Below are 180,991 nucleotides of genomic sequence, written 5' to 3'. Positions count from 1 at the left end.
ATTCGAATCAGAACAAGCCTGAAACCAAAACAAAGACACCAAAACTGGCATCAAAAAACATCCACCCCTAAACGGGAAAAAGAGGTGAACAAAAACAACAACAAACAAAAACCACCAAACACACTATTGAGTTCTCAAACAACACACCCAGACTGACCGCGCAAGAATCCTCGGCGATTAAGCCGAGGTCTCTAGTTCGGACAGACGAGGACACCCACCGAAGTGGACTTCCCTCTGGAGGCCGCCGCGCTCTCCGGGCTTTTGGGCCCGTGTCGCGGCGACTCCGATAAGTTACGTGAGGGATAACTCTGAGTCAAATGGCCTGCTAGAGCGTGTTTCTCGAAACTGCTCTTGCGTGCGCACCGACAGGTGCGTCGACTCTCAAGGGCTTCAACGCAGCGGTCGCCGAGTTTGTTCCCGAAAGGACACAGAACCCATTGACCAGAGCGATCGGCTCCAGCAACTCATCCAACGCGTTCGATCCCGGCGATATTCCGCTTGCCCCTGCGCAGCACCAGCCACCGTCCGTGGAGGAAGTCCGACGGCTCCGCTGTCCACTCTTCGCTTTCGATGCGGACGTTGTTGACGTAGGCGCCGCCCTCACCGATGGTCCGACGGGCCGCCCCCTTACTCGCCGACAGGCCGCTGGCCACCAATAGGTCCGTTATCGAATCGGGCCCACCAGGCGCGAGCTCGGCGACCGACGCCTCGCGCAGCGCTGCGGCCAGCGTCGGCTCGTCGAGCTGCGCGAGTTCGCCGCGGCCGAACAAGGCCTGGCTGGCGTGCTCGACGGACTCGGTCGCGGCCTCCCCATGCACCAGATTCGTGAGCTCCCGCGCCAGCCGGCGCTGACCTGCACGTTCGTGCGGGCGCTCCGCCGTCGCCTCCTCCAGCTCCGCCAGTTCCTCCGGCGACAGGAAGGTGAACCACCGCAGGTAACGGACCACATCGGCATCGGAGGTATTCACGAAGTACTGGTACCAGGCGTACGGACTCGTCATCTCCGGGTCGAGCCAGAGGCTGCCGCCGCCCGTCGACTTGCCGAACTTCTGGCCTTCCGAATCGGTGACCAACGGAGTGGTCAGCGCATGCACGGTCGCACCCGCTTTCTGTCGGACCAGGCGGACTCCGGCGATGATGTTGCCCCACTGGTCGGACCCGCCGATCTGCAATCCGCACCCGTAGCGCTGGTGCAACTCCACGAAATCGTTGGCTTGCAGCAGCATGTAGCTGAATTCGGTGTAGGAGATGCCCTCGCCCTCGAGACGACGCCGCACCGTGTCCCGGTCCAGCATCACGTTGACCGAGAAGTACTTCCCCACATCGCGAAGAAACTCGATCGCGGGCATCTGCGCGGTCCAGGTCAGGTTGTTCTCCACCACCGCGCCGGTCGGCGAGTCGCCGAATTCGACGAATCGCTCGAGCTGGCCACGAATCCGATCGGCCCACTCAGCGACCGTGTCGGCGTTGTTCAGCGTGCGCTCGCCCACGTCGCGTGGATCGCCGATCATGCCGGTCGCTCCCCCGGCCAGCACAATCGGCCGGTGGCCGGCCTGCTGAAACCGGCGCAGCGTCAGCAGCGGAATGAGGTGGCCCGCGTGCAGGCTCGGCGCCGTCGGATCGAAACCCGAGTAGACCGTGACGGGGCCTGCGGCCAACGCCGCTGCCAGCGCCTCCCGGTCGGTGGACTGCGCGATCAGCCCGCGCCACTCCAGCTCATCGAGGATGGAAGCGCCCGTAGAAGTCACAGCACCGATCTTCTCGCACTAGTCGCTTTCGCCGGGAGCCGGTGCCCGTGGGCTGCGGCGATAGAGCGACACTTCCGGGCGGCCTGCCAGCCACAATCGCCACGGCCGATCGGCGGCCTTGCTGACACCGACACGGGGCCCGGACACACCTTCGTGCTTCGCGCCGAGCACCACGCGGATCGGGCTCTTCGCGTCGAACAGATCAATACCGTTGTCCTCCATGGTGATTCCGAGCGCGGAGCACAGGTTTCCGGGCCCCCGCGCAAGGGCGGCAGGACGGACCGAGTCCCCGCGGCGAACTTGGGCGACATCTGCCCCGGACTCCATGGCGGCCGCCCGCAACAGCACCGCGCCCGCAACATCGACGGTCGCGCACACGACATTCGCGCAGACGTGTATGCCATGGCTGCGGTAGGTGTAGAGCCGCCCGGCCGGTCCGAACATGACGGCGTTGCGTCCTCCCATGCCTCGATATGAATGAGATGCCGCATCGGGCCACGGACCGGCGTCCGGACCGCCGTACGCCTCGACCTCGACGATCATCGCGCTCACATCGCGCCCGACCAGCACCGCGCCCAGCAGTCGCCGGGCGGCGCTGAGCGGATCCACGGACAACCGGCGTGAACTCACCGCAGCGATTCTGCCCGGCAAGTCTTGACACGCACACCCCGGCCGAGGATTATTCATCGCATGATGAGTTCATCGGGTGATGAATTACAACGCACTGCTGAGGACGTCGCGGTCGACGTCCGGGATCTTCGGGTCGTCCGAGGTGGTCGCGTCGCGCTCGACGACGTCTCCGTGCAGATTGCGCGGGGCACCATGACCGGACTACTTGGCCCGTCTGGGTGCGGTAAGACGACCCTGATGCGCAGCATCGTCGGCACCCAGATCATCGCGAAGGGCACCGTGACGGTGCTGGGGCGCCCGGCCGGTTCGGCCGAGCTGCGCCACCGGGTCGGGTACGTCACACAGAGTGCGACGATCTACGACGATCTGAGGGTCATCGACAACGTCCGCTACTTCGCGGCATTGACCGGCACAACCGCCGCGGACGCGGACGAGGCGGTCGCCACCGTCGGCCTCGATGATCACCGAACCGCGTTGTGCGGCAATCTTTCCGGTGGCCAACGCACCCGCGCCTCCCTGGCATGTGCGCTGGTGTCGCACCCCGATCTGTTGGTGCTCGACGAGCCCACCGTCGGCCTGGACCCGGTGCTTCGCGTTGATCTCTGGGAACAGTTCCACCAACTCGCAAAGGGCGGCACGACGTTGATCGTGTCGAGCCACGTCATGGACGAGGCCGACCACTGCGGCGATCTACTGCTGATGCGCGAGGGCCACCTTCTCGCGCACACCACACCAACGAAATTACGAGAGGACACGGGATGTCAGTCACTGGAGGAGGCGTTTCTGTCCGTCATCCGGCACAGCACCGCAGCCACACGAGCCGAAGCCGGCTGAGCCCGCGGGCCTATCTGGCCACCACCACGCGAATCCTGCGTCAGCTGGCCGCCGACCACCGCAGCGTCGCGATGATCCTCGTCGTTCCGAGTCTCATCATCACGCTGATGTATTTCATGTTCCAGGACGCGCCGCACCGTCCCGGCGCTCCGTCGCCGTTCAACAACGCCTGTTTGATCATGCTCGGCGTGTTCCCGCTCATCGTGATGTTCCTGATCACGTCGATCACCATGCAGCGCGAACGGGTTTCGGGCACGTTGGAGCGGATCCTGACGACTCCCCTGCGCCGCCTGGACCTGCTGGCCGCGTACGGGACAGCGTTCTCGATTGCCGCCGCCGCGCAGGCGACGCTGGCGTGCATCGTGTCGTTCTGGCTCCTCGGTCTGGACACCGCGGGCAGCCCCATCCTGGTGTTCACGATTGCGATCATCAACGCGGTTCTCGGCGTCGGATTGGGCCTGCTCTGTAGTGCATTCGCCCGCACCGAGTTTCAAGCCGTCCAGTTCATGCCGCTGGTGATCGCCCCGCAACTACTGCTCTGCGGAATCATCGTGCCGCGCGACGTGCTGCCGAATTGGCTGCAGTGGATCAGCAATGCGCTGCCCGCCAGTTACGCTCTGGAAGCGTTGCAACAGGTGGGTGCGTACGCGGAGCCGACGTTCATCGCGGTGCGGGACATCGCCGTCGTCATCGGCTTCGCGATCGTCGCGCTGTGCCTGGCCGCTGCGACGCTACGACGAAGGACACCGTAGAGGCTTTGACGACCAACACCGAACGCAAGCGTCCCGGGCGGCCGCCCGGGACGTCGGACACCCGCGAGCGCATTCTGAACAGCGCGCGGGAGTTGTTCGCCCGCAACGGTATTGACAAGACCTCCATCCGCGCCATCGCCGCGGACGCGGATGTGGATCCCGCGCTCGTCCACCACTACTACGGCACCAAGACCAAACTGTTCGCCGAGGCGATCCACATCCCGATCGACCCGATGGAGGTGATCGGCCCGCTGCAGCGCATCCCCGTCGAAGAGATCGGCTACACGCTCCCGTCGCTTCTGTTGCCGCTGTGGGACTCCGAGATGGGTAAGGGATTCATCGCCACCCTGCGATCGATTCTGGCAGGCAGTGACCCGTCGCTGGTGCGCTCGTTTCTGCAGGAGGTCATCACCAAGGAGGTCGGCTCCCGCGTGGACGATCCGCCCGGAAGTGGGCCCGTGCGCGTGCAATTCGTCGCCTCGCAGCTGGTCGGCGTCGTCATGGCGCGATACATTCTCGAGCTCGACCCGTTCAAGTCGCTGCCGGTCGAACAGATCGCCGAGACCATCGCCCCGAACCTGCAGCGCTACCTCACCGGCGAGCTACCCGGATTCTCCTGACGCCCGTTCGAGCAGCCTGGCGTGTTCGGCGTCGTCGGTCACAGTGACGGCTTCGTCGATCAGCAGGACCGGAACGCCGTCCTCGATGCGGTATGCACGCCGCAGTCGCGGGTTGTACAGAAACTCGTTGCCCACCAGGAGAAGCGGGCCGCGGTCCTCCGGGCAGACCAGGATGGCAAGGAGCTTGTCGTCGAGCACAGTTGCGCGTCAGCCGCCGGGGATGACCGGCACGGCGCCGCCGGACTGTTGCTGCTGCTGAGCTGCCATCTGCTGTTGCGCCTGCAACTTGCGCTGGTATTGCAGCGTCGCCTTCAGCGCCTCGATGAGCGGGGTTTGGTTGGGTCGGTGTTCGAGAGCATCCTGGATTGCGACTTTGTTCGCATTCGACGCCTTGAAACCCTGGGCGCGTAGTTTCATCACGTCGTCGATCAGAGTCGACAGCTGGCCGCCACCGTCACCCAAGTCGTACTCGTTGTAGATGATCGTCAGCGCCTGGTCGGCAGTCATGTTCGCTGGGAGTTCATCCGGCGCTTCCCCCGCAACGGGCTTCGCGCACTCTTCTCCGGTGCAGGGCTCCCCCGGCGCACGGGTGTCTGCCTCCCCCGCCACCGGCTTCGCGCAGTCCTCACCCGTGCAGGGCTCTCCTGGCGCACGGGTATCAGACGCCGTCGAATCGGGCTGGGCGAACGCCGTCGATGCGCCGAATCCGGTCATGAGGCCGACGGCGAGCACTCCGCCGACAAGGGCACGACGCCACTCGACGCGGGCCTTACCGGTCTGCGATGCCATTAACCCCTCCAGCGCGATAGACCATCTACTGCCCCGGCCCGACGGCGACCTGCCGCCAGCGGGAGCCTAACAGCGTGACGACCGCGCGGCATGCCGCGTGAATCACCCACCAGCGATCTCGGCGCGTACCGCGACGGTTAACCGCTTGTACCGATTCGTATCGAGATCGAGGTACCAGGCGTTACGGGACGGTTTGGGAACCCCGGCGCTGCGCAACGGGCTGATCAACGGTCGGCAGGACGCGCTGAGGGTCATCTCGGGCACCACATGCACGATGTCGGGGGGGTTACCGACGGGCAGATCGGCGAGCGCTTCGGACAGATCCGCGGACGCGATCGTGCCGCCAGGCTGCAGCGCGAGCGCCGTGACCGCGAGATTCTGCCCGTCGGCCTCCACCAGGTAGGTGACCGCGAGATCCACCGCGGCGAGACGGCTGACGGCGTCGTTGACGGTTGCCGCGTATACGACACCGCGAGGCGTGCGGATCACCGTCCCGCGGCCGTCAACCTGCCAGTAGTCGCCGTCGTCGTCGCGCCGGAAGAGGTATTCGGTGGACACCCACGTGTCCGCGGGCGCGAAGACACCGCGCTTGACCGACGCCGTCGGATCCACTGGCCCGCGCGGATGCGCGAGCAGCACGCCCACCTCGTTGGCCTCCGCTCGACGCACGAATCCGCGCTCGTCCTCGAGGATCAGGTCGTCCTCGGCGTCGTACGCGGCCAATGCGACCTCGCCGCCGCCGGGCAGTGGCCGGCCCTTGCTGCCGACCTTGGCGCCCGACACGTTGGCCAGCACCGCCTGCCCGTCCGTGGTCGCGAAGAATTCGACGACGCGGGCGGGTGCGAACACCTCCACGACCCGCTTCCACAGGCCGGTCGGCATTCCGGAACCGATGAACAGCCGGACCGGGTGGCTTCCGGTGAGCGAGAACGACGGATCGTCGATGACGTCGCGCAGCATTGCCCACGTGTAGGAGACGACGGTGACGCCGTACTGGCGGATCTCCTGGACGAACCGGTCCGGACGCAGACCGCGGGACAGCGCGATGCGGGATCCGCCAACGACCGCGCCACCGAGTGCGACCAACAGCCCGGATTGGTGGTGCAGCGGAGTCAGGCAGTACACCGTGTCGCCGCGCCCGAGGTTGGCGGCCGAGGCGGTGCCGAACGCCGACAACGCCCAGCGGTAGTTGGTGATCTGACGGGCGACGAACTCCCCGCCGATCGAGCTGAACGCGATGAACGCGAGGTCGCGGGCGAGCCCGGGGTTCGGGCGGTACCAGCCGGGGAGTTCGACGACGTCGGGGTCGATCTTCTCCATGTCGATGACGTCGGCGTCGTCCGGGAGATCCAGGTCGCGAACCTCGCCACCGCCGAGCACCAGGACGCGCATGTCGAGTTTGCGTGCCGCGTCGAGGTTGATCGGGTCGGCGATGATGTCGGATACCGCGCCGAGCCGGGCGGCGGCCGCCAGGTCGGCATCGGGTGGCATCAGCACAGCGACGGCGCCCAGCCGCGAGAGCGCCGCGATCGCGACGAGCGCACTGGGCCGGGTCTCCATCAACACACCGACGTGCGCGCCCTGCCGGACACCGACCTCGATGAGGCCGCGGACCACGTTGTTGATGCGGCGATCCACCGCCTCGTAGGTGTGGACGCGGCCGTCGAACAGCAGAGCCTCGCCGTTGGGCAGATCGCGGGCCTGCTCGGACATGAGCCGGCCCAGCGAGATTCGGGAATGCTCGTTGGTCTGGCCGAGGCGCGCGAGGCGGGGCAGTGTGCGATAGGTCTCGACGACGATTGCGCGCGCGGACTTGTTGGCGGCGACGACCGCGTCGGCCGCCGACCGGGCCAGGCTGAACACCATCTCGGTCGCGGCGTTGGTGCCGTGGGCCAGTCGCGAGCTCAGCGACACACCGCTTTCGCTGGGCTCCTCGGGCTGCAGCGGCATCGGCGAGACACCGTCGGGCATACCGCCGGTGCTGTCGATCCACTTGACCCACTGGGCCACTGCGGGCCAGGTCTGGGTCGACGCCTTCGAGCCGACGACCAGCCCGAAATGACCTGCGCGGATGAGGAATTCGTAGACATCCGCCTTCGGGGCGGCACGCTTGATCCCGCGCACAGAGGCCGGCTGACCGATGTCGTCGACCTCACCGATGACGGCCAGCACGGGGACGTCGATATCCGACAGGGTGACCAGGTCGCCATGGATCGAGAAGCCGCCGCTCATCATGCGGTTGTGCGCGATGAACTGTTTGAGGAGTTCGGCGATCGCAGGCCCCGACCACGCGATCCAACCTTCGGACTGAAGGAATCGCCGTTGCTGTTCGCGGGGCAGCAAAGCCTCGCGGTCGTGCAACTGACGGAGGAAGTCGATACGCGACTGCGCGGTCTTGATCGGGTCGAGCATCTGAAAACCGGTGCGCGCCAGCCAGCCGGGAATGTCCATGCGGCTGAAGACGTGGTCCGCCATGAAGTCCGCTGCCGCGGGCGCGATGCTGGCAGGCATGTTCATCGGCAGGCCGGCGAGCGTGTCGACGGGCGCCCCGAACGCGATGATGCTCGCCAGATCCCTGGACCTGCGGTAGGCGGCGGTCTGGTAAGCGAACATGCCGCCCTGGGAGTAGCCGGCCAGATGGACGTCGCGGCCGGTCACCTCCTTGACGGTGTCGATGGCTTCGCTCAGCGCGACGACGTGGTCGGCAAGGTTGCGGTCCATGCCGCCTTCGACCTTGTCGGGAGAGCCGAAGTCGATGACCCACGGGTCGATTCCCGCCTTGTGCAGGATGCCGACTGCGCCTTCGTCGCGCGTGACGTCCCACATGTCGGCCGACATCATCATGGGATGCACCATCAGCACCGGCGGTCCGGGCTGCTTGGCCTGTGGCCTGGCGTCAGGCGGGAAGTACCGCCGCAGCCGGTACATCGGCACGCTCTGGATGAGCTGGAACGGCGACGGGACCGCTCCGGTCTCCAGGCCGCCGTAGCGCAGCACCTCCAGTCCGTTCTGTGCGGTGGCCACCAACCGCCCCACTGGTCTGGTCAGTCCCGAAAGATCCACCTGCGCGCTCCCCTAGCTGCTAATCCCCAGATTGCTGCCTTGATCATGGCATAGCGGCCTGAGACGACCCCCGAGATCGCCGCCATCGACGGCGCAGCGGTGCCGTGCGGCCAGCCACCTATCATCGGCGGTCGATGGCGAATCTGATCAACGTGGAGCGTGCGAGCGTCGGGTATGGCACCCGCACGCTGCTCGACGCCATCAGTCTCGGGGTCGACGAGGGCGATGCGATCGGCGTCGTCGGACGCAACGGCGACGGGAAGACCACCCTGCTGCGGGTGCTGACCGCGACCCGCGAGCCCGACTCCGGGCGGGTGACCCACACGTCGGGACTGTCGGTGGGATACCTGCGGCAGAGCGACGATTTCGCCGGAGCGACGGTCAGGGACGTGATCGTCGGCGGACGGCCCGACCACGTCTGGGCCGCCGAACCCGCTACCCGTGACGTCGTCTCGCATCTGCTGTCCGGTGTCGCCCTCGACCGCGAGGTCGGTGGGCTGTCCGGCGGTGAGCGGCGACGGGTGGCGCTGGCGACAGAATTGATCGCCGGCCACGACGTACTCGTGCTCGACGAGCCCACGAACCATCTGGACGTCGAGGTGATCGGTTGGCTGGCCGCCCATCTGAACGCCAGGCGCGCCAAGGCGCTGGTGGTCGTGAGCCACGACCGGTGGTTCCTCGACGCGGTGTGCACGACGACGTGGGAGGTGCACGACGGCGCCGTCGACGCGTACGACGGCGGATACGCGGCGTACGTACTGGCCCGAGCGGAACGGATGCGGCTCGCGGCCGGCGCCGAGGCCCGCAGGCAGAATCTGATGCGCAAGGAGCTGGCCTGGCTACGGCGCGGGCCGCCCGCGCGGACGTCGAAGCCGAAGTTCCGCATCCAGGCCGCCAACGACCTGATCGCCAACGAGCCGCCGCCCCGCGATTCGCTTGGGCTGCAAAGCTTTGCCACCACACGGCTCGGCAAAGACGTGTTCGACCTGCACCGCGTCCGGCTGGAGGTCGGCCCGCACGTCGTGCTGGACCGCATCGACTGGTCGATCGGGCCCGGCGCACGCATCGGACTCGTCGGCGTGAACGGCACCGGAAAGACCTCGGTGCTGCGGCTGCTCGAAGGTGAACTGCAACCGGCCTCGGGCACCATCAAGCGGGGCAAGACACTCAAGATCGGGTATCTGAGTCAGGCGCTCGTCGAAATCGACGGAACCGAGCGCGTGATCGACACCATCGAAAGCCGCCGTCGCATCACCGAATTGGCCGGCGGGCGGGAGATCTCCGCCGACACCCTGTTGAAGGACTTCGGCTTCACCGGCGACAAGCTGACCGCGCGACTGGCCGAGTTATCCGGCGGCGAGCGTCGACGGCTGCAGTTCCTGCGGCTGCTGCTCGACGAACCCAATGTGCTGCTCCTCGACGAGCCCACCAACGATCTGGACATCGACACACTGACCGTGATCGAGGACTACCTCGACGGCTGGCCGGGAACGCTGATCGTCGTCACGCACGACAGGTATTTCCTCGAGCGGGTCTCCGATGTCACGTACGCACTCACCGGCGGTGGGCGGTGCGACATGCTGCCGGGCGGTATCGAGCAGTACCTCGCAGGCCGCTCGAACGCGGCTTCTCCCGAACCGGCGCGGGCCGAACCCCAGCGCCGTGAATCGGCATCGGCGCGAGAACGTCGCGCAGGCAAGGAGATGGCCCGCATCGAAGGACAGCTCACCAAACTCGATGGCCGCATCGCCGCCGTGCACGATTCGATGGCCGAGGCGGCCGCCGATCACGTGCGGGTCGGTGAGTTGAACGCCGAGCTGAACGACCTTCTGGCGCAGAAGGATTCCCTCGAAGAAGCCTGGCTCGCGGCAGCAGAGGACTGACTGCTAGCGACGTAGCCGGAGCCGCAGCCGATCGGCGGATTCGCGGACGACACCGAGCTGTTTGGCGACCTGGATCGGGGCCGTGCCTCCCCTGGCGTCCCGGGAGTTCACCGATCCGTCGATTGTGAGCACATCGCGCACCTGCGGCGTCAACTCCGGGTGTATGCCCGCGAGCTCGGCGTCCTCGAGATCCTCGAGGCCGACGCCCCGGGCCTCTGCCGCGCGCACCGCAGCACCCGCGGCCTCGTGCGCCACCCGGAACGGCACGCCCCGTTGCACCAGCCATTCGGCGACGTCGGTGGCCAGGGTGTAGCCGAGCGGCGCCAGTTCGGCCATGCGGTCGACGTCGAAAAGCAGCGTCGCGACCAGACCCGCCATCGCCGGCAACAGCAGCTCCAGTTGGAGGACGGAGTCGAAGACCGGCTCCTTGTCCTCCTGCAGATCCCTGTTGTAGGCCAGCGGCTGTGCCTTCAGCGTCGCCAGCAGACCGGTCAGATTGCCGATCAGCCGGCCCGACTTACCGCGCGCCAACTCGGCGATGTCGGGGTTCTTCTTCTGCGGCATGATCGAGCTTCCCGTGGACCAGGAGTCGTGCAGCGTCACGTAGCCGAATTCGGTTGTACTCCAGAGGATGATGTCCTCGGCCAACCGGGACAGGTCGACGCCGATCATCGAGAACACGAACGCCGCCTCGGCGGCGAAATCACGCGACGCGGTGGCGTCGACCGAGTTGTCTGCGGCGGCGTCGAACCCGAGCTCCTCCGCGATGGCCTCGGGGTCGAGACCGAGCGACGAACCCGCCAGGGCGCCAGATCCGTACGGCGACACGGCGGCCCGCTTGTCGAAGTCGGCCAGGCGGTCGACGTCGCGAAGCAGTGGGTGTGCGTGCGCGAGTAGATGATGCGCAAGCAGGATCGGCTGTGCCGACTGCAGATGCGTCTTGCCGGGCATGATCGCGGTCGGATGCGCCGCGGCCTGCGTCGCCAGCGCCGATACGACCTCGAGCGCGCCGTCGGCGACCCGCCGGATCGCGTCGCGCAACCACATCCGGAACTGGGTGGCGACCTGATCGTTTCGCGACCGGCCCGCCCGGAGCCGTCCGCCGAGATCCTCGCCAACCCGGTCGATCAGGCCGCGTTCGAGCGCCCCGTGCACATCCTCGTCGGTCACCAGCGGCTGGAAACTGCCGTCGGCGACGTCGGAGGCCAGGCTGTCCAGACCGACCAGAAGGCCGTCGCGCTGCTCCTCGGTGAGCAGCCCCGCCCGAAAGAGCACTCGCGCGTGCGCCTTTGACGCGGCGACGTCGTACGGCGCAAGCACCCAGTCGAAATGAGTCGACTTGCTCAGCGCGACGAGTGCGTCCGACGGCCCTTCGGCGAACCGTCCGCCCCACAGCGAGCCCTCATTGGTGCTCACTTTCCGGCAAGGTCCCGTTGAGCGGAGATCTTCGACGACAGCCCGTGCACATGCACGAAACCCTTTGCCGACGACTGGTCGAAGGTGTCGCCCTCGTCGTAGGTCGCGAGATTGAAGTCGTACAGCGACTCGGCGCTGCGCCGGCCGTTGACCGCGATGTGCCCGCCGTGCAGCACCATCCGGATCTCACCGGACACGTGCTCCTGGGTTTTGGCGACAAACGACTCCAGGGCCGCTTTGAGCGGCGAATACCAGAGGCCGTCGTACACCAGCTCGCCCCACTTCTGGTCGGTGTTGCGCTTGAACCGGCCGAGTTCACGCTCCAGCGTGACGTGCTCGAGTTCGGTGTGGGCGGTGATGAGCACCATCGCGCCCGGGGCTTCGTAGATCTCACGGCTCTTGATGCCGACCAACCGGTCTTCGACGACGTCGAGCCTGCCGACACCCTGCTCGCCGGCGCGACGGTTGAGTTCCTCGATGGCCTGCAGCACGCTGACATCCCTGCCGTCGATCGAAACCGGAACGCCGCGTTCGAATCCGACGATGACCTCGTCGGGCGTGTTCCAATTGACGGTCGGGTCCTCGGTGTAGTCGTAGACGTCCTTGGTCGGCGCGTTCCACAGGTGCTCGAGGAACCCGGTCTCCACGGCACGGCCCCAGACGTTCTGGTCGATGGAGAACGGCGACCGCTTGGACACGTTGATCGGGATCGCGTTCTCCTCGGCGAAGGCGATGGCCTTCTCCCGGGTCCACGCGTAGTCACGGACCGGTGCGAGCACCTCCAGATCCGGTGCCAACGAGGCGAATCCGACCTCGAACCGCACCTGATCGTTGCCTTTGCCGGTGCAGCCGTGTGCGACGATGCCGCCGCCGTGCTCCCGCGCGGCCGTCACGAGATGTTTGACGATCAGTGGCCGGCTCAGCGCCGACACCAGCGGGTACCGGTCCATGTACAGCGCATTGGACTGAATCGCAGGAAGGCAGTACTCCTCGGCGAACTCGTCCCTGGCGTCGACGACGACGGCCTCGACCGCACCGCAATCGACGGCCCGCTGCCGGACGACTTCCATGTCCTCGCCGCCCTGGCCGAGATCGATGGCGACCGCGACGACCTCACGTCCGGTCTCTTTGCCGATCCAACTGATCGCGACCGAGGTGTCCAGACCGCCGGAATACGCCAGGATGACGCGCTCGGACATTAACTGATCTCCTTTTGTTGAATACCTTCAAGTTTCGCGGCCAGCTCGACACCGGTCATCGGCTCACGTGCGACCACCAGGATGGTGTCGTCACCGGCCACCGTGCCGACCACATACGGCAGCGCGGCGCGGTCCATCGCGCTGGCGAGGTAGTGCGCGGCGCCGGGCGGCGTCCGCAGCACCGCCAGGTTGGCGCTGGCATCCGTGGACACCAGCAGCTCGGCCAGCAGTCGCGACATCCGTTCCGTGCCACCGGATACGCCACGGACGGGGCTGCCGTCTTCGGGGACGACGTATACGCCGACGCCTCCGTCGGCGCCGCGCAATTTGACCGCGCCCAACTCCTCCAGGTCACGCGACAACGTCGCCTGCGTCACGTCGATGCCCTCGTCGGCCAGCAACGTCGCCAACTCCCCCTGGCTGTGAATCGATTGCGACGACAGGATCGACACGATGCGTGCCTGCCGTCCCGCCCTGGTCGCCGCCGACGTCATGACCGCTCCAACAACCACACCAGCAGCGCCTTCTGGGCGTGCAACCGGTTCTCGGCCTCGTCCCACACCGCGCTGTGCGGTCCGTCGATCACCTCATCGGTGATCTCTTCACCGCGGTGCGCCGGAAGACAGTGCAGGACGATGACATTGGTCTGGGCCCGCTCGACGAGCCCCGTGTTGACCTGGAACGGTTTGAACGGCCCCACCCGGTCCAGCCCGTCGTTCTCCTGCCCCATCGACGTCCAGGTGTCGGTGACGAGAACGTCGGCCCCGTCGGCGGCCGCGTGCGCATCCGTGGTCACGGTCACCGAGGCGCCCGTGTCGGCGGCGCGTTCCTTCGCGGCGGCGACGAACCGTGGGTCGGGTTCGAAACCGGCGGGAGCGCCGACGGTGACATGAATGCCGGCGGTGACGCCGCCCAGCATCAGCGAGTGCGCCATGTTGTTGGCGCCGTCGCCCAGATACGACAGTCGCAAACCGTTGAGCGTGCCGACGCGCTCGTCGAGCGTCTGCAGGTCGGCGAGCACCTGGCAGGGGTGGAACTCGTCGGAGAGGGCGTTGACGATCGGCACGGTCGCGCCGGAAGCCATTGCGGTCAAACGGTCTTGCTCGAACGTCCGCCACACGATCGCGTCGACGTAGCGCGAAAGGACCCGGCCGGTGTCCTCGAGTGTCTCGTCGCGGCCGAGCTGGGTGCTGCGACCGTCGACCACGACGGCGTGGCCGCCGAGCTGGGCGATGCCGATCTCGAAGGAGAACCGGGTGCGGGTGGAGTTCTTGTCGAAGATGACGGCCACGCCGCGGGGACCGTCGAGCGGGCGCCTGCTGAACGGAGCGTTTTTCAGCTCCGCAGCAAGCGCAAGCACCTCGGCCTGCTCCTCGGGCGTCAGGTCGTCGTCGCGCAGGAAGTGCCGCGTCATCGGGAGGACCCCGTATCGAGTACCCCGGGAAGCGCGCCGAGGAAATCGTCGACCTGAGAATCGGTGAGGATCAGCGGAGGAATCAGCCGGATCACGTTGGGGGCAGGGGCGTTGACGAGGAATCCGGCGTCCCTGGCTGCGACCTCGACGGGCTTGGCCACGTCGGACGTCAGGACGACACCGCACATGAGCCCGCGACCGCGAACGTGATCGACCGCGGGATGGCCCAGCGACTCTATGCCGTGGTGCAGCGTCTTGCCCAGCACAGCGGCGTGGCCCACCAGGTCGTCGTCGGCAACCACCTTCAATACGGCGAGCGCCGCGGCCGTGCAGACCGGATTGCCGCCGAACGTGCTGCCGTGCAGACCAGGAGCCAGCAGTCCGGCCGTCTCACCGGTCGCGATGCAGGCCCCGATCGGCAGCCCGCCGCCGAGTCCCTTCGCCAGGGTCACGATGTCCGGTGTGATGCCGTCGTGCTGGTGAGCGAAAAAGGCTCCGGTGCGGCCCATTCCGGTCTGCACCTCGTCGAGCACCAGCAGCGCGCCGTGCTCGGCGGTGATCTCGCGGGCCGCCACCAGGTAGCCGGCGGGTGGCACCACGACGCCGCCTTCGCCCATGATCGGCTCGAGGAACACCGCGGCCGTCTCATCGTCGACCGCCGCTCTGAGCGCTTCGACATCGCCGTATGGAATGTGGGTGACGTCGCCGGGAAGCGGGGCGAACGGCTCCTGCTTGGACGGCTGGCCGGTCAACGCGAGCGAACCCATGGTCCGGCCGTGGAACGCGTTCTGCGCGGCAACGAGTTTCGTGCGACCCGTCAGCCGGGTGATCTTGAACGCGACCTCGTTGGCCTCCGTTCCCGAGTTGCAGAAGAACACCCGCGCTTCGTCGGCGCCCAGCAGTCCCACCAACGCTTCGGCGAGTGCGATACCGGGCTCGGTGGCATACAGGTTCGACGTGTGACCGAGCGTGTTGAACTGCCGGGTGATGGCCTCGATGACGGCCGGATGGCCATGCCCCAGAATGTTGACCGCGAGACCACCGACCAGGTCGAGATAGGACTTGCCGTCGACATCGGTCACCACGGCCCCGTCGCCAGTCGCCAATGCGAGCGGCGGAGTGCCGTAGTTGTTCATCATCACGGCTTCCCACCGCTGCTTGAGCTTCATGCGCCAACCACCTTCGTTCCCGTCCCCTCGTCGGTGAACAACTCAACGAGCACACAGTGCTCGACGCGGCCGTCGATCACATGTGCGCTCGGCACACCGCCCGACACCGCACGCAGGCAGGCCTCGATCTTGGGCACCATGCCGGTTTCCAGCCTGGGCAGCAGCTGCGTCAGTGCGGCGGTGTCGATCTCGCTGACCAACGAACCGCGATCGGGCCAGTCGGTGTACAGACCCTCCACATCGGTCAACATCACCAGCTTCTCGGCGTCCAGCGCCTCCGCAAGCGCGGCCGCCGCGGTGTCGGCGTTGATGTTGTGCACCACCCCGTCCGCGTCGGGCGCGATCGTCGAGACCACCGGGATACGGCCCGCGTCAATGAGATCGAGCACCGAATCAGTGTTGACCCGCTCGACATCGCCGACAAGTCCAATGTCTGTCGCCACGCCGTCGACGGTCACGTCGCGCCGCACCGCGGTGAACAGATGCGCATCTTCACCCGTGACCCCGACGGCGTACGGGCCGTGCGCATTGATCAGGTTGACCAGTTCGCGGCCGACCTGTCCGAACAGCACCATCCGGGCGACGTCGAGCACCTCAGGCGTCGTGACGCGGAAGCCACCCTTGAAATCGCCTGCGATACCGAGCCGTTTGAGCATCGCGCTGATCTGCGGGCCTCCACCGTGGACGACGACGGGGTGGATGCCGCAGTTGCGCAGGAACACCATGTCGGCGGCGAAGGCGGCCTTGAGGATGTCGTCGGTCATCGCGTTGCCGCCGTACTTGACGACCACGATCTTGCCGTGCAGCTGTTTCAGCCACGGCAGGGCCGCCGCGAGCACCTGCGCCTTGACCGGCGTCGCGAGCGTCATGAGCTGTAGGCCGAGTTCTCTTCGACATACGCGTGGGACAGGTCGGTCGTGCGAATCGACGCGGCTGCGGCGCCGACGGCCAGGTCGATGGTGACGTCGATGTCCTCGCCGGACAGGTCCACCTCACGGGCACCCGGTGCGCCGACACCGTTGACGCACACCGCGGAACCGTTGAACGACACGGTGATCCGGTCGGGCTCCAACGCCACCGGTGCCATGCCGACAGCGGCCAGCACGCGACCCCAGTTCGGGTCGGATCCGAACAGCGCGGTCTTGACGAGGCTGTCGCGGGCCACCACACGGGCAGCGGTGAGAGCATCCTGTTCGGACTCGGCGCCTGTCACGGTGACGATGATGCGTTTGGTGACACCTTCGGCGTCGGCCTGCAGTTGTGCGCACAGATCGTCGCAGACCCGTAGCACCGCGTCCTCGAGCTCGGCTTGGCTCGGTGCGATCTCGCTGGCACCGGAGGCCATCAGCAATACGGTGTCGTTGGTCGAACAGCTGCCGTCGACATCGAGCCGGTCGAATGTCATCGCCGTCGCCTTGCGCAGCGCCTGGTCGAGTGCAGCAGCATCAGCGATGGCGTCGGTGGTGATGACGCACAACATCGTCGCCAGCGACGGTGCCAGCATCCCGGCACCCTTGGCCATACCGCCGACGGTCCAGCTGCCACTGTGGTGCAGGGCAACCTGTTTCGGCACGGTGTCGGTGGTCATGATGGCCCGTGCCGCCTCTTCGCCACCGGTCAGCCCGCCCGCCATCTCGTGGACTATCTCGGTGACGCCTGCCAGCACCTTGTCCATCGGCAGTCGGTCGCCGATGAGACCGGTGGAACATACGGCGACCTCGATCGCCCCGGTCTCTGTCCCCCAGTCGGACAGCGCGGCGGCGACGGCCTCGGCGGTGGCGTGGGTGTCCTGAAAGCCCTGCGGCCCGGTGCAGGCGTTGGCGCCGCCGGAGTTGAGCACGACCGCGCGCAGACGCCCGGTGGTGAGCACCTGCTGTGTCCACAGCACCGGCGCGGCCTTGACCTTGTTGCGGGTGAACACGCCCGCCGCGGCATGGTCGGGGCCCTCGTTGAAGACCAGCGCGAGGTCGAGCGCGCCGGAAGCCTTGATGCCCGCGGCGATTCCGGTGGCCCGGAAACCGGCGGGCGCGGTGACACCCTGGGTGCGGATCAGCCGCGCGGTGTCGGCGGTAGCCGGAGCCGCTCGGCCGGCGACATGGGATTCGGTCACGGTGCCACCCCTACGATCGAGAGCCCTTCGGTCTCCGGCCAGCCCAGCGCGAGGTTCATCGACTGGACCGCCGCACCGCCAGTGCCCTTCACGAGGTTGTCGATCGCGGCGATGCCGATGAACGTCGCGGCGTCCTCGTCCACGGCGACCGCGAGTTGTGCGGCGTTGCTCCCGATCACCGCTCCGGTCTTCGGCAGCTGGTCTTCGGGCAGCAGATGGATGAAAGGTTCAGCGTCATAGGCCTTCTCGTAGGCCGCGCGAATCTGCGACAGCGGCGCGGTGGTCCTCGCGGTGCAGGTGGCCAGGATGCCACGGGAGGTCGGGATCAGCACCGGGGTGAACGACACGGTGACGTCCTTGTCGGTGACGGCCTTGAGCCCCTGGGCGATTTCGGGCGTATGCCGGTGCTTACCCCCGACGTTGTACGCCCTTGCCGACCCGATGATCTCCGAGCCGAGCAGGTCGGTCTTCGCCGCGCGGCCGGCGCCCGACGTGCCGCTGACCGCGACGACGGTGACCGCGGGCTCGATGAGTTCTTCGGCGATCGCGGGCCACAGCGCGAGCAGCGCCGCAGTCGGATAGCACCCGGGGACGGCGATGCGTGTGGCGCCGCGAAGGCGTTCGCGGGCACCCGGCAGTTCGGGCAGCCCGTACGGCCAGCTGCCGGCGTGCGACGAGCCGTAGAACCGCTCCCACGCACCCGCGTCGGTCAGGCGGAAGTCGGCGCCGCAGTCGACGATGACGGTGTCGGCGCCCAGCTCGTCGGCGAGTGCGGCGGAATGACCGTGCGGAAGCGCAAGGAACACCACATCGTGGCCGCTCAGCGTCTGCGGATCGGTGGTTTCCAGCGCCCGGCCGGCCAGCGGCAACAGGTGCGGGTGATGCTCACCCAGCGACGTGCCCGCGCTGGCCGCCGCCGTAAGCGCACCGATCGTCAGCCGCCCGTCGGCGTACGCAGGGTGGCCCAGCAGCAGCCGCAGGATCTCCCCACCTGCGTATCCGCTGGCACCCGCCACTGCCACAGAAGTCATGCAGGCAATTCTGCATGGTTATGCATTGAGTTGCAAATAGATTCTTTGGCCTGGCATTGAACCGTCCACCCCGTTTCCCCGTTGCCCACGTTGGAGGTGTCATTCATGGACAATGCCGTCGCATCGCAAGCCGCCGTGGGCCGACCGCCCGGCCAGGGCTATCCGCTGACCTACTCGGTCGACTACCCCCCACGCCTCAGCCGCGCCTCGACGGTGTTCCGGCTTATCCTCGCCATCCCGATCCTGGTGGTCGTGGCGGTTCTGGTCGGCGCGGAGACGCTGACCACGACGTATGGCGTCGAACCGTACTTCCGCATCACGGTGCCCAACCTGATGGCGGTCGCGGGTCTGCTCGTCGCGCCGCCGCTGCTGATGATCCTCTTCCGGCGGAAATACCCCCGCTGGTGGTTCGACTGGAATCTGCAGCTGCTGCGGCTGCACAACCGGGTCAACGCCTACCTTCTGCTGTTGCGCGACGAATACCCGTCGACCGATGAGGAGCAGGCCGTCCACCTCGACGTGCCGTATCCCGACGCGTTTCACCTCAGCCGTTGGCTGCCACTGGTCAAGTGGCTGCTCGCCCTCCCCCACTACCTCGTCCTGGCGGTGCTCAACCTGGTGGCCGGCGTCGTGACCGTGATCGCGTGGTTCGCGATCCTCTTCACCGGCCACTATCCCCGCGGGATGTTCGAATTCGTCGTCGGCGTGCTGCGGTGGAACAACCGCGTCATCGCCTACGCGTTCGTCCTCGCCACCGACGCGTACCCGCCGTTTCGTCTTTCGCCCTGACGGGTCAGCCTGCGGCCCACTGTTTGGCGCGCTCGAGATCGTCAAGGCCGAACACTTCGAGTTCGCCGGGCACCATCCAGCCCACCGCATGCACCGTGTGTCCGACCCACTCCTTATCTGTGACGACCGCAACGCGCTTGAACGACGAATGATGCTGGATGAGTGTGCCGAATCCCTGCTTGAGGTCCTCGATGAGACCGCCGCGCCCGAAACCGGCGTAGTCGGGCGCGATGACTTCCACGATCCTGAGTTCGTCGGATCCGAGCAGCTTCTCCATCTCGGGTTTGAACGCGCTGATCTCGTCGCCGGTCACTTTGCCGGAAACACGGATGCCGACGACGCCTGCGGGCATGTCGTGCAGTACTTCAATCATGCCTACCGTCCTACTCCGAAATCAGCGGCGCTGCTCGGCTCCAACGCGATCGGCCGCCGCCGCAACGGCCGCGTCCCGCGCGGCGCTGGCCTCGTCTTCGGTGAGCGTGCGATCGGCGGCCCGGAACCGCAGCGCGAGCGCCAGCGATTTGCGGCCCTCGCCGATCTGCGGCCCGGTGTAGACATCGAACAGCCGAACATCCTCCAGCAGCTCACCGGCGCCCTCGCGGACCGCATCGATGACATCCTGGGCCGCGATGTCCTCGCCGACGATGAGCGCGATGTCCTGGAACACCGCGGGAAACGGCGAAACGGCCGGTGCGGGAAGCGACTCGGTGAGCGGGATGGCGTCGAGGTTCAGCTCGACAGCGCAGGTGCCCGCGGGCAGACCTGACCTCTCGACGACGGCGGGATGCAGTTGGCCCGCGTATCCGACGACGGTGTCGCCGACGACGACCTCGGCGCAGCGGCCCGGATGCCACGGCAGGTGTTGCGCTGGCCGCAGCGAGAGTTCCACTCCGGCGGCGCGGCCGACGAGGCGCACCGCCTCGAACGCATCGCTGGCGTGGACGGGTCGGCCTCGACCCCACGGACCCGCCGGCTCGCGCAGGCCGGCCAGCACCGCACCGACATGCTCCGGCTGGTGCGGCAGCGACGCGTCGAGCGAGGCGATCTCGTCCCCGGTGGGGCGACGGTCGGTCGGAATGAGTTCCACGGCGCGCGTTTCCGTCGTCGGCTCGACCACCTGGGCGATCGCGAACAACGCGGTATCGACGGCCCCGCGGGACACATTGCGCCCCAACGCCTCCAGTAGCCCGGGCAGTAGCGTCGTGGCCAGTTGCGGCCGGTCGGCCTCCAACGGATTGGTCACCTGCGTCGTGGCTCGTCGCGCGTCGTCCGCCGGAAGGCCCCACTGCTCGAACACGCCTGCGGGCAGAAACGGGGTGGGCAGGATCTCCACGTAACCGCCCAGCGCCAATGACTTTCCGATCGCACGCCTGCGCTTCTGTGTCGCGCTCAGGCCGCGACCGGGAGGCGCGAGCGGCAGCACCGACGGGATGACCTCGAGGCCCTCTAGCCGCAGTACCTCTTCGACGAGATCGGCAGGCTGACGAAGGTCGGGGCGCCAGCTCGGCGGCGTCGCGGTCACCTGACCGTCTTTCACGACGACATCGGCGCCGATCTGCGTCAGGCGCTTCTCCGTGGTGCCCGGCGCGTAGTCGACACCGGCCATGCGATCGGGCAGATCGATCGCCATGCTGACCGGCGCAGGCGACCAGTCATCGCGAGGCGGATCGCCCCGCCAGTCCGTCAGCGTGGGTTCGACTGTGCCACCCGAGATCTCGGCCAGCAGCGTGCTGCAGCGATCCAGGGCGGCGACCGAAATCGCCGGATCGACGGTGCGTTCGTAGCGGCGGCCCGCCTCACTGTTGAGATGCAGGCGCCGCTGCGTGCGCGAAACGGCGGCCGGATCCCATACCGCGGCTTCGAGCAGCACATCTGTCGTGCTGTCGCGCACCTCGGTGGTGCCCGCGCCCATCACGCCGCCGATCGCCGCCGTGGCGACTTCGTCGACGATGAGCACGTCGGCCGGATCGAGGCGGCGCTCGATGTCGTCGAGCGTGACTACGGTCTCGCCCGGTTCGGCAAAACGCACCCGGAAGCCGCCGGTGATCAGGCTGCGATCGTGTGCGTGCATCGGATGCCCGAGTTCGAGCATCACGTAGTTGGTCACGTCGACCGCCGGCGAGATGGCACGAATGCCCGACAGCAGCAACCGCCGTTGCATCCACCACGGCGACACCGCTTTCGGATCGATGCCGGTTACCGGCCGTAGTCCGAAGCGGAGCACACCGGTGCCCGGGTCGATCGTCACCGGCAGTGCATCGCCCTCGGCGGGTAGCGGGGTGATGTCGGCCGGATCGACGTAGTCGAGGTCGTACGCGTTGGCGATCTCGCGCGCCATCCCGCGAATCGAGAGGCAATAGCCGCGGTCCGGGGTGATCGCCAGGTTGAACACGATGTCGTCGAGGCCCAGCACGTCCGCGGCGGGTGTACCCGGCTCCGCGGTACCTTCCGGCAGCACCAGGATGCCGGAATGGTCGGTGCCGAGATTGAGTTCGGCGGTCGAACAGATCATGCCGTCGCTCGTGCGGCCGTACGTCTTGCGGGTCGCGATGGCGAAATCGCCCGGCAGCACCGAACCGGGCAACGCAACCACGACGAGGTCACCGACCGCGAAGTTGGTTGCTCCGCACACGATGTCACGTAACTCGTCTTCGTCGACATCGACCTTGACGGCGCGGATGGGCTTCTTGAATTCGGTCAGCTCTTCGATCTCGGCAACCCGGCCGACGCTCAATGGACCGGTGACGGGTCCGACGGGGATGACCTCTTCGACCTCGTGGCCGATCCGGATCAGAGTCTGCTCGAGTTCCTCCGGCGGCACGTCCCAGCCTGGAGCGCCGGCTTGAACGACTTCGCGCAGCCAGCTGTAGGGCAGGCGCATCAGGCTCCAACCCCGAACGGCAGCGAGAACCGAACGTCGCCCTCGACCATGTCGCGCATGTCGGGGATGCCGTTGCGGAACTGCAGAGTGCGCTCCAGCCCCATCCCGAACGCGAAACCGGAGTACACCTCGGGATCGATACCGCAGGCGCGCAACACATTCGGATTGACCATGCCGCAGCCGCCCCACTCGACCCAGCCGGGGCCACCCTTCTTGTTCTCGAACCAGATGTCGACCTCGGCCGACGGTTCGGTGAACGGAAAGAAGTGCGGACGGAATCGAGTACGGCCCTGCGGCCCGAATTCCGAGCGGGCGAACGCGTCGAGTGTCCCGCGCAGGTGGGCCATGGTCAGCCCCTTGTCCACGGCAAGTCCCTCCACCTGATGGAAGACCGGGGTATGGGTGGAGTCCAGTTCGTCGGTGCGGAATGTGCGCCCGATCGAGATGATGTAGACCGGCAGCTCGCGCTCCAGCAGCGCGCGAATCTGGACCGGTGAGGTGTGTGTGCGCAGCACCTGGCGTGATCCGTCGGGCGCGATGTAGAAGGTGTCCTGCTCGCTACGCGCGGGATGATCGGGCGGGAAGTTGAGGGCGTCGAAGTTGAACTGCTCGGTCTCGACCTCGGGCCCCTCGGCGAGCTCCCAGCCCATTGCGACGAACGTGTCGGTGACGTGCTCGGCCAGGATCGTGATGGGGTGGCGCGCGCCGACCGGCTGACGGGTCGAGGGCAGCGTCACGTCGATGCGCTCGGCGATCAGCACGGCTGCGTCGCGTTCGGCCCGCAACGCGGCGAGCCGCTCGTCGTAAGCCTGCTGCGCCTCGGTGCGCGCCACGTTGACACGTTTGCCTGCGTCGGCGCGCTCGGTCTTGGGCAGGGACCCGAGCGCCTGGCGGGCGAGCGCGATGGGCGAGCGATCGCCCAGCTGCTCGGTCTTGGCGCGGGCCAGCGCGTCGAGGTCACCTGCCGCGTCGAAGGCATGCCGAGCCGCGCTGACGGCTTCGGTCAGCGCTTCCCCGGACAACACGGTCATGTCTATGGGCTGCTCAGCCACCCGGCGATCATAGGCGATCCCCCGAGGACGCTTTGCACGCTTTTCTCGTCGGCGCGATACCCTCACGCCGTGTTGATCCGGCCGTTGATCGTTGCCGGCATCGGGGTCGCTGGAGCGGCGCTCGGCTACTTGGCTGTGATGTGGCACGGGGCGTGGGCACTGCCCGCGGCCGCGATGCTTTCGCTCGCGGCGCTCGGCACGTGGGATCTGGTGCAGCCGCGACACACGATCCTGCGGCTGTATCCAATCCTCGGACACGTCCGTTTCCTGATGGAGCTCATCCGGCCCGAGATCCGTCAGTACTTCATCGAATCCAATACCGAGGCGTCACCGTTCGATCGGGAAACCCGCGACATGGTCTATGAGCGGGCCAAGGGCACAAAGGGCGACGAACCGTTCGGCACGGAACGAGACGTCAACGCCATCGGCTACGAATACCTGCGACATTCGATCCGGGCACGGTTCGCCGATGACCTCAATCCGAGGGTACGTCTCGGCGGCCCGGAGTGTACTCAGCCGTATGACATTGCGCTGCTGAATGTTTCGGCGATGAGCTTCGGCGCGCTCTCGGGCAACGCCATCGAGGCACTCAGTGGCGGGGCCGCGCGCGGCGGGTTCGCCCACGATACCGGCGAAGGCGGGATCAGTACCTATCATCTCCGCGGCGGCGGCGACTTGATCTGGGAGATCGGCTCAGCCTACTTCGGCTGTCGCGACGCCGACGGGAGGTTCGACGCCGCAATATTCGCCGAGAAGGCGACGATCCCGTCCGTCAAAGCAGTCTCCGTCAAACTGTCGCAAGGAGCCAAGCCCGGGCTCGGCGGGTTGTTGCCGGGCGCGAAGGTCAGCGCCGAAATCGCGGCGACCCGTGGTGTCCCGGTCGGCCGCACGGTCGTGTCGCCGCCCGCGCACACCGCGTTCTCCACACCGACGGAGTTCGTGCAGTTCCTCGCGACATTGCGGCGACTGTCGGGCGGCAAGCCGGTCGGGTTCAAGCTGTGCATCGGCGCCCGCACCGAATTCCTGTCGATCTGCAAGGCGATTCTGGCGACCGGCATCGCACCGGATTTTGTGATTGTGGACGGTTCCGAGGGCGGGACGGGTTCGGGGCCCCAGGAGTTCGAGGACCACGTCGGGATGCCGCTGACGGACGGTTTGATGCTCGTCCACAACAGCCTGGTCGGCACCGGTCTGCGCGGTCTCGTCAAGGTCGGAGCGTCGGGCAAGGTGGCCAGTGGCGTCGACATCGTGAGCCGGGTATGTCAGGGCGCAGATTTCACGCTTTCGGCGCGGGCGATGATGTTCGCCGTAGGTTGCATCCAGGCCATGAAGTGCAACACGAACCACTGCCCGACCGGGGTGACCACCCAGGACCCGACGCGCGCCCGCGCACTCGATGTGCCGGACAAGACCACCCGAGTGTTCAACTTCCAGCGCGCAACCGTCGCAAGCGCGGCGCAGATCGTCGCGTCGATGGGCCTGGACGGATTCGACGAGCTCGCCCCCGCGATGCTCAACCGCCGCGTCGAAGGCCAGCGCTCACTCACCTATGCAGAGATATACGAATGGCTGACGCCGGGCCAGTTGCTGGAGCACGCACCGGAATCCTGGCGCTCGGACTGGCACACGGCCTCCGCCGAGGCATTCCAGTGATCCGCGCGTCGGGAGCGCTCGCCGCTATCGCCGCCCTTGTAGGGGTCGCCGCGTGCGGGTCGGCAACGCAGTCGGTCGTGGCTCCGCTCGCTGACGGCTCGGAACAGGCTGTCGCACAAGCCATCGAGGCCGTCACCACGTTTCCCGCTGAGCTTGACCCCCGCATCTGGAAGGGCACCCAAATGAAGTCCGAGGTGCGGGATGCGTCGCTGCGCGTTGTCGACAGGATCGTCGCCGACGCCGGCATCGAGGGACTGACGGTGACGGGTGTGGATCTTTTTGGCAGCAATGCCTCCTACGAGTACGACGACGCATCAGACTTCGGCGTCCATGTCTTCGTCACTGCCGAATCGATGACATCGGCAGAACTGTCGCCGATCCTGAACCTTCTCAACGACGACGTGGAACGCAGGCAGGAGGGCCGCATCCGGTTCTACGGGGTACCTGTCGAGGTGAGTTTTCACACCGACCGCAGCGAGAGCTACCAACCGCAGCCAGGTGTGGGCCAGTACTCGATCACCGAGGGCCGATGGGTCGTGATGCCGACCAAACAACCGGACAACTTCGACCGCACGCAGATGACGGCCGACATAGAAGGTTTCATCGCCAAGTACAACGACCTGGTCCTGGCTTATCAGAAGGACTCCACTGCCTTCGAGTGCACCCGGTTCTCTGCCCTCGACGAAGAGATGGCGGTCTACCGAAATGAGAGTTTCGAGGCCGGACTGGGGAGCCGGTCCACCCATAACTTGGCCTACCGTGCGCTGCGCCGACTCAATGTCAGCATTCCCGACATGGTGGACACGCTCGAGGACGAGTGCACCTTCGTCAAGGAGTCACTCCGATGATCCGGTCGGTTGGCCGCACAGGGCCTGTCAAGGTGACGGCGCTGGTGTTGTGGGAGTTGCGCTTTGACCTGCTGGTCATACTCGCGATCGCCGCGCTCATGGTGCCCATCCCCGACGCGGTCCAGGCGGAGAGCGCCACTGCGGTGCTGTCGGTTCTCGGTATCGGGGCCACCATCTTCATCGGCTTTCGCAACAGCAACGCCTACAACCGATGGTGGGAGGCACGCACGCTGTGGGGTGGCGTCATCATCCACTGCCGGGCGTTGCACAACGGCCTGTGCAGTGTCGACGGCGGGTCTGCCGCTGCCGCCCCGGTGCTGGACCGCCTGCGTCGCCGGCAGGTGCGCCATGCGTGGCAACTGGCCAGCGAGCTTCGTGGCGTCGCCCCGCCGGCCGGCGTCGTCGAACTGACCCCCGAGGACCCGGCCGACATCAGCGCCACCGACCTGCTCACCCGTCAGGCCCGCGAGGTCCAGGTTCTGGTCCGGGAGCACCAGCTCGACACCGACAGCCGGGTGATGCTGATGTCCCTGAACACGGCCCTCGTCGCCGCGCAGAGCGGGTTAGAGCGGATCCGCAACCAGCCCATCCCCATCCACTACGACATGTTCATCCGCTTGCTGGCCTGGTTCTTCGGGATTGTGGCGTTCAACCGACTTGATTCCACCGGCCATCACGTCGGCAGCATCGTCATCGGCCTGCTGCTCATCGCCGTTTTCGTCATCGCCGAACGGCTGGGGCACTTCATCGAAGAACCGATGAGCAACCGCATCTTCGACCTGCCGATGTACCGCTTCTGCAGCATCATCACCAGCGATCTGCTGGGGTCCGACCACCCGTTGGCCCGGCCGCGGGAGAGCGCGAAATCCAGCGTCTGGATGTAGCAATCATCGGCGCGGCGACGACATTCCCACAGGGGTGATGCCACCCTGCGGCTGCGCCCGAACCTCGGCCATGTCCGGTTTCTGCGACGCAGTGCGCCATCGCGCCACCGTCTCGAAGATGAAGGCACCCAGCAGACCTGACGCCGTCACGATCACCAACGACGTGCTTGCCACCACCAGATAGCTGAAGGACGCGCCCACCACAAACGACACGAAACACCACGGCACCCACGGCTGCGGGCGGCCGAACCGGGTGGACACCGCCATCCCCAGGATCAGGGCCACCGCATGGCCGACATCGGTGAAATCGCGACCGACGACGACCACGGCCACCGCAACGGCCAGCCAGCACCCAATCCACGCCGGCAGCAACCGCCGCGAAATCGCGGGCGTGAGCGAGCCCAGGACGGCCGAGGCGCCGTAACTCATCCCCACATCGGTTGCGCGAGCAACTGAACCGGGCAGTAGGGCCCATCCCACCGCAGCGGTGAGACCGACCGCTACCAACACCGTGGCGCCAATGTGTCCGACCGCGAAGGCGACGATCAACCGGCCGCTGCGCCAGGTCAACTCCGCTGCGGCCAACAGACACACCAGCCCCGGCAGCCAGAGGTAGATCGGCCCGGCATCGATCACGAACGCGCTGCCGAGCAGGGTCCCGATGTGCCCGTGGCTGAGATTGTGCAGATTTGTGCTTACGTGGCGGATCACTCGGTCCTGTACCTGCGGGCCGAGCTCCACCAATGCCAGCGTCACGCCGGTCACGATCACCGCGTACGCCACGGTGACTCGGACCCGCGCTAACCGGGACAGCGCAGCGCACAACATGCGTGCCAACTATGCCCCGGGTGGCTCTTCGTCTTCCTCGTCGATTCCTGGGAATGACCTGCGGGATTTCAACCGATACATCACGAGATCGGGGGGCACGCCGTCCTGTTTGACCCCGAAGACCTGCTTGCGCAGCCGTTTGACCTCCACGCCGAGCAGTTCGATGTCTTCGTCGGCGATGCCGTCCAATGTGGCCGCAGACACCACCAATTCGCCCCTGGTCGCCCGGTCCATCACCCGCGCCGCGATGTTCACATCGATGCCCAGCCAGTCCGAGCCGATCCGCTGCGGCCTGCCCGTGTGGATTCCGACGCGCATCCGTGGCGTGTAGCCGTCCACGACAAGGGATTTCACTCCCTCGCGAGCCTTGATTGCCGCGGCAACCGCCGTCGATGGTTGGGAGAACACCGCCATGATGCCGTCGCCCATCCGTTTGACGATCTGGCCGCCTGCCTCCAGCAACGGCGGCTCGATGACTTGAGACACGCGACGAAGGAGTTTGAGGGTGGCGTCGTCACCCGCAGTCAGAGACCACGACGAGAAGCCCACCAAGTCGGTGAACACGATCGTCGCCTCCTGGTAGGCGGGCTTGCCCGACACTCGCTCGGTCAGTGCCTGCCATACCTGCAGAGCGCCCAGGCTGACTTCACGTGAGGCGGCCTCGCGGTGCAGCAGTCGATCGGCGGCGCGGGCGGCAGCGCTTGGACCGCCGACCCCGGACGCTGACAGCGGATCACCGAACTCGGGATCACCGGGTAGTGCGCGCCGGGCACGTCGCAGGAAGGCGATGACGGACGGGCTGTGGTTGGTGTTCTTCAGCCACGCAACGGGTCCGGATGACTGCGTGCCGGATCGGTCGTCGATCGACTCGACATCATCCACAGGCGCTAGCCTAGTTGAGCGTCAATTTGCCGATAAACCGGCTGGTCACGGCCGAGCCGCGGGCATGTGGAGCGTGAGTAACACTGTGCCGCCACACCCCGCAAATCGTAGACAACGCGTGTTGTCAACACTATCGTGAGGTCTACGAGTGGGTTGGATTCAGCGAGGAAACCGATGACCCTGAGATCGACATCGAACGACGCCAGACGAGCCATCGATCACGGCGACCCGCTCGGGCCCGACTCGTTGACGTGGAAGTACTTCGGCGACCTGCGGACCGGCATGCTCGGCGTCTGGATCGGGGCGATCCAGAACATGTATCCCGAACTGGGCGCCGGCGTCGAAGACCATTCGATCCTGCTGCGCGAGCCGCTGCAGCGCGTTGCCCGCTCGGTCTACCCCATCATGGGCGTCGTCTACGACGGTGATCGCGCTGCGCAGACCGGTCAGCAGATCAAGAGCTACCACAACACGATCAAGGGCGTCGACGGCGAAGGCCGGCGCTACCACGCGCTCAATCCCGAGACGTTTTACTGGGCGCACGCGACCTTCTTCATGTTGATCATCAAGACCGCCGAGTACTTCTGCGGCGGTCTGACGGATGCCGAAAAGCGGCAGCTGTTCGACGAACACGTGCAGTGGTACCGGATGTACGGCATGAGCATGCGGCCCGTTCCGGACACCTGGGAGGAGTTCTGCGAGTACTGGGACGCCAAGTGTCGCGACGAGTTGGAGATCAATCGCGCGACGCTCGACATCTTCACGATCCGCATCCCCAAGCCGTGGTTCGTGCTGATGCCGACGCCGATCTGGGATCAGCTGTTCAAACCGATGGTCGGCGCGCAGCGATGGATCGCCGCGGGTCTGTTCGACCCGGCGGTGCGTGAGAAGGCCGGCATGCGGTGGACGCCCGGTGACGAGGTTCTGCTTCGGATTTTCGGAAAGCTTGTCGAGTTGGCGTTCGTGGCGGTGCCCGACGAGATCCGGCTCCATCCGCGCGCGTTGTCTGCCTACCGCCGGGCCCAGGGAAAGCTGCGCGAAGACGCGCCGTTGGTCGAGGCGCCCGCGTTCATGGCGCCACCCCGCGACCGCCATGGCCTCCCCATGCATTACGTGCCTCAGCGGAAGTCATTGCTGGACCGAGCAGGGTCTTTGGTGCACACCACGTTCTCGCTGGCGGGGCTGCGTCCGGCGCGTGGGCGCGGTAAGGCAGCCTAGAGCGCATGCTGGAGTGGACTGACGTTGATCTTGCCGTGCGTGACGCCGTGCGCGAGTTCGTGGATAAAGAGATTCGCCCCCATGTCGACGACCTCGAAGACGGCGACATGGAGCCGTATCCCCTCATCCGCAAGCTGTTCGCGACGTTCGGTATCGCCGAGATGTCCCGAGAGTCCCTCAACAAGCGGCTCGCAAGGCTGCGCGAGGGTGGCGGATCGTCTCAGAAGTCCTCCGGCGGTGGCATGTTCGGCGAGGGCTCCGGCGGGATGGGCTTCGTCGTGGTCAGCGAGCTGTGCCGAGTGTCGATGGGCATCGTCACCGGAATGGGCGTCAGTCTCGGTCTGACCGTGCCGACCATCATGGGCAAGGGCACGCTGGCCCAACAGGAACGCTGGCTGCCCGATCTGGTCACCTACGACAAGATCGGCGCCTGGGCGATCACCGAGCCGGACTCGGGTTCGGACGCATTCGGCGGCATGAAGTCATATGTCGTCCGTGACGGTGACGACTACATCCTCAACGGCCAGAAGACGTTCATCACCAACGGGCCCGATGCCGACGTGGTCGTCGTCTACGCGAAACTCGACGAGGGTGACGGCGCCCCCAAGCGTGACCGCAAGGTGCTGACATTCGTCCTGGATCGCGGTATGGAAGGCTTCGTCCAGTCAAAGCCGTTCCGCAAGATGGGCATTCACAGCTCACGTACCGGAGAACTGTTCTTCAACAACGTTCGGCTCGGTCGCGACCGCCTACTCGGCGAGACGGAGGACTCCGAGTCCGGTGACGGTCGCGCGAGCGCCAAGTCGAACTTCTCCGCCGAGCGGATCGGCGTCGCTGCGATGTCGCTCGGCGTCATCGAGGAGTGCCTCCGGCTGTGCGTCGACTACGCCAAGAGCCGGACGCTGTGGGGCCAGGAGATTGGCCAGTTCCAGCTGATACAACTGAAGCTGGCCAATATGGAAGTCGCGCGAATGAATGTGCGCAACATCCTGTTCCGGGTCATCGAGTCGGCGGCCGAAGGCAAGGCGATCTCGCTGCCCGAGGCATCCGCGATCAAGTGGTATTGCTCGCAGGCCGCCACCGACGTCGCGATGGATGCGGTGCAGCTCTTCGGCGGCAACGGGTACATGACCGAGTACCGCGTCGAGCAGCTCGCACGCGATGCGAAGTCGCTGATGATCTACGCCGGCAGCAACGAGGTGCAGATCACCCACGTCGCGCGGGGGCTGCTGAGCGATCGCTAGGCGGCCGGCTGTCCGGGTGGGTGTCGCAGATGCCTACCTCTGCGCGACATCTCGGCGACTTCGTCATGTAACGCCCGCACGCGGGTGTAGATCCGGTGCTCGGTCGCCTGCGGCATCGTCCCGGGACGGTACCGACCGCGGCGCAACCGCACTGCCCGGCGCTGAAAGATCTCCCAGCGCAGCGCCTCCGACACAGACTTCGACGCGCGCCCGGCCGGCCGGAAGCCGTGATACGTCAGCGCGTCGACCAGTTCGTCGACCGTCGCGGGACCGTGATCGAACAGGTAGGCCGTGAGGAGGTAGCGAAGGTCGATCCCCCGCACCTCTAGCGAGTCGCTCATGCGCAGACGATCGCACGGGGGTACGACAACCCGACTAGCCTGGTGCCGTCGGCAGTCGGAGGAGAATCGCGTGGACCTGAAGAGCAAGACAGCGTTGATCACCGGAGCCAGCGGAGGCATAGGCGAGGAATTCGCCATCCAGTTCGCGAAGCGCGGGGTGAACCTCGTACTGGTCGCGCGGCGGGCCGAGAAACTCGAAGAGCTCCGTAACACGCTGACGCAGCGTCATCCCGATCTCACGGTCGACGTGGTCGCCGCCGACCTCGCCGTGCCGGGTTCCGGCCCCGACCTGGCGTCGAGAGTCAGCGACCTCGGCAGGACGATCGACATTCTCGTGAACAACGCCGGTATCGGCCTGCACGGCAAGTTCGCCGGACAGGACGCTGCCGCGAATTCCGCGCAGATCCAGTTGAACTGCGGCACGCTGGTCGACCTGACGGCGTGTTATCTCCCCGCCATGACGGCCGCAGGCCATGGCGTCGTCATCAATGTGGCTTCGACGGCGGCGTTCCAGCCGACACCGGGTATGGCGGTCTACGGCGCGACGAAGGCATTCGTGCTGTCGTTCTCGGAGGCACTCTGGCAGGAGTGCAAGGGAACCGGCGTGCGGGTGCTCGCGCTGTGCCCGGGTGCAACGGAGACGGAGTTCTTCTCGAGGACCGGGGAAGAATTCCTCACCGACGGCAGGCAGACACCCAAGCAGGTTGTCGACACTGCGCTTGCGGCGCTGGATAAGTCCACCCCGACCGTGGTGTCGGGTTGGCGGAACGCTCTGCTGGCCACCGGTTACCGGATCACCCCGCGCAAGCTGATGGTTCAGATCTCCGAGCAGCTACTCAAAGCCAACTAGCCGCCGCGCTGCTGTCGCGCGCTCTGGTACAGGCAGATGGCGGCCGCCGACGCGACGTTGAGGCTTTCGGCGTTGCCCGGCATCGGAATTCGCACCCGGTGGGTGGCCAGCTCGGCCAGCTCGGCCGCCAGGCCGTGGGCCTCGGGCCCGAACAACCATGCCGTCGGATCACCGAGTTCCGCGTCGTCGAGCGATGTTTCGCCGTCAACCGTGGTGGCCAGGACGGTGAGACCAGCCGCACCGATCGCCGAAACCGCCGCGGCGGCGTCCGCTTCGGACACGACCGGGATCGAGAAGATGCTCCCGGCCGAGGCACGCAGACACTTGCCGTTGTACGGATCTACGCTGTGGCCGGCGAGCACGACGGCGTCGGCACCCATCGCGTCGGCGATGCGGATCAGCGTGCCTGCATTGCCGGGCTCGGAGATCTCCGCCGCGACGGCCACCAGTCGCGGCGAATCGGCGAGCACATCGTGCAGCGAGGTCTCGGGAACCGAGCACACGGCGACAAGGCCGACCGGAGTGACGGTGTCCGACAACGCCTTTGCGGCACGGTCGGTCACCAATTCCACCTGTATGCCGGTCAGCAACGCATCGAATCGCGCCGCGGCCGCTTCGGTGGCGAAGACCTCAGAGACGAGTCCGCGCCGCAACGCAGCCTCGACGAGATTGGGTCCCTCGACGAGAAAGCGGGCGGCGCGTCGTCGTCCGACGTGGCGGTGCAGCTTGATCGCTGCCGCCACGCGGGCGGAGCGTTCGGTGAGCGTTGACACTTGCCGTGTCGCTTCGCTCCTGCCCTCCGTCAGGCAGCCTCGCCCGACGGTGCGTTCACATCTGCGGGCAGCGCACCCTTGGCGACCTCGACCAGCGCGGTGAACGCGGCGGGGTCACTGACGGCGATCTCGGCAAGGTTCTTACGGTCCACCTCGACGCCGGCGGCCTTCAGGCCCTGGATCAACCGGTTGTAGGTGATGTCGTTGGCGCGGGCCGCCGCGTTGATCCGGGAGATCCACAACTTGCGGAACTCACCCTTGCGGGCACGCCGGTCACGGTAGGCATAGGTCAACGAATGCAGCTGCTGCTCTTTGGCTTTGCGATACAGCCGCGACCGCTGACCGCGGTAGCCCTTGGATGCCTTGAGTACTGTGCGCCGCTTCTTCTGGGCGTTGACTGCGCGCTTTACGCGTGCCATGGGGGTATTCCTCTTCGTTCAGGTCGTACAGGGAGCGTGGGGCTGTCAGCCGTTGAGCAGCTTCTTGACACGCTTGCGGTCATTGGCAGCCACCTCGGTGCGGCCGTCGAGCCGACGGGTGCGCTTGCTCGCCTTGTGCTCGAGCAAGTGCCGCTTGTTGGCCTTCTGGCGCACGATCTTTCCGGTTCCGGTGGCCCGGAACCGCTTGGAAGCGCCGCTATGGGTCTTCGCCTTGGGCATATGTCCTCAGTTCAGTTCTGTGGTGTTTCGGTCGGTGCGCTCTCGGCGGGCTGTGCGCGTTGCGCGGCCGGAGCGTCGGCGTCGTGCGCCGCCTTGGCGCGAGTCTTCGCGCCGCGGTGCGGTGCCAGCACCATCGTCATGTTGCGGCCGTCCTGCTTGGCCGACGTCTCGACGAAGCCGTAATCGGCGACGTCGGCGCCCAGCCGCTGCAGGAGTCGGTAACCCAGCTCGGGCCTCGACTGCTCGCGTCCGCGGAACATGATCGTCACCTTGACCTTCGACCCCGCTTGCAGGAAGCGGACGACGTGACCCTTCTTGGTCTCGTAGTCGTGCGGGTCGATCTTGGGTCGTAGCTTCTGTTCCTTGACGACGGTCTGTTGCTGGTTCTTGCGAGACTCGCGCGCCTTCTGCGCCGTCTCATATTTGAACTTGCCGTAGTCCATGATCTTGCAAACCGGGGGTTTGGCATCTGGGGCCACTTCGACAAGGTCGAGATCGGCATCCGCGGCGACGCGGAGAGCGTCTTCGATGCGCACAATGCCTACCTGCTCGCCGCCTGGTCCGATCAGACGGACTTCAGGTACGCGGATGCGCTCGTTGACGCGGGTCTCAGTGCTGATGGGGCCTCCTATGTTGTCCTGTGCAGCTCCATGGAGCCCACACCATCAGCCCTCTGTTCAATGAACAGAAAAGCCCTGCTCAAAGCAGGGCCCATAGCCGACCAGGACAGGCATCGGATGCCTGTGACCGGACCACTGAGCCGGTACGGTCAGCGGTGGGAGTGGGACTCCACTTGCTGTCCCTGGCGTACGCCGGGACGGTCGCGCATGGGAGTCTACCAGGCATGACTCAGGATCCCGCATCGCCCGAACCGGCGGCCGAGCAGCCGACCCGCGAGCTGGCTGATATCCCCGCCGTCGAGGTCATCACGCGGGCGGCGGTCATGCTGATGAGCGCGGCGGCCGAGAAGCTCGGGCTGGCCGACGAGGACCCCGACGAGAGCCCGCACCGCGATCTCGACGAGGCGCGACGGCTGATCACCGCCCTCGCGGGGCTGGTGAAGGCCTCTGCGGAGTACCTCGGCCCGCACGCTGGGCCCGTGCGCGACGGGCTGAAGAGCCTGCAGCTGGCGTTCCGCGAGGCCAGCGCCGTCCCCGACGAGCCGGGTCAGGGTCCGGGCGAGAAGTACACCGGCCCGGTCTGGTAGCCAGTACCACCAATTTCACGGTTCGAGCGAATATCCTCGCGCCTTATGACGGTGACTAGCGCGGCCGGCCCAGCGAGCACGGCGAAGACGCGCCGCAGCTCGGCGTTCAGGTGGGTGCCAGCCGCGGCCGGCTGGACGGTCGGCATCATCGCCACGCTGTCGCTTTTCGCGAGTGTTTCGCCGTTCTTCCGGTCGCTCATCAAGGTGCCCCGCGAGTTCGTCAACGACTACGTCTTCAACTTCCCGGACACCAGCTTCGCGTGGGCGTTCGTGCTGGCGCTGCTGGCGGCCGCGCTGGCGGCCCGGAAGAGTATCGCGTGGTGGATCCTCGTCGGATACATGGTCGCGGCGGTCGGCTGGAACATCGGCGACCTGGTCTCCGGCGACGAATCGTGGCTGGAGGAAAGCGGCGAGATCATCGGTCTGGCCTTCCACGTCGCCGCCATCGCGTTCCTCGTGCTGGCGCGCAAGGAGTTCTGGGCCAAGGTGCGCCGCGGCGCGCTGATCAAAGCTGCTGCGACACTCGTCGCCGCGCTGATCGTCGGCATCCTGATCGGATGGGGCCTGCTCGAGGTCTTCCCGGGGACGTTGGCCCGCGAGGACCGCTTCTTCTACGCACTGAACCGGGTGGGCGCGTTCGCAGGCGCCAGCTCCGACTCGTTCACCGGCCACCCGCACGTCCTCATCAACGCGATCCTCGGTCTGTTCGGCGCGCTGGCGCTGATGGTGGCTGCGATCGTGTTGTTCCAGTCCCAACGGGCGGAGAACGCGCTCACCGGTGAAGACGAGTCGGCTATCCGCGGGTTGCTCGAGTTGTACGGCAAGAACGACTCATTGGGCTACTTCGCGACGCGCCGCGACAAGTCCGTGGTGTTCGCGCCCAACGGCCGCGCAGCGATCACGTACCGCCTTGAGGTCGGTGTCTGTCTCGCCAGCGGCGATCCCATCGGCGACCCCAAAGCGTGGCCCCAGGCAATCGAGTCGTGGCTGTCGCTGTGCCAGGACTACGGCTGGGCGCCAGGGGTGATGGGCGCCAGTTCGACTGGTGCCGAGGCGTTCCGCGCGTCCGGCCTGAACGCGCTGCAACTCGGCGACGAGGCGATCCTGTACCCGGACACGTTCCGGTTGTCGGGCCCGGACATGCGCGCGGTGCGGCAAGCGGTGACCCGCGCACGACGCGCGGGAACCACGGTGCGGATCCGCAGGCATCGCGATCTCGACACCGACGAGATGGCCGCCGTGGTCCAGCGGGCCGACTCCTGGCGCGACACCGACGACGAGCGCGGCTTCTCCATGGCGCTGGGCCGGCTGGGCGACCCGGCCGACGGCGACTGCATGCTCGTCGAGGCCGTTCAGCCAGGAACCGGCGGTGACCAGGTCGTCGCGATGCTCTCGCTGGTCCCATGGGGCGCCAACGGCGCGTCGCTGGACCTGATGCGTCGCTCACCCCAATCCCCCAACGGCACCATCGAGCTGATGGTCAGCGAGCTGTGCATGCAGGCCGAAGGTATTGGCGTGAGCCGTATCTCGCTGAACTTCGCGATGTTCCGCTCGGCATTCGAACAAGGCGCCCAGCTGGGCGCCGGACCGATCGCGCGGCTGTGGCGCGCTCTGCTGGTGTTCTTCTCGCGCTGGTGGCAACTGGAGACGCTGTACCGCTCGAACATGAAGTATCAGCCCGAGTGGGTACCGCGCTACGCGTGCTACGAGGACGCGCGGCTGGTCCCCCGCGTCGGGGTGGCATCGGTGATCGCCGAAGGCTTCCTCGTGCTGCCGTTCTCGCGCCGCCATGAACAGCCGCACACCGGCCATCACACCGCGGTGCCGCAGAGCATCGTCGACCGCGGCCTACTGCACCACGACGGCACGGCCCCCGATGTCGACAAGCTCCAAGTCGGGCTCGATGAGGAGGAACAGTCCCGGCTGCCCGAACAGGTTCGCGTTCGGATGGCCAAGCTCAAGGCATTGCAGGACAGCGGAATCGACGCCTACCCCGTCGGGCAGGAACCCAGCCACACAATCCTCGCGGCGATCGAATCCGAGGGCGCGGGCACGGTGACCGTCGCGGGCCGGGTCCTGCGTATCCGCGACTACGGTGGCGTGCTGTTCGCGCAGCTGCGCGATTGGTCCGGGGAAGTTCAACTGCTGCTTGACAATTCGCAGCTCGAAACGGGTACGACGGTAGATTTCACGCACGCCATCGATCTGGGCGATCTGATTCAGGTGTCGGGCACGATGGGCTACAGCAAGAAGGGCACCCGGTCGCTGATCGTGCTCAGCTGGCGGTTGATCGGCAAGTGCCTGCGCCCGCTGCCCGATAAGTGGAAGGGGCTGACCGATCAGGAGGCGCGGGTACGCGCCCGCTACGTCGACCTGGCGATCAACTCCGAGGCTCGCGATCTCATCCGCGCCCGCAGCGGTGTCCTGCACGCGATCCGTGAAACCCTGGTCGGCAAAGGGTTTTTGGAGGTCGAGACGCCGATCCTGCAGCAGATCCACGGCGGCGCCAACGCCAGGCCGTTCCTGACCCACATCAACGCCTACGACCTCAACCTGTACCTGCGCATCGCCCCCGAGTTGTATCTGAAACGACTGTGCGTTGGTGGTGTCGAGCGGGTCTTCGAGCTGGGCAGGGCATTTCGCAACGAGGGCGTCGACTTCAGCCACAATCCCGAGTTCACGCTGCTGGAGGCTTATCAGGCACACGCGGATTACAACGTGTGGATCGACGGCTGCCGGGAGTTGATCCAGAACGCCGCGCAGGCCGCCAACGGTGCGCACGTCTTCATGCGCCCCCGCGATGACGGCACGCTGGAACCCGTGGACATTTCGGGCGAATGGACGGTCAAGACCGTGCACGGCGCGGTGTCGGAGGCCTTGGGAGAACAGATCGGGCCCGAGACGGACCTGACGACGCTGCGCAGGCTCTGCGACAGCGCGAAGATCCCGTATCTGACCCATTGGGACACCGGCGCCGTGGTGCTGGAACTGTACGAGCACCTGGTCGAGGACCGCACCGAGGCGCCGACGTTCTACAAGGACTTCCCCACGTCGGTGTCACCGCTGACTCGACCGCACCGCAGCATCCCCGGTGTCGCCGAGCGCTGGGACCTGGTGGCGTGGGGCGTCGAACTGGGCACCGCCTACAGCGAGTTGACCGATCCCGTCGAACAGCGACGGCGACTGCAAGAACAGTCGCTGCTGGCCTCGGGCGGCGACCCGGAGGCCATGGAGCTCGACGAGGACTTCCTGCAGGCGATGGAGTATGCGATGCCGCCGACGGGTGGTCTAGGCATGGGCGTGGACCGTGTCGTTATGCTCATCACCGGCCGCAGCATCCGCGAGACGCTGCCCTTCCCCCTGGCCAAACCCCGTTAACAGCTGCTCCACAGCGGGCACCAAGGTTCGGCAGTCACTCTTGTGTCCGTGACGTTACGAGAGATGTTGCGGCACCACCACCTGTCCTTGTTGCACGGCTGGATTCCCATCACGATCCAGGTCCTGTCCGGCATCGCGGTGTTGGCCGCGATTGCGTGGGGCATCCAGAGGCGCCGCTCCCTGTGGTTACCGTTGGCGGCGGTGTGCGGGGTCGCCCTGACGGCGACCGCACACTGGTATGTCGACTCGCAGGGGTTTGCGGATAACCCGGCACCGGACGGGCTCTGGGTGTGGATCGGGTTGTCTGGTGCCGCTGCAGGTGTGTTGATCGCCGGCTGGCGCGGGGCGGCGTGGTGGCGCCGGGGCATAGCGGCCTCAGCACTTCCGCTATGCCTGTTGTGTGCCGCGTTGGCGGTGGACCTCTGGACCGGGTATTGCCCCACCGTCGAGAGCGCGTGGAACCAGTTGACCGCTGGCCCGCTGCCCGATCAGACGGATCAGGTGACCGTGGCGGCATTGCAGCGCAACCATCAGATTCCCCCGAAAGGGACGGTCGTGGCCGTACAGATCGGCGACTCCAAGTCAGGGTTCCGGCATCGCGGCGAATTGGTCTATCTGCCGCCGGCCTGGTACGCGACCAACCCTCCGCCACCCATGCCGACCATCATGATGATCGGTGGGGAGTTCAACACGCCCGCCGACTGGGCGCGGGTCGGCAACGCGATTACCACCGCTGACGACTTCGCGGCCGCCCACGGCGGCAATGCGCCGGTGCTCGTCTTTGTCGACGCGGTCGGCGCATTCAACAACGACACCGAATGCGTCAACGGCAGTCGGGGAAATGCCGCCGACCATCTGACTAAAGAGGTTGTTCCGTATATGGTTTCGAACTTCGGTGTGAGTGCGAAGCGGGAAAACTGGGGCATCGCGGGGTGGTCGATGGGCGGTACGTGCGCCGTCGATCTGGCCGTCATGCACCCCGACATGTTCAGCGCATTCGAGGACATCGCGGGTGACCTCGGCCCCAATGCGGGGACGATGGATGAGACCATCTCCCGGTTGTTCGGCGGCAATGCTGCGGCCTATGCGTCCTTCAATCCCACCGAAGTCATGAACCGGCACGGCACATACAGCGGTGTCGCGGGTTGGTTTGCGATCAACACTCAGGCCGCCCCGGCCCAGACTTCCGCCGCGAACTCGTTGTGCGCGCTGGGCAACGCGAAGGGGATCACCTGCGCGGTCGTCTCCCAGCCCGGTGCCCACGACTGGCCCTTCGCGGCGCACGCATTCGCGACGGCGTTGCCCTGGCTGGCCGGTCAACTCCGCACTCCGGGGGCTCCGCCGGTGCCGTTGCCCGCGCCACCGCAGCCACCGCCGGTCGTCCAGGCGTCCGCGAAGTAGCGGGTAGCGTGGACCGCATGCCGGACGAACCCACCACGGAGCCGGAAGCAACTGCGGAGCCGGCCCCAGCCGTCGTGTCCGAACCGGTCGTCGACACGGGCTATACCGCACAGGGCGTGCCGACTTTCGAATCGGTACGCGAGAAGATCGAGACGCGCTACGGCACGGCGATCGGCGCTGCCGAACTCGACGCCGAGACCCCGGAGGGCCGCACCGTCGAGGAGCAGTACGACGCCAGGCAACGCGCGGCCGCCGAGCGGTTGGCGCAGATTCGCGAATCGATGCGCAAGCCCGAGTCTCAGTAGTCCGATTCGGCGGCCAGGATCTCGGCCAGAAAAGCGTCGGCGGCCGGCGAGGCCAGCCGCGACCGCGCGAATTCCCTCACACGATCGCGGGTCTGTGCCGGTTCCCCTGCATCCGCCCCGATTGTCAGCGTGGTCGCCCGCCAATCATGGCCCCATGCGGTCGATTCCGATATCGACTGCTGATGGGAGTCGACGACCGGGAACGCCGCACGCCCGTCGGCGCCGAGCTCGCCGTCACCGCCGAACGGGCCGGAGCGCAGCCGGACGACGATGCCGTTGGGCGACCCGAGGCCCGACAATGCGACTCGCGCCATCGCCGTCACCTCCCCGGTACCGGTCTCGACGCTCCACTCGACGGTGTTCTCGGCCGCATCGAAGACTCCCGATGGCACCGCGGACCACTGGACCGAATCGACACCCCTCGCCACAGTCGTCGATGTAGTCCGTCCGAATTCACCGCCCGCGGCGAGCGCATAGTCGTCCCGCCGGGCGGGCTGAGCCAATGCGTCGAACGCGATCCCCACCTCATCGGCGAGGTCCGCGCACTTCTCGACCAGCTCGACGATGCGCGGATCACCCTCTTGGACATGGGCGTTGAGAGCGCCGACATGCGGCCTCACCATCTCGGCCACATCCGAGTCGAAGGTGTCGTCGGAGAAGAAATCCTCCGCACTCGCGGTGAGTATCGCGATCTCGGCGTCCAGTAACGCCCCGTCCAGAGTCGCGATCCCGTCGCGCTGACTCGCCGGCCACCACCGCCGGAGCCAATGCCCGAAAGCCAACCGGCGCAGTGAATCCAGCGAACCCGGCAACACGTCGACGTCGTTCAGGTCGACAGCGTGTGACTCTTCGGGTGGGGCGTGATCGACTGCCGCCGCGACCGCGCGATGTCCCGTCTCGCCGAGCACGCGCCACAGCCAGTCCGCTCGGCTCGCGTCGGTGAACGTGATCTGAGGATCCGCGCCCGGGTCGTCCACGGGCCACGTCAGCACCGCCCCACTGACCTCGAGGACCGCCTGCAGCGGAGAGGGCGCTACCGAGGGGCCCGTGCTCCACAGTCCGGAATCAGACATCAGCTTCATCCGGCCACCTGCAGTTCCAGCATGTTCTTGATGCGCTGCCGGTGGTCAAGACTCACCGACCGTGCGACGCCCTCCAACAGCGCCCGAACATCGTCGACGTCGTCGCAGGGCTCCTGCCACACGTCGCGGCCGTGCAGGCGCGCCCACAGCCGGCTCAGGTAGGGGCGCGCGAACGTCGCGAGGTCGTCGATCACCTGCTGCTGGCGGGGATGGATCGGTCCGCCGTCGGCCAGGTAGCGACGTGCGTGCAGCACGTACGCTTCCTTGCGAAGCCGCGCCTGGATCTGGCGGCCGAGCTCGTATCGCGTTGTCGCGGTTTCGGACAGCGGGGCCAGGTCCACCGCGACCTCGATCCCGGCGACCAGTGTCGCCTGCTTGTCCTCGGCCAGCAGTCCCCATGGTGCGCAGCACCGGTCGACCTCTTCCTCACACAGCATCGGGACGTCGGGCAGTTCGTCGCGATCCAGCGCGCGCCGGAGCGTCGCGCGTACCCGGTCGATGACGTTTCGATTGAGCGGCCGCTCGCTGTCTGGACCACCGATGACGGCGGGGGGGACCTGCGGCTCAACGGAACTGAGGCCAAGAGCCACGATCGACCACGGGAGGTGTGCCGCGTCTTCGTGCGCCGCCGCCCCGAAGTTGTACGGCGTCGCGTCGGCGATCAGCGCCTGCCATACCCGTTGGCGCGCCGCCGACGCACCGTGGCTGTCGGCGGCGCCGAGCACAGTCGTCAGCCCGGCCAGGAACGGGCCGGTGATCTCGGTCCCGGCCCGCACATCGCTCCAGCTCGATCGGAGCTGATCGGACAGTTCCGAGATGACGAGACCGTCGGACGAATAGGTGTTCAGCACTTCGATCGCGGTGCGGTCCCTGTCGGCGTGGACATCGCGGAGCACCGCCTCGGCTGCGCCGGAATCTGGATGGACGGGTTGACCTTTCGTCACCGCGAGCTCGAAACAGACAGGGAAGTACAGCTCCTGGGCGTTGCCGCTGGTGATCCGCAACCGCCGGCGCTCACGTTTGAGCAGCTCGAACCATGCTGCCGCCGCGCGTAGTTGGGCGGCTTGGCCGACGATCACGTCGTGCATGGCCTCGGCGACCTCGGCCGCCACGAACGGCGCCGAGAACTGGGTGTTCGAGCGCAACCGCAGCACCAACGGGTCGATGATCCGCTTCACCGTGCGCCGCAACGGACCGCCGTCGTCACCGCTGAGCACCTCGACACCAGGCCCGATCGTGCGCCACGCCCGGTCGATCACCGCCCGACGCGGATGCACGACGGCGACGGCCGTGTCTGTGCTCATAGGAACAGGATAGGAGTTGGGTACCGGACGAAAGTTGGGTTCGGTAGCCGACGCGGCGTCAGAACCTGGTGACATGTCCAGCACGTATTTGCACGGTTTCTTGTTGTTTCTGCTGGTCGCCACCGCCGCGACCATCCTGTTCCCAGGCCGCGACGCCCCCATCGCCGCACCTGGTGACCGCGAAGCCGACGAACGCCTCGCCACCACCGATGACATGGTGGCCATCCGCGCCGAGTTCGATCGGATGCTGGTCGTGAAAGGCCTGGTCACCGACACTCAGATCGATCTGATCCGGCACGGCACCAAATCCCGCGCGGTGGTCACGGGCATGCGAACCACCGGGCATGCGCGGGAGGACTTCCGCGAGGTCGAACTCGACGTGATGGTGAATCGGCCCACCGGCGGGCAGTTTCCCGCACACGAGAAGGCACTGATCCCCGCGTCGGCGATCACGAAGGTTTCCCCTGGCAGCGTCGTCGACACGTACTACCGATCCGGTGACGAGTCCGCGGTCGCCGTCTGCGTGTCGCCACGCTGATCACCGAGCACCGTCGACGGCGAACGTCGCCAGCGCGGCCCAGTACAGCGGGCTCGCGGTCAGGTCGCCGTCGCTCCACCGCCGCATCTGTTCCCGCTGCCAGGTGTTCACCGCACGGCCGGCGTCACCGGCTTCATGCGCACGGTCGACGGCGAGAATCACCTCGGCCATCGGATCGGCATCGGCCGTCGTCGACGCAAACAGGCGATATCCGGCGGCGGTCGGGAGTGACCACAGGGTGGCCGTCACCAACTCCGCACCTCCGAGAATCATCGCCGCCACCAATCCCGTCGCTTCGTCGAAGCGGTAGTCGCCACCGGACGCACACGCCAGCAGGCCGACGCGTGGGGGCATCGGCAGCTTCAATGCCATCAGATCCGACGCGGTGAGCGGCCGATCGTCGGCCAGGTGAAGGGCGGCCCGGTCGGCGTGGCCGACATCGCCGTCCGCCGCGGTCGCGTGGCCCACGTAGAGCAGCCGGCTCGGCCCCAGCGCCAGTAGGTCCGTCAGCCAGGCACGGTCCGCGTCGGCGCGCCGGAACAGCTCGACCGATGCCGCAACGTCGGGCAGGACGTCCCGGCCGTGCATCAGCTCGGCGAAGTGTCTGGCCACTGCCGTATCGGACGATGGACGCCCGAGCACGGAGCCCAGCGGTGAATCCGGCCGTTGACCGGGTACGCGCGGGTCGAGGACCAGCAGCGGCGGCTTGGTCCGCCGACCGCCCCAGCCCGCGGGTTCGCGCGGTGAGTGGACGATATTCGGCGGAGCCGCCATCAGAACGTCGACCAGTTCGATGAGGCGGTGACCGTCGTCATCGGGCATCGCGATGAGCCCCCATGGCACCTTGGCCAGTCGTGCGCTCGGTGACACGAACAGTGCCGCCCGGGGCGTGGTGACGATGTCGAGGAGCAACTGCCAGGCGTCGGGTGCGATCAGATGCGCCCCAAGTGTGCGAGCGATCGTGAATTCCGTTGCAGGCGAAGCGAAAGCACCCGTGGTGATCGCGCGTTCGAGTGCGACGCGCCGCGTCTCCTCGTTGATCGGGTCGGGCAACGCGCCGGTCAATTCGTTCAGCGCGGAGCCGAGCGCCGTCTCGTCCAGTACCCACGTGACCGTCCTGGACGGCTCCCCGACCACGCGCAGGCTGGCATATGTGGCAACGCCGACGTCGGCGAATCGCAGGACCAGGGTGGCTGTTTCGGCCTCCGTCACGGCCACGTCGCCCACATCGGGCCGACGGCAGTCACGTCGCGGCCGTACCGTTCAGCGGCAAGGGCACGATAGCGGGTCAATATCGGACCGGAACTGGGGTCCATCTGCAGTGGCGGCAGCGGGCCGAGCCGTGTCAGGCCCGCGGCTCCACCCGACGACGACTCCCCTGCGGCCACCAATGCGTATTCGTCGATGGTCTCCAGCGGTACCGCAGCGGTCGCGGTGCCCGTCCATTCGGCGGCCTCCCGATCCGGCTCCGCGCTGAATGTTCCTCGCGCACTGTGATACTCGACCAACTCGCTGAGAAGTTCGGTATTTCCCCACTCCCAGGCGACGGCGAACGCGCCGGCCAGCATGCGGGCAGACACGTGCGCCGCCCAGCGCATCCGCGCGTCGGCGTCGGTGATCGCATGCCGCACCGAATCGACGGCAAGTGCGGCGGGCACCTTCAGCTCGGCGGCCCGCTCGAGTTTGACCGCCGCGTTCTCGGGGTCGGCCAGTGCGTCCGCTCGCCAGATGCTGCCGATGTGGTCGTGTAGACGGGCGTATTGCAGCCAGCTGTGTCGTGGCCACGAATCGAGTAGTTCCTGCGCCTCTTCTGTGCGCCGGCGCGCCGCGTCGAAGTCACCCCGGAAGATGTCAACCCAGCTGCGCTGCAAAAGAATGCGATGTATGTGCAGCGGCTTCTCGATCTCGCGCCAGTGCCGTTCGGCGTGGCCGAAACGCTCGTCGGCGTCGTCGAGCTTCTCGATGGACAGCGCGATCAGACCGAAGTACAGCCAGCTCCGTGACACATCGTGAGCCCGCAGACCCTCGGCGATCGCGGGATAGGACTCATGAGCCAGGTCCTGTGCCTGCGCCCGATCGCCCACCGCCCATGCGACCGTCGCACGTTCGAATTTTGTTCTCGCCGTGGCCAATGCCCAGTCACGGGCCTCTGAACGGGCGCCCGCCCGGTGCAGCCACGGTTGTGCCTCGGTCAGCCGGCCCGTCTCGACACAGAACCTGCCGTACGAGGTGGCGCCGAACACGAAGAGGTAATCATCGAAATCATCGGTTCCGTCCCTGCCGTCGATCGTGTCAATCACCTTCTCCCACAGGTGGACCGACTGCACATACAGATCGTCGTCGCAGAGCGCGTTGGCGCACAGGATTCGCGCGAAGGTGATGAGGCGGTCGTGCTCGTCCGCGAGATCCGGATAGTCGGTCGTGTCATCCGTCAGCACCAGCAGCGCGGCCTCGGCGGCTTCGTGGTCACCGTGCGCGGCGGCAAGGCCGGTCTGCAGGAACTGCGCCCGGCGCGAGTACCGGCAGGCCATATGGTCGATCTCGCCGTCGGACAGCGTCACCTGGGGCGCCAAATCGGGCCGGGTGCCTGCCCGGAACGCCGCATAGGTGGCGAGGCATTCGCGGATGCGGCTGACGGACTCCTCGGTCCCGTCGTAGGCGGTGCGCACGAGGTACAGCTGACCGAGTTGCGCGTAGACCTCCAGAAGCCAATCGTCGCGGTCGGCCGCTTCAATAGCCGGGATGAGCGACAGCAACAGGTCCTTGGCCTCTTCCTCCTTGGCGGCCAACGACAAATGTCGTGCCCGCTCGAGGTCGGCCACGATGGTCATTTCTGAATCATAGGAAGCGGCGGACGCCAGGGGTACGTCCGCCGCTTCCGGTATGCGCCCGATCAGGTGCAGGTCACCTTGATCTCGAACGGCTTGTTGATCATCCCCGCCATCGGGTTCGCCATATCGGCGCCCACGGCTTCACCGGTGATGGTGTAGGTGCTGCCGTCGACCTTGACGTCCGCCGAACCGGTCTTTGCACCCATCATGTTGGTGACGGCGAGCGCATTGCCATCCACCGACATGCCCAGCGACTCCACGGTGGGGGTCGGCCCATCGGTCATCACAACCGCGAGCCCGGCCTGGCCGTTGATCGCCGCGCTGGCGACGTTGATCTTGCCGGCGGCCTTGACGCAGGTCACCGAATTCAGATCCAGACCCGAGAGGTCACTGCCGCCGACCTTGACCTCGGTCGAACCGCCCGTGCTGGCCTGGGGTTGGCTTGGCGCGGCCTCTGGCTTCTTGTCATCAGAACAACCCACCAGGACAGCTGCACCGAGAGCCAGCCCGACCACACCTGCGACAACTCGCTTCATCGATCTTCCCTTCGTCTTACGTCGCCCTGCTGGCGTCGTCGTGAGGTCAGTCAAGGCGGTCGGCACCGCTACCGATCCCAAAGTTTGTCGGTAACCGCAGGTAGCGTGCACAGGCGATGCGGTCATTCACGGTTGCCGAGCGGCGGGCCCGGCTCGCGCGACGGCACTTTCTCGCCGAGCCTGCGCAGACCCCGGCCGGTGTCGCGGGCGATGTCGTCGGTCTGCATGCCACCGACCCGGCCACGCCGTACCTGTCCCTGTGGGCGCGGCTGCCGGGCTTCACCGTGGGCGATCTGGACGACGCGCTGTACCGACAACGCACGTTGACCAAGCATCTTGCGATGCGCCGCACGTTGTGGGTCGTGCGTGCCGAGGATCTGCCGCTGATCCAATCGGCGGCCAGCGACCGGGTGGCGGGCAACGAGCGCCGCAAGCTTGTCGCCGATGCCCAGAAAGCCGGTGTCTGCGTCGACGGTGACGCGTGGCTGGATACCGCGTCGGCAGCCGTGCTGACTCATCTGAACGAGCACGGTCCCACCAGCGCGAAGGATCTGCGCGCCGCGCTGCCGGCGTTGGCGGGACACCACGACCCGGCACCGGGCAAGCGATGGGGCGGGGAAACACCCCTGGCGCCACGAGTTCTGACGGTTCTGGCCGTGCGCGGCGATATCGTCCGCGGGCCAAACGACGGAGGCTGGACCGTCTCGCGGCCGCGGTGGACGTCGATGGCCGACTGGCTGCCGTCGACGCCCGGCTCCGTTTCCCCCGACGATGCGCGCACCGAAATGGTGGGCCGGTGGCTGCGGGCGTTCGGCCCGGCGACGGTGACGGACATCAAATGGTGGTTCGGCAATACGTTGACGTGGGCGCGTCAGGCATTGCGAGATCTCGATGCCGTCGAGGTCGACCTGGACGGCACACCCGGCGTGGCACTGCCCGACGACCTGGAGATCGAGCCGCCGGCCGAACCGTGGTGTGCGCTGCTGCCGGGCCTCGACGTCACGACGATGGGGTGGTTCGACCGCGACTGGTATCTCGGCGGGCACCGCAGTCAGGTGTTCGATACGAACGGAAACGGTGGCCCGACGGCGTGGTGCGACGGTCGCATTGTCGGCGCCTGGGGTCAGGATGCCGACGGCCGGGTCGAGGTGCGGCTACTCGAGAAGGTCGGCAGGACTGCACAGAAGACACTGCAACGGCGGGCCGACGAGCTGACCGAATGGCTGGCGGGCGTGCGGATCAGCCCGCGCTTCCCCTCCCCGCTGTCGAAATCGCGGTGAGAGCGCGGAAGCGTCAGCGGCCCTTGTCGCGGAGATACGCCCAGTCTCGACTCGACTACGCGCTCACCTTGCTTCGCTTGCGCTTCTTCGACGCCGGTCGCGCCACGCCCAAGGACTCGGCGAGGAAGTGGCCGGTGTAGCTGTCGGTGTTCGCGGCCACGTCCTCCGGTGTGCCGGTCGCGACCACTCCGCCGCCGCCCGCGCCACCCTCAGGGCCCATGTCGACGATCCAGTCGGAGGTCTTGATCACGTCGAGGTTGTGCTCGATGACGATCACCGTATTGCCCTTGTCGACCAGGCCGTTGATGACAGCGAGCAGCTTGCGGATGTCCTCGAAATGCAGTCCGGTGGTGGGTTCGTCGAGGATGTACACCGTTCGGCCGGTCGACCGCTTCTGCAGCTCGGACGCGAGCTTGACGCGCTGCGCCTCACCTCCGGACAGCGTCGGGGCGGGCTGGCCGAGCCGGACGTAGCCGAGCCCCACGTCGACGAGGGTCGCGAGGTACCTGTGGATCGATGTGATCGGCTTGAAGAACTCCGCCGCCTCTTCGATCGACATGTCGAGCACCTCGGCGACCGTCTTGCCCTTGTAGTGCACCTCCAGCGTCTCGCGGTTGTACCTGGCGCCCTGGCACACCTCACACGGCACGTACACATCGGGCAAGAAGTTCATCTCGATCTTGATGGTGCCGTCACCCGAACACGCCTCGCAGCGGCCACCTTTGACGTTGAACGAGAATCGGCCCGGCTGGTAACCGCGGACCTTGGCCTCGGTGGTGGCCGCGAACAGCGTGCGGATCTTGTCGAACACACCGGTGTACGTCGCCGGGTTGGACCGCGGCGTGCGTCCGATGGGCGACTGGTCGACGCGGACGAGCTTGTCCAGCTTGTCCAGCCCCGTCACGCGGGTATGGCGGCCCGGCACCTGTCGCGCACCATTGAGCTTGTTGGCGAGCACCGACGCCAGGATGTCGTTGACCAATGTCGACTTGCCGGAACCCGATACGCCGGTGACCGCGGTCAGCACACCCAGCGGGAAGGCCACGTCGATCTCGCGCAGGTTGTGCTCGCGGGCGCCGACGACGGTCAGCTGCCGCTTGCGGTCGACGGGCCGCCGCATACCGGGGACCTCGATCTCCTCTTTGCCCGAAAGGTAGGCCCCGGTAATCGAATTGGGGTTCGTGAGCAGGTCTTCATACGGCCCGCTGTGTACGATCTGACCGCCGTGCTCACCCGCCGCGGGCCCGATGTCGACCACCCAGTCGGCGTGCGCGATGGTGTCGAGGTCGTGTTCGACGACGATCAGGGTGTTGCCGAGATCCCGCAGTCGGATCAACGTCTCGATCAGCCGCCGGTTGTCGCGCTGGTGCAGGCCGATGGACGGTTCGTCGAGTACGTACAGCACGCCGACGAGCCCCGACCCGATCTGGGTGGCCAACCGGATGCGTTGTGCCTCACCGCCGGACAGTGTCGCGGCCGCCCGCGACAGCGACAGGTAGTCGAGCCCGACGTCGAGCAGGAAGCCGAGCCGCGACTGGATCTCCTTCAGCACCTGGCCTGCGATGGCCTGCTCGCGCGAACCGAGTGTCAACGCGTTGAGGAACTCCGCGCACTCGGCGATCGACAACTCGGACACTTCGGCGATCGACTTTGCGCCGAATCCCCCGGCCGTCATGGTGACGGCAAGGATCTCGGGCTTGAGTCGGGTGCCGTTGCATTCGGGACACGGCACGTCACGCATGAAGCCCTCGTACCGCTCCTTCATCTGCTCGGAGTCGGTCTGCTCCATACGACGCTGCAGGAAAGCCATCACACCTTCGAAATCGGCGTAGTACGAACGTGTTCGGCCGTAGCGGTTCTTGTACCGGACGTGCACCTGCTCGTCGCAGCCCTCGAGAATCGCCCTGCGCGCCTTGGCGGGCAGCTTCTTCCACGGGGTGTCGACGTCGAACCCGAGTTGGTCACCGAGCCCCGACAACATCCTGGTGAAGTATTCGGCGGTCTGCCCCATCGACCACGGCGCGATGGCGCCCTCGGCGAGCGTCAGGTCCGGATCCGGGATGACGAGTTCCGGGTCGACCTCCTTGCGGATGCCCAGACCCGTGCATTCCGGGCAGGCGCCGTACGGCGAGTTGAAGGAGAAGGACCGCGGCTCGAGGTCGTCGACGGCGAGTGGGTGCCCGTTGGGGCATGCCAGCTTCTCGGAGAACCGCTGCTCGCGGTGCGGATGGTCGTCCTCCCGGTCGACGAATTCCAGCACCACGATGCCGTCGGCCAGGTTCAGCGCCGTCTCGACCGAGTCGGTGAGCCGCTGCTTGGCGGTGGTCTTGACCGTGAGCCGGTCGACGACCACCTCGATGTCGTGTTTCTCCTGCTTTTTCAGCGTCGGCGGTTCGGTGAGGGGATACACCACCCCGTCGACGCGAACCCTGCTGTAGCCCTGGGAGTTCAGCTTGTCGAACAGGTCGACGAACTCGCCCTTGCGGGTGCGCACCACCGGAGCGAGCACCTGGAATCGCAGGCCCTCGTCCATGGCCAGCACCTGGTCGACGATCTGCTGCGGCGTCTGGCGGGCGATGCGCTCACCGCACACGGGGCAGTGCGGGGTGCCCGCCCGCGCGTAGAGCAGACGGAGGTAGTCGTATACCTCGGTGATCGTGCCCACGGTCGACCGCGGGTTGCGGTTGGTCGACTTCTGGTCGATGGACACCGCGGGCGAAAGGCCCTCTATGAAGTCGACGTCCGGTTTGTCCATCTGGCCGAGGAACTGGCGGGCGTACGCGGACAACGACTCGACGTAGCGGCGCTGTCCCTCCGCGAAGATCGTGTCGAACGCGAGCGACGACTTGCCGGAACCGGACAGGCCGGTGAACACGATCAGCGCGTCGCGGGGCAGGTCGAGGTCGACACTTCTCAGGTTGTGCTCGCGCGCACCCTTCACTACAAGGCGGTCAGCCACGCCCATCCTCTTTCAAAGTGAAAAAGCCTCCCGAAGACATAGTTCACGGCCATGTTATGCGGCCCCACCGACAAGCCTCTGACGAGCCGGTTACCGTGAGGAACATGACCGTCGTCGATGACAACTACACCGGCCACGTCGACCCGCAGACCGGCGCTAGGCGCACCCTGCCGGGAGCATCGATCGTCAAGGTTTCGGTGGGCCAGATGGACAACAACGCGTACCTGGTTTCCTGTTCCCAAACCGGTGAGACGCTACTCATCGACGCGGCCAACGATCCGGAGATCCTGCTCGAGCTCATCGAGCGCTTCGCACCGAAGCTGTCGCTGATCGTCACCAGCCACCAGCACTTCGATCACTGGCAGGCGCTGGAGAAGGTGGCGAAGGCCACTGGTGCGCCGACCGCGGCGCATGAGCTCGATGCCGAACCGCTGCCGGTCAAGCCGGACCGCCTCCTGGCCAACGGCGACACCGTTAAGGTCGGCGAGCTGTCGTTCGACGTCATCCACCTCCAGGGACACACCCCCGGATCGGTCGCGCTGGCGCTCGAAGGCGCCGACGGAACGACCCATCTGTTCACCGGCGATTGCCTCTTCCCCGGCGGCGTCGGCAAGACCTGGCAGGAAGGCGACTTCGAGCGGCTACTCGCCGATGTGACCAGCCGGGTGTTCGACGTCTACGGCGACTCGACGGTGGTCTACCCGGGCCACGGGGATGACACGACACTCGGCACCGAGCGCCCGCATCTCGCCGAGTGGAAAGAACGCGGGTGGTGACCAGCACCGACAAACCGGTCGCTGTCGTCACCGGCGCCAGTCGCGGCGCAGGACTCGGGATCGCGCACGCGCTCGGTAGTCACGGATGCACTGTGTATGTCACAGGGCGGACCGAGAAGGCCGGCCAATCGTCGCTTGGCGGCACCATCGGAGAAACCGCGGACCTGGTGACGGCGGCGGGTGGCAAGGGCATCGCCGTCCGCGTGGACCATGCCGACGATGACCAGACGAAAGCCCTCTTCGAGCAGGTCGAGCGCGAACAGGGCCGACTCGACATCCTGGTGAACAACGCTGCGATCATCCGTGACGAAATGATGGGCCGGACCCCGTTCTGGGAGGAGCCGATCAACGTCATCGACACACTCGACGTCGGGCTTCGCAGCGCCTACGTGGCCACCGTCTACGCGGCACCGCTGTTGCTCGCGCAGAAGCACGGCCTTGTCGTGTTCACCTCAGCCCCGGGCGCCGCGCACTACGTTTTCGGCCCGGCCTACGGCGTGCACAAAGCCGGGACGGACAAGATGGCCGCCGACATGGCCGTCGACTTCAGGAAGTTCGGTATCGCATCCGTGTCGATCTGGATGGGCATCCTGCTGACCGAACGGTTCAAGAACATCATCGCCACGGCCCCCGACCAACTCAGCCATCTCAGCGATGAAGCGGAGACCCCGGAATTCACCGGTCATCTCATCTGGGCGCTCTTCAACGATCCCGGACTCTTGGGCAAGAGTGGCCAGACGTTCATCGGTGCGGAGCTTGGCGTCGAGTACGGCATCAAAGACGACGGCGAACGGCAGCCACCCTCCTACCGCGACGTGCACGGAATTCACCCGCTAAAGCAGTTCGACCGCATCCTGAAGTGAGACCGCGAGAGTCGAAAACTGATGGAAATGGCGCAAAATCCGTCATCTTTCCGACCCTCGGCGACGACGGCATGGCGTAGGGCCCGGCCAAGCTGTGAACGCCCTGTCTTACTCTGATGCGCAGAACTCGTCGAGGAGATCGTGCAGGAGACATGGTGAATCAGGATCAGTTGAAGAAGGCTCAAAGCGGTGCCGGTTTCATCGCCGCACTTGACCAGAGTGGCGGCAGCACCCCCAAGGCGCTGAAGCTCTACGGCATCAGCGAGGACGCCTACTCCGGCGATGAGCAGATGTTCGACCTGGTCCACGAGATGCGAACCCGCATCATCACCAGCCCGGCCTTCAACGGCGACCGCATCATGGGCGCGATCCTGTTCGAGATGACGATGGACCGCGAGGTCGAGGGTCGTCCGACCGCCGACTACCTGTGGAACGTCAAGAACATCGTGCCGTTCCTCAAGATCGACAAGGGTCTGAACGACGAGCAGGACGGCGCGCAGACCATGAAGCCGATGCCCGGGCTGGACGACCTGCTCGACAGGGCGGTGGCCAAGGGCGTCTTCGGCACCAAGGAGCGCTCGGTCATCAAGCTGCCCGGCGCCGGCCTGGACGCGGTCGTGGCGCAGCAGTTCGAGGTGGGTCGGCAGGTCCTCGCCAAGGGGCTGGTGCCGATCATCGAGCCCGAGGTCGACATCAAGAGCCCGAAGAAGGCCGAGGCCGAGGACCAGCTCAAGGCCGCACTGCTCGCCGGTGTGAACGACCTGGCCGACGACCAGAAGGTCATGCTCAAGCTGACGCTGCCCGAGACCGACAACCTGTACGAGCAGCTCGTCGAGCACCCCAAGGTGCTGCGCGTGGTCGCCCTGTCCGGCGGCTACGACCGCGACGAGGCCTGCGAACGGCTGGCCCGCAACAACGGCGTCATCGCGAGCTTCTCGCGTGCGCTGACCGAGGGGCTCACGGCACAGCAGAGCGACGAGGAGTTCAACGCGACGCTCGACGCGGCGATCGGGAGCATCGCCAAGGCATCCGCTACCTGACGACGATTCGGGGCTGCGCGGCGGCGCTCGTCGCCGGCGCCCTGCTTGCCCTCGCCTTTCCCGCCCCATCGTGGTGGTGGCTGGCATGGATCGGTCTGGTTCCGCTGCTGTTCGTCGTCCGCGCGGCGCCGACCGCAGTGCAAGGCGGCGGGCGTGCCTGGTTCGGGATGGCCGGCTTCGCGCTGGTCAACCAGTATTGGCTGGGGCCGAGTGCGGGACCACTGCTGGCTGTATTCGCGGTCGCGGTCGGCGCGCTGTGGTTTCCGTGGGGGTGGGCCGCTCATCGGCTGCTCGTCGGTGACGTCACCCCACGACGGGTCCTCACCGCCGTCGCCGTCCTTCCGTCAGCGTGGGTGAGTGGCGAAGCGGTGCGGTCATGGCACCGCCTCGGCGGACCGTGGGGTCAACTCGGCGCCTCGCAATGGAATCAGCCGGCGACGCTAGCGCCCGCCTCGCTGGGCGGCGTATGGCTCGTCAGCTTCCTGGTGGTCGCCGTCAACACCGCGATCGTGGGCGCGATCCTGCTGCGCTCATGGCGTGCGCTGGCACTACCGGTCGTCCTCGCGGTCCTCGGTCCGGCGTGGTTCTGGGCCGGACCCGCTCCCGGCCAGGGGGCGACGGTGCGGATCGCTCTGGTCCAGCCCGGCGACATCGAAGAGGCCACGGCACGTCAGGCGGCCAGCGAAGCGCTCACCGAAGGGTTGGCGGGCCAACGGGTCGATCTCGTGGTCTGGGGCGAGAGCAGCGTGGGCGTCGATCTTGCGAGTCACCCCGCAACCCTGCGACGCCTGGTGGAACTACGCAGGCGGATCGGTGCGGACGTGCTGGTCAACGTCGATGCGCGGGCACCCGAGGGCGGCATCTACAAGTCGTCGGTGCTCATCGGAAGCGACGGAGTGCGCGGCTCCTATGCGAAGACGCGGCTGGTGCCGTTCGGCGAGTACGTCCCGCTGCGGCCGCTGCTGGGTTGGGCCACCCGACACACGAAGGCGGCCGGTGAGGACCGCCGACGAGGGGACGGACCGGTGGTGCTGCGCACCGACTCCCTGGCATTCGGGCCCCTGATCAGCTTCGAGACCACGTTCTCGGACCTGCCGCGACGGCTCGTGAGCCTGGGCGCCGAGCTGCTGGCGTACCAGAGTTCGACATCGAGCTATCAGGGCAGCTGGGCGCAACCGCAGCTGGCGAGCATGGCCGCGGTGCATGCCGTGGAAGTCGGACATCCCGCCGTGCATGCCGGGTTGTCCGGAGTCAGTTCGGCGTTCGATGCGCGCGGCAACAAAATCGGATGGCTGCCCGCCGCTGAGCGCGGCGTGTTGGTGCTCGACGTTCCACTCGGATCGCGAACGACGCTTTACGACCGTCTCGGAGACTGGCCGATTGTGTTGTCGCTGTTGATCTTTACGGCGTGGTGTGCACGATCAGCACGTCGGTCTTAGACCGGCGCGCGACGTTGGCAGGCACCGATCCGAGCAACCGGCCCGCGATGGTGGACAGGCCGACATTGCCGACGACGAGTAGATCCGCCTTCACTTCCTCGGCGAGATCGACCAGCGCGTCGACTGGTGCACCGACGATCGCCTTTTCCTCGACGTTCTTGGCGCCTGCCTGAGTCGCTCGGTCCTTCGCCTCGCGCAGGATCGCGTAGATGGGGGCGTTGCCCGACATCTTGTAGCCCTCGTCCTTGAGCACGTCGGCGGCCCGCTGGTCTTCGCTCTGAGGGAAGTACGCCGTCGCGACGATCACCTTGGCGTCTGACCCGGCGGCGATGTGTCCGGCCTTTTCCACCGCGCGCAGCGACGAATCCGATCCGTCCGTTCCGACAACGATGGTCGTGTAGCCGCTCATCCATGTCCTCCCAATGTCAGTTGGCTCGCCACCCGAGACAGTAACCCGTAGTCACGGGAACATGGGTGCGAATCACCACACCTGAATAGCATTTGCCTGGTCTTTCGTGCTGCTTGCGCTGGCAACATCACCTCGGCGGTTCCGACGTGACGGCGCCTACATTTTTTCGTCGCGCAGCGGAATCGCTACACCCGCGGAGTCGCGGTCGCATTTGCCGAGCCTTAGAGTAGCTACCGCTGCACTGGACCTGAACAACGGGAAGCCATGTCGGATATAGCGCTAGGCTCAGCCCGCTTCGCTGAGGTCGATCCCCCGCGCCCGAATTCGACGGGGCGCGTAGTGGATCCGTTGGCTGTGGCTGTGCTCGCTGCCGCAGTGAGCGCAGCAGGGGCGGCGCGACCGTCGTTATGGTTCGACGAAGCCGCAACGATCTCCGCGTCGACACGATCGCTGCCGGAACTGTGGCAGCTACTGCACAACGTCGATGCGGTGCACGGCCTCTACTACTTCGTAATGCATGGTTGGTTCGCGATCGTTCCTGCCACTGAATTCTTCTCGCGATTCTCGAGTTGCCTTGCCGTTGCCGTCGCCGCGGCAGGCGTGGTCAAGCTGGGACGGCAGTTCTCGAGCCGCACGGTCGCTGTCTGTGCGGGAACCGTATTCGCCATCCTGCCGCGCACCACGTGGGCAGGCATCGAGGCCCGGCCGTATGCAATGACCGCGGCGGTGGCGGTGTGGCTCATGGTGCTTCTCGTCGTCGCCGCACGACGAAACACGGTGGCGCTCTGGCTTGCCTACGGCGTCGCGCTGACGGGCTCGATCGTGCTCAACGTGTTCGTCGTGGCAATGGTGCTCGTGCACGCCGGTGCCGTGGTTTTGGTGGCCGAGGACAGGCGATCCGTCAGGTCGTGGGCGGTCACTTCATCGGTCGCATTGGCCGCAGTGATCCCGTTCGTCGCGTTCTGCCGCACGCAGATCGCTCAAGTCCATTGGATTTCGCCGCTGGGTTGGCACACGGTCATCGAGATCGCCAGGGAGCAGTACTTCGACGGCAGCACGCTGTTCGCCGTTGTCGCGGGACTTGTGCTGACCGCGCCGCTGGTATCGCGCCGCTTCCGGCCGACCGACGTCGGAAGCAAGCATCTCGCGAAGATCGCCATCTTGTGGATCACGCTGCCCACACTGGTGCTCTTGACGTACTCGCTGTTCGAGCCGGTCTACTACCCGCGCTATCTCTGCTTCACCTCACCGGCGGCGGCGCTGCTGCTAGGAGCCGGCATCGTGGCGCTGACCCGCTCGCGACAGGGAGTGACGGCGATCCTGACGGCGTTCGCGCTCGCCGCCACACCGAACTATCTGATTGGTCAGCGCGGCCCCTACGCAAAGGAAGGGATGGACTTCAGCGCGGTCGCCGACGTCATCGATGCACACGCCTCCCCCGATGACTGCCTGATCCTCGACAACACGACCGACTGGGCACCGGGACCGATCCGTCCTCTGACGGCGGCGCGCCCCTCGGTCTATGAGAAATTGATCGATCCGGGTCGGGGGCGACGAGCGGTGGAACGAAATCGATTGTGGGACGCCCACCTCGGGATCTGGGGCGTCGCCGACCGTGTCCGCCAATGCACGGTGTTGTGGACGGTGTCCCAACGGGACACCACGGTGCCCGATCACGAGAGCGGACACAGTCTGGACCCGGGACCGCGACTCCGACGCGCGCCGGCGTATCAGGTACCGCACAACATGGGCTTTCACATCGTCGAGCGATGGCAGTTCAACTTCGCGCAGGTCGTCAAGTCGACGCGGTAGCGCGTGAACGGTTCCGAACCGGGTATCTGCCTGCCATGGCCGCGCACCCGTCCTCGGTGCTTCGCGGCCGCCCGGAACATCGCGAAAAGGCGTTCGAGGCACGCGTGTCGGATCTGCGATTCGCTGCAGAACTACACGTGTCGTAGGACATCATCTGCTGCATGGATGCCGCGGCTCGGTTGAGTGATGGCCGGTCGCTGTTTTACGCGCAGTACGGCAAGCCCGACGGCTTCCCGATCGTCAACTGCCACGGTGGGCTCGCGTGCCGCCTCGATGTGGAAGCCGCGGATGCCGTCGCCACCGAAGCCGGGGTGCGGTTGATCTCCCCCGACCGGCCCGGTGTCGGGCTGTCAGATCCTTCCCCGGGGCGCACCATGGCGGACTGGGCACACGATGTCGAAGAGTTGATCGACGGCATCGGTGTCAATCGGTTCGCCACGATGGGCTGGTCGATGGGCGGCCAGTACGCGGCGGCCATCGGACACTTCCTGCGCCACAGGGTGACCCGGGTGGCGATCATCGCCGGAGCGCTGCCGCTGACCGAATCCGGGGTATTCGACCAGCTGCCCGCGATGGATCGGTACCTCACCCGCCTCTCGCAACGCACACCATGGCTGGCACGACAGTGGTTCGCGATCATGGGACTGGCGCCTCGCGTGACCCCAACGTTGTACGGCCGCATGGCCGCTCGCGATCTCGGGCCGGCCGACGGCGCCGTCATACGTGGCGAAGGGTTCGGCGCTTTCGCACAGATGTCACGCGAAGGGCTGCGCCAACCGGCCGGTGTCGTGGAGGAATACCGGGCATGGATGCGGCCGTGGGGATTTACCCCTGAAGACCTCGACGTTCCGGTCGGCGTCTGGGCGGGAAACCAGGATCAGTTGGTCGACTCGAGCTGGCCGCAGCGACTGGCGTCGCGAATCCCCAACGCCACGTTGAATGTTCGCGACGGCGGACACTTCGTCGCGCATCTGCACTACCGAGAGATTTTCGATGCGCTCAGGCATCAGGCGTAGAGCGACTCGAACTTCTTGATCGAACGGTCGATGTCGCCCTTCACGGCCCGTGCCGCCACAGCGCCGATGGGCCCGAACAGCGGCGCACCGCCGAGGTCGATCTTGACCGTGAACGCGCAGCCCGACTTCGTCGGCTTGACCGACATTTTCAGCGCGTATTTTGTCCCGCCGACGCCGTCACCGGTGATGCCGATCAACCGCGGCGGGTCGAACTCGCGGATGGTCCAGGTGACGCGGTTGCGCATACCCTTCGCGCCCGCCACGCCGACGATCGTTGTTCCCACCTCCAGGTCCGACGGCAGCTCGCTGCGCCAGCCCTCGTGCATCTGCAACCAGTCACCGAGCGAGGACAGGTCAGATACGTGCACCCACGCTTCCTCAGGGCTCAACGACAGATCACGGGACAGTTCCAGCTTGGCCACCCCGAAATACTAGGCGTCGGACCGATTGGGGTAGCCCGTACTGAGCGCAACTCGGTGTCGGTGTTCGGCCATACGCTCGGCGTGAGCCGTGCAACCGGGTGAAGCGCGCTCGCGAAAACCATGGGGAGGAAAGCGTATGACGAGCCACGAGGAAGACGATCGCCGCCGGCAAAAGGCCTCGCTTGACGATGAGATCAGAGCTTGCAGGCGCTGCGAAGGCATGAACAAGGAAGGCGTGACGCAGGCTGCGCCTGGATGGGGCAATCCAGATTCGCCAGTGGCGATTGTGGGTCAGAGCCTATGCGAGCAATGCATGAAGCCGCAGGAGCCCTTTTATGAAGGCAGCGGGAGCCTGCTCAACACCAGCTTCGAACGCGCCGGTTGCCAGAAGGCCGACACATTCATCACCAATGTGGTGCATTGCCATCCGCCCGGCAACCGCAAGTCGCACAACCACGAGATTGTGAATTGCTCGTCGTATCTCTATCGCGAGCTTGAGATCGTTCGTCCTCGGCTGGTTATCGGGCTAGGAGATGACGCCGAACGTGTGTTGTCGTTTTTCTACCCGACTGCGCGGAAGGTGCCGTGGCCCTTCAGTGCACCGCGCAATATCCGTTCGAAGACCGTGCCTTGCCTGCATTTCGCAAAGCATCCGTCCTGGGTCAAACGCCAGCACAACGCCGCTCTCGAAGAGGAGTACGTGAGCAGTTTGAGCGAAGCGTTGAAATGGGCGATCGCCAAAGGATCGCTGTGGAGCCAACCCGTCCTGCCAGGGCCCACATGCGGGGGAATGGCGACGCCAACGGTGGGCTGACGCGCAGGAAGAACTGCGACGGTGACGACGCTGGAGCGAGTGACGGGATTCGAACCCGTGTAAACGGCTTTGCAGGCCGGTGCCTTGCCACTCAGCCACACCCGCAGCAGAAACGACCTTGCCACGGCGACAGGTACCGGCCCACCCTTGGAATCGTCGTGACTCGAATCGACGGCGTGCCGAACGTCCTCGCGGCCTCGCCCCGGGGTTAATTTGGTCGCATGGACCTCTGGCTGGCCGCCGATCCGCCGTTCTTCGGCGGTCCTGGCCAGGGCACCCGCCAGATCGTCGAGTTGTTCGTCGCGTTCGGGCTCACAGCGCTGATCGGACTCGAGCGCGAACTTCACGGCAAGAGCGCAGGCGTGCGGACGCAGACGATTGTCGGCACAGCGTCGGCCCTGATCCTGCTGGTCAGTAAGTACGGCTTCAACGACGTCCTGCAGGTTGGACTCGTCGAAGTCGACCCGTCCCGTGTCGCCGCCCAGATCGTCTCGGGGATCGGCTTTCTCGGCGCGGGCATCATCATCTTCCGGCGCGGCTCGGTGCACGGTCTGACTACGGCGGCCGCGGTCTGGGAGTCCGCCGCCATCGGTATGGCGGCAGGTGCAGGTCTACTGCTGCTGGCCGTCACCGTGACCGCGATGCACTTCCTCGTCATCGTCGGCTTCCTGCCACTGGCGCGCTGGCTCGCGTCCCGGTTGAGCGGATCGGTCACCATGCACGTCAGCTACGAGGAGGGCCAGGGTGTCATGACCCGCCTCCTGCAGGCGTGTGAGCGGCGGCAATGGCAACTCACCGACCTCGCGAACGACACCGCGGAGGCCACAGGCGCGGGCCAGGCCGGCGTGTTGCTGACACTGTCGGGCAGAGGGATCGTGAACGCGCCGGTGGTCCTGGCGGGAATCGCGGGCGTGATCGGGATCCACCAATACGACGACGACCCCGACTAGCCGCGCGCCACCAGTCTTACCCCTGGCCGGAACCGCAGTTGGGCGACAGCCGCGGCGGTTCCAGCATCAATCGGGCACGGCGAGGATGGGCCACGACGATATGCCGGTCGCGGACAACAACTTGAAAGTTCATGAAATCGAGGGGCTTCGGATCGCTGACGCGTCGATCATCGCCAGGGCCGGTCAGATCCTCAAAGCCGCTCATGGCCTGTGAGGCGACGTTGGGTCACAATGCACTGTGACCATCGGACTCATCTGCGCCGTCCCACAGGAACTCGCCGCTCTTCAGAGTGACCTGTCGGAAACCCACGCCGAGGCGCTGGCACACACGCGGTTCGTCACCGGAGTTCTCGACGGCCACGACGTGGTTCTTGCCGGGTCCGGCATGGGCAAGGTCAACGCCGCGATCGTCACCACCCTTCTGGCCGACCGGTTCGGTTGCCGCACAATCGTTTTCTCCGGCGTGGCGGGCGGGCTCGATCCGGCGCTGTCGATCGGTGATGTCGTCGTCGCCGACCGGATCATTCAGCACGATGCCGGTGTGCTCGAAAACGAGAAGATCCGCCCCTATCAGCCGGGGCACGCACCGATCATCAACCCCAGTGACCGCCTCGGCTACCCGGTGGACCCGGGACTGCTTGCCAGAGTGAAGGAACGCCTCGCCGACGTCACGCTGCCAAGCCAAATCGTCTACGGCACAGTCCTTTCCGGCGATCAGTACCTGAACTGCGACAGCACCCGGGCGTGGCTGCTCTCCGAGCTCGGCGGCCAGGCGATAGAGATGGAAGGCGGCGCGGTCGCCCAGGTCTGCGAGGCGTTCGGTCTCCCCTGGCTGGTCATCCGAGCGTTGTCCGACCTCGCAGGGGGCAACGCGCTGTTCGACTTCACCGCATTCGTCGAGCAGGCATCGGCAACGTCGGCAGCCATTCTGCGACAGCTGCTTCCCGTCCTATGACTGCGTCCGACGACCACTCCTCGTCGAGGCGACGAGCCCGACGACGGCCAGCACCGCGAACGTCGCGAACATCCAGCGTGCCGCCGTCGCATCCCCGCGATCGGTGGCGTTGACGACGATGCCCGCCAGCCCGGCACCGAAGGCTCCGAAGATCAGCTGCACGGTGTTGATCGCCGCCGCCGCACGACCACCCTCGCTCACGTCGTCGACGCACCCCATCGCCCACGCGGACAGATGTGGCCACGCCATGCCGACTCCCATGCCCGTCAACGCCAGCGCGCCCACCCAGACCGCGATCAGCAGGCCCGACGCATCCTCGAACTGACTGACCGCCGCAAGCGCCAGGCCCACGGCCATCACCAGAGGCGCGACGGCCACGATGCGCACCACCGCCTTGGTCCTCGTGGCGGATGCGCTGGCGATCTCGCTCATCGTCCATCCGACCGCCAGTGCCACGCCGAGGAAGCCCGCCGCGACGGGTGCCAGGTGCGCCAGCCGCTGGCCGAAGAACGGCACGTACAGATCGACCATCGTCGCGGCCATCAACATGCCGAGAGTGAGATAGACCCACTTCAGTGGACCGGGCCGAAAGGCCGTGGGTGGCAAGACCGCAGCGCTCGCACGGCGATCGACGATCAGGAACACACCGACCAGACCCGCCCCCAACACCACCAGAGCGAAGGTCCAGGCCACGTTGCGCGGCACACCCGCGACGCTGATCGACAATGCCGCCGAACCGAGCAGCAACAGTGACCACACCGGGATCCGGTCACGCGCAGGCGGAATGCCGGTTCGGGCAGGCAACGCGAACGGCACCAGCACGGCGATGGCCACCGCCAACGCGACGAGGACGCCGAATGCCCAACGCCAGGAACCGTATTGCGCGAACAGGCCGCCCGCCGCGGGACCGATCAAGGTCCCGACGCCCCACATCGCCGACACGAGGGCCGACGCCTTGGTCCACAGGGACTGCGGCAGCGTCGAGTTGATCACCGCGTAGCCGAGCCCCGCGAGCAGTCCGCCCGCCGAACCCTGGACCACGCGGCCGACCAGAAGCAGCTCCATCGTCGGCGCCAGTGCGCAGAACAGGCTGCCCGCGCCGAACACCGCGAGGCCAGAAAGGTAGGCCCACCGAGGCCCGACCCGCGCCAGCACGGAGCTGACGGTGGTCGCCGCCACCACCGACGCGACGAGGTACACCGTGGTGACCCAGACGTAGAGGCGCTGCCCGCCGATATCAGCGACCGTGCTCGGCAGCAGGCTGATGGTGAGGAACTCGTTGGTGGCGTACAGCGCAACACCGCCGGCCAATACTGTCGAGGCCCCCAGGTGCTTCGGGCCCAACAGCTCGCGCCAGCCGCCGGAGGCAGTCGTTGCGGTTACGGTCACGCCGCTCACGCTAAGAGCTCAACCGCTATTGAGGTCAAGTTATTTCAAACCCGCGGCATCCATACCGCGCAGTTCCTTCTTCAGATCGTGAACCTCGTCGCGGATGCGCGCGGCCAACTCGAACTGCAGATCGCGGGCGGCGGCCATCATCTGCTCCGTCAAGTCCCTGATCAGGTCCGCCAACTCTGCCCGCGGCATGTTGGTGGTGTCCCGGCCTTCGATGATGCCTGCGCTCACGGCACGGCCCGGCTCGCCCTGTGCACGACGCCCACGCGATGCGTTACGGCCCGACCCGCCGACCTCGACATCGTCGGCCTCGCGATAGACCTGGTCGAGGATGTCGGCGATCTTCTTGCGCAACGGCTGCGGATCGATGCCGTGTTCGGTGTTGTAGGCGACCTGCTTGGCCCGGCGCCGATCGGTCTCGTCGATCGCTTCCCGCATCGAATCGGTGATCTTGTCGGCATACATGTGTACCTCGCCCGACACGTTGCGCGCGGCGCGCCCGATGGTCTGGATCAGGCTGCGCGCCGACCGCAGGAAGCCTTCCTTGTCGGCGTCCAGGATCGAGACCAGCGACACCTCCGGAAGGTCGAGACCCTCGCGGAGCAGGTTGATGCCGACCAGCACGTCGTAGTCACCCAGCCTGAGCTGGCGCAGGAGTTCGACCCGGCGCAACGTGTCGACCTCCGAGTGCAGATACCGCACCCTGATGCCCATCTCAAGCAGATAGTCGGTGAGGTCCTCGGCCATCTTCTTGGTCAGCGTGGTGACCAGCACCCGCTCGTCGCGCTGGGTGCGCTGACGTATCTCGCCGATGAGGTCGTCGATCTGACCCTTCGTCGGCTTGACCACGACCTGCGGATCGACGAGGCCGGTCGGGCGAATCACCTGCTCGACGAACTCACCGGCGGACTGGCTCAGCTCGTACGGGCCGGGCGTCGCCGACAGATACACCGTCTGGCCGATGCGGTCGGCGAACTCTTCCCACGTCAATGGCCGGTTGTCGACCGCCGATGGCAGCCGGAAACCGAAGTCGACCAGGTTGCGCTTGCGGGACATGTCGCCCTCGTACATGCCGCCGATCTGCGGCACGGTCACATGCGACTCGTCGATCACCAGCAGGAAGTCTTCCGGGAAGTAGTCCAGCAGCGTCGCCGGCGCCGAACCCGGCGGGCGTGCGTCGATGTGGCGTGAGTAGTTCTCGATGCCCGAGCAGAACCCGACCTGCCGCATCATCTCGACGTCATAGTTGGTGCGCATGCGCAGCCGCTGCGCCTCCAGCAGCTTGCCCTGGCCTTCGAGTTCAGCCAGCCGTTCCTCGAGTTCCTGCTCGATCGTGGAGATCGCGTGCGCCATCCGCTCCGGCCCGGCCACGTAATGCGTCGCGGGGAACACCCGCAGCGAGTCGACCTTGCGCACCACGTCACCGGTCAGCGGATGCATGTAATAGAGCGCCTCGATCTCGTCGCCGAAGTACTCGATCCGGACTGCGAGCTCCTCGTAGGACGGGATGATCTCGACGGTGTCGCCGCGCACCCGGAAGGAGCCGCGGGTGAAGGCCATGTCATTGCGGGTGTACTGCACGTCGACGAGCAGCCGCAGCAACCCGTCCCGAGGGACCTCGTCGCCGACGTTGAGCTCCACCGACCGGTCGAGATAGGACTGCGGGGTGCCAAGACCGTAGATGCACGACACCGAGGCGACCACGACCACGTCGCGCCGCGACAACAGGCTCGACGTCGCCGAGTGGCGCAATCTCTCCACGTCGTCGTTGATCGAGCTGTCCTTCTCGATGTACGTGTCCGTCTGGGCGATGTACGCCTCGGGCTGGTAGTAGTCGTAGTACGAGACGAAATACTCAACAGCGTTGTGCGGCAACATCTCCCGCAACTCATTGGCGAGCTGTGCGGCAAGCGTCTTGTTGGGCGCCATCACCAGGGTCGGCCGCTGCAGCCGCTCGATGAGCCACGCCGTCGTCGCCGACTTACCGGTGCCCGTGGCGCCCAGCAGCACCACGTCGCGCTCCCCCGCCTCAATCCGGCGCTCCAATTCCGCGATCGCGGTCGGCTGATCGCCGGCCGGCTGGTGCTCGCTGACGACCTCGAACCGGCCGCCTGCACGCACGACCGAGTCGACGGGACGGTATTCCGAGACCGCCAGCACGGGGTGTTCGGTAGCGAAAGCCATATTCACCAGGGTAGAACCCCGGACCGACATGTTCTGTTCCGCTGCCCTGCGCTGGGCGGACGTAGGCTGATCGCATCCACCCTCCCAAGCACGAGACGTTCGACCTGTCGGCCCGCACCAACACCGATCCGAAGGGCATCGTGCGGGACGTGGACGTCTACACCGTTCAACCGTGGGGCCTGTACATGGCTCGCCCCACCCCCGGCCGAGTCCAGTTCCACTACATGGAGTCGTGGCTGCTGCCTGCGTTGCACCTGCGGGTCACCGTGTTCCATTTCAACCCCGGGCATGAACGCGACCAGGACTTCTACCTCGACGTCGGCCGGTACTCATCGGGTGAGACGGTGTGGGAGGCCGAGGATCACTATCTCGATCTGGTGGTGCGCACCGGCGCCGGGGTGGAGCTGGCCGATACCGACGAGCTGCTCACGGCGGTCCGACATCGCCTGATCAGCCCCGAGACCGGGGAACAAGCAGTTCAGACGGCAGTTGCGACGATCGAGGGGCTGTCCCGGAACGACTACGACCTCGACCGCTGGCTCGCCGGCCACGGTGTGGTCCTGACGTGGCGGGGTGTCGGGTAACACTTGGCCGATCTTGATCGATTTTCGGTGTGATGATCACTACTGCACAGGTCAGCTACTTGGCTCTGACATGGGCAAAGCCGGTAAAGTCGGCTGTCATGAGTTCTACCAAGCGCCGGTGGTTTGCGCTCGCCGCTGCCGCGGCGGTCAGCGTGGGCACGTTGTGGTCGCCTGCGACCGCGCTCGCCCAACCCGACGCCGGCACTGAAACCGAGTTGCCGCCTGCGCCCGTTGCGTCCCCCGAGGTCCTCCACAACGTCCTCTACCGCGCGCGGGCCGACGGTACGTCACGCGGCGCCGTGGTGGCCTACAAACAAGACGACTCGAACGTCAACAGCGCGGAGCCCACGTTGCTGCCCGGCCAGACGTTCGAAGTGAACACGGTTCTCGCCGATCCGAAGCTCGCCGGCATGCAGGTCTCGATCCAGTGGCCGTACGGATCGAACCTGCATTGCGAGATCCTGGTCGACGATCAGATCGTCGCGCAGGCCGACCAGTTCATCGCGCCGAGGTTTTTCCGGGTGAAGGACGATCCCATGTACGGGACGCTGCAGTGCGGTGCGCCTCTGGACATCCCGAATGTCGCCGCTCCTGCACCCGACGCGGCACCCGCCGACCCGAACGCCGCACCGCCCGAAGGTGCTCCGCCCTCAGAGCCCGCACCTGCGACGTGATCTCTACGGCCGCCACCCCGTAGTGTCCGCCCATTCCCAAGCCCGTCGGTACGCGTCGAGAAACCATGGTTCCTTGGCATCGGCGTATGCGCCGGTGTCGGCGTGCGTCTCTGCCGCCACTCGCCGCTTGAGTGCGAGGTAGTCGGCCTGCACCGACGGGTTGGCCTGCAACCAGTCGACGAACAGCAAGGCGAATTGCTGACCGGGCCATCCGTCGACCCTGAGATGTACATTGGTGGGCCGGCCGGGATCGGCGGAGCAGTGAAGTCGCTTGTGCCACAACGATTCATCGTCGCTGTGATCGAAGTCCACGACCGTGCTGCGGGCATCGGGCTTGCCGACGTCAGCGGTGACCGGCCTGTGCACGTATCCCACCGAAACCAGCGCCTCGGCCAGTTCGTCGGCCACCTCGAGCGAGGAAACCGTCACCTGCATGTCGATCACGTCCTTGGCGTCCACCCCGGGGACGGCCGTCGATCCGATGTGGTCGATACGAACGGCGCGATGCCCGCACGCGGTGTTGAGCCGGGCCGCGATTCGACGCGCCTGGTCTGGCCACGCTGGGTTGTAAGGCACCAGAACCGGTTCTGTGCGCGCGGGTTGACCGTTGTCCACGTTGTGCGCGAACGGCAGGATCCGCGAGTACCACAGCGCCCGCGCCTGCTCGATCAGCTCCCCCGCGCTACCCGCGTTGTCCAGCCACACATCGGCCACGTCGCGACGCTGTTCCTCGGTGGCCTGCGCGGCGATCCGGGCGCGAGCGTCCTGCTCGGTGAAACCGCGGTACTCGATCAGGCGCTTCACGCGTAGGTCCTCGGTGGCGTGAACGATCACGACCAACGGAAACATCGGCGCCATTCCGGATTCCACGAGCAGCGGAATGTCCTCGACGATCACGGCATCCTCGGCCGCAGCGGCGATCAACTCCGATCGGCGGTGAGCCACCAGCGGATGCACGATCCCGTTCAGGGTTTTCCGCTTCTCGTCGTCGCTGAAGGCGATGGCCGCCAACGCGGGCCGATTCAGCGAGCCGTCGTCGGCCAGGATGTCTTCGCCGAACGCGTCGACCAGCTTGGCCAGTCCCTCGGTCCCGGGTTCTACGACCTCGCGGGCGATCACGTCGCCGTCGACGACTATCCCGCCGAGGTCACTGAATGTGGAGGAGACGGTCGACTTTCCGGCACCGATACCGCCGGACAGACCAATGCGCAGCACCGCACCAGTCTGTCAGGACCCCGAGACGACGAACGCCCCGACTCGTGTGAGTCGGGGCGTTCGTTCGTAGTGAACGTGTTACGCGTTACCGGCGAGCTTCTCCCGCAGCGCTGCGAGCTGGGCATCGCTGGCCAGTGACCCGCCTGCCGACTGCGGCTCCTCGGAACGCGACGAGCCGTTGGCCGGCGAGGACGGCCGGGCCGCTTCTTCGGCTTCGGCCGCAGCGAACTTCTCCATCTGCGCGGTGTGCATCTTGTGGCGACGCTCCGCCTCCGCGTATCGCGACTCCCACTCGGTGCGCTGGGTGTCGAAGCCCTCGAGCCATTCGTTGGTCTCGGCGTCGAAGCCCTCGGGGAAGATGTAGTTGCCCTGCTCGTCGTAGCTGTCGGCCATGCCGTACTTCGACGGGTCGAACTCCTCGGTGTAGTCCTCGTTGGCCTGCTTGAGGCTCAGCGAGATGCGGCGACGCTCCAGGTCGATGTCGATGACCTTGACCATCGCGTCGTCGCCGACCTGAACCACCTGGTCCGGGACCTCGACGTGGCGCTCGGACAGCTCGGAGATGTGCACCAGACCCTCGATGCCCTCCTCGACACGGACGAACGCGCCGAACGGCACCAGCTTGGTGACCTTGCCCGGCACGATCTGGCCGATCGCATGGGTGCGGGCGAAGTGGCGCCACGGGTCTTCCTGAGTCGCCTTGAGCGACAGCGAAACCCGCTCGCGGTCCATGTCGACGTCGAGCACCTCGACGGTGACCTCGTCGCCGACCGTGACCACCTCGGACGGGTGGTCGATGTGCTTCCAGGACAGCTCGGAAACGTGCACCAGGCCGTCGACGCCGCCGAGATCGACGAACGCGCCGAAGTTGACGATCGAGGACACGACACCCTTGCGGATGGCGCCCTTCTGGAGCTGGTTGAGGAACTCGCTGCGCACCTCGGACTGGGTCTGCTCCAGCCATGCGCGGCGGCTCAGCACCACGTTGTTGCGGTTCTTGTCGAGCTCGATGATCTTGGCCTCGATCTCCTTGCCGATGTACGGCTGAAGATCGCGGACACGACGCATCTCGACCAGCGACGCGGGCAGGAAGCCGCGCAGGCCGATGTCGAGGATCAGGCCGCCCTTGACGACCTCGATGACGGTGCCCTTGACGGCCTCGTCTTTTTCCTTGAGCTCTTCGATGGTGCCCCAGGCCCGCTCATACTGAGCGCGCTTCTTGGACAGGATAAGGCGGCCTTCCTTGTCCTCCTTGGTGAGGACCAGGGCTTCGACCTCATCGCCGACGGATACGACCTCGTTGGGGTCCACGTCGTGCTTGATGGAGAGCTCACGGGAAGGAATGACGCCTTCGGTCTTGTAACCGATGTCGAGCAGGACTTCGTCACGGTCAACCTTGACGATGGTGCCCTCGACGATGTCGCCATCGTTGAAGTACTTGATTGTTTTGTCGATGGCGGCGAGAAAGTCCTCGGCCGAGCCGATGTCGTTGACGGCTACTTGCGGCGAGGTGACGGAGGGACTTGGCATGTGGTGGGTTGCTCCGGACAGGTTGGGTCGTAGGGACAGTTGTTAAGGGTGTTACCCGCCGTAGAAGCGATCGAAAAACCACAGACAGGTACCCGTAGAGATTACTCGACTGGGTACTTGCTGGACAAACTCGGTCTCCCCCAACGCGGTCGACAAGTTCGTGCTAGAGGCGGGCGCCGCGTGGGCATACGTGATGACATGTTCGAATATGCCCGGTATCGCGCGGTGAGCGCGGCCGACCTCAACACGGCGCTGGCCGACGAAAGCCCAGGCAATGCGCTGACAGAGCTCGCTACCTCCGACGGTCCGGCTCCAGAGATCGATCTGACGAATACCTTCTCGGCGCTCGCCCATCTGCTGGCAGGGCCCGGCGGTGACGCCGAGGACTACGACGATCCGTTGATCAGCGCAGTGCTCGGACACCGGGAAATCGAACCCGATTCACCGACGGTCAACGATCCCGAGCGGGTCGCCGAGATCAACCGGGCGCTGGACGCCTTTGACCGGAACCTCATCGTCGACCGTTACGACGGCGCCGAACTCGACGCCCAAGGCGTCGCGCCAGGGGGCTTCGCCGCAGACCCCGGCTGGCCGGAGACGCTTCAGGCATCGTTCGACCAGCTGCGCCGGCTCTATGCCGACGCGGCGCGCCGACAGGCGGCGGTGCTCGTCATCCTCGACTGACCTGCCTCAACTAACCTGCTGGAATGTCGTTTCCCGCGGTGCCACCGCAGGCGCATCCATCCTTTCCTGTTGTCGGATTGCCTAAGCGAATTCGCCAGGTCGGCGCCCCGCTGGGCGTGCTCATTCTGCTGGGCATCATCGCGGGCCTGATCGTCATCGCCCTGACCGCCCTCAACCCGGTGGGAGCTTCCGTCGGGTTCGTACTTTCCGGCGTGGCCATCGCGGTGGTCGTTTTCGCCTACCTCTGGCTCGATCGCTGGGAGCCGGAGCCACCGCGTCTGCTGGTGTTCGCGTTTCTCTGGGGAGCCTCAGTCGCGGTCGTCCTGGCGGTGATCCTCGGTCTCATCATCGATGCATTGATCACGCAGGGCGGGTCGCAGGACGGCAGCTGGGTGTCCGTCGCGATCGGCGCACCGATCATCGAAGAGGCGGCCAAGGGCGCGTTCCTGCTGCTCATGATGACTGGGCGGCGGCGCAACGAACTCAATTCACTGACCGACTGCCTGGTGTACGCCGGGCTCGTCGGCGCCGGTTTCGCCTGGTTGGAGGACATCCTCTACATCGCGGGTGGCGAGTCGCTCGGCGACTCCTTGCTGACGGCCGCCATCCGCCTGATCATGGGGCCGTTCGCGCATTCGCTGTTCACGACGATGTTCGGAATCGGCGTCTGGTTCGCCATCAAGAGCCGCAATCCGCTCACCAAGGTCGGTTGCATCCTGCTCGGGTACGTCGGTGCGGTGATCATGCACGGTCTGTGGAACGGATCGTCGGTGATCGGGCCGGAGACTTACTTCGCGGTCTACTTCTTCTGGATGGTTCCGGTCTTCGTGTTCGCGATCGTGCTCGGGATCCGCAGCCGCAAGAGGGAGCAGCGGATCGTCGCCGAGAAGCTGCCGGGCATGGTGGCCGCCCAGCTCGTCACGCCGAGCGAGGCGACGTGGCTCAATTCGATCAAGAACCGCAAGCTGGCGATCGGTCACGCACAACGCGTCGGCGGAAAACCGGCCCGCAAGGCCGTGAAGAAATTCGCCGCCCAGGTCGTGGAGCTGGCCTTCGTGCGCGACCGCATCGATCGTGGCTTCGGCGATGAGCGGGTGTATGCGATGCAGACCGAGGAGGCGTATGCGGTCCACTCCGCCCGGATGGCCGCGCCGGCACTGCAGGGACTCGCCGGGTTTGCGGCTCCGCCGGTCAAGTAAACGGCTTGCCGGCTCGGAGATACTTTTCGCATGCAGGTGCAGCATCTGATCGACGTCATGCCCGCGTTCCTGATCGCATGCGTGATACTCGCCGCGCTCCCCGGACCGGCGACAGCGCTGTTCTTGCACCGCTCGATCCGCGACGGGCGTGCGGCGGGTCTGGCGGCCGTCGCAGGCAACGAGATAGGGATTCTCGCGTGGACCCTGGCCGGTGGCGCGGGATTGTCGGTACTGCTGATGGCCAATCGGGCGTTGTCGCTGGCTTTGCACATCGTCGGCGCGGGAATCCTGATCTGGCTCGGGGTCAGCGCCTGGCGCAACGCGAATCGTCCCGCCGAGATCGAGGTGCCGTTGCCGCCGCGCGGTAGGAACCCAGCCGCGGCATTCCGCGCGGCGCTGCTCTCCATCGCCGCCAATCCGAAGGCGGCCGCGTTCGGAATCGTGGTGCTGCCGCAATTCCTTCCGTCCAGCGGCACGGTGCTGCCGACCCTGTTGGTGCTGGCCGCCATCCAACTTGTCATCGACACCGCATGGTGTGCTGGCGTGGTGCTGGCGGCGTCGAGGGCACGAGAAGTGTTGGGCCGAGCGCACATTCGTCGCCGCATCGAGCGCGTGATGGGCGCCGCACTGATGGCGTTGGGCCTCGGCCTCGCCGCCGACGCGCGCTGACTAGTGGGCGGCGGTGTCCCAGCTGCGGCCGTAGCCGACCGACACCTCGAGGGGTACATCGAGTGGGTACGCGTTGCCCATCTTGTCGCGCACCAGTTTCTCGACCGCGTCGCGCTCACCCTCGGCGACCTCGAAAAGCAGCTCGTCGTGAACCTGCAACAGCATGCGTGACTTCAGCCCCGCGTCCTTGAGCGCCGCGTCGACGTGGATCATCGCCACCTTGATGATGTCGGCCGCGCTGCCCTGGATCGGTGCATTGAGCGCGGCCCGCTCGGCGGCCTCGCGCACGTTGCGGTTGCTGCTGTCCAGCTCCGGCAGATAGCGGCGCCTGCCGAACACCGTCGACGTGTAACCGTCCTTGCGCGCCTGGTCGACGACGTCGCGCAGGTAGTCGCGGATGCCGCCGAACCGATCGAAGTACTGCTCCATCTGTTCTTTGGCTTCCTCGGTGCTGATCTTCAGCTGCGCGGCCAGACCGTATGCGCTCAGTCCGTAGGCCAGCCCGTAGGACATCGCCTTCACCCGGCGCCGCAGCTCCGCAGTGACCTCGTCGATCGGCACGCCGAACGCGCGCGACGCCACGAACGAGTGCAGATCCTCGCCGGTGTTGAACGCCTCGATGAGGCCCTCGTCCCGCGAGAGATGCGCCATGATCCGCATCTCGATCTGGCTGTAGTCCGCCGTCATGAGCTCGGCGTAACCCTTGCCGACGACGAACCCGTCGCGGATCCGCCGGCCCGCTTCGGTGCGGATCGGGATGTTCTGCAGGTTCGGCTCGGTCGACGACAGCCTGCCGGTCGCGGCAATGGTCTGATTGAACGTCGTGTGGATGCGACCGTCGGAACCCACCGAGTTCAGCAGCCCGTCGACGGTGACCTTGAGCCGGGTGGCATCGCGGTGCGCAAGCAGATGCTGCAGGAACGGATGCCCGGTCTTGTCGAAGAGCGACTGAAGCGCATCCGCGTCGGTGGTGTATCCGGTCTTGGTGCGTTTGGTTTTCGGCATCTCCAGTTCGTCGAACAACACGACCTGAAGTTGTTTGGGCGAACCGAGATTGATCTGCTTGCCGATCACCCCGAACGCCGATTCGGCGGCGTCGCGGATGAGATCGGCGAATTCACTCTGCAGCTGGGAGAGCAATTCGAGGTCGACGGCGATGCCCGCGGACTCCATCTCGGCGAGCGCGCGCTGGACCGGCAGCTCCATACCGTCCAGCAGCGACGACGAGTCGATGCGTGCCAGTTCCTCGTCGAGCGCGTCGGCGAGGTCCATCACCGCGCTCGCGCGAAGCAGGACCGTCTGGACCGCCTGGTCGTCGACGCCGTCGCTGTCATCGAGCAGGGAAAGTTGTTGCTGCTCAGGATTATCCGCGCGCAGTTCCCTCTTCAGGTAGCGCAGCGACAGATCGTCGAGCGCGAAGCTACGCTGACCGGGCCGTACCAGGTAGGCGGCCAGGGCGGTGTCGGAGGTGACGCCGGCGAGCTTCCAGCCACGGCCCTCCAGGTCGTGCATGGCCAACTTGGCCTCGTGCAGCGCCTTCGGCTGATTCGGATCGGCCAGAAACGCCGCGAGCGCGGTCTCGTCGTCGGCGTGCAGGGTGGCGGTGTCGAGGTAGCGACCGTCCCCGTCGGAGGCAACGATCGCCAATGCGGTGGCGTCGGCGTCGAACGCCAAATGCGTTCCCACAACAGCCATCCCGAACCTCTTGCCGGATCCGTGTTCGGACAGCCAGGCGGCCAGTTCACCGGACTCGAGCGCTCCGCCGCGAACGTCGAAGCCCTGGTCGACCTCGGGGTCGGCGGAGGCCAGCGTGTCGAACAGCCTGTCACGCAGCACCCGGAACTCGAGGTCGTCGAAGAGGCGATGGATCTGGTCGCGATCCCAGGGCAGCATCCGCAACGTGTCGGGCGTCTGTGCCAGTGGCACGTCCTTGACCAGTTCGGTGAGTTCGCGGTTGAGCACGACGGACGACAGATTCGCGCGAAGCGCGTCGCCGACCTTGCCTTTCACGGTGTCCACCTGGTCGACCAGAGCCTGCAACGACCCGTATTCGGCGATCCATTTGGTGGCCGTCTTCTCCCCGACTCCCGGGATACCGGGGAGGTTGTCGCTCGGGTCGCCGCGCAGGGCCGCGAAGTCGGGATACTGGCGCGGGGTGAGCCCGTACTTCTCCAGCACAGCCTCGGGGGTGAACCGGGTCAGCTCGCTGACGCCCTTGCGCGGGTAAAGCACGGTGACGTCGTCGCTGACCAGTTGCAGCGCGTCCCGATCGCCGGTCACCACCAGAACCCGGTGCCCCTCATTCTCGGCCTGCGTCGCGAGCGTCGCGATGATGTCGTCGGCCTCGAACCCGGCCTCGGCCAGCACCGTGATGCCGAGGGCGCCGAGAACCTCCTTGGTGATGTCGATCTGGCCGCGGAACTCGTCGGGGGTGGCCGACCGCCCCTCCTTGTACTCCGGGTATTTCTCCTTGCGGAACGTCTGCCTGGAGACGTCGAACGCGGCCGCGATATGGGTGGGCTGCTCGTCACGCAGCAGGTTGATCAGCATCGCGGTGAATCCGTACACCGCATTGGTGGTCAGGCCACCCTGGGTCTTGAAGTTCTCGGCGGGCAGCGCGTAAAACGCCCGGAAGGCCAGCGAATTGCCGTCCAGCAGCATCAATGTCGGCTTTTCGGTGGCCTTCTCGGTGGTTGCGCTTGCGGTCACGGCCCTACTCTATGCACGGGCGCTGACACGCACGTGCTTGCGGGCGAGGTCGATCAGGGCCCTGGCCGCGGGACTGATCGGTCCCGACGAACGCCACACCAGCGCCAGCCGTCCCCGCAGCTCCGGGGAGATGGGGATCCGGTGCAGATCGGTGCGTGCCCGAGCCACCAGCTGAGGCACGACCGCGGGCCCGAACCCCCGCCCGGCCAGGTCGGCCAGCTCGTCGGGCGTACCCGCCTCGAAAGCGACCTTGATCGAGACTCCCGCTGCGGCGCACGCAACGTCGAGCCGACGGCGGATTCCGGTGCCGACGGGCAGCGCGATCAACGGCCGCCGCGCGAGCATCGCCAGCGACAGAGACGACTGGCGGCACCACGAGTCGTCGGCGGCGACCACCACCTCCAGGGCCTCGTCGGCGATCACCTCGATATCGAGGCCTTCGGGCGCCGCGTCCGAAGCGATGGACGCGATCGCCAGGTCGAGCCGTCCGGACAGCACGCCGTCGATGAGCGCGTCCGAGTCATCGGCGCCGAGTGTGATCTCGACCGCCGGATGCGCACGGTGGAACTCGGCCAACAGCGCAGGCATGTCGGTGTTGTGCGCGGTGACCGTGCCGATAGACACCGATCCGCGAACCAGATCGCCCACCTCGTCGACGGCGGTGCGCAGGTCGGCGACCGCCCGCAACGCCTCTCGCGCGAACGGCAGCGCAGCGGTCCCCGCGGCCGTCAGCCGCACCTCCCGCCTGGTCCTGTCCAGCAGTGGCTGCCCGAGTTCTCGCTCCAGCTTGGCCATCTGGGCGCTGACCGCCGGTTGAGCGACGTGAACCCGCTCGGCAGCGCGGGTGAAGTTGGCCTCCTCGGCGACGGCGACGAAGTACTCCAGCTGCCGTAGTTCCATAAGCAGAGCTTATAGTTTCAGTGCTGAATCAGTATTGGACTTATGGTTACGGCTCGCGCACCGTGGAGCTATGACGACCTACGTACTGATCCCCGGCGCCTGCCATGGCGCGTGGTGCTTCGACGACCTGGCCGCCGCGTTGCGCGACAACGGGCACGAGGTCATCGCGATCACGCTGACCGGACTCGCCGAGCGGGCGCACCTGCTCCACGCCGGGGTCAACCTGGAAACCCACATGCAGGACGTGCTCGCCGAACTGGCGGCGCGCGATGTCAGCGATGCCGTGTTGGTCGGCCATAGTTACGGCGGCATGGTGATCACGGGTGTGGCCGATCGCATTCCCGAAAACATCGACGCGCTGGTCTATCTGGATGCGGTGGTTCCGTTCGACGGTGAATCATGTTGGGACATCGTCAATGACGAGCAGCGCCAGTGGTATCTCGACGTCGACGACACCGGATACGGCGTCCCGCCCATGCCGTTCTTCGATCCACGCGCGACGGCACACCCGCTCGCGTCGTTTCTCCAGCGGGTCAAGCTCTCCGGCGGGCTGGACCGGTTCCGCCGCCGGGACTTCGTCTACGCGCTGAAGTGGCCGGGCGACTCACCACTGCGTCCGTCGTACGAACGCGTCAAAGACGATCCGCACTGGCACGTTCACGAACTCGACGGCGCGCACAACCTGATGCGCGACAACCCGGACGACCTGCTACGCATCCTGCTGGACGCCGGCCGCTAGATCTGGCGCGCCCCCGGCTCCCCCGCACCCGGTGTCGAACCGGGCGGTGGCGGACCGAGCTGCCCAGTACGGATCCAGTCGATCGCCATATCGACGGGATTCTGCGGATCGACGTACACCGCGAGCGTCATGCCCAGTTGCACCCGTGCGGTATGCATCTGCGCGACGACCTCATCGAAGACCGCCCCGTAGGCCGGGGTGCCGTCCTCGCGCTGCACCCGTGCCTGGATCCGCAGGACCGGCGACACGTTCATGTAGGAGCCGACCGTCCAGACACCTTCGACGGTGACGGTGGCGGGCAGCCCACCACCGTTCGTCAGTTGCGCGTGACGCATCATCTTGATGCCGATCTCGCTGGCATCGGCCGCCTCGTGAATGCGGTTGGGGATGTCTCCGATCTGGCCGAAGAACGACGACGGGCGGCCCTGCGACTCCAGGTACTGCTTGTTGGCGCCGTACATCCGCGCCCAGTCGTTGAAGGGGTTGGGCATACGGACCAACCCCGATCAGTAGCCGAGGAACTTGCGGAACTGCTGGCCGACGGCCATGGACTGGCCCATCCGCTGCACCCAGCCGTCGAGCGCGGCCTTGGTGTCGGCCGGATCCCATCCGCGCTCCTGCGCAAGGGTGATCATGCCCGCCTCGTTGTTGATGCCGCGGGCCTGCGCGTCACGGGCCAGGTCGGCGTAATCCTGCAGCGAGATGCCGTTGATGGGCTGCCAGATCGGATCGTCATTCGACACCGACCGCGTCGAAGGGCCACCCAGAATGGCCGGGTCGATCAGGCCGGCGCCCTTGACGTGCACCTGCCCGTCATTCTGCGGCGGAGCAAATGCCTGGCTGGCCTGCTGCGCCGCTTGCTTTGCCTTGTCGAAGAATCCCATCTGAATGGCTCCAATCTCTCGGGCGCCGCCACGTTGGCATCGCCAGTGCACTCAGTACAGACCGTGGCCGTGGCTACCGATCCCAATTCGCAGATCTCCCGTCGAAACTGGAACACGTTTCAGTTCTGCGACCGGACTCGGTACGCTGACCGCGTGTCAGCATCTACTCAGCCCGCCGTCGACGGGTGGTTCGCCACCGACGAATCGGGCGCCGCATATCTGATCGGCAGCAAGTGCCATTCATGCGGGACGTTCGTCTTCCCGCCGCGCACGAACAACTGCCCCAACCCCGCCTGTGAGGGCGACGAGTTGGCCCAGGTGCCGTTGTCGCGTCGGGGGACGCTGTGGAGCTACACCGAAAACCGTTATGCCCCACCACCGCCCTATCCGTCGCCCGACCCGTTCGAGCCGTTCGCCGTTGCCGCGGTGCAGCTGGCCGACGAAGGTCTGATCGTGCTGGGCAAGGTCGTCGAGGGCACGTTGGCAGCCGACCTGAAGGTCGGTATCGAGATGGAATTGACCACCATGCCGCTCTTCGTCGACGACGACGGCGTCGAGCGCGTCGTACATGCCTGGAGGATCGCGTCATGAGTCCCGGAGCCGCCCCGGCGGCGACATCCAGCCCAGAACCGGTGTACATCCTGGGTGCGGGTATGCACCCGTGGGGCAAATGGGGTCGCGACTTCACCGAGTACGGCGTCGTCGCCGCGCGTGCCGCACTCGCCGAGGCTGGCCTGGACTGGCGCCAGATCCAGCTGGTCGCCGGTGCCGACACCATCCGCAACGGATACCCGGGGTTCGTCGCCGGGGCGACGTTCGCGCAGAAGCTGGGCTGGAACGGCGTTCCCGTCACCTCGAGCTACGCGGCGTGCGCCAGCGGTTCGCAGGCGCTGCAGAGCGCGCGTGCGCAGATCCTTGCGGGATTCTGCGACGTCGCGCTGGTCATCGGGGCGGACACCACGCCGAAGGGCTTCTTCGCCCCGGTCGGCGGTGAGCGTAAGAACGACCCGGACTGGCAGCGCTTCCATCTCATCGGTGCGACGAACACCGTGTACTTCGCGCTGCTGGCGCGCAGGCGCATGGACCTCTACGGCGCTACGCTCGAGGATTTCGCACAGGTCAAGGTGAAGAACGCCAAGCACGGGCTGAACAATCCGAACGCCCGGTACCGCAAGGAGAGCTCGGTCTCCGACGTACTGGCCAGCCCCGTGGTCTCCGATCCTCTTCGTCTGCTGGACATCTGCGCCACCTCCGACGGTGCGGCCGCGCTGATCGTGGCGAGCAAATCGTTCGCCGAGAAGCATCTCGGATCGCTCGAAGGCGTGCCGTCCGTGCGTGCCGTGAGCCTCCAGACGCCGCAGTATCCTCAGCATCTTCCCGAATTGCCCGATATCGCAACGGATTCCACCGCTGCAGTGCCGGCGCCCAGTCGGGTGTTCAAGGATCAGATCCTCGATGCGGCCTACGCCGAGGCCGGAATCGGTCCCGAGGACCTCAGCCTCGCGGAGGTCTACGACCTGTCCACCGCGCTGGAGCTCGACTGGTACGAGCACCTTGGCCTGTGCGCCAGGGGTGAGGCCGAGAAGCTGCTGCGCAGCGGTGCAACGACCATCGGTGGCAAGATTCCGGTCAACGCGTCGGGCGGCCTTGCCTGCTTCGGCGAAGCCATTCCGGCACAGGCGATCGCGCAGGTCTGCGAACTCACCTGGCAGCTCAAGGGGCAGGCCACCGGCCGCCAGGTCGAGGGCGCCAAGGTCGGGGTCACCGCGAATCAGGGATTGTTCGGACACGGCTCGTCGGTGGTCGTCGCGCGATAGATTCGGTCGGTGTCCAGCACGATCGAATCCGTCGAGGCGCTTCCCTTCGTCGACGGCATCGTCTACGGCGAAGGGCCACGGTGGCACGACGGCCGGTTGTGGTTCAGCGACGGACCCGCGGGCAAGGTCTACTCCGTCGGCGAAGCGGGCGACCTCGCCGTGGAGGCCGAGGTCGAGAAAGCCTCCGGGCTCGGCTGGCTTCCCGACGGAACGCTTGTGGTGTCATCCCTGTTCGAGGCCAAGATCCGCCACGTCGACAAGCAGGGGAACGTCGTGGCCGCCTTCGACCTCGGCGAGATCGCCGCCTCGACGAATGACCTCGTGATCGGCCCCGACGGCCGCGGATACGTCGACATCTACCGGGCTGTGGCGTCGGCGAAGGCGGGCGCGATCGGTCTCGTCGACCCCAGCGGAGATGTCCGCATCGTGGCGACCGGACTGGCACTGCCCAACGGCATGGGAATCCTGCCCGACGGTTCTACTCTCGTCGTCAGCGAGACGAATGGATCGCGGATTCTGGCGTTCCCGACCGAACCCGACGGCGGCCTCGGAACGCCGAGCGTGTTCGCCGACCTCGGCAAGGATCGCCACCCCGACGGCCTGTGCGTCGACGTCGAAGGCGCGGTGTGGGTCGGCTGCTTCGACACCGGTGAATTCCTGCGAGTTACCCAGGGCGGCAACATCACCCATCGCATCGAGGTCGATCGCGGGTGGGCGATCGCGCCCGCCCTCGGCGGTGCCGACGGGCGCACGCTGTACATGGTGATCGACGACACCACGTTCGCCGGTCTCGTCACAGGCGACTCGACTGGCCGCGTCATGCAGGCACGCGTCGACGTGCCCGGTGCTGGCTCGCCCTAGGCGACGCCGAGGTAGGCGGCGCGAATGCTGTCGTCGGCCAACAGTTCCCGCGCATTACCGCTGCGGGTGACTTCGCCGGTCTCCAGGATGTACGCGCGGTCCGATCGACTCAGGGCCTGCTGCGCGTTCTGTTCCACCAGCAGCACCGTGGTGCCTCCGGCATTGATCTCGGCGATGATCTTGAAGATCTGCGATATCACCATCGGCGCCAATCCCATGGACGGCTCGTCCAGGAGCAGGACCTTTGGCCGGGCCATCAGCGCACGGCCGATCGCCAGCATCTGCTGCTCGCCGCCCGACAGCGTGCCGCCGACCTGAGTGCGTCGTTCCGCCAGCCGGGGGAACGTCTCCAGTATCCAGTCCAAACTTTCCCGGTGCTCGGCCTTGGAGGCGAATTTCCTTCCGTAGCATCCCATTTCGAGGTTCTCGATCACGGTCATGCCAGGAAACACGCCGCGGCCTTCAGGCGCCTGCACCAAGCCGCGAATGGCGCGGTGGTGGGCCTTCACCTTGGAGATGTCGCCCCCGTCGAACCACACCGACCCCGACGTCAACGGCAGCAGGCCCGAGATCGCCCGCATCGTCGTGGTCTTGCCCGCACCGTTGGAACCCAGCAGCGTCACCAACTCGCCTTCACGCACCTGCAACGAGATGCCGTGCAGCGCACGGATCCGCCCGTATTGCACGACGAGGTCGCGCACCTCGAGCAGTATCGGCCTGTCGTCAGGCTTGTCGTCATTCGGTGTCGTCATCGGGAACTCCCAAATATGCCGCGATGACCTTGGGGTCCTCGCGGATCTCGGCCGGCAGTCCGTCGGCGATCTTGCGACCGAACTCGAGCACGACGATGCGGTCGGTCACGCCCATGACGAGTCTCATGTCGTGCTCGATCAACAACACCGTGTAGCCGTCGTCGCGGATCTTCTGGATCAGCTCGATCAGCGCCGCCTTCTCGCGGGGGTTGAAGCCGGCGGCAGGTTCGTCGAGGCAGAGCAGCTTCGGCTCGGTGGCCAGCGCGCGGGCGATCTCCAACCGGCGCTGATCGCCGTAGGGCAGGTTCTTGGCCTTCTCCTCGCCACGCTCGGCGATCCCGACGAAGTGCAGCAGTGCCGCGGAGCGTTCGACCGCGGAGCGCTCCTCACGGCGATGACGTGGCGTCCGGACGAGCGCTCCCGGGACCGAGGTGAAGTGCCGTGCGTCCGTCCCGACCATGACGTTCTCCAGCGCGGTCATCTCGCCCCACAGCCGGATGTTCTGGAACGTGCGGGCGATGCCGCGCCGGGTGATCTGGTGGCGTTTGATGCGCCCCAGCGGCGCGCCGTCGAACGTCACGCTGCCGGACGTGGGCCGGTACACCCCGGTGATGGCGTTGAAGCAGGTCGTCTTGCCCGCACCGTTCGGACCGATCATGCCTAGGATCTCGCCGCGACGAATCTCGAACGTCACCGAGTCCAGCGCGGTGAGGCCGCCGAACTTGACGGTCAGATCCTTTGTCTGCAGCAGTGTTTCGCCCTCGGCCACCTCGATCTCGCGGTGGACGCCCGCCAGATCCTCAATGCTCATTTCGCGGACTCCTTCGCCGGCGAGCGCAGGAACTCGCGAGCGGCCTTGCCGTATGCGAGCAGCTGCTGGCGCGCCGGGAACAGGCCCTGGGGCCGGAAGATCATCAGCGTCACGAGCGCCATCCCGAAGAACAGGTACTTGAGGTCGCCGAGGTTGATCCCGAGCAGTTCCACGCCCAGCAGACGGTTGGGCAGATAGACGATGATGAACGCGCCGAAGACCACACCGAGTTTGTTGCCCTGCCCGCCGAGCACGACGGCGCACAGGAACAGCATCGAGTTGATGATGTTGAACGTCGGAGGCGCAACGAACTGCACCTGGCCGGCGTACAGCGCTCCGGACAGGCCGCCGATCGCCGCGCCGATCACGAACGCCCACAGTTTGAACTTGAATGTGTTGACGCCCATGACTTCCGCGGCGTCCTCGTCTTCGCGGATGGCCACCCAGGCCCGCCCGACCCGGCTGCGCTCCAGGTTGCCGACGAAAAGAAGAATGATGACGATCATCACGATGCCCAGCCAGAACCACCAGGTGCCGTAGTTGGAGTCACCCATCGAATTTCCGCTCGAGAAAACGCCTTCGGGCAGTCGTTCGCTCTGCCCCACCCGTGGATAGGCGACCTCATTGAGGCCACGCGGGCCGTTGGTGACGTCGGCGAGGTTGTCGGCAAGCAGCCGGATGATCTCGCCGAACCCGAGCGTGACGATGGCCAGGTAGTCGCCACGCAGCCGCAGCGTCGGCGTGCCCAGAATCAGTCCGCTCAGGGCCGTGATGGCCATCGCGAGCGGCACACACGCCAGCCACGCCCAGCTTTCGTGGAACCACCCGTCGGGGCCGGTCTGGTTCCACGGACTGTTCGGGCTGGTAAGCAGCGCAACGGTATAGGCGCCGACGGCGTAGAACCCGACGTATCCGAGGTCGAGCAGCCCGGTCTGCCCCACCACGACGTTGAGGCCGATGGCGATGATCGCCACCATCGCGAACTGCGCCATCGTGCCGCCGAAGCTGATGTTCGGGGTGTTCAGGAACGGCGGCGGGAACAGCGGCAGCAGCGCCAACAAGCCGAAGCCGATGACGCCGAAGCCCCACTTCTGCACGCGCGACAACCGATCCCACCACTGACGCAGCCCGTCGCCTGGCGCCATCAACTTGTCGGACAGACTCTTCGGCTTCTCGCTGGGGCTCATGCTCTCGCCTTCCCGAGGCTTTCACCGAGTATTCCGGTCGGTCGGATCAGCAGCACCAGAACGAGGAGCACGAACGCCACCACGTCGCGCCACTGCGTTCCGAAGACCGCCTGGCCGTAGTTCTCCATGATTCCGAGTAACAGGCCGCCCAGAAGTGCGCCGCGCAGGTTTCCGATACCGCCGAGCACCGCCGCGGAGAATGCCTTGATGCCGAGCAGGAAGCCGCCGGAGTAGATGATGCCCTGGGGCACCTTGAGCGTGTACAGCAATGCGGCTGCCCCGGCGAGCAGGCCGCCGAGCAGGAATGTGGACATGATTATGCGCTCGCGTGAGACACCCATCAGGGTCGCCGTGGTGGGGTCCTGGGCCACGGCACGAATGCCTCTGCCGAACTTGGTCCGGTTGATCGCCACGTCGGTCAGCAGTGCGAAGACCAGTGCGGAGGCAACGATCACCAAGGTCACGTTGGAGACGGTCGCACCGAAGATCGTGAACTGGGTCTTGGGCTGCATCAAGATGATCGGCTGTTGGGCGTTGCTACCGCCGTAACCCTTGAGCAGCTTGGGCAGCACGAAGTGCACGAACTCCTGCAGCACGAATGACATACCGATCGCGGTGATGAGGAACGTCAAGGAACGTGCGCCGCGTCGTCGTAGCGGCCGATAGGCGATGAATTCCAGCCCGATCGCCGCCGATCCCGACACGAGCATCGCGAAAAGCATTGCCACGCCGAGGTATAGCACCGTCAGCGCTGCGCCTTTCTCGTAGTCGTTGCCGCTGGGGGTGAACCCCAGAATGATGTCGAGGCAGAAGTACGCGCCGAACATGCCGAGCATGAAGATCTCGGAATGCGCGAAGTTGATCAGCCGCAGCACACCGAAGACCAGCGTGTAGCCCACCGCCACCAGTGCGTAGATCGCGCCCCAGGACAGGCCGTCGATCGTCAACTGCCAGAAGCCGTTTCGCAGGCCGTCGAGGTTGAAATGGATGTTCGCGGCCATGCAGGCGTACTGGGCACCAGGGTCTAGGCACTGGTGGATCATCCGGCGGCGGCTCCTCGCAAAATCGATGTGCTAACGAGAACGCGCCCGAGCCGTTGAGGCCTCGGACGCGTCTCGATCAGCTCTCTACTGGACCTTGTAGATCCAGATCAATGTGGTGGTCAGCTCACCCTCCGGGGTCCACTGGTACTTACGGCCGATGCCCTGGCCGTCGTAGGTGCGGACGAACTCCAGCAGGTCCGGCCGGGTGATCTTGCCTGAGTCGATGCCCTTCAGCATGATCGCGCCCAGATCGTAGCCCTCGACACTGTAGGTACCGGGCTCCTGGTTGAACGCCTTCTTGTACTCCTCGGCGAAGGTGCCGGTGGCCGGGCCGCAGGGGCAGGCCAGGATCGCGCCCTTGGACGCTTCGCCCGCCTGCTTGACGAACTCGGGATCCTTGGTGCCGTCGGCGCTGACGAAGGTGCCCTCGAAGCCGCCGTCCTTGAGCTGCTGTACGAACGGGGCCGCCTCGGCGTAGTAGCCGGCGAAGAACACCGAGTCGGGGCTGGCACCCTTCACCTGCGTCACCGCAGCGGAGAAGTCCTTGTCGCCCTTCTTCACCGAGATGTTGCACGCCGAATCGGCTACCGGGCCGAGCGTCTCGCGCACCGCCTGGGCCAGACCGAGACCGTAGTCAGTGCTGTCGTCGACGACGCACACCTTCTTGTGGCCCAACGTGTTCTTCAGGTAGTTGGCGACCGATGGTCCCTGTACGCCGTCGTTGGCCAGCCCGCGGAAGAAGGTCTTCCATCCCTTCTCCGAGAGCGTGACATTGGTGGCCGACGCGGTGGCGGCGACAAGGCCCGCCTGGTTGAAGACGTCGCCGGTGGCGTTCGTCTCCCCGGAGAACGCGGGGCCGATCAGGCCGATCGTGAAGGCGTCGTTGATGATCTGCGGTGCGACCTGGGTGGCCTTCTGCGGATCGCCCTCGGTGTCGAACGTCTTCAACTGCACCTGGCAGCCGGGGTTGGCGGCGTTGTGCTGGTCGACAGCGAGCTGAATGCCGTTCTTGATGTTGATACCGAGAGCGGCGTCGGGTCCGTTCAGCGCGCCCGCCATCGCCAGGGACACCGGCGGGCATTGCGCCTTGCCATCGCCCGCCGGATCAAGGGGCTTCACATCCTCGGGAGGCTTGACCTCCGCACCGTTCTCGTCGATCTGAACCTGTTCGACGATCTTCAGGTCAGTCCCCGCCGCGCCGTTCTCGCTCGGCTCGGATTGTTGTTGGCAGCCGGCTACGCCGAGTACAACCAAACTCGCGCTACCGATAGCAAATGCTTTCCGTGCCACGCGACTGCGCACGCTCCACCTCCGGGTCAATGTTGTCGTCGGCATCGGCGGCCCTGCCCAGGTCGGCGGGGGCGGCGGTGCTTCGGGACGACCATAACCAACGCATGGCGGTGGTGCGTGATGTTGGTGAAGCGACCGTGAGGATCTGGTGGACGATCCAGCCAAACTGCGGCGTCGGAAACGCACAATTAACGGTTGGCCGGGGGAATCTCTAGTTCGGCGGTGACGCATCGCCGGGCGTGTCGAGCGTCTCCAGTACGACCTCGGCCACGCGCTTCATGGTGGTTCGGCGGTCCATGGCGGCGCGCTGAATCCACTTGAACGCCTCGGGTTCCGTCATCCCCTGCTTGGCTTGCAGCAAACCCTTGGCGCGCTCGACCAGCTTTCGCGTCTCCAGCCGGTCCGACAACTCGGCGACTTCTTGTTCAAGCGCAGCGATCTCACTGAAGCGGCTCACGGCCACCTCGATCGCGGGAATCAGATCGTTGATGTTGAACGGCTTGACCAAATACGCCATGGCTCCGGCATCGCGTGCCCGCTCGACGAGTTCTCGCTGACTGAACGCGGTCAGGATGACGATCGGCGCGATCCGTTTGCCCGCGATCTCCGACGCCGCGTCGATGCCGTCGCGGCGAGGCATTTTCACGTCCATGATCACGAGGTCCGGCTTCAGACTCTCGGCCAGGTCGACGGCCTCCTGTCCGTCGCCTGCCTCACCGACAACTTCGTAGCCTTCTTCGCGAAGCATCTCGGCCAGGTCCATCCGGATGAGCGCTTCGTCTTCGGCGATGAGAACGCGGCGTGGCTTCTCATCGGCGGTCGGTGACCCAGGAGCAGCTGCCATGGAGACATTGTGGCGGTAGCGGCCTCGATCAGCGACCTCGGGGGCATCCTCTATGGTTGGAGGCCGCTGCGTTGTCGACACGCGAACGCCCTCGTATCCCAATTGGCAGAGGAAACGGATTCAAAACCCGTCCAGTGTGAGTTCGAGTCTCACCGAGGGCACAAATTGCGCAACCTGCTACGGGCCACCAATCGGTGGCCCGCAGCAAGTACCCCTCGCTGATCTAGGTTGCGGCGACGAAGGGTCCTGGGACGACCGGCACGTTGCGGCCTCCCTCGGAGCCACCGCTGACGGCCGAACCATCCCAGTCAGTCGGAACCGCATTCCACTCGACCCCGCTCATGAGCAAACTGCTGGCATGTACGGGTTTGTCGGCCGTCGACTCCGCGGCAACCACCGGCGCGATCGGATTTCGCCACAGCCGGCGTATCCGGACAGACCTCACGGCCACTCCTGGTTCTATCTCGGTTCGAGCGGATCGACAGAGACAACGGATTCAAATTAACGCACTGGAACGAACCGGGCATACCCAATTGCGAAACAGGATCGTGGAGATATTTGCGCGACGCCGATATGGCATAGCGTGCCAAAATCACCCCGCTTGCCTCGCCGACTTTTTCGCATCCAGGTGCGACTTGAGCAAATCTTGGCTAGTCGCAGAAAATTTTGTCAGCAGTGACAAAACACCTGCAGAAGCGCCAGAACTGCTGGCAAATCCCCCGCAGGAAATCCCAATTTTCCCTTGCCGCGACACCACCTCTGCGAACACCGGTAGAACTGGCAACCTTTAGCATCCGGGAGGTGGATAAAGGCCCTAATTTCGGCACGCTGTGTAACGAAAAGAATGCCATTCGGGGCGCGAATTCCGATTAGGCCAGCGGCGCGACCTTAGTAGACAACGTGCGTCACGCGAGAGCACCGGATCGGGACCCTCCGCCGGCGCCGGGACACGCGCTCCCTGCGATAGACCCGCGCTCGCGGCGGACAACTCGCAGGGCCGAGGCAAACGAATTGCATCGACCCCCCTGTCGGAGTCGATCCCAGAGGCAAAAACAAGAGTCCATATAGCGAACCGTTCCCGCACCGCCGCCCTCGCACCGAAAAACTGCAGGTGGCGGCCGGGCAGCGCTACGCTTTGTGCTGTGGCGATGAGAGCCCGGCCTGGGTGCGTGCCAGACGTGGCCGCGGACGGCCGCGTGTCCGGCCGCACGCCTTATCACTCCGAGAGAGCCGACCGGCACCGACGCGTGCTGAACGTGACCGCCATGATCAGCGCCGCCATCGTCGCGTTCTTCGGCGTCCAGGGATTGTTCATAGGTCAGGAGTGGTGGGTCACGGTTGTCACCCTAGGCAGCGCGGCCGCTTACGTGATGATTCCGCGGCTGTGCGGCATGCACGAACTCGTCGCGCCCCTGGTGTTCTTCGTGGTCTCCTACCTCACCATCACAGTTCTGTGCGTCTACTTCGGCACGGGTTCGGGGCTGCAGTTCTACTTCGTGGTGGCCGCAGCGATCATGCTGGTGATTCTCGGCACTGACCATATCGTCTTGGCCACAACGCTTTCCGCCATCGGCGCCGCCACGGTGATCCTGCTCGAATTCTCCGTGCCCAATGACACGGGTAAACAACCACTGTGGACGTTCAGAACTTCGTTCGTCCTGACAGTTATCACCGCGTGGATCCTCGTCATCGCGACCATCTGGTTCGCGCTGCGCGAGATTCGTCGCGCACGGGAAGCGATGGAGGCGGAGTACGAAAGATCCGAGCAGCTGCTGAGCAACATCCTGCCGGCGACGATCGCCGAGCGGCTGAAGGACCCGTCGCGCAACATCATTGCGGACAAGTACGACGACGCCTCGATCCTTTTCGCCGATATCGCGGGCTACACCAAGCGCGCGAGTGACACCTCACCGAGCGATCTCGTGCGTTTCCTGGACCGGCTGTACACCGACCTGGACTTGCTCGTCGACCAGCACGGCCTGGAGAAGGTCAAGACGAGCGGCGACTCATACATGGTGGTCAGCGGAGTGCCGGAACCCCGGCCAGACCACGTCGAGGCACTGGCCTGTCTGGCTCTGGACATGGCCGATGCCGTCGCCGACCTCAAGGACCCGAAGGGACGCGCGGTGCCGCTGCGGATCGGCCTGGCGGCGGGTCCGGTGGTGGCAGGCGTCGTCGGCGCACGAAAGTTCTTCTACGACGTGTGGGGTGACGCCGTGAACGTCGCATCGCGCATGGAGACCACGGATGAAGAGGGCCGAATTCAAGTCCCCCAGGATATGTACGAGCGCCTGAACCACGCGTTCGTCCTGGAACCGCGTGGCCAGGTGGACGTCAAGGGCAAGGGCGTCATGCAGACCTGGTACCTGGTCGGGCGGCGCGACGAGCACGCCGTTCGACGCGCAGTAGAACAGGGCGCGGGCGCCAGTCGGTCCTAGCCGATTGGGTCGCTCAGACCTTGCGGTTCTCCGACTTGATCAGCCAGGCCAGCTTCTCGAGGCCGTCGATGAGCTGGTGCAAGATGTCGGCGGTGCTCGGATCCTCGGCATCCACGTCATCGTGCACAGACCGAAGGGTGTCAACGGTCGCGTAGACGCGCGCGGTGATCAGGTCGACGACCTCGTCGGTGCCGTGCTCGTAGGCCGGGAACTGCGGAAGCGTGGTCTCCTCTGCGACGGTGTCCGACCGTCCGTCCGGCACGGCGTCCAGCGCCCGCATCCGCTCGGCGACGGTGTCGCTGGCCTCACGCGCGAAGTCGACCAACTCATCGAGCTGCAGGTGCAGATCGCGGAAGTTGGTACCGACAACGTTCCAGTGCGCCTGCTTGCCCTGCAGGTGCAATTCGATCACGTCGACCAGGACCCGCTGGAGGTTCTTGCTCAGCTCCGCGGAGGCCTGGAATCCGTGTACGTCTGCGTCATTTCGTCGATTGGTAGCCATGTACTGACCAACGAGCTGAAAACTGGAATGACTCCAATTCAGCCTATGACTACGCTCACACTTGCTGGTCTTGTTGCTGGTCCTGCTTCTCGAGCAGCCGCGCGTAACCGGCGCCCATGCCCAGCAGGATCAGACCGACGACGATGAAAACCGCGACGCGGAAGATGCCGTCCAAAGTGCCGAGATCGAAGAGGAACAGCTTGGCCATCGCGGCCCCCACCAGGGCCAATCCGCCGCCGATCGGCAAGGACCGGTCGGCCCGCGGTATGCGGGCTGCGTAGATGAACAGCGCGGCGGCCATCACGATCCAGCAGATGGTCGCAGCCATGTGCCCGGCGAAGAAGCCGCGCTCCTCGCCGCCGATCATCACGCCGGCGGTGACGGTGAAGGTGGTGATGGCATAGACGGCCACGATCGCCGCGCCAGCCCACATCGCCGAATCCTGGTGGTCCAACGTCCACACGATCACCAGCGCGAACGCTATCAACAGCAGGCTGGTTATCAGCGTGGAAACCGCTGCGGTCGTGGTGGTCTCGGTGGCGTACACCAGCGAACTCGGAGGCGCGTAGCTCAGGTAGAAGGCGGCGCCGACGACAGCGAAGCCGAGCGCAACCCATCGCGCGATCATCTCGCGACGTGCAGCGACGGCCACGACGATCGCCATTGCCAACAGGACCGGCCCCGCGACGTCGCCGTCGAATGCGGCCAGCACGGCGATCGTCGCGGAGATCGCGGCCAACGCCGACCAGATCTGCCGCACCGTCTTGTCGACGCCGGGCAAGCGCTCGCCGATGATCACGATCGCCAGCAGTATCGCGGCGAGCACGGCCGCCATCAGCGCGGCTACCACGCGGTCGGCGACCAGCGCCACGCACAGCACGGGCAGCACACCGGCGCCGGTCACCAGCGCCATCAGCACACGGTTGGAGGTCCAGCGCAGAAGGATCAGCGCAGCGACGATCGCCAGGCCCGCTGCGATGGCGCATGCGGCGATCAGCCACACGTCGCGCCCCCCGTTGAAACTCAGCGCGAGCAGGGCGATGAGCAGCGGAAACGTACTGGCCGCGATACGGGCGCAGTGCAACCAGATCCAGTCCTTGCCCAATTGCACCGGCAGGGATACGGCGGCAAGCGCCAGCATGAAGGCGACGAGGAGCAGCGTGATGCCGTCCGCGACCACCGGTGCCAGCACGATCAGCGGAACCAGCACCAGAACGCCGAGATGTTGGGAGTCCCAGCGACGGGCCAAGGTCAGGCCACCGCCACCGATGACAGCGGCGACGACGAGGCCGACAGGCGCGGACACCCAGTCATAGATGGTCGTGATCGCGATGACGTCGATATAGGCCGCGGCTATCCCCGTCGCGGCCAGGGCGATGGCACCGACGTGGCCACCGGGACGGTTGTACAGCCAGATCGCCACCGCCACCAGAGCGACCGCCAGAACCACTCCGCCGGCCACTCGTATCTCCGGGCGCAAGATGCCGGCCTGGGCGGCCAACACGAGCAGAAGTACGACGCCGATCAAGGTGACCGCCACGCCGGCGACGGCCAGCAACTTGCCGATCCAGCCCTGGTCGCCCGGCGGCTTGTGCACGGACGGCACCGGCGGCACAGCGTGCTGCGGCACCGGTGGCGCGGCCTGTGGCTGCTGGTACTGCGGCTGGTACTGGGGCCAATAGGGAACCGGGTATGGCTGCGGCTGCGGAACCGGGTGGGCCACCTGGGCGGGCTGCGACTGCTCCACCAGAATGCGATCCAGCACGGCCAGATCCGCCGATACCCTCGCCATGTATTGCGATATCGCCGAGAAGTCGGCGGACACGCGGGCGATGATGGCGCGATGCGGTTCGGTCATGGGTGACATCGTGGCAGCCGGAACACCGTTTCCGGATGAGTAGGACTACTCGTCGAGGCCGTGTTCGATGGCATATCGGGCCAATTCCACTCGATTTGCGACCTGGAGCTTGCGGAACGTGGCCTGGACGTGGTTTTCGACGGTCCGGTGGCTCAACGACAGCCGGGTGGCGATCTGCTTGGCCGTCAGCCCCTTTGCGACGTGGCGCAGTATCTCGGTCTCCCGCTCGGTGAGACTCGGCACCGGAGTTCCAGCGGTGTCCGCCGTTCCGGATTGTGCGATGCGTCGGTATTCACCCAGAACCAGCCCCGCCAGCCCAGGAGTGAAGACGGCACGACCTTCCGCGGTGGCCCGTACCGCATCGCCGAGTTCCCGCTTCGACGCACTCTTCACGAGATAGCCTGTCGCGCCCGCCTTTACCGCTTCCAATACGTCCTCGCGTTCGTCGGATGCCGACAGCACCAGGACTCGTGAGGACGGCGAGACGGCGAGCACCTCCGCGGTCGCCTGCGCGCCGTCACCGTCGGACAGTCGCATGTCCATCACGACGACATCCGGAAGCACCACCGCGGCCCGGCGACGAGCGGTGGCCACGCCGTCTGCAGTGGCGACGACGGTGAATCCGTCGTCGGCGAGATCGCGGGCCACCGCATCGCGCCAGATCGGATGATCGTCGACCACCATCACCGTCGGGGTACTGTCAGCTCCCATTCCGTCCCACATCCCGGCCCGGTGTTGAGCTTCGCACTCCCACCCAGCCAATCCATCCGTCCGACAATCGATTTAGCCACGCCGACGCGGCCCTCGCGTACCGCTTCCTCCAGCCGACCGTTCGCGATCCCGAGACCGTCGTCACGGATGCTCACCGTGACCGAGTCACCCAGATCCTCGAGCAGGACGTAGGCGCGGGCGCCGGGGCCGGCGTGTGCGGCCACATTGTCGAGCGCATTCACCGCTGCGGCGTACAGTTCGGTCGCCTGGCCCGTGTCCAGCAGCACCGGATCCGCGGGCACGCTCACCGAGACCAGGTCCGAGGCTCGCTTGCGCAACAGTGCGCCGACGTCGGCCGACACGCCTGCCGGTGTCTCGGTGTCGGCCGTGCTGACGAGGCGCCTCAGCGCGCGCTCTTGCTCCCCCGCCAACTCGGCCAATTCAGCTGTTTCCCCGCCGATTTCGCGGCCGCGGCGAGACACCAGTGCCAGCACCTGAATGGCACCGTCGTGTACCTGGCGCGACAACCTCTCGCGCTCCTGGTGCGACGCTGCCAGACGCGTCGCCTGCTCGAGTTCGGCATGAGCGCGCCGTGCGGTCTGCGCGGCCAGGCCAACCGCGAGTCCGACCGCGAGTTCGATGACGATCGTCGCGTTGCGGCCCAGGTCGTAGTTGATGAAACCCTTCACGACGGTGCTGGCGATCATCACCGTCACCCCCGTGAGCATTCCGGCGATCGGACCGGCCAGGATGGCCGCGGAGATGGTGGCGTTCGTCGCCCACAACGTCGTCGGCCACGACTGGTTGTCCAGTGCCCACTGGTCCGAGGCGACGAACTCGGTGGACAGGATCAACGCGACCACGACGGCGATTTCGGCGACCACCCACGCCGCACGCCTGCCGAAGCCCTTCAGATATGCGAAGGCACACAACGCACTCCACCCGAGCAGCGCCGCGAAAAGCGCCCAGCCGATCGCCGGACGGTCGAGTTCGGTGTTCACCGCGATCTGAAAGCCCAGTGCGTACATACAACTCAGCAGACGGAACACCTGCGCCGCCCGCCACAGCGGCGTGGCCGGATCGGGTTCTCGCACTACAGCACCTTTGACAGAAACGCCTTCGTCCGTTCGTGCTGCGGACTGCTCAGCACCTCCCGCGGAGGCCCGCTCTCCACTACCACTCCCTCGTCCATGAACACCAGGTGGTTGGCGACCTCGCGGGCGAATCCCATTTCGTGGGTCACCACCACCATGGTCATCCCCTCGGCGGCAAGCTTTTTCATCACCTCGAGGACCTCACCCACCAGCTCCGGATCCAGGGCCGAGGTAGGCTCGTCGAACAACATCAGCTTGGGGCTCATCGCCAGGGCGCGCGCAATCGCGACCCGCTGCTGCTGTCCGCCGGAGAGCTGAGCGGGGTAGGCCTCGGCCTTCTCCGACAGCCCTACCTGGTGCAGGAGATCTCTGCCCCGCGCCACCGCGTCGCTCTTCTTGAGGCCTTTGACGTGGATCGGGGCCTCGATGACGTTCTCCAGTGCCGTGCGGTGGGGGAACAGATTGAAGTGCTGGAACACCATCCCGATGTCGCGGCGCTGCTTTGCGGCGTCCCGGGGGGACATTTCGTACAGCTTTGAGCCCTTGTCGCGGTACCCGATCAACTCGCCGTCGACATAGAGCCGGCCGGCATTGACCTGTTCCAGATGATTGATGCAGCGCAAGAAGGTTGACTTTCCCGAGCCGGACGGGCCGACCATCACCAGCACCTCGCCCTTGCCGATTTCCAGGGTGATGCCCTTCAGGACGTCCAGGGCGCCGAAGCTCTTGCAGACCTGTTCTGCCTTGACCATCGGTGTCATCAGGTCACATCCCCGGTTTCTGAATCTGCGCCTTGGCCAACGCCTCGAGCTGCTTGGTCGTCAACTTCCGCGACGCGCCGCGCGCGAAGTGCCTCTCCAGGTAGTACTGCCCGACCATCAGGATGCTGGTCACCACCAGGTACCAGAACGCCGCCACGAGCAGGAGCGGCACCGGCTCGAACTCGCGTGCGGCGATCTCGCGGGAGGTGATGCCGTACAAGTCGAGCGTGAAGGGCACCGCGGTGACCAGCGATGTGGTCTTCAGCATGCTGATGACCTCATTGCCGGTCGGCGGGATGATCACCCGCATGGCCTGAGGTAAGACCGTGCGCCACATCGCCATTCCCCACGACATGCCCAGTGCGGTCGATGCTTCGAGCTGTCCCTCCGGCACGGAACTGATTCCGGCACGGATGATCTCGGCCATGTACGCGGCCTCGTTGAGGGCCAGACCGAGGATCGCCAACAGGAACGGGATGGACAGGGCCTGGATGTTGAACTCGAACAACGACGGCCCGAACGGCACCCCGAGCCGAACGTTCTGGTAGATCGTCGGGATCAGGCCCCAGAAGACAAGCTGCACGTAGATCGGCGTGCCGCGGAAGATCCACAGATACACCCACGACACCGCTTTGAAGATGGGGTTCGCGGAGAGCCGCATCACCGCGAGGATCACACCCAGCACGATCGCCAGCACCATCGAGTAGACGGTCAACTGAAGTGTATTGAGCAAGCCGACTGTCAGCACCCGCTCGTTGAACAGGTACTGCCGGAAGACGGTCCAGCGATACGCCGGATTCGTGGCCGCGCCGTAGAGGAACAGCCCGACGAGAATGATGATGACGACCGCCGCCACCCACCGCCACGGATGACGTAGCGGCACGGCATGGATAGTGGCCGGGGCGGTGGGCGGCGACGTGTCGACATCAGTCATTTCGGGACGCCCTCTAGCTAACCGACGGCACCGTTGACAACTGGCTTGTCGATCATCCCGCTCTCGACGCCCCAATTCTTGGCGATCTCTTCGTACTTACCCGATTCGATCAGGTGCTCGAGCGCCTTCTGCAGAGACTGCGCCAGCGCCGAACCCTTCTGGACCGGCCAGCCGTACGGCGCCGAGTCGAAGATCTCCCCGGCGGCTTCGAGCTTTCCGTTGCTCTGCTTGATGGCGTACGCGGTCACCGGCGAATCGGCGGACATCGCGTCCGCCTGACCGAGCACCACGGCATTGGTCGCCGCATCCTGTCCGTCGAACGACACGATCTCGATCGCCGGCTTGCCTGCGTCGACGCATGCCTTGCTCTTGGCAGGAAGCTCCTCGGTCTCCTCGGTCGTGGTGGCCTGCACCGCAACCTTCTTGCCGCACGCGTTGTTTGGATCTATCGGCGACGCGGGTCGCTGGGCCCACTGGATACCCGCGCTGAAGTAGGTCACGAAATCGACCGACTCTTCGCGCTCCTTGGTATCGGTGAACGACGACATACCGACGTTGTATGTGCCGCCTTGAATCGACGGGATGATCTTGGCGAAGTCCGACTCGCGGTATTCCGCGGTCAGGCCGAGAGTGCCGGCGATCGCGTTCATGAGGTCCACGTCGAAGCCGACGATCTTGCCGTTGGGATCCTTGAATTCGTTCGGCGCGTAGGGAATGTTGACGCCGACGATCAGCTTCCCGGATTCTTTGATGGCCTCCGGCACGGTGTTTGCGATCTCTTCGACCTTGTCGGCCGCGGCTGTCGTGTTACCGGTCTTCTCTTCGCTCGAGTTGGTACCGCTCGCGCACCCCGACAGGAGCAGCGCGCCAGTCGCAGCAAACACTGCCGCGAATCGCCAGAGTTTCCTTCGTCGGTCTTGACACTCACGTAGCACGGTTACCCTCTACTTTCTGCTCGTGGATCCAGCGCGAAGCGCCGGTAACGGAACAGTAGTAGAGAGCCACCGCAGCGGCAGCGGGAACGAAACGGCCGATTGATTACGGCCTTGCGAATGACACAGTTTGCACACGGATGAGGCAATAGGCGGGCTCGGTTTTATCCTTTATGCGAAACTGCGCGCATGGAAAGTCCCGCTCCTCCGAGCCTCTTGAAACATCTATGGATGTCCACCTTGCTGTCCGGGGTTCTGGCCGTCATCCTCGGCGTTCTGGCGTGGACATGGCCGACCGTCACGATCATCGTCACGGCGATCTTCTTCGGCGCCTACCTTCTGGTCACGGGCATCACGCAGGTGGTCTTCGCCTTCAGCCTGCACGTGTCCGCAGGCGGCAGGGTGCTGCTTTTCATCAGCGGCGCCGCCGCACTGATCCTGGCATTGCTGTGCTTCCGCAGCCTGCAGGAATCGATTCTGCTGCTGTCGATCTGGATCGGCATCGGCTTCATCTTCCGTGGTGTCGCGACGGCCGTCTCCGCCGTCAGCGACCCCACGCTTCCCGGCCGGGCATGGGAGATCTTCATCGGTCTGCTCAGCCTGTTGGCCGGCATTTTCATGCTGGCGTGGCCGCTGGAGTCCCTGGAAACCCTGACCAGGGTCGTCGGAATCTGGCTGATCGTCATCGGGGTGTTCGAGGTCGTGTCGTCGTTCGGCATTCGCAAAGCCTCGAAAGGCCTCGCCGGCCCCGCGCCGGCTCCTGCGACAGAGGAACCGGTGAGCTAACGCACACTGCGTTCTACTACGCTCTGTCGTAGGCTGGTGACACAGCCACGGGAGAGGTTCACATGGACGCACTCGACGTGTCGAGGTGGCAGTTCGGGACGACCACCGTCTACCACTTCATCCTCGTCCCCCTCACCATCGGGCTGGCTCCGCTCATCGCGGCCATGCAGACGGCGTGGATCGTCACGGGCAATGCGGCGTGGTATCGGCTGACCCGATTCTTCGGCAAGCTGTTCCTGATCAATTTCGCGCTCGGAGTCGCCACCGGCATCGTGCAGGAATTTCAGTTCGGCATGAACTGGAGCGAGTACTCACGATTCGTCGGCGACATCTTCGGGGCACCGCTGGCGTTCGAAGGCCTTATCGCGTTCTTCTTCGAATCGACGTTCCTCGGGCTGTGGATCTTCGGCTGGACCCGCCTGCCGCGTCTCGTCCATCTCGCATGCATCTGGATAGTCGCGTTCGCGGTCAACGCGTCGGCCTACTTCATCATCGCCGCCAACTCGTTCATGCAGCATCCGGTCGGCGCCAAGTTCAACCCGGACACCGGGCGCGCGGAACTGGTCGACTTCGGCGCGCTGTTGACCAACAACACCGCGGTGTGGGCGTTCCTGCACGCCGTGGCCGGATCATTCCTCACCGCAGGTGTTTTCGTCGCAGCGGTGAGCGCCTGGCTGATGGTCCGGTCCCAGAGGCGTGCGGACGAGACCGACGAGGCACGCACTATGTATCGGCCTGCCACGATCGCCGGCAGCCTTGTCGCCCTCGTGGCCGCCGGCTGTTTGTTCTTCACCGGCGACTTCCAGGGCAAGCTGATGTTCGTCCAGCAACCGATGAAGATGGCATCGGCAGAGTCGTTGTGCGACACCGCGACCGATCCTGACTTCTCGATCCTCACGGTCGGCACCCACAACAACTGCGCCAGCGTCGAGCACCTGATCGAGGTGCCCTACGTGCTGCCCTTCCTGGCCGAATCCAAGTTCAGCGGCGTGACCCTGCAGGGCGTCAACGATCTGCAGCAGTCCTACGAGCAGAAGTTCGGTCCCGGCGACTACCGCCCCAACCTCTTCGTGACCTACTGGGCGTTCCGGGCCATGATCGGCCTGCTGCTCGTACCTGTCGTCTTCGCGCTCGCGGCCTTGTGGCTGACGCGCCGCGGCCGGATTCCGCGCCACCGCTGGTTCGGCTTAGCCGCATTGATCACGCTTCCCACGCCGTTTCTGGCGAACTCCGCAGGCTGGATCTTCACCGAAATGGGCAGACAGCCCTGGGTGGTGGTGCCGAACCCCACCGGTGATCAGCTGGTGCGAATGACCGTGCAGGAGGGTGTATCCGGCCATGCCGCGGGCATGGTGATGTTGTCGCTGTCCGTCTTCACGCTGCTGTACGGCGCGCTGGGCGTGATCTGGTTCTGGTTGTTGCGGCGGTATGTGATCGAGGGTCCGCTGGAACACGATTCCGAACCCGTACCCCCGCCGTCACCGGACGACGAGGACGTCGCTCCCCTGTCGTTCGCGTACTAGGAGATCGTGATGGGCCTTCAAGAGTTGTGGTTCTTCATCATCGCGGCGCTGTTCGGCGGTTTCGTGCTCCTCGAGGGTTTCGACTTCGGCGTCGGCATGCTGATGGCTCCGTTCGGGGCGGCGGGCAAGGCCGCCGGCGAAGACCCCGAACAGCGCCGGCGCGCCGCACTGAACACCATCGGACCGGTGTGGGACGGCAATGAGGTCTGGCTGATCACCGCGGGTGCGGCCATGTTCGCGGCGTTCCCCAATTGGTACGCCACACTGTTCTCGGCGTTGTATCTGCCACTGCTGGTCATCCTGGTCGGGATGATCGCGCGCGTCGTCGGCATCGAATGGCGCGGCAAGATCGACGATCCGCGATGGCGCGCATGGGCCGACAGGGGTATCGCAGCGGGATCCTGGTTGCCCGCCATCCTGTGGGGTGTCGCCTTCGCCGTGCTGATTCAGGGCCTGCCGATCGATGCCGACGGTCAGGCGCATCTGGCGATCAGCGATGTGGTCGACGGCTACACGCTTCTCGGCGGGCTGGCGACGGCGTCGCTGTTCGCGTTCTACGGCGCGGTATTCGTCGCACTCAAAACCGCAGGTCCGGTGCGCGACGACGCATTTCGCTTCGCTCGGGTGTTGTCGCTGCCCGTTGTCGTGCTGGCCGGCGGATTCGGACTGTGGACGCAGCTGGCGCACGGCAGGACGTGGACGTGGCTCGCGCTGGGCATCGCCGTGATCGCACTGCTGACGGCCGTGGCGTTGATGTCGACCCGGCGCCACGAAGGCTGGGCGTTCGCGTCGACGATGGTGGTCGTCGCCGCCGTCGTCGTTCTGCTGTTCGGATCGATGTATCCGAATCTGTTGCCCTCCACGCTCAATCCGGACTGGAACGTGACGATCTACAACGGCTCATCGACCCCCTACACACTGGCGATCATGTCGTGGGCGTCGCTGACCCTGCTGCCGCTGGTCATGGGATACCAGGCGTGGACGTACTGGGTGTTTCGCCGCAGGATCACCGCCGACGCCATACCGGCCTCGATCGGGTTGACGCGGCATCGCACATGAGCGGCCCCGTCGACCCGCGCCTGTGGCGCGCATCGGCCGCGATGCGCCGCTTCCTCGTGTCGACGACCGTTTGCGGCGTGCTGATCTCGGGCGCCACCATCGCCTCAGCGGTCGTACTCGCCGACATCGTCTCCAGGGTGATCACCGATCCGGACCAGCGAAGCCTGTCTGCCCTGCTGGTCCCGCTGTCGATTCTGTTGCTGCTGTGGATCTTCCGGGCACTTGTCACTTGGCAGCAGGGCCGGCTTGCTCAGCGCGGTGCGAGCGAGGTGATCGCCGACCTCAGCCGCTCGGTGCTGACGGCGACGACGTCACTGCCGCCGCGCCAACTCGCCGGACACCGCGATGACGCGGCGATCCTGGTCACCCGCGGCCTGGACGGCTTGCGGCTGTACTTCACCGCCTATCTGCCCGCACTCTTCATCGCCGCGGTCCTGACACCGGCCACCGTCGTCGTCATCGCGCTGTACGACTGGCGATCCGCGGTGGTCGTGTCGATCGCATTGCCGCTCATACCGCTCTTCATGGTGCTGATCGGCCTCACCACCTCCGAGCGGTCGGCCGCGACGCTGCGCGCGATGGCCACGCTGCAGTCCCGGCTGCTGGACCTCGTCGCGGGACTGCCGACGCTGCGTGGTCTGCGACGCGTTGGCGGCTCGGCAACCCGGATCGCCGAACTGGGTGCCGCTCACCGACGTTCGACGATGGCGACGTTGCGCATCGCGTTCCTGTCCTCCCTGGTGCTCGAACTGCTGGCCACTCTCGGGGTTGCGCTGGTCGCGGTGAGTGTGGGTCTGCGACTGGTCTACGGCGACGTCTCGCTCACCGCCGGGCTCACCGCTCTGCTCCTGGCACCCGAGGTGTTCTGGCCACTGCGGCGCGTCGGTGCGGCATACCACGCCGCACAGGATGGAAAGACGGCCGCCGACAACGCCTTCCGCATGGTCGATGCACTTCCGCCCCGACGCGTGGGGACGCGCGAGGTCATCGCGAGGGGTGCCACCATCGACATCACGGCATTCGACGCCGCCGCCGAGCCCGGCCGGGTGACGGTGATCGCCGGGCCCAACGGTGTCGGCAAGACCACCCTGCTGCAGGCCGTGCTTGGCCTCGACGAGCCGGCATCCGGCCGGATACGCGTCGCCGGTGTCGACATCACCGAGATGAATCTGCCGACGTGGTGGGCACAGATCGCCTGGCTTCCGCATCGGCCCACGATCGTTCCCGGCACCGTGCGACAGAATCTCGAACTATTCGGACCGCTCGATGACATCGAGTCAGCCTGCCGTCTGGCCTGTTTCGACGAGGTCCTCACCGACCTGCCAGATGGGCTCGACACGATGTTGGGCAGCGGCGGCGTCGGCTTGTCGCTCGGCCAGCGACAGCGGCTCGGACTGGCCCGGGTCCTCGGATCAGGGTCGCCCGTGCTGCTCCTGGACGAGCCGACAGCGCACCTCGATGCCGAGACCGAAACCCGGGTGCTGCACGCCATTACAGCGCGCGCGGCCGCCGGGGCGACGGTGATCGTCGTCGGCCACCGCGCTCCGGTGCTGGCCATCGGGGATCGCCTCGTGCAATTGGGGAGCCTCGTCGATGTTTGAGTTGTTGCGCCCGCGCCTTCCCCGTCTGCTGCTCGCCGTCCTGTTCGGCGTGCTGTCCCTCGGCAGCGCGCTTGCGCTGGCGGGGGTCGCGGCATGGCTGATCACAAGGGCATGGCAGATGCCGCCCGTGCTGGACCTCACCGTCGCGGTCGTGGCGGTACGCGCGCTCGGCATCTCCCGGGGGGTGTTGGGTTACTGCGAAAGGCTGGCGTCGCATGACACCGCCCTTCGGTCCGCTGCCGACGTGCGTGAGCGGCTGTACGCGCGCCTCGCAACGGGGTCGGTCGACGCGGTGATGCGGCGCCACACCGGTGAGCTGGTGAGCGATATCGGTTCGTCGGTCGACGAGTTGTCCGATGTGCTCGTGCGTGCGGTGGTTCCGATCGCGGTCGCGGCCGTCCTCGGATCAGCAGCCACCATCGCCATCGCGCTCATCTCACCCGCGGCCGCCGTAGTGCTTGCGCTCTGCCTGCTGGTGGCCGGTGTCGCCGCGCCCAGTCTTGCCGCCCGAGCCGCCATGGCCGCTGAACACCTTGCCGCACAGCACCGTTCACGACGTGACACCGCGGCGATGATCGCATTCGAGCACGCGCCTGAACTACGCGTCAGCGGCAGACTCGATGAGGTGCTCGCCGAGGCCGACCGGCAACAACGCGAATGGGGCCGAGCCATCGATCGGGCTGCAGCACCGGCGGCGTTGGCGTCGGCCGCGCCGATCGCGGCCATCGGTGCCAGCGTGCTGGGTGCCGTCGTGTGCGGTATCGCCCTTGCGCCGGTCCTCGCACCGACCACGCTGGCGATATTGATGCTGCTGCCGCTGTCGGCGTTTGAGGCGACGGTCGCATTGCCCGGTGCGGGAGTTCAACTCGCCCGCTCCCGCGTCGCCGCGCGTCGCCTGCACCTGCTGACGAACCCCGGCAACGACGAATCACGTCGTCCCGCGGTGCCCTCAGTCCATCTCGAACCGGGCGCCAGGCTGGCGGTCACCGGGCCTAGCGGCTCGGGCAAGACGACACTGCTGATGCACCTCGCAGGCCTGCTGCCCGAGGAGTCGAGTTCGGACGCCGCGTTTTTTGCCGAGGACGCGCACCTGTTCGCCACCACGATCCGGGACAACCTTCTTGTCGCCCGCGGTGATGCGACCGACGACGAGCTCCGCGACGCGCTGTACCGCGTGGGCCTCGGTGATTGGCTCCTGTCGTTGCCCACCGGGCTGGCCACCGTCCTCGTCGGTGGCGGTGCAGCCGTATCGGCCGGGCAGCGCAGGCGGCTTCTGCTCGCCCGCGCACTGGTTTCCAAAGCGCCCACTGTGTTGCTCGACGAGCCGACCGAACACCTCGACGCGTGCGACGGCCGCCGGTTCCTCGCCGAACTACTCACTCCCGGCGCTCTCTTCGCGGCCGAGCGCACCGTCGTCGTCGCCACCCATCACCTGCCCGCCGACTTTGTCTGTACCACCGTCAAGCTCGCCGCCTGGGGGTAACCTCATCCACCATGAGCGAGCCGGAGAACCCCGCAACGCCACCCCCGCCGCCGCCTCCTGGGGCGTCGCCACCTCCACCTGCGGGGGCTCAACCGCCCTCCTACGGTGCGTACCCCGGCGGATATCCGCCACCGCCGCAGCAGACGCCCTATGGCGGATATCCCGCGGGACCGCCGCCCACGTCGGCCCCGAAGAACGGCTTGGGCATCGCGTCGTTGGTGACTGCGATCATCGCGCTGCTGAGCGTGTTCGGCGGCGTCGTACTCGGCTTTGTCGCAATAATTCTCGGCTTCATGGGGCGGGCCCGCGTGAAGCGCGGCGAAGCGACCAACGGAGGCGTTGCGATCGCAGGCATCATCCTCGGAATCCTCAGCATCATCGAGGCGGTCGCCATCATCGCCTTGATGGTGTGGGGATTCGGTGAGGTGGGCGGAACCGACTACGTCGACTGCCTGTCGAAGGCCGGCAGCGATCAGGAAGCCGTCCAGCAGTGCGCCGACGAGTTCACCAACAACCTCGAGACCCAGTTCTCGATGACCATCACCACGCCGGCGCCTTAACGCGGGAAGTGCTTGACGATTCCCTCCTGCACCACGGTCGCCAGTAACTGACCCGACTGGTCGAAGAAATGGCCGGTGCCCAGCCCCCGTGAATCGGCGGCTACCGGCGACGACGTCGAGTACAGCACCCAGTCGTCGAACCGCACCGGGCGGTGAAACCACACCGAATGATTCGTGGTGACGGCGAAGATACGGTCGAATCCCCACGACAGGCCGTGTGTGGTGATGATCGAGTCCAGCACGGTGGTGTCCGATGCGTATGCCAGCGCGGCGGCGTGCAGAGTCGGGTCGTCGGGAATCTGGCCCTCGGCCTTCATCCAGACGCGGTTGTAGGTGAGCTTCTCGCCCTTGCTGCGCATCACCCAGGTCGGGTCGTTGGTGTAGCGCCAGTCGATCGGGCGCAGCGCGTCCACGAAATGCGGCACGACGTCTTCGTATCCGCGCAGCAGGTCGTCGACCGGCGGCACGGTGAGCGGACCCGGTAGATCAGGCGGTGCGATTCCGTGCTCGAGACTGCGTCCACCGGAAAGGTAGGACACCATCGCGGACGTCAACACCACGCCGTCCTGCATCACGTCCACCCGGCGGTTGGCGAAACGACGTTCGTCACGAAGCCGCGCGATGTGGAACTCGAGGTCCTTGTCCGGATCGCCGCCCGCGATGAAGTGCACCGACAGCGCGCTCGGCGGTAACGGGTACTTGAGGCTGCGCGTCGCCGCCATCAGCGACTGCGCCACCATCTGGCCGCCGAACGTGCGCACCGGATTCTTGCTCGGGTGCGAACCGACGTAGATATCGTCGTCTATCTGGCGGAGGTCGAGTATCGCCAGCAGCTCATCCAGATCTGCCGACACTCGGCCCCCTTTTAGACGTCGTCCTCCCCGATCCGGTGGACCTGGATCAGGTTCGTGGACCCTACTGTGCCAGGCGGAGCGCCCGCGATGATCACCACCAGGTCGCCGCGCCGGTAACGGCCGAGCTCGAGCAGCGACTTGTCGACCTGCTTGATCATTCCGTCGGTGGTTTGGATGTGCGGCACGATGAACGTCTCGGTGCCCCAGCTCAGCGCGAGCTGGCTACGGACCTCGGGCAGCGACGTGAATGCGAGAAGCGGCAGCGGCGTGTGGAGCCGCGCGAGCCGGCGTACGGTATCGCCGGATTGCGTGTAGGCCACCAGCGCCTTGGCGTCCAGACGTTCGCCGATGTCGCGGGCCGCGTACGAGATGACGCCACGTTTGGTGCGGGGCACATGCGTCAGCGGCGGGACGACGACCGAGTTCTCCTCGACCGCCGAGATGATTCGGGCCATCGTCTTGACGACCTCCAGCGGGTACTTGCCCACCGACGTCTCGCCCGAGAGCATCACGGCATCCGCACCGTCGAGCACCGCGTTGGCCACATCGGACGCCTCGGCACGGGTCGGCCTGGAGTTCTCGATCATCGACTCGAGCATCTGAGTGGCGACGATGACGGGTTTGGCGTTCTCCCTTGCCATTTGAATGGCGCGCTTCTGCACCAGCGGCACCTCTTCGAGCGGCAGCTCCACGCCGAGATCGCCGCGGGCGACCATGATCGCGTCGAATGCCAGCACGATGGCCTCGAGATTGTCGATGGCTTCGGGCTTCTCGAGCTTGGCGATGACGGGCACCCGCCTGCCCACACGATCCATGATCTCGTGCACGAGCTCGATATCGGCGGGTGAGCGTACAAACGACAGCGCGACCAGATCCACGCCGACCTGCAGCGCGAATTCCAGGTCCTCAATGTCCTTCTCCGACAATGGCGGAGCCGACACGTTCATTCCGGGCAGCGACATCCCTTTGTTGTTGCTGACCTTGCCGCCCTCGGTAACGGTGCACACCACGTCGTTGCCGTCGATGCTTTCGACGACGAGCCCTACGTTGCCGTCGTCGACCAGAACCCGGTCGCCTGGCGTGGCGTCCTCCGCGAGCCGCTTATAGGTGGTCGACACCCGATCGTGCGTGCCCTCGCAGTCATCGACCGTGATCCGCACCGTCTCACCGTCGGCCCAGACCGTCGGCCCGTCCGCGAACCGGCCAAGGCGGATCTTGGGACCCTGCAGATCGGCGAGAATGCCGACCGCGCGTCCGGTGGCGTCGGATGCGGCTCGCACCCGCTTGTAGTTGGCTTCGTGATCGGGGTAGTCGCCGTGGCTGAAGTTGAGCCGCGCGACGTCCATTCCCGCCTCGACGAGTGCCCTGACGGCTTCCTCAGTTGCGGTGGCCGGGCCCAGGGTGCAGACGATCTTTCCGCGTCTATTCACGACTCCCGAGCATAGTCGTTAATCGATTCAGACGACGGCCAGCGGCAACGCACCAGGTATCACCGGTGAAGGTAGGTCGGACTCCCCCATCAGGTATTTGTCGACGGCATGAGCTGCGCTGCGCCCTTCGGCGATGGCCCAGACGATCAGCGAGGCCCCGCGGTGGGCGTCCCCGCAGACGAACACGCCCGGTGCATCGGTCTGCCAATCCGAACCGCAGGGCAGAGCGCCGCGACGGTTGAGTTCGAGGCCGAGTTCGCCCAGCAGCGGCATGTGTTCGACACCGTCGAAGCCGATCGCCAGCAGCGCCAGCTCACAGGGCAACTCCAGCGACTCCCCGACCGGTGTGATGACACGGCGACCCTCGGCGTCACGCTCGACCTTCACCTCCGCGACCTCCATGGCGCGCAGGTTGCCCCGGTCGTCACCGAGAAAGCGCTGCACCGCCACTTCGTACTTACGGTCGCCGCCCTCTGCATGCGCCGGCGACAGCCGCGTACGCAGCACGATCGGCCACATCGGCCACGGCGAACGGGATTCGTCGCGGGCCTCGGGCGGTTCAGGGTTGTAGTCCAACTGGGTCACCGATTTCGCGCCCTGCCGATGCGCGGTGCCGAGGCAGTCCGCACCGGTGTCGCCGCCGCCGATGATCACGACGTGCTTACCGGCCGCGGAGATCGGACTCTCGCCGTCGCCCTCGCACTCCTTGTTCGCAGGCACCAGATGGTCCATCGCGAGGTGCACACCCTTGAGATGCCTGCCCTCGACCTCACTGTCCCGCGCCCGCAGGGCGCCGACCGCGAGCACCACGGCATCGTATTGCTGCTTGAGCTGCTCGATGGGAAGGTCCACGCCGACTTCACATTCGGTGACGAAACGTGTGCCCTCGGCGCGCATCTGGGCAAGCCGCTGGTTCAACGTGGACTTTTCGAGCTTGTACTCCGGAATGCCGTAACGCATCAGGCCGCCGATGCGGTCGTCACGCTCGTACACGGTGACGTCGTGGCCCGCACGGGTGAGTTGTTGTGCCGCAGCGAGTCCGGCCGGACCCGATCCGACGACGGCCACCCGGCGGCCCGTGGCAATGGCCGCAGGCTGGGGTTCGACGATTCCGTCCATCCACGCCTGGTCGGCGATGGTCTGTTCGATGCGTTTGATCGTGACGCTGCCGCCCGTCTTCTCCTCGCCGATGGAGAGCACGCACGCGGATTCGCAGGGCGCCGGACACAACCGTCCGGTGAACTCGGGGAAGTTGTTGGTCGCGTGCAGGCGATCGCTCGCCGCGTCCCAGCGTCCCCGGCGGACCAGGTCGTTCCATTCCGGGATCAGGTTGCCCAGCGGGCAGCCCGCGGTCCCGGAGTGGCAGAACGGGATTCCGCAGTCCATGCAGCGTCGGGCCTGTTGGGAGACCTCGCCTGCGCGTTGGTGCGGATCCTGTTGCTCGTAGACCTCACGCCAGTCGCCGACGCGTTCGTCGACGGCCCGCTTGGCGGCTTCGATCTTGGGAACCTTGAGGAATCCTGTCGGGTCAGCCACGGCTCGCCTCCATGATCGCGGTGTCGACGTCGCGGCCCTCGCGTTGGGCGACCAGCGTGGCCTCCAGCACGCGTTGATAGTCGCGAGGCATCACCTTGGTGAACTGCGCGCTGCGCCTTGGCCAGTCGGACAGCACACTGGCGGCCAAGGTGCTCCCGGTGTGTTTCGCGTGCGTGGCGATGACGTCGCGCAACCACGCCAGATCCTCGGGCTCGAGGCGCTGCAGCTCGACCATCTCGGTATTGACCTTCTTCGGATCGAGGCCGAGCACGAACGCGATGCCGCCGGACATTCCCGCCGCCATGTTGCGGCCCGTCTTGCCGAGCACCACCACGCGGCCGCCGGTCATGTACTCGCATGCGTGATCGCCGACCCCTTCGACAACGGTCAGCGCGCCGGAGTTGCGTGCGGCGAACCGCTCCCCGACCCGGCCCCGCAGGAAGAGTTCGCCGGACGTGGCGCCGAAAAGCAGTGTGTTTCCGGCGATCACGTTGTCCTCGGGCAGGAACAGCACGTCGTCGGGCGGCCTGACGATGACCCGCCCGCCGGACAATCCCTTGCCCACGTAGTCGTTGGCGTCTCCGACGAGCTCCAATGTGATGCCCGCAGGCAGGAAGGCCCCGATGGACTGGCCGGCCGACCCGGTCAGCGTGATGTGAATCGTGTTGTCGGGCAGACCCTCAGCGCCGTAGCGACGGGTGACCTCGGAGCCGAGCAGGGTGCCAACGGTGCGATTGACGTTGCGCACCGGCAGTTCCAACCTGACGGGGTGTGCGTCCTCAAGGGCTCCCTCGGCGAGCTGGATGAGGGTGCGGTCCAGCGCTTCTTCGAGACCGTGCTCCTGCCCCGTGGTGCGACGGCGCTCTCCAGCCGAGTCTGGGACGGCGAAGACCGGCGTCAGATCCAGGCCCTTGCTCTTCCAGTGCGCGATGCCGTCGTCGGTGTCGAGCATCTCCGCGTGGCCGACGGCCTCGTCGATGCTGCGGAAGCCGAGTTCGGCGAGGTATTGGCGGATGTCCTCGGCGATGAACCGGAAGTAGTTCTCGACGAACTCCGGCTTGCCGTTGAATCGCGCCCGCAGTTCGGGGTTCTGGGTCGCGACGCCGACCGGGCACGTGTCGAGGTGGCAGACCCGCATCATGATGCAGCCGGACACCACCAGCGGCGCCGTGGCGAAGCCGAACTCCTCGGCGCCCAGCAGCGCAGCGACGACGACATCGCGCGCGGTGCGCATACCTCCGTCGCACTGCACGGTGATGCGGTCGCGCAGACCGTTGAGCATCAGCGTCTGCTGGGTGTCGGCCAACCCGATCTCCCACGGCAAGCCCGCATGTTTGAGGCTGGTGAGCGGCGCGGCGCCGGTGCCGCCGTCGTATCCGGAGATCAGCACCACATCGGCATGCGCCTTCGAGACACCCGCCGCGACCGTCCCGACGCCGACACTGCTGACCAGCTTGACGTGGATACGCGCATCGGCGTTGGCGTTCTTCAGGTCGTGGATGAGCTGGGCGAGGTCCTCGATCGAATAGATGTCATGGTGCGGCGGCGGCGAGATCAGGCCGACGCCCGGCGTCGAGTGCCGTGTCCTGGCGATGTTCGGATACACCTTGTAGCCCGGAAGTTGCCCACCCTCACCGGGTTTGGCGCCCTGGGCCATCTTGATCTGGATATCGGTGGCGTTCAGCAGGTAGTCACTGGTGACGCCGAAGCGACCGGAGGCGACCTGTTTGACCGCGCTGCGACGTTTGGGATCGTAGAGGCGGTCGGTGTCCTCGCCACCCTCCCCGGAGTTCGACCGGCCGCCGAGGTTGTTCATGGCGATGGCCATGGTTTCGTGTGCTTCGGCCGAGATGGAGCCATAGCTCATGGCGCCGGTGTTGAAACGAGTGACGATCGATTCAACGGGCTCCACCTCCTCCAGCGGGACGGGTGACCTACCGCTCTTGAAGCCGAACAGGCCGCGCAGTGTGCCACCCTCCCTCGAGAGACGGTTGACCTCGTCCGAATACTGCTTGAAGACCTCGTAGCGGCCGGTGCGGGTCGAATGCTGCAGCAGGAAAACCACTTCGGGGGTGAACAGGTGCAGTTCGCCTTCGCGGCGGAATGCGTATTCGCCGCCGACCTCGAGCCGCCGGTGCACACGCTCGGTCGGATTTTCCGGGTACGCCCGCCGATGCCTGACCTTGACTTCTTCCGCGAGCACGTCCAGCGCGACACCTCCGATCTGGCTAGGGGTGCCCGTGAAGTATTCATCGATGACGTGCTTGTCGATGCCGACAGCCTCGAAGGCCTGTGCGGCGGTGTAGGAGGCGACCGTCGAGATGCCCATCTTGCTCATCACCTTCGTCACCCCCTTTCCGAGCGCCTTGAGGTAGTTGCGCACTGCCGCAGCGGGTTCGATGCCGGTGAGCTCACCTTCGCGGATGAGGTCTTCGATGGACTCGAATGCCAGATAGGGGTTGACCGCGGCGGCGCCGAACCCGATGAGCATCGCGATGTGGTGCACTTCGCGGGCGTCACCGCTTTCCACCACGAGGGCGACGGTGGTGCGTTCCTTCGTGCGTACGAGATGATGGTGCACGGCCGAGACGGCCAGCAGGGACGGAATGGGTGCCCGTCTGTGGTCGGAGTCGCGGTCGGAGATGACCAGGGTGCGTGCACCTTTGGCGATGGCGTCGCACGCCCGCACGCGTAGGTCCTCCAGTGCGTCGGCGAGGCCCTCACCTCCCCGCTCGACGTCGTAGAGCGCTTTGAGGACCGCGGTCTTCAGACCGCCCTGCTCGCCGTCATCGTTGATGTGCACGATCTTGTTGAGTTCGTCGTTGTCGAGAACCGGCCAGCGCAGCACGATCTGGCGACACGATGCCGCGGTCGGTTCCAGCAGGTTCTGTTCGGGGCCCATGACGCGGGCCATCGAGGTGACGACCTCCTCGCGGATGGCGTCCAACGGCGGATTGGTCACCTGCGCGAAGAGTTCGACGAAATAGTCGTAGAGCAGCCGGGATCGCTGGGACAGCACGGCTGTCGGGGTGTCGGTGCCCATGGAGCCCAGTGGTTCGGCGCCAGATGCGGCCATGGGGGTGAGCAGGATGCGCAGCTCCTCCTCCGTGTAGCCGAAGGCGATCTGCCTGCGCACGACGGACTCGTGGTTGGGCGCAACGCGGGCGCGGTCGGGCAGCGTCGCGATGTCGAGCAGGCCGGCGTGCAGCCACTCGCCGTACGGCCGATGTCCGGCCAGCGACTCCTTGATCTCGTCGTCACCGACGATGCGGCCGGCGGCGGTATCGACGAGGAGCATCTTTCCCGGCTGGAGCCGACCCTTGGCGACGATCTGCGCGGACGGCACGTCGAGCACACCGCTCTCGCTGGCGAGGATGATGCGGTCGTCGAGTGTGCGCCACCAGCGCCCCGGCCGTAATCCGTTGCGGTCCAGCACCGCTCCCACGAGCGTGCCATCGGTGAACGTAACGCAGGCCGGGCCGTCCCACGGTTCCATCAGTGAGGCATGGAACTGCCAGAACGCCCGTTCGTCGGCGTCCATCGTGGTGTTGTTCTCCCACGCCTCGGGGATCATCATCAGCACGGCGTGCGGCAGGCTGCGCCCACCCAGGTGCAGGAGTTCGAGCACCTCGTCGAACGACGCGGAGTCGGACGCCTCGGGAGTGCAGATCGGTGAGAGACGGGACAGGTCGCCGGGAATCTTGGCGCTGGCGAGCATGGCTTCGCGTGCGTGCATCCGGTTGCGGTTGCCGCGCACGGTGTTGATCTCGCCGTTGTGCGCGACGAAACGGAAGGGGTGCGCCAACGGCCACGACGGGAAGGTGTTCGTCGAGAAGCGGCTGTGCACGATGGCGATCGCACTCATGCACCGTTCGTCGCGCAGATCCGGAAAGTATTGGGGCAGTTGCATTGTAGTGAGCATGCCCTTGTACACCATGGTGCGGCTCGACAGCGATGGGAAGTACACGCCGTTGCGCTCGGCGCGCTTGCGCAGCGGATACACGCGACGGTCGAGATCGATACCGCCGAGGTGGTGCGGCGAGGCGACGAACAGCTGTTCCATGTGCGGCATACAGCCGAGCGCCGTCGCGCCGATCTCGGCGCCGTCCGGGTCGGTGGGGACCTCACGCCAGCCCAGGACGGTGAGGCCTTCCTCGACGGCGATCGCTTCGACGCGTTCGCGAGCGGCGGCTCGCGCGTCGTGGTCTTGCGGGAGGAAGCAGATGCCCGCGGCGAACGCGTTGGCGCCGTCGGAGCTTGGGGGCGGCAGTTCGAAATCGACGGCGGCGCGCAACAGCTCGACGGGCAGCTGGATCAGGATGCCTGCGCCGTCACCGCTGTTGGGTTCGGCGCCCGCGGCGCCACGGTGTTCGAGATGCTCCAAGGCGACCAGCCCGTCGACGACGATGGCGTGAGACCGGCGGCCTTGGATGTCCGCGATCATGGCGACGCCACAGGAATCCGACTCGTTGTCCGGGTCGTACAAGCCTTGTGGCTCGGGGAATGCCGAATAGAGCATCGAGGGAGAACCTCCGCAGTCCGGGGAAATGATGTCCCGGGACTGCTCCGGCCCGTATAGATGTCGCCGCCGCCGCGGCTCCGAAGTCCGATTGTATCAGCGCAGCGCGCTGGCTACCCGTCGAGAACCGTCGGGACCAGCGGGAACCCGGGCAGATTGCGCACCACCGTCCACGCGACGGCGATGGCGATGATGACGACCGCAGAGACCCGCGTCATCCACGGTCGCCCGTTGCTGCGGCACACCAGAATCCACACCAGCAGCAGCGGCAGACCGATCAGCGCGACGACGTTGTCCACGATTGCCGCAGCGAAGTCGAGGTGAAGAACGTCGTGCACCATCCGCAGGCCACCGCAACCGGGGCACCACAGGCCCGTCGCCGCGTGAAAGGGGCACGGAAGGAAGAAGTTCGGTCGATGCGGGTCGCCGAAGCCGATGTAGGCCAGGACACCCGCGAATGCGGCGCCCGTCCCGAGCGCGGTATACAGCCGTCCCCGGCTGGGGGCCGTGCTAAGTGCCATCGCGCAGAGGACGCCCCTCCGGATCGCGCACCTTGTCGGTGAATATCAGAACCGCGTCGACGATCCCCCAGATGACCGCACCGAGCCCGCAGGTCACGAGCCCGACGATGAGCTGGGCGACGCCGAGACCGACCTGGCCGAGATACATGCGGCCGATGCCGACGATCCCGAACAGCCCGAGCAGCTGCAGCAGACCGGCGATCATCTTCGTTTTGTCCGAGAACGGCTCACCAGTCAGCGGGTGACGACCGAATGGCGCACTCGGATCCTGGTAGGCCTGCGGGTACTGGCCCGCAGGTGGCGGATACTGCGGTGCATAGCCGGGCTGCGGCGGAGGCGGCGTCGGCTGGCTTCCAAATTCGTTGCCACCGAACTGCGGTTCAGTCATGACAGACAGCATGCCAGAACGAACTGCGATTACCTTAGGTTTGGCCGCCCACCAGGCGCAGAGTGTCCACGAGACCGGTGATGGGGATGGACGGGTCGATCGACCGCAGCAATCCCAAACCGATGCCGAGCGCCAGCATCACGGTGGCTGTTTCACCGCCGGGCATCTGCGGATCGGGGGCGGTGCCGCCGGATTCGGCTGCCCCGGTGAGTATTTGGAGGATGCCTCCCAGCCTGTCCGCCATGCCGGCCCGCAGCTCGTCATTGCGGCGGGCATGCACGGCGAATTCGACCTCCAGCGAGGTCCACCCCGGATCGCCGATGACCCGTTCCGCCCAGTCGCGAAGTGCCTCGATCCGGGACGCCGCATCAGGCGTGGCCATGATGTCGAGGATCTCGGCCAGCCGCTCCCCTCTGACTTCGTCGAGCACCGCCGTGCACAGCTCGTCCTTGTTGCGGAAGTTCGAGTAGACCGCCCCTTTGGAGCGGCCCGCCGCGTCGGCGACCTTCTCGAGTGACGTCGGGTGATAGCCGTCCTCGAAGAAGAGCCGCCGAGCGGTGCTGACCAGTTCGGATCTGGTCTGCGCCTGACTCTGTGCGCGCGTCATCCTCGGCATGCTCGGGAGTCTAGCCCTTTGACATACTTTTAGACTCTGGATACCGTCAGTATCTCTATGAGAGGAGCGTTCATGGCCTACCCGAAGATCGCGCTCGACGGCGCGGTCGTGGCGGTGACCGGCGGCGCCCGCGGGATCGGCAAGGCGACGGCTGAGCTGTTCGCGTCCAGGGGTGCGGTGGTGTCCATCGGGGATCTCGACCCGGCGGATTCGCCGAACGCCCACGTCCTGGATGTCACATCCCGCTCGTCGTTCGGCGGGTTCGTCGAGGCGGTGATCGCCCGTCACGGCCGCATCGACGTACTCGTGAACAACGCTGGCGTGATGCCGGTGGGCGACTTCCTCTCCGAGGACGACGCGATCAGCAGGACGACACTCGACGTCAACGTATGGGGCCTGATTCACGGCATGAGGACGGTGATGCCGCACATGATCGAACGCGGCCGCGGACATGTCGTCAATGTCGCATCCATGGCGGGCAAGTTGGTGGTTCCCGGCCTCGCGGTCTATAACGCCAGTAAGTTCGCCGCCGTGGGACTGTCCGCCGCGGTCCGTGAGGAATACCGGAATTCGGGTGTCAGCGTCAGCACGGTGCTGCCGAGCGCGGTGCGGACCCGGCTCGCGTCGGGTGTGCCACTGGGGCACGGCATGCCGACGGTCGACGCCGACGACGTCGCGCGGGCGATTGTCGGCAGTATCCGCCGTCGGCGCGCGGAGATCACCGTCCCGCGGTACCTGTCGGGCTGGGATCTCGTGAATGCGGCGGCGCCCGAACCGGTGATGCGGCTGGGCCGCAGGTTGATCGGCGACCGCCGGGCATTGACGTCGGTTCAGCATGATGTGCGCTCGGCCTACGAGGAGTCGATCGCGAGCCAGGCCGCGGATCGATGACAGCGAAGCGCGAGCCGAGAGTCGTCATCATCGGTGCAGGAATTGCCGGGATCGCGACCGCGGTGACGCTGCAGCTCAATGGTTTCCGCGATGTCACGATCCTCGAGAAGGGTTCCGATGTCGGGGGTGTGTGGCACTGGAACCGCTACCCGGGGCTCACGTGCGACGTGCCGTCTCAGCTGTACCAGTTCTCGTTCGCGCCGAAGCCGGATTGGACGGGCCTGTTCGCGCCGGGCGGGGAGATTCAGCGGTACCTTCGCGATGTCGTCGACCGCCAGGGCCTCGAGGGCCGCCTCAGGTTGAACACCGAGGTCGAGTCGGCGGAGTTCACCGGATCCTCTTGGCGTGTGACAACTTCCGCGGGCGACGAATTGGAGGCGGACTTCGTCGTTGCGGCGACCGGGGTGCTGCATCACCCCTTCACACCCGATCTCCCGGGGCTGGACACCTTCGCCGGCGACGTCGTCCACACCGCACGGTGGAGCGACGATGTGGTCACCGACGGGAGGCGCATCGCGGTCATCGGTACCGGGTCGACAGGCGTGCAGGTCGTCTCCGCGCTGCAGCCCGGTGCGGCACACATCAGTCATCTGGTGCGTTCACCGCAGTGGGTCGTATGGGCGCCGATGGGACTCCGTCAGCCGGTGACGGTGAGCAAAGTCCTGCAGAGGCTGCCGGAGCTTCACCGCAGAATCTATGACGTATTGCTCTGGGGTTCGGGCATTCTCGCCGATATCACGACCCGGCCGAGCTGGCGTCGGAGACTCGTCCAGGCGTACGCGCGGTGGTCGCTGCGAACTCAGGTCCGGAATCCGGATCTCCGCGACCGCTTGACCCCCGACTACCAGCCGTTGTGCAAGCGCCAGGTCGTCTCGAGCTCCTACTATCGCGCGATTCGCGCGAAGAATGCCGAGCTTGTCTCGTCGTCGATCGAGCGCATCACTCCTCACGGCATCCTGATGGCAGACGGTCGCGAGATCGATGTCGACCTGCTGGTGATGGCGACCGGCTTTCACGCGCACAACTACATGCGGCCCATGAATTTGCGCGGGCGCGAAGGCATCTCGATCGACGATGCCTGGGCCAAGGGGCCGCGGGCGTACCGGATGACGGCGATTCCTGGGTTCCCCAACCTCTTCACGGTATTGGGTCCCAATTCACCGACCGGCTCGATTTCTCTGCAGTATTCCTCGGAGCTGACGGCTCGTTACATCACACAGTGGCTACGCCGATTCCGTGACGGGGAGGTCGACACCGTCGAGGTGACCGAAGAGGCCACCGCCAAATTCAACGACGACGTCGGCCTGGCCCTTGGCCCGACTGTGTGGAATACCGGTTGCAACTCTTGGTATCTCACCGATGACGGCAATGTCGACCTGTGGCCGTATGACCGTAAGACGATGACCGCGATGCTCAGCCGGCCCGATGATCGCGACTACCACATTCAGAAGGGCGGCGGTTGGTAGTTGGCGGCGAGCCAGGCTTGGCGTTGGCGTTCCTCTTCGGCGATGAGTTCGGTGCGTTCGCGGCGTTCGGCATTGATGCGATCGCGGCGGTCCTGGGCGCGAGTGTGTCTGCGCCGCGGCATCATCGCGGTGCGGTCCGTCGCGGGTGTTTGATCCGGCAGATCGAGGTCCCCGGTGGAAGTGGCCAGCGCGGGGAACATGGCCGCACCGTGAGCTTTGGTGGTGTAGGTGTGCCCGGTCGGCGACGTCAGGGTGATGGTGCCGTCAGGTGACTGCCGATCACTCCAGCCGCAGAACGTTTTGAGCAGATGATGAATCCGGCAGTAGGGCTTGTTGTTCGACGGATGCGTCGGCCCCAACGGGTAGGGCACTGTGTGGTCGATATCGCAGCGCTCAACGGGTCGGTCACAGCCCATCCAGCGGCACGTCAGATCCCGCCAGCCGATGAACTCTTTGGTCTTGGCCGTGGGTTGATACCCCGGACCGGGCGCCACACCGGTCGGCACGATCAGCGGCGTGAGTGTGGCGGTCTTGGCGACCTCGCGCACCGATTCGGCAGGCAGGATCCCCAACCCCCGCAGATACCCCGGCTTATCACTGGACCCGTCCAGGGTGCCCTGCTCGGCCAACACATGAATCACCGCCGATGAGACCGCGGCCAGCTCTGCGACCGCGGGGCAGTCCTCACGCCCACACCGGCAGGCCAGGGTCGCCTCCCCGCGGCCAACAGCCCCGACGGCATCGGCGCGGCGCTGCATCTGGGTGCGCGGGTCGTGCTCACACACCGTGGCGCCCAACGCATCCAACCGTTGGGTGAGCGCAGCGGCGTCGGTGGCGTGGATATGGCCTGACACACACGCCATCCCCGCACTACCGCCGGGCTCCACCTCGAAATACCGGTTCTCCTCGACCTTCGGCGGAATACGCACCCCGGCCGGATCAAACTCAGCCACCCACTGATCCACCCGATCCCGCAACTTGGGCTTGGACAATTTCATCCACTTTTCGCAATGCCGAGCGATCGCCACATCCACCTCGGGCATCAACGCATCGTCCACGTTGTCGGTACGCGCGATGATCATCGACACCATCCGCAGATCGATGGTCCCGCGCACAAACACCTTCGCCACCGTCGGCAGACGATGCGCCAGCGTGCACGCGAACTGCACCTGCCCCACCGCGCGGGAATGGCTGATGTTCTGCACCGCGGACACCTCAGCAGCCACCGCAGCGCAATAATCGACCACATACCACTCCAGATCGGCCAACGCCCCCTGACGGCGCTCATACAACTCCGCGACCGCCAACAACCGCTGCGCCACACACGTCGACTCATAGCGCGTGGCCTCACCCATCACCTCGATGAGATCCCAATCCCGATCACACTCGAACATACGTTCGACACTACAACCCGCCACCGACAAGTCGGCTGCGGGACTAATCTCGCTTGGTTGTGATGTAGTACTCGACGTATGTGCCGTCGACCTTCTTGATCTGCATGTATGCGGTGTAGGGACCCTCGGGACCGGTGAACTGACACTCGAACTGCTGTCCCACAGCCGCTTCCACTCCCGACGGGCATGTGACATCAGTCGGGTGGAAGCCAGTGCTGTCGGAGACGAGGTCGACGATCGTCTGTGCTGCCGCCTCCGGTATGACGGTTACCGTCACAGGCTCGGCGTGCGCGACTCCCGCGACCAGCGCCACACCAGCGACGCTCAGACCACTAGACACCAACAGAGTTGTTGCCAGCCCTGCGATTCGTCGGGTGGTGGATCGGTTCATCCATTGTTCCTTTCACCGCATACGGCCCGGGTGGCCGCTCACGTGAGGATGCAACAGATGCCTTGACGGATTCTTGGAAACTAGATGTGCTTGGCCGCTTCCTGGGCCAGCTGCACGCGCGACGTCAGTCCGAGCTTCGCGTAGATATGCGTCAGGTGCGTCTGCACGGTGCGCGGAGAAATGAATAGGCGCGTCGCAATGTCCTTGTTGGCCATCCCCTCGCTGACCAATCGGACGACATCCAGTTCGGTCGGAGTCAGCGATGCCCACCCACTCGACGGTCGCTTTCTCTCGCCACGGCCCCGCCGCGCGTAGGAAACGGCTTCCTCTGCCGATAAGGCGGCACCCTCAGCCCATGCCGCATCGAAGTCCTCCGCCTCCAACATGCCGCGGAGTGCCGACACCCAGGAGTCATGACGCGCTTGCACGTCTGAAAAGCGGACATTGCCGGTCGTATCGCGAATTGCCTCCGCCGCGCCGAACAACCGGGCCGCTTCGCGCGGGCTCTCACCGACCGCCGCAAGATGCGCAAGGTATTCGAACATCTCGGGAAGATCGAGGTACGAATTCACCACTGCGGCTTCTGCCACAGCCGCGTGGAGGTCGTCCTCCGCCTGCCCGTACGCACCATCGGCGACAGCGACACGGGCACGCGCCAGCAGCGCAGCCGCGTGGTGGCAGCCCCTTCCCTTTGTGGCCGGTACCGCTTCGTCAGCGAGTCGTCGCGCCGTGTCGAGTTCGCCACTCAGAAGAGCAATGCGGGACTGCAACTCCAGATGCATTGCCGACAACTCGGGCAACAGATCCCAGAGCGGCGAGGCATGCTCCAGGGCGTCCGCCGCCTGTTTCGCATTTCCTCTCGCGAAGGCGGCGAGCGCCAGACCAGTAAGGCCATGTGCGAGTTGCAGTCCCCCGATGTCGTTCCCGACGTCGATCGCTTTTCTGGCCGCGGCTTCCGCCGCGTCTATGTCTCCGAGATATGAGAGCGCGTAACTCATGGTCCCGAAATTCATATCGGCCCACATCCCGTCATGCGCCGCCTCGGCTTCCTCGGCGACCATCGCGAACTGCGCCGCGGCCGCGCTCAACTCACCGCGCCACATCTGCGACAGCCCGAGGATCCAACGACACTGCCGTGCTACGAATTTGTCACCGATCCCTTCGGCGAAATCGATTCCCTCACGGGCGATCACGTTCGCCAAGGCGCAGTCGCCGCTCATCATGGCGCCGTACGCTTGCCAACCCAGTATCTGGCTGATCCGCCACTTATCACCTACTACCCGGGCCAGTTCGAGTGCTTCGGCGTAGTACGGCTTCGAAGTGGCAGCGGTGTGCCCGTTGACGCAGCCACTCGCAATCAGAGCCCGGATCAACAGCATCCGATCGTCCGAATCGCGCGCGAAGCGCAGCGCATCCTCCGCTATCTCCGGGCTGATGGTGCCGAGCCACGAGTCGAGCATCGCCTTGTCGGCGAGCGCACGTGCATACGCGGCAGGCGCTGTACCCTCGGCCGCCGCATCGTGGTCCGAGATCGCGATCTCCAGGGCTGCCAGTCCTTCCCGGATCCGACCGCGCGCGAGCCACACTGCCTGCAGCGAGGTGGCGAGCGCGAGCGCGTGTTCGACGTCGGAGCTCTCGCGGCACCACTGGAAGGCCGCGCGCAGATTGTCGATCTCCAGCGCCGCCTGGTTCAGGCGGTGTTCGTGACCGTCGTCGGCCGGGGTGTCGAGCCGTGCGGCCATCGATGTGTAGTGGTCGCGATGACGGGTACGTACGGTGTCGGCCTCACCTGACTCGCCGAGTTTCTCGAGTGCGTACTGGCGCACAGTTTCCAGTAGCCGGTATCTCGTTGGTTCCGCTGCGCTTTCAACCACGACGAGCGATTTGTCGACAAGCAGGGTGAGCTGGTCGAGGACCTGATACCGCTCCACGTCGCCACCGCCACCCACTGCTTCTGCCGCGTCGAGGTCGAAACCACCCATGAACGCCGCCACGCGACGGAACAGGATGTGTTCGGGCTCGGTCAGCAGTGCGTGCGACCAGTCCACCGAAGCACGCAACGTCTGCTGGCGTCGCACCGCGGTGCGCGCACCTCCGGTGAGCAACCGGAATCGGTCGTGCAGGCTGGCGAGCAGGTCGACGATCGACAGCGCTCGCACGCGGGCAGCGGCCAATTCGATCGCCAGCGGCATACCGTCGAGGCGCCGGCATATCTCGGCGACAGCCGAAGCGTTCTCGTCGGTTATGTGGAAGTCGGATCTGACCTTGCGCGCCCGTTCGACGAACAGGTCGACGGCTTCCGGCTCCACCGGCAACGACGGCACCCGCCACGTCAACTCACCGGGCATACCGATTGGTTCGCGGCTGGTGGTCAGCAGTGTCACCGACGGACATCCACGGAGTAGCTCAGTGATCATGGTGGCCGACGCGTCGAGCAGGTGCTCGCAGTTGTCGAGCACGATGAGCATCCGGTGGTCCCCGACGTGGCGGACCACGCTCTCCGCCGCCGAACTTCCCGGCTGATCCGGCAGGCCAAGAGCACGGGCCACAGTCACAGCCACGACCACCGGATTAGTGATCGGTGCGAGATCGACATACCAGACCCCGCCTGCGAATTCGCCCGCGATCGACGCGGCTATCTCAACAGCGAGCCGCGTCTTTCCGGATCCACCTGCGCCCGTCAGAGTCACCAGCCGGTTCTGCGAGAGGCGTGCACGGACGTCTGCCATCTCAGCGGTGCGGCCGACGAAACTCGTCAACTGCGCCGGAAGGTTCTGTGTCGCAAGACTGCTGGGAGCTCGAAGCGGAGGAAACTCATTCCGGACATCTGGATGGCTCAGCTGCGCCACGCGCTCGGGGCGTGGTAGATCGCGAAGCTCATGCCTACCCAGATCGTTCAGCCACGCGTCCTCGGGAAGGGCATCGAGGACCAGGTCATGCGTCGTTCCGGAAAGCAGCGTCTGACCGCCATGTCCCAAATCACGCAGGCGGGCGGCCCGATTGATCGTCGGGCCGATGTAATTGCCCTCGTCGCGCAACTGGATCTCGCCGGTGTGCACACCGATGCGTAACCGGATCGGTGCGAGCGGCGCGCGCTGCAAGGCCAGCGCACACGCCACTGCATGGCTCGCCCGGGCGAACGCCACCACGAAGCTGTCGCCCTCCCCCTGCTCGACTGGCCGCACTCCGTTGTATGCCGCGGTGAGCTCGGCCAACGTCGAGTCCAGCAGGGTGATCGCTGCCGCCATCTCGTCGGGCTGGGTCTCCCACAACCGCGTCGATCCCTCGACGTCGGCGAGCAGCAGCGTCACCGTCCCTGTCGGCAGTTGGCTCACGGCAAGGTCGCTCCAGTCAGTCGTGGTCATGCTAATCAGAGTGCGACCTGCAGCAACGCAGAACATCGGCGAAAGCGCGCATTTCAGCTCTGCCGGGCTGCCTCCTGCGCCAGCTGCACGCGCGACGACAGACCCAGCTTTGTGTAGACGTGGGTCAAATGCGTCTGCACCGTGCGATGCGAGATGAAGAGTCGGGCAGCGATGTCTTTGTTGCCGAGCCCCTCTTGAACAAGGCGGACGACATCCACCTCGGTGGGCGTCAGCGAATCCCACCCACTCGACGGGCGCTTGCGCTCCCCTCGACCACGTTGCGCGTAGGCGATCGCCTCCTCGAAAGACAGCGCGGCACCCTCATCCCAGGCGGCACGGAAAGCTGCATCACGCAAGGCTTTCCGAGCCTCCGCACACGACTCTTCGTACAGAGGTTGATAGAAAACGAATCTCTGTACTTCACCTGTTCGTCGCCTGAGTGAATCTGCCGCACCGAACAGCCGCGCTGCCTCCTGGTGACTGCCCGAGCCGCACGCGAGCGCCGCGCGCAACTCGAGAATGTCGGGGACGCTGTGCCGTATCTGCACCTCAACAGCAGATGTGAGCGCGTCGTGCACGTCGGTTTCGGCGAGGTCCGGGCGTCCTTCGGCGAGAGCCACCCGGGCACGCACATTCAGCGCCATGGAGCGATGCCAACCCGACATCTGCGAAACGGCTTCGTCAGCTAGCTGCCGCGCGGTGACGATGTCCCCGACCTGAAGGGTGGTCAGTGCGAGGATCGTTATCACGACGGTGTCACGCTGGATGCCTGGCTGTGGCCACGCCAACTCGGCTTCGCGGTGCGCCGTGCGGGTATCCCCTTCGGCCGCCGCGACCAAGGCCAAACCCGCGTGACCGAGGGCGGCGTGCGACAGAAGCTCTCCGTCGGACTCCACGAGCTCGACGGATGCGGCACGTGCCCCTGCCGTATCCCCTTGATAGAGGAGCGCATAGCTCATGGCAGCCAGGTTGATGGCCCACATGACCGGGTCATGCTGAGCCGTCGCTTCTTCGGCCAAACCGGTGAACCGCTCACCGGCTTCGGCCAAATTGCCCTGAAACCAATCCGCCATTCCCAGACACCAGCGGCATTGTCGGGAGTCGTACCCGTTGCCGATGGCGTCGGCGATTTCGAGACCTTCTTCCGCGGCTGTGCGGGCCAGCACCGGATCCCCCGAAGACATGATCGCCAGCGTCGCCTGACGGGCGAACACCTGACTCAGGATCCAGCCGTGGTCCGCCTCACGTGCCAGCGCAATGGCCTCGGCGATGAACGGTGCTACCCCGACAGCGTCGCGCCCGCTGCCACGGGCACGGGCGGACAACGTCCACGCCAGCACGACCGGATCGCCGGCCTCCCGTGCAATCGCTATGGCCTGGTCGGCAAGCTCGGTGCGGTCGACGCCCAGCACCACCCCGCCCAAAAGCGCCTTCTCCGCCATGGCCCATGCGCGGGTGGAAGCTGCCGCCTCGACTCCTGAGTCCTTCTCGGCGTCGAACGCCAAGTCAAGCCAGGCCAATCCTTCGCGGAGCTTGCCTCTTCCGATCCACAGGGGCGTGAGCGACACCGCCATACCCATCGCGGTCTCGATCTCGCCACCTTCGAGACTCCATGCGAAGGCCGCCCGCAGATTGTCGATCTCGCATTCCATCTGCTCGAGCAGTTGCTCGTACCCCTTACCCGCAGGGGCATTCAGGGCCGCCGCGACGGCGACGTAATGGTCGCGGTGACGTGAACGGACCGTACCGGCCTCGCCGGACTCACCGAGCTTCTCCGAAGCGTACTGACGGACGGTTTCGAGCAGCCGGTACCGCGTACGCCCCCCGCGTTCCTCGGCGATCACCAGCGATTTGTCGACCAAGAGACCCAGCATGTCCAGAACCTGGTACCGCTCCACGTCATCACCACCACCGACTGTCTGCGCGGCGTCCAGATCGAATCCGTCCATGAACGGAGCCAGTCGCCGGAACAGGACCCGCTCCGCCTCCGTCAGCAAGGCGTGCGACCAGTCGACCGATGCGCGCAGCGTCTGCTGGCGGCGGACCGCGGTACGCGACCCACCTGTCAGCAGTCGGAACCGGTCATGGAGGCTGTCCAGGATGTCGTTGAGCGACAGGGCACGAATTCGCGCCGCTGCGAGTTCGATTGCCAACGGCATGCCATCGAGGCGCCGACAGAGTTCGGTGACCGAAGCGATGTTGTCGTCGGTCACTGTGAAATCGGGCCTGGCTCGCCGGGCACGATCGACGAATAGGCTCAGCGCTTCGGAATCCGACGGGAGCGAAGGCACGCGCCACGTTACTTCGCCGGGCACTCCGATCGGTTCGCGGCTGGTCGTCAAGAGCGTGACGCCGGGGCACCGATCGAGCACGGTGGTGATCAACGCGGCGCTGGCATCCAGTAGATGCTCACAGTTGTCAAGTATCAACAGCATCGTCCGGCCGGACACCGACTGGACGATTGTGTCCATCGCCGAGCTGCCTTGTTGCTCAGCAAGCCCGAGTGCACGGGCCGCAGTAACCGGTACGAGCTCGGGAACTGTGATCGGCGCCAGGTCCACATACCAAGTACCGTCGCCGAATTCGGCCATTCGATCGGCAACCTCGACTGCCAGCCGCGTCTTGCCCGCGCCCCCTGCCCCGGTGAGTGTCACGAGCCGATTCTCGTTCAACATGCGACGCACTTCTGCGATCTGCGGCTCCCGTCCGACGAAGCTCGTCAAGTGGGTCGGCAGCCGTCGGATGGTGACGGTCTTCGCGACACGAAGCGGAGGAAAGTCGTTATGGATGTCCGGATGGCACAGCTGCACAACGCGTTCGGGCCGTGGCAGATCGCGCAATGCGTGCGTACCAAGGTCATTCAGCCATGAATCAGCGGGGAGATGGTCGACGACCATCGCCTCCGTCGCACCTGAGAGCAGAGTCTGCCCACCGTGACCGAGATCCCGCAGCCGTGCCGTGCGGTTGATCGTCGGGCCGATGTAATTGCCCTCATCGCGCAGCTGGATCTCACCGGTGTTGATCCCGATGCGCAACCGGATCGGCGCCAACGGAGCCCGCTGCAACGCCAACGCACACGCCACCGCATCACTCGCACGCGCGAAGGCCAGCACGAAACTGTCGCCCTCACCCTGCTCGATCGGCCGCACCCCGTTGTGCACCGTCATCAGCTGAGCCAACGTCTCGTCGAGCCGCCTGATCGCCGAGCTCATGTCCTTCGGCTGTGCCTCCCAGAGCCGCGTAGAACCCTCGACGTCTGCCAGCAGCAGCGTCACGGTTCCGGTCGGCAGCCCACTCACGCCCAGTTCGCTCCACTCAGTCGCGCTCATGCTAATCAGCGTGCAGGAGACGCGTAGTGCAAAACATCAGCGTATGCGCGTATATCTACGACCCTCGGCAGGGCAAAAATACGATCTTCGGCCGATCTAGTCCGCAGGCGGACGCCAGATAGTCGAAGCATGACCACAACGATTGCGACCGACCTGCCAACCATCGCCTATGACCACGCCGCCGGCCCCGACGAGGCTCACGCGCTGATCCGACAGGCCCGCCGGCAAGGGCCCGTTGCCATGGGGCCGCACGGACCGGAGGTGCTGTCTTACGAGCTCGTCCGGACCGTGCTGCGGGATGACCGCTTCGCCATGCCGAAGGGTCTGACATTGGCGGTGCAGGGCATCACGTCCGGCGAGCTGTGGGACCTGTCCCTCAAGGGGCTCCTGAGCCTTGACGGCGAAGCACACCGGCGTCAGCGCCGACTGGTATCGAAGGCGTTCACGCCCAGGGCCGCGGAACGTCTGCGCACCACGTGCACCGACATCATCGGTGAACTCATCGACAGCCATGCGAACAACGGCCGCTGCGATGTGGTCACCGACGTCGCCCGGCAGTACCCGATTCCCGTCATCTGCGCACTGCTCGGGACACCACGCGAAGACTGGCACCTGTTCTCCGCCTGGGCCGACGACATCTTCAAGGCCTTCGACTGGAACGTCGTCAACGACGAACCCGACATCATGCGCGCATGACGTGCACTCGAGCGCTATGTCGACGAGATGGTGACCAGCAGGCGAGACGCGCTGACCGACGACCTGCTCTCCGACATGATGCGCGCGGAGGTCGACGGCGACAGTCTGACCCACGACGAGCTGCTCACCCTCGCCGCGACGCTGCTGATGGCCGGAACCGATACCACCCGAAACCAATTGGCCGCCGCGGTGCAGGTGTTCTGCAACCACCCGGACCAGTGGCGCTTGCTGGCCGAGCGCCCGGAGCTCGCGGTGCAGGCCGTGCACGAGGTGATGCGCTACTCCCCGGTCATTCTGAACACGATCCGCGTACCGGCCGACGACGTCGAGCTCGCAGGCGTTCCGATCCCCGCGGGCACGCTCGTCATCGCCAATACCGCTGCGGCCAACCGTGACCCCGCCGTCTACGCCGACCCCGATCGCTTCGACATCACGCGTGAAGACGCCCCGGCGATGCTGACCTTCGGCGGCGGCGCGCACTACTGCCTCGGTGCGCACCTCGCGCGGATCGAACTCGCCGAGGCGTTGACCACCATGGCGCGGCGCATGCCGGACATCCGTAGCGCCGGCGCCGTGCCGTGGAAGTCGATGACGGGCATCACCGGACCGGTGAGCCTGCCCGTCGAATTCACAGCCTGCGCCTGAGCCGATCCCGGTACGACCGGCCGTCCGGGTCGTAGGTCAGGCGATACACGGGTTCGGCCCAGAGTCGCGTGAACATACTCGGGCGTTCGGCATGATGCGGCCGCAGCCGTCCCGGCGGCCTGGCGCCTTGGCGCCCATTTGCGTGCCAATCCTCCAAAGCCTGTGCACTGGCGACGATCTCGTTTACCGCGGCGGCCGGATCGGTGAGTCCCCGGTCGTCGCTGCCGTCGTCGGCGCGGTCGAGGTGTTCGCGTAGGAGCCGAAGCCTCAGGTCGCGTGCGAACACCCCATCGGTGTCGAGCACGGCGCAGGTCAATTCGCTGTCGTGGGTCCAGGACCGCCGGTTGAGGTTGTCACTGCCGACACAGGACCAGACGTCGTCGATCACACACACCTTAGCGTGCACGTAAACTGGTGTGCCCTCGTGGTTCTCGACGTCGAAGATGTGCACGCGCTCCGGGCTGGCCGCATGACAGGTCTCGAGCGCCTGCCAGCGCCCGATGAGGTTGGGTGGCAGCTCGAGCCGCCCGTCGACGTCGGGATAGCGCGGAATCACTGCGACGAGGTGCAGGTCCGGATTGTCTTTCAGCGCACGGGCGAACAGCTTCGCCACCCGTTTGGACCACAGGTACTGATCCTCGACATAGATCAGCTGGCGCGCCCGCGGCACCACCTTGTTGTAAGCACGCGCGATACTGCGCTCACCGTTGGGCGCGAAGTCGTACGCGAAGTGTGCATCGGGATAGGTGCGCAACACCTGAATCGCATGCGGTCCACACGGGGGCGGATCAGGCGGCTGCTCGGGCAACGGATCCGCGTTCATATCCGCACCACCGAACTTGTCCCGCAGCCACGCGAACGGGTTCAGCATGTCCAGGGAAGCGGGGTCGTTCCAGCGCTCGCGGAATGTCGCGTCGAGGGCGCCCACCGCGGGACCCTGGACCTTCAGTTGGACGTCGTGCCATGGCGGGTTGTCGCCGTATCGCTTGGCCATCTGCACGGCCTGCGGGTCGCCGCGGTGCGACGCGTCGTCGCGGCGGGAATGGCACAGATCGATGCCACCCGCGAACGCGACGTCCTTTTCCGGCTCGCCAGGGTGTCTGATGACGACCAACTTCTGGTGATGCGAACCGCCGATGCGGACGCGTTGATCGAGCAGCACCTCTCCGCCCGCGCGTTCGATCGCCTCACCGAGGTGCCGGTTCTCCTCTTCGCTGTAGGCGAGCTTGTCCAGATGAGACCGCCACACCAAACCCTTGACGACGACGCCGCGTTCGGCGGCGCGGCAGAACAATTCCCGGATGGTCGGGCCGCCGTCGCGCATCTTCTGGTCGGGATCGCCCCGCCAGTCCGTGAAGAACAGATGGTCGCCCGCGCGTAGTGCTTCCACCTCCGTGACGAGCTGATCGAAGTACGTCGCGCCGTGGATCAGCGGCTCGGCCCGATTGCCTTCACACCAGGCGGGCACCGCGGAATCCGGGTTACCGCGCTCGTCTTCGGTCAGGAACCACTCGGCCAGCACAGACACGCCGTGGAATGCCCACTTCTCGAAGTATTTACGCACAGCCGGGGTGTGCGAAGATCCCGGCATGCCGTTTATCCGGCGCCTGCTCGTGGCGCTTTGCGTCCTTGTCCTGACCGCTGGTTGCAGTCCAGGCGCCGCGCCGGGCGAATCACCGACGACGAAGGCAGGCGGCGACAACGCCAAGGCCGACGCGGTGATGAGCGCCGTGCGCGACGTGATGGCCTCCGAGCATCTGAAGGCGGCCATCGTTCGGGTCACCGTCGACGGGCAGGAGATCGTCACCGAGGCCCTCGGCGAGTCGATGACCGGCGTGCCCGCCGACACCAGCATGCACTTCCGCAACGGCGCGGTCGCCATCTCGTATGTCTCCACGCTGCTACTCAAGCTCGTCGACGAACAGAAGGTCAGCCTCGACGACAAGCTGTCGAAGTTCCTGCCCGAGATACCGCACGCCGACCGCGTCACCCTCGGCGAGCTCGCCCGAATGACCTCGGGTTACGTCGATTACGTGATCGGCAACACGAAAATGAACGACGCCGCGTACGCCGATCCGTTCCGGCGCTGGACGGTGCACGAGCTGCTGCAGTACGCCGTAAACCAGCCGTTGCTCTACGAGCCGGGGACCAACTGGAACTACGCGCACACCAACTATCTGCTGCTCGGGCTCGCGCTGGAGAAGGCCACGGGCGAGGAGATGCCGAAGCTGTTGTCGGAGAAGATACTTCGACCGCTGGGGCTGACGAATACCGTCAACTCGCTGACCCCGGAGATTCCGGCACCTGCATTGCACGCGTTCAGCTCGGAACGTCGCGAGTTTCTCAAGATCCCGCCGGGCACACCGTTCTATGAGGAGAGCACCTTCTGGGATCCGTCGTGGACCATCACCCACGGTGCGATCCAGACCACCGACATCTACGACATGGAGGCCACGGCCGTCGGCATCGGTTCGGGGCGGCTGCTGTCGCCGGACTCGTACAAGAAGCTGGTCTCCACCGACCTTCGCGGCAAGACCCACAAACAGCCCGGCTGCACCACGTGCGAAGCGATGGATGACATCTACACCTACGGCACCGGCCTCGTCGTCTCCGGGAACTGGCTGCTGCAGAACCCGCTGATGTCGGGGTACGCCGGCGTCGAGGCCTATTTACCTTCGCAGAAGATCGCTATTGCCGTCGCGGTCACGTATCTGCCCGAGGCCTTCGACGACCAGGGCAATTACCCGAACGCCGCAGACACCCTGTTCCGCAAGATCGGTGCCGTCCTGGCACCCGATGATGCGCCACCGGTCCGCGCGCCGAAATAATGTAGCCGTGGCACCCAAGGTCCTGTTCCTCTACAACGAGCATCTCGCGACCGAAGCGCTCCTCGGTGACGCCTTCGCAGAGCAGGGCTTCGACGTGGACACGTTCGAGGTCGTACCCGCCGAGCACATCGACGATCCGGCAGTCGACGTGACGTTTCCGGATCCGGGGAGCTACGACGTCATCGTTCCGCTTGGCGCGCGGTGGCCGGTCTACGACGAGGCGCTACGCCGCAGTTGGGTGAGCTCCGAGATGCAGCTGGTGCGCGACGCGAGCGATGCCGGGGTGGCGCTGCTCGGCGTCTGCTTCGGCGGACAGCTGCTGGCCCAGGCGTTCGGCGGCTCGGTAGCGCGGTCATCGCAGCCCGAGATCGGCTGGTATGACGTCACAAGCGACAAACCGGATCTGATCCCCGCCGGACCGTGGTTCCAGTGGCACTTCGACCGGTGGACGCTGCCGCCCGGCGCCATCGAGGTCGCCCGCACCCCGAACGCATCACAGGCGTTCGTGCTGGGTCGCGCGCTCGCGCTGCAATTCCACCCGGAGGTCGACGCCGCGCTGCTGGAGCGCTGGCTGGTCGACGACTATGCGGGCGAAGTGACCGACTTCGGCCTCAGCCACGATGGATTACTCTCCCGCACAACGGAACTCGCCCAGAGTGCGTCAGCGAGGGTGCGCGACCTGGTGAGCGGTTTCGTGACCCACGTCGTTCGTCAGCCGTGCCCCAGCTCGTGAGCGAGCGCGCCGTCGATGCCGGGGTGCCGGAATCGGTGGCCCAGCGTCTCGAGTTTGGTGGCCGCCACCCGCTGGTCGGCCTCGGCGAGCTCGCGTGACCCCTGCGTCCCAAGAAGCAGCCGCGGCCCGAACGACGGCACCGGGAGCACGGCCGGACGGTGAAGAACTGCGGCGAGCGCCTTGGTGTATTCGGCATTGCGCACCGGCGCAGGCGCGACGGCGTTTACCGGGCCGGAGAGCCGGGCGTCGTACAGCGCGCGGTAATAGACGTCGAGCAGATCGTCGAGTGCGATCCATGACAACCACTGGCGGCCACTGGCGACGCGGCCGCCCAGTCCGGCGGCGAACAGCGGACGCAGCAGACGCAGCGTGCCGCCGCGGGCGGACTGCACGATCCCGGTTCGCACGTTGACCACCCGAAGTCCCGCGTCGGCGGCGGGCTTGGTGGCGGACTCCCAATCCGCGACGACGTCGGCGAGAAAACCGTCGCCGCGCACGCTTTCCTCGCACAGCACGGCGTCGCCGCGGTCGTATCCGTAGATCCCGATCGCCGACGCGCAGACGAACGGACCCGCAAACCCACTGGCGGCAGCGACTTCGGCCAGCCTGCGGGTCGGCTCGATCCTGCTGTCGCGGATGGCCTCCTTGTGCGCGGACGTGAACCGCCCCGCGATCGAGGCGCCGGCGAGGTGCACCACGGCGTCGACACCCGACAGCAGGTGAGCGGCCGGGCGGTCCGGATCCCATTGCCGCTCGTCCTGGGACTGCGCCGCATGCCGGACCAACTTGATCACCCGGTGCCCACCGGTGCTCAGGAACGCCGACAAGGCGGTGCCGACCAGACCGGTCGCGCCGGTGATGGCCACAACCAGCGGCTGCAGACCCGCGTCACGGGCGTCGCGATGGGCGGCGAGATCGTCGGCGAGCTGGCGGTGCCGGTAGGCGAACATCGGACGCAGGGCCGCGGCGGGCACCGGGGCGTCGATGCGGTCGTACACCCGTGTTCCCGACCCCGCCTCGGCGAACTCATGTGTATGGGTCCACCGCCCGACGATCCGCGGCGGCCACGACCTCGGGCCCCGCGAGGAGAGCACGTCGACGAACCGATGCGGCGGGTCGTACCTGGTGGCGTCGTGCTGCGCGATCCAGCGCAATCCCCCCGGCAGACCCAGCACGGCGCGGCCGTCGGCCAGCGAGTCGGCCTCGGCCACCACCTTCATCGGCTGCCACGGCGGCACCAGACGCCGCATCGCGCCGGGGCGCGAGTGCCATTCGAATACTTCGGTCAGGGGATGGTCGACGACGGTCTCGGATTCGATACCCACAAATCAATATTCGCAGCCGCGGCCGCGACGGATTGCCCCCAGGCTGGGTACTCACGGTCATAGGCTGAATTTCTCGAAAGATTAGATGCGATGAGCGGCTTGGGTGGACTGACCCGCCGAGATGCGGGTCGTGTGTTCCGGGACCGCCGGGAGGCCGGCGACGTCCTGGCGCAGAAGCTGGCCACCTACCGCGATGCGAAAAATCTGCTTGTGCTCGGGCTGGCTCGCGGCGGCGTCCCGGTCGGCTGGCAGGTCGCTAGTGCCCTGCGCGCTCCGCTGGACGTGTTTCTGGTTCGCAAGCTCGGCGTCCCGCAGTGGCAGGAGCTTGCGATGGGCGCGCTGGCGTCGGGCGGTGGCGTCGTGATCAACGACAGCCTGGTGCGCAGCCTCGGAATCAGCGACGACCAACTGCAGGACGCGATCGAGCGCGAAACCGACGAACTACACCGGCGAGAAGAGGCCTACCGCGGGGGACGTCCGCCGATCGACGTGGCAGGCAAGACCGTGATCCTGGTCGACGACGGCATCGCCACCGGTGCCAGCATGCTGGCGGCGGTACGTGCGGTGAAGGCCGACGCCCCGGCTCGGGTCGTGGTCGCGGTGCCCGTCGGGCCGCCGTCGACATGCCGCGAGCTCGCGACCGAAGCCGACGAGGTGATCTGCGCGATGATGCCGCCGGGATTCGAAGCCGTGGGTCAGGTGTTCGTCGATTTCCATCAGGTCAGCGACGACGAAGTACGCGAATTGATCGCTACCGCAACGGTTTAGCGATTGCGGTCTTCGCTGGCGACATCGTCGGCCTGCTCGACGACCGTCGTCTCCGCTTCGTATTCGGGCTCGTCGGCGGGCGCAGCGGATTCCTCCGGATACTCCTCGTCGAACTCCACGACCGTGCCGCCCTCGACCTCGTCCGCGGCGTCACCGCGGGACCGATCCCGCACCGCATCCACGATCAGCAGCACCACGCCGATGACGCTGGCTCCGATGCACACCCATGCGATCAACTCGTTGCTGGTGACGACTGCGGTCACCAGCGCGGCAAGGCCTATGACTGCGAGCACGAGAGCAACGATCAGCATTGATCAACCCTGAGTTGTCGGGACGCGGACTGCGAGATGTCCGTGGCTAGTTGTTGCCGCGGTTGAACTGGTTGAAACCGCCGGCATCGTTGTTGGCGCCGGAGTCCACCGGGGCGGCAGAACCACGCTGGCCGAGCTCCTCGAGCTGTGATTCCAGGTAGGTCTTGAGCCGTGTGCGGTACTCCCGCTCGAACGTGCGGAGCTGTTCGAGGCGACCCTCCAGCACCGTGCGCTGCTGATTGATGGTGCCCATGATCTCGGAATGCTTGCGCTCGGCATCGGCCTGCAGGGCGTCGGCCTTCTCCTGCGCCTGCCGCAGCTGCGCCTCCGACCTGGTCTGCGCATCGGTGAGCAGGGCGTCGGCGCGCTGACGCGCCTCGGCCACAGTGGTCTCTGCGGTCTGCCGCGCCTCGCTGACCATGGCATCGGCCTGGGCACGTGCGTCGGCGAGCAGCTTGTCGGACTCGGCCTTGGCGGTACCCGTCAACCGGTCGGCGGTGTCCTGGGCCAGGGCCAGCACACGTGCGGCCTTGAGCGCCTGATCATCGCTGACCGACGAGGTCGGGGCCGCCTCGTACACCGGCTGCGGTGTCGGCTCGGGCGCGGGCGCAGGTGTCGGCGCGGGCTCGTACTGCGGAATCGACTGGGTCGGCTGCGCGCCACCACCGGAGTTGGCGGTCGCCAGATCCTGGTCCAGCTCGGCCACGCGCTGACGGAGGTCGGCGTTCTCCTCGATGAGGCGAGTCAGCTCGTTCTCAACCAGGTCGAGAAAGGCATCGACCTCGTCCTCGTTGTAGCCGCGCTTGCCGATGGGTGGCTTGCTGAACGCAACGTTGTGAACGTCGGCGGGTGTGAGCGGCATTGTCTGCCCCCTTGGAGTCTGGACCGTAAACCGATCTCAAAGTGTAAGGCTCGGATCAGGCACTGAACGTAACTGGCGCCCATCCTGTCACACCAGACCCGGCGGTTGCATGAGAGCCCAATAATTAAGAGCGAATTTCAATCTTCCCCGCCATAGCGCTGCGATTCGATCGCCGAATATCGACCTCGGCAAATCCCCGGATGGCGTCGCTCACAATGTCCAAAAACGGGGCCGGCGGCCGGTTCTCAGACCGCTGCGCCGAATGCCAACTGCATGCCGATGAAGGCCACAAGCAGCAACACCATGATGGACAGGTCGAACCTGACCGCACCTATCGTGAGCTGCGGAATGAGTCGACGCAGCAGCTTCACGGGCGGGTCGGTCACGGTCATGATCAATTCGAGGATCACCACCGTCAGCCCCCTGGGCTGCCAATCGCGGGAAAACGAGCGGATGAACTCGACCACGACCCGGGCGATCAGCAGCAGCCAGAATACGAACAGGGTGAAACCCAGGATGTCGAAGAAGAGCGCCAACTAAGCCGACCTCACTACACATGTGACATTCGATACAGGCACGAACCGCGCACGCCCGAAACCGGAACGCTGTGCGCGACGCCGCCAGCCTACCTGGCGGGTTCGCGCACAGCGCTTCGGCTGATAAGCCCTACTGAGCGGGCCTATTGATATGCGTAGAAGCCGGCTTCAGCGATGCGACGGCGTTGCTCGGCCGTGACGTCGACGTCGGCGGGCGACAGCAGGAAGACTTTCGTGGCGACCTTGTCGAAGGAGCCGCGCAGCGCGAACGCCAACCCGGCCGCGAAGTCGACCAGCCGCTTGGCGTCGGCGTTGTCCATCGTCACCAGGTCCATGATGACCGGGGTTCCGTCGCGGAACCGCTCGCCGATGGTGCGGGCCTCGCCGTAATCCTTGGGACGCAGCGTGGTGATCTTGGACATCGGGCTGCCCGCCTCGAAGAGTTCGGCCATCCGGCGCGGATCCATCGCGAGTGCTCCGCGCGTGGAGCCGCGCAGCGCACCCAGTCGCGAGGAAGCCCGATCGAATTCGCGCGGGCCTCGCAGCCTCGGCTCGAAACGATCCTCGTCGCGGAACCCTCCGCGATACCCGGCGGGCGCCTCGTCGTATTCGTCGTAGCCGCCCCGATGTCCGGGTTGGTAGCCGTCGTCCTCGAAGCGGTCTTCGCGCGGGCGGCGCGATGAGTAGCCGCGCGACGCACCGCGCTCGTCGTCTTCGTAGTACTCGTCGTCATAGTCATCCATCGGCGCCATCCCGAAGTACGCCTTGACCTTGTGGAGTGTGCTCATCGCTCGACCCTTCTTGACCGTCGCTCTGGTGTCTGTGATGAAGATGTGACTGGAGTGACTACTCCTGGAGACGTTAAAGGACGTTGTCCCAATAGCGCGGTACCGACACGCACACACGTCGAGCCGTGTTTGACTGCCGCCTCCATGTCGCCGGACATGCCTGCGGAGAGCTCGAGGCGCTGTGAATAGTTGCGCTGTACCCGCCCAAGCTCGGATTGCAAACGCGCGAACGCCGCGTCCGGGTCGGCTCCCAGCGGCGGAATTGCCATGAGCCCCACGAACTCCAGGCCCTCGCCGGCTTGGGCCGCGGCGCACACCGCATCGACCGACTCGGGGTCGCCGACGTCCACGCCTCCGCGTTTGGCGTCCCCGTCGAGACTGATCTGTATATAGATGCGAAGCGGCGCGGTCCGGTCGCCGTCGTCGAGTGCTTGGGCCGCCGCGCGGTTCAGCGCATCGATGACCCGCACGCCGTCGACGGAGTGCGCGGCATATGCCCAGCCCGCGATCGACCGTGCCTTATTGCGCTGGATCCGCCCGACCATGTGCCAGCGAATGGGTGCACCGCCTACAAGATTGGCGACCTCTTCCGCTTTATTCACCGCTTCCTGTTCGCGTGATTCGCCAAAAGAGTCGCAGCCCGCTCGATGCAGAATTGATACGTCGGTGGCCGGGAAGAATTTGGTAATAGGGAGTAATTCAATTTCGTCGGAATTGCGTCCGGCAGCGTCGGCCGCCGCGGTCAGCCGGGCGCGGACGGCAGCCAGCGACTCGGCCAGCTCCAGTTCGCGAGTAGTCGCCACGGCCGCAGTCACTCCATCCACACCAGGGACGCGAGCCGTCCCGTCGGCGCATTGCGGCGGTGGCTGTACAGGTTGCGGTCCTCGACCGTGCAGCGCGGGTCGACGTCGATGCTCGTGATTCCCAAATCCCTTAGCTGCCGGGCGATTCCGGCCCGCAGGTCCAAGCCCGGCGTGTTCGCGGCAGTGGTCGTGCGACTGCCGGGCAGGCTGGCCTCCACCTCCGCGGCCATCTCCGCGGGGACCTCGTAGTTGCGTCCGCTGACCGAGGGGCCCAGCAGCACCGAGATGTCCTCGGCGCGCGCGCCGACCTCGAGCATCGCCTCCACCGTCCGCACCACGACGCCGTTCTGAGCCCCGACCCGTCCGGCGTGAACCGCGCCGACCACGCCGGCGCGGGCGTCGCCCAATAAAACGGGGACACAATCGGCGGTCACGACGGCCAAGGCCAAGCGCGGCCTGGTGGTAACCAGGGCGTCGGTTTTTTCGACCACCTCGGCCGGGTGCTCGTCGACCACGACGACCCGATCTCCGTGCACCTGGTTCATCCAGACGACGCCGTCGTCCCCCAGTCCGAGCGCGCCGGCGAGCCGCTTGCGGTTGGCCGCGACGGCGGCGGGGTCGTCACCGACGTGGTCGCCGAGATTGAAGGTGTCGAACGGCGGTGCAGAGACGCCACCGGCGCGGGTTGTGGTCACGCGGCGAATACGAACGGTCACGTCCGCCAGTATCGCTGCGATATCAGTGGCGCATGAACGGCGGCACGTCGACATCGTCGTCGTCGTCCCCGCCGCCGATACTGACCGTCGCGCCATTGGTGTGCACGGGCACACTGGCGGCATCGGCCGGCTCGAACAGCTGTGAGGTCACCTTGCCCGCGGCCCCGGCCGCGATGGCCTGCCCGGCGCCGACCACAGGCTTTCGTCCCGGCCCGGCCGAGTCGAAGCCCGCGGCGATGACCGTGACCCGTACCTCGTCGCCGAGCGAGTCGTCGATGACCGTGCCGAAGATGATGTTCGCCTCGGCGTGGGCCGCCTCCTGCACCAGCGAGGCGGCCTCGTTGATCTCGAACAGACCGAGGTCACTGCCACCTGCGACCGACAGCAGCACGCCCTGGGCGCCCTCCATCGAGGCCTCGAGGAGCGGCGAATTGATAGCGATCTCGGCCGCTTTCAGCGCACGACCGTCGCCGCGAGCCGAGCCGATGCCCATCAACGCGGTGCCCGCGCCGCTCATGACGCCCTTGACGTCGGCGAAGTCGACGTTGATCAGGCCCGGCGTGGTGATCAGGTCGGTGATGCCCTGCACGCCGTTGAGAAGCACCTCGTCGGCGCTGCGGAAGGCGTCCATCAGCGACACCGCAGCGTCGCCCATCTGCAGAAGCCGGTCGTTGGGGATGACGATCAGGGTGTCGCAGCTCTCGCGCAGAGAGGTGATGCCGGTCTCGGCCTGATTGCTCCGGCGCTTGCCCTCGAAGGAGAACGGCCGCGTCACCACACCGACGGTCAGCGCGCCGAGCTTGCGGGCGATCGTCGCGACGACGGGAGCGCCACCGGTGCCGGTGCCACCGCCTTCGCCCGCGGTGACGAACACCATGTCGGCGCCGCGCAGCAGCTCCTCGATGTCGTCCTTGGCGTCCTCGGCGGCCTTGCGCCCGACCTCGGGGTCGGCGCCGGCTCCGAGTCCGCGCGTGGAGTCGCGGCCGACGTCGAGTTTGACGTCGGCATCGCTCATCAACAACGCCTGAGCGTCGGTGTTGATGGCGATGAACTCCACGCCTTTGAGGCCCTGCTCGATCATCCGGTTGACGGCGTTCACGCCACCGCCGCCGATGCCGACGACCTTGATCACGGCGAGGTAGTTATGTGGGGGGGTCATCGGGTCGCCCTTTCCTCCCAGGTTGGCAGTCGACACGCGGGCCTCGTCGGCAAACTCTAAACCTCAACCAGAGGGTTATAGTTATGTCAAGTTGTTCCGCGCAAACAGAACGGTAGGGCGAGCCCGCGGGTGATCCGTGCAGGCGCGCCGACACACACGCAAAGATTTCTTGCGGATCTACTTGACGGTCGGCAGATCCGGACTGGACACGTCGTAGGTCCTGCCCGGCTGAGTGAGAAGCGCGCCGAGCTTGAGCGCCTTCTCCTCGGTGCGGTCGGTGGTCCCCCACACCACCTGGCGTCCGTCGGTGAGCTGCAGGGTGATTCCGGCGACCGAGGGGGCGTCGACGCGGGCGACCTGGGTGGCGACCTCGGGGCGCAGTGACGTCATCACCTGCAGCGCCGCCATCGTCGGGGGGTCGTCCGGGCCGGGATTCTTCGTGTCGAGGTACGGCACGCCGGGCGGCGGCGGCCCAACCGCGAAATCCACCCCGTCGCGGTCGAACATGTGAGGTCCGTCGGGATAGTCCTTGACCACCACCGGCACCCGCTCGGCGATGGTGACGCGAAGTGTGGACGGATACTCCCGCTGGACCCGAACGCTGGCGACGCGCCGGATCGCGGCCACCCGCTCGGCGACCGCGTCGGTGTTGACCTGGAGCAGCGGGGTGCCCTGCGCAACGCCCATCGCGCTGATGACCTCGTCCTGTGGGACGGCGCCCAGCCCGACGACGACGAAGTTGCGTGCCGACATGATCGGCGTGAAGTACAGCAGTAGACCGAGCCCGACGACGATCACGCTGATCAGTGCCGACCACATGAGCGCCTTCAGACCCCGAACCGTCCCGCGCCCAAGCTTTTTCGTACTGACAGTGCCGGTGACACGCCGTTTGGCCTCGCGACGCGCCTCTTCGATGGCGGTCGCGCGGGCCTGCGCGGTGCGTCGTTCCTCGCGCTCCCTGCGTGCCCGGCGCCGCGGCCCCTCGAAATCGGTTTCGTCCGCCGCGGCGGGTGCCGCCTCTTCGGGCTCGGCGTCGTCGGTCGTGGTGTCGGTCTCAGCGCCGTCGTCGACCTCGGCCGGTGCTTCGGTGGGCTCCGCGGGATCGGTCCCTTCGGTGGGCTCCGTCGGCTCCGCGGGCTCGGTGGGATTGGTCATCCCGACACCGTCCCTGGCCCGCGGGGCACGGTGCGGTTGGCTTTGAGGTGCAGGGCGGCCAGGATTTCCGAGCCGAGCATGGTGACGTCGCCGGCCCCCATGGTGACGACGACATCGCCGGGGCGAACCGCATCGGCGACGCGTTCGGCGACGGCCGAGAAGTCCGGGATGTAGGTGACGGGGACGCTCACGTGTTCGGCGATGCTCGCGCCGCTCACACCTGCGATCGGCTGCTCGCGCGCGGCGTAGACATCGAGCACGAAGACCTCGTCGGCCGCAGCTAGCGCCTGTCCGAACTCCTGCGCGAAAGCCTGTGTCCGCGAATACAAGTGGGGCTGAAACACCACGACCGAGCGGCCCGTGCCCGCCACCGTCTGCAAGGTGTTCAGGTTGGCACTTACCTCGGTCGGATGGTGCGCGTAGTCGTCGAAGACGCGCACACCGTTGACAGTGCCGACCAGTTCCAGGCGGCGGCGCACACCTTCGAAGCCGGCCAGGCCGTCGAGCACGGCGTCGACGGGCGCCCCGACGTTCACCGCGGCGAGCAGGGCGGCCAGCGCATTGAGCGCCATATGTCTGCCCGGCACCGCCAGTCGCATCACCCACGGCCGGGGATCGTCGGCCAATCGGACGTGCGCGACAGCGCCGGTGCCGTGCTGCTCCCAGCTCACCAGCGCGGCATCGGTCGCCAGGTTCGGGTCGCTGCCGTAACGCAGGACGCGGATGCCCAGCGCCGCGGTGCGTTCGGCGAGTGCGGCCGCACCGGGGTCGTCGACGCACACCACAAGTGCGCCACCGGGTTTGATGCGCTCGACGAAATCGTCGAACACCGCGCGGTAGGCCTCCACACTGCCGTAGAAATCGAGATGGTCGACGTCGACGTTGGTCACCACCGCGACATCGGGGCTGTACTCCAAGAGCGATCCGTCGCTCTCGTCGGCCTCCGCGACAAAGCAGTCGCCGCTGCCGTGGTGAGCGTTGGTGCCTGCCTCGCCGAGATCCCCGCCGACCGCGAACGACGGATCGAACCCGCAGTGCTGCAGGGCGACGATCAGCATCGAGGTGGTGGTCGTCTTCCCGTGGGTTCCGGTCACCATCAGCGTGGTGTGGCCGGCCATCAGCTTGGCCAGCACGACCGGCCGCAGGATCACCGGGATGCCACGACGGCGCGCCTCGACCAGTTCGGGGTTCGTCTTGGGAATTGCGGCGTGCGTGGTGACGACGGCCGTGGGTCCGCCCGGTAACAGGTCCAGCGACGACTCGTCGTGGCCGATGCGGATCGACGCGCCTCGCGCCTGCAGTGCCACCACACCGCGCGACTCCTTGGCATCCGAGCCGGAGACCAGGCCGCCCCGGTCCAGCAGGATGCGGGCGATGCCCGACATACCTGCTCCCCCGATGCCGACCATGTGTACCCGCTGCAGCTCCTCGGGCAAGATCCGGTGTCGCCGGCCTTCCGGCTCCGGTGACTTCGCGCTCACCGCATGCCCTTTCGGGCGACGTCGAGGGCGACCTCGGCGACCTTCTGCGCGGCATCGCGGTGACCGGCCAGCGCGGCGGCCGCCGTCATGGCCTGCAATCGTCCTGTCTCGGTGAACAATCCGGTGACCGTGTCGGCGACGAAGTGCGGCGACAGGTCCGCGTCGTCGACGACGACGCCGCCGCCTGCGTTCACCACGGGCAGTGCGTTGAGTCGCTGCTCTCCGTTACCGATCGGCAGCGGCACGTATACCGAAGGCAGTCCGACGGCCGTCACCTCGGCGACCGTCATCGCCCCCGACCGGCAGATCGCGAGATCGGCGGCCGCATAGGCGAGGTCCATCCGGTCCAGGTACGGGACGGCGACGTAGGGCGGATCTCCGTCCGCGGGCTCGCGCAGGTCGAGGGTGTTCTTCGGGCCATGCGCGTGCAGCACCGAGATTCCAGCCGCCGCAAGGTCTTTGGCTGCCGCCGACACCGCCCGGTTGAGCGATTGCGCACCCTGCGAACCGCCGAACACCAGCAGCACCTTGGCGTCGTTGTCGAACCCGAAGTGGGCGCGCGCCTCGGCACGCAGCGCCATGCGGTCCAGTGACGTGATCGCGGCGCGCACCGGCACGCCCACGACCTCGACATCCCGCAGTCCCGGATTCTCTACCGCCGACAGCACGCGGCGCGCCGATCGCGCCCCGACCCGATTCGCCCACCCGGCGCTGGCGTTGGCCTCGTGGACCACCACCGGTACGCGCCGTCGGGCCGCCAGATAGGCAGGCAGAGCGACATAGCCTCCGAATCCGATGACGACGTCGGCGTCCACATCGGCGAGTACGGCGCGGGTCTGCCGCACCGCCCGTCGTATCCGCATCGGAAGCCGGGCGAGATCGGCGGACGGTCGGCGCGGCAGCGGGACCGGGGTGATCAGCTCCAGGTGATAGCCGCGTTCGGGGACCAGTCGGGTCTCCAGGCCGCGCTCGGTGCCGAGTGCGGTGATCCGCACGTCAGGGTCGATCGCTCGCAGGGCGTCGGCCACTGCCATCGCCGGTTCGACATGACCCGCGGTACCACCACCTGCGAGCACCACGGATATCCCCCGGTCGTCCCCTGCCTCCCCTGCGCCACGCGCGTGGGCCCATCGGGGGTGGGCCCACCGCTCGCCCCCTCGGGAACTCGTGCGATTCACCCGTAACGCTGACCTTCCAATGTGCGTACCCCTCGGCCCTTGCGATCGCGGCCGTCTCCATGATGCCTTGGGGCTCGCACGGCGCGGGCGGCCGTGGGGGTTTGGCGCCGGTTCTCCCTGGCGGGCGTGCGGGTCGTCCTGGTCGCGGACTTGGAAGCCTTCGCCTTCTGGGCGCGTGGCCGTGGTTCCTTCTTGGCCACACTCGCCCGCCCCGGCTTGGCTCCGCCACGCGTCTTCAATCGGTCACGCACTGCCTCGGTACGGCTGGGCACATACGGTTGCGGCAGCGGCAGTCGCAGCAGCCGGTTGACCCGGTCCTCCTGCCCCGCGCGCAGGGTGGCGACGGCTTCGGGTTCGTGTCGCGCGGCGTTGGCCATGATCCCGACCATCAAGAGCGTTGTCGCCGTTGATGTTCCACCGGCCGAGATGAGCGGCAGCTGCAGGCCGGTCACCGGCAGCAGGCCGACCACGTAGCCGACGTTGATGAACACCTGGCCCATCACCCACAGTGTCGCGGTGGCGGTCAGCAGTCTCAGGAACGGATCCGCGGAGCGCCGGGCTATCCGCATGCCGGTGTAGGCGAACATCCCGAACAGGCACAGCAGCCCTGCCGCCCCGACGAAGCCGAGTTCCTCACCGATGATGGCGAAGATGAAGTCGTTGTGCGCATTGGGCAGGTAGTTCCACTTGGCGGTGCCCTGCCCGAGCCCGTCGCCGAACACACCGCCGTTGGCCAGCGCGAAGCGCGCCTGACGGGCCTGGTAGCCCGAACCCTGGGAGTCGGCGCCGGGATTGAGCCACGACATCACGCGGTCGGAGCGGTAGCCCTCCGCCATGGCGAGCACCGCGGCCGACACCATGACCGCGAAGAGCGACGATACGAATACTCGCAATGGCAGGCCGGCGTACCAGAGCAGACCGAGCAGGATGATGCCCAACGACACCGTCTGCCCGAGGTCGGGCTGGGCGACGATGAGGGCCAGCGCGATGACCGCTGCCGGCACGAGCGGAATCAGCAACTCGCGCAGTGAGGCCTTCTCGAGACGACGGGTGGCCAGCAGGTGCGCGCCCCAGAGCAGGAACGCGATCTTCGCGAGTTCCGACGGCTGCATCGAGAAGCCCGCGATGACAAACCATCCTCGAGAACCGTTGGCCACCTTGCCGATTCCCGGAATGAGCACGAGGACCAACAGGACGATGGAGATGGCGAACCCGGAGAACGCCAAGCTTCGCATCACGTGGATGGGCATACGCATCGCGACGTAGAACGCGAAGAGACCGACGACGGTCCACAGCACCTGCCTGGCGAACACCATCCAGGGCGACCCGTCGGTGTCGTAGGAATACACACCGGAGGCGGACAGCACCATCGTCAGGCCGAGGGTGACGAGCAGGGCGGCCACGGCGATGATGAGATGGAACGACGTCATCGGCCTGCCGAGCCAGGCGCCGAACCGGGTGCGGGGTGCCTTGTCCGCGTGCGAAGTCTCCGCCAGTGAGTTGTCGCCCGTCCTGCGGTGCCGCAATCGGGTCAGAATGTTGCTCATGGCCGTTACCGGGACAGGGCGTGCACGGCTGCGGCGAATGCATCACCGCGGTGGCCGTAGCCGCTGAACTGGTCGAAGGATGCCCCGGCCGGTGCCAGCAGGACGGTGTCCCCAGGTCCGGCGAGACGTGACGCGGCCTCGATGACGGTTGTCATCACCGCCTCACCAGTCACACCAGTCTCATCTTTCCCATGCACCCCAAAATCCTCCCCCGTCACAGGCTGAACCACGGGGACATCCGGGGCGTGTCGCGATAACGCGTTCGCGATCAGCTCACGGTCGCGTCCGATCAACACCGCCGCGACCAGCCGGTTCGCCACCGCCGCCACGAGTTCGTCGACCGATGCGCCCTTGAGCAGCCCGCCGGCGATCCAGACCACACGGGGATACGCGGTGATCGATGCCTGCGCGGCATGCGGGTTGGTGGCCTTGGAATCGTCGACGTAGGTGACGCCGTCGTGCACGCCGATGACCTCGGCGCGGTGGCTGCCCACCTGGAACCCCGCCAGCGCGTCGGCGATGGGCTCCGGTGGCACTCCGGCCGCGCGGGCCAGCGCCGCCGCGGCCAGCGCGTCGAGCACCCCGACCGGTCCGGCCACCGGGATGGATGCGGCAGGCGCGAGCGACACCCGGTCGCCGAATGCGTTGTCGACGAGCATCCCGTCATCGACGCCGAGCTCGCCCACCGCCGGCCGGTCCAGCCGGAAGCCGACACGCACCCGGGCCTCAGCCGTGTCCAGCAGACCCGCGGCGACCGGATCGTCGACGCCGGCGATGGCGACCCGGCCCTGCAGCGCGCGCGCCTTGTCGCTGGCGTAGGCCGCCATGCTGCCGTGCCAGTCCAGGTGGTCCTCGGCGACATTGAGCACCACGCCCGCCTCCGGTCGCAGCGATGGCGCCCAGTGCAGTTGAAAACTGGACAGCTCGACGGCCAGCACCTCGGAGGGTTCGCCGAGCACGTCGAGCACCGGATTACCGATGTTGCCGCACAGCGCGGCGCGACGACCCGCGGCGATCAGCATTGCGTACAGCATCGACGTCGTGGTGGTCTTGCCGTTCGTTCCGGTGACGACGAGCCATTGCCGCGGCGGGCCGAAGTGACCGGAACTGTCCAGCCGCCAGGCCAATTCCACGTCCCCCCAGATCGGCACGCCGGCGTTGGCGGCGCCGGCCAGCACGGGCGCCGTCGGCGGAAATCCGGGACTCGTCACCACGAGGTCGTAGTCGGCGATGCTCGCCTGCGCTTCGGCGGCGGTGACCACGCGCGCCGGTGTGATGAGCCGTTGCAGCGCAAGCGGATCGTCATCGCAGATGGTCAGCCGCACACCCGTCGGCTCCAGCACGGCGCTCACCGAACGCCCGGTGATGCCCGCGCCGGTCACCAGGACGCGCGCCCCCGGCACCAACAGATCCAGGTCGCTCACGTCAGGCGCCGACGGTGGTGAGCCACTCGCTGTAGAACAGTGCGACACCGAGCCCGCAGGCGATCGCGGTCAACAGCCAGAAGCGGATGATCACCGTGGTTTCGGCCCATCCCACCAATTCGAAGTGATGATGGAACGGCGCCATGCGGAACACCCGTCGCCCGGTCGTGCGAAACGCCATGATCTGCACGACAACCGACGTGACCTCGGCGACGAACAGCGCGCCGAGCACGACCGCGAGCATCTCGGTGCGGCTGGTCACCGACAGACCCGCGATGATGCCGCCCAGCGCCAGCGACCCGGTGTCGCCCATGAAGATCTTGGCGGGCGCGGCATTCCACCACAGGAACCCGATGCAGGCGCCGGTCGTCGCCGCGGCGAGGATCGCGAGGTCCAGCGGGTCGCGCACGTTGTAGCAACCCAGGCCGGGACTGATGGCGCACGCGTTGCGGAACTGCCAGAAGGTGATCAGCACGTAGGCCGCGCACACCATCGCCATCGCGCCGGCGGCCAGGCCGTCCAGGCCGTCGGTGAAGTTCACCGCGTTGGACCATGCGTAGATGAGCGTGACGCAGAACAGGATGAACAGTGCGGGCGGAAGCGTCACCGTGGCGATCTCGCGGACATAGGACAAATCAGCGCTGCCCGGTGTCAGCCCGTCGGTGTTGCGGAACTGCAGCGCGAGAACACCGAAAATCACGGCGGCGACGAGGATGCCGACGGTCTTGGCCGTCTTGTTCAGGCCCAGGTTGCGCGAGCGCCGGATCTTGATGAGGTCGTCTACGAAGCCGACGAAGCCGAGTGCGGTAGCCAGTCCGAGTACCAGCAGGCCCGAGGCGGACGGGCCCTTGCCGTCGATCACCACCCCCACCAGGTGCGTGCCGAGATACGAGGCCCAGATACCCGCGACGATGGCCACGCCGCCCATCGACGGCGTGCCCCGCTTCTTGTGATGGCTCGGCGGCCCGTCCTCGCGGATCTCGTGACCGAAGCCCTGCCGGGTGAACAACCGGACCAGCACCGGGGTGAGCAGGATCGAGACCGTCAGGGCGATACCGACGGCGAAGAGGATCTGCCTCATGCGGTCGGGTCCCCCTGATCGGCACGGTCGGCGATCAAGACGTCGGCGAGAGCGCCGAGCCCGGCCGAGTTGGAGCCTTTGACGAGCACCACGTCACCGGCCCGCAGTTCCGACCGAAGCACTGCCAGCGCGGCGTCGGCGTCGGCGACCATGGTGGCCTCAGCCCCCCACGACCCCTCCATCACCGCGCCGTGGTGCATGGCGCTCATAGCCCTCCCGGTTCCAATGACGATCAGTCGTGACACATCTAATCGCACGGCCAACCGGCCGATGTTGTCATGCTCCGATATCGCGTCCTCACCGAGTTCGGCCATCTCACCGAGCACCGCCCAGCTGCGGCGTCCCCCGCCCTCCGGGCGTGGACCTCCCCTGCCCTCCCCGCGCGCCATCCAGGCCAGCGCCTTGAGCCCGGCGCGCATGGAGTCGGGGTTGGCGTTGTAGGCGTCGTTGACGATCGTCACACCGTCTGCGCGGGTCGCAACCTGCATGCGGTGTCTGGACGCCGGGCCCGCCCCGGCCAGTGCCGCGGCGACCTGCTCGAGTGTCGCGCCGCACTCGAGCGCGACGGCCGCCGCGCACAACGCGTTGGACACCTGGTGGTCGCCGTGCACCGCAAGCGCGACGTCGATCTGACCGTCCTCGGTGTGCAGCGTGAACCGGGGCCGCGCCAGCTCGTCGAGCGTCACCGCATCCGCCCACAGGTCGGTCCCTGGCGAGCGCGACACGCGCACGACACGGGCTGCGGTCAAATCTGCCATCGCGGCCACCGCCGAATCGTCGACGTTGAGGACCACCGCTCCCGACGACGGGACAGCTTGGGGCAGTTCGGCTTTCGTCTCCGCGATGGCCTCCCGCGAACCGAACTCGCCGAGGTGTGCGGTGCCCACGTTGAGCACGACCGCGATCGACGGCGGGGCGATCGCGGCCAGCGCCGCGATATTGCCGCGGTGTCGGGCCGACATCTCGAGTACCAGATAGTCGGTGGATTCGGTTGCCCGCAGAACCGTCCACGGATGGCCGAGTTCGTTGTTGAACGAGCCCGGCGGGGCGATGACCTCACCGAGCGGGGTGAGCACCGCCGCAAGCAGATCCTTGGTCGAGGTCTTACCCGACGATCCGGTGACCCCGACGATCGTCAGTCCGCCTTCGACAAGCCGTGCGGCGACGGCTCCGGCCAGGCGGGCCAGGGCGTCAAGCACCGCCGCACCCGATCCGTCGACGTCGTGTTCGAGCACGCTCGCGGTCCCGTCGCCCCCCGGCCCGGCCGCGGGCTCGACGACGATCGCGGGCACTCCGACGGGCCGCGCGGCCAGCACCGCGACCGCGCCTTGCCCGACCGCCGCGGCCGCGAAGTCGTGTCCGTCGGAGCGGGCGCCGGGCAGGGCGAGAAACAGACCTCCGGGACCGACGGCGCGCGAGTCGAATTCGACGGTCCCGCTGACCCGGGTCGCGGCGGCCTGCTCGGGGCTGATGTCGGCGAGGCGCCCGCCGACGATGGCGGCGATCTCGGCGATGGTCAGATCGATCACGCGCGATGGCCCAATGCCTCGAGCGCCGCAGTGAGCTCGTCGCGATCGTCGAACGGCCGGGTCACGCCGTGGCTGGTCTGTCCCGGCTCGTGGCCTTTTCCAGCCACGAGCACGACGTCGCCGGGTTGCGCCCAGGCGACCGCGAAGTCGATGGCCTCGCGACGGTCCCCGATCTCGACGATTTCCGCGCGGCTCCCCGCGGCCTGGTCCTTCGCACCGGCGACAACCGCCGCACGGATCGTGGCCGGGTCCTCGTCGCGAGGGTTGTCGTCGGTGACCACGACCAGGTCAGCCAGTTCGGCCGCGACGCTGCCCATCGGTTCCCGCTTGCCTGTGTCGCGGTTGCCGCCTGCGCCGAACACCACGGCAAGCCGTCTGGTGCCGTGCTCGCGCAACGTCTGGAGTACCGCCTTCAGCGCGCCGGGCTTGTGCGCGTAGTCGACCAGTGCGAGGAACGGCTGCCCGCGGTCGACGGGTTCCAGCCGCCCCGGAACGGTTGCGGTGCGCAGACCCGGCGCCGCCTGTTCCGGCGACACCCCGACAGCGTCCAGGAGCGCCACCGCCAGCAGGCAGTTGGCGACGTTGTAGCGGCCCGGCAGGCCGATCCTCAGCCCGTGGTGCACACCCGCGGGATCGACGGCAAGGAATTCCTGGCCACCCTCCGAACCCTCGCCCGTGGTGCGCACATCGTCGACCCGCCAGTCGGCATCCCGCCCGGCGGCGCTGACCGACACCGGGTCCTGCGCGAGCGCAGCCATCGCCCGGCCCGCGTCGTCATCGATACACACCACCGAAACCGTTGCATGCGTTGGGGATTCGGGCTCAAAGAGTTGCGCCTTGGCGTCGAAATAGTCCTGCATCGTCGGATGGAAATCCAGATGATCACGGGAGAGGTTGGTGAACCCGCCGACCGCGAACCGCACCCCGTCGACGCGGCCGAGAGTCAGCGCATGGCTCGACACCTCCATGACCACGGTGTCGACGCCTTGTTCGACCATCACCGCGAGCAGCGCCTGCAGGTCTGGGGCTTCCGGTGTGGTCAACGCGCTGGGCTGGTCGCGGCCGTCGATGCGGAGACCGACTGTGCCCACCAGACCCGCGATCCGCTCGGCCGAGCGCAGGCCCGCCTCGACGAGATACGTGGTGGTCGTCTTGCCCGACGTTCCGGTGATCCCGATGACGCGCAGTTTCTCCGACGGATGCCCGTAGACCGTGGCGGCCACCTCGCCGAGCACCGAGCGCGGCGCCGGATGCACCAGCACCGGCACACCGATGTCCGAACCGATCTCGGCGACCCCGTCGGCGTCGGTGAGGATCGCGGCGGCCCCGCGGGAAACGGCCTCGCGGGCGAAGCGGGCGCCGTGCGACGAGGCGCCGGGCAGCGCGGCGAACAGGTCGCCGGCAGCAACGTCCTGACTGCGCAGCGTCACCCCCGTGATCCAGATGTCGTCGACCCCGCCACTGTGCGCTGGCACCGCGGCGACCTGCTCGGCAAGCAGTCCGAGGGCGCTGCCGACGGGGTGGGTGGGACGCAGGTTCATGGCCATGTCACGTTACCGGCCGGGTGCGCGGCCCTGTCCCTCCCCAAGCAAGGTGGGGACCTCCCCTAGCAAGCTGGGGTCCCCAAGCGCTCAATCGGCTTGCAGCGTCAGGCGCGGGCCTTCGGGTGAGAGCGGCACGTTCTCGCGCTGAAGCAACCAGGCCGCGATGTTGTGGAACAGCGGCGCCGCCGTCGTGCCGGGCTGGCCATCGGCGGTGCGGTGCGGGTTGTCCATCATCACGCCGACGACATAGCGCGGATCGTCGGTCGTGGCGATGCCTGCGAACGTGATCCAGTAGACGTCGTTGTAGTAGCAACCGCAGCCCGGGTTGATCTGCTGTGCGGTACCCGTCTTACCGGAGAGCTGGTAACCCTCGACGGCGCCCGTCGACCCGGTGCCCTGCTGTGTACCCATGGGGTCGCGTTGCAGCGTCGCCCGCAGCATCTGTCGGACGGTCTTCGCGGTCTCTGGCGACACCACCCGCACGCCTTCCGGCCGCGGTTCGTCGGTGCGGGTGCCATCGGGTGCGATGGTCGTCTTGACGATGCGCGGTGGCATGCGGACGCCGTCATTGGCGATGGTCTGGTACATGCCCGTCATCTGAAGCAGCGTCATCGAGAGACCCTGCCCGATAGGCAAGTTCGAGAAGGTGCTGCCCGACCACTGGTCGATCGGCGGGACCAGACCCGCGCTCTCGCCTGGCAGCCCGACGCCGGTGCGCTGGCCCAGACCGAACTTGCGCACCATTTCGGCGTAGCGCTGCGGACCGAGCCGCTGGGCGAGCATCAGCGTGCCGACGTTGGAGGACTTCCCGAAGACGCCGGTGGTCGTGTAGGGCATGACGCCGTGCTCCCAGGCATCACCGACGGTGACGCCGCCCATGTCGATCGAGCCCGGCACCTGCAGCACCTCGTCGGGGTTGGACAGCCCGTATTCGATCACCGAGGCGGCGGTGATGATCTTGTTGACCGAGCCGGGTTCGAAGGGTGACGACACCGAGAGGTTGCCCAGTTGCCGGTTGTCCTGCCTGCCGACGTCCTGGCTCGGATCGAAGGTGCTGTCATTCGCCATCGCGAGCACTTCACCGGTCTTGGAGTCCAGCACCACCGCTGACACGTTCTTCGCGCCGGACCGATCCTTGGCCAGCTGGACCTGCTGCTGCACATAGAACTGGATGTCGTCGTCGAGGGTCAGCTGGACCGTCGACCCGTCCACCGCATCGTGGCGGTTGCGGTAGCTCCCCGGAATCACCACACCGTCGGAGCCGCGGTCATATGTGAGCGAACCGTCCGTCCCGGCCAGCACGGCGTCGAGCGAGTCCTCCATGCCGAGCAGTCCGTGGCCGTCCCAGTCGATACCGCCGACGATGTTGGCCGCCAGCGATCCGCCCGGGTACTGGCGCAGATCCTGGCGCTCCGAGCCGACTTCGGGGAACTTGGTGGTGATCGCGTCGGCGATGACCGGATCGACCGCGCGGGCCAGATAGACGAATGTGTCGTTGCTCTTGAGCTTCTTCAAAACCTGTGCGGCGGTGGGCTTGTTGTTCAGCCGCAACGCCAACTCGGTCGCGATGTCGCGCAGCCGCTTCTCCGGATCCGGTGCGTCAGGCGTCTTCGCCCGCGCCTCGGCCAGTTGCTTGCGGATCCTGACCGGCTGGAACGTCAGCGCGCGGGCCTCGATGGTGAAGGCCAACTTGTCGTTGTTGCGGTCGACGATCGCACCGCGCACCGCCTTGTCGATGTCGGTGACCTTGAGCTGGCTCGCCGCCTCGGCGCGGAGGCCTTCGGCCCGCGGCACCTGGAGATTGAACAACTGCCCCGCGGCGACGATCAGCACCAGAAAGATGACGGCGTTGCCGACGCGGTGCCGGAACACGAAGGACGCGCTGCGCAGACCGCCGTCGGACGCGGCTGTGCGGGTGCGCCGCGAGCGCGCGGAGCGCTCCTGAGTCTTCGCCGCGACGCGGGCCTTCGGCTTGTCACCGCCGCGCGGGGCGCTCTTGCCGCGGCTCATGCCGGAGCACCTGGGGCCGGCGGCACGATCAGCGGTTGTTGGAGCACGGGTGCCGACGGTGCCGCGGGAGTGGCAGGCAACGGGCCGAGCGCCGGCAACGTTCCCGTCGCGGCGTGCGGCACCTCGACCCCGGGTGCGGTTGCCGACGGAGCAGTCGGTGGAACCGGCACCGGTTGGTTGGCGCCGGGCGCGAGCGCGGGAGCGGGAGCGGACTGCTGCGGAACACGCACGGTGACCTCACGCGGATCCGTGACGCGCGCCGCCGGTGGCGGCGGAGGCGCTGGCGGCGCCTCGTCGGGGAGCGGCACGTTAAGTGGAGGCGGCGGAACGCCTTCGGCGGGTTTGGGGGTGCCGACGACGATCCAGTTGCCCGCGGGGTCCTGCACGAGATGCGCGGTGTCGCGGGACGGGATCATGCCGAGGCCGCGCGCCGCCTCGGCCAGGGCAGGTGCGGCCTGCGCCTCGAGTACATCGCGTTCGAGCGCTTCCTTCTGTTGCAGCAGCGCCTGATTCGTATTGCGGGCGGTGCCCAGCTGATAAGAGCGCTCAGCGGCGTCGGTCGACAGCCACAGCGTCGTACCCAGACCTGCGCCGAGCGCTCCGATGACCAGGACCACGAACGGCACCCTGGCGACCAGCGTGCGGGGGTTCAGGTCGATCGACGCCAGCTTGACGATGATGCGCTCACGCAAAGGGGGCCGGATGACCTTGGGTGCCTTGGCTTTACGCGCCTTGGCACGCGCCTTGGCCTGACCGGCGTTCTTCGGCCGCGCAGGAGCGCCCTTGGGGCGCTGCATCGGACTGGTCTGGGGCGCAGACCGCATCGGCCGCTGCTCGCGGGCGGGCTTGCGGCGTGACGGCGCCTCGGCGGCGCGACCACCGTTACGGGCCTTGCGCCTGCGCTCGTCGGTCCCGCGCACCGGCGCCGACCGCTTGACCTGCTTGGTCTGCTTGGTCTGCTTCGCCTTCATGGCCGTCCCCCACCCTTTTCCAATGCCCGTAGCCGCACCGATGCGCTACGCGGGTTCAAAGCGATCTCCTCGTCCCCGGCGCGCTCCGCACCGCGGGTCAAGGCGACGAATTCGGGTTCGTGCCCGGGCAATTCGACCGGCAGGCCGGGTGGCGTGCGCGACGCCGTAACCGCCGAGAACTGGTTCTTCACGATGCGGTCCTCCAGGGACTGGTAGGCCATCACCACGATGCGGCCGCCGGGCGCCAGCGCGTCGAGTGCGGCGGGCAGTGCGTCGCGTAGCGAATCCAGCTCGCCGTTGACCGCGATGCGCAGTGCCTGGAAGGTCCGCTTCGCCGGATGCCCACCGGTGCGGCGAGCGGGTGCGGGTATCGCCTGGTACAGCAACTCCACGAGCTCGCCGGTGGTCGCGAACGGCCGGTCGGCGCGCCGACGGGCGATCTGTTTGGCGATGCGGCTGGCGAACCGCTCCTCGCCGAACTCACGCAGGAGCCGCGCCAGCGACCGCTCGTCGTAGGTGTTGAGCACCTCGGCCGCGGTCAGTGGCGCGTCGGGATCCATCCGCATGTCCAGCGGCGCATCCGAGGAGTAGGAGAACCCGCGCTCAGTGCGGTCGAGTTGCATCGAGGACACCCCGAGGTCGAAGAGGATGCCGTCCACATTCGTTGCCCAGTAATCGGTTTGGTCGAGCACGCCGCCGATCCCGTCATAGCGGGTGCGCACCAGCAGGACTCGGTCGCCGAACGTGGACAACCGCTCGCCTGCGATCCAGAGGGCGTTGGGGTCGCGATCGAGGCCGATCAGCCGCAAGGCGGGAAACTCGGTGAGGAACCGCTCGGCGTGCCCGCCTGCGCCGAGGGTCGCGTCGATGAGTACGGCGCCACTGCCGTCGGGACCGTTCCTGGTCAGTGCCGGAGCCAGGAGTTCGACGCAACGGTCGAGCAGGACCGGAATGTGGTCAGGCATCGCAGTGAACCCGTCTAAGCCTCCGGCGAAGGTCCCTGCATCGAGGTCCCTGTCCGAGAGCGCGGACCTGGCGTCGGGGAAGTACGCCAGGGCCGGTTCGGGCAGAGGCCACGATGCACGGGCAACGTGCCGGTCGGCGGCATCAGATGATGTCGTGCAGAGCTTCATCTGTGGCCGCGGAGAAGTTTTCTTCGTGGGACTGCTGGTATTCCTGCCACGCCGCCGAATCCCAGATCTCGAGGTAGTCGACCGATCCGATCACCACGCAATCCTTCGAGAGGTTGGCGTAGCGGCGATGATCGGCCGACAACGTGATCCGGCCTTGTGTGTCGGGATGCTGTTCGTCAGTGGCCGCGGCGAGATTTCGCAGGAATGCCCGGGCCTCCGGATTGCTCCGGGACGCCTGCGATGCCCGTCGTGCCAGCTTTTCGAACTCTGCGCGCGGATAGACGGCAAGGCTGTGATCTTGGCCTTTGGTGACCATCAACCCTCCTGCCAGCGCGTCGCGGAACTTGGCGGGCAACGTGAGCCGCCCCTTGTCATCGAGCTTTGGCGTGTAGGTGCCGAGAAACATCCCGCCACCTCCCACGCTCAGGCCGGTCCCGAGCGCTTCGCTTCTGCCCTCCGGACGGAGCCCCGGTTGCTCCGTTGCCGCCACTTTACCCCACAATTCCCCACATCACTCCATTTGACAGCGAAATTTAAGGTCGTGCCCCCACTCATCAGGGAAATACGCGCTACGCGAACGGCGCTGCCCGGATACGGCACGGAACAGCGCTACGAAAACCGCAGCTCAACGGGATAAAGCGGAATGGTGGGGCGGTGTGGGGGCACAAAAAAGGGGTAGCCCGGTCTGGGCTACCCCTGGGTCAGTGCTGTCCTGGCCGTCCGAGCCGTCCTACTCGTCGAAACGGCGACGGAACCTGTCCTCCATGCGACTGGTGAACGAGCCACCGGCGCCCTTGGCACGCTTCTGCCGCTGCTGTCCGACTTCGTCGGGGGCCGAACGGCCGCGACCGCCCGCCACTCGCGGGCCTGTGATCGCGAAGACCACCCCACCGAACATCACGATGAATCCGACCACGGAAAGGATCGCGAAGTCCCCGATCCGGGTGGCCGGGATCGCGATACCCGCCACCAGCATCGCCAGCCCGATCACGAAAAGCGCTGCACCCTGCAGTCGACGCCGGGTGGAGGGCGCGCGCAACGTCCCACCGCGAACGCTCGAAGCGAACTTCGGGTCCTCGGCATAGAGCGCGCTCTCGATCTGATCGAGCATGCGCTGCTCATGATCGGAGAGTGGCATTCGTCCCTCCCTCGGGGCCGTGGAGCCGATGCGACCGGTCTCTATCGTTCAAAATGATGTCCGCTCGCAAACGCGAACGCCTAAGAGTCATGATACGAGGTCATTCTGAGCCGTACCACCTAGTTCGACGCCCGATTGTATGACGTACCCCGCCGCTGGCAAGCATCACCACTCTCCACTCGATAATGGTGTGCACGTGACCGCGAAACGCTGTTCAGGGACAGGAGCAAGTTGGCGCCATTTCTGATCGATCTGTCGCCGAGCGATATGCAACGCCGGCTCGGTGACGCACTCGCCGTCTACGTGGACGCAATGCGGTATCCACGCGGCACAGAAGACCAGCGGGCGTCGATGTGGCTCGAGCACACGCAGCGGGGCGGCTGGAAGGCCGTCGCCGCGGTCGAGGCCCCTGACCGGGACGAATCCGACTCGACCGCCCTGTCGGCGATGGAGCTGGCCGCGGCACCCCTGCTCGGTATCGCGTACGGCTATTGCGGGGCGCCCGACCAGTGGTGGCAGCAGCAGGTGGTCGCGGGTCTACACCGCGTCGGTGCGGAGTCCGCGCGCATCGCCGAGCTCATGACGAGCTACTTCGAGCTGACCGAGCTACACATCCAGCCTGGAGCGCAGGGCCGCGGCCTCGGTGAGGCGCTGGCCCGCCGGCTGCTCGCGGACCGCGACGAATCCCACGTACTGCTGTCGACGCCCGAAATCAACGGCGAAGCCAACCGGGCATGGCGGCTGTACCGCCGCCTCGGCTTCGCCGACGTCATCCGCGGCTACCACTTCGCGGGCGACCCGCGGGCCTTTGCCATCCTGGGCCGAGCACTTCCCCTGTAACCGCATTGTGGGTTCTGGCACGATAACCACGTGCTCGCTCACCCGCCGCGCAAGCGTGGCAGAAGACGGCTTCTCGTCGTTGCGTTACTCATCCTCGTCGTCCTGCCGTCACTCGTCGGATGCGTGCGGGTCAGGACGTCGATCACGGTGTCGCCGGACGACAGGGTGTCGGGACAGATCGTCGCGGCGGCGAAACCGCGCAACGCCGACGACAGAGGCCCGCAACTCCTCAACAACCTGACTTTCGCCAACAAGGTGGCGGTGTCGGAGTACAGCCGCGACGACTATGTCGGTTCGCAGGCGGTGTTCTCGGATCTCACCTTCGCCGAGCTCCCCCAGCTTGCCAACATGAACCGCGACGCCGCGGGGGTGGACATCGCGCTGCGGCGCGCCGGCGACCTGGTGATCCTTGAGGGCCGTGTCGACCTGACCTCGCTCAGCGACCCCGAGGCAGATGTATCGCTTTCGGTCTCATTCCCCGGCGAAGTGACATCGACCAATGGCGACCAGGTGTCGGCCGAGATCGTCGAGTGGAAACTGCGGCCCGGCGTCGTCACGACCATGAACGCCCAGGCTCGCTACACCGATCCCAGCGCCCGCTCGTTCACCGGCGCGGCGATCTGGCTCGCGATCGGGTCATTCCTGGTGGCCGCGATCATCGGCGGACTCGCCTACTACAACCGCGACCAGTCTCCCCTCGTCGGCGAGACCCGCGGCTAGTCGCGGATGCGCCGGACACTGACTTGCTAAACCAACAGGCGCAGGCTCTACTCTGAAATGCACTCGGGGGCGAGTGGTGCACAAAGAAAGGGGCGCTGAGCGTGTCCGCAGCGGCTCCGTCTGCCATTGAACTGACCACGGCCGTCACCGAGCAACTGCGCGCCTATCTCAGCGAGCGCCGCAGCGATTGCGCCTATATGGGCGCCGATTACGGGGAACTGACCGCTGCGCTGGAGGAGTTCGTGCTGCGCGGCGGCAAGCGAATCCGGCCCGCGTTCGCGTACTGGGGCTGGCGTGCGGTCGCCGACAACCCCGATGTACACGACGAAGAGCAGGCGCTGCGACTGTTCTCCGCGCTCGAGCTGCTACACGCCTGCGCCCTCGTTCACGACGACGTCATCGATGCCTCGGCGACCCGTCGCGGGCTGCCGACGGTGCATCGGCTTTTCGCCGAGAAGCACCGCAGCCACGACTGGCACGGACAGGCGGACCAGTTCGGTCTGTCGGCGGCGATCCTGCTCGGTGACCTCGCGCTGGTGTGGGCCGACGACATCGTCGCGACGGTCGATCTTCCTATCGAGGCGCACCGCCGCGTGCACGTCATCTGGGGCGCAATCCGCACCGAGGTCCTCGGCGGCCAATATCTCGACATCGTGGCCGAGGCCAGCCGCGCCGAGTCGGTGGCGTCGGCGATGACCGTGAACGTCTATAAGACTGCGTCGTACACCATTTCGCGCCCCTTGCAGCTGGGCGCCGCCGCGGCAGCGGACCGTCCGGATGTGCAGACCATCTTCCACGACCTGGGCACCAACCTGGGCATCGCGTTCCAGCTGCGCGACGACGTGCTCGGCGTCTTCGGTGATCCCGCGGTCACCGGCAAGCCCTCCGGCGACGACCTGCGTTCGGGTAAGCGGACGGTGCTGCTTGCCGAGGCGGTCGAACTGGCCGAGAAACACGATCCGATGGGAGCCAAACTGCTCCGCACGTCGATCGGCACCGAGCTCTCCGACGCACAGGTGAAGGATCTGTGTCTGGTCATCGAATCGGTCGGCGCACTGGCCGCCGTCGAGGACCGGATCGACGAGCTCACCCGGCGCGCGATCGCCGGCCTTGACGCCGCACCGATCGACCCGCAGGCCAAGGTCGGTCTCTCCGAGCTGGCAAGATTGGCCGCCAACCGGTCCGCCTGAGAATGACAACTCCGACACCGGCGCTTCCGTCGAAAACATCGGCTATGGCGCAACATGTTTCACGGTTCACCGCGTTCGCGAGGTCACCCGAGGCGAAGCCGGCGCGCATGGGAGCCGTCGGCGCAGTCCTGATCACCGCCGGCGGGCTCGGCGCGGGCAGCACGCGGTTGCACGACCCACTGCTGGAATCGCTGCACCTGTCCTGGCTGCGCTTCGGCCACGGGCTGGTGCTGTCGTCGGTGCTGCTGTGGGTCGGCGTGGCACTGATGCTGCTGGCCTGGCTGCGGCTGGGCCGCAGCGTGATCGACCGCAGCGCGACCGAGTACACCATGATCGCGACGACCGCATTCTGGTTGACGCCGCTGCTGCTGAGCGTCCCGGTGTTCAGCCGCGACACCTATTCGTACCTGGCGCAGGGTGCACTTCTGCGCGACGGCTTCGACCCGTACGTGGTCGGGCCCATCGACAATCCGAACTCGTTGCTGGAGAACGTGAGTCCCATCTGGACCACGACGACCGCGCCATACGGACCCGCCTTCATCCTCGTCGCAAAATTCGTCACCCTGCTGGTCGGCGAGGACGTCGTCGCGGGCACGATGCTGTTGCGGTTGTGCATGCTGCCCGGTTTGGCGCTGCTGATCTGGGCGGCGCCGCGGGTGGCCCGTCACGTCGGTGCCAACGGCGCTGCGGCGCTGTGGATATGCGTGCTGAACCCCCTCGTGATCATTCATCTGATGGGTGGCGTGCACAACGAGATGCTGATGGTCGGGCTCATGATGGCCGCGATCGCGCTGACCTTCAGCGGCCACCACTTCTGGGGCGTGAGCCTGATCGCCGTCGCGGTCGCGGTGAAAGCCACGGGGGGCCTTGCACTTCCGTTCATGGTGTGGGTGTGGACGCGCGACCTTCGGCGACGGCGCGGCTATAAACCCATCAAGGCGTTCGCCGCCGCCACCGCGGCCTCCGGGCTGATCTTCGTCGCGGTGTTCGCCGTGCTGTCATTGGCCGCAGGCGTTGGACTCGGCTGGCTGACGGCGCTGGCCGGTTCGGTGAAGATCATCAACTGGCTGACGCTGCCGACCGCGGCGGCCAACCTCATCAACGTCTTCGCGGGCCTGTTCATGCCGGTGAACTTCTACGCCGTGCTCGACGTTGCCCGGATCATCGGCATCGCCGTCATCGCCATCTCACTTCCGTTGTTGTGGTGGCGGTTTCGTCATACGGACCGCGAGGCACTTGTCGGCATCGCCCTGGTGATGGCCGTCGTGGTGCTGTTTGTTCCGGCCGCGCTGCCCTGGTATTACACCTGGCCGCTGGCGGTCATCGCGGCGCTCACGCAGAGCAGATCGTCGATCGCGATCATCGCGGGTCTGTCCACATGGATCACGGTGATCTGGAAACCCGACGGCGCGCACGGCATGTACTCGTGGCCGCATGTGCTGCTGGCCACCGCATTGGCCGGCGGAGCTTGGTACTCGCTCTACAAAGCGCCCGAGCTCAGTGCGGTCAGTAAGCCATCGCCTGGGCCCGACGCGCCACCTCACGGGCCTGATGCGAGTGCAGCGCATCAGCCGGCCGGGCATTAGCCTGCTTGTCCGGCGCTCCGTCTCGCCTGATGGTCAGTGACGGATCGGGTGTGAACAACCAGCGCACGATCTCGGTTTCGTGGTACCCGCCGTCGCGCAGCACCACGAGCAGACCGTGCAGGCTCTTCACCACCTGGCCGGTGTCGTCGAAGAAGATCTTCGGCACGACCACGATGCCGTCGCGTCGCACGCCGATCAGGTGGCCTTCACGCAGATGCTGGTGCACCTTGGTGACCGGGACACCGAGCAGATCGGCGACAGTGGACAGGTCGTAGACGGCCTCAGCGGGATCAAGAACATCGTCGGCGGCCGGAATGCTGCTCACGCGTCGAGTCTAAGTCGCCCGGGTCGACTCGTAACATGTCTTTGGTGGAGACCTACCAACAGTCGGGCCCGCTCGTCGGGGCCGTGCTGGACGGTCGGTACCGCGTCGACACCATGATCGCCACCGGCGGGATGAGTTCCGTGTATCGCGGACTCGACATTCGCCTCGACCGGCCCGTCGCGCTGAAGGTCATGGAGTCCAAGTACGCGGGTGACCAACAGTTCCTCACCCGGTTCCAGCGTGAGGCGCGCGCGGTCGCCCGGCTCAGCAATCCCGGGCTCGTCTCCGTCTACGACCAGGGCATCGACGGTAGGCATCCGTACCTGGTGATGGAACTCGTCGAAGGCGGCACGCTGCGGGAACTGCTGCGCGAGCGCGGCCCGATGCCGCCACACGCCGTCGCCGCGGTGCTGGCGCCCGTGCTCGGCGGACTGGCGGCTGCGCACGCAGCCGGCCTCGTGCACCGCGACATCAAGCCGGAGAACGTGTTGATCTCCGATCGTGGCGAGGTCAAGATCGCCGACTTCGGACTGGTTCGGGCCGTCGCCGAAGCCAAGATCACGTCCACCAGTGTCATCCTGGGCACCGCGGCCTATCTATCGCCGGAGCAGGTCAGCACCGGTGACGCCGACCCACGCAGCGATGTGTACTCGGTGGGCATCCTCGCCTACGAGCTCCTGACCGGCGACACCCCGTTCACCGGCGACACCGCGCTGGCGGTGGCGTACCAGCGAATGGACCGCGACGTACCCGCACCGGGCACGGTGATCACCGGTGTACCAAGACAATTCGACGAACTGGTGCTGCACGCGACCGTCCGCGACCCGGCGGGGCGGTACACCGACGCCAAGGATATGGCCGATGATCTGGCGGCGATCGTCGACGACCTCGGCCTGCCGGCTTTCCGCGTTCCCGCGCCCAGCAACTCGGCTCAGCACGCCGCGGCGGTCACCGCCGCCACCGCCGCAAGGAAACCCCCGCCCGCCGCGCAGCCGCCGCGCCAGCACACCCGCGAGATCACCCGCGACGACATACCGCCGCAGGAGTCCGAATATGAGCCCGTATCAGGGCAATTCGCCGGTGTGGACCTCGACGATTTCTACTGGGCGCAACAACGCGCCAAGCGGGTGCTGATGTTCTGGGTGATCGCCGTCATCACCCTGACCGGCCTTGTCGCGGCAGGCGCGTGGACGGTCGGCGGCAATATCGGCTCGCTTCTGTAGCTCAGTCGCGCAGCATCTCGGCGACCAGGAACGCCAGCTCCAATGACTGCTGGGTGTTCAACCGCGGGTCGCAGGTGGTTTCGTAGCGCCCGGCCAGATCCGAATCCGAGATGTCCTGCGCGCCGCCGAGGCACTCGGTGACGTTCTCGCCGGTGATCTCGACGTGGATGCCACCCGGATGAGTACCCAGTGCGCGGTGCACCTCGAAGAAGCCCTGCACCTCATCGACGATCCGGTCGAAGTGGCGGGTCTTGTAGCCGGTCGACGACTCGTGGGTGTTGCCGTGCATCGGATCGCACTGCCAGATCACCTGATGGCCGGTGGCCTGCACCTTCTCGATGATCGGCGGCAGCAGGTCGCGAATCTTGTTGTTGCCGAAGCGGGTCACCAATGTCAGTCGGCCCGGTTCGTTGTTCGGGTCGAGCCGCTCGACGTACTCGACGGCGAGTTCCGGCGTCATCGTCGGGCCGAGTTTGACGCCGATCGGATTGGCGATCACCTCGGCGAACGCGATGTGCGCGCCGTCGAGCTGGCGGGTCCGCTCACCCACCCACACATAGTGCGCGGACATGTCGAACAGTGCCGTCTCGCCCGCGTCTGTCTCCGCAAGCCGCAGCATCGCGCGCTCGTAGTCGAGCACCAGAGCCTCGTGCGAGGCGTAGATCTCGGCGGTCCGCAGGTTGGGGTCGTTGACGCCGCAGGCGTTCATGAAGCGCAACCCGCGATCGATCTCACCCGCGAGCGCCTCGTACCTGGCACCGGCAGGCGACGTGCGGACGAACTCTCGGTTCCAGTCGTGCACCAGGTCCAGTGACGCGAGGCCGCCCGATGTCAGGGCCCGCGTCAGATTCATCGCGGCGCTCGCGTTGGCGTACGCGCGCACGAGCCGTGACGGATCATGCTCGCGCACCGCGGCGTCGGGAGCGAAGCCGTTGATCATGTCGCCGCGGTAGGACTTCAGCCCCAGCGCGTCGGTGTCCGACGAGCGCGGCTTGGCGTACTGCCCGGCGATCCGGGCGAGCTTGATCACCGGCGTGCTCGCCCCGTAGGTCAGCACCACCGCCATCTGCAGCAGGGTCCGGATGTTGCCCCGGATGTGAGGCTCGGTGTTGTCGGCGAACGTCTCGGCGCAGTCGCCGCCCTGCAGCAGGAACGCCTCACCGCGGGCCACGTCGGCCAGCAGGCCCTTGAGCCGTTCGATCTCGGAGGCAACGGTGATCGGGGGGACGCTTTCCAGCACTGTCCGCATCGCCTTGGCCTGATCGGCGTCCCAGCTGGGTTGTTGCGCCGCCGGCTTGGCAAGTGCTGAGTCCAGGCGATGCCGGAGCTCATCGGGCAGCGGCGGTAGCGCAGGCAGCTGGTCGATGGGTACGTCGACGGTCCAGTTCACCCGTCAATGGTAACTGGACGCCGATACTGGATTTTTCACCGCTGGACTGGCACTTCTCCCGTCGTCATCAGCTGGAATCGCATCAGGTTGTGGCGTGCGTCGACCAGGGCGTCGTGCGCATCGCGCGGACGGGGCGGCATCCGGGGCGATCCCCGCTCCTCCCAGAACTGCCGCAGCTCGCGGGTGAACCGAGGAATCGCGGGCGGCAGGTCGGTCATCGGGCCCCACAACTGGCACAGCACGACGTGGTCGTAGGCCCCGACCCACGCCCACAGCTCGATCGGCTCGTCTCCGTCGACGCCGAAGAAGTCCTCGAGTTCGGAGCGGATCTGCCGCCGGGAGCGCCACAGCTGCGACGATGGCGACGGAAGTTTGGGCAGCACGTGCTTGCGCACCCAGCTTCCCGCCTGGTCCGGGTTGAATTCCGTTGAAATACCGTAGTATTCGCGCCCGTCTTCGGCCGCGACGCCAATCGAGATCAGCTCGATGGTCCGGCCGTTGTCGATGAACTCGGTGTCATAGAAATACTTCACACCCCGGCCACCGTTCGCTCCGGCGTCGGAGCGGCATGGATCTCGCGGTCGAGTTCCTGATCGACCTCGGAATCGTCCGGGAAGTGCGGTTCACCGGCGACGACGTGCTGGAGCCAGAGCTTCGCCTGCACCACCGGCCGCCGCAACCGGCGTTCCCGGATCAGCGCCCGGTGCATCTTCTTGGGCCTTTTGCTGTACCGCCAGCGCGCCCAGGGTGCGTGCGGCCGGGACAGCCGAATCGCACCGATGAAAAGGAGGGGGGTGATGAACATTCCGACCAGCCCGGTCCACACCTTGCCCTTGAGAAGCACGATGACGGCGAGGGAAAGGGTGAACGCCGCCAGCACGATCACGCTGGCCCGCGCCGCGATCGAGTGATCGTTCTGCCAGATGTCGACATCGAAGAACGACAGCGGATTGAAGCCGAGAACTAGCAGTCCGGCGACGGCTACGGCGGCGAACACGGCATCGACCGAAGTTCGCCCGTCCTCGGCCCAGTACACGTCCTGCAAATGCAGGATCAGCGCGAACTCATCCAGTACCAGTGCTGCACCGATACCGAAAAAGGTTGCCGCGACCGTGAATTCGGGTACACCCCCGTTGACCGACAAAGTCACCATCGACACACCAGAAATCATGACCAGGATCACACCGATGACTACGTGGTGGATGTGCAGTCCGCCTCCTGCGGAAATGTTGCGTGGCTGCCACCACTTCCGCGGCGCGTCGGAGCCCGCTTGGCTGCGTATGTACCGGACGATGGTGCGTGTCACAAAGAACGTGAGAATGAATGCGACCAGGCAGAACACCAGCGGCATCCGGCCATGTGGGATGCCGAAGTCAAGATCGAAGGCCTCGTCCACGGTCGAAAACTTACGCCGACCTGCGCGTGTCACGCCCGGGATACCGTCCGACGCGCCGATGACGGCCGATAGTCTGGTCGCGAAATGAGTATTCGGCGGTCGCCCGAGGGGCCTGTTTGGGCACGAACGCTCGGTTGGCGGCTGTTTCAGCTGCTGACCGCGGCGGCGTTGGTCTTGGCGGGCTGGCGGCTACTGGGACATATTCCGTACCGCATCGATATCGATGTCTACCGGATGGGCGGCCAGGCCTGGCTCGACGGCCGGCCGCTGTACGCCGACGGCGTGATGTTCCACACCCGCGGCGGGCTCGATCTGCCCTTCACCTATCCGCCACTGGCCGCCGTCGTGTTCTCCCCCTTCGCGCTGTTGTCACTCGACGCTGCCAGCATCGCCATCACCCTCACCACGCTCATACTGCTGATCGTCGCGACGACCATCCTGCTGACGCGCATGGACGTGTGGCCGAATCCGGCGGTGGGCCGCAGCGCGGTTACCGCCGAGCCGGCGTGGCTGCGCCGGGCCTGGCTGGCCGCGGCGATCGTGGCGCCCGCCGTGATCTTCTTCGAACCGATCCGGTCGAACTTCGACTTCGGCCAGATCAACGTGGTGTTGATGACGCTGGTCATCGCCGACTGCGTGCCGAGAAAGACGCCGTGGCCGCGCGGAATGCTGCTGGGGCTGGCGATCGCACTCAAACTCACACCTGCGGTGTTCCTGCTGTACTTCGTGCTCCGCCGCGATACCCGCGCGCTGATCGTCTCCGCCGCCTCGGCCGTGGTCGGCACGCTCGCCGGGTTCGCGTTCACCTGGAGCGACTCGTTCGAATACTGGACGGAGACGGTCCGCAACACCGACCGCATCGGCACCGCGACGCTAAACACCAACCAGAACATCGCAGGTGCACTGGCCCGGCTGGGCATCGGCGAGGGACTGCGCTTCGTGTTGTGGACCGTCGCCTGCTTCGCGGTGCTCGGGGTGACGATCTGGGCCGCGCGACGGGCCCTCAAGGCCGGACAACCGATCCTCGCGCTGATCTGTGTGGCGATGTTCGGACTCGTGGTGTCGCCGGTGTCCTGGTCACATCACTGGGTGTGGGTCCTGCCGACGGTTCTGGTCACCAGCATCGTGGCCTATCGGCAGCGGCATGCGGCGCTGGCTGTCGTGTCCGCCGTGGGCATTTCGCTGATGATCTGGACGCCGATCCCGCTGATGCCCGAACACGAGGAGACCTCGGCGTCGCTATGGCGCCAGCTGGCAGGCGGATCGTACGTCTGGTGGGGTATCGCGGTGATCATCGTCGCGGGCACGCTGTCGTCGCGCCCTGCGGTACGCAATGATCCGGCCGTCGACCAGGCTCGGGTCGCCGCGGTCAACTAACCGGCTGCTACCTCGGGCATGCGTGCCGACGGCTTGGCCGCGCTGTCCGCCTTGCCCTCCTTGACGTCGGCTGCGTAGAGGTCGACGTACTCCTGACCGGACAGCCGCATCAGCTCGTACATCACCTCGTCGATCACCGCGCGCTCGATGAACCTGTTGCCCGCCAGCCCCTCGAACCGGCTGAAATCCATCGGCTTGCCGAACTTCACCGTGACGCGGCCGAACCGCCATCCTTTTTTGCCGGGCGGATTGACGACGTCGGTTCCGATCATCGCGACCGGAATCACCTGAACGCCCGTCTCCAGCGCGAGCCGTGCCAGCCCCGTCTTGCCCTTGTAGAGCCGTCCGTCGGGTGAGCGCGTGCCCTCCGGGTACATGCCGAGCAGCTTGCCCTCACCGAGGACCCGCGCGGCCGTGGTCAACGCGGCCTGCGCGCTGTCGGCATCGGAGCGGTCGATCGGCACCTGGCCCGCTGCGGTGTAGAACCACCGCTGGAACCAGCCTTTGATCCCGGTTCCTGTGAAGTACTCGGCCTTGGCCAGGAACGTGATGCGGCGCCGGACCACCAGAGGCTTGTAGAAGCTGTCCGCGACGGCGAGGTGATTGCTGGCCAAGATCACCGGTCCCGAGCGCGGAATATACTCCAGCCCTTCAACTTTCGGCCGGCCCAGCAGCGTCAGCAATGGACCCATGAAGATGTACTTGAACAGCCAATACCACACGGGCCCCTCCTGATGATCGAACACACCGCGGTGTTCTGCGACAACTGTACCCACGCACCCCGTATGCGACCACAACACAACCACGTCGGTGCCGAGATTGAATCCGGCTACTCCTCGACCGTTACCGGAATGTGCTGATATCGCCCAGGCCCCGGCGGCGGAGGCGGATCGCCATCGGGCGGTTCCGGCGGCGACGCCCCGTCCGGCGGCGGTGGAGGCGGTACGCCACCCGACTGCCCTGCGTCTGCCGGCTGCCCGGGGTTCTCTGCATTTTCTATGAGCGTCCTGACGACCCCGAGAAGCGCGACGCTGTGATCAGCAACGACGGTCAGCAGCGGATGCTGTTCACCCGACGCCAGCGCCGCCAGCGCACACACCGGACACCACACCTGCTGGCACTTGCTGGCACCGGCGCCGCTGGCCGCCGCGCGCGCCGCGGCGATTCGCAACGCGGGGTCGAGCCGGTCCAGGATGGTCTGCGCCAGCTGCCGAAGCTCCGGACCGAGATCGGGGTGTTCGCCACTCACTTTGGCCACACCTCCGGATTTGGTCGGAACCGCACTGTCAGCTCACTTCCCCGCAGCTGCGCGTCCATCACGATGCAGCGACGCAGTACCGAAGCCAGCCGGACACGGCGCCGCATCCCGCCGGCACCGATGATCAAGTCATCGTCGACCCGCCCGAGTGAGAGGGCGGTCGAATCGACGTGGGGCAACTCTAGCCGCATTCGGTAGACGGCCTCGAGACCGGTTCCGGATTCCCTGTCGACCACCGGCCGCAGCGGTCCTGGAGGTGGCGAACCGTCGCGTCTGCGCGCCGCGTCGAGCAGCTCGCCGAGTGCTTTGGCGCCAATCGGCTCGCCGGCCAGGTGCGGGACCAGCACGAGCTGCACGTCGCCGATCAGGGTGTCGAGCTCGTCGAGCACGGCCTGCTGCTCGGAGATCCGCTCTGAGTACCAGTCGAAGGCCGGATGTTCCGGCAGGTTGCGATACTCGAACGAATCGTCTTGCACCAGAATCTGGTTGACGATCAGTTCGTCGATCCGCACCCCCATCAGCGCAAGTGAACCCAGTGTGCGCGCCGCCTCGGCGGCGACCACCCGCTCGGCGGTCATCACCAGATGCGCGCTAAGCACGGAGCCGTTCGTGAGCAGCACGCTGAGGCGCTCCGTACCCGCGCCGATGCGTTCGAGGAGGCCGACAACCGCCGCTGAGCGCGCATCGTCGGCACCGGACAGCCGGCGATGCCGCGGCCAGGCCCGCTCGAGATACAGCCCGAACGTCGCGGGCAGCGTGAGCATGCGCAACGCGTCGGCGGTCGATGCGCAGTCCACGACGACGTGGTCCCACTCGCCCGAGGCCGCCAGTTCGCCGACCTCGTGCAGCCCCAGCACTTCCTGAATGCCCGGTAACGCCGAAAGTTCTTCCGGAGCAACGTTTCCCACATCAGATTCGGGAAACTTGCCGGCAAGCACACCGGCGATGTCGCGCCAATGAGTCTCCAGAAGCGCCAATGTGTCGAGTGCGAGTGCGTCGAGGAGGCCGCCGCCGGCGTCGCGTCCACCATCGAGCTCGGCGAGGACCCGGGTAGGTTCACGGCGTCCGGTCGGGGTGATCGGTGTGCCGAGCACATCGCCGATCGAGTGCGCCTGGTCCGTCGACACGATCAGCACCCGCATGCCCGTGCGCGCGTCACGTACGGCGGTGGCCGTAGCCAACGTTGACTTTCCTACGCCGCCCTTACCGACGAAAAGACTGATCCGGGCCGTATCACTCAGCCTCGGCTCGTTTCTTGAGGTCCTTCAACGCCGTATCGGTCAGCCTCCGCTCAGCCTTGCGCTTGAGCAGTCCGATCATCGGGATGATCAGATCGACCGACAGTTCGTAGGTGACGTCCGTTCCGGACCCCTTGGGCGACAACCGATATGCACCATCGAGCGCCCTCAGCAGCGAGCTGGACACCAACGTCCACTCCACCGATCCGCGGTCGACCTGCTTCCAGTCGTATGCCAACACCATCGTGTCCTTGAGCACCGCGGCATCCAGCACAAGGCGCGCCGTCTTCGGATACCCTTCCGGGTCCGCCTCGAGGACTTCACAGTCCTTGTACTCGTTGACCCACTCCGGATAGGACGCGATGTCGGCGATGACATCCATAACCGTCGAAGGGTCGGCATCTATGTAGATGGTCTGCGCCGTCTTGTCCGCCACTGCCTTCTTCCCCGTCTATCTGCCGATGGCAGAAAATCTACCCCGCTGCGCTGACTTGAGCCCACGACTCACGCCAGCCGGGACACCCCCACTGGTCGTGTAGCCTCCAGACGCCTCTTCAACTCGAACGCCATCTCTTTTCCCGCCACCCGGCGCTGATGGTTCATCTTCGCTAGGTTCATCTTGGCCAACTGCCAGGCCGCCACACCGGACGGCTCAGCATGAACGAAATAGTGCAGGATCACCCCGTCGAGAGCGGGTTGCAGCCACACCTCCATCGTGCCGGTGAGCGCGCCGGTAACCGTCCACCGGTGCCCCGCCGCACCCCGATCCTCGACAACGGTCAGCCGCAGATCGGGCCACCAGCGGCGCCAGCTGGCGGGGTCGCCGACCGCCATGCCCACCTCGACGGGGTCGGCGGCGACGAACGTCTCGTCCGCGATCTGGATGCTGTTCATGGGTCAACAGCTTCACATATGTGCCTGGACCGCCGCTCACGGTGGCCGACTACGCTGTGAACGGCAAAAGCAGCTAGTCGAGAGGCCAAGATCGTGCGTGAGTTCAGTGTCCCCGCCTCCTTCTCCGTCGGCGAGCACGACAACGTCGTCAGCTGCGTTTTCAGCCACGAACGCGACGATCCCGACCACGTGATCATCCAGCGCCTGGTCGACGGCGTCTGGACGGATGTCACGTGCAAGCAGGTCGCGGAGCAGATCCGGGCGGCAGCCCTGGGCCTGATCGCCGAAGGGGTGGCGCCCGGTGACCGCGTCGCCGTGTTGTCCGCGACCCGCTACGAATGGCCGATCCTGGACTTCGCGATCCTGGCGGCGGGCGCTGTCACGGTGCCGATCTATGAGACCAGCTCCGCCGAGCAGGTGAAGTGGGTGCTGGAGGATTCCGGTGCGGTGCTGATCGTCACCGAGTCCGACGCGCACGCCGACAAGATCGAACAGTTCCGCGGCGATCTGCCGTCGCTGCGCACTGTGCTGCGGATCGACGGGTCGGGCACGCCGGCGATGGACGCGCTCACCGATGCCGGCAAGGCCGTCGACGCCAAACAGCTCGACGACCGGCTGGCCGGGCTGACGTCCGCCGACCCCGCGACACTGATCTACACGTCGGGCACCACCGGCAGGCCCAAGGGCTGCCAGCTCACTCACTCCAACCTGCTCTACGAGATCCGCGGCGCCAAGGACTGCTTCCCGACGCACCTGGCCAAGGGCGAACGCATGCTGGTGTTCCTGCCGCTCGCGCACGTGCTGGCCCGCGCGATCACCGTCGCGGCGTTCACCAACAAGGTCACGCTCGGGTTCAGCAGCGACATCAAGAACCTCGTCCCCACGTTCGCGGTGTTCAAGCCGACGTTGGTGGTGTCGGTACCCCGGGTGTTCGAGAAGGTGTACAACACCGCCGAACAGAACGCCGTAAGTGGCGGCAAGGGCAAGATTTTCGCCGCTGCGGCCGAGGCGGCGATCGAATGGAGCGAGGCCCAGGACCGCGGCGGCGCCGGGCTCGTGCTCAAGGTCAAACACGCGCTGTTCGACAAGCTCGTCTACGGCAAGCTGCGGGCCGCGCTCGGCGGCAACTGCCACGCGGCGATCTCCGGCGGGGCCCCGTTGGGCGCGCGCCTCGGGCACTTCTACCGCGGTGCGGGGCTCTCGATCTACGAGGGATACGGGCTCACCGAGACCAGTGCGGCAATCACCGTCAACCGTGTCAGCGACCTGCGCGTGGGTTCGGTCGGCAAGCTCCTGCCCGGTAACAGTATGAAGTTGGGCGACGACGGCGAGCTGCTGGTCAAGGGCGGCGTGGTGTTCAGCGGCTACTGGGGCAACGAAGCCGAGACCAACGCGGTGTTCTCCGACGGCTGGTTCCACACGGGCGATCTGGGCGCGATCGACGACGACGGCTTCTTGACCATCATCGGACGCAAGAAGGAGATCATCGTCACCGCGGGCGGCAAGAACGTCGCACCCGCCGTCCTCGAAGACCGGCTGCGCGCCCACCCGTTGATCAGTCAGGCGATGGCGGTCGGGGACGCCAAACCGTTCATCGCGGCGCTGATCACGATCGACCCCGAGGCGTTCGGCAGCTGGAAGGAACGCAACGGCAAGAACGCGGGCGCGTCGGTGGGCGACCTGGCTGCCGACCCCGACCTCGTCGCCGAGATCGATCTGGCGGTCAAGGAGGCCAATGAGGCGGTGTCCAAGGCCGAGGCGATCCGCAAGTTCCGGATTCTGCCGGTCGATTTCACCGAGGACACGGGCGAGCTGACACCGACGATGAAGGTCAAGCGCAAGGTGGTCGCCGAGAAGTTCGCCGCCGATATCGAGGGCCTGTACACCAAAGACTAGAGCAGTTCGGCCAATCGGGCGGCCTGCGTCTTCCATTGCCAGTTGTCGACCACCCAGCGCCGACCCGCCGCACCCATTCGCGCCGCCCGAGCGGGATCGGCGAGCAGGTCACTGACGCTCGCCGTGATGGCGCCGACGTCCCAGCCGTCGACCACCAGCCCCGTCTCGTCGTCGAGAACCGTTTCTGGGGCCCCGCCCGAGCGGCCCGCCACCACCGGCACTCCCGAGGCCGATGCCTCCAGGTAGACGATGCCCAGCCCTTCGACGTCCAGGCCCGCACCTCTGGTCCGGCACGGCATCGCGAAGACGTCGGCCATCGCGTGATGGGCGGGCAGTTCGTCGCCCGGGACGCCGTCGGTGAACACCACGTGTTCGGAGACGCCGAAGTTGTGCGCCAGCCGACGCAGGGACGAGCGGTAGGGGCCGCCGCCAACGATCACCAGTGCAGCGCCGTGCACACGTTGCCGGATCGCGGGCAGCGCGCGGATCAACATGTCCTGGCCCTTGCGCGGCACCAGGCGCGATACGCAGACCACGACGGGACGATTCCCCAACCCGTAGCGGGCCCGCATCTCGGCGCGCGCGACCTCGTCCGGGGCGAACCGCTCGGTGTCCACGCCGGCGGGCAGATGCTCGAGCGCTGCGCGCGGGCCGAACGCCGAGGCGAACCGCCGTCGGGTGTAGCTGCTCACGTATGTCACTGCGTCGGTGCCGGAACCGATGCGGCGCAACGCCGTCCGGGCCAGCGGCAGCATCGACCAGCCGACCTCGTGCCCGTGCGTGCTCGCGATGACCCGGCCCGCGCCCGCGTCACGGGCCAGCGGCGCCATCAGTGCCAGCGGTGCGGCCGCGCCGAACCACACCGTGTCGGCGTCGTGGCGCTCGACGAGTCGACGCATCCGTCCTGCCACGGACGGTTCGGGCAGCATCAACGTGCCGGGGTGCCGCACCACCTCGTAGCCGGCGGCCCGATCGAATTCGTCGGAACCCTTCCAATTGGGGGCGTACACCGTCAGTGTGTGGGCGCCCCCGACGACCAGATGCCCGACGAGTTCCTGCAGGTATGACTGGATGCCGCCGCGTCGGGGCGGAAAATCGTTGGTAACCAGCAGGACCCGGCTCATCGCCCGTCAGGCTATCCGGTGCGCCACTGCGGCCATGCGGCCAGCACTGCGGGTAGGTCGGTTCCCAGGCTGTCCTGCACGGCGGTGGCGAGGTCGGGGTGACCGTGTCCGCACGCCCGGAGGTACAGCGCGCGCAGGCCCTCGGTGCCGTACGCGTCGGCGACGAACCGGGCGAACCACCAGGCGCGGTCGTAGGCCAGCGAGCGTTCGGGGCCGCTCAATTCGGCGTCGGTGGGTAGGCCCCTTCGCATGATCGCGGCCGCGTCCGCAGGCAACGGCCTAGGCGGGCGGCCGACGAAGTCGGCAACGCCTTCGGTGAGCCAGCGCGGCGCATCGGCCGCGGTCTCGGCCCGCGCCGCGTAGTGAAAAAGCTCGTGGCGCAGCACGATTCGTAGCGAAGCGTCGTCCATGTTCGCGGCACCGGGGGCGAAGGTGATGCGTTCGCCGGTGGTAGTGGCCGCCGTGTCGGAGTCACCACCGCCCACGGCGGCGAATTGCGCATCGGTGCCCGCGGCCACGATGACGATCTCGCGGGGCCAGTCCGGGCCCCAGAACGCGGTGACGGCGTCGGCCGCATCGTCGAGTTGGCCTGCGATGCGGCGCAGCAGCGGTGCCGTGTGCTCGCCGAGACCGACGAGGCGCACCGTGCGGCCGTCCTTGAGCGTCTGCGAGGTCGACACCGACGTGGGCGTGGTCAGCGACGCCGGAGTGGCGACAGGCGGGCCGGCCGGAGCGGATCCGCTGTTGCCCACGATTAAAAGGGCGCAGACCAGTTCGGCGATCAGAAGCGCGGCAACAGTGGTTCTGCTCTTCGCGTGCGAGCGTCGGTCCGCTGCGCGTGAGCGCGGTCCCTCGACGGTCAGTAGCGGCGGACGTTGTAGATCGGCGCGTTGTCCACCGGGGCGACACGCACCGGTGTGCCGAAGGTCGACGCGTGCACCATCATTCCGTTGCCGATGTAGATCGCGGTGTGCGATGCGTCGGAGTAGTAGTTGACGACGTCGCCGGGCTGCATCTGGTCCATGGACACCGGCTGTCCCCCGCTGGCCAGCGCCTGGCTGGAATGCGGTAGCGAGATGCCGGCCTGCTGGAACGCCCACATCACCAACCCGGAACAGTCGAACTGGTTCGGGCCCGACCCGCCCCACGTGTACGGCGATCCGATGCGGCTCAGCGCGGCCTGGATCACGGTCATTTCGTGGCCGTTGCTCGGCGGTGCCATGTCACCCGGCGGGATGGCGCCGGGAGGCGCGGGCGGCTGACCGACGCCGGGCGGCGCGGCGGCAAGAATCGCGGGGTCGTTCGGCGGCTGCGGCCCCGGCGGCGGAGGCGGTGCGGGAATCGGGGGCGCCGGCGGCATCGCGGCGAGTGCCTCGCGCTGGTTGGGGGTGAGCGCCTCGTACTGCGATTTGACGATCGCGATCTGCACCTGGAGTTTGCTCTGCTTGGACTGCAGGTCCGCGCGCACGGCGGCAGCCTGCTCTGCAGCGGTCTTCGCCTCGGCGGCGGACTTCGCCGACGCCTCTTCTGCGGCGGATGCCTGGACACCGGCCTCGCGGAAGCTCTGCATCTGGGCTGAAATCTCGGTGGCCATCACCCGCTGCACCGACATCTGGTCGATGAGACCCTGCGGCGACGAGGCGGTCAGCAAAGCGTTGAGGCCGTCTGGGCGCCCGCCCATGTATTGCGAGGCGGCAATGTTGTCGACCTGGCTCTGGAACGACGTCAGTTTCTGCTTGGCGGCGTCCAGTGCGCCGGCGTCGGCGGCATGCTTGGCTTCCGCAGCCTGTTGAGCTGCCAGCTTCTTGTCCAGATCCAGCTGCGCGGAGTTCATCGCCTCAGTGGTCTGCTCGGCTTGCCGCGACAACTCGTTGAGCTTCGCCAGCGCGTCATCGGCCGGATCGGCCTGCACACCCGAAGCGAGAATTCCCCCGAACAGCGCGACCGCAGCTATCGCACCGATTATGGGTCGCTTAAGGACACGAGAGAACCAGTGCGTGCGGTCGAACCTCAAGATTTGCGTCCTTCAAGTCCGTAACGAAGCCGTGTCGAACTACTCTTAGGTCTCGGACAGGTTACGAAACGGCAACGCCCTTGTCCAACTGAAGTCGCAAATTTAACAGCCGGCCCGTAAATATCTAAATGCGGCCCCCGCCAAGGGGTGTCGTCACGCCACGCCCGAGTCATTGCTGCGGTGGATCGGAACGAGCCGCAGCCGGGGCGCCAACCCCACGTCAGCGAGCACCTCGAGCGCACGGCGTTCGTCGACGAGCAAAGTGTCGGGAACGCCGAGAAGTACGCTGACGACGCAGTCCTGGCAGCCGGGCCCTCGCACCGCACAGTCGTCGCAGTCGATGGTGACCGTGCCCGTTTCGGGTCCCTCGTCGTGTGTCATTCCGCAGTCCTCCTGCTTGGTGTTGCCCGAACGGTATCGGCGGGCACCGACAACCAATTTCCTGCGGCGTGGCGCTCGCGGCCTGCCGGTGTTTGTCGGTCCGGTTCCCTACCGTCAGCGCATGGGCCAGCTCAGCTTCGCGGACGTCGATCCGCTTGCTGACGTGACGTTGCGGGAGACGACGTTCGTCGTCGTGGACCTCGAGACCACGGGCGGGCGCCCCAGCGGGGATAACCATGACGCCATCACCGAGATCGGCGCCGTCAAGGTGCGCGGCGGCGCGATCCTCGGTGAGCTGGCCACCCTGGTGGATCCGGGGCGCAGCATCCCGCCGCAGATCGTCTCGCTGACCGGGATCACCACGGCGATGGTGTGCGATGCCCCGACGATCGACTCGGTGCTCCCGTCGTTTCTGGAGTTCTCCCGGGGCGCGGTGCTGGTCGCCCACAACGCCGGTTTCGATATCGGGTTCCTGCGTGCGGCCGCTGAACGTGCTCACATCGCATGGCCGCGCCCGCCCGTCCTCTGCACGGTGCGCCTCGCCCGCCGGGTGCTGACGCGGGACGAGGCGCCCAGCGTGCGGCTGTCGGCACTGGCCCGGCTGTTCGGCGCATCGACCACCCCGACGCACCGCGCGCTCGACGACGCCCGCGCCACCGTCGACGTGCTGCACGGCCTCATCGAGCGCGTCGGTAACCAGGGCGTTCACACCTACACCGAACTGCGGTCGTATCTGCCCGACGTGTCGCCGGCGCAGCGCCGCAACCGGCATCTCGCCTCGCCACTGCCCCACCGGCCGGGGGTGTACCTGTTTCGCGGACCCGCATCCGAGGTGCTCTACGTGGGCACGGCCGTCGATCTGCGCCGCCGGGTCGGCCAGTACTTCAACGGCGCGGACCCGCGCACCCGCATCAAGGAGATGGCGTCGCTGGCCACCGCGGTCGACCATGTCGAATGCGCGCATGAACTAGAGGCAGGCGTACGCGAGCTAAGGCTGCTCGCCGCACACGCGCCGCCCTACAACCGCCGCTCGAAATTTCCGCACCGGTGGTGGTGGGTGGTGCTGACCGATGAGGCGTTTCCGCGGTTTTCCACGGTGCGCGCCCCGAAGCACGACTGCGCCGTCGGCCCGTTTCGCTCCCGCGCCGACGCCGTGCAGACCGCCGCACTGCTGGCACGGTTCACCGGTGTCCGCACATGCACGGCGCGGTTGGGCCAGTCCGCGTTTCACGGTCCGCGGTGTCCCGAGCGCGAGGTGTCGCCCTGTCCCGCGCCGCGCGACACCAGTGCCGCCGACTACGCCGGTGCGCCACTGCGTGCCAGGGCGCTGATCGACGGTGCCGACAGCCAGGCGTTGGCCGACGTGCTGTCGCACATCACCGATCTCGCGGGACGCGCCCGTTACGAAACCGCCGCGCGGCTAAGGGATCACGCCACCACCGCCATCGACGCGCTCTGGCGCGGGCAGAGGTTGCGCGCACTGGCCTGCGTCGACGAATTGGTCGCGGCCCGTCCGGACGGCGCGGGCGGCTGGCACCTGGCGGTCATTCGTCACGGGCAACTGGCGGCCGCGGGAAACGCGCTGCGCGGTGTTCCGCCAATGCCGGTTGTCGACGCGATATGTGCTGGCGCGCAAGCGGTTCTGCCGAGTCAGGCTCCGCTCGGTGGCGCACTTGTCGAGGAGACCGCGCTCATCGCGCGCTGGCTCGCCAAGCCGGGGGTGCGGATCGTGCGAGCGGAATCCGGTTACGCCTCACCGGCTGGTTCCGCGGGTCGGTTCGCCGACTGGGCGGCGTCGGCACGGTCGGCGCGTGTCGCGGCCGAACAGCTCGCCGAAATCAGTTCTGGCTCAGAGCTTCTGACTGAACCCCACCCAACGCGCGAGCAGCTTTTCGGCGGCACCGGAGTCGATGGTCTCGGCAGCCCTGGCCAGACCCGACTCCCACGCGGGCACCCACTTGGCGTCGCTGGCTAGTCCGGCATGGGCCACCATTGCGCCTGCCGCATTGAGCACGACGGCGTCGCGCACCGGGCCCTTCTCCCCGCCGAGCACCGCTCGCACCGACGCGGCGTTCGCCTCCGCGTCACCGCCGACGAGCTCCGACAGTTCGGCGCGGGCGAACCCGAAGGCCGAGGGGTCGAATGTCAGCCGCTCGACGGTGCCCGCCTGGACACGCCAAATGGTGCTCGTGGTGGTGGTGGTCAGTTCGTCGAGGCCGTCGTCGCCGTGCACGACCAGGACACTGGACCGACGGCCCGCGAACACGCCTGCCATCACCTCGGCAAGGTCGGCCCAGGCGCAGCCGACCAGACCGGCCCGCGGCGATGCCGGATTCGTCAGTGGGCCAAGCAGATTGAAGACCGTCGGTACCCCGATCTCACGACGCACCACACCCGCGTGCCGATACGACGGATGGAACTGCGGCGCGAAACAGAATCCGATGCCCACCTCGGCGACGCTGCGGGCGACATCGTCGGGACTCAGATCGATACGCACCCCGAGCGCCTCGAGCGTGTCGGCACCGCCCGACAGCGACGACGCGGCCCGGTTGCCGTGCTTGACCACCGGCACCCCGGCGGCGGCCACGACGATCGCGGCCATCGTGGACAGGTTCACCGTGTTAGCTCCGTCGCCACCGGTACCGACCACGTCGACGGTCTCGTTGCCGATCGTTTCGGTCGGCACCCGACGTGCGTGTTTGAGCATGGTGTCGGCCAGCTCGGTCACCTCGGCGGACGTCGGGCGCTTCATCTTCATCGACACGCCGAAGGCGGCGATCTGAGCCGGAGTCGCCGCGCCGGTCATGATCTGGTCCATCGCCCAGCCGGCCTGTCCCGGGGCAAGCGCCTGACCTGTGGTTAGGCGGCCGAGAAGCTGAGGCCATGTCGGGGAGTCACCGGAAGTCACGCGCTGATTATGACGAATTGCTCACCCGGGTGGAGTTCAACAACTACAAAGCGTCATACTTGCGGATGTGACGAGCGCTGTAGGCACCTCGGGGACCGCTATCACGTCGCGAGTTCATTCCCTGAACCGGCCGAACATGGTCAGTGTCGGCACGATCGTGTGGCTGTCCAGCGAGCTGATGTTCTTTGCCGGACTCTTCGCGATGTACTTCACCGCGCGTTCGCAGGCAGGCGGCAACTGGCCGCCGGAGCCCACCGAGCTGAACCTGGTCCAGGCGGTCCCGGTCACCATGGTGCTGATCGCCTCATCGTTCACCTGCCAGATGGGTGTTTTCGCCGCCGAGCGCGGCGACGTGTTCGGGCTGCGGCGCTGGTACATCATCACCTTCCTGATGGGCCTGTTCTTCGTCCTCGGCCAGGGCTACGAGTACATCCACCTCGTCGAGCACGGCACCACTCTGGCCAGCAGCGCGTACGGCTCGGTCTTCTACCTGGCCACCGGTTTCCACGGCCTGCACGTCATCGGCGGGCTGGTCGCCTTCATCTTCCTGCTGGCCCGCACCACGATGAGCAAGTTCACCCCTGCTCAGGCCACCGCCGCGATCGTCGTCTCGTACTACTGGCACTTCGTCGACATCGTGTGGATCGCCCTGTTCGCCGTTATTTACTTCGTCCGATGATCGGCTCGCCGATGCGTCCGAAGAGAAGGGGTTCGATGACCGAGAAGGCCACCGGAACACCGAAGGCGGCGACAGTGAAGCGCCGTCGGCTGCGCCGCCGCCTGTCAGCGGCGATGCTCCTGCTCGTCGGACTCGGTTTCGCCGGTGGCCTTGCGGTCACGCTGACCCCGACCCCCCAGGTGGCCGTCGCCGACGAATCGCAGTCGGCGCTTCTGCGCACCGGCAAGCAACTGTTCGACACGTCCTGCATCACCTGCCACGGCGCGAACCTGCAGGGTGTTGCAGACCGCGGACCCAGCCTGCTCGGCGTCGGCGAGGCCGCCGTCTACTTCCAGGTGTCCACAGGCCGCATGCCCGCCATGCGCGGTGAGGCCCAGGCGCCGCAGAAGCCCCCGCAGTTCGACGAGGCGCAGATCGACGCACTCGGCGCGTTCGTGCAGGCCAACGGCGGCGGTCCGGTCGTCCCACGTGACGAGAACGGCGCCATCGCGTCCGAATCGCTGCTCGGAAACGATGTCGCCCGCGGTGGCGATCTGTTCCGGCTGAACTGCTCGTCGTGCCACAACTTCACCGGCAAGGGCGGCGCGTTGTCGTCTGGCAAGTACGCACCCGACCTGGCCGGGGCCAATCCGGCGCAGATCTACTCGGCGATGCTGACCGGACCGCAGAACATGCCCAAGTTCTCTGACCGGCAGCTGTCACCGGAGGAGAAACGCGACATCGTCGCCTACGTCCGGATGGCCACCACGGCACCCGACCCCGGCGGATACGGACTCGGTGGCTTCGGCCCGACGTCCGAGGGCATGGCTGCCTGGATTATCGGCATAGTGGCCGTCGTCATCGCGGCCCTGTGGATCGGAGCGCGAGCATGAGCGACGGGGACATCAAGGGCACCGACACCCCTGGACAGCAGGGCGAACCCGGTCAGCCGACCGACGCCGAACTGGCCGCGATGTCGCGCGAAGAACTGCTGGAGCTCGGCGGCAAGATCGACGGCGTCGAGATCGTCTACAAGGACGAGCGCTGGCCCGTTCCCGGCACCAAGGCCGAGAAGCGCGCGGAACGCCTTGTGTCGTACTGGCTTCTGCTGGGCGGCCTTTCGGGCGTGGCGCTGCTGATCGTCTTCCTGTTCTGGCCGTGGGAGTACAAGGGCGGCAGGGACTCCGGCCATCTCTGGTACGACCTCGCCACACCGATGTACGGGTTGACGTTCGGGCTGTCGATTCTGGCCATCGGCATCGGCGCGGTGCTGTATCAGAAGAAGTTCATTCCCGAGGAGATCTCGATCCAGGAGCGCCACGACGGCGCCTCCCCCGAGCTGCAGCGAAAGACGGTGGTAGCCAACCTCTCCGATGCGCTGGAATCGTCGACCATCAAGCGGCGCAAGCTGGTTGGCCTGTCACTCGGCGTGGGGCTCGGCGCGTTCGGCCTCGGCACGCTGGTGGCGTTCGCCGGTGGTCTGATCAAGAATCCGTGGAAGCCCGTCGTGCAGACCGCAGAGGGTAAGAAGGCCGTGCTGTGGACATCCGGCTGGACCCCGCGCTTCGCAGGCGAGACCATCTACGCAGCCCGCGCGACCGGCAACGGAACCTACGCCAAGATGCGCCCCGAGGACATCGATGCCGGCGGTATGGAGACCGTTTTCCCGTGGCGTGAGTCCGATGGCGACGGAACGACTATCGAGTCACACCACCGGCTTTCGGAGATCACCATGGGCGTGCGCAATCCCGTCATGCTGATCCGCATCAAGCCCACCGACCTGTCGAGGGTCGTCAAGCGCAAGAACCAGGAGAGCTTCAACTTCGGCGACCTGTTCGCGTTCACCAAGGTGTGCTCGCACCTGGGCTGCCCCTGCTCGCTCTACGAACAACAGACCTATCGCATCCTCTGCCCGTGCCACCAGTCGCAGTTCGACGCGTTGCACTTTGCGAAACCCATATTCGGCCCGGCTGCGCGCGCACTTGCGCAGTTGCCCATCACGATTGATCAGGACGGATACCTCGTCGCCAACGGCGACTTCATCCAACCCGTCGGTCCGGCATTCTGGGAGCAAACAAATTGAGTCCGAAACTGCCAAAACCGCCAAGCATGGCCGAGATCGCGGCCGGCCAGGGCGAAGCAATCGATACGCGGTACCACCCGTCAGCGGCCGTACGCCGGCAGCTGAACAAAGTCTTCCCGACCCACTGGTCGTTCCTGCTCGGTGAGATCGCGATGTACAGCTTCATCGTGCTGTTGCTCACCGGCGTGTACCTGGCCCTGTTCTTCGATCCGTCGATGGCCGAAATCGTCTACGACGGCGTGTATCAACCGCTGCGCGGCATCGAGATGTCGAAGGCCTACGCATCGACCCTCGACATCAGCTTCGAGGTGCGCGGCGGTTTGTTCGTCCGTCAGGTCCACCACTGGGCGGCCTTGCTGTTCGCCGCCTCGATCATGGTGCACCTCGCCCGTGTGTTCTTCACCGGCGCGTTCCGGCGTCCACGCGAGGCCAACTGGATCATCGGCTCGCTGCTGTTGATCCTGGCGATGTTCGAGGGCTACTTCGGTTACTCGCTGCCCGACGATCTGCTCTCGGGCATCGGGCTGCGGGCGGCGCTGAGCTCCATCACCCTCGGCATGCCGGTGATCGGCACGTGGCTGCACTGGGCGCTGTTCGGCGGTGACTTCCCGTGCGGCGGCGTCGGATACCAGTGTTCGCAGGACGGCTACTGGCTGCCTCGCATGTATTCGCTGCACATCTTGCTGATCCCGGGAATCATCCTGGCGCTCATCGGACTTCACCTCGCATTCGTGTGGTTCCAGAAGCACACCCAGTTCCCCGGGCCGGGACGCACCGAGACCAACGTCGTGGGCGTGCGGGTCATGCCGGTGTTCGCGGTCAAGTCCGGTGCGTTCTTCGCGATGACCGTCGGCATCCTGGGCCTGATGGGCGGCCTGCTGCAGATCAACCCGATATGGCAACTGGGACCGTACAAACCGTCACATGTGTCGGCGGGTAGCCAGCCGGACTTCTACATGATGTGGACGGAAGGCCTGGCACGTATCTTCCCGGCCTGGGAGTTGTACTTCCTGGGCCATACCGTGCCTGCGCCGGTGTGGGTGGCGCTGCTCATGGGCGTTATCTTCATGCTGCTGCCCGCGTGGCCGTTCCTCGAAAAGAAATTCACGGGCGACAAGGCCCACCACAATCTGCTGCAGCGTCCCCGGGATGCTCCGGTGCGCACCGCGGTCGGCTCGATGGCGATCGCTTTGTACATGGTGCTGACGCTGTCCGCGATGAACGACGTCATCGCCCTGAAATTCCACATCTCGCTGAATGCGACGACGTGGATCGGGCGTATCGGCATGGTGGTGGTGCCGGCGATCGTCTACTACATCGCCTACCGGTGGGCCGTCGGACTGCAACGCAGTGACCGCGCGGTGCTCGAGCACGGTATCGAGACCGGCATCATCAAGCGGCTGCCGCACGGCGCCTACATCGAGCTGCATCAGCCGCTCGGCCCCGTCGACGACCATGGTCATCCACTTCCGTTGGAGTACCAGGGTGCAGCGGTTCCGAAGCGGATGAACAAGCTCGGCTTTGCGGGCGCCCCCGGCAGCGGCAGCTTCCTGCGCGCCGATCCGGTGTCGGAGAACGAGGCGCTTGTCGAGGCGGCGCACGCCGCGGAACGCAAGGCGCTCACCGCGCTGCGCGAGCACCAGGACGGCTCCTCGAACGGTTCGTCAAACGGCTCGACGAACGGCTCCTCCAACGGCTCGACGAACGGGCATCACTGAGCGGCAACGGGTTCAACGAACCTGCGACGACGGTTGCGCCGGGAAGTTACGCGCTCTGATCTTCCAGCAGTGCGCGTAGCTCACGCAGGTAGAACCACGGAATAGCGGGCATCGCCAGCGTGACAAGGCCGCCCAGCCCGAGCAAAACCCACGCTGCCCCGTCGCTCTCGACGGCCATCAGGTAGGTTGCCACGCCTATCGCCACCATGGCGATGCCGATCGCACACGCGATCAGGACCGCGCACCGCAGCCACACCTGGTCGATGGCCGCAACCAGTGGTGCGGGCAGCGACGTGCTGTGTGTGACCGCCGCCGCATAACCCGGGCCTGCGTGGATCCGGCCCGCTGTCGTTCCGGAGATCCGCAGCTTTTCGGTCTGCGCCGCATCGCCGCGTGCCGTTTCCTGCCGTCGCCCCACGGGCTGGTCCGGCGGGGTTCGCGCGGGCGGTTCGGAGTCGGACATCGCGTCGCGGCGGGCCCGAATCAGAAGCGGCACAGCGCCGATGATCACCGCCGCCGAGATCGCGATGACGATGTAGAGCAGCCACGGCGTGCCCGAATCGCCCGACGATTCCTGATGGGCACTTCCCAGGTCGACGAGGGCCACGGTGGCTGCGACCCCGACGCCCAGCGCCACGAGCCAGATCGCCGCGCAGGCGCCCAGCAGAATTCGATCGGTGCGGTCGAACTCGCCGGGGTCCAGGCCGGCACGCGCCCGTACGCCCACCGCGGGGTCGGTTCCGTAGGGCATCAGCAGGCCGTCTGTGCGGAGTTGTTGGTGTTCGACGACAACACGGTGCCGTCGCTGGTCGTGATCGAGCAGTTGAGCCTGCTCACCAGGAACAGGCTCGACGCCTGTACCGATCCCACCTCGGACTGCGAGATGGGTGTCACGGTCAGAGACCACGGAATGTAGACGTTGCGCTGGGTGCGGCTGCGACCCGAGGCGTCGATGTATGTGACGGTGATGATGTCTCCCGGCGCTTTGGTCCCGGTCACCGAATAGGTGACCTGTCGTGGCCCTGCGCGAGTCGTGGGCGGTGGTGGCGGTGCCGCGGTCTCGGCGGGTGGCGGCGGCGGCGCCTCGGCGGGTGGCGGCGGCGGCGGTGAGGGCTCCTCCGTGACGGTCACGGTTTCCGGCGGCGGGGGCGGCTCAGTCGGCGGTGGCGGCGGAGGAGGCGGCGGCGGTGTCGTCGTGGTGATCTCGTCCTGCACCGGTGGTGGCGGCGGTGTGCTCGTCGTGGTGTCCGGTTTCGAGAGGTTGTCGGTATCGGTCCGGGTCACCAGGACCGATACGGAGACGACCAGTGCGATGGCCGCGACGATGGCCACCACTCCGACCACCCAGGGCCAGCGCGGCGGGTCGGTGGTCTCGACAAGCGGGCTCGGTTCGTAGGTGTCGTAGTCGTACAGCCCAGAATTGGAGGGCACGTAGGGGCCGCTGGTGAACTGCTCGGATTCCGGGGCTGAGTAGGCCTGTGAGTAGGTGTCGGGCTCGCTGCTCTCCGGCCTACCGGAGTCGCCGCCCGGCTCCTGACCCGGCAGATCGGCCCCTTCACCGAAATCACCGCCCGGGGGGTTCGGCCCGCTCATTTACGCCTATCCTTCTCGACTCACATGCCTCGGCAACATTACCCAAACACACGATCCGGATGAATCTCGCAGCACAGGTTATGGACGAGTAGTGGCCCGATTGTGACCTTGCGCGCGACGGTGTCCGCCCCGGCAGGACGTCAGTGCTTCTCGGCTCCGGTGTAGTACTCGAACACCAGGCCGCCGACCGTCGTGAGCACGAAACACGCGCCCGCCACGATCAGCCACGGGAGCCAGAGCGCGACGCCTACGGCCGTGACGGACGCGGACAGTGCGATGAAGATCGGCCACCAGCTGTGTGGGCTGAAAAAGCCCAACTCGCCGGCGCCATCGCTGACCTCGGCGTCCTCGTAGTCCTCGGGCCTGGTGTCCAGGCGCCGGGCCACGAAGCGGAAGAAGGTACCCGTGATCAACGTCAGCCCGGCCGTCATCACTAGCGCCGTGACACCCGCCCACTCGATGCCGCCCTGCTGGAACATCGCCGTCAGCACGCCGTAGACCACCGCGCACAGGACGAAGAACGCGGTCAGGAACTCGAACAGCCTGGCTTCGATATGCATCTGGTGTCCCTACTTGCTGGCCTGCGTTAGCTGGGGCGCCTGCTCGCCGCGGCGGGTGTCGAACGGCTTCGTCGTGATCGCCAGCGGCGGCTGATCGATGGCCTGCAGCGCCTCGGCGTTGGTCTTACCGTCGATACGCTGTTCCAGGTACGCCTTGAAGTCGTTGGGCGAAACCACCCGTAGCTCGAAGTTCATCATCGAGTGATACGTGCCACACATCTCCGTGCACCGGCCGACGAACGCGCCGTTCTGGTTGATCTCGCTGATCTGGAAGATGTTGTCGGAGTTGTTCGCCTCAGGGTTGGGCATCACGTCGCGCTTGAACAGGAACTCCGGCACCCAGAAGCCGTGGATGACGTCGGCGGAGGCGATCTGGAACTCGATGCGCTTACCCGAGGGCACCACCAGAACCGGGATCTCGTTGGACGTGCCCAGCGTCTCGACCTTGTCGAAGTTCAGATAGGAGCGGTCCTCGGGGTTCTTACCCGCGATCACGCCGAACTCGGGGCCGTGCGCACCCTCGACGCCCTCCGGCCCTGATGCGACGGCCTCCTTGCGCTCCGGGTCGTCCCCTTGATAGCTGAACGTGCCGTCCGCGTAATTGATCTTCTGATAGCCGAATTTCCAGTTCCACTGGAATGCGGTGACGTCGATCGTGACCTCGGGGTTGGGCTCCTTGTGCAGCATCTTCTCCTGCACCACGACGGTGAAATAGAACAGCACCGAGATGATCAGGAACGGCACGACGGTCAACACCAGTTCCAGCGGCATGTTGTAGCCGAACTGGCGGGGCAACTCCGTGTCGCCCTTCTTGTGCCGGTGGAACGCCGAGGTCCAGAAGATCAGCGCCCACACGATCACGCCGACGACCAGCGACGCGATTACCGAGCCGATCCACAGCTCGCGATTCAGGTGCGCTTCCGGGGTGATGCCGCGGGGCCATCCCAGGCCGAGAACTTCCGACCAGTCACACCCGCTGAGCAGCACCGTCATGCTGCCTAAAAGGAACGATAACGCCACCACCTTCACACCGCGAGGTGTCACGCTGGCGCCTCCTAGAAGTCGGAACAGAAAGCCGAATACTACGCAGCGTAGACCACCTGTGGACGCAGGTCTCGACACACCTCGACGATTAGGCATACTGGCGCGGTGTGCGGACTGCTTGCCCTGGTTGCCGACCCTTCCGGTGAGGTGCCCGCAGACCTCGTGACCGCGGTTTCGGGCGCGTCGCACCTGATGCGACACCGTGGTCCCGACGAGCCGGGCACATGGTCGGACAACGACGCGGCGCCGACGACGGTGCTGGGGTTCAACCGGCTGTCGATCATCGACATCGCCCACAGCCACCAGCCGCTGCGCTGGGGACCGCCGGAGTCCCCCGACCGGTATGTCCTGGTGTTCAACGGCGAGATCTACAACTACCTGGAGTTGCGGCAGCAGCTGAGTGCCGACCACGGCGCCGTATTCACCACCGACGGGGACAGCGAGGCGATCGTCGCCGCCTACCACTACTGGGGCACCGAGGCGCTGACCCGGCTGCGTGGCATGTTCGCCTTCGCCCTGTGGGACACCGTGGAAGGCGAATTGTTCTGCGCCCGCGACCCATTCGGCATCAAGCCGCTGTACATGGCGACCGGTGCAGGCGGCACCGTGTTCGGCAGCGAGAAGAAATGTCTCCTCGACCTGGCGGAGATCGTCGGGATCGACCTGGGTATCGACGAGCGCGCCACCCAGCACTACACGGTGCTTCAGTACGTGCCCGAGCCCGAAACGCTGCACCGCGGCATACGCAGGCTCGAATCGGGCAGTTACGCCCGCGTGCGGCCCGGACAGCCGCCCCAGGTGACGAGGTACTTCACCCCGCGATTCGCGGCTGTGCCCTTTCCCGCCCGTTCGGGTCCTGACGAAGACGCCCGCTACCGCGAGATCACCGCGGTACTCGAGGACTCGGTGGCCAAGCACATGCGCGCCGACGTCACGGTGGGCGCGTTCCTGTCCGGCGGTATCGACTCGACGGCGATCGCCGCGCTGGCCATGCGGCACAACCCGAGGCTGATCACGTTCACCACCGGCTTCGAACGCGAGGGCTACTCCGAGGTCGACGTCGCCGTCGCCTCCGCGGAGGCCATCGGCGCACGGCACGTGACGAAGGTGGTCAGTCAGGCCGAGTTCGTCGCGGCACTGCCCGAAATCGTCTGGTATCTCGACGAACCCGTCGCCGACCCGGCGCTGGTTCCGCTGTTCTTCATTGCCCGCGAGGCCCGCAAACACGTCAAGGTGGTGCTCTCCGGCGAGGGCGCCGACGAACTCTTCGGCGGCTACACCATCTACCGGGAACCCTTGTCCCTGAAGCCATTTGACCTTCTGCCCCAGCCGGTGCGGCGCTCACTGGGCCGAGCGTCGCGGCCACTGCCCGAGGGCCTACGCGGCAAAAGCCTTCTGCACCGGGGATCGCTGACGCTCGAGGA

General features: G+C 66.4%; 163 protein-coding genes, 2 tRNA genes and 3 pseudogenes (1 of these 168 cut by a window edge). 63 read left to right on the top strand and 105 right to left on the bottom strand.

Annotation, left to right across the window (positions count from 1 at the left end):
* Window positions 1–464: 464 nt before the first annotated feature.
* Both tyrS and AB4Z42_RS22960 read right to left on the bottom strand, forming a co-directional pair.
* Complete coding sequence (gene tyrS / locus AB4Z42_RS22965) at window positions 465–1,748, bottom strand: tyrosine--tRNA ligase (protein WP_442011515.1); 1,284 nt, start codon at window positions 1,746–1,748, stop codon at window positions 465–467.
* A gap of 18 nt (window positions 1,749–1,766) precedes the next feature.
* Window positions 1,767–2,435 (bottom strand): DNA-3-methyladenine glycosylase, encoded by a 669-nt coding sequence (locus tag AB4Z42_RS22960; protein WP_442011514.1) that lies wholly within the window; start codon window positions 2,433–2,435, stop codon window positions 1,767–1,769.
* A 3-nt stretch (window positions 2,436–2,438) separates the two neighbouring features.
* On the opposite strand from AB4Z42_RS22960, the gene AB4Z42_RS22955 reads away from it, so the two are divergent.
* From AB4Z42_RS22955 to AB4Z42_RS22945, 3 genes are read left to right on the top strand one after another with little or no spacing between them, the layout of a single operon-like run.
* Window positions 2,439–3,212 (top strand): ABC transporter ATP-binding protein, encoded by a 774-nt coding sequence (locus AB4Z42_RS22955; RefSeq protein WP_442011513.1) that lies wholly within the window; start codon window positions 2,439–2,441, stop codon window positions 3,210–3,212.
* Window positions 3,137–3,964: an ABC transporter permease gene (locus tag AB4Z42_RS22950; protein ID WP_442011512.1), complete on the top strand. Its 828-nt coding sequence runs from the start codon at window positions 3,137–3,139 to the stop codon at window positions 3,962–3,964. Before AB4Z42_RS22955 ends, AB4Z42_RS22950 begins: the two co-directional genes overlap by 76 nt.
* A 5-nt stretch (window positions 3,965–3,969) precedes the next feature.
* Window positions 3,970–4,584 carry a TetR/AcrR family transcriptional regulator gene (locus AB4Z42_RS22945; protein ID WP_442011511.1) on the top strand — a complete coding sequence of 205 codons (615 nt, stop codon included), beginning with the start codon at window positions 3,970–3,972 and terminating at the stop codon, window positions 4,582–4,584.
* On the opposite strand, the gene AB4Z42_RS22940 is transcribed toward AB4Z42_RS22945, so the two are convergent.
* The 3 genes from AB4Z42_RS22940 to AB4Z42_RS22930 form a co-directional block, all read right to left on the bottom strand.
* Window positions 4,567–4,782 carry a Trm112 family protein gene (locus tag AB4Z42_RS22940; protein ID WP_442011510.1) on the bottom strand — a complete coding sequence of 72 codons (216 nt, stop codon included), beginning with the start codon at window positions 4,780–4,782 and terminating at the stop codon, window positions 4,567–4,569. The two genes, AB4Z42_RS22945 and AB4Z42_RS22940, sit on opposite strands and share 18 nt — an antisense overlap.
* 9 nt (window positions 4,783–4,791) lie before the next feature.
* A complete protein-coding gene (locus AB4Z42_RS22935) occupies window positions 4,792–5,373 on the bottom strand; it encodes a hypothetical protein (RefSeq protein ID WP_442011509.1) in 582 nt (193 codons plus the stop codon).
* A gap of 102 nt (window positions 5,374–5,475) precedes the next feature.
* Window positions 5,476–8,436, bottom strand: a complete 2,961-nt coding sequence (locus AB4Z42_RS22930; protein ID WP_442011508.1) for an acyl-CoA synthetase — start codon at window positions 8,434–8,436, stop codon at window positions 5,476–5,478.
* A gap of 134 nt (window positions 8,437–8,570) precedes the next feature.
* On the opposite strand from AB4Z42_RS22930, the gene AB4Z42_RS22925 reads away from it, so the two are divergent.
* A complete protein-coding gene (locus tag AB4Z42_RS22925) occupies window positions 8,571–10,319 on the top strand; it encodes an ABC-F family ATP-binding cassette domain-containing protein (protein ID WP_442011507.1) in 1,749 nt (582 codons plus the stop codon).
* 3 nt (window positions 10,320–10,322) lie between these two features.
* On the opposite strand, the gene argH is transcribed toward AB4Z42_RS22925, so the two are convergent.
* Genes argH through argC form a run of 8 tightly spaced genes read right to left on the bottom strand, consistent with a single transcriptional unit; the run spans window position 10,323 to window position 18,658 of the window.
* Window positions 10,323–11,735, bottom strand: coding sequence for an argininosuccinate lyase (gene argH, locus AB4Z42_RS22920; RefSeq protein WP_442011506.1), 1,413 nt, complete (start codon window positions 11,733–11,735; stop codon window positions 10,323–10,325).
* Entirely contained in the window at window positions 11,732–12,934 is a 1,203-nt protein-coding gene (locus AB4Z42_RS22915) for an argininosuccinate synthase (protein WP_442011505.1), read from the bottom strand. Before AB4Z42_RS22915 ends, argH begins: the two co-directional genes overlap by 4 nt.
* A complete protein-coding gene (locus tag AB4Z42_RS22910) occupies window positions 12,934–13,428 on the bottom strand; it encodes an arginine repressor (protein ID WP_442011504.1) in 495 nt (164 codons plus the stop codon). Before AB4Z42_RS22910 ends, AB4Z42_RS22915 begins: the two co-directional genes overlap by 1 nt.
* Window positions 13,425–14,348, bottom strand: a complete 924-nt coding sequence (gene argF / locus AB4Z42_RS22905) for an ornithine carbamoyltransferase (protein ID WP_442011503.1) — start codon at window positions 14,346–14,348, stop codon at window positions 13,425–13,427. Before argF ends, AB4Z42_RS22910 begins: the two co-directional genes overlap by 4 nt.
* On the bottom strand, window positions 14,345–15,517 hold the full coding sequence (locus AB4Z42_RS22900; protein WP_442011502.1) for an acetylornithine transaminase: 1,173 nt from the start codon (window positions 15,515–15,517) through the stop codon (window positions 14,345–14,347). The genes argF and AB4Z42_RS22900 overlap by 4 nt, the downstream gene beginning before the upstream one ends.
* Window positions 15,514–16,386, bottom strand: coding sequence for an acetylglutamate kinase (gene argB, locus AB4Z42_RS22895; RefSeq protein ID WP_442011501.1), 873 nt, complete (start codon window positions 16,384–16,386; stop codon window positions 15,514–15,516). The genes AB4Z42_RS22900 and argB overlap by 4 nt, the downstream gene beginning before the upstream one ends.
* Entirely contained in the window at window positions 16,383–17,627 is a 1,245-nt protein-coding gene (gene argJ / locus AB4Z42_RS22890; RefSeq protein WP_442011500.1) for a bifunctional glutamate N-acetyltransferase/amino-acid acetyltransferase ArgJ, read from the bottom strand. The genes argB and argJ overlap by 4 nt, the downstream gene beginning before the upstream one ends.
* On the bottom strand, window positions 17,624–18,658 hold the full coding sequence (argC, locus tag AB4Z42_RS22885; RefSeq protein ID WP_442011499.1) for an N-acetyl-gamma-glutamyl-phosphate reductase: 1,035 nt from the start codon (window positions 18,656–18,658) through the stop codon (window positions 17,624–17,626). Before argC ends, argJ begins: the two co-directional genes overlap by 4 nt.
* A gap of 519 nt (window positions 18,659–19,177) precedes the next feature.
* Here argC and AB4Z42_RS22880 point away from each other — a divergent pair.
* A pseudogene (locus AB4Z42_RS22880) lies at window positions 19,178–19,438 on the top strand (DUF4389 domain-containing protein); the annotation flags it as partial.
* Between the two features lie 13 nt (window positions 19,439–19,451).
* Here the strand turns inward: AB4Z42_RS22880 and AB4Z42_RS22875 are convergent.
* The 3 genes from AB4Z42_RS22875 to pheS are packed head-to-tail and all read right to left on the bottom strand — an operon-like array spanning window position 19,452 to window position 23,380.
* Entirely contained in the window at window positions 19,452–19,820 is a 369-nt protein-coding gene (locus tag AB4Z42_RS22875; RefSeq protein ID WP_442011498.1) for an STAS/SEC14 domain-containing protein, read from the bottom strand.
* 21 nt (window positions 19,821–19,841) lie between these two features.
* Entirely contained in the window at window positions 19,842–22,328 is a 2,487-nt protein-coding gene (pheT, locus tag AB4Z42_RS22870; RefSeq protein ID WP_442011497.1) for a phenylalanine--tRNA ligase subunit beta, read from the bottom strand.
* Complete coding sequence (gene pheS, locus AB4Z42_RS22865) at window positions 22,328–23,380, bottom strand: phenylalanine--tRNA ligase subunit alpha (RefSeq protein WP_442011496.1); 1,053 nt, start codon at window positions 23,378–23,380, stop codon at window positions 22,328–22,330. The genes pheT and pheS overlap by 1 nt, the downstream gene beginning before the upstream one ends.
* A gap of 138 nt (window positions 23,381–23,518) precedes the next feature.
* On the opposite strand from pheS, the gene AB4Z42_RS22860 reads away from it, so the two are divergent.
* The 3 genes from AB4Z42_RS22860 to AB4Z42_RS22850 all read left to right on the top strand — a co-directional run bounded on the left by AB4Z42_RS22860 (window position 23,519) and on the right by AB4Z42_RS22850 (window position 26,765).
* On the top strand, window positions 23,519–25,033 hold the full coding sequence (locus AB4Z42_RS22860; protein ID WP_442011538.1) for an FMN-binding glutamate synthase family protein: 1,515 nt from the start codon (window positions 23,519–23,521) through the stop codon (window positions 25,031–25,033).
* A 77-nt stretch (window positions 25,034–25,110) separates the two neighbouring features.
* Window positions 25,111–25,881: a hypothetical protein gene (locus tag AB4Z42_RS22855; protein ID WP_442011495.1), complete on the top strand. Its 771-nt coding sequence runs from the start codon at window positions 25,111–25,113 to the stop codon at window positions 25,879–25,881.
* Window positions 25,878–26,765 (top strand): bestrophin family ion channel, encoded by an 888-nt coding sequence (locus AB4Z42_RS22850; RefSeq protein ID WP_442011494.1) that lies wholly within the window; start codon window positions 25,878–25,880, stop codon window positions 26,763–26,765. The genes AB4Z42_RS22855 and AB4Z42_RS22850 overlap by 4 nt, the downstream gene beginning before the upstream one ends.
* Window positions 26,766–26,768: 3 nt before the next feature.
* Here AB4Z42_RS22850 and AB4Z42_RS22845 read toward each other — a convergent pair whose 3' ends face one another.
* Window positions 26,769–27,593 (bottom strand): rhomboid-like protein, encoded by an 825-nt coding sequence (locus AB4Z42_RS22845; protein ID WP_442011493.1) that lies wholly within the window; start codon window positions 27,591–27,593, stop codon window positions 26,769–26,771.
* Between the two features lie 9 nt (window positions 27,594–27,602).
* Window positions 27,603–28,475, bottom strand: coding sequence for an adenylate/guanylate cyclase domain-containing protein (locus AB4Z42_RS22840; RefSeq protein WP_442011492.1), 873 nt, complete (start codon window positions 28,473–28,475; stop codon window positions 27,603–27,605).
* A 174-nt stretch (window positions 28,476–28,649) separates the two neighbouring features.
* On the opposite strand from AB4Z42_RS22840, the gene AB4Z42_RS22835 reads away from it, so the two are divergent.
* Window positions 28,650–29,693, top strand: a complete 1,044-nt coding sequence (locus AB4Z42_RS22835; RefSeq protein WP_442011491.1) for an oxygenase MpaB family protein — start codon at window positions 28,650–28,652, stop codon at window positions 29,691–29,693.
* 5 nt (window positions 29,694–29,698) lie between these two features.
* Window positions 29,699–30,937, top strand: a complete 1,239-nt coding sequence (locus AB4Z42_RS22830; protein WP_442011490.1) for an acyl-CoA dehydrogenase family protein — start codon at window positions 29,699–29,701, stop codon at window positions 30,935–30,937.
* On the opposite strand, the gene AB4Z42_RS22825 is transcribed toward AB4Z42_RS22830, so the two are convergent.
* Window positions 30,934–31,278 carry a hypothetical protein gene (locus AB4Z42_RS22825; protein ID WP_442011489.1) on the bottom strand — a complete coding sequence of 115 codons (345 nt, stop codon included), beginning with the start codon at window positions 31,276–31,278 and terminating at the stop codon, window positions 30,934–30,936. The two genes, AB4Z42_RS22830 and AB4Z42_RS22825, sit on opposite strands and share 4 nt — an antisense overlap.
* A gap of 70 nt (window positions 31,279–31,348) precedes the next feature.
* On the opposite strand from AB4Z42_RS22825, the gene AB4Z42_RS22820 reads away from it, so the two are divergent.
* Complete coding sequence (locus AB4Z42_RS22820; protein ID WP_442011488.1) at window positions 31,349–32,128, top strand: SDR family NAD(P)-dependent oxidoreductase; 780 nt, start codon at window positions 31,349–31,351, stop codon at window positions 32,126–32,128.
* On the opposite strand, the gene AB4Z42_RS22815 is transcribed toward AB4Z42_RS22820, so the two are convergent.
* From AB4Z42_RS22815 to infC, 4 genes are read right to left on the bottom strand one after another with little or no spacing between them, the layout of a single operon-like run.
* Window positions 32,125–32,871 carry a TrmH family RNA methyltransferase gene (locus tag AB4Z42_RS22815; RefSeq protein ID WP_442011537.1) on the bottom strand — a complete coding sequence of 249 codons (747 nt, stop codon included), beginning with the start codon at window positions 32,869–32,871 and terminating at the stop codon, window positions 32,125–32,127. The two genes, AB4Z42_RS22820 and AB4Z42_RS22815, sit on opposite strands and share 4 nt — an antisense overlap.
* A 59-nt stretch (window positions 32,872–32,930) precedes the next feature.
* Window positions 32,931–33,320: a 50S ribosomal protein L20 gene (rplT, locus tag AB4Z42_RS22810; protein ID WP_014212878.1), complete on the bottom strand. Its 390-nt coding sequence runs from the start codon at window positions 33,318–33,320 to the stop codon at window positions 32,931–32,933.
* 45 nt (window positions 33,321–33,365) lie between these two features.
* The gene (gene rpmI / locus AB4Z42_RS22805) at window positions 33,366–33,560 is read right to left on the bottom strand and encodes a 50S ribosomal protein L35 (RefSeq protein WP_442011487.1); all 195 of its coding nucleotides are present in this window, start codon (window positions 33,558–33,560) and stop codon (window positions 33,366–33,368) included.
* An 11-nt stretch (window positions 33,561–33,571) separates the two neighbouring features.
* Window positions 33,572–34,180: a translation initiation factor IF-3 gene (gene infC / locus AB4Z42_RS22800; protein WP_176561154.1), complete on the bottom strand. Its 609-nt coding sequence runs from the start codon at window positions 34,178–34,180 to the stop codon at window positions 33,572–33,574.
* Between the two features lie 224 nt (window positions 34,181–34,404).
* On the opposite strand from infC, the gene AB4Z42_RS22795 reads away from it, so the two are divergent.
* The 4 genes from AB4Z42_RS22795 to AB4Z42_RS22780 all read left to right on the top strand — a co-directional run bounded on the left by AB4Z42_RS22795 (window position 34,405) and on the right by AB4Z42_RS22780 (window position 39,851).
* Window positions 34,405–34,767 (top strand): DUF1844 domain-containing protein, encoded by a 363-nt coding sequence (locus tag AB4Z42_RS22795; protein WP_442011486.1) that lies wholly within the window; start codon window positions 34,405–34,407, stop codon window positions 34,765–34,767.
* 45 nt (window positions 34,768–34,812) lie between these two features.
* Complete coding sequence (lysX, locus tag AB4Z42_RS22790; RefSeq protein WP_442011485.1) at window positions 34,813–38,145, top strand: bifunctional lysylphosphatidylglycerol synthetase/lysine--tRNA ligase LysX; 3,333 nt, start codon at window positions 34,813–34,815, stop codon at window positions 38,143–38,145.
* 63 nt (window positions 38,146–38,208) lie between these two features.
* Window positions 38,209–39,546 (top strand): alpha/beta hydrolase, encoded by a 1,338-nt coding sequence (locus tag AB4Z42_RS22785; protein WP_442011536.1) that lies wholly within the window; start codon window positions 38,209–38,211, stop codon window positions 39,544–39,546.
* 17 nt (window positions 39,547–39,563) lie between these two features.
* Entirely contained in the window at window positions 39,564–39,851 is a 288-nt protein-coding gene (locus AB4Z42_RS22780) for a hypothetical protein (RefSeq protein ID WP_442011484.1), read from the top strand.
* Here AB4Z42_RS22780 and AB4Z42_RS22775 read toward each other — a convergent pair.
* Entirely contained in the window at window positions 39,845–40,933 is a 1,089-nt protein-coding gene (locus AB4Z42_RS22775) for a hypothetical protein (RefSeq protein WP_442011483.1), read from the bottom strand. The two genes, AB4Z42_RS22780 and AB4Z42_RS22775, sit on opposite strands and share 7 nt — an antisense overlap.
* On the bottom strand, window positions 40,930–42,237 hold the full coding sequence (locus tag AB4Z42_RS22770; RefSeq protein ID WP_442011482.1) for a hypothetical protein: 1,308 nt from the start codon (window positions 42,235–42,237) through the stop codon (window positions 40,930–40,932). The genes AB4Z42_RS22775 and AB4Z42_RS22770 overlap by 4 nt, the downstream gene beginning before the upstream one ends.
* A 73-nt stretch (window positions 42,238–42,310) precedes the next feature.
* Here AB4Z42_RS22770 and AB4Z42_RS22765 point away from each other — a divergent pair, with 73 nt between their 5' ends.
* Window positions 42,311–42,775, top strand: a complete 465-nt coding sequence (locus AB4Z42_RS22765) for a hypothetical protein (RefSeq protein WP_442011481.1) — start codon at window positions 42,311–42,313, stop codon at window positions 42,773–42,775.
* Here the strand turns inward: AB4Z42_RS22765 and AB4Z42_RS22760 are convergent, their stop codons facing one another.
* The 3 genes from AB4Z42_RS22760 to AB4Z42_RS22750 form a co-directional block, all read right to left on the bottom strand.
* On the bottom strand, window positions 42,776–44,002 hold the full coding sequence (locus AB4Z42_RS22760) for a CHAT domain-containing protein (protein ID WP_442011480.1): 1,227 nt from the start codon (window positions 44,000–44,002) through the stop codon (window positions 42,776–42,778).
* Window positions 43,984–45,606 (bottom strand): hypothetical protein, encoded by a 1,623-nt coding sequence (locus AB4Z42_RS22755; RefSeq protein WP_442011479.1) that lies wholly within the window; start codon window positions 45,604–45,606, stop codon window positions 43,984–43,986. Before AB4Z42_RS22755 ends, AB4Z42_RS22760 begins: the two co-directional genes overlap by 19 nt.
* A 62-nt stretch (window positions 45,607–45,668) precedes the next feature.
* Window positions 45,669–46,142 carry a lipoprotein LpqH gene (locus AB4Z42_RS22750; RefSeq protein WP_442011478.1) on the bottom strand — a complete coding sequence of 158 codons (474 nt, stop codon included), beginning with the start codon at window positions 46,140–46,142 and terminating at the stop codon, window positions 45,669–45,671.
* 116 nt (window positions 46,143–46,258) lie between these two features.
* Here AB4Z42_RS22750 and AB4Z42_RS22745 point away from each other — a divergent pair, with 116 nt between their 5' ends.
* Window positions 46,259–47,422 (top strand): winged helix DNA-binding domain-containing protein, encoded by a 1,164-nt coding sequence (locus AB4Z42_RS22745; protein ID WP_442011477.1) that lies wholly within the window; start codon window positions 46,259–46,261, stop codon window positions 47,420–47,422.
* A 55-nt stretch (window positions 47,423–47,477) separates the two neighbouring features.
* Here AB4Z42_RS22745 and uvrA read toward each other — a convergent pair whose 3' ends face one another.
* Window positions 47,478–50,381 carry an excinuclease ABC subunit UvrA gene (gene uvrA, locus AB4Z42_RS22740; protein WP_442011476.1) on the bottom strand — a complete coding sequence of 968 codons (2,904 nt, stop codon included), beginning with the start codon at window positions 50,379–50,381 and terminating at the stop codon, window positions 47,478–47,480.
* Window positions 50,382–50,485: 104 nt separating this feature from the next.
* Here uvrA and AB4Z42_RS22735 point away from each other — a divergent pair, with 104 nt between their 5' ends.
* The 4 genes from AB4Z42_RS22735 (at window position 50,486) to lnt (ending at window position 54,499) form a co-directional block, all read left to right on the top strand.
* Complete coding sequence (locus AB4Z42_RS22735) at window positions 50,486–51,157, top strand: MBL fold metallo-hydrolase (RefSeq protein WP_442011475.1); 672 nt, start codon at window positions 50,486–50,488, stop codon at window positions 51,155–51,157.
* A complete protein-coding gene (locus AB4Z42_RS22730; protein ID WP_442011474.1) occupies window positions 51,151–52,020 on the top strand; it encodes an SDR family NAD(P)-dependent oxidoreductase in 870 nt (289 codons plus the stop codon). Before AB4Z42_RS22735 ends, AB4Z42_RS22730 begins: the two co-directional genes overlap by 7 nt.
* 155 nt (window positions 52,021–52,175) lie before the next feature.
* Window positions 52,176–53,060, top strand: a complete 885-nt coding sequence (locus AB4Z42_RS22725) for a fructose bisphosphate aldolase (RefSeq protein WP_442011473.1) — start codon at window positions 52,176–52,178, stop codon at window positions 53,058–53,060.
* Window positions 53,048–54,499, top strand: coding sequence for an apolipoprotein N-acyltransferase (lnt, locus tag AB4Z42_RS22720; RefSeq protein WP_442011535.1), 1,452 nt, complete (start codon window positions 53,048–53,050; stop codon window positions 54,497–54,499). The genes AB4Z42_RS22725 and lnt overlap by 13 nt, the downstream gene beginning before the upstream one ends.
* Here the strand turns inward: lnt and AB4Z42_RS22715 are convergent.
* Window positions 54,462–54,908 (bottom strand): universal stress protein, encoded by a 447-nt coding sequence (locus tag AB4Z42_RS22715; protein ID WP_442011472.1) that lies wholly within the window; start codon window positions 54,906–54,908, stop codon window positions 54,462–54,464. The genes lnt and AB4Z42_RS22715 overlap by 38 nt on opposite strands.
* 339 nt (window positions 54,909–55,247) lie before the next feature.
* Here AB4Z42_RS22715 and AB4Z42_RS22710 point away from each other — a divergent pair, with 339 nt between their 5' ends.
* Window positions 55,248–56,720, top strand: coding sequence for a glycosyltransferase family 39 protein (locus AB4Z42_RS22710; protein WP_442011471.1), 1,473 nt, complete (start codon window positions 55,248–55,250; stop codon window positions 56,718–56,720).
* Window positions 56,721–56,881: 161 nt separating this feature from the next.
* Window positions 56,882–57,736 (top strand): alpha/beta fold hydrolase, encoded by an 855-nt coding sequence (locus AB4Z42_RS22705; protein WP_442011470.1) that lies wholly within the window; start codon window positions 56,882–56,884, stop codon window positions 57,734–57,736.
* Here AB4Z42_RS22705 and AB4Z42_RS22700 read toward each other — a convergent pair.
* Complete coding sequence (locus tag AB4Z42_RS22700; protein WP_442011469.1) at window positions 57,727–58,158, bottom strand: type II toxin-antitoxin system Rv0910 family toxin; 432 nt, start codon at window positions 58,156–58,158, stop codon at window positions 57,727–57,729. The two genes, AB4Z42_RS22705 and AB4Z42_RS22700, sit on opposite strands and share 10 nt — an antisense overlap.
* 136 nt (window positions 58,159–58,294) lie before the next feature.
* Here AB4Z42_RS22700 and AB4Z42_RS22695 point away from each other — a divergent pair, with 136 nt between their 5' ends.
* Window positions 58,295–58,972 (top strand): uracil-DNA glycosylase, encoded by a 678-nt coding sequence (locus AB4Z42_RS22695; RefSeq protein WP_442011468.1) that lies wholly within the window; start codon window positions 58,295–58,297, stop codon window positions 58,970–58,972.
* Window positions 58,973–59,003: 31 nt separating this feature from the next.
* On the opposite strand, the gene AB4Z42_RS22690 is transcribed toward AB4Z42_RS22695, so the two are convergent.
* Window positions 59,004–59,077: transfer RNA gene (locus AB4Z42_RS22690), tRNA-Cys, on the bottom strand.
* A 116-nt stretch (window positions 59,078–59,193) separates the two neighbouring features.
* On the opposite strand from AB4Z42_RS22690, the gene AB4Z42_RS22685 reads away from it, so the two are divergent.
* From AB4Z42_RS22685 to AB4Z42_RS22675, 3 genes are all read left to right on the top strand, one after another.
* Entirely contained in the window at window positions 59,194–59,922 is a 729-nt protein-coding gene (locus AB4Z42_RS22685) for an MgtC/SapB family protein (protein WP_442011467.1), read from the top strand.
* A gap of 85 nt (window positions 59,923–60,007) precedes the next feature.
* Window positions 60,008–60,136: a GMC oxidoreductase gene (locus AB4Z42_RS22680; protein WP_442011466.1), complete on the top strand. Its 129-nt coding sequence runs from the start codon at window positions 60,008–60,010 to the stop codon at window positions 60,134–60,136.
* A 24-nt stretch (window positions 60,137–60,160) separates the two neighbouring features.
* The gene (locus tag AB4Z42_RS22675) at window positions 60,161–60,877 is read left to right on the top strand and encodes a 5'-methylthioadenosine/adenosylhomocysteine nucleosidase (RefSeq protein ID WP_442011465.1); all 717 of its coding nucleotides are present in this window, start codon (window positions 60,161–60,163) and stop codon (window positions 60,875–60,877) included.
* Here the strand turns inward: AB4Z42_RS22675 and AB4Z42_RS22670 are convergent.
* Window positions 60,872–62,266 (bottom strand): MFS transporter, encoded by a 1,395-nt coding sequence (locus AB4Z42_RS22670; RefSeq protein ID WP_442011464.1) that lies wholly within the window; start codon window positions 62,264–62,266, stop codon window positions 60,872–60,874. The genes AB4Z42_RS22675 and AB4Z42_RS22670 overlap by 6 nt on opposite strands.
* A gap of 39 nt (window positions 62,267–62,305) precedes the next feature.
* Complete coding sequence (gene uvrB, locus AB4Z42_RS22665; protein WP_442011463.1) at window positions 62,306–64,456, bottom strand: excinuclease ABC subunit UvrB; 2,151 nt, start codon at window positions 64,454–64,456, stop codon at window positions 62,306–62,308.
* 74 nt (window positions 64,457–64,530) lie between these two features.
* On the opposite strand from uvrB, the gene AB4Z42_RS22660 reads away from it, so the two are divergent.
* Window positions 64,531–65,040, top strand: coding sequence for a DUF402 domain-containing protein (locus AB4Z42_RS22660; RefSeq protein ID WP_442011534.1), 510 nt, complete (start codon window positions 64,531–64,533; stop codon window positions 65,038–65,040).
* Window positions 65,041–65,138: 98 nt separating this feature from the next.
* Window positions 65,139–65,714: a hypothetical protein gene (locus AB4Z42_RS22655; RefSeq protein WP_442011462.1), complete on the top strand. Its 576-nt coding sequence runs from the start codon at window positions 65,139–65,141 to the stop codon at window positions 65,712–65,714.
* 3 nt (window positions 65,715–65,717) lie between these two features.
* Here AB4Z42_RS22655 and coaE read toward each other — a convergent pair whose 3' ends face one another.
* Together coaE and rpsA are read right to left on the bottom strand one after the other, a co-directional pair.
* Window positions 65,718–66,929, bottom strand: a complete 1,212-nt coding sequence (gene coaE, locus AB4Z42_RS22650) for a dephospho-CoA kinase (RefSeq protein WP_442011461.1) — start codon at window positions 66,927–66,929, stop codon at window positions 65,718–65,720.
* 78 nt (window positions 66,930–67,007) lie between these two features.
* On the bottom strand, window positions 67,008–68,459 hold the full coding sequence (gene rpsA / locus AB4Z42_RS22645) for a 30S ribosomal protein S1 (RefSeq protein WP_442011460.1): 1,452 nt from the start codon (window positions 68,457–68,459) through the stop codon (window positions 67,008–67,010).
* Window positions 68,460–68,657: 198 nt separating this feature from the next.
* Between rpsA and AB4Z42_RS22640 the strand changes: the two genes are divergently transcribed.
* From AB4Z42_RS22640 to AB4Z42_RS22630, 3 genes are read left to right on the top strand one after another with little or no spacing between them, the layout of a single operon-like run.
* Complete coding sequence (locus AB4Z42_RS22640) at window positions 68,658–69,143, top strand: DUF1877 family protein (protein WP_442011459.1); 486 nt, start codon at window positions 68,658–68,660, stop codon at window positions 69,141–69,143.
* Between the two features lie 23 nt (window positions 69,144–69,166).
* Entirely contained in the window at window positions 69,167–70,342 is a 1,176-nt protein-coding gene (locus AB4Z42_RS22635) for a PrsW family intramembrane metalloprotease (RefSeq protein ID WP_442011458.1), read from the top strand.
* A 30-nt stretch (window positions 70,343–70,372) separates the two neighbouring features.
* The gene (locus AB4Z42_RS22630) at window positions 70,373–71,011 is read left to right on the top strand and encodes a LysE family translocator (protein ID WP_442011457.1); all 639 of its coding nucleotides are present in this window, start codon (window positions 70,373–70,375) and stop codon (window positions 71,009–71,011) included.
* Here AB4Z42_RS22630 and polA read toward each other — a convergent pair whose 3' ends face one another.
* Window positions 71,012–73,672 carry a DNA polymerase I gene (polA, locus tag AB4Z42_RS22625; protein ID WP_442011533.1) on the bottom strand — a complete coding sequence of 887 codons (2,661 nt, stop codon included), beginning with the start codon at window positions 73,670–73,672 and terminating at the stop codon, window positions 71,012–71,014.
* 57 nt (window positions 73,673–73,729) lie between these two features.
* Complete coding sequence (locus tag AB4Z42_RS22620; protein WP_442011456.1) at window positions 73,730–74,620, bottom strand: LysR substrate-binding domain-containing protein; 891 nt, start codon at window positions 74,618–74,620, stop codon at window positions 73,730–73,732.
* A gap of 70 nt (window positions 74,621–74,690) precedes the next feature.
* Here AB4Z42_RS22620 and AB4Z42_RS22615 point away from each other — a divergent pair, with 70 nt between their 5' ends.
* Window positions 74,691–75,359 carry an alpha/beta fold hydrolase gene (locus tag AB4Z42_RS22615; RefSeq protein ID WP_442011455.1) on the top strand — a complete coding sequence of 223 codons (669 nt, stop codon included), beginning with the start codon at window positions 74,691–74,693 and terminating at the stop codon, window positions 75,357–75,359.
* On the opposite strand, the gene AB4Z42_RS22610 is transcribed toward AB4Z42_RS22615, so the two are convergent.
* Together AB4Z42_RS22610 and AB4Z42_RS22605 are read right to left on the bottom strand one after the other, a co-directional pair.
* Entirely contained in the window at window positions 75,356–75,850 is a 495-nt protein-coding gene (locus AB4Z42_RS22610; RefSeq protein ID WP_442011454.1) for a hypothetical protein, read from the bottom strand. The two genes, AB4Z42_RS22615 and AB4Z42_RS22610, sit on opposite strands and share 4 nt — an antisense overlap.
* Window positions 75,851–75,865: 15 nt before the next feature.
* Window positions 75,866–76,243 (bottom strand): hypothetical protein, encoded by a 378-nt coding sequence (locus AB4Z42_RS22605; protein WP_442011453.1) that lies wholly within the window; start codon window positions 76,241–76,243, stop codon window positions 75,866–75,868.
* A gap of 153 nt (window positions 76,244–76,396) precedes the next feature.
* Between AB4Z42_RS22605 and AB4Z42_RS22600 the strand changes: the two genes are divergently transcribed.
* The 3 genes from AB4Z42_RS22600 to AB4Z42_RS22590 are packed head-to-tail and all read left to right on the top strand — an operon-like array spanning window position 76,397 to window position 78,921.
* On the top strand, window positions 76,397–76,834 hold the full coding sequence (locus AB4Z42_RS22600) for a Zn-ribbon domain-containing OB-fold protein (RefSeq protein ID WP_442011452.1): 438 nt from the start codon (window positions 76,397–76,399) through the stop codon (window positions 76,832–76,834).
* Window positions 76,831–78,060, top strand: coding sequence for a lipid-transfer protein (locus tag AB4Z42_RS22595; RefSeq protein ID WP_442011451.1), 1,230 nt, complete (start codon window positions 76,831–76,833; stop codon window positions 78,058–78,060). Before AB4Z42_RS22600 ends, AB4Z42_RS22595 begins: the two co-directional genes overlap by 4 nt.
* Before the next feature lie 9 nt (window positions 78,061–78,069).
* On the top strand, window positions 78,070–78,921 hold the full coding sequence (locus tag AB4Z42_RS22590; RefSeq protein WP_442011450.1) for an SMP-30/gluconolactonase/LRE family protein: 852 nt from the start codon (window positions 78,070–78,072) through the stop codon (window positions 78,919–78,921).
* Here AB4Z42_RS22590 and AB4Z42_RS22585 read toward each other — a convergent pair.
* From AB4Z42_RS22585 to AB4Z42_RS22560, 6 genes are all read right to left on the bottom strand, one after another.
* Entirely contained in the window at window positions 78,918–79,673 is a 756-nt protein-coding gene (locus tag AB4Z42_RS22585; protein WP_442011449.1) for an ABC transporter ATP-binding protein, read from the bottom strand. The two genes, AB4Z42_RS22590 and AB4Z42_RS22585, sit on opposite strands and share 4 nt — an antisense overlap.
* Window positions 79,657–80,484: an ABC transporter ATP-binding protein gene (locus tag AB4Z42_RS22580; RefSeq protein WP_442011448.1), complete on the bottom strand. Its 828-nt coding sequence runs from the start codon at window positions 80,482–80,484 to the stop codon at window positions 79,657–79,659. Before AB4Z42_RS22580 ends, AB4Z42_RS22585 begins: the two co-directional genes overlap by 17 nt.
* Window positions 80,481–81,671, bottom strand: coding sequence for a branched-chain amino acid ABC transporter permease (locus AB4Z42_RS22575; RefSeq protein ID WP_442011447.1), 1,191 nt, complete (start codon window positions 81,669–81,671; stop codon window positions 80,481–80,483). Before AB4Z42_RS22575 ends, AB4Z42_RS22580 begins: the two co-directional genes overlap by 4 nt.
* Window positions 81,668–82,714: a branched-chain amino acid ABC transporter permease gene (locus AB4Z42_RS22570; protein ID WP_442011446.1), complete on the bottom strand. Its 1,047-nt coding sequence runs from the start codon at window positions 82,712–82,714 to the stop codon at window positions 81,668–81,670. Before AB4Z42_RS22570 ends, AB4Z42_RS22575 begins: the two co-directional genes overlap by 4 nt.
* A gap of 84 nt (window positions 82,715–82,798) precedes the next feature.
* On the bottom strand, window positions 82,799–84,016 hold the full coding sequence (locus AB4Z42_RS22565) for a branched-chain amino acid ABC transporter substrate-binding protein (RefSeq protein WP_442011445.1): 1,218 nt from the start codon (window positions 84,014–84,016) through the stop codon (window positions 82,799–82,801).
* A 199-nt stretch (window positions 84,017–84,215) separates the two neighbouring features.
* Window positions 84,216–84,848, bottom strand: a complete 633-nt coding sequence (locus AB4Z42_RS22560) for an ANTAR domain-containing response regulator (RefSeq protein ID WP_442011444.1) — start codon at window positions 84,846–84,848, stop codon at window positions 84,216–84,218.
* 87 nt (window positions 84,849–84,935) lie between these two features.
* Here AB4Z42_RS22560 and AB4Z42_RS22555 point away from each other — a divergent pair.
* Window positions 84,936–85,009: transfer RNA gene (locus tag AB4Z42_RS22555), tRNA-Leu, on the top strand.
* Between the two features lie 62 nt (window positions 85,010–85,071).
* Here AB4Z42_RS22555 and AB4Z42_RS22550 read toward each other — a convergent pair.
* On the bottom strand, window positions 85,072–85,293 hold the full coding sequence (locus AB4Z42_RS22550) for a hypothetical protein (protein ID WP_442011443.1): 222 nt from the start codon (window positions 85,291–85,293) through the stop codon (window positions 85,072–85,074).
* A gap of 703 nt (window positions 85,294–85,996) precedes the next feature.
* On the opposite strand from AB4Z42_RS22550, the gene AB4Z42_RS22545 reads away from it, so the two are divergent.
* Complete coding sequence (locus tag AB4Z42_RS22545; RefSeq protein WP_442011532.1) at window positions 85,997–87,286, top strand: adenylate/guanylate cyclase domain-containing protein; 1,290 nt, start codon at window positions 85,997–85,999, stop codon at window positions 87,284–87,286.
* Between the two features lie 13 nt (window positions 87,287–87,299).
* Here the strand turns inward: AB4Z42_RS22545 and AB4Z42_RS22540 are convergent, their stop codons facing one another.
* From AB4Z42_RS22540 to AB4Z42_RS22510, 7 genes are read right to left on the bottom strand one after another with little or no spacing between them, the layout of a single operon-like run.
* Window positions 87,300–87,788, bottom strand: coding sequence for a Dps family protein (locus AB4Z42_RS22540; protein ID WP_442011442.1), 489 nt, complete (start codon window positions 87,786–87,788; stop codon window positions 87,300–87,302).
* A gap of 55 nt (window positions 87,789–87,843) precedes the next feature.
* Entirely contained in the window at window positions 87,844–89,646 is a 1,803-nt protein-coding gene (locus AB4Z42_RS22535; protein WP_442011441.1) for a DUF2339 domain-containing protein, read from the bottom strand.
* 45 nt (window positions 89,647–89,691) lie between these two features.
* Window positions 89,692–90,357 carry a response regulator gene (locus tag AB4Z42_RS22530; protein ID WP_442011440.1) on the bottom strand — a complete coding sequence of 222 codons (666 nt, stop codon included), beginning with the start codon at window positions 90,355–90,357 and terminating at the stop codon, window positions 89,692–89,694.
* Window positions 90,330–91,451 carry a MacS family sensor histidine kinase gene (gene macS / locus AB4Z42_RS22525; protein WP_442011439.1) on the bottom strand — a complete coding sequence of 374 codons (1,122 nt, stop codon included), beginning with the start codon at window positions 91,449–91,451 and terminating at the stop codon, window positions 90,330–90,332. The genes AB4Z42_RS22530 and macS overlap by 28 nt, the downstream gene beginning before the upstream one ends.
* Window positions 91,451–92,212 carry an amino acid ABC transporter ATP-binding protein gene (locus AB4Z42_RS22520; protein ID WP_442011438.1) on the bottom strand — a complete coding sequence of 254 codons (762 nt, stop codon included), beginning with the start codon at window positions 92,210–92,212 and terminating at the stop codon, window positions 91,451–91,453. The genes macS and AB4Z42_RS22520 overlap by 1 nt, the downstream gene beginning before the upstream one ends.
* Window positions 92,213–92,216: 4 nt before the next feature.
* Window positions 92,217–93,146 (bottom strand): amino acid ABC transporter permease, encoded by a 930-nt coding sequence (locus AB4Z42_RS22515; protein WP_442011437.1) that lies wholly within the window; start codon window positions 93,144–93,146, stop codon window positions 92,217–92,219.
* 17 nt (window positions 93,147–93,163) lie between these two features.
* Window positions 93,164–94,081: an ABC transporter substrate-binding protein gene (locus tag AB4Z42_RS22510; RefSeq protein ID WP_442011436.1), complete on the bottom strand. Its 918-nt coding sequence runs from the start codon at window positions 94,079–94,081 to the stop codon at window positions 93,164–93,166.
* Window positions 94,082–94,267: 186 nt separating this feature from the next.
* On the opposite strand from AB4Z42_RS22510, the gene AB4Z42_RS22505 reads away from it, so the two are divergent.
* The 6 genes from AB4Z42_RS22505 to AB4Z42_RS22480 all read left to right on the top strand — a co-directional run bounded on the left by AB4Z42_RS22505 (window position 94,268) and on the right by AB4Z42_RS22480 (window position 101,090).
* A complete protein-coding gene (locus AB4Z42_RS22505; protein ID WP_442011435.1) occupies window positions 94,268–94,864 on the top strand; it encodes an HdeD family acid-resistance protein in 597 nt (198 codons plus the stop codon).
* A 62-nt stretch (window positions 94,865–94,926) separates the two neighbouring features.
* Window positions 94,927–96,387 carry a cytochrome ubiquinol oxidase subunit I gene (locus AB4Z42_RS22500; RefSeq protein ID WP_442011434.1) on the top strand — a complete coding sequence of 487 codons (1,461 nt, stop codon included), beginning with the start codon at window positions 94,927–94,929 and terminating at the stop codon, window positions 96,385–96,387.
* A 9-nt stretch (window positions 96,388–96,396) separates the two neighbouring features.
* On the top strand, window positions 96,397–97,446 hold the full coding sequence (gene cydB / locus AB4Z42_RS22495; protein ID WP_442011433.1) for a cytochrome d ubiquinol oxidase subunit II: 1,050 nt from the start codon (window positions 96,397–96,399) through the stop codon (window positions 97,444–97,446).
* Window positions 97,443–99,047, top strand: coding sequence for a thiol reductant ABC exporter subunit CydD (gene cydD, locus AB4Z42_RS22490; protein WP_442011432.1), 1,605 nt, complete (start codon window positions 97,443–97,445; stop codon window positions 99,045–99,047). The genes cydB and cydD overlap by 4 nt, the downstream gene beginning before the upstream one ends.
* Window positions 99,040–100,530, top strand: a complete 1,491-nt coding sequence (locus AB4Z42_RS22485; RefSeq protein WP_442011431.1) for an ATP-binding cassette domain-containing protein — start codon at window positions 99,040–99,042, stop codon at window positions 100,528–100,530. Before cydD ends, AB4Z42_RS22485 begins: the two co-directional genes overlap by 8 nt.
* Before the next feature lie 11 nt (window positions 100,531–100,541).
* Window positions 100,542–101,090 (top strand): DUF4190 domain-containing protein, encoded by a 549-nt coding sequence (locus AB4Z42_RS22480; protein WP_442011430.1) that lies wholly within the window; start codon window positions 100,542–100,544, stop codon window positions 101,088–101,090.
* Here the strand turns inward: AB4Z42_RS22480 and AB4Z42_RS22475 are convergent.
* From AB4Z42_RS22475 to AB4Z42_RS22445, 7 genes are all read right to left on the bottom strand, one after another.
* Window positions 101,087–101,944, bottom strand: a complete 858-nt coding sequence (locus AB4Z42_RS22475; RefSeq protein WP_442011429.1) for an acyl-CoA thioesterase II — start codon at window positions 101,942–101,944, stop codon at window positions 101,087–101,089. The two genes, AB4Z42_RS22480 and AB4Z42_RS22475, sit on opposite strands and share 4 nt — an antisense overlap.
* A gap of 11 nt (window positions 101,945–101,955) precedes the next feature.
* Window positions 101,956–103,374: a pyruvate kinase gene (gene pyk / locus AB4Z42_RS22470; protein ID WP_442011428.1), complete on the bottom strand. Its 1,419-nt coding sequence runs from the start codon at window positions 103,372–103,374 to the stop codon at window positions 101,956–101,958.
* Window positions 103,375–103,401: 27 nt separating this feature from the next.
* Window positions 103,402–104,910, bottom strand: coding sequence for a glutamate synthase subunit beta (locus AB4Z42_RS22465; RefSeq protein ID WP_442011427.1), 1,509 nt, complete (start codon window positions 104,908–104,910; stop codon window positions 103,402–103,404).
* Window positions 104,903–109,429 carry a glutamate synthase large subunit gene (gltB, locus tag AB4Z42_RS22460; protein WP_442011426.1) on the bottom strand — a complete coding sequence of 1,509 codons (4,527 nt, stop codon included), beginning with the start codon at window positions 109,427–109,429 and terminating at the stop codon, window positions 104,903–104,905. The genes AB4Z42_RS22465 and gltB overlap by 8 nt, the downstream gene beginning before the upstream one ends.
* A gap of 113 nt (window positions 109,430–109,542) precedes the next feature.
* Window positions 109,543–109,950: a DUF2752 domain-containing protein gene (locus tag AB4Z42_RS22455; protein WP_442011425.1), complete on the bottom strand. Its 408-nt coding sequence runs from the start codon at window positions 109,948–109,950 to the stop codon at window positions 109,543–109,545.
* The gene (locus AB4Z42_RS22450; protein ID WP_442011424.1) at window positions 109,940–110,338 is read right to left on the bottom strand and encodes a TM2 domain-containing protein; all 399 of its coding nucleotides are present in this window, start codon (window positions 110,336–110,338) and stop codon (window positions 109,940–109,942) included. Before AB4Z42_RS22450 ends, AB4Z42_RS22455 begins: the two co-directional genes overlap by 11 nt.
* A gap of 34 nt (window positions 110,339–110,372) precedes the next feature.
* Window positions 110,373–110,954, bottom strand: coding sequence for a TetR/AcrR family transcriptional regulator (locus AB4Z42_RS22445; RefSeq protein WP_442011423.1), 582 nt, complete (start codon window positions 110,952–110,954; stop codon window positions 110,373–110,375).
* A gap of 72 nt (window positions 110,955–111,026) precedes the next feature.
* Here AB4Z42_RS22445 and AB4Z42_RS22440 point away from each other — a divergent pair, with 72 nt between their 5' ends.
* Together AB4Z42_RS22440 and AB4Z42_RS22435 are read left to right on the top strand one after the other, a co-directional pair.
* Window positions 111,027–111,845 (top strand): SDR family oxidoreductase, encoded by an 819-nt coding sequence (locus tag AB4Z42_RS22440; protein ID WP_442011422.1) that lies wholly within the window; start codon window positions 111,027–111,029, stop codon window positions 111,843–111,845.
* Complete coding sequence (locus AB4Z42_RS22435; RefSeq protein WP_442011421.1) at window positions 111,842–113,311, top strand: flavin-containing monooxygenase; 1,470 nt, start codon at window positions 111,842–111,844, stop codon at window positions 113,309–113,311. The genes AB4Z42_RS22440 and AB4Z42_RS22435 overlap by 4 nt, the downstream gene beginning before the upstream one ends.
* On the opposite strand, the gene AB4Z42_RS22430 is transcribed toward AB4Z42_RS22435, so the two are convergent.
* The 4 genes from AB4Z42_RS22430 to AB4Z42_RS22415 form a co-directional block, all read right to left on the bottom strand.
* Window positions 113,290–114,705 (bottom strand): DUF222 domain-containing protein, encoded by a 1,416-nt coding sequence (locus tag AB4Z42_RS22430; RefSeq protein WP_442011420.1) that lies wholly within the window; start codon window positions 114,703–114,705, stop codon window positions 113,290–113,292. The two genes, AB4Z42_RS22435 and AB4Z42_RS22430, sit on opposite strands and share 22 nt — an antisense overlap.
* Window positions 114,706–114,748: 43 nt before the next feature.
* On the bottom strand, window positions 114,749–115,096 hold the full coding sequence (locus AB4Z42_RS22425) for a DUF4333 domain-containing protein (RefSeq protein WP_442011419.1): 348 nt from the start codon (window positions 115,094–115,096) through the stop codon (window positions 114,749–114,751).
* Between the two features lie 80 nt (window positions 115,097–115,176).
* Window positions 115,177–118,461: a LuxR C-terminal-related transcriptional regulator gene (locus AB4Z42_RS22420; RefSeq protein ID WP_442011418.1), complete on the bottom strand. Its 3,285-nt coding sequence runs from the start codon at window positions 118,459–118,461 to the stop codon at window positions 115,177–115,179.
* A gap of 53 nt (window positions 118,462–118,514) precedes the next feature.
* Window positions 118,515–121,790, bottom strand: a complete 3,276-nt coding sequence (locus AB4Z42_RS22415) for a helix-turn-helix transcriptional regulator (RefSeq protein WP_442011417.1) — start codon at window positions 121,788–121,790, stop codon at window positions 118,515–118,517.
* A gap of 129 nt (window positions 121,791–121,919) precedes the next feature.
* Between AB4Z42_RS22415 and AB4Z42_RS22410 the strand changes: the two are divergent.
* Window positions 121,920–123,131, top strand: a pseudogene (locus AB4Z42_RS22410) (cytochrome P450).
* On the opposite strand, the gene AB4Z42_RS22405 reads toward AB4Z42_RS22410, so the two are convergent.
* Window positions 123,115–124,659 carry a phospholipase D family protein gene (locus AB4Z42_RS22405; RefSeq protein WP_442011531.1) on the bottom strand — a complete coding sequence of 515 codons (1,545 nt, stop codon included), beginning with the start codon at window positions 124,657–124,659 and terminating at the stop codon, window positions 123,115–123,117. The pseudogene AB4Z42_RS22410 and the gene AB4Z42_RS22405 overlap by 17 nt on opposite strands.
* Window positions 124,660–124,720: 61 nt before the next feature.
* Between AB4Z42_RS22405 and AB4Z42_RS22400 the strand changes: the two genes are divergently transcribed.
* Window positions 124,721–125,959, top strand: a complete 1,239-nt coding sequence (locus AB4Z42_RS22400; protein ID WP_442011416.1) for a serine hydrolase domain-containing protein — start codon at window positions 124,721–124,723, stop codon at window positions 125,957–125,959.
* A 7-nt stretch (window positions 125,960–125,966) separates the two neighbouring features.
* Window positions 125,967–126,692: a type 1 glutamine amidotransferase gene (locus AB4Z42_RS22395; RefSeq protein ID WP_442011415.1), complete on the top strand. Its 726-nt coding sequence runs from the start codon at window positions 125,967–125,969 to the stop codon at window positions 126,690–126,692.
* Here AB4Z42_RS22395 and AB4Z42_RS22390 read toward each other — a convergent pair.
* The gene (locus tag AB4Z42_RS22390; protein WP_442011414.1) at window positions 126,671–128,017 is read right to left on the bottom strand and encodes a TIGR01777 family oxidoreductase; all 1,347 of its coding nucleotides are present in this window, start codon (window positions 128,015–128,017) and stop codon (window positions 126,671–126,673) included. The two genes, AB4Z42_RS22395 and AB4Z42_RS22390, sit on opposite strands and share 22 nt — an antisense overlap.
* A 90-nt stretch (window positions 128,018–128,107) precedes the next feature.
* Between AB4Z42_RS22390 and AB4Z42_RS22385 the strand changes: the two genes are divergently transcribed.
* Window positions 128,108–128,785: a phosphoribosyltransferase gene (locus AB4Z42_RS22385; RefSeq protein ID WP_442011413.1), complete on the top strand. Its 678-nt coding sequence runs from the start codon at window positions 128,108–128,110 to the stop codon at window positions 128,783–128,785.
* On the opposite strand, the gene AB4Z42_RS22380 is transcribed toward AB4Z42_RS22385, so the two are convergent.
* From AB4Z42_RS22380 to AB4Z42_RS22285, 20 genes are all read right to left on the bottom strand, one after another.
* Window positions 128,782–129,096, bottom strand: a complete 315-nt coding sequence (locus tag AB4Z42_RS22380; protein WP_442011412.1) for a DUF308 domain-containing protein — start codon at window positions 129,094–129,096, stop codon at window positions 128,782–128,784. The two genes, AB4Z42_RS22385 and AB4Z42_RS22380, sit on opposite strands and share 4 nt — an antisense overlap.
* Before the next feature lie 46 nt (window positions 129,097–129,142).
* On the bottom strand, window positions 129,143–129,958 hold the full coding sequence (gene wag31, locus AB4Z42_RS22375; protein WP_442011411.1) for a DivIVA-like cell division protein Wag31: 816 nt from the start codon (window positions 129,956–129,958) through the stop codon (window positions 129,143–129,145).
* A gap of 245 nt (window positions 129,959–130,203) precedes the next feature.
* Complete coding sequence (locus tag AB4Z42_RS22370) at window positions 130,204–130,494, bottom strand: YggT family protein (RefSeq protein ID WP_442011410.1); 291 nt, start codon at window positions 130,492–130,494, stop codon at window positions 130,204–130,206.
* Between the two features lie 143 nt (window positions 130,495–130,637).
* Window positions 130,638–131,282 carry a cell division protein SepF gene (locus tag AB4Z42_RS22365; protein ID WP_442011409.1) on the bottom strand — a complete coding sequence of 215 codons (645 nt, stop codon included), beginning with the start codon at window positions 131,280–131,282 and terminating at the stop codon, window positions 130,638–130,640.
* Window positions 131,279–132,097, bottom strand: a complete 819-nt coding sequence (locus tag AB4Z42_RS22360) for a YggS family pyridoxal phosphate-dependent enzyme (RefSeq protein ID WP_442011408.1) — start codon at window positions 132,095–132,097, stop codon at window positions 131,279–131,281. The genes AB4Z42_RS22365 and AB4Z42_RS22360 overlap by 4 nt, the downstream gene beginning before the upstream one ends.
* Entirely contained in the window at window positions 132,094–132,801 is a 708-nt protein-coding gene (gene pgeF, locus AB4Z42_RS22355; protein WP_442011407.1) for a peptidoglycan editing factor PgeF, read from the bottom strand. Before pgeF ends, AB4Z42_RS22360 begins: the two co-directional genes overlap by 4 nt.
* A gap of 22 nt (window positions 132,802–132,823) precedes the next feature.
* Window positions 132,824–133,960: a cell division protein FtsZ gene (gene ftsZ / locus AB4Z42_RS22350; protein ID WP_442011406.1), complete on the bottom strand. Its 1,137-nt coding sequence runs from the start codon at window positions 133,958–133,960 to the stop codon at window positions 132,824–132,826.
* A 177-nt stretch (window positions 133,961–134,137) separates the two neighbouring features.
* Entirely contained in the window at window positions 134,138–135,115 is a 978-nt protein-coding gene (locus AB4Z42_RS22345; RefSeq protein ID WP_442011405.1) for a cell division protein FtsQ/DivIB, read from the bottom strand.
* Complete coding sequence (murC, locus tag AB4Z42_RS22340; protein WP_442011530.1) at window positions 135,112–136,524, bottom strand: UDP-N-acetylmuramate--L-alanine ligase; 1,413 nt, start codon at window positions 136,522–136,524, stop codon at window positions 135,112–135,114. Before murC ends, AB4Z42_RS22345 begins: the two co-directional genes overlap by 4 nt.
* Before the next feature lie 68 nt (window positions 136,525–136,592).
* On the bottom strand, window positions 136,593–137,630 hold the full coding sequence (gene murG, locus AB4Z42_RS22335) for an undecaprenyldiphospho-muramoylpentapeptide beta-N-acetylglucosaminyltransferase (protein ID WP_442011529.1): 1,038 nt from the start codon (window positions 137,628–137,630) through the stop codon (window positions 136,593–136,595).
* A 140-nt stretch (window positions 137,631–137,770) separates the two neighbouring features.
* Window positions 137,771–139,321 (bottom strand): putative lipid II flippase FtsW, encoded by a 1,551-nt coding sequence (ftsW, locus tag AB4Z42_RS22330; RefSeq protein WP_442011404.1) that lies wholly within the window; start codon window positions 139,319–139,321, stop codon window positions 137,771–137,773.
* A gap of 5 nt (window positions 139,322–139,326) precedes the next feature.
* Complete coding sequence (gene murD / locus AB4Z42_RS22325; protein WP_442011403.1) at window positions 139,327–140,745, bottom strand: UDP-N-acetylmuramoyl-L-alanine--D-glutamate ligase; 1,419 nt, start codon at window positions 140,743–140,745, stop codon at window positions 139,327–139,329.
* Window position 140,746: 1 nt separating this feature from the next.
* Window positions 140,747–141,826, bottom strand: coding sequence for a phospho-N-acetylmuramoyl-pentapeptide-transferase (gene mraY, locus AB4Z42_RS22320; RefSeq protein ID WP_442011402.1), 1,080 nt, complete (start codon window positions 141,824–141,826; stop codon window positions 140,747–140,749).
* Window positions 141,823–143,355 (bottom strand): UDP-N-acetylmuramoyl-tripeptide--D-alanyl-D-alanine ligase, encoded by a 1,533-nt coding sequence (locus tag AB4Z42_RS22315; RefSeq protein ID WP_442011401.1) that lies wholly within the window; start codon window positions 143,353–143,355, stop codon window positions 141,823–141,825. Before AB4Z42_RS22315 ends, mraY begins: the two co-directional genes overlap by 4 nt.
* Window positions 143,352–144,896: a UDP-N-acetylmuramoyl-L-alanyl-D-glutamate--2,6-diaminopimelate ligase gene (locus tag AB4Z42_RS22310; RefSeq protein ID WP_442011400.1), complete on the bottom strand. Its 1,545-nt coding sequence runs from the start codon at window positions 144,894–144,896 to the stop codon at window positions 143,352–143,354. The genes AB4Z42_RS22315 and AB4Z42_RS22310 overlap by 4 nt, the downstream gene beginning before the upstream one ends.
* A 90-nt stretch (window positions 144,897–144,986) precedes the next feature.
* Window positions 144,987–146,909, bottom strand: coding sequence for a peptidoglycan D,D-transpeptidase FtsI family protein (locus AB4Z42_RS22305; RefSeq protein ID WP_442011399.1), 1,923 nt, complete (start codon window positions 146,907–146,909; stop codon window positions 144,987–144,989).
* Window positions 146,906–147,880 carry a hypothetical protein gene (locus tag AB4Z42_RS22300; protein WP_442011398.1) on the bottom strand — a complete coding sequence of 325 codons (975 nt, stop codon included), beginning with the start codon at window positions 147,878–147,880 and terminating at the stop codon, window positions 146,906–146,908. Before AB4Z42_RS22300 ends, AB4Z42_RS22305 begins: the two co-directional genes overlap by 4 nt.
* The gene (gene rsmH, locus AB4Z42_RS22295; protein ID WP_442011397.1) at window positions 147,877–149,013 is read right to left on the bottom strand and encodes a 16S rRNA (cytosine(1402)-N(4))-methyltransferase RsmH; all 1,137 of its coding nucleotides are present in this window, start codon (window positions 149,011–149,013) and stop codon (window positions 147,877–147,879) included. The genes AB4Z42_RS22300 and rsmH overlap by 4 nt, the downstream gene beginning before the upstream one ends.
* A complete protein-coding gene (gene mraZ, locus AB4Z42_RS22290; RefSeq protein WP_006240863.1) occupies window positions 148,988–149,419 on the bottom strand; it encodes a division/cell wall cluster transcriptional repressor MraZ in 432 nt (143 codons plus the stop codon). Before mraZ ends, rsmH begins: the two co-directional genes overlap by 26 nt.
* A 324-nt stretch (window positions 149,420–149,743) precedes the next feature.
* Window positions 149,744–150,151, bottom strand: a complete 408-nt coding sequence (locus tag AB4Z42_RS22285) for a DUF3040 domain-containing protein (protein ID WP_442011396.1) — start codon at window positions 150,149–150,151, stop codon at window positions 149,744–149,746.
* A gap of 231 nt (window positions 150,152–150,382) precedes the next feature.
* On the opposite strand from AB4Z42_RS22285, the gene AB4Z42_RS22280 reads away from it, so the two are divergent.
* The 4 genes from AB4Z42_RS22280 (at window position 150,383) to AB4Z42_RS22265 (ending at window position 154,487) form a co-directional block, all read left to right on the top strand.
* The gene (locus AB4Z42_RS22280) at window positions 150,383–150,991 is read left to right on the top strand and encodes a GNAT family N-acetyltransferase (RefSeq protein ID WP_442011395.1); all 609 of its coding nucleotides are present in this window, start codon (window positions 150,383–150,385) and stop codon (window positions 150,989–150,991) included.
* A gap of 30 nt (window positions 150,992–151,021) precedes the next feature.
* Window positions 151,022–151,711 carry an LppM family (lipo)protein gene (locus AB4Z42_RS22275; RefSeq protein ID WP_442011394.1) on the top strand — a complete coding sequence of 230 codons (690 nt, stop codon included), beginning with the start codon at window positions 151,022–151,024 and terminating at the stop codon, window positions 151,709–151,711.
* 101 nt (window positions 151,712–151,812) lie between these two features.
* The gene (gene idsA2 / locus AB4Z42_RS22270) at window positions 151,813–152,901 is read left to right on the top strand and encodes a bifunctional (2E,6E)-farnesyl/geranyl diphosphate synthase (protein WP_442011393.1); all 1,089 of its coding nucleotides are present in this window, start codon (window positions 151,813–151,815) and stop codon (window positions 152,899–152,901) included.
* Window positions 152,902–152,945: 44 nt separating this feature from the next.
* Window positions 152,946–154,487 carry an alpha-(1->6)-mannopyranosyltransferase A gene (locus tag AB4Z42_RS22265; protein ID WP_442011392.1) on the top strand — a complete coding sequence of 514 codons (1,542 nt, stop codon included), beginning with the start codon at window positions 152,946–152,948 and terminating at the stop codon, window positions 154,485–154,487.
* On the opposite strand, the gene AB4Z42_RS22260 is transcribed toward AB4Z42_RS22265, so the two are convergent.
* The gene (locus AB4Z42_RS22260) at window positions 154,408–154,812 is read right to left on the bottom strand and encodes an Rv2175c family DNA-binding protein (protein WP_442011391.1); all 405 of its coding nucleotides are present in this window, start codon (window positions 154,810–154,812) and stop codon (window positions 154,408–154,410) included. The genes AB4Z42_RS22265 and AB4Z42_RS22260 overlap by 80 nt on opposite strands.
* A 35-nt stretch (window positions 154,813–154,847) precedes the next feature.
* Here AB4Z42_RS22260 and AB4Z42_RS22255 point away from each other — a divergent pair, with 35 nt between their 5' ends.
* Window positions 154,848–156,035, top strand: a complete 1,188-nt coding sequence (locus AB4Z42_RS22255) for a protein kinase domain-containing protein (protein ID WP_442011390.1) — start codon at window positions 154,848–154,850, stop codon at window positions 156,033–156,035.
* 1 nt (window position 156,036) lies between these two features.
* Here AB4Z42_RS22255 and AB4Z42_RS22250 read toward each other — a convergent pair whose 3' ends face one another.
* The 3 genes from AB4Z42_RS22250 to AB4Z42_RS22240 are packed head-to-tail and all read right to left on the bottom strand — an operon-like array spanning window position 156,037 to window position 158,776.
* Entirely contained in the window at window positions 156,037–157,425 is a 1,389-nt protein-coding gene (locus tag AB4Z42_RS22250) for a class II 3-deoxy-7-phosphoheptulonate synthase (RefSeq protein ID WP_442011389.1), read from the bottom strand.
* A gap of 35 nt (window positions 157,426–157,460) precedes the next feature.
* Window positions 157,461–157,958, bottom strand: coding sequence for a polyadenylate-specific 3'-exoribonuclease AS (locus tag AB4Z42_RS22245; RefSeq protein ID WP_442011388.1), 498 nt, complete (start codon window positions 157,956–157,958; stop codon window positions 157,461–157,463).
* On the bottom strand, window positions 157,955–158,776 hold the full coding sequence (locus AB4Z42_RS22240; protein WP_442011528.1) for a hypothetical protein: 822 nt from the start codon (window positions 158,774–158,776) through the stop codon (window positions 157,955–157,957). The genes AB4Z42_RS22245 and AB4Z42_RS22240 overlap by 4 nt, the downstream gene beginning before the upstream one ends.
* A gap of 129 nt (window positions 158,777–158,905) precedes the next feature.
* Between AB4Z42_RS22240 and AB4Z42_RS22235 the strand changes: the two genes are divergently transcribed.
* Window positions 158,906–160,198, top strand: a complete 1,293-nt coding sequence (locus AB4Z42_RS22235; RefSeq protein ID WP_442011387.1) for a glycosyltransferase 87 family protein — start codon at window positions 158,906–158,908, stop codon at window positions 160,196–160,198.
* Here the strand turns inward: AB4Z42_RS22235 and AB4Z42_RS22230 are convergent.
* The 5 genes from AB4Z42_RS22230 to AB4Z42_RS22210 all read right to left on the bottom strand — a co-directional run bounded on the left by AB4Z42_RS22230 (window position 160,195) and on the right by AB4Z42_RS22210 (window position 163,588).
* A complete protein-coding gene (locus tag AB4Z42_RS22230; RefSeq protein ID WP_442011527.1) occupies window positions 160,195–160,920 on the bottom strand; it encodes a lysophospholipid acyltransferase family protein in 726 nt (241 codons plus the stop codon). The genes AB4Z42_RS22235 and AB4Z42_RS22230 overlap by 4 nt on opposite strands.
* A gap of 107 nt (window positions 160,921–161,027) precedes the next feature.
* A complete protein-coding gene (locus AB4Z42_RS22225; protein WP_442011386.1) occupies window positions 161,028–161,447 on the bottom strand; it encodes a hypothetical protein in 420 nt (139 codons plus the stop codon).
* Complete coding sequence (locus tag AB4Z42_RS22220; RefSeq protein ID WP_442011526.1) at window positions 161,444–162,697, bottom strand: ArsA family ATPase; 1,254 nt, start codon at window positions 162,695–162,697, stop codon at window positions 161,444–161,446. The genes AB4Z42_RS22225 and AB4Z42_RS22220 overlap by 4 nt, the downstream gene beginning before the upstream one ends.
* Entirely contained in the window at window positions 162,690–163,130 is a 441-nt protein-coding gene (locus AB4Z42_RS22215) for an SRPBCC family protein (protein WP_442011385.1), read from the bottom strand. The genes AB4Z42_RS22220 and AB4Z42_RS22215 overlap by 8 nt, the downstream gene beginning before the upstream one ends.
* Window positions 163,131–163,198: 68 nt before the next feature.
* The gene (locus AB4Z42_RS22210) at window positions 163,199–163,588 is read right to left on the bottom strand and encodes a polyketide cyclase / dehydrase and lipid transport (RefSeq protein WP_442011384.1); all 390 of its coding nucleotides are present in this window, start codon (window positions 163,586–163,588) and stop codon (window positions 163,199–163,201) included.
* A 93-nt stretch (window positions 163,589–163,681) separates the two neighbouring features.
* On the opposite strand from AB4Z42_RS22210, the gene AB4Z42_RS22205 reads away from it, so the two are divergent.
* Complete coding sequence (locus AB4Z42_RS22205; RefSeq protein WP_442011383.1) at window positions 163,682–165,484, top strand: AMP-dependent synthetase/ligase; 1,803 nt, start codon at window positions 163,682–163,684, stop codon at window positions 165,482–165,484.
* Here the strand turns inward: AB4Z42_RS22205 and AB4Z42_RS22200 are convergent.
* The 4 genes from AB4Z42_RS22200 to AB4Z42_RS22185 form a co-directional block, all read right to left on the bottom strand.
* Window positions 165,481–166,608, bottom strand: a complete 1,128-nt coding sequence (locus AB4Z42_RS22200; RefSeq protein WP_442011382.1) for a glycosyltransferase family 4 protein — start codon at window positions 166,606–166,608, stop codon at window positions 165,481–165,483. The genes AB4Z42_RS22205 and AB4Z42_RS22200 overlap by 4 nt on opposite strands.
* Before the next feature lie 11 nt (window positions 166,609–166,619).
* Window positions 166,620–167,360 (bottom strand): peptidase, encoded by a 741-nt coding sequence (locus AB4Z42_RS22195; protein ID WP_442011381.1) that lies wholly within the window; start codon window positions 167,358–167,360, stop codon window positions 166,620–166,622.
* A 107-nt stretch (window positions 167,361–167,467) separates the two neighbouring features.
* A complete protein-coding gene (gene ripC, locus AB4Z42_RS22190) occupies window positions 167,468–168,622 on the bottom strand; it encodes a peptidoglycan hydrolase RipC (RefSeq protein WP_442011380.1) in 1,155 nt (384 codons plus the stop codon).
* Window positions 168,623–168,775: 153 nt separating this feature from the next.
* On the bottom strand, window positions 168,776–169,003 hold the full coding sequence (locus tag AB4Z42_RS22185; RefSeq protein ID WP_442011379.1) for a hypothetical protein: 228 nt from the start codon (window positions 169,001–169,003) through the stop codon (window positions 168,776–168,778).
* Here AB4Z42_RS22185 and AB4Z42_RS22180 point away from each other — a divergent pair.
* Window positions 168,963–170,915, top strand: a pseudogene (locus AB4Z42_RS22180) (DEDD exonuclease domain-containing protein); the annotation flags it as partial. The gene AB4Z42_RS22185 and the pseudogene AB4Z42_RS22180 sit on opposite strands and share 41 nt — an antisense overlap.
* On the opposite strand, the gene trpD reads toward AB4Z42_RS22180, so the two are convergent.
* On the bottom strand, window positions 170,853–171,929 hold the full coding sequence (trpD, locus tag AB4Z42_RS22175; RefSeq protein ID WP_442011525.1) for an anthranilate phosphoribosyltransferase: 1,077 nt from the start codon (window positions 171,927–171,929) through the stop codon (window positions 170,853–170,855). The pseudogene AB4Z42_RS22180 and the gene trpD sit on opposite strands and share 63 nt — an antisense overlap.
* A 49-nt stretch (window positions 171,930–171,978) precedes the next feature.
* Between trpD and ctaE the strand changes: the two genes are divergently transcribed.
* The 4 genes from ctaE to qcrB are packed head-to-tail and all read left to right on the top strand — an operon-like array spanning window position 171,979 to window position 176,370.
* A complete protein-coding gene (gene ctaE / locus AB4Z42_RS22170; RefSeq protein ID WP_442011378.1) occupies window positions 171,979–172,590 on the top strand; it encodes an aa3-type cytochrome oxidase subunit III in 612 nt (203 codons plus the stop codon).
* 35 nt (window positions 172,591–172,625) lie between these two features.
* Complete coding sequence (gene qcrC, locus AB4Z42_RS22165) at window positions 172,626–173,462, top strand: cytochrome bc1 complex diheme cytochrome c subunit (RefSeq protein ID WP_442011377.1); 837 nt, start codon at window positions 172,626–172,628, stop codon at window positions 173,460–173,462.
* Window positions 173,459–174,652 (top strand): cytochrome bc1 complex Rieske iron-sulfur subunit, encoded by a 1,194-nt coding sequence (qcrA, locus tag AB4Z42_RS22160; RefSeq protein ID WP_442011376.1) that lies wholly within the window; start codon window positions 173,459–173,461, stop codon window positions 174,650–174,652. The genes qcrC and qcrA overlap by 4 nt, the downstream gene beginning before the upstream one ends.
* Window positions 174,649–176,370: a cytochrome bc1 complex cytochrome b subunit gene (gene qcrB, locus AB4Z42_RS22155; protein ID WP_442011375.1), complete on the top strand. Its 1,722-nt coding sequence runs from the start codon at window positions 174,649–174,651 to the stop codon at window positions 176,368–176,370. The genes qcrA and qcrB overlap by 4 nt, the downstream gene beginning before the upstream one ends.
* A 46-nt stretch (window positions 176,371–176,416) precedes the next feature.
* On the opposite strand, the gene AB4Z42_RS22150 is transcribed toward qcrB, so the two are convergent.
* The 4 genes from AB4Z42_RS22150 to ctaC form a co-directional block, all read right to left on the bottom strand.
* On the bottom strand, window positions 176,417–177,121 hold the full coding sequence (locus AB4Z42_RS22150) for a DUF2561 family protein (RefSeq protein ID WP_442011374.1): 705 nt from the start codon (window positions 177,119–177,121) through the stop codon (window positions 176,417–176,419).
* Window positions 177,121–177,963, bottom strand: a complete 843-nt coding sequence (locus AB4Z42_RS22145; RefSeq protein WP_442011373.1) for an MmpS family transport accessory protein — start codon at window positions 177,961–177,963, stop codon at window positions 177,121–177,123. The genes AB4Z42_RS22150 and AB4Z42_RS22145 overlap by 1 nt, the downstream gene beginning before the upstream one ends.
* Window positions 177,964–178,103: 140 nt before the next feature.
* The gene (locus AB4Z42_RS22140; RefSeq protein ID WP_442011372.1) at window positions 178,104–178,523 is read right to left on the bottom strand and encodes a cytochrome c oxidase subunit 4; all 420 of its coding nucleotides are present in this window, start codon (window positions 178,521–178,523) and stop codon (window positions 178,104–178,106) included.
* Between the two features lie 9 nt (window positions 178,524–178,532).
* Complete coding sequence (ctaC, locus tag AB4Z42_RS22135) at window positions 178,533–179,567, bottom strand: aa3-type cytochrome oxidase subunit II (RefSeq protein ID WP_442011371.1); 1,035 nt, start codon at window positions 179,565–179,567, stop codon at window positions 178,533–178,535.
* A gap of 105 nt (window positions 179,568–179,672) precedes the next feature.
* On the opposite strand from ctaC, the gene asnB reads away from it, so the two are divergent.
* A protein-coding gene (asnB, locus tag AB4Z42_RS22130) for an asparagine synthase (glutamine-hydrolyzing) (protein WP_442011370.1) crosses the window boundary here: on the top strand, window positions 179,673–180,991 show its 5' portion. 634 nt of this gene lie beyond the right edge of the window; the window shows 1,319 of its 1,953 coding nt (coding positions 1–1,319); its start codon is at window positions 179,673–179,675; the stop codon falls past the right edge of the window.

This window comes from Mycobacterium sp. 2YAF39 (genome assembly GCF_052114565.1).
In the GTDB taxonomy this organism is placed as follows: domain Bacteria; phylum Actinomycetota; class Actinomycetes; order Mycobacteriales; family Mycobacteriaceae; genus Mycobacterium.
This window is presented reverse-complemented; position numbering and strand designations above follow the sequence as displayed.

Excerpts from the sequence above, each read along its gene's own strand:
- AB4Z42_RS22960 (WP_442011514.1), bottom strand. The coding sequence starts at position 2,435 with ATGAATAATCCTCGGCCGGGGTGTGCGTGTCAAGACTTGCCGGGCAGA.
- AB4Z42_RS22955 (WP_442011513.1), top strand. The coding sequence starts at position 2,439 with ATGATGAGTTCATCGGGTGATGAATTACAACGCACTGCTGAGGACGTC.
- AB4Z42_RS22950 (WP_442011512.1), top strand. The coding sequence starts at position 3,137 with ATGTCAGTCACTGGAGGAGGCGTTTCTGTCCGTCATCCGGCACAGCAC.
- AB4Z42_RS22935 (WP_442011509.1), bottom strand. The coding sequence starts at position 5,373 with ATGGCATCGCAGACCGGTAAGGCCCGCGTCGAGTGGCGTCGTGCCCTT.
- AB4Z42_RS22925 (WP_442011507.1), top strand. The coding sequence starts at position 8,571 with ATGGCGAATCTGATCAACGTGGAGCGTGCGAGCGTCGGGTATGGCACC.
- AB4Z42_RS22915 (WP_442011505.1), bottom strand. The coding sequence starts at position 12,934 with ATGTCCGAGCGCGTCATCCTGGCGTATTCCGGCGGTCTGGACACCTCG.
- AB4Z42_RS22910 (WP_442011504.1), bottom strand. The coding sequence starts at position 13,428 with ATGACGTCGGCGGCGACCAGGGCGGGACGGCAGGCACGCATCGTGTCG.
- argF (WP_442011503.1), bottom strand. The coding sequence starts at position 14,348 with ATGACGCGGCACTTCCTGCGCGACGACGACCTGACGCCCGAGGAGCAG.
- AB4Z42_RS22900 (WP_442011502.1), bottom strand. The coding sequence starts at position 15,517 with ATGAAGCTCAAGCAGCGGTGGGAAGCCGTGATGATGAACAACTACGGC.
- argB (WP_442011501.1), bottom strand. The coding sequence starts at position 16,386 with ATGACGCTCGCGACGCCGGTCAAGGCGCAGGTGCTCGCGGCGGCCCTG.
- argC (WP_442011499.1), bottom strand. The coding sequence starts at position 18,658 with ATGACTTCTGTGGCAGTGGCGGGTGCCAGCGGATACGCAGGTGGGGAG.
- AB4Z42_RS22875 (WP_442011498.1), bottom strand. The coding sequence starts at position 19,820 with ATGATTGAAGTACTGCACGACATGCCCGCAGGCGTCGTCGGCATCCGT.
- pheT (WP_442011497.1), bottom strand. The coding sequence starts at position 22,328 with ATGCGCCTGCCCTACAGCTGGCTGCGCGAAGTCGTTCAAGCCGGCGCT.
- AB4Z42_RS22860 (WP_442011538.1), top strand. The coding sequence starts at position 23,519 with ATGTGGCACGGGGCGTGGGCACTGCCCGCGGCCGCGATGCTTTCGCTC.
- AB4Z42_RS22850 (WP_442011494.1), top strand. The coding sequence starts at position 25,878 with ATGATCCGGTCGGTTGGCCGCACAGGGCCTGTCAAGGTGACGGCGCTG.
- AB4Z42_RS22845 (WP_442011493.1), bottom strand. The coding sequence starts at position 27,593 with ATGTTGTGCGCTGCGCTGTCCCGGTTAGCGCGGGTCCGAGTCACCGTG.
- AB4Z42_RS22835 (WP_442011491.1), top strand. The coding sequence starts at position 28,650 with ATGACCCTGAGATCGACATCGAACGACGCCAGACGAGCCATCGATCAC.
- AB4Z42_RS22830 (WP_442011490.1), top strand. The coding sequence starts at position 29,699 with ATGCTGGAGTGGACTGACGTTGATCTTGCCGTGCGTGACGCCGTGCGC.
- AB4Z42_RS22825 (WP_442011489.1), bottom strand. The coding sequence starts at position 31,278 with ATGAGCGACTCGCTAGAGGTGCGGGGGATCGACCTTCGCTACCTCCTC.
- rplT (WP_014212878.1), bottom strand. The coding sequence starts at position 33,320 with ATGGCACGCGTAAAGCGCGCAGTCAACGCCCAGAAGAAGCGGCGCACA.
- rpmI (WP_442011487.1), bottom strand. The coding sequence starts at position 33,560 with ATGCCCAAGGCGAAGACCCATAGCGGCGCTTCCAAGCGGTTCCGGGCC.
- AB4Z42_RS22795 (WP_442011486.1), top strand. The coding sequence starts at position 34,405 with ATGACTCAGGATCCCGCATCGCCCGAACCGGCGGCCGAGCAGCCGACC.
- lysX (WP_442011485.1), top strand. The coding sequence starts at position 34,813 with ATGACGGTGACTAGCGCGGCCGGCCCAGCGAGCACGGCGAAGACGCGC.
- AB4Z42_RS22785 (WP_442011536.1), top strand. The coding sequence starts at position 38,209 with ATGTTGCGGCACCACCACCTGTCCTTGTTGCACGGCTGGATTCCCATC.
- AB4Z42_RS22780 (WP_442011484.1), top strand. The coding sequence starts at position 39,564 with ATGCCGGACGAACCCACCACGGAGCCGGAAGCAACTGCGGAGCCGGCC.
- AB4Z42_RS22775 (WP_442011483.1), bottom strand. The coding sequence starts at position 40,933 with ATGAAGCTGATGTCTGATTCCGGACTGTGGAGCACGGGCCCCTCGGTA.
- AB4Z42_RS22770 (WP_442011482.1), bottom strand. The coding sequence starts at position 42,237 with ATGAGCACAGACACGGCCGTCGCCGTCGTGCATCCGCGTCGGGCGGTG.
- AB4Z42_RS22765 (WP_442011481.1), top strand. The coding sequence starts at position 42,311 with ATGTCCAGCACGTATTTGCACGGTTTCTTGTTGTTTCTGCTGGTCGCC.
- AB4Z42_RS22755 (WP_442011479.1), bottom strand. The coding sequence starts at position 45,606 with ATGACCATCGTGGCCGACCTCGAGCGGGCACGACATTTGTCGTTGGCC.
- AB4Z42_RS22750 (WP_442011478.1), bottom strand. The coding sequence starts at position 46,142 with ATGAAGCGAGTTGTCGCAGGTGTGGTCGGGCTGGCTCTCGGTGCAGCT.
- AB4Z42_RS22745 (WP_442011477.1), top strand. The coding sequence starts at position 46,259 with ATGCGGTCATTCACGGTTGCCGAGCGGCGGGCCCGGCTCGCGCGACGG.
- AB4Z42_RS22735 (WP_442011475.1), top strand. The coding sequence starts at position 50,486 with ATGACCGTCGTCGATGACAACTACACCGGCCACGTCGACCCGCAGACC.
- AB4Z42_RS22715 (WP_442011472.1), bottom strand. The coding sequence starts at position 54,908 with ATGAGCGGCTACACGACCATCGTTGTCGGAACGGACGGATCGGATTCG.
- AB4Z42_RS22705 (WP_442011470.1), top strand. The coding sequence starts at position 56,882 with ATGGATGCCGCGGCTCGGTTGAGTGATGGCCGGTCGCTGTTTTACGCG.
- AB4Z42_RS22695 (WP_442011468.1), top strand. The coding sequence starts at position 58,295 with ATGACGAGCCACGAGGAAGACGATCGCCGCCGGCAAAAGGCCTCGCTT.
- AB4Z42_RS22685 (WP_442011467.1), top strand. The coding sequence starts at position 59,194 with ATGGACCTCTGGCTGGCCGCCGATCCGCCGTTCTTCGGCGGTCCTGGC.
- AB4Z42_RS22680 (WP_442011466.1), top strand. The coding sequence starts at position 60,008 with ATGGGCCACGACGATATGCCGGTCGCGGACAACAACTTGAAAGTTCAT.
- uvrB (WP_442011463.1), bottom strand. The coding sequence starts at position 64,456 with ATGGCTTTCGCTACCGAACACCCCGTGCTGGCGGTCTCGGAATACCGT.
- AB4Z42_RS22655 (WP_442011462.1), top strand. The coding sequence starts at position 65,139 with ATGAGTTCTACCAAGCGCCGGTGGTTTGCGCTCGCCGCTGCCGCGGCG.
- rpsA (WP_442011460.1), bottom strand. The coding sequence starts at position 68,459 with ATGCCAAGTCCCTCCGTCACCTCGCCGCAAGTAGCCGTCAACGACATC.
- AB4Z42_RS22640 (WP_442011459.1), top strand. The coding sequence starts at position 68,658 with ATGTTCGAATATGCCCGGTATCGCGCGGTGAGCGCGGCCGACCTCAAC.
- AB4Z42_RS22635 (WP_442011458.1), top strand. The coding sequence starts at position 69,167 with ATGTCGTTTCCCGCGGTGCCACCGCAGGCGCATCCATCCTTTCCTGTT.
- AB4Z42_RS22630 (WP_442011457.1), top strand. The coding sequence starts at position 70,373 with ATGCAGGTGCAGCATCTGATCGACGTCATGCCCGCGTTCCTGATCGCA.
- polA (WP_442011533.1), bottom strand. The coding sequence starts at position 73,672 with ATGCTGCTGGACGGCAATTCGCTGGCCTTCCGGGCGTTTTACGCGCTG.
- AB4Z42_RS22620 (WP_442011456.1), bottom strand. The coding sequence starts at position 74,620 with ATGGAACTACGGCAGCTGGAGTACTTCGTCGCCGTCGCCGAGGAGGCC.
- AB4Z42_RS22615 (WP_442011455.1), top strand. The coding sequence starts at position 74,691 with ATGACGACCTACGTACTGATCCCCGGCGCCTGCCATGGCGCGTGGTGC.
- AB4Z42_RS22610 (WP_442011454.1), bottom strand. The coding sequence starts at position 75,850 with ATGCCCAACCCCTTCAACGACTGGGCGCGGATGTACGGCGCCAACAAG.
- AB4Z42_RS22605 (WP_442011453.1), bottom strand. The coding sequence starts at position 76,243 with ATGGGATTCTTCGACAAGGCAAAGCAAGCGGCGCAGCAGGCCAGCCAG.
- AB4Z42_RS22595 (WP_442011451.1), top strand. The coding sequence starts at position 76,831 with ATGAGTCCCGGAGCCGCCCCGGCGGCGACATCCAGCCCAGAACCGGTG.
- AB4Z42_RS22585 (WP_442011449.1), bottom strand. The coding sequence starts at position 79,673 with ATGACGACACCGAATGACGACAAGCCTGACGACAGGCCGATACTGCTC.
- AB4Z42_RS22580 (WP_442011448.1), bottom strand. The coding sequence starts at position 80,484 with ATGAGCATTGAGGATCTGGCGGGCGTCCACCGCGAGATCGAGGTGGCC.
- AB4Z42_RS22575 (WP_442011447.1), bottom strand. The coding sequence starts at position 81,671 with ATGAGCCCCAGCGAGAAGCCGAAGAGTCTGTCCGACAAGTTGATGGCG.
- AB4Z42_RS22570 (WP_442011446.1), bottom strand. The coding sequence starts at position 82,714 with ATGATCCACCAGTGCCTAGACCCTGGTGCCCAGTACGCCTGCATGGCC.
- AB4Z42_RS22560 (WP_442011444.1), bottom strand. The coding sequence starts at position 84,848 with ATGGCAGCTGCTCCTGGGTCACCGACCGCCGATGAGAAGCCACGCCGC.
- AB4Z42_RS22545 (WP_442011532.1), top strand. The coding sequence starts at position 85,997 with ATGAGAGCCCGGCCTGGGTGCGTGCCAGACGTGGCCGCGGACGGCCGC.
- AB4Z42_RS22540 (WP_442011442.1), bottom strand. The coding sequence starts at position 87,788 with ATGGCTACCAATCGACGAAATGACGCAGACGTACACGGATTCCAGGCC.
- AB4Z42_RS22535 (WP_442011441.1), bottom strand. The coding sequence starts at position 89,646 with ATGACCGAACCGCATCGCGCCATCATCGCCCGCGTGTCCGCCGACTTC.
- AB4Z42_RS22530 (WP_442011440.1), bottom strand. The coding sequence starts at position 90,357 with ATGGGAGCTGACAGTACCCCGACGGTGATGGTGGTCGACGATCATCCG.
- AB4Z42_RS22520 (WP_442011438.1), bottom strand. The coding sequence starts at position 92,212 with ATGACACCGATGGTCAAGGCAGAACAGGTCTGCAAGAGCTTCGGCGCC.
- AB4Z42_RS22515 (WP_442011437.1), bottom strand. The coding sequence starts at position 93,146 with ATGACTGATGTCGACACGTCGCCGCCCACCGCCCCGGCCACTATCCAT.
- AB4Z42_RS22505 (WP_442011435.1), top strand. The coding sequence starts at position 94,268 with ATGGAAAGTCCCGCTCCTCCGAGCCTCTTGAAACATCTATGGATGTCC.
- AB4Z42_RS22500 (WP_442011434.1), top strand. The coding sequence starts at position 94,927 with ATGGACGCACTCGACGTGTCGAGGTGGCAGTTCGGGACGACCACCGTC.
- cydB (WP_442011433.1), top strand. The coding sequence starts at position 96,397 with ATGGGCCTTCAAGAGTTGTGGTTCTTCATCATCGCGGCGCTGTTCGGC.
- cydD (WP_442011432.1), top strand. The coding sequence starts at position 97,443 with ATGAGCGGCCCCGTCGACCCGCGCCTGTGGCGCGCATCGGCCGCGATG.
- AB4Z42_RS22485 (WP_442011431.1), top strand. The coding sequence starts at position 99,040 with ATGTTTGAGTTGTTGCGCCCGCGCCTTCCCCGTCTGCTGCTCGCCGTC.
- AB4Z42_RS22480 (WP_442011430.1), top strand. The coding sequence starts at position 100,542 with ATGAGCGAGCCGGAGAACCCCGCAACGCCACCCCCGCCGCCGCCTCCT.
- gltB (WP_442011426.1), bottom strand. The coding sequence starts at position 109,429 with ATGCTCTATTCGGCATTCCCCGAGCCACAAGGCTTGTACGACCCGGAC.
- AB4Z42_RS22455 (WP_442011425.1), bottom strand. The coding sequence starts at position 109,950 with ATGGCACTTAGCACGGCCCCCAGCCGGGGACGGCTGTATACCGCGCTC.
- AB4Z42_RS22450 (WP_442011424.1), bottom strand. The coding sequence starts at position 110,338 with ATGACTGAACCGCAGTTCGGTGGCAACGAATTTGGAAGCCAGCCGACG.
- AB4Z42_RS22445 (WP_442011423.1), bottom strand. The coding sequence starts at position 110,954 with ATGCCGAGGATGACGCGCGCACAGAGTCAGGCGCAGACCAGATCCGAA.
- AB4Z42_RS22440 (WP_442011422.1), top strand. The coding sequence starts at position 111,027 with ATGGCCTACCCGAAGATCGCGCTCGACGGCGCGGTCGTGGCGGTGACC.
- AB4Z42_RS22435 (WP_442011421.1), top strand. The coding sequence starts at position 111,842 with ATGACAGCGAAGCGCGAGCCGAGAGTCGTCATCATCGGTGCAGGAATT.
- AB4Z42_RS22430 (WP_442011420.1), bottom strand. The coding sequence starts at position 114,705 with ATGTTCGAGTGTGATCGGGATTGGGATCTCATCGAGGTGATGGGTGAG.
- AB4Z42_RS22425 (WP_442011419.1), bottom strand. The coding sequence starts at position 115,096 with ATGAACCGATCCACCACCCGACGAATCGCAGGGCTGGCAACAACTCTG.
- AB4Z42_RS22420 (WP_442011418.1), bottom strand. The coding sequence starts at position 118,461 with ATGACCACGACTGACTGGAGCGACCTTGCCGTGAGCCAACTGCCGACA.
- AB4Z42_RS22415 (WP_442011417.1), bottom strand. The coding sequence starts at position 121,790 with ATGAGCGCGACTGAGTGGAGCGAACTGGGCGTGAGTGGGCTGCCGACC.
- AB4Z42_RS22400 (WP_442011416.1), top strand. The coding sequence starts at position 124,721 with ATGCCGTTTATCCGGCGCCTGCTCGTGGCGCTTTGCGTCCTTGTCCTG.
- AB4Z42_RS22385 (WP_442011413.1), top strand. The coding sequence starts at position 128,108 with ATGAGCGGCTTGGGTGGACTGACCCGCCGAGATGCGGGTCGTGTGTTC.
- AB4Z42_RS22380 (WP_442011412.1), bottom strand. The coding sequence starts at position 129,096 with ATGCTGATCGTTGCTCTCGTGCTCGCAGTCATAGGCCTTGCCGCGCTG.
- wag31 (WP_442011411.1), bottom strand. The coding sequence starts at position 129,958 with ATGCCGCTCACACCCGCCGACGTTCACAACGTTGCGTTCAGCAAGCCA.
- AB4Z42_RS22365 (WP_442011409.1), bottom strand. The coding sequence starts at position 131,282 with ATGAGCACACTCCACAAGGTCAAGGCGTACTTCGGGATGGCGCCGATG.
- ftsZ (WP_442011406.1), bottom strand. The coding sequence starts at position 133,960 with ATGACCCCCCCACATAACTACCTCGCCGTGATCAAGGTCGTCGGCATC.
- AB4Z42_RS22345 (WP_442011405.1), bottom strand. The coding sequence starts at position 135,115 with ATGACCAATCCCACCGAGCCCGCGGAGCCGACGGAGCCCACCGAAGGG.
- murC (WP_442011530.1), bottom strand. The coding sequence starts at position 136,524 with ATGGTCGGCATCGGGGGAGCAGGTATGTCGGGCATCGCCCGCATCCTG.
- murG (WP_442011529.1), bottom strand. The coding sequence starts at position 137,630 with ATGGCAGTGGCCGACGCCCTGCGAGCGATCGACCCTGACGTGCGGATC.
- ftsW (WP_442011404.1), bottom strand. The coding sequence starts at position 139,321 with ATGAGCAACATTCTGACCCGATTGCGGCACCGCAGGACGGGCGACAAC.
- mraY (WP_442011402.1), bottom strand. The coding sequence starts at position 141,826 with ATGAGGCAGATCCTCTTCGCCGTCGGTATCGCCCTGACGGTCTCGATC.
- AB4Z42_RS22310 (WP_442011400.1), bottom strand. The coding sequence starts at position 144,896 with ATGAACCTGCGTCCCACCCACCCCGTCGGCAGCGCCCTCGGACTGCTT.
- AB4Z42_RS22305 (WP_442011399.1), bottom strand. The coding sequence starts at position 146,909 with ATGAGCCGCGGCAAGAGCGCCCCGCGCGGCGGTGACAAGCCGAAGGCC.
- AB4Z42_RS22300 (WP_442011398.1), bottom strand. The coding sequence starts at position 147,880 with ATGAAGGCGAAGCAGACCAAGCAGACCAAGCAGGTCAAGCGGTCGGCG.
- rsmH (WP_442011397.1), bottom strand. The coding sequence starts at position 149,013 with ATGAAGCTCTGCACGACATCATCTGATGCCGCCGACCGGCACGTTGCC.
- mraZ (WP_006240863.1), bottom strand. The coding sequence starts at position 149,419 with ATGTTTCTCGGCACCTACACGCCAAAGCTCGATGACAAGGGGCGGCTC.
- AB4Z42_RS22285 (WP_442011396.1), bottom strand. The coding sequence starts at position 150,151 with ATGCCACTCTCCGATCATGAGCAGCGCATGCTCGATCAGATCGAGAGC.
- AB4Z42_RS22265 (WP_442011392.1), top strand. The coding sequence starts at position 152,946 with ATGGCGCAACATGTTTCACGGTTCACCGCGTTCGCGAGGTCACCCGAG.
- AB4Z42_RS22255 (WP_442011390.1), top strand. The coding sequence starts at position 154,848 with ATGTCTTTGGTGGAGACCTACCAACAGTCGGGCCCGCTCGTCGGGGCC.
- AB4Z42_RS22240 (WP_442011528.1), bottom strand. The coding sequence starts at position 158,776 with ATGCCGCTGGTGTTCTGCCTGGTCGCATTCATTCTCACGTTCTTTGTG.
- AB4Z42_RS22235 (WP_442011387.1), top strand. The coding sequence starts at position 158,906 with ATGAGTATTCGGCGGTCGCCCGAGGGGCCTGTTTGGGCACGAACGCTC.
- AB4Z42_RS22210 (WP_442011384.1), bottom strand. The coding sequence starts at position 163,588 with ATGAACAGCATCCAGATCGCGGACGAGACGTTCGTCGCCGCCGACCCC.
- AB4Z42_RS22200 (WP_442011382.1), bottom strand. The coding sequence starts at position 166,608 with ATGAGCCGGGTCCTGCTGGTTACCAACGATTTTCCGCCCCGACGCGGC.
- AB4Z42_RS22185 (WP_442011379.1), bottom strand. The coding sequence starts at position 169,003 with ATGACACACGACGAGGGACCCGAAACGGGCACGGTCACCATCGACTGC.
- qcrC (WP_442011377.1), top strand. The coding sequence starts at position 172,626 with ATGACCGAGAAGGCCACCGGAACACCGAAGGCGGCGACAGTGAAGCGC.
- qcrA (WP_442011376.1), top strand. The coding sequence starts at position 173,459 with ATGAGCGACGGGGACATCAAGGGCACCGACACCCCTGGACAGCAGGGC.
- AB4Z42_RS22150 (WP_442011374.1), bottom strand. The coding sequence starts at position 177,121 with ATGCCCTACGGAACCGACCCCGCGGTGGGCGTACGGGCGCGTGCCGGC.
- AB4Z42_RS22145 (WP_442011373.1), bottom strand. The coding sequence starts at position 177,963 with ATGAGCGGGCCGAACCCCCCGGGCGGTGATTTCGGTGAAGGGGCCGAT.
- AB4Z42_RS22140 (WP_442011372.1), bottom strand. The coding sequence starts at position 178,523 with ATGCATATCGAAGCCAGGCTGTTCGAGTTCCTGACCGCGTTCTTCGTC.